The 230,214-nt window shown below is 73.3% G+C and carries 191 protein-coding genes, 1 tRNA gene, 2 rRNA genes and 5 pseudogenes (2 of these 199 running past the window's edge); 67 read left to right on the top strand and 132 right to left on the bottom strand.

The window, feature by feature from the left end; all coding sequences use genetic code 11:
* On the top strand, positions 1-255 hold the 3' end of the coding sequence (locus OG764_RS28185) for a 3-hydroxybutyryl-CoA dehydrogenase (RefSeq protein WP_328971228.1). It extends 618 nt beyond the left edge of the window; the window shows 255 of its 873 coding nt (coding positions 619-873); its start codon lies beyond the left edge, outside the window; the stop codon is at positions 253-255.
* A 24-nt stretch (positions 256-279) separates the two neighbouring features.
* Here the strand turns inward: OG764_RS28185 and OG764_RS28180 are convergent, their stop codons facing one another.
* From OG764_RS28180 to infC, 10 genes are all read right to left on the bottom strand, one after another.
* The gene (locus OG764_RS28180; protein ID WP_328971227.1) at positions 280-810 is read right to left on the bottom strand and encodes an NUDIX hydrolase; all 531 of its coding nucleotides are present in this window, start codon (positions 808-810) and stop codon (positions 280-282) included.
* A 52-nt stretch (positions 811-862) separates the two neighbouring features.
* Positions 863-2,209 carry a transcriptional regulator gene (locus OG764_RS28175; RefSeq protein WP_328971226.1) on the bottom strand — a complete coding sequence of 449 codons (1,347 nt, stop codon included), beginning with the start codon at positions 2,207-2,209 and terminating at the stop codon, positions 863-865.
* A 416-nt stretch (positions 2,210-2,625) separates the two neighbouring features.
* Positions 2,626-3,723: a PP2C family protein-serine/threonine phosphatase gene (locus OG764_RS28170; RefSeq protein ID WP_328971225.1), complete on the bottom strand. Its 1,098-nt coding sequence runs from the start codon at positions 3,721-3,723 to the stop codon at positions 2,626-2,628.
* Between the two features lie 228 nt (positions 3,724-3,951).
* Positions 3,952-6,480, bottom strand: coding sequence for a phenylalanine--tRNA ligase subunit beta (pheT, locus tag OG764_RS28165; protein WP_328971224.1), 2,529 nt, complete (start codon positions 6,478-6,480; stop codon positions 3,952-3,954).
* Complete coding sequence (gene pheS, locus OG764_RS28160; protein ID WP_328971223.1) at positions 6,480-7,607, bottom strand: phenylalanine--tRNA ligase subunit alpha; 1,128 nt, start codon at positions 7,605-7,607, stop codon at positions 6,480-6,482. Before pheS ends, pheT begins: the two co-directional genes overlap by 1 nt.
* A gap of 165 nt (positions 7,608-7,772) precedes the next feature.
* Positions 7,773-9,011 (bottom strand): sensor histidine kinase, encoded by a 1,239-nt coding sequence (locus OG764_RS28155; RefSeq protein WP_328971222.1) that lies wholly within the window; start codon positions 9,009-9,011, stop codon positions 7,773-7,775.
* 54 nt (positions 9,012-9,065) lie between these two features.
* Complete coding sequence (locus OG764_RS28150; protein WP_328971221.1) at positions 9,066-9,923, bottom strand: TrmH family RNA methyltransferase; 858 nt, start codon at positions 9,921-9,923, stop codon at positions 9,066-9,068.
* Positions 9,924-10,049: 126 nt separating this feature from the next.
* Positions 10,050-10,436, bottom strand: coding sequence for a 50S ribosomal protein L20 (gene rplT / locus OG764_RS28145; RefSeq protein ID WP_043227974.1), 387 nt, complete (start codon positions 10,434-10,436; stop codon positions 10,050-10,052).
* Positions 10,437-10,536: 100 nt separating this feature from the next.
* Positions 10,537-10,731 (bottom strand): 50S ribosomal protein L35, encoded by a 195-nt coding sequence (gene rpmI, locus OG764_RS28140; protein ID WP_328971220.1) that lies wholly within the window; start codon positions 10,729-10,731, stop codon positions 10,537-10,539.
* Between the two features lie 101 nt (positions 10,732-10,832).
* Complete coding sequence (gene infC, locus OG764_RS28135) at positions 10,833-11,588, bottom strand: translation initiation factor IF-3 (RefSeq protein WP_328973209.1); 756 nt, start codon at positions 11,586-11,588, stop codon at positions 10,833-10,835.
* Between the two features lie 326 nt (positions 11,589-11,914).
* Here infC and OG764_RS28130 point away from each other — a divergent pair, with 326 nt between their 5' ends.
* Positions 11,915-12,301, top strand: a complete 387-nt coding sequence (locus OG764_RS28130; protein WP_328971219.1) for a DUF1844 domain-containing protein — start codon at positions 11,915-11,917, stop codon at positions 12,299-12,301.
* Positions 12,302-12,406: 105 nt separating this feature from the next.
* On the opposite strand, the gene OG764_RS28125 is transcribed toward OG764_RS28130, so the two are convergent.
* From OG764_RS28125 to OG764_RS28115, 3 genes are all read right to left on the bottom strand, one after another.
* Positions 12,407-13,147, bottom strand: a complete 741-nt coding sequence (locus OG764_RS28125) for an SseB family protein (RefSeq protein WP_328971218.1) — start codon at positions 13,145-13,147, stop codon at positions 12,407-12,409.
* A gap of 101 nt (positions 13,148-13,248) precedes the next feature.
* Positions 13,249-14,415, bottom strand: a complete 1,167-nt coding sequence (mycP, locus tag OG764_RS28120; RefSeq protein WP_443056075.1) for a type VII secretion-associated serine protease mycosin — start codon at positions 14,413-14,415, stop codon at positions 13,249-13,251.
* A 161-nt stretch (positions 14,416-14,576) separates the two neighbouring features.
* Positions 14,577-15,389 carry a hypothetical protein gene (locus OG764_RS28115; RefSeq protein WP_328971217.1) on the bottom strand — a complete coding sequence of 271 codons (813 nt, stop codon included), beginning with the start codon at positions 15,387-15,389 and terminating at the stop codon, positions 14,577-14,579.
* Between the two features lie 126 nt (positions 15,390-15,515).
* Here OG764_RS28115 and OG764_RS28110 point away from each other — a divergent pair, with 126 nt between their 5' ends.
* Positions 15,516-16,718, top strand: a complete 1,203-nt coding sequence (locus OG764_RS28110; protein WP_328971216.1) for an amino acid deaminase/aldolase — start codon at positions 15,516-15,518, stop codon at positions 16,716-16,718.
* A 43-nt stretch (positions 16,719-16,761) separates the two neighbouring features.
* Here the strand turns inward: OG764_RS28110 and OG764_RS28105 are convergent, their stop codons facing one another.
* The 4 genes from OG764_RS28105 to OG764_RS28090 form a co-directional block, all read right to left on the bottom strand.
* Positions 16,762-18,057 (bottom strand): haloacid dehalogenase-like hydrolase, encoded by a 1,296-nt coding sequence (locus OG764_RS28105; protein ID WP_328971215.1) that lies wholly within the window; start codon positions 18,055-18,057, stop codon positions 16,762-16,764.
* A 267-nt stretch (positions 18,058-18,324) separates the two neighbouring features.
* Complete coding sequence (locus tag OG764_RS28100) at positions 18,325-19,116, bottom strand: 3-oxoacyl-ACP reductase (protein ID WP_328971214.1); 792 nt, start codon at positions 19,114-19,116, stop codon at positions 18,325-18,327.
* Positions 19,117-19,121: 5 nt separating this feature from the next.
* A complete protein-coding gene (locus OG764_RS28095) occupies positions 19,122-20,489 on the bottom strand; it encodes an aldehyde dehydrogenase family protein (RefSeq protein WP_328971213.1) in 1,368 nt (455 codons plus the stop codon).
* Positions 20,490-20,497: 8 nt separating this feature from the next.
* Positions 20,498-21,871 carry a glutamine synthetase family protein gene (locus OG764_RS28090; RefSeq protein ID WP_328971212.1) on the bottom strand — a complete coding sequence of 458 codons (1,374 nt, stop codon included), beginning with the start codon at positions 21,869-21,871 and terminating at the stop codon, positions 20,498-20,500.
* A 38-nt stretch (positions 21,872-21,909) separates the two neighbouring features.
* On the opposite strand from OG764_RS28090, the gene OG764_RS28085 reads away from it, so the two are divergent.
* From OG764_RS28085 to OG764_RS28075, 3 genes are all read left to right on the top strand, one after another.
* Positions 21,910-22,695, top strand: coding sequence for a FadR/GntR family transcriptional regulator (locus tag OG764_RS28085; protein ID WP_443056074.1), 786 nt, complete (start codon positions 21,910-21,912; stop codon positions 22,693-22,695).
* Between the two features lie 182 nt (positions 22,696-22,877).
* Positions 22,878-24,377 (top strand): ethanolamine permease, encoded by a 1,500-nt coding sequence (eat, locus tag OG764_RS28080; RefSeq protein ID WP_328971211.1) that lies wholly within the window; start codon positions 22,878-22,880, stop codon positions 24,375-24,377.
* Positions 24,378-24,591: 214 nt separating this feature from the next.
* Entirely contained in the window at positions 24,592-25,293 is a 702-nt protein-coding gene (locus tag OG764_RS28075) for a gamma-glutamyl-gamma-aminobutyrate hydrolase family protein (protein WP_328971210.1), read from the top strand.
* A gap of 437 nt (positions 25,294-25,730) precedes the next feature.
* Here the strand turns inward: OG764_RS28075 and OG764_RS28070 are convergent, their stop codons facing one another.
* Positions 25,731-26,648 (bottom strand): LysR family transcriptional regulator, encoded by a 918-nt coding sequence (locus tag OG764_RS28070; protein WP_328973206.1) that lies wholly within the window; start codon positions 26,646-26,648, stop codon positions 25,731-25,733.
* A 79-nt stretch (positions 26,649-26,727) separates the two neighbouring features.
* Between OG764_RS28070 and OG764_RS28065 the strand changes: the two genes are divergently transcribed.
* Entirely contained in the window at positions 26,728-27,870 is a 1,143-nt protein-coding gene (locus OG764_RS28065; protein WP_328971209.1) for a TDT family transporter, read from the top strand.
* Positions 27,871-28,609: 739 nt separating this feature from the next.
* Here the strand turns inward: OG764_RS28065 and OG764_RS28060 are convergent.
* Positions 28,610-29,323, bottom strand: coding sequence for a helical backbone metal receptor (locus OG764_RS28060; RefSeq protein ID WP_328971208.1), 714 nt, complete (start codon positions 29,321-29,323; stop codon positions 28,610-28,612).
* The gene (locus tag OG764_RS28055; protein WP_328971207.1) at positions 29,323-29,934 is read right to left on the bottom strand and encodes a helix-turn-helix domain-containing protein; all 612 of its coding nucleotides are present in this window, start codon (positions 29,932-29,934) and stop codon (positions 29,323-29,325) included. Before OG764_RS28055 ends, OG764_RS28060 begins: the two co-directional genes overlap by 1 nt.
* A gap of 176 nt (positions 29,935-30,110) precedes the next feature.
* Here OG764_RS28055 and OG764_RS28050 point away from each other — a divergent pair, with 176 nt between their 5' ends.
* The 3 genes from OG764_RS28050 (at position 30,111) to OG764_RS28040 (ending at position 33,496) form a co-directional block, all read left to right on the top strand.
* Entirely contained in the window at positions 30,111-31,016 is a 906-nt protein-coding gene (locus OG764_RS28050; RefSeq protein ID WP_328973205.1) for a 5'-3' exonuclease, read from the top strand.
* A 92-nt stretch (positions 31,017-31,108) separates the two neighbouring features.
* Complete coding sequence (locus OG764_RS28045; RefSeq protein ID WP_328971206.1) at positions 31,109-31,948, top strand: siderophore-interacting protein; 840 nt, start codon at positions 31,109-31,111, stop codon at positions 31,946-31,948.
* Between the two features lie 615 nt (positions 31,949-32,563).
* On the top strand, positions 32,564-33,496 hold the full coding sequence (locus OG764_RS28040) for a pseudouridine synthase (RefSeq protein WP_328971205.1): 933 nt from the start codon (positions 32,564-32,566) through the stop codon (positions 33,494-33,496).
* 123 nt (positions 33,497-33,619) lie between these two features.
* On the opposite strand, the gene OG764_RS28035 is transcribed toward OG764_RS28040, so the two are convergent.
* The 13 genes and pseudogenes from OG764_RS28035 to OG764_RS27975 all read right to left on the bottom strand — a co-directional run bounded on the left by OG764_RS28035 (position 33,620) and on the right by OG764_RS27975 (position 46,355).
* Entirely contained in the window at positions 33,620-34,258 is a 639-nt protein-coding gene (locus OG764_RS28035) for a TetR/AcrR family transcriptional regulator (RefSeq protein ID WP_328971204.1), read from the bottom strand.
* 108 nt (positions 34,259-34,366) lie between these two features.
* The gene (locus OG764_RS28030; protein WP_328971203.1) at positions 34,367-37,213 is read right to left on the bottom strand and encodes a DEAD/DEAH box helicase; all 2,847 of its coding nucleotides are present in this window, start codon (positions 37,211-37,213) and stop codon (positions 34,367-34,369) included.
* A gap of 45 nt (positions 37,214-37,258) precedes the next feature.
* A complete protein-coding gene (locus tag OG764_RS28025) occupies positions 37,259-38,152 on the bottom strand; it encodes a diacylglycerol kinase (protein ID WP_328971202.1) in 894 nt (297 codons plus the stop codon).
* Positions 38,153-38,169: 17 nt separating this feature from the next.
* Entirely contained in the window at positions 38,170-39,126 is a 957-nt protein-coding gene (gene tatC / locus OG764_RS28020) for a twin-arginine translocase subunit TatC (protein ID WP_328971201.1), read from the bottom strand.
* A gap of 52 nt (positions 39,127-39,178) precedes the next feature.
* Positions 39,179-39,463 carry a Sec-independent protein translocase subunit TatA gene (gene tatA / locus OG764_RS28015; protein WP_328971200.1) on the bottom strand — a complete coding sequence of 95 codons (285 nt, stop codon included), beginning with the start codon at positions 39,461-39,463 and terminating at the stop codon, positions 39,179-39,181.
* Positions 39,464-39,590: 127 nt separating this feature from the next.
* On the bottom strand, positions 39,591-39,806 hold the full coding sequence (locus tag OG764_RS28010; protein ID WP_328971199.1) for a hypothetical protein: 216 nt from the start codon (positions 39,804-39,806) through the stop codon (positions 39,591-39,593).
* A gap of 30 nt (positions 39,807-39,836) precedes the next feature.
* The gene (locus OG764_RS28005) at positions 39,837-40,100 is read right to left on the bottom strand and encodes a hypothetical protein (RefSeq protein ID WP_328971198.1); all 264 of its coding nucleotides are present in this window, start codon (positions 40,098-40,100) and stop codon (positions 39,837-39,839) included.
* A 13-nt stretch (positions 40,101-40,113) separates the two neighbouring features.
* Positions 40,114-41,118, bottom strand: a complete 1,005-nt coding sequence (locus OG764_RS28000; RefSeq protein ID WP_328971197.1) for a helix-turn-helix transcriptional regulator — start codon at positions 41,116-41,118, stop codon at positions 40,114-40,116.
* Positions 41,119-41,135: 17 nt separating this feature from the next.
* Positions 41,136-42,092 carry a helix-turn-helix transcriptional regulator gene (locus tag OG764_RS27995; protein ID WP_328971196.1) on the bottom strand — a complete coding sequence of 319 codons (957 nt, stop codon included), beginning with the start codon at positions 42,090-42,092 and terminating at the stop codon, positions 41,136-41,138.
* Between the two features lie 124 nt (positions 42,093-42,216).
* Positions 42,217-42,597 (bottom strand): FKBP-type peptidyl-prolyl cis-trans isomerase, encoded by a 381-nt coding sequence (locus OG764_RS27990; RefSeq protein WP_328971195.1) that lies wholly within the window; start codon positions 42,595-42,597, stop codon positions 42,217-42,219.
* Between the two features lie 41 nt (positions 42,598-42,638).
* On the bottom strand, positions 42,639-43,583 hold the full coding sequence (locus OG764_RS27985; RefSeq protein WP_328971194.1) for an FKBP-type peptidyl-prolyl cis-trans isomerase: 945 nt from the start codon (positions 43,581-43,583) through the stop codon (positions 42,639-42,641).
* A 125-nt stretch (positions 43,584-43,708) separates the two neighbouring features.
* A complete protein-coding gene (pafA, locus tag OG764_RS27980) occupies positions 43,709-45,070 on the bottom strand; it encodes a Pup--protein ligase (protein WP_328971193.1) in 1,362 nt (453 codons plus the stop codon).
* Positions 45,071-45,079: 9 nt separating this feature from the next.
* Positions 45,080-46,355 (bottom strand): annotated as a pseudogene (locus OG764_RS27975) (MFS transporter).
* A gap of 146 nt (positions 46,356-46,501) precedes the next feature.
* Between OG764_RS27975 and OG764_RS27970 the strand changes: the two are divergent.
* Entirely contained in the window at positions 46,502-47,503 is a 1,002-nt protein-coding gene (locus tag OG764_RS27970) for a LacI family DNA-binding transcriptional regulator (protein ID WP_328971192.1), read from the top strand.
* A 106-nt stretch (positions 47,504-47,609) separates the two neighbouring features.
* Here OG764_RS27970 and prcA read toward each other — a convergent pair whose 3' ends face one another.
* From prcA to arc, 6 genes and pseudogenes are all read right to left on the bottom strand, one after another.
* Positions 47,610-48,371: a proteasome subunit alpha gene (prcA, locus tag OG764_RS27965; RefSeq protein ID WP_328971191.1), complete on the bottom strand. Its 762-nt coding sequence runs from the start codon at positions 48,369-48,371 to the stop codon at positions 47,610-47,612.
* A gap of 36 nt (positions 48,372-48,407) precedes the next feature.
* Positions 48,408-49,247 carry a proteasome subunit beta gene (prcB, locus tag OG764_RS27960; protein WP_328971190.1) on the bottom strand — a complete coding sequence of 280 codons (840 nt, stop codon included), beginning with the start codon at positions 49,245-49,247 and terminating at the stop codon, positions 48,408-48,410.
* A pseudogene (locus OG764_RS27955) lies at positions 49,199-49,399 on the bottom strand (endonuclease domain-containing protein); the annotation flags it as partial. The pseudogene OG764_RS27955 and the gene prcB, both read right to left, overlap by 49 nt.
* Positions 49,400-49,490: 91 nt before the next feature.
* Entirely contained in the window at positions 49,491-49,703 is a 213-nt protein-coding gene (locus tag OG764_RS27950) for a ubiquitin-like protein Pup (protein ID WP_328971189.1), read from the bottom strand.
* A gap of 180 nt (positions 49,704-49,883) precedes the next feature.
* On the bottom strand, positions 49,884-51,395 hold the full coding sequence (dop, locus tag OG764_RS27945; protein ID WP_328971188.1) for a depupylase/deamidase Dop: 1,512 nt from the start codon (positions 51,393-51,395) through the stop codon (positions 49,884-49,886).
* A 236-nt stretch (positions 51,396-51,631) separates the two neighbouring features.
* A complete protein-coding gene (gene arc, locus OG764_RS27940) occupies positions 51,632-53,398 on the bottom strand; it encodes a proteasome ATPase (RefSeq protein ID WP_328971187.1) in 1,767 nt (588 codons plus the stop codon).
* A gap of 253 nt (positions 53,399-53,651) precedes the next feature.
* Between arc and OG764_RS27935 the strand changes: the two genes are divergently transcribed.
* On the top strand, positions 53,652-53,972 hold the full coding sequence (locus OG764_RS27935) for a ferredoxin (protein ID WP_328971186.1): 321 nt from the start codon (positions 53,652-53,654) through the stop codon (positions 53,970-53,972).
* A 4-nt stretch (positions 53,973-53,976) separates the two neighbouring features.
* Here the strand turns inward: OG764_RS27935 and OG764_RS27930 are convergent, their stop codons facing one another.
* The 3 genes from OG764_RS27930 to OG764_RS27920 all read right to left on the bottom strand — a co-directional run bounded on the left by OG764_RS27930 (position 53,977) and on the right by OG764_RS27920 (position 56,963).
* On the bottom strand, positions 53,977-54,567 hold the full coding sequence (locus tag OG764_RS27930) for a hypothetical protein (RefSeq protein WP_328971185.1): 591 nt from the start codon (positions 54,565-54,567) through the stop codon (positions 53,977-53,979).
* A gap of 251 nt (positions 54,568-54,818) precedes the next feature.
* The gene (locus OG764_RS27925; protein ID WP_328971184.1) at positions 54,819-55,727 is read right to left on the bottom strand and encodes a tRNA (adenine-N1)-methyltransferase; all 909 of its coding nucleotides are present in this window, start codon (positions 55,725-55,727) and stop codon (positions 54,819-54,821) included.
* 18 nt (positions 55,728-55,745) lie between these two features.
* Positions 55,746-56,963, bottom strand: a complete 1,218-nt coding sequence (locus tag OG764_RS27920; protein WP_443056072.1) for a site-2 protease family protein — start codon at positions 56,961-56,963, stop codon at positions 55,746-55,748.
* A gap of 166 nt (positions 56,964-57,129) precedes the next feature.
* On the opposite strand from OG764_RS27920, the gene OG764_RS27915 reads away from it, so the two are divergent.
* Positions 57,130-58,002: a RecB family exonuclease gene (locus OG764_RS27915; protein WP_328971182.1), complete on the top strand. Its 873-nt coding sequence runs from the start codon at positions 57,130-57,132 to the stop codon at positions 58,000-58,002.
* A 63-nt stretch (positions 58,003-58,065) separates the two neighbouring features.
* Positions 58,066-58,737, top strand: a complete 672-nt coding sequence (locus OG764_RS27910; RefSeq protein WP_328971181.1) for a response regulator transcription factor — start codon at positions 58,066-58,068, stop codon at positions 58,735-58,737.
* 110 nt (positions 58,738-58,847) lie between these two features.
* Here the strand turns inward: OG764_RS27910 and OG764_RS27905 are convergent, their stop codons facing one another.
* The 4 genes from OG764_RS27905 to metH all read right to left on the bottom strand — a co-directional run bounded on the left by OG764_RS27905 (position 58,848) and on the right by metH (position 66,886).
* Positions 58,848-60,428, bottom strand: a complete 1,581-nt coding sequence (locus OG764_RS27905) for an ABC transporter substrate-binding protein (protein ID WP_328971180.1) — start codon at positions 60,426-60,428, stop codon at positions 58,848-58,850.
* A gap of 81 nt (positions 60,429-60,509) precedes the next feature.
* Positions 60,510-62,114: an ABC transporter substrate-binding protein gene (locus OG764_RS27900; protein ID WP_328971179.1), complete on the bottom strand. Its 1,605-nt coding sequence runs from the start codon at positions 62,112-62,114 to the stop codon at positions 60,510-60,512.
* 446 nt (positions 62,115-62,560) lie between these two features.
* Positions 62,561-63,262 carry an HAD family hydrolase gene (locus tag OG764_RS27895; RefSeq protein ID WP_328971178.1) on the bottom strand — a complete coding sequence of 234 codons (702 nt, stop codon included), beginning with the start codon at positions 63,260-63,262 and terminating at the stop codon, positions 62,561-62,563.
* Between the two features lie 114 nt (positions 63,263-63,376).
* Complete coding sequence (metH, locus tag OG764_RS27890; RefSeq protein WP_328971177.1) at positions 63,377-66,886, bottom strand: methionine synthase; 3,510 nt, start codon at positions 66,884-66,886, stop codon at positions 63,377-63,379.
* Positions 66,887-67,181: 295 nt separating this feature from the next.
* Here metH and OG764_RS27885 point away from each other — a divergent pair, with 295 nt between their 5' ends.
* The 5 genes from OG764_RS27885 to OG764_RS27865 all read left to right on the top strand — a co-directional run bounded on the left by OG764_RS27885 (position 67,182) and on the right by OG764_RS27865 (position 73,576).
* Entirely contained in the window at positions 67,182-67,949 is a 768-nt protein-coding gene (locus tag OG764_RS27885) for an IclR family transcriptional regulator (RefSeq protein ID WP_328971176.1), read from the top strand.
* Between the two features lie 419 nt (positions 67,950-68,368).
* Positions 68,369-69,124, top strand: coding sequence for an MIP/aquaporin family protein (locus tag OG764_RS27880; protein WP_328971175.1), 756 nt, complete (start codon positions 68,369-68,371; stop codon positions 69,122-69,124).
* A 73-nt stretch (positions 69,125-69,197) separates the two neighbouring features.
* Positions 69,198-70,739 carry a glycerol kinase GlpK gene (gene glpK, locus OG764_RS27875; RefSeq protein WP_328971174.1) on the top strand — a complete coding sequence of 514 codons (1,542 nt, stop codon included), beginning with the start codon at positions 69,198-69,200 and terminating at the stop codon, positions 70,737-70,739.
* 49 nt (positions 70,740-70,788) lie between these two features.
* Positions 70,789-72,396, top strand: coding sequence for a glycerol-3-phosphate dehydrogenase/oxidase (locus OG764_RS27870; protein WP_328971173.1), 1,608 nt, complete (start codon positions 70,789-70,791; stop codon positions 72,394-72,396).
* A gap of 163 nt (positions 72,397-72,559) precedes the next feature.
* Positions 72,560-73,576, top strand: coding sequence for a PAC2 family protein (locus tag OG764_RS27865; RefSeq protein WP_328971172.1), 1,017 nt, complete (start codon positions 72,560-72,562; stop codon positions 73,574-73,576).
* Between the two features lie 374 nt (positions 73,577-73,950).
* Here OG764_RS27865 and mshC read toward each other — a convergent pair whose 3' ends face one another.
* From mshC to OG764_RS27845, 4 genes are all read right to left on the bottom strand, one after another.
* Complete coding sequence (mshC, locus tag OG764_RS27860; RefSeq protein WP_328971171.1) at positions 73,951-75,180, bottom strand: cysteine--1-D-myo-inosityl 2-amino-2-deoxy-alpha-D-glucopyranoside ligase; 1,230 nt, start codon at positions 75,178-75,180, stop codon at positions 73,951-73,953.
* A gap of 121 nt (positions 75,181-75,301) precedes the next feature.
* On the bottom strand, positions 75,302-76,159 hold the full coding sequence (locus OG764_RS27855) for an SCO1664 family protein (protein ID WP_328971170.1): 858 nt from the start codon (positions 76,157-76,159) through the stop codon (positions 75,302-75,304).
* On the bottom strand, positions 76,123-76,713 hold the full coding sequence (locus tag OG764_RS27850) for a DUF3090 domain-containing protein (RefSeq protein WP_328971169.1): 591 nt from the start codon (positions 76,711-76,713) through the stop codon (positions 76,123-76,125). The genes OG764_RS27855 and OG764_RS27850 overlap by 37 nt, the downstream gene beginning before the upstream one ends.
* Positions 76,714-76,804: 91 nt before the next feature.
* Positions 76,805-77,512 (bottom strand): histidine phosphatase family protein, encoded by a 708-nt coding sequence (locus tag OG764_RS27845; RefSeq protein ID WP_328971168.1) that lies wholly within the window; start codon positions 77,510-77,512, stop codon positions 76,805-76,807.
* Positions 77,513-77,567: 55 nt separating this feature from the next.
* Here OG764_RS27845 and OG764_RS27840 point away from each other — a divergent pair, with 55 nt between their 5' ends.
* Positions 77,568-78,560, top strand: a complete 993-nt coding sequence (locus tag OG764_RS27840) for a magnesium and cobalt transport protein CorA (RefSeq protein WP_328971167.1) — start codon at positions 77,568-77,570, stop codon at positions 78,558-78,560.
* Between the two features lie 68 nt (positions 78,561-78,628).
* Here the strand turns inward: OG764_RS27840 and OG764_RS27835 are convergent, their stop codons facing one another.
* Positions 78,629-79,417, bottom strand: a complete 789-nt coding sequence (locus OG764_RS27835) for a ferritin-like domain-containing protein (RefSeq protein ID WP_328971166.1) — start codon at positions 79,415-79,417, stop codon at positions 78,629-78,631.
* A 283-nt stretch (positions 79,418-79,700) separates the two neighbouring features.
* Positions 79,701-80,750 carry an LLM class F420-dependent oxidoreductase gene (locus OG764_RS27830; RefSeq protein WP_328971165.1) on the bottom strand — a complete coding sequence of 350 codons (1,050 nt, stop codon included), beginning with the start codon at positions 80,748-80,750 and terminating at the stop codon, positions 79,701-79,703.
* 90 nt (positions 80,751-80,840) lie between these two features.
* On the opposite strand from OG764_RS27830, the gene OG764_RS27825 reads away from it, so the two are divergent.
* On the top strand, positions 80,841-81,833 hold the full coding sequence (locus tag OG764_RS27825; protein WP_328971164.1) for an aldo/keto reductase: 993 nt from the start codon (positions 80,841-80,843) through the stop codon (positions 81,831-81,833).
* The gene (locus OG764_RS27820; protein ID WP_328971163.1) at positions 81,830-84,439 is read left to right on the top strand and encodes a helix-hairpin-helix domain-containing protein; all 2,610 of its coding nucleotides are present in this window, start codon (positions 81,830-81,832) and stop codon (positions 84,437-84,439) included. The genes OG764_RS27825 and OG764_RS27820 overlap by 4 nt, the downstream gene beginning before the upstream one ends.
* 140 nt (positions 84,440-84,579) lie before the next feature.
* Here OG764_RS27820 and OG764_RS27815 read toward each other — a convergent pair whose 3' ends face one another.
* On the bottom strand, positions 84,580-85,260 hold the full coding sequence (locus OG764_RS27815; RefSeq protein ID WP_328971162.1) for a hypothetical protein: 681 nt from the start codon (positions 85,258-85,260) through the stop codon (positions 84,580-84,582).
* A gap of 47 nt (positions 85,261-85,307) precedes the next feature.
* On the opposite strand from OG764_RS27815, the gene OG764_RS27810 reads away from it, so the two are divergent.
* Positions 85,308-85,496, top strand: coding sequence for a DUF5703 family protein (locus tag OG764_RS27810; protein ID WP_328971161.1), 189 nt, complete (start codon positions 85,308-85,310; stop codon positions 85,494-85,496).
* 73 nt (positions 85,497-85,569) lie between these two features.
* On the opposite strand, the gene OG764_RS27805 is transcribed toward OG764_RS27810, so the two are convergent.
* The 3 genes from OG764_RS27805 to OG764_RS27795 all read right to left on the bottom strand — a co-directional run bounded on the left by OG764_RS27805 (position 85,570) and on the right by OG764_RS27795 (position 88,255).
* The gene (locus OG764_RS27805; RefSeq protein ID WP_443056071.1) at positions 85,570-86,412 is read right to left on the bottom strand and encodes a chaplin family protein; all 843 of its coding nucleotides are present in this window, start codon (positions 86,410-86,412) and stop codon (positions 85,570-85,572) included.
* 153 nt (positions 86,413-86,565) lie between these two features.
* Positions 86,566-86,799, bottom strand: a complete 234-nt coding sequence (locus tag OG764_RS27800) for a chaplin (RefSeq protein ID WP_328971160.1) — start codon at positions 86,797-86,799, stop codon at positions 86,566-86,568.
* A 130-nt stretch (positions 86,800-86,929) separates the two neighbouring features.
* Positions 86,930-88,255, bottom strand: coding sequence for a M20/M25/M40 family metallo-hydrolase (locus tag OG764_RS27795; RefSeq protein WP_328971159.1), 1,326 nt, complete (start codon positions 88,253-88,255; stop codon positions 86,930-86,932).
* Between the two features lie 176 nt (positions 88,256-88,431).
* On the opposite strand from OG764_RS27795, the gene OG764_RS27790 reads away from it, so the two are divergent.
* Positions 88,432-88,519: transfer RNA gene (locus tag OG764_RS27790), tRNA-Leu, on the top strand.
* A gap of 885 nt (positions 88,520-89,404) precedes the next feature.
* On the opposite strand, the gene OG764_RS27785 is transcribed toward OG764_RS27790, so the two are convergent.
* The 4 genes from OG764_RS27785 to OG764_RS27770 all read right to left on the bottom strand — a co-directional run bounded on the left by OG764_RS27785 (position 89,405) and on the right by OG764_RS27770 (position 96,318).
* On the bottom strand, positions 89,405-90,868 hold the full coding sequence (locus OG764_RS27785) for an amino acid permease (protein WP_328971158.1): 1,464 nt from the start codon (positions 90,866-90,868) through the stop codon (positions 89,405-89,407).
* Positions 90,869-91,351: 483 nt separating this feature from the next.
* Positions 91,352-92,902 carry an APC family permease gene (locus OG764_RS27780; RefSeq protein WP_328971157.1) on the bottom strand — a complete coding sequence of 517 codons (1,551 nt, stop codon included), beginning with the start codon at positions 92,900-92,902 and terminating at the stop codon, positions 91,352-91,354.
* Positions 92,903-92,946: 44 nt separating this feature from the next.
* A complete protein-coding gene (locus OG764_RS27775) occupies positions 92,947-93,888 on the bottom strand; it encodes a hypothetical protein (protein WP_328971156.1) in 942 nt (313 codons plus the stop codon).
* A gap of 774 nt (positions 93,889-94,662) precedes the next feature.
* Positions 94,663-96,318 (bottom strand): FAD-binding dehydrogenase, encoded by a 1,656-nt coding sequence (locus OG764_RS27770; protein WP_328971155.1) that lies wholly within the window; start codon positions 96,316-96,318, stop codon positions 94,663-94,665.
* An 83-nt stretch (positions 96,319-96,401) separates the two neighbouring features.
* Between OG764_RS27770 and OG764_RS27765 the strand changes: the two genes are divergently transcribed.
* The 7 genes from OG764_RS27765 to OG764_RS27735 all read left to right on the top strand — a co-directional run bounded on the left by OG764_RS27765 (position 96,402) and on the right by OG764_RS27735 (position 102,058).
* Positions 96,402-96,992: an NUDIX hydrolase gene (locus OG764_RS27765; protein ID WP_328971154.1), complete on the top strand. Its 591-nt coding sequence runs from the start codon at positions 96,402-96,404 to the stop codon at positions 96,990-96,992.
* 21 nt (positions 96,993-97,013) lie between these two features.
* Positions 97,014-97,412: a YidH family protein gene (locus OG764_RS27760; RefSeq protein ID WP_328971153.1), complete on the top strand. Its 399-nt coding sequence runs from the start codon at positions 97,014-97,016 to the stop codon at positions 97,410-97,412.
* 89 nt (positions 97,413-97,501) lie between these two features.
* Positions 97,502-97,786, top strand: a complete 285-nt coding sequence (locus OG764_RS27755) for a DUF202 domain-containing protein (protein WP_328973203.1) — start codon at positions 97,502-97,504, stop codon at positions 97,784-97,786.
* A gap of 306 nt (positions 97,787-98,092) precedes the next feature.
* Positions 98,093-98,389, top strand: a complete 297-nt coding sequence (locus OG764_RS27750; RefSeq protein WP_328971152.1) for a hypothetical protein — start codon at positions 98,093-98,095, stop codon at positions 98,387-98,389.
* A 99-nt stretch (positions 98,390-98,488) separates the two neighbouring features.
* Positions 98,489-99,400, top strand: coding sequence for an MBL fold metallo-hydrolase (locus tag OG764_RS27745; RefSeq protein WP_328971151.1), 912 nt, complete (start codon positions 98,489-98,491; stop codon positions 99,398-99,400).
* A 390-nt stretch (positions 99,401-99,790) separates the two neighbouring features.
* Positions 99,791-100,825 (top strand): phosphotransferase family protein, encoded by a 1,035-nt coding sequence (locus OG764_RS27740; RefSeq protein WP_328971150.1) that lies wholly within the window; start codon positions 99,791-99,793, stop codon positions 100,823-100,825.
* A gap of 9 nt (positions 100,826-100,834) precedes the next feature.
* Complete coding sequence (locus tag OG764_RS27735) at positions 100,835-102,058, top strand: acyl-CoA dehydrogenase family protein (protein ID WP_328971149.1); 1,224 nt, start codon at positions 100,835-100,837, stop codon at positions 102,056-102,058.
* Between the two features lie 100 nt (positions 102,059-102,158).
* Here the strand turns inward: OG764_RS27735 and OG764_RS27730 are convergent, their stop codons facing one another.
* The 4 genes and pseudogenes from OG764_RS27730 to OG764_RS27715 all read right to left on the bottom strand — a co-directional run bounded on the left by OG764_RS27730 (position 102,159) and on the right by OG764_RS27715 (position 105,818).
* Positions 102,159-102,761 (bottom strand): TetR/AcrR family transcriptional regulator, encoded by a 603-nt coding sequence (locus tag OG764_RS27730; RefSeq protein ID WP_328973202.1) that lies wholly within the window; start codon positions 102,759-102,761, stop codon positions 102,159-102,161.
* A 46-nt stretch (positions 102,762-102,807) separates the two neighbouring features.
* A pseudogene (locus OG764_RS27725) lies at positions 102,808-103,989 on the bottom strand (AMP-binding protein); the annotation flags it as partial.
* A 372-nt stretch (positions 103,990-104,361) separates the two neighbouring features.
* Positions 104,362-104,850, bottom strand: a pseudogene (locus tag OG764_RS27720) (AMP-binding protein); the annotation flags it as partial.
* Positions 104,851-105,044: 194 nt separating this feature from the next.
* Positions 105,045-105,818, bottom strand: a complete 774-nt coding sequence (locus OG764_RS27715) for an SDR family oxidoreductase (protein ID WP_443056070.1) — start codon at positions 105,816-105,818, stop codon at positions 105,045-105,047.
* A 140-nt stretch (positions 105,819-105,958) separates the two neighbouring features.
* Between OG764_RS27715 and OG764_RS27710 the strand changes: the two genes are divergently transcribed.
* From OG764_RS27710 to OG764_RS27700, 3 genes are all read left to right on the top strand, one after another.
* Entirely contained in the window at positions 105,959-107,314 is a 1,356-nt protein-coding gene (locus OG764_RS27710; protein WP_328971147.1) for an exo-beta-N-acetylmuramidase NamZ family protein, read from the top strand.
* Between the two features lie 127 nt (positions 107,315-107,441).
* Positions 107,442-108,773: a serine-threonine protein kinase gene (locus OG764_RS27705; protein WP_328971146.1), complete on the top strand. Its 1,332-nt coding sequence runs from the start codon at positions 107,442-107,444 to the stop codon at positions 108,771-108,773.
* 89 nt (positions 108,774-108,862) lie between these two features.
* On the top strand, positions 108,863-109,414 hold the full coding sequence (locus OG764_RS27700; RefSeq protein WP_328971145.1) for a hypothetical protein: 552 nt from the start codon (positions 108,863-108,865) through the stop codon (positions 109,412-109,414).
* Positions 109,415-109,633: 219 nt separating this feature from the next.
* Here OG764_RS27700 and OG764_RS27695 read toward each other — a convergent pair whose 3' ends face one another.
* Together OG764_RS27695 and soxR are read right to left on the bottom strand one after the other, a co-directional pair.
* Positions 109,634-110,419 (bottom strand): hypothetical protein, encoded by a 786-nt coding sequence (locus OG764_RS27695; RefSeq protein WP_328971144.1) that lies wholly within the window; start codon positions 110,417-110,419, stop codon positions 109,634-109,636.
* 100 nt (positions 110,420-110,519) lie between these two features.
* Positions 110,520-110,963, bottom strand: coding sequence for a redox-sensitive transcriptional activator SoxR (soxR, locus tag OG764_RS27690; protein WP_328971143.1), 444 nt, complete (start codon positions 110,961-110,963; stop codon positions 110,520-110,522).
* Between the two features lie 113 nt (positions 110,964-111,076).
* On the opposite strand from soxR, the gene OG764_RS27685 reads away from it, so the two are divergent.
* Positions 111,077-111,538 (top strand): MaoC family dehydratase, encoded by a 462-nt coding sequence (locus tag OG764_RS27685; RefSeq protein ID WP_328971142.1) that lies wholly within the window; start codon positions 111,077-111,079, stop codon positions 111,536-111,538.
* 46 nt (positions 111,539-111,584) lie between these two features.
* On the opposite strand, the gene OG764_RS27680 is transcribed toward OG764_RS27685, so the two are convergent.
* From OG764_RS27680 to OG764_RS27670, 3 genes are all read right to left on the bottom strand, one after another.
* Positions 111,585-112,205 carry a TetR/AcrR family transcriptional regulator gene (locus OG764_RS27680; RefSeq protein WP_328971141.1) on the bottom strand — a complete coding sequence of 207 codons (621 nt, stop codon included), beginning with the start codon at positions 112,203-112,205 and terminating at the stop codon, positions 111,585-111,587.
* A gap of 60 nt (positions 112,206-112,265) precedes the next feature.
* The gene (locus OG764_RS27675) at positions 112,266-112,556 is read right to left on the bottom strand and encodes a YiaA/YiaB family inner membrane protein (protein ID WP_328971140.1); all 291 of its coding nucleotides are present in this window, start codon (positions 112,554-112,556) and stop codon (positions 112,266-112,268) included.
* A 70-nt stretch (positions 112,557-112,626) separates the two neighbouring features.
* Entirely contained in the window at positions 112,627-113,778 is a 1,152-nt protein-coding gene (locus OG764_RS27670) for an acyl-CoA dehydrogenase family protein (protein WP_328971139.1), read from the bottom strand.
* An 87-nt stretch (positions 113,779-113,865) separates the two neighbouring features.
* Here OG764_RS27670 and OG764_RS27665 point away from each other — a divergent pair, with 87 nt between their 5' ends.
* On the top strand, positions 113,866-114,564 hold the full coding sequence (locus OG764_RS27665; protein ID WP_328971138.1) for a TetR/AcrR family transcriptional regulator: 699 nt from the start codon (positions 113,866-113,868) through the stop codon (positions 114,562-114,564).
* A gap of 128 nt (positions 114,565-114,692) precedes the next feature.
* On the opposite strand, the gene OG764_RS27660 is transcribed toward OG764_RS27665, so the two are convergent.
* The 8 genes from OG764_RS27660 to OG764_RS27625 all read right to left on the bottom strand — a co-directional run bounded on the left by OG764_RS27660 (position 114,693) and on the right by OG764_RS27625 (position 126,888).
* Complete coding sequence (locus tag OG764_RS27660; RefSeq protein ID WP_328971137.1) at positions 114,693-115,772, bottom strand: Zn-dependent alcohol dehydrogenase; 1,080 nt, start codon at positions 115,770-115,772, stop codon at positions 114,693-114,695.
* A gap of 57 nt (positions 115,773-115,829) precedes the next feature.
* A complete protein-coding gene (locus OG764_RS27655) occupies positions 115,830-117,242 on the bottom strand; it encodes an aldehyde dehydrogenase family protein (RefSeq protein ID WP_328971136.1) in 1,413 nt (470 codons plus the stop codon).
* Positions 117,243-117,322: 80 nt separating this feature from the next.
* Entirely contained in the window at positions 117,323-118,897 is a 1,575-nt protein-coding gene (locus OG764_RS27650) for a CitMHS family transporter (protein WP_328971135.1), read from the bottom strand.
* 131 nt (positions 118,898-119,028) lie between these two features.
* Positions 119,029-121,323 carry a molybdopterin oxidoreductase family protein gene (locus tag OG764_RS27645; RefSeq protein ID WP_328971134.1) on the bottom strand — a complete coding sequence of 765 codons (2,295 nt, stop codon included), beginning with the start codon at positions 121,321-121,323 and terminating at the stop codon, positions 119,029-119,031.
* A gap of 85 nt (positions 121,324-121,408) precedes the next feature.
* Positions 121,409-122,017, bottom strand: a complete 609-nt coding sequence (locus OG764_RS27640; RefSeq protein ID WP_328971133.1) for a TetR/AcrR family transcriptional regulator — start codon at positions 122,015-122,017, stop codon at positions 121,409-121,411.
* Positions 122,018-122,036: 19 nt separating this feature from the next.
* Positions 122,037-123,314, bottom strand: a complete 1,278-nt coding sequence (locus OG764_RS27635) for a hypothetical protein (protein WP_328973201.1) — start codon at positions 123,312-123,314, stop codon at positions 122,037-122,039.
* A gap of 398 nt (positions 123,315-123,712) precedes the next feature.
* On the bottom strand, positions 123,713-124,576 hold the full coding sequence (locus tag OG764_RS27630; protein WP_443056250.1) for a hypothetical protein: 864 nt from the start codon (positions 124,574-124,576) through the stop codon (positions 123,713-123,715).
* Between the two features lie 170 nt (positions 124,577-124,746).
* On the bottom strand, positions 124,747-126,888 hold the full coding sequence (locus OG764_RS27625) for a right-handed parallel beta-helix repeat-containing protein (RefSeq protein ID WP_328971131.1): 2,142 nt from the start codon (positions 126,886-126,888) through the stop codon (positions 124,747-124,749).
* A gap of 207 nt (positions 126,889-127,095) precedes the next feature.
* Here OG764_RS27625 and hmgA point away from each other — a divergent pair, with 207 nt between their 5' ends.
* Positions 127,096-128,427, top strand: a complete 1,332-nt coding sequence (hmgA, locus tag OG764_RS27620; RefSeq protein ID WP_328971130.1) for a homogentisate 1,2-dioxygenase — start codon at positions 127,096-127,098, stop codon at positions 128,425-128,427.
* A gap of 49 nt (positions 128,428-128,476) precedes the next feature.
* Positions 128,477-129,226: a GntR family transcriptional regulator gene (locus tag OG764_RS27615; RefSeq protein WP_328971129.1), complete on the top strand. Its 750-nt coding sequence runs from the start codon at positions 128,477-128,479 to the stop codon at positions 129,224-129,226.
* Positions 129,227-129,296: 70 nt separating this feature from the next.
* On the opposite strand, the gene OG764_RS27610 is transcribed toward OG764_RS27615, so the two are convergent.
* The gene (locus OG764_RS27610) at positions 129,297-129,461 is read right to left on the bottom strand and encodes a hypothetical protein (protein ID WP_328971128.1); all 165 of its coding nucleotides are present in this window, start codon (positions 129,459-129,461) and stop codon (positions 129,297-129,299) included.
* 99 nt (positions 129,462-129,560) lie between these two features.
* Between OG764_RS27610 and OG764_RS27605 the strand changes: the two genes are divergently transcribed.
* A complete protein-coding gene (locus OG764_RS27605; protein WP_328971127.1) occupies positions 129,561-130,856 on the top strand; it encodes a type ISP restriction/modification enzyme in 1,296 nt (431 codons plus the stop codon).
* A gap of 117 nt (positions 130,857-130,973) precedes the next feature.
* Here OG764_RS27605 and OG764_RS27600 read toward each other — a convergent pair whose 3' ends face one another.
* Positions 130,974-131,699: a TetR/AcrR family transcriptional regulator gene (locus OG764_RS27600; protein ID WP_328971126.1), complete on the bottom strand. Its 726-nt coding sequence runs from the start codon at positions 131,697-131,699 to the stop codon at positions 130,974-130,976.
* Between the two features lie 63 nt (positions 131,700-131,762).
* Here OG764_RS27600 and OG764_RS27595 point away from each other — a divergent pair, with 63 nt between their 5' ends.
* From OG764_RS27595 to OG764_RS27585, 3 genes are all read left to right on the top strand, one after another.
* Positions 131,763-132,716: an ATP-binding cassette domain-containing protein gene (locus tag OG764_RS27595; protein ID WP_328971125.1), complete on the top strand. Its 954-nt coding sequence runs from the start codon at positions 131,763-131,765 to the stop codon at positions 132,714-132,716.
* The gene (locus OG764_RS27590; RefSeq protein WP_328971124.1) at positions 132,713-133,501 is read left to right on the top strand and encodes an ABC transporter permease; all 789 of its coding nucleotides are present in this window, start codon (positions 132,713-132,715) and stop codon (positions 133,499-133,501) included. Before OG764_RS27595 ends, OG764_RS27590 begins: the two co-directional genes overlap by 4 nt.
* A 307-nt stretch (positions 133,502-133,808) precedes the next feature.
* Positions 133,809-135,068: a CaiB/BaiF CoA transferase family protein gene (locus tag OG764_RS27585; RefSeq protein WP_328971123.1), complete on the top strand. Its 1,260-nt coding sequence runs from the start codon at positions 133,809-133,811 to the stop codon at positions 135,066-135,068.
* 32 nt (positions 135,069-135,100) lie between these two features.
* Here OG764_RS27585 and OG764_RS27580 read toward each other — a convergent pair whose 3' ends face one another.
* On the bottom strand, positions 135,101-135,367 hold the full coding sequence (locus OG764_RS27580; protein WP_328971122.1) for a hypothetical protein: 267 nt from the start codon (positions 135,365-135,367) through the stop codon (positions 135,101-135,103).
* Positions 135,368-135,700: 333 nt separating this feature from the next.
* Here OG764_RS27580 and OG764_RS27575 point away from each other — a divergent pair, with 333 nt between their 5' ends.
* Positions 135,701-137,458 carry a serine/threonine-protein kinase gene (locus OG764_RS27575; protein WP_328971121.1) on the top strand — a complete coding sequence of 586 codons (1,758 nt, stop codon included), beginning with the start codon at positions 135,701-135,703 and terminating at the stop codon, positions 137,456-137,458.
* Here OG764_RS27575 and OG764_RS27570 read toward each other — a convergent pair.
* Positions 137,442-138,251, bottom strand: coding sequence for an SGNH/GDSL hydrolase family protein (locus OG764_RS27570; protein WP_328971120.1), 810 nt, complete (start codon positions 138,249-138,251; stop codon positions 137,442-137,444). The genes OG764_RS27575 and OG764_RS27570 overlap by 17 nt on opposite strands.
* Positions 138,252-138,459: 208 nt before the next feature.
* On the opposite strand from OG764_RS27570, the gene OG764_RS27565 reads away from it, so the two are divergent.
* Positions 138,460-139,563 (top strand): DUF5925 domain-containing protein, encoded by a 1,104-nt coding sequence (locus tag OG764_RS27565; RefSeq protein ID WP_328971119.1) that lies wholly within the window; start codon positions 138,460-138,462, stop codon positions 139,561-139,563.
* Between the two features lie 428 nt (positions 139,564-139,991).
* Here the strand turns inward: OG764_RS27565 and OG764_RS27560 are convergent, their stop codons facing one another.
* Positions 139,992-140,366 carry a GntR family transcriptional regulator gene (locus tag OG764_RS27560; RefSeq protein WP_328973200.1) on the bottom strand — a complete coding sequence of 125 codons (375 nt, stop codon included), beginning with the start codon at positions 140,364-140,366 and terminating at the stop codon, positions 139,992-139,994.
* A gap of 85 nt (positions 140,367-140,451) precedes the next feature.
* Here OG764_RS27560 and OG764_RS27555 point away from each other — a divergent pair, with 85 nt between their 5' ends.
* A complete protein-coding gene (locus tag OG764_RS27555) occupies positions 140,452-141,387 on the top strand; it encodes a GNAT family N-acetyltransferase (RefSeq protein ID WP_328971118.1) in 936 nt (311 codons plus the stop codon).
* A complete protein-coding gene (locus tag OG764_RS27550; protein ID WP_328971117.1) occupies positions 141,384-141,908 on the top strand; it encodes a DUF402 domain-containing protein in 525 nt (174 codons plus the stop codon). Before OG764_RS27555 ends, OG764_RS27550 begins: the two co-directional genes overlap by 4 nt.
* Here OG764_RS27550 and OG764_RS27545 read toward each other — a convergent pair.
* Entirely contained in the window at positions 141,898-142,359 is a 462-nt protein-coding gene (locus OG764_RS27545) for a GNAT family N-acetyltransferase (protein WP_328971116.1), read from the bottom strand. The genes OG764_RS27550 and OG764_RS27545 overlap by 11 nt on opposite strands.
* 139 nt (positions 142,360-142,498) lie before the next feature.
* Here OG764_RS27545 and OG764_RS27540 point away from each other — a divergent pair, with 139 nt between their 5' ends.
* The gene (locus OG764_RS27540; protein WP_328971115.1) at positions 142,499-144,133 is read left to right on the top strand and encodes a glycosyltransferase; all 1,635 of its coding nucleotides are present in this window, start codon (positions 142,499-142,501) and stop codon (positions 144,131-144,133) included.
* 191 nt (positions 144,134-144,324) lie between these two features.
* Entirely contained in the window at positions 144,325-145,416 is a 1,092-nt protein-coding gene (locus tag OG764_RS27535; RefSeq protein ID WP_328971114.1) for a lytic polysaccharide monooxygenase auxiliary activity family 9 protein, read from the top strand.
* A gap of 65 nt (positions 145,417-145,481) precedes the next feature.
* On the opposite strand, the gene OG764_RS27530 is transcribed toward OG764_RS27535, so the two are convergent.
* From OG764_RS27530 to OG764_RS27520, 3 genes are all read right to left on the bottom strand, one after another.
* Positions 145,482-146,345: an esterase/lipase family protein gene (locus tag OG764_RS27530; RefSeq protein WP_328971113.1), complete on the bottom strand. Its 864-nt coding sequence runs from the start codon at positions 146,343-146,345 to the stop codon at positions 145,482-145,484.
* Positions 146,346-147,002: 657 nt separating this feature from the next.
* Entirely contained in the window at positions 147,003-148,040 is a 1,038-nt protein-coding gene (locus OG764_RS27525; RefSeq protein WP_328971112.1) for a DNA polymerase Y family protein, read from the bottom strand.
* 152 nt (positions 148,041-148,192) lie between these two features.
* A complete protein-coding gene (locus OG764_RS27520) occupies positions 148,193-151,705 on the bottom strand; it encodes a DNA polymerase III subunit alpha (protein WP_328971111.1) in 3,513 nt (1,170 codons plus the stop codon).
* A 155-nt stretch (positions 151,706-151,860) separates the two neighbouring features.
* Here OG764_RS27520 and OG764_RS27515 point away from each other — a divergent pair, with 155 nt between their 5' ends.
* Positions 151,861-152,946 carry a DUF3533 domain-containing protein gene (locus OG764_RS27515; RefSeq protein ID WP_328971110.1) on the top strand — a complete coding sequence of 362 codons (1,086 nt, stop codon included), beginning with the start codon at positions 151,861-151,863 and terminating at the stop codon, positions 152,944-152,946.
* Between the two features lie 232 nt (positions 152,947-153,178).
* Complete coding sequence (locus tag OG764_RS27510; protein WP_328971109.1) at positions 153,179-154,078, top strand: alpha/beta fold hydrolase; 900 nt, start codon at positions 153,179-153,181, stop codon at positions 154,076-154,078.
* Between the two features lie 87 nt (positions 154,079-154,165).
* Here the strand turns inward: OG764_RS27510 and fxsT are convergent, their stop codons facing one another.
* The 4 genes from fxsT to fxsA all read right to left on the bottom strand — a co-directional run bounded on the left by fxsT (position 154,166) and on the right by fxsA (position 162,086).
* Positions 154,166-158,107 (bottom strand): FxSxx-COOH system tetratricopeptide repeat protein, encoded by a 3,942-nt coding sequence (gene fxsT, locus OG764_RS27505; RefSeq protein WP_328971108.1) that lies wholly within the window; start codon positions 158,105-158,107, stop codon positions 154,166-154,168.
* Positions 158,091-159,500 (bottom strand): TIR-like protein FxsC, encoded by a 1,410-nt coding sequence (locus OG764_RS27500; RefSeq protein ID WP_328971107.1) that lies wholly within the window; start codon positions 159,498-159,500, stop codon positions 158,091-158,093. The genes fxsT and OG764_RS27500 overlap by 17 nt, the downstream gene beginning before the upstream one ends.
* 154 nt (positions 159,501-159,654) lie before the next feature.
* Positions 159,655-161,925: a radical SAM/SPASM protein FxsBH, inactivated beta-hydroxylase extension form gene (gene fxsBH / locus OG764_RS27495; protein ID WP_328971106.1), complete on the bottom strand. Its 2,271-nt coding sequence runs from the start codon at positions 161,923-161,925 to the stop codon at positions 159,655-159,657.
* 29 nt (positions 161,926-161,954) lie between these two features.
* Entirely contained in the window at positions 161,955-162,086 is a 132-nt protein-coding gene (gene fxsA, locus OG764_RS27490) for an FxSxx-COOH cyclophane-containing RiPP peptide (protein WP_443056249.1), read from the bottom strand.
* A gap of 222 nt (positions 162,087-162,308) precedes the next feature.
* Here fxsA and OG764_RS27485 point away from each other — a divergent pair, with 222 nt between their 5' ends.
* On the top strand, positions 162,309-163,202 hold the full coding sequence (locus OG764_RS27485; RefSeq protein WP_328971104.1) for a DUF4231 domain-containing protein: 894 nt from the start codon (positions 162,309-162,311) through the stop codon (positions 163,200-163,202).
* 20 nt (positions 163,203-163,222) lie between these two features.
* On the opposite strand, the gene OG764_RS27480 is transcribed toward OG764_RS27485, so the two are convergent.
* The 4 genes from OG764_RS27480 to OG764_RS27465 form a co-directional block, all read right to left on the bottom strand.
* Positions 163,223-163,702: a hypothetical protein gene (locus OG764_RS27480; protein ID WP_328971103.1), complete on the bottom strand. Its 480-nt coding sequence runs from the start codon at positions 163,700-163,702 to the stop codon at positions 163,223-163,225.
* A 160-nt stretch (positions 163,703-163,862) separates the two neighbouring features.
* Positions 163,863-164,750, bottom strand: a complete 888-nt coding sequence (locus tag OG764_RS27475) for a S1 family peptidase (RefSeq protein ID WP_328971102.1) — start codon at positions 164,748-164,750, stop codon at positions 163,863-163,865.
* Between the two features lie 66 nt (positions 164,751-164,816).
* Positions 164,817-165,665, bottom strand: a complete 849-nt coding sequence (locus OG764_RS27470; protein ID WP_328971101.1) for a DUF1684 domain-containing protein — start codon at positions 165,663-165,665, stop codon at positions 164,817-164,819.
* A 208-nt stretch (positions 165,666-165,873) separates the two neighbouring features.
* Positions 165,874-167,034, bottom strand: a complete 1,161-nt coding sequence (locus tag OG764_RS27465) for a DUF5685 family protein (protein ID WP_328971100.1) — start codon at positions 167,032-167,034, stop codon at positions 165,874-165,876.
* A 279-nt stretch (positions 167,035-167,313) separates the two neighbouring features.
* Here OG764_RS27465 and OG764_RS27460 point away from each other — a divergent pair, with 279 nt between their 5' ends.
* Positions 167,314-167,757: a cell division protein SepF gene (locus OG764_RS27460; RefSeq protein WP_328971099.1), complete on the top strand. Its 444-nt coding sequence runs from the start codon at positions 167,314-167,316 to the stop codon at positions 167,755-167,757.
* Positions 167,758-167,766: 9 nt separating this feature from the next.
* On the opposite strand, the gene OG764_RS27455 is transcribed toward OG764_RS27460, so the two are convergent.
* Together OG764_RS27455 and OG764_RS27450 are read right to left on the bottom strand one after the other, a co-directional pair.
* Positions 167,767-168,936 carry an acyl-CoA dehydrogenase family protein gene (locus OG764_RS27455; RefSeq protein WP_328973199.1) on the bottom strand — a complete coding sequence of 390 codons (1,170 nt, stop codon included), beginning with the start codon at positions 168,934-168,936 and terminating at the stop codon, positions 167,767-167,769.
* Between the two features lie 85 nt (positions 168,937-169,021).
* Positions 169,022-170,797, bottom strand: coding sequence for an MFS transporter (locus OG764_RS27450; RefSeq protein ID WP_328971098.1), 1,776 nt, complete (start codon positions 170,795-170,797; stop codon positions 169,022-169,024).
* A gap of 253 nt (positions 170,798-171,050) precedes the next feature.
* Between OG764_RS27450 and OG764_RS27445 the strand changes: the two genes are divergently transcribed.
* Both OG764_RS27445 and OG764_RS27440 read left to right on the top strand, forming a co-directional pair.
* Positions 171,051-172,211 carry a hypothetical protein gene (locus OG764_RS27445; protein WP_443056068.1) on the top strand — a complete coding sequence of 387 codons (1,161 nt, stop codon included), beginning with the start codon at positions 171,051-171,053 and terminating at the stop codon, positions 172,209-172,211.
* A 262-nt stretch (positions 172,212-172,473) separates the two neighbouring features.
* Complete coding sequence (locus OG764_RS27440; RefSeq protein WP_328971096.1) at positions 172,474-173,529, top strand: phosphatase PAP2 family protein; 1,056 nt, start codon at positions 172,474-172,476, stop codon at positions 173,527-173,529.
* A 417-nt stretch (positions 173,530-173,946) separates the two neighbouring features.
* On the opposite strand, the gene OG764_RS27435 is transcribed toward OG764_RS27440, so the two are convergent.
* From OG764_RS27435 to OG764_RS27425, 3 genes are all read right to left on the bottom strand, one after another.
* The gene (locus OG764_RS27435) at positions 173,947-174,930 is read right to left on the bottom strand and encodes a helix-turn-helix transcriptional regulator (RefSeq protein ID WP_328971095.1); all 984 of its coding nucleotides are present in this window, start codon (positions 174,928-174,930) and stop codon (positions 173,947-173,949) included.
* Positions 174,931-174,992: 62 nt separating this feature from the next.
* Positions 174,993-176,288 carry an ABC transporter substrate-binding protein gene (locus OG764_RS27430; protein ID WP_328971094.1) on the bottom strand — a complete coding sequence of 432 codons (1,296 nt, stop codon included), beginning with the start codon at positions 176,286-176,288 and terminating at the stop codon, positions 174,993-174,995.
* On the bottom strand, positions 176,266-176,787 hold the full coding sequence (locus tag OG764_RS27425) for a hypothetical protein (RefSeq protein WP_328973198.1): 522 nt from the start codon (positions 176,785-176,787) through the stop codon (positions 176,266-176,268). The genes OG764_RS27430 and OG764_RS27425 overlap by 23 nt, the downstream gene beginning before the upstream one ends.
* A gap of 143 nt (positions 176,788-176,930) precedes the next feature.
* Here OG764_RS27425 and OG764_RS27420 point away from each other — a divergent pair, with 143 nt between their 5' ends.
* From OG764_RS27420 to OG764_RS27410, 3 genes are read left to right on the top strand one after another with little or no spacing between them, the layout of a single operon-like run.
* The gene (locus tag OG764_RS27420) at positions 176,931-177,461 is read left to right on the top strand and encodes a hypothetical protein (protein WP_328971093.1); all 531 of its coding nucleotides are present in this window, start codon (positions 176,931-176,933) and stop codon (positions 177,459-177,461) included.
* A complete protein-coding gene (locus OG764_RS27415; RefSeq protein ID WP_328971092.1) occupies positions 177,449-180,289 on the top strand; it encodes an ABC transporter permease subunit in 2,841 nt (946 codons plus the stop codon). The genes OG764_RS27420 and OG764_RS27415 overlap by 13 nt, the downstream gene beginning before the upstream one ends.
* On the top strand, positions 180,279-180,968 hold the full coding sequence (locus OG764_RS27410; protein WP_328971091.1) for an ATP-binding cassette domain-containing protein: 690 nt from the start codon (positions 180,279-180,281) through the stop codon (positions 180,966-180,968). Before OG764_RS27415 ends, OG764_RS27410 begins: the two co-directional genes overlap by 11 nt.
* On the opposite strand, the gene OG764_RS27405 is transcribed toward OG764_RS27410, so the two are convergent.
* Positions 180,910-181,590, bottom strand: a complete 681-nt coding sequence (locus OG764_RS27405) for a LysM peptidoglycan-binding domain-containing protein (protein ID WP_328971090.1) — start codon at positions 181,588-181,590, stop codon at positions 180,910-180,912. The genes OG764_RS27410 and OG764_RS27405 overlap by 59 nt on opposite strands.
* A gap of 229 nt (positions 181,591-181,819) precedes the next feature.
* Between OG764_RS27405 and OG764_RS27400 the strand changes: the two genes are divergently transcribed.
* Together OG764_RS27400 and OG764_RS27395 are read left to right on the top strand one after the other, a co-directional pair.
* Positions 181,820-182,605, top strand: coding sequence for a hypothetical protein (locus OG764_RS27400; protein WP_328973197.1), 786 nt, complete (start codon positions 181,820-181,822; stop codon positions 182,603-182,605).
* Between the two features lie 134 nt (positions 182,606-182,739).
* Positions 182,740-183,306, top strand: a complete 567-nt coding sequence (locus tag OG764_RS27395; protein WP_328971089.1) for a hypothetical protein — start codon at positions 182,740-182,742, stop codon at positions 183,304-183,306.
* A 29-nt stretch (positions 183,307-183,335) separates the two neighbouring features.
* On the opposite strand, the gene der is transcribed toward OG764_RS27395, so the two are convergent.
* The 5 genes from der to OG764_RS27370 form a co-directional block, all read right to left on the bottom strand.
* On the bottom strand, positions 183,336-184,787 hold the full coding sequence (der, locus tag OG764_RS27390) for a ribosome biogenesis GTPase Der (RefSeq protein ID WP_328971088.1): 1,452 nt from the start codon (positions 184,785-184,787) through the stop codon (positions 183,336-183,338).
* Positions 184,788-184,867: 80 nt separating this feature from the next.
* Positions 184,868-185,455: a lysophospholipid acyltransferase family protein gene (locus tag OG764_RS27385; RefSeq protein ID WP_443056248.1), complete on the bottom strand. Its 588-nt coding sequence runs from the start codon at positions 185,453-185,455 to the stop codon at positions 184,868-184,870.
* 56 nt (positions 185,456-185,511) lie between these two features.
* Positions 185,512-186,219, bottom strand: coding sequence for a (d)CMP kinase (gene cmk, locus OG764_RS27380; protein ID WP_443056067.1), 708 nt, complete (start codon positions 186,217-186,219; stop codon positions 185,512-185,514).
* A 105-nt stretch (positions 186,220-186,324) separates the two neighbouring features.
* Positions 186,325-187,413 carry a prephenate dehydrogenase gene (locus OG764_RS27375; RefSeq protein ID WP_328971085.1) on the bottom strand — a complete coding sequence of 363 codons (1,089 nt, stop codon included), beginning with the start codon at positions 187,411-187,413 and terminating at the stop codon, positions 186,325-186,327.
* 313 nt (positions 187,414-187,726) lie between these two features.
* Positions 187,727-188,164 carry a YidB family protein gene (locus OG764_RS27370; protein ID WP_328971084.1) on the bottom strand — a complete coding sequence of 146 codons (438 nt, stop codon included), beginning with the start codon at positions 188,162-188,164 and terminating at the stop codon, positions 187,727-187,729.
* A gap of 156 nt (positions 188,165-188,320) precedes the next feature.
* On the opposite strand from OG764_RS27370, the gene OG764_RS27365 reads away from it, so the two are divergent.
* The 3 genes from OG764_RS27365 (at position 188,321) to OG764_RS27355 (ending at position 189,947) form a co-directional block, all read left to right on the top strand.
* Positions 188,321-188,665 carry a DUF952 domain-containing protein gene (locus OG764_RS27365; RefSeq protein ID WP_328971083.1) on the top strand — a complete coding sequence of 115 codons (345 nt, stop codon included), beginning with the start codon at positions 188,321-188,323 and terminating at the stop codon, positions 188,663-188,665.
* A gap of 78 nt (positions 188,666-188,743) precedes the next feature.
* On the top strand, positions 188,744-189,250 hold the full coding sequence (locus OG764_RS27360) for a Rieske (2Fe-2S) protein (protein ID WP_328971082.1): 507 nt from the start codon (positions 188,744-188,746) through the stop codon (positions 189,248-189,250).
* Positions 189,251-189,260: 10 nt separating this feature from the next.
* A complete protein-coding gene (locus OG764_RS27355; protein WP_328971081.1) occupies positions 189,261-189,947 on the top strand; it encodes a nucleotidyltransferase domain-containing protein in 687 nt (228 codons plus the stop codon).
* 32 nt (positions 189,948-189,979) lie between these two features.
* Here the strand turns inward: OG764_RS27355 and OG764_RS27350 are convergent, their stop codons facing one another.
* The 12 genes from OG764_RS27350 to OG764_RS27295 form a co-directional block, all read right to left on the bottom strand.
* Entirely contained in the window at positions 189,980-190,735 is a 756-nt protein-coding gene (locus OG764_RS27350) for a nucleotidyltransferase domain-containing protein (RefSeq protein WP_328971080.1), read from the bottom strand.
* Positions 190,736-190,738: 3 nt separating this feature from the next.
* The gene (locus OG764_RS27345; protein WP_328971079.1) at positions 190,739-191,770 is read right to left on the bottom strand and encodes an ADP-ribosylglycohydrolase family protein; all 1,032 of its coding nucleotides are present in this window, start codon (positions 191,768-191,770) and stop codon (positions 190,739-190,741) included.
* The gene (locus OG764_RS27340) at positions 191,770-192,549 is read right to left on the bottom strand and encodes an NUDIX hydrolase (RefSeq protein ID WP_328971078.1); all 780 of its coding nucleotides are present in this window, start codon (positions 192,547-192,549) and stop codon (positions 191,770-191,772) included. Before OG764_RS27340 ends, OG764_RS27345 begins: the two co-directional genes overlap by 1 nt.
* A gap of 153 nt (positions 192,550-192,702) precedes the next feature.
* Positions 192,703-194,109 (bottom strand): pseudouridine synthase, encoded by a 1,407-nt coding sequence (locus OG764_RS27335; RefSeq protein ID WP_328971077.1) that lies wholly within the window; start codon positions 194,107-194,109, stop codon positions 192,703-192,705.
* Positions 194,109-194,729, bottom strand: coding sequence for an SMC-Scp complex subunit ScpB (gene scpB / locus OG764_RS27330; RefSeq protein WP_328971076.1), 621 nt, complete (start codon positions 194,727-194,729; stop codon positions 194,109-194,111). The genes OG764_RS27335 and scpB overlap by 1 nt, the downstream gene beginning before the upstream one ends.
* Positions 194,726-195,958 carry a segregation/condensation protein A gene (locus OG764_RS27325; RefSeq protein WP_328971075.1) on the bottom strand — a complete coding sequence of 411 codons (1,233 nt, stop codon included), beginning with the start codon at positions 195,956-195,958 and terminating at the stop codon, positions 194,726-194,728. Before OG764_RS27325 ends, scpB begins: the two co-directional genes overlap by 4 nt.
* Before the next feature lie 72 nt (positions 195,959-196,030).
* Complete coding sequence (locus tag OG764_RS27320; RefSeq protein WP_328971074.1) at positions 196,031-196,576, bottom strand: hypothetical protein; 546 nt, start codon at positions 196,574-196,576, stop codon at positions 196,031-196,033.
* On the bottom strand, positions 196,561-197,724 hold the full coding sequence (locus tag OG764_RS27315) for a ParA family protein (protein WP_328971073.1): 1,164 nt from the start codon (positions 197,722-197,724) through the stop codon (positions 196,561-196,563). The genes OG764_RS27320 and OG764_RS27315 overlap by 16 nt, the downstream gene beginning before the upstream one ends.
* 337 nt (positions 197,725-198,061) lie before the next feature.
* Positions 198,062-199,177 (bottom strand): alanine dehydrogenase, encoded by a 1,116-nt coding sequence (gene ald / locus OG764_RS27310; protein ID WP_328973196.1) that lies wholly within the window; start codon positions 199,175-199,177, stop codon positions 198,062-198,064.
* Between the two features lie 150 nt (positions 199,178-199,327).
* Positions 199,328-201,343: a tetratricopeptide repeat protein gene (locus tag OG764_RS27305; RefSeq protein ID WP_328971072.1), complete on the bottom strand. Its 2,016-nt coding sequence runs from the start codon at positions 201,341-201,343 to the stop codon at positions 199,328-199,330.
* Positions 201,344-202,234: 891 nt separating this feature from the next.
* Complete coding sequence (locus OG764_RS27300) at positions 202,235-202,873, bottom strand: NUDIX domain-containing protein (protein ID WP_443056066.1); 639 nt, start codon at positions 202,871-202,873, stop codon at positions 202,235-202,237.
* Positions 202,874-202,950: 77 nt separating this feature from the next.
* A complete protein-coding gene (locus OG764_RS27295) occupies positions 202,951-204,621 on the bottom strand; it encodes a CTP synthase (RefSeq protein WP_328973194.1) in 1,671 nt (556 codons plus the stop codon).
* 559 nt (positions 204,622-205,180) lie between these two features.
* Between OG764_RS27295 and OG764_RS27290 the strand changes: the two genes are divergently transcribed.
* Both OG764_RS27290 and OG764_RS27285 read left to right on the top strand, forming a co-directional pair.
* Entirely contained in the window at positions 205,181-206,992 is a 1,812-nt protein-coding gene (locus OG764_RS27290; protein ID WP_328971071.1) for a glycoside hydrolase family 15 protein, read from the top strand.
* Between the two features lie 44 nt (positions 206,993-207,036).
* Positions 207,037-208,416, top strand: a complete 1,380-nt coding sequence (locus OG764_RS27285) for an FAD-binding oxidoreductase (RefSeq protein ID WP_328971070.1) — start codon at positions 207,037-207,039, stop codon at positions 208,414-208,416.
* A 56-nt stretch (positions 208,417-208,472) separates the two neighbouring features.
* On the opposite strand, the gene OG764_RS27280 is transcribed toward OG764_RS27285, so the two are convergent.
* Together OG764_RS27280 and OG764_RS27275 are read right to left on the bottom strand one after the other, a co-directional pair.
* A complete protein-coding gene (locus OG764_RS27280; protein WP_328971069.1) occupies positions 208,473-210,122 on the bottom strand; it encodes a flavin monoamine oxidase family protein in 1,650 nt (549 codons plus the stop codon).
* Positions 210,104-211,720, bottom strand: coding sequence for an APC family permease (locus OG764_RS27275; RefSeq protein WP_443056065.1), 1,617 nt, complete (start codon positions 211,718-211,720; stop codon positions 210,104-210,106). Before OG764_RS27275 ends, OG764_RS27280 begins: the two co-directional genes overlap by 19 nt.
* 199 nt (positions 211,721-211,919) lie before the next feature.
* Here OG764_RS27275 and OG764_RS27270 point away from each other — a divergent pair, with 199 nt between their 5' ends.
* Positions 211,920-213,551 (top strand): PucR family transcriptional regulator, encoded by a 1,632-nt coding sequence (locus OG764_RS27270; protein WP_328971068.1) that lies wholly within the window; start codon positions 211,920-211,922, stop codon positions 213,549-213,551.
* Positions 213,552-214,099: 548 nt separating this feature from the next.
* On the opposite strand, the gene OG764_RS27265 is transcribed toward OG764_RS27270, so the two are convergent.
* The 5 genes from OG764_RS27265 to OG764_RS27245 form a co-directional block, all read right to left on the bottom strand.
* Positions 214,100-215,194 (bottom strand): glycosyltransferase family 4 protein, encoded by a 1,095-nt coding sequence (locus tag OG764_RS27265; RefSeq protein WP_328971067.1) that lies wholly within the window; start codon positions 215,192-215,194, stop codon positions 214,100-214,102.
* Positions 215,195-215,519: 325 nt separating this feature from the next.
* Positions 215,520-217,259: a DNA repair protein RecN gene (recN, locus tag OG764_RS27260; protein WP_328973192.1), complete on the bottom strand. Its 1,740-nt coding sequence runs from the start codon at positions 217,257-217,259 to the stop codon at positions 215,520-215,522.
* 185 nt (positions 217,260-217,444) lie between these two features.
* Positions 217,445-218,365 (bottom strand): NAD kinase, encoded by a 921-nt coding sequence (locus tag OG764_RS27255; protein ID WP_328971066.1) that lies wholly within the window; start codon positions 218,363-218,365, stop codon positions 217,445-217,447.
* Positions 218,362-219,177, bottom strand: coding sequence for a TlyA family RNA methyltransferase (locus OG764_RS27250; protein ID WP_328971065.1), 816 nt, complete (start codon positions 219,175-219,177; stop codon positions 218,362-218,364). The genes OG764_RS27255 and OG764_RS27250 overlap by 4 nt, the downstream gene beginning before the upstream one ends.
* 7 nt (positions 219,178-219,184) lie before the next feature.
* The gene (locus tag OG764_RS27245) at positions 219,185-219,496 is read right to left on the bottom strand and encodes a hypothetical protein (protein WP_328971064.1); all 312 of its coding nucleotides are present in this window, start codon (positions 219,494-219,496) and stop codon (positions 219,185-219,187) included.
* A gap of 147 nt (positions 219,497-219,643) precedes the next feature.
* Between OG764_RS27245 and OG764_RS27240 the strand changes: the two genes are divergently transcribed.
* A complete protein-coding gene (locus OG764_RS27240; protein ID WP_328971063.1) occupies positions 219,644-219,991 on the top strand; it encodes a sterol-binding protein in 348 nt (115 codons plus the stop codon).
* Here the strand turns inward: OG764_RS27240 and OG764_RS27235 are convergent.
* From OG764_RS27235 to OG764_RS27220, 4 genes are all read right to left on the bottom strand, one after another.
* Positions 219,975-220,886: an ABC transporter ATP-binding protein gene (locus tag OG764_RS27235; RefSeq protein ID WP_443056064.1), complete on the bottom strand. Its 912-nt coding sequence runs from the start codon at positions 220,884-220,886 to the stop codon at positions 219,975-219,977. The two genes, OG764_RS27240 and OG764_RS27235, sit on opposite strands and share 17 nt — an antisense overlap.
* An 80-nt stretch (positions 220,887-220,966) precedes the next feature.
* Positions 220,967-222,028: a FecCD family ABC transporter permease gene (locus OG764_RS27230; RefSeq protein ID WP_328971061.1), complete on the bottom strand. Its 1,062-nt coding sequence runs from the start codon at positions 222,026-222,028 to the stop codon at positions 220,967-220,969.
* Entirely contained in the window at positions 222,025-223,077 is a 1,053-nt protein-coding gene (locus tag OG764_RS27225; RefSeq protein ID WP_328971060.1) for a FecCD family ABC transporter permease, read from the bottom strand. Before OG764_RS27225 ends, OG764_RS27230 begins: the two co-directional genes overlap by 4 nt.
* Before the next feature lie 100 nt (positions 223,078-223,177).
* A complete protein-coding gene (locus OG764_RS27220) occupies positions 223,178-224,227 on the bottom strand; it encodes an HAD hydrolase-like protein (protein ID WP_328971059.1) in 1,050 nt (349 codons plus the stop codon).
* Between the two features lie 124 nt (positions 224,228-224,351).
* Here OG764_RS27220 and OG764_RS27215 point away from each other — a divergent pair, with 124 nt between their 5' ends.
* On the top strand, positions 224,352-225,632 hold the full coding sequence (locus OG764_RS27215) for a DUF1015 domain-containing protein (protein ID WP_328971058.1): 1,281 nt from the start codon (positions 224,352-224,354) through the stop codon (positions 225,630-225,632).
* Positions 225,633-225,704: 72 nt separating this feature from the next.
* On the opposite strand, the gene OG764_RS27210 is transcribed toward OG764_RS27215, so the two are convergent.
* From OG764_RS27210 to OG764_RS27195, 4 genes and pseudogenes are all read right to left on the bottom strand, one after another.
* Entirely contained in the window at positions 225,705-226,589 is an 885-nt protein-coding gene (locus OG764_RS27210; protein WP_328973191.1) for a hypothetical protein, read from the bottom strand.
* 360 nt (positions 226,590-226,949) lie between these two features.
* A pseudogene (locus tag OG764_RS41770) lies at positions 226,950-227,840 on the bottom strand (tetratricopeptide repeat protein); the annotation flags it as partial.
* A 451-nt stretch (positions 227,841-228,291) separates the two neighbouring features.
* A 5S ribosomal RNA gene (gene rrf, locus OG764_RS27200) occupies positions 228,292-228,408 on the bottom strand.
* 106 nt (positions 228,409-228,514) lie between these two features.
* Positions 228,515-230,214, bottom strand: a 23S ribosomal RNA gene (locus OG764_RS27195) (it continues 1,423 nt past the right edge of the window).

Below are 230,214 nucleotides of genomic sequence, written 5' to 3'. Positions count from 1 at the left end.
GCGATCCGGATGTTCGAGTCCGGCATCGCGAGCCGCGAGGACATCGACAACGGCATGGAGATGGGCTGCGCCCACCCGATGGGCCCGCTGAAGCTCTCGGACCTGATCGGCCTGGACACGGTCGCCTCGGTCGCCGACTCGATGTACGCCGAGTTCAAGGAGCCGCTGTACGCCGCTCCCCCGCTGCTCCAGCGGATGGTCGACGCGGGCCGCCTCGGCCGCAAGACGGGCTCGGGGTTCTACCCGTACGGGTGATCCGGCCCGCGCCGTCCGCGCGGCTCAGCCGAGCCGCAGGTGGTGCAGCATGAGGAGACCGGCCGCCATGTTGGCGGCCGGTACCTCACCCCGCGCGATCATGTCGGGCACCAGCTTGAGCGGGACCCACTCCCGGCGCGAGGACTCGAAGTCGTCCTCGGGGTGCCCGGTGTAGGTGGCGCCGTCCGCCCAGTAGAGGTGGTGGCGGGCGTCGGTCAGGCCGTTGGAGGGTTCGACGGTCATCAGGTGGTGGAGCGGGCCGGGGCGCCAGCCCGACTCCTCCTCCATCTCGCGGGCCGCGGCGCGGGCGATGTCCTCGCCGTCCTCGACCACGCCGGCGGGCAGCTCCCAGCCCCAGCTGTCGGTGATGAAGCGGTGCCGCCACAGCAGCAGCACCTCGTTGGCCCCGTTGACCGCGGTCGCGACGGCGACCGGCCGCATCCGGATCACGAAGTGGTCCAGGTGCCGGCCGTCGGGCAGCTCGACATCGGCCAGGTTCACTCGGAACCAGCGATTCCCGTACACGTTCTGCTCACTCAGATTCGTCCACTGCACTGTTCTGCCACCTTCCAATCGAGTAGGTGGCAACATGGCAGCAGCTGTCACGTCACAGGGGAACGCGCAGCGCTCCGTCGATGAGCTCGGCGGTCTCCTCCGCCCCGGTACAACCGCTGGTCAGGAGCTGTTCCCGGACCGCCCGCAGCCGGTCCCGCAGCCGGTGCGACTCCATCCCCCGGGCCCGCTCCGCCATCTCGGCCGCCGCCGCCACCGCGCGTTCCGCTTCGCCCTGCCGCAGCTGGATCTCGCAGAGCATCGCCAGCCGGTGCACCCGGCCCCGGTCGTGCGCCGGCGTCCCCGCCGCCGCGGCCGCCTGCTCGTACGCGGCCGGAAGGTCCCCCAGACTCAGCAGCGCCTCCGCCACCTGGACGTTCACCAGCCCCGGCTGGACGTAGCCGGTCTCGGCCGGCTCGGCGCCGCGCCGGATCCGCTCCGCGGCCGCCTCGGCCCGCCCGATGCAGGCCAACGCGGCCGGGGTGTCCCCGAGTTGCGCGTACGCCTTCGCCTGCATCGCGTACAGGTCCGCGGCCAGCGCCGGGGTGGTGTGCCGGCCCGCGGACCGCAGCGCCGCCTCCGCGAAGGCCACCGCCTGCCGGAACTCCCGCAGGTGCAGCGACTGGTTGACGATCAGCGCGATGACGTACGCGCCGAGCCCCCGGTCCCCGCTGGCCTTCGCCAGGCGCAGCGCCTGGTGGAAGTAGCGCTGGGCGAGCCCGTGCGCGTCCGAGTCGTACGCGCAGATGCCGGCCACGGCCACCAGCGAGCCGGAGGCCCGGTGCAGTTGGCGGCCGAGGTCGTCGGAGTAGCTGCCGCGCAGCAGCGGGGCGGCCTCGCTGCCGAGGAACCGCACGATCCGGGCCCGGGTCGCCAGGCCGCCCGCCCGGCGGTACATCAGCTCGTAGTGCGCGCGGGCCGCCCGCAGGATCTCGATGTGCTCCGGGCCGACCCGGGTGGGCCCGGAGCGCGAGACGTCGGCGTCCTCGGGCGGGTTCTCCCACTCCCACACCGGTATGACGGCGGGCGTACCCGTCACGGCCGCCGCCGCGAGCTGCTGCGGGCGGCCCTGTACGTCGCACCGCCACAGGGCGGTGGCCCGGTCCACGAAGCCGCTCAGCGGGCAACCGTGCGCCTCCGCGGCGGGCAGGCCCGGCACGCCGAGGCCGATGTCGTCCAGGCTCAGCGTCCGCTTCAGCCGGCGGGCGAGCACCTCGCAGATCAGGTCGGGCACCTGGCCGCGGGGGCGCTGGCCCTTCAGCCAGCGGGCCACCGCGGTGTGCTCGTAGCGCAACGCGAGTCCGCGGGCCCGGCCCGCCTGGTTCACGTGCGCGGCCAGACCGGCGTGGGACATGCCCGCCTCCACGAGGAGGGCGTCGAGCAGGGCGTTGTGCTGCTGCATGGGCCGCTCCATGGGCTCGTCGGACTCAGCCTAGACCGCGGGGCGTTGGGAGGAGACGCGCTTGCCGCGGCCGCCTGGGACACGGTGTGCAGCGCCTTGTCGGTTGCGGTTCACACGGGGTGGGCGGTGCCCGGTTCACGGGGTGTGCTGTGCCCGGTTCACGGGGTGTGCTGTGCCCAATTCACACGGGGTGTGAACCCGGTGCGCGCATAAATGCGTTTCGCACCCTGCCGCGGGCGGGCCGGGGCCGGTTGACTGAAGCGCCTCGCCAAGAGGCAGCCCGGGCCGTCGGCTCCCCCTCGTACAGTGCGACGGCCCGGTACCGCGTCGCCCGCCCTGCTGTCTGCCCGACACTCCATGGCAGGGCGGGCGACGCACCTGCGGCAGCCGCGATCAGGCACCGTTCTCGGGACCTGTCAGGTCCCGTGCGGAGTCGCTGCCCGGCACACCGCCTGCCCGTGCGGTGGTGCGGGCACCAGGCGGCGGTCGTTGCGCACCACCAGCAGGGCGACATCGTCGGCGAGTCGCCCGCTGGTGTGGCGTAGCAGCGCGGCGTGGACGCCGGCCACCAGGCCGGCCGGCGAGAGCGCACCCGCGGCGCCGGCCGCCTCGGTGAGGGCGGCGCGCAGCGGGAAGTACCCGCCGGTGTGGTCGCGGGCGTCCTCGGCCCCGTCCGTGTGCAGGAACAGCGCCTCGTCGGGGAGCAGCCGGGACCGCAGCTGGGCCGGCAGGTCGGCGGGCAGCGGGAAGGCGCCGAGCGGCGGCAGCGGGTCCTCGCCCGACAGGACTTCGGCGTACCCGTCCCGGCCGGCCGGGCACTCCCCCGGCAGCCGGCGGAGCCGGTAGGGCCAGGGGTGCCCGCAGTTGAGCGCCTGCAGCCGCCCGTCGGGGGCGATCTCCAGCAGCAGGACCGTCACGAACTCCTCGGCGACCGGGCTCTCCGGCTCCCCTGCGCAGGCCGCCGGGTGTTCCGCCCGGACCCGCTCCCGCAGGTAGCGCTGGAGGGCCCGTTCCATCCGGCGCAGCACCGCGGCGAGCTGCTGTTCGTCGTGGGCGGCCTCCCGGAAGCTGCCGAGGACGGCGGCGGCCGCGCCGAGCGCGGGCAGCCCGTGCCCGCGTACGTCCCCGATGACCAGCCGGACCCCGTAGGGGGTGGCCACCGCCTCGTACAGGTCGCCGCCGACCGCCGCGCCGCGGCTCGCGGACAGCTGGGCGGCCGCCAGGGCCAGCCCCTCCATCCGGGGCGGCAGCGGCCGCAGCAGCACCTGCTGGGCGGCTCCGGCGATCTCCTGGGTGCGGCGCAGCTCGCCGAGCAGGCACTGCCGGATGTACAGCGCGGTGCCGGTGGCCAGCAGCAGGAACGCGGCGACGCTCACCAGCCGGGCGAGCAGCGCGTCCGGGGCGGGGGCGCACAGCTGCCAGGAGACCGCCGCGCCGCCCCAGGCCACCACGGCCATCCGGCGGAACTGGGACACATCACCGGGCGCGGTGCACCGCGTCCTCGTACGGGTCATGCCGGCGACCTCCCCGAAGGCTCTTCGTCTGGGCGGGCCGGTGACTCTGCGTTTCCCCCTCGGCCGGATCGATTGTGTCGATCGTCCGGTTCTGCTCAGGGGTTCGCCGGGACTTCTCACCCGAACGAGTGAGGGGCGCACCCGGTCTCCCGGGTACGCCCCTCAGTGATCCTCACGGACCGTGGCCGTGGCGCCGGCCGTGGCCGTGCCGGAGGCCGTGACCTGCGGTCAGGCGCCGCGCAGCACCGCTCCGGTGCGCTCGGCGGCCAGCGCGACCGCCGCGTCGCGGGCGGCCGTGGACTCCTCGGCCGTCAGCGTCCGGTCGGCGGCGCGGAAGCGCAGCGCGTACGCGAGCGACTTCTTGCCCTCGCCGACCTGCTCGCCGGTGAACACGTCGAACAGCCGCAGCGATTCGAGGAGTTCGCCGGCGCCCTTGCGCAGCGCGGCCTCGACCGCGGCGGCGGGCACCGACTGGTCGACGATCAGCGCGACGTCCTGGGTCGCCACCGGGAAGGTGGAGATCCTGGGCGCCTGCAGGGCCTCGCCGCCGGCCGCCGCGAGGCGGTCCAGGTCGATTTCCATGGCGCTGGTGCGGGCCGGCAGCCCGAGCTCCTTGACGACGCGCGGGTGCAGCTCACCGGCGTGACCGATGACCTGCTCGACGCCGTCGAGGGTGACGAGCAGTTCGGCGCAGCGGCCCGGGTGCCAGGGACCGTACTGGCCCTGCCGGACCACCAGTTCCGCGCCGGCCTCGGCGGCCAGCGAGCGGGCCGCCTCGACGCTGTCCGCCCAGTCGGCCGGGCGGCCCTTGCCCCACCAGCCGGCCTGCTCGCGCGCCCCGGCCAGCACGACCGCGGCGTGCCGCGGCTGCGCGGGCAGCGCGGCGTTGAGGGTGGCGACCTCTTCGGCGGTGGGCCGGCGGTCGACGGGCAGCCGTACGGCGACGCCCGCGGTCGCACCGGCCCGGAAGACCAGACCGGTCTCGAACAGCGCGAGGTCGTGGCTGCCGCGGCTGTCGTTGCGGCGCAGCGCGCCGAGCAGGCCCGGCAGCAGGGTGCTGCGCAGCGCCGGCTCCTCGTCGGAGATCGGGTTGACGAGGGTGACGACCTGGCGGGTGACGTCGTGCGCGGGCAGCTGGAGCTGGTCGAAGACCTGCTGTCCGAGGAACGGGTAGTTCAGCGCCTCGACGTAGCCGGCGCCGGCCAGTGCGCGGCCGACCCGGCGGTGCAGCTGCTGGCGGCCGGTGAGGCCGCGGCCCGACGGAGGCTGCGGGAGGGTCGACGGCAGGTTGGCGTAGCCCTCCAGCCGGATGACCTCTTCGGCCAGGTCGTTGGGCTCGCGCAGGTCGGGGCGCCACGAGGGCACGGTCACGACGAGCTCGTCCTGCCCGTAGACGTCGCAGCCGACCTCCTGGAGGCGGCGTACGACGGTCTCGCGGCCGTAGTCCACGCCGGCGACCTTGTCCGGGTGGTTCGCCGGCATGGCGATGGTGTGCGGCGCGGCGGGGGCCATCACCTCGGTGACGCCCGCCTCGGCGGTGCCGCCGGCCAGCAGCACGAGAAGGTCGACGGTCCGCTGGGCCGCCGCGGCGGCGGCCTGCGGGTCGACGCCGCGCTCGAAGCGGCGGGAGGCCTCCGAGGACAGCTTGTGGCGGCGGGCGGTGCGCGAGATCGACAGGGCGTCGAAGTGCGCGGCCTCGACCACGATGTCGGTGGTGCCCGTGACCTGGCCGGTCTCGGGGTCGGTCACCGGGTCCGCGATCTCGGTGTCGGCGCCGCCCATGACACCGGCGAGGCCGATCGGCCCGCTGTTGTCGGTGATCACCAGGTCCTCGGCGTCGAGGGTCCGCTTGACCCCGTCGAGGGTGGTGAACTTCTCGCCCTGCTCCGCGCGGCGGACCCCGATGGGGCCGTCGACCCGGGTGCGGTCGTAGGCGTGCAGCGGCTGGCCGAGCTCCAGCATCACGTAGTTGGTGATGTCGACGGCGAGCGAGATCGGGCGCATGCCGGCCTTCTGGAGGCGGCGCTTGAGCCAGATCGGGGACCGGGCGTCCGGGGACACGCCGGTCACGGTGCGGGCCGTGAAGCGGTCGCAGCCCTGCGGGTCGGAGACCTTGATCAGGTAGCCGTACGAGTTCGGGGCCGGGACGTCGAGCAGCGCCGGGTCGCGCAGCGGCAGGCCGTACGCGGTGGCGGCCTCGCGGGCCACACCGCGCATGGACAGGCAGTAGCCGCGGTCCGGGGTGACGGCGATGTCGAGGACCTCGTCGACGAGCTCCAGGAGTGCGATCGCGTCGGTGCCGACCTCGTGCTCCGGGGGGAGCACGATGATGCCGTGGGTGCCGTCGTCGCCCATGCCCAGCTCGTCGCCGGAGCAGATCATGCCGTGGGAGGTGCGGCCGTACGTCTTGCGCGAGGCGATCGCGAAGTCGCCGGGCAGCACGGCGCCGGGGAGCACCACGACGACCTTGTCGCCGACGGCGAAGTTCCGGGCGCCGCAGACGATCTCCTGCGGCTCGCCGGTGCCGTTGGCCTGGCCGACGTCGACGGTGCAGAAGCGGATCGGCTTGCGGAAGCCCTCGAGCTCCTCGATGGTCAGCACCTGGCCGACGACCAGGGGGCCCTTGAGGCCCGCGCCGAGCTGTTCGACGGTCTCGACCTCGAGACCGGCGTCGATGAGCTTGGCCTGTACGTCACGACCGGTCTCGCCCGCAGGCAGGTCGACGTATTCCCGCAGCCAAGAAAGCGGGACCCGCATCAGATCTCCATCCCGAACGGCCGGGTGAACCGGACGTCACCCTCGACCATGTCTCGCATGTCTTCGACGTTGTGGCGGAACATCAGCATCCGCTCGATGCCGAACCCGAAGGCGAACCCGCTGTACTTCTCGGGGTCCACGCCGCAGGCGGTCAGCACCTTGGGGTTGACCATTCCGCAGCCGCCGAGCTCGATCCAGCCCTCGCTGGAGCAGGTGCGGCACGGACGGTCGGGGTTGCCCACCGACTCGCCGCGGCACACGTAGCACTGCATGTCCATCTCGGCGGACGGCTCGGTGAACGGGAAGAAGTTCGGGCGCAGCCGCGTGGTCATGTCCGCGCCGAAGAGCGCCTGCACCATGTGGTCCAGGGTGCCCTTCAGGTCGGCCATGGTCAGGCCCTCGTCCACGGCGAGCAGCTCGACCTGGTGGAAGACCGGGGTGTGCGTCGCGTCGAGCTCGTCGGTACGGAAGACCCGGCCCGGGCAGACGACGTAGACGGGGGGCTCCCGGTCGAGGAGCGTGCGCGCCTGCACCGGGGAGGTGTGGGTGCGCAGCACGACGCCGGACTCGTCGCCCTCGGTGCCTTCCGGCCCGCGGACGAAGAAGGTGTCCTGCATCTGGCGCGCGGGGTGGTCGGGCGTGAAGTTGAGGGCGTCGAAGTTGAACCACTCCGCCTCGACCTCGGGCCCTTCCGCGACCTCGTACCCCATGGCCACGAAGATGTCCGCGATGCGGTCCATCAGCGTGGTCAGGGGGTGGCGGGCGCCCGCCGGCACGCGGTCGTAGGGCAGCGTGACGTCCACTGCCTCCTCGACCAGCACGCGCTCGTCGCGCTCGGCCTCGAGCTCGACGGTGCGCGCCCCGAAGGCCTTGTTCACGGCGCCGCGGGCCTGTCCGACCCGCTTGCCCGCCTCGGCCTTGGCCTGCGGGGGCAGCGCGCCGATCTCGCGGTTGGCGAGCGCGAGCGGCGAGCGGTCGCCCATGTGGGCGGTCTTCGCCTCGCGCAGCGCTTCGAGGTCGCCTGCGTCGGCGAAGGCGGCGAGCGCCTCGTCCCGCATGCGCTCGATCTCTTCCGGTTTCAGTGCCTCGACCTCGACAGGGTCGTACGACTTGTTCGGTGCCGACATCTCTTCCCGTACTTCCGATGGGCTGGCTGGAGGTCCCCGCCCGGCTGCGTACCTGACGGACTGCGTCAGGCTCGTCACAGGGACGCAAAGGTGCCAAAGGACGAGTCTACGGGCCGCGGGAGGTGAAGGGGCCCGTGGGCCGCCTGGCGAGACTCCCGGTGGTGGCTAGGAGAGGTAGGCCGGCGCGCTCACGGGCAGGGTAAATCGGAATTCGGCGCCGCCGCCGGGGCCTCGGCCGACCGTGATGCCGCCGCCGTGCGCCTCGACGATGCCCTTGACGATGTACAGGCCCAGGCCGGTGCCGCCGCGCTTGCTGCCCCGCCAGAAGCGGGTGAAGACGCGCCCCATCGATTCCTCGGGGATGCCGGGGCCTTCGTCGGTCACGGTGACGGCTGTTCCCTTCACGGCGGGCTCGGTGTGCTTGAGCTGGGCGGGTGCCACCTCGATGGTGACGGTTCCCTCGCCGTGCCGCACCGCATTTTCGAGGAGGTTGCCGAGCACCTGGTCGATCTTGTCGGGGTCGGCCCACAGGTCGGGCAGCGGGCGCCGGATCCGGACCAGGAAGCGTTCGGGGGCCTGCCCGTTCGCCGTGAGGGCCTGGATGTGCCGGCCGACCGCCGTGCCGATGTCCACGGGCTGGCGGCGCAGCTCCAGGCGGCCGGAGTCGATCCGGGAGATGTCCAGCAGCTCGGCGATCAGCCGGGTGACCCGGTTGGCGTCGGCGTCGACGGTCTCCAGCATCAGCCGCTTCTGGTCGTCTGTGAACCGCTCCCACTTGGCCAGCAGGGTCGCCGTGAAGCCCTTGACGGAGGTCAGCGGGGAGCGCAGTTCGTGGGCGACGGTCGCGATCAGCTCGGCGTGGCTGCGCTCGGTGCGGCGCCGGGCCTCGGTGCCGCGCAGGGTGATCACGAGGCGGCGCACCGGGCCGGTGGGGTGCTCGCGCACGTACCGGGCGGAGACGAGCACCTCGCGGCCGCCGGGGAGCAGCAGGTTGCGCTCCGGCTGGCCGCGGCGGGTGGCGAGGCCGCCGTACGGGTCGGTGAGCGCCCACCAGCGGCGGCCTTCGAGGTCCTCCAGCGGCAGGGCGTGCTCGATGCGGGTGCCGAGCGCGGTGCGCGGGTCGACGGCGGTGATGCGGGCGGCGGCGCGGTTGAAGCAGACGACCCGGCCGGCGTGGTCGGCGACAACCAGGCCGTCGGGCAGGTCGTCCGGGTCGAGCCCGAAGGGGTCCGCCGCGCCGAAGGGGTCGGCGGCGCCGGGCTGCGCTCCGGGGGCGGCGGCGGGGCCCGCGGCTGCGGGTGCGGCGCGGTCCGGGCCGGGGAGGGGCTGGCGGGGCACGGCGCCGGGCACCGTGCCGGGCGCAGCCTCGTGCACGTGCGGCGAGCTGTTCGTACCGACGGTCATGTCCCCGTACCCCACATCTCCGAGTGCGCAGTGGGCCCCCGGGCCGCCACATTACTAGCTGGGGGTGACGGAGCGGCACCCTCCGGGCGCCCGCTGTGCACGCGCCGAGGCGTACAGGCACACCGCGGCGGCGGTGGCGAGGTTGAGGCTCTCGGCCTTTCCGTGGATCGGCACCCGCACCACGGCGTCGGCCAGGGCCCGGGTCTCCTCGGGCAGGCCCCAGGCCTCGTTGCCGAAGACCCAGGCGGAGGGGCCGCCCATGGTACCGGCGTCGAGTTCCGCGTCGAGGTCGTCGGTGCCGGCGCCGTCGGCGGCGAGGATCCGTACGCCGGCGGCCCGCAGCCCCTCGACGGCCTGCTCGACGGGTACGCCCACGGCGACCGGGAGGTGGAAGAGGGAGCCCACCGAGGCCCGTACGGACTTGGGGTTGTACAGGTCGACGGAGGCGTCGGTGAGCACCACCGCGTCGGCGCCGGCGGCGTCGGCGCAGCGCAGCACGGTGCCGGCGTTCCCGGGGTCGCGGACGTGGGCGAGGACGGCGACCAGCTTGGGCCGGGCCTTGAGGATCTCCTCGAAGGGCGAGTCCAGGAAGTGGCAGACGCCGACCAGGCCCTGCGGGGTGACGGTCTGCGAGACCTCGGCGAGCACCTCGTCGGCGGCGTAGTGGACGCGGGCGCCGGCGGCCAGGGCCGCGTCGATGATGTCGGCGTAGCGTTCGGCGGCCTCGACGGTGGCGAACAGCTCGATCAGGGTCGCGCCCGCCTCGCCCCGGTGCTCGACGGCCTCGCGGACGGCCTGCGGCCCCTCGGCGATGAACCGGCGCTCCTTGGTGCGGAAGTTGCGCCGCGCGAGTCGGCGGGCGGCGGCCACCCGGGGGGATCGCGGGGAGATCAGCTCGGCGGGGGTTGCCATGGGGGTCGGCTCACTTCCGTACGTGCGAAGGGGTCGTTCAAACGCACCGGACCCGCAGGCGCGTGGCCTGCGGGTCCGGGCTGATGCCTACGAGGCGGTGTTCGGCCTCGTCGAAGGGGGCCTGAATCAGGCGGCGGCCTTCGGGGCGTTCACGTCGGCCGGAAGCGCCTTCTGGGCAACCTCGACGAGCGCGGCGAACGCGTTGCTGTCGTTGACGGCCAGCTCCGCGAGGATCTTGCGGTCCACCTCGATGTTGGCGGCCTTCAGACCCTGGATGAGGCGGTTGTACGTCATGCCGTTCTGGCGGGCAGCGGCGTTGATGCGCTGGATCCACAGCTGACGGAAGTCGCCCTTGCGCTTCTTGCGGTCGTTGTAGTTGTAGACCAGCGAGTGGGTGACCTGCTCCTTGGCCTTGCGGTACAGGCGCGAACGCTGACCGCGGTAGCCGGAGGCCGCCTCGAGGATCGCCCGGCGCTTCTTGTGGGCGTTTACTGCCCGCTTGACGCGTGCCACTTTTAACTCCTTGTAGCGGGGCCGTGGTTGTGTTCACACGGCCCGAATTCGATGGGGTCCCGGTGTTGACGTCCGCTCCCGGGTGCGGGAGCGGTGGACGTCACTTGCCGAGAAGCTTCTTGATCTTCGCGGCGTCGCCGGGGGCCATCTCCGCGGTGCCGGTGAGGCGGCGGGTCAGCTTGGACGACTTGTGCTCGAGCAGGTGGCGCTTGCCGGCGCGCTCACGGAGCACCTTGCCGGAGCCGGTGATCTTGAAGCGCTTCTTGGAACCGCTGTGCGTCTTGTTCTTCGGCATGGCGCCGTAGTCTCCTCGTCGGTGGCGCTCCCACCGGTCCTTGCGGACCGGCACCGGGAGCGTCAGTTGTGTCGGTTGATCCGGGGCAGGCTGCTCCGGAATCAGGCCTCGGCGGATTCCTCAGCTGCGGTTTCCTCAGCTGCGGGCGCTTCGGCCTCGAGGGCCTCGGCCTCGGGCGCCTCGTCGACGACGTCCTCGTCGGACGCCTCCGCGGGCAGGCCCTGGGCCTGGCGCTCGGCCTTGCGGGCGGCCTGCGCCTCGCGGGCTTCGGCCATCGCCTCGGTCTTCTTCTTGTGCGGACCGAGAACCATGATCATGTTTCGGCCGTCCTGCTTCGGGTTCGACTCGACGAAACCGAGGTCCTGGACGTCCTCCGCCAGACGCTGCAGCAGTCGGTAGCCGAGCTCCGGCCGGGACTGCTCGCGACCACGGAACATGATCGTGATCTTGACCTTGTCGCCCTGCTTGAGGAACCGGACGACGTGACCCTTCTTGGTGTCATAGTCGTGCGGGTCGATCTTCGGCCGGAGCTTCATTTCCTTGATGACCGTGTGCGCCTGGTTCTTGCGCGCCTCACGGGCCTTCATGGCCGACTCGTACTTGAACTTGCCGTAGTCCATGAGCTTGCAGACCGGAGGCCGTGCCGAAGCCGCGACCTCGACCAGGTCCAGGTCGTACTCCTGGGCAAGCTCCAGCGCCTTGGCAAGCGGAACAATGCCGACCTGCTCGCCGCTGGGACCGACAAGTCGCACCTCGGGAACGCGAATCCGGTCGTTGATGCGGGGCTCGGTGCTGATGGATCCTCCTCGGTTGCACCAACGGCTGTCTGGAGGACAGCCGCTTGACGTCTGTGTCATCAGACCAACCGCGCCGGAACATGAAAAATGCCCCGGTACGGACACAGGCAGGGCTCCATGAAAACCGGAACACCGCCGCATGTACCGCGCGGGGCGCAACTCGGGCAGCTTTCCATCGTCCGTACGGAACGATGGATACCGCCTGACCGGTGACCCGCCGCCCCGGAGGACGGTCAGGTGGGAGAACGGAGCCTCCACTTGTGGGCCGGGGACACACGTCTCCGGCCGGTCGTCACACAAGGTTAGCAGCACCGCGGCGCGGGCGCTAACCGGGTGGACCGGACCGGCTTCGTCCGCTGCCACCCGTCCGGCTTATCGTGTGAGGCATGACTGACGCGACGCCCCCCACCGCCCCCGAGGCCGGCCAGGCCACGGACGCCCCCGACTACGACGCCATGACCCGCGACATCGCGGACGTGCCCGCGGTCGAGGTGATCACCACGGTGGCCGTGCACCTGCTCAGCGCCGCCGCGGTCAACCTGGGTCTGGACAAGCCGGACTCCGAGCACAAGGACCTCGACGAGGCCCGCAAGCTGATCACGGCGCTGGCCGGCCTGGTCACCGCGAGCGCCACCGAGATCAGCTCCTTCCACGCGGCCCCGCTGCGCGACGGCCTGAAGTCCCTGCAGCTGGCCTTCCGCGAGGCGTCGATCGTCCCGGACGAGCCGGGCCAGGGCCCGGGCGAGAAGTTCACGGGCCCGGTCTTCTCCTGACCCCTCGCTCTTCCCCACCTCCTGATCCACACCTGACGAGGCCGCCGCCCGGACACGCTGTCCGGGCGGCGGCCTCGTCGTTTCGCGCGGTACGCCCGCCCGCGGTCAGCGGGTGAAGAGCGGTTCGCCTGGGGGTGCGGGGGCCGCGGCCGGCAGCAGGGCCAGGTTCAGGCCCCGTACGAGCCGGGCGCGCAGGGTCTCGTCGGCGGCCAGCGCCTGCGCGACCCGGCGGGCGGCCGCCGGGGCCTGCGTACCGTCCACGAGGACGATCGCGAGGATGCCGTCGGCGTCCGGGCCGCCCGGGGCGAGGTGGGCGCGCACGACGGCCGGCTCGGCGGCGACCGCGGCGCGGACCGCGGCCGTGACGGCCGGGTCGGCGAGCGGGTCCGCGGAGGTGCGGCCCTCGGCGAGCGCGCGCAGGGCCGCCCCGGTCAGCTGGTAGGCGACCGGGCCCGCCATGTCGAGGACGACGGTGTCCGCCTTCTCGTGGGCGGCGGCCTGCAGCGCCTGGTGCAGGGGCACGGCCACCGGCCGCGCCTGCGGGTCCCAGCGCGCGAGCGACTCGGTCGAGGTGAAGGCGGGCAGGGCCCGCCGGTCGCCGGCCCGCAGGGTGGGGACGGCCATGTCGCTGGTCTTCTCGCGGCGCAGCCCGGTCTCCGGGTCCTCCTCGACCTCGCCGAGCACGGCGACGACGGGGACGAGGAGCCGCGCGCCCGCGAGGGCGGCGAGGACTTCCGGCTCGGTCGATCTGTCCTCGGCCCACGCGGCGAGCGCCGCGCTCAGCCGGGGGTCGGCGGAGCCGTCGTCGTCGGGGAAACCGGAGTCGGGAATGTTCTTCAGGGCCACAATCACCCGACCCTATCCCCTCCCGCCCGGCCCCCCGCAGCCGCCGCTCACCGCCGGGCGGGCTCGGGGAAGCGGGGCACGCCCCCCTTCCCCGAGCCCGCCTACCCGGGGTCCGGGTGCCGCCTGCGGCGGCGGCCGAGGGCGAGGCCCGCGGCGAGCAGGACGACGCCGGCGCCGCCCGCCGCGAGCGCGGGCAGCCGGACGGCGTCGTGGGGCGGGCCGGGGCGCTTCGGGCCGGGGCCGAAGTAGCGCCGGGGGTAGCCGGCGGGCACCGGCACCGCGGGTTCGGGCCGCAGCCGGGCGGCGGCGGCGAGGGCGGCCGCCGGGTCCACCAGGCCATGGCCGCGGCTGTCGTCGCGGCCCCCCTCGGGGGCGTCGCGCGCGGTCTCGGAGAGCAGGTCCTTGATCTGCGCGGGCGACAGCGCGGGGTAGGCGGAGCGCAGCAGGGCGGCGGTGCCGGAGACGAACGCGGCGGCGGCGCTGGTGCCCCAGCCCTCGTAGTAGCTGCGGTCGGGGTCGGCGATGACGATGTCGACGCCGGGGGCGCTGACGGTCGCGTACCAGTGCCGGGTGGAGAAGGAGGCCTTGGTGTCGTTGCGGTCCACGGCGGTGACGGCGATCACGCCGGGGTAGGCGGCCGGGTAGGAGACCCGGTCGCCCTGGCGGCCGCCGTTGCCGGCCGAGGCGACGACCACGATGCCCTTGCCGAGGGCGTACTGGACGGCCTCGTCCTCGGCGGCCTCGTGGTGGGCGGACTCGCTGTCGTCGCCCAGCGAGAGGTTGATCACGTCGGCGCCGTGGTCGGCGGCCCACCGGATGCCCTCGGCGAGTGCGCCGCCCTTGCTCTGGCGGGCCTTGGCCCGGCCGGGGTCGCCCTCCTCCAGGATCACGCGTACGGGCAGGATCCGGGCGCCGGGTGCGATGCCGAGGACGCCCTGGCCGCGGCCGGGGCCGTGCCCGTGGCCGGCGATGATGCCGGCCATCGCGGTGCCGTGGCGGGCCCAGCTGCGCTCGCCCCGGTCGGCGCCGAAGCCGACCAGGTCGGTGCCGTCGAGCACCTGGCCGCGCAGGTCGGGGTGGGTGGCGTCGACTCCGGTGTCGAGTACGGCGACGGTGACGCCGTCGCCGTCGGTGGTCTGCCATGCCTCGTCGGCGTGCAGGGCGGCCAGCGCCCACTGCCGGTCGCGGATGCCGTCGGCGTGCGCGGGGGCGGCTGCGGTGGCGGTGGCGGCTGCGGTGGTGAGGCCGAGGACGAGTGCCAGGCTCACGGAACGGCCGGCCCGGCTCGTCGGGCGTCCGGGGCCGCTCGTCGGGTGTGCGGCCCCGCTCGTCGGGCGTGCGGGGCCACTCGTCGGTGCGGCCCCGGACGTCGGGCGTCCGGCCACGGACGTCGGGTGTGCGGCCCCGGACGTCGGGCGTGCGGCTCGGCTCATGGGGCGTCCGCCGGCTGCGGGGCGGGACTGGCGGCGGTGCGTCGCAGGGCGCGTTCCACCCGGTCGGCGACGGCCTGCGCCTCGTGGCCGAGGCCGGCCTGGGCGGTGGCGCTGGTGTCCGCGGCGGCGGTGGCCGAGGCGGCGGGGCGCGGGCGGTCCACGGTGCGGCCGTCGGCGAAGGCGGAGACGGCGTAGACGACGACGGGCGCGTCGGGCAGGACGGACACGGCCCAGCCGGCGCGCTGCCGGTCCGCGAGGCCGTACGCGGGTGGCGGCGGGGCGGTCGGCTCGAAGCGGGTCCGCAGGCCGGTCATGGCGTCCGGGCCGGCGGGGGTGAAGACCATGCCGACGCTGACGACCGAGCTGCGGGTGGCGTCGGTATAGGTGGCGCGCAGCAGCCGGGTGCAGCCGACGGGGGTGAGGGCGCCGGTCCATGCGGCGCCGAGTGCGGGGGCGCAGGGGGCGTCGGGGGCGACGGAGCTGCGGGTCCAGCGGCGGTCGGAGCTGCCGGGTCCGGCGCCGTCGCCGACGAGGACGGGCGGGAAGAGGGTGTCGACGGGCTGTTCGTGCCAGAGGGCCGCGGCGCGGTTCCAGGCGGCCTGCCCGGCGGGCACTTCCTGCGCCTTGCGCACGGCCCAGGTCCCGGCGACCGCCCCGACGACCAGCCCGCTCCCGAGGATCCAGCACACGGCCGCCCCGGCGCGGGCGCGTCCGCCGCGCGGGCGCGGTGCCGGGTCCGGCGGTGGGGCCGGGCGGGGTGGCGGGTCGGGGTGGGGGCGCGGGTCGGGTGGGTGGTGACTGGCTGTCATGCGGATCCGCCCCCGTCCCGATACCGCGCGTACGCCGGGTACTTTACGGGGCCGCGCCGGGCCGCGTGCCCGGTGCGGGCCGGGGAACCTCTACCCACGGGTAGTGGTATCTGGCACGCTGCGCGCATGACTACCCCCGCCGCCGACCGGGCCCGTTACGACCGGGCCACCGCCCACCTCGACGCGCCGCTCGCGATCGTGGACCTGGAGGCGTTCGACGCCAACGCCGACGACCTGCTACGGCGGGCGGGCGGCAAGCCGGTCCGGGTCGCCAGCAAGTCGGTGCGGTGCCGGGCGCTGTTGGAGCGCGTACTGGCCCGGGACGGCTTCGCCGGCCTGATGTCGTACACGCTCGCCGAGTCGCTGTGGCTGGCCCGCTCCGGTTTCGACGACGTACTGCTCGCGTATCCGTCCGCGGACCGGTCGGCGTTCGCGGAGCTGGCGGGCGATCCGAAGCTCGCGGCGGCCGTGACCGTGATGGTCGACGACGTGGCGCAGCTGGAGCTGATCGACGCGGCCCGGGCGGGCGGCGCCGAGGAGGTCCGGGTGTGCCTCGAACTGGACACCGCGCTGCACCTGTTCGGCGGCCGGGTGCGGGTGGGTGCCCGGCGCTCGCCGCTGCGCGAGCCCGCGCAGCTGGCGGAGCTGGCCCGGGCGGTGGAGCGGCGGCCCGGCTTCCGGGTGGTCGGCCTGATGGGGTACGAGGGGCACGTCGCGGGGGTCGGGGACGCGGTGGCGGGCCGGCCGCTGCGGTCCCGGGCGGTCCGGCTGATGCAGGCGGCCGCGCGCCGGGAGCTGGCGGCGCGGCGGGCCGAGACGGTGCGTGCGGTGCTGGCGGTCGTGGGCGAGCTGGAGTTCGTCAACGGGGGCGGCACCGGCAGTGTGCAGCACACGGCGGCCGAGGACGCGGTGACGGAGATCGCGGCCGGGTCGGGGCTGTACGTGCCGCGGCTGTTCGACAACTACACGTCGTTCCGGGGGCGTCCGGCGGCCCTGTTCGCGCAGCCGGTGGTGCGGCGGCCCGGGGTGGGCGTGGTGACCGTGCTGGGCGGCGGCTATCCGGCGTCGGGGGCGGCGGGCCCGGACCGGCTGCCGCAGCCGTACCTGCCGCAGGGTCTGCGCTACGACCCGCAGGAGGGGGCGGGCGAGGTGCAGACCCCGCTGCTGGGATCCCCGGCGGACGATCTGCTGATCGGTGACCGGGTCTGGTTCCGGCACGCGAAGGCGGGCGAGATGTGCGAGCGCTTCGAGGAGCTGCACCTCGTCGAGGGCGACCGGGTGACGGCCACCGTCCCGACCTACCGGGGCGAGGGGCGCACCTTCCTCTGAGCCGGCCCGGCGTGTGGTCCGCCCTGCGGTCCCGAGCAGCCGGTTAGAACACCGTGTCGAGCTGGTCCGGGATGACGCTGCCGTCCCGGCGGAGCACCGCGCCCGGAGTGCCGTCGGCCCCGGTGTAGCCGGTGGTGGCGCACGGGTACGGGGTCGTCTTCCGCTGCTTGGGTTCGATGAACATGGGGTTCACGATCCAGCGGCCGTCGCCGTTGTCGTACGCCCGGCACATCAGCTCGTTCTTGTTGCGGTTGACGACCAGCCGCAGGGCGGTCGCGTCGCGCAGGAACGACACGTCGGTGTCGGAGTCGCCGGCCGCGAAGACCTGGCGGCGGGCGGCGGGCGCGACCCTCTCGGCGGCGGCGCCCCGCACCCCGAAGATCTCCTTGTTGATCCAGCAGCGCTTGCCGTCGATGTACGTGATCATCGAGTCCTGGCCGTCGCGGACGGTTCCGCAGCCCTTGAGGTGCGGCGTGAACTTCCCGGCGTACGTGGCGACGTTGCGGATGCCGATGACGTGGCGGGCGTCGATGCCGACGCCCTCGGCCCACACCTCGACCACGGGCTGCGGCGAGGCCGAGCTGATCCACACGTCGAACCCGGCGCGCCGGAGGGTGCGGACGAGGTCGCGCTGCTGGTCGTAGTAGCGGACCCAGCCGGTGGCGGTGGCGCTGCCGACCCGCTGCTTGGTGCCGATGGGCGCGGCGAGGTTCTCGGTGCGCGCGGCAGCGGCGAAGGAACGTATCTGCTTCGCGGTCCAGCCGTGCATGAGCTGGGCGAGCCAGGCGTAACCGGGCTCGGTAGTGCGGCGGTTCCAGCCGGCGAAGGCGGGGGCGCCGGCGGTGGTGGCGCCGGTGCCGTAGACGGCGAAGACCTGGTCGGCGCAGGCGGTGCCGGCCGCGGAGCCGGTCGGCAGCGGCGCGCCGGGCGCGGCGAGGGCGCCGCAGGCCCCGGCGAGCGCGCGGGCGGCCGGGGCGGTCAGGTAACGGCTGGTGGTGGACCAGTCACGGCCGGCCGGCTGGCGGATCTTGCCGTTGCGCAGCATCCAGAACATGGTGGCGTCGCCGACGTCGTTCTTGACGACGGTGTTGTCCCAGTCGAAGACGGCGACCGGCTTGGCGCGGCCGGGGCGGTGCGGGTTGCACGTGCCGTACGTGTCGACGAGGCGCTGGAGGCGGGCCTGGTTTCCGCCGTACCAGCCGGCGCCGACCTGCGGGGAGGTGCAGTCGGCGGCGGGCCGGGCGGCCTGGGCGGGGGCGGCCGCGGCGAGGCCGCCCGCGGCGATGGCGAGGGCGGCGGCGACGGCGGGCAGCCCGCGCCGGGTGCTGAACGTGGTCACTCGGGTGGCGCTCCTGTCTGAGGAAGATCGTCACGGAGGCTGGACACGACAGCCGGGCGTCGCGCGACGCCCGGCTGTCGTGGTGGGGGGATCGAGGTGAACCCTCGGGGTCCGGATGGACCCTAGGGGTCCGGGTGAACCCGTGAGGTCCGTGTGAACCCGTGAGGTCCGGATGGACCCGTGAGGTCCGGATGGACCCGTGAGGTCCGGATGGACCCTTGGGCCCCGGCCCCTGGGGATGAGGGCCGGGACCGCGGGTTCCGGGGCCTACAGCGGGGTCACGTAGGCGCCGGAGATGCCGCCGTCGACCAGGAAGTCGGTGGCGTTGATGAAGGAGGAGTCGTCGCTGGCGAGGAAGGCGACGGCGGCCGCGATCTCGGTGGGCTCGGCGAACCGGCCCAGCGGGATGTGCACGAGGCGGCGGGCGGCGCGCTCCGGGTCCTTGGCGAAGAGCTCCTGGAGGAGCGGGGTGTTGACGGGCCCCGGGCACAGGGCGTTGACGCGGATGCCCTCGCGGGCGAACTGCACGCCGAGCTCGCGGGACATCGCGAGCACGCCGCCCTTGGAGGCGGTGTACGAGATCTGCGAGGTGGCGGCGCCCATGATCGCCACGAACGAGGCGGTGTTGATGATCGAGCCGCGGCCCTGGCGCTGCATGTAGGGCAGGGCGGCCTTGCAGCAGAGGTAGACGGAGGTGAGGTTGACGTCCTGGACGCGCCTCCAGGCGTCCAGGCCCGTGGTGAGGATCGAGTCGTCGTCGGGGGGCGAGATGCCCGCGTTGTTGAAGGCGATGTCGACGGAGCCGTAGGTGTCGTAGGCGACCTTGAAGAGGTTCTCGACCTGCTCCTGGTCGGTGACGTCGACCTTGACGAAGGTGCCGCCGACCTCCTCGGCGGCCGCCTTGCCGGCCGTCTCGTCGATGTCGCCGCAGACGACGTGGGCGCCTTCGGAGGCCAGCCGGCGCGCGGTGGCCAGGCCGATGCCGCTGCCGGCGCCGGTGATCACGGCGGTGCGGCCGACGAGGCGGCGGCAGACGATTTCTTCGGTGCGCTCGGTCATGTGGTTCAGGCCTCCGTGCTGATGAAGACGTTCTTGGTTTCCGTGAAGGCGGCGAGGGCGTCGGGGCCGAGCTCGCGGCCGAGTCCCGACTGCTGGTAGCCGCCGAAGGGGGTCCAGTAGCGGACGCTGCTGTGGGAGTTGACGGACAGGTTGCCGGCCCGTACGGCGCGCGAGACGCGCAGGGCGCGGCCCACGTCGCGGGTCCAGAGGGAGCCGGAGAGCCCGTACTCGGTGGCGTTGGCGAGGCGGACGGCGTCCTCCTCGTCCTCGAAGGGCAGGACGACGGCGACCGGCCCGAAGACCTCTTCGGCGGCGACGGGCGCGGTGGCGCAGACACCGGTCACCAGCGTCGGCGGGTACCAGAATCCGGGGCCGTCGGGGGCGCTGCCGCGGACCGCGGTGAGGTCGTCGGTGACGTAGGAGCGGACGCGTTCCAGCTGGGCGCGGGAGATCAGCGGGCCCATCTCGGTCCGCTCGTCGGCGGGGTCGCCGACGACGACCTTCTCGATCGCGGGGGCGAGGCGGGCGAGGAAGTCGTCGTACACGGACCGCTGGACGAGGATCCGGGTGCGGGCGCAGCAGTCCTGGCCGCTGTTGTCGAGGAAGGCCATCGGGGCGGCCGCGGCGGCCGCCTCGAGGTCGGCGTCGGCGAAGACGATGTTGGGACTCTTGCCGCCGAGTTCGAGGGTGACGCGCTTCACCCGGTCGGCGCACTTGGCCATGATCTGCTTGCCGACGCGGGTGGAGCCGGTGAAGACGATCTTCGCGACGCCGGGGTGTTCGACCAGCGCGTCGCCGGCGACCGGGCCGGCGCCGGGCAGCACCTGGAAGAGGTGCTCGGGCAGGCCGGCGGCCAGGGCGAGTTCGGCCAGCCGCAGCGCGGTGAGCGGGGTGGTCTCGGCCGGCTTGAGGATGACGGCGTTGCCCGCGGCGAGGGCCGGGGCGGTGCCCCAGGCGGCGATCGGCATGGGGAAGTTCCAGGGCGCGATCACGCCGATGACGCCGAGGGGTTCGAGGAAGGTGACGTCGAGGCCGCCGGCGACGGGGATCTGGCGGCCGGAGAGGCGCTCCACTCCCCCGGCGGCGAATTCGAGCAGGTCGCGGACGTTGCCGGCCTCCCATCGGGCGTTGCCGATGGTGTGGCCGGCCTCGCGGACCTCCAGCTGCGCGAGTTCCTCGACGTGCTCGTCGACGACCGCGGCGAAGCGGCGCAGCAGCCGGGCCCGGTCGGCGGGGGCCGCGGCGGCCCAGCCGCGCTGGGCGGCGGTGGCGCGGGCGACGGCGGCGTCGACGTCGGCGGCCGTGGCGGCCGGGACGGTGGCCACGACCTCTTCGGTCGCGGGGTTCAGTACCTGGTGTTCGAGCGGGTGCAAGTGGTGCCTCACATGCGTTCGAAGGAGCGGCGCAGTTCCCAGTCGGTCACCGCGGAGTCGTAGGCGTCGAGCTCGACGCGGGCCATGTTGCGGTAGTGGGCCACCACTTCGGGGCCGAACGCGGCCTTGGCGATGGCGCTGTTCTCCCACAGTTCGGCGGCCTCGCGCAGGCTGCCGGGTACGTGCTCGTAGTCGGCGGTGTAGGCGTTGCCGGTACAGGCGGGGGGCAGTTCCAGCCGGTTCTCGATGCCGTACAGACCGGCGGCGACCAGTCCGGCGACGGCCAGGTACGGGTTGACGTCGCCGCCGGGGAGCCGGTTCTCGAAGCGCATCGAGCGGCCGTGGCCGACCACGCGCAGGGCGCAGGTCCGGTTGTCCGCGCCCCAGGCGACGGCGGTGGGCGCGAACGATCCCGGCCGGAAACGCTTGTACGAGTTGATGTTCGGGGCGTAGAGAAGGGAGAAGTCCCGCAGGGCGGCGAGCTGTCCGGCGAGGAAGTGCTGCATGACCGGTGACATGTCGTGCGGCAGGCCGCTGCCGTCGCCCGCCATGACGTTGCGGCCGTCGGCGTCGGCGAGCGAGAGGTGGATGTGGCAGGAGTTGCCCTCGCGCTCGTCGTACTTGGCCATGAAGGTGAGCGACATGCCCTCCTGGGAGGCGATCTCCTTGGCCCCGGTCTTGTAGACGGAGTGCTGGTCGCAGGTGACGAGTGCCTCGTCGTAGCGGAACACGATCTCGTGCTGGCCGAGGTTGCACTCACCCTTGGCCGACTCCACCGTCAGGCCGGCGGCCGCCATCTCGTTGCGGACCCGGCGCAGCAGCGGCTCTACCCGGCCGGTGCCGAGCACCGAGTAGTCGTTGTTGTACTGGTTGGCCGGGGTCAGGCCGCGGTAATTGGCGTCCCAGGCCTGTTCGTAGGTGTCCTTGAAGACGATGAACTCCAGCTCCGTGCCGACCTGGGCGCTCCAGCCGTGCTCGGCGAGGCGGTCCAGCTGGCGGCGCAGGATCTGGCGGGGCGCGGCGACGACGGGGGTGCCGTCGTGCCAGGCGAGGTCCGCCATGATCATCGCGGTGCCGGCGTTCCAGGGGACGCGGCGGAGCGTGGACAGGTCGGGGTGCATGGCGAAGTCGCCGTAGCCCCGGTCCCAGGAGGACATCTCGTATCCGTCGACGGTGTTCATCTCCGCGTCGACGGCGAGCAGGTAATTGCAGCCCTCGGTGCCGTGGGCGAGGACGTCGTCGAGGAAGAACGGTGCGGCGAACCGCTTGCCCTGGAGCCGCCCCTGCATGTCGGGGAAGGCCAGGACGACTGTGTCGATCTCGCCGGCGGCCACGAGGGAGCGGAGCTCCTCGATGCCGAGCGGCGGCGTGCGGTCTACCACGGGATTCTCTCCTTCGGTGCGCCGAGAAGCCATAAGGTATGGGGAACAACCATTGCTTGGGAAGAGGGGAATTCGACGTGGTGAACGAAAAGGCGGCCGACGGGGGCACGGACCGGCTGAACCCGGTGCTGCGACAGGTGCGCGCGGGCAACGGTTTCGAGGAGGCGCTGGAGCAGATCCTGCAGGTGGTCCGGCTCGGCCTGGTCCCCGGCGGCGAACGGCTGCCGCCGGAGCGCGAGCTGGCCGAACGGATGGGCATCAGCCGGGTCACCCTGCGCGAAGTCCTGAAAGTGCTCCAGGACCAGGGTCTACTGGAGAGCCGCCGCGGCCGGTACGGCGGCACCTTCGTGCTGCCGCGCCCCGACACCCCGGCCGGCGGCGCCGAGGCCGAGCTGCGCCGCCGGGTGGCCGGGGTGGACATCGAGGACGTCCTGCGCTTCCGGGAGGTGCTGGAGGTGGGCGCGGCCGGCCTGTGCGCCGCGCAGGGGCTGGCCGGGGAGGACGCCGCGCGGCTGCGCGAGGCGCTGCGGGCCACGCACGACGCGCCGCTGTCCGACTACCGCCGGCTCGACACGCTCTTCCACCTGACCCTCGCCGAACTGGCCGGATCCCCCACCCTCACCGCGCAGTACGCGGCCGTCCGGGCGACCGTCAACGAGCTGCTGGACTGCATCCCGCTCCTGGTGCGCAACCTCGAACACTCCCAGCAGCAGCACGAGGTCCTGGTCGAGGCGGTGCTGGAACGCGACGCGGAGGCGGCCCGCGAGGTGATGCGCGAGCACTGCTGCGGCACGGCGGCCCTGCTGCGCGGCTTCCTGGCGTGAGCCGCGCGGGGCGGCCCCCGAGGCAGCGGGCGAACCCGCGGGCGCGGCGGGCGTGAGGATTCCGTAACCGCCGTTTAACGCGCGGGTCTTGCGCATGGCCGGATCCTGCCGCAAAGGTATGCGCCTAAACCTTTGCCGGGGTACGGTCCACCCCGGGCAAGCCCCCCGAGGCAGGAGCGCACATGGCCGAGTACGCAGACAACCCCGCACCCGTGCCCGTATCCGCACCGCCCGCACCCGCAGCACCGCCGGGAGCCGACACCGCCGCCGGAGCCGATGCGGCCTATCTGGAGCGCCGCACCCTGCGCCGCGGCAGCGCGGGCTGGCTGCTGCTCACCGGCCTCGGCGTCGCGTACGTCGTCTCCGGCGACTTCTCCGGCTGGAACCTGGGCCTGGCCAAGGGCGGCTTCGGCGGCCTCGCCATCGCCACCGCCCTGATGGGCGCCATGTACGCCTGTCTGGTGTTCTCCCTCGCCGAGCTGTCGGCGATCCTGCCCACGGCCGGCGGCGGCTACGGCTTCGCCCGGCGCGCGTTGGGCACCTGGGGCGGCTTCCTGACCGGCACCGCGATCCTCATCGAGTACATCCTGGCCCCCGCCGCGATCGTCATCTTCATCGGCGACTACGTGGAGTCCCTCGGCCTGTTCGGCCTGACCAGCAGCTGGCCGGTCTACCTGGTCTGCTTCGCGCTGTTCATCGGCATCCACCTGTGGGGCGTCGGCGAGGCCCTGCGCTTCAGCCTCGTCGTCACCGCCATAGCGGTGGCCGCGCTGCTGATCTTCGCCGTGGGCGCCTTCACCGAGTTCAGCGCGGCCGGCCTCGACGACATCCCCGTCGACACGGCCGCCACCGGCGCGAGTTCCTGGCTGCCCTTCGGCGTCCTCGGCATCTGGGCCGCCTTCCCCTTCGGCATGTGGTTCTTCCTCGGGGTCGAGGGCGTCCCGCTGGCCGCGGAGGAGGCCCAGGACCCGGTGCGCTCCATGCCGAAGGCGCTGTCGATCTCCATGGGCATCCTGGTGCTCCTCGCGGTCGTCACCTTCCTCGCGGCGACCGGCGCCCAGGGCGCGAACGCCGTCAAGGACGCCGGCAACCCGCTCGTCGTGGCCCTCGAAGGGGACGGCGACCCGACCGCGCTCAGCCGCTTCGTCAACTACGCGGGCCTGGCCGGGCTCGTGGCCTCCTTCTTCTCGCTCATCTACGCCGGTTCCCGCCAGCTGTTCGCCCTCTCCCGGGCCGGCTACCTGCCCCGCTTCCTGTCCCTGACCAGCCGCCGCAAGGCCCCGTACCTGGGCCTGCTGATCCCCGGCGCGCTCGGCTTCGCGCTCGCCGCGGGCACCGGCAACGGCGCCCGCATGCTGAACATCGCGGTGTTCGGCGCGACGATCTCGTACGCCCTGATGGCGCTCTCGCACATCGTGCTGCGGCGGCGCGAACCGGACCTGGCCCGGCCGTACCGCACCCCCGGCGGCATCGCGACCTCCTCGGCGGCCTTCGTGCTGGCGCTGTCGGCGCTCGTCGCCACCTTCCTGGTGGACAAGGACGCGGCATTCATCGCAGTCGCCGTGTACGCCGTCGCCCTGGCCTACTTCGCGTTCTACAGTCGGCACCGCCTGGTGGCTTCGGCCCCCGAGGAGGAATTCGCCGCCCTGGCCGCAGCCGAAGCCGAACTCACCCGCGACTGAGCCGGCGCCCCGGGGCGGGGCAAGCCCCCGGCCTCACCCCGCCCGCCCATCCCCCCGCCCGTCACCCACGTCCGCCCGCCCCGTCCCCCCGTCACGCACGTCCGCCACTCACGTCCGCCACTCACGTCCGCCACTCACGTCCGTCCCGTCCCCCCGTCACGCACGCCCGCCCGCCCCGCCCGCCCGTCATCACGTCCAGTCGGAGGTCCTCGCTGTGCCCAAGCCGCTCATCGGCATCACCACGTACCTGGAAGCGTCCACCCGCTACGGGCCCTGGGACCTCCCCGCGGCCCTCGCGCCCTCCGGGTACCACGAGCTCGTCCAGGCGTCCGGCGGCACCGCGGTGCTGCTCCCGCCCGACGAACCCGAGGTGGCGCCCGAGGTGCTGGACCGGCTGGACGGCCTGGTCGTCGCGGGCGGCCCGGACGTGGATCCGTCCCGCTACGGAGCGGCCCGCGACCCGCGCACCGGACCCGAGGCGCCCGAGCGCGACGCGTGGGAGCTGGCCCTGGTACGCGCCGCCCTGGCGGGCGGCACCGTGCCCGTCCTGGGCGTCTGCCGTGGCATGCAGGTGCTGAACGTCGCCCTCGGCGGCACCCTCGTCCAGCACATCGACGACCACGCGGCAGGGCCGGGCGTGATGGGCATGCACCCGGTCCGGCCGGTGGCGGGCACCCGCTACGGGGGCCTCGCCCCCGAGGACACCGAGGTCCCCACCTATCACCACCAGGCGGTGGACCGCCTCGGCGCCGGGCTCGTCGTCTCGGCGTGGGCCGTCGACGGCACGGTCGAGGCCGTGGAGCTGCCCGGCGAGCAGTGGGTACTGGGGGTTCAGTGGCACCCGGAGCGGGGCGCGGACACCCGCGTCATGCGCTCCCTGATCAACGCCTGCCGCCTCCCCACCCCCGTCGGCTGACCCACGCCCGTCAGCCCCGCCGGCTGCCCGCGGGGCAACCTCCTGCCCCGGCGGCAACCTCCCGCTTCGGCGGCAACTTCCAGCCCCGCCGGCGCTTGAGGAGCGGGTCCGGGCGGAGCCCGGCAACCCCGTCGCACCCCCCAGCCCCTCCGGCGCTTGAGGAGCGGGCCCGGGCGGAGCCCGGTGCCCGGCGCCAGCCGGGTTGTCTTGGGGCTCCGCCCCAAACCCCGCGCCTCAAACGCCGGCGAGGCTGAATTTCCCGCACGCAGCACCGACAAGCCCGGGGGTTGCGCCCCGGCAAGGCTGGATCGGCCCGCTCAGGCCGAGGTCCGCCTCAAACGCCGGCAAGGCCGGCGGGGGGGCGCCCAGCGCGTCGGCGAGGCTGGAGGTTGCCGGCCAGGCGGGGCGCGCCGTGAGGGCGGTGGTGGGGTGCGGGGTCAGGCGGGACTGCGGGTGAGGGAGAGGAGGTCGCGGGCAGGGCCCGCGGGCCGGACCGCGGCCGGCCAGACGGCCCGCAGCGCCCGATCCAGCGACGCCCCGGCCACCGGCACCGCCACCAACTGCCGAGCCGCCAGCTCGGCGACAAGCGCCAGCTCACTGAGCACGCACGGCCCCACCCCCCTCAGCGCCGCCGCCTTCACCGCGGTCGTCGACGCCAGTTCCATCAGCGGCGCGGCCAGCCCCCCGTGCGCCGCCAGCGCCGCGTCGAGCACCTGCCGGGTGCCCGAACCCCGCTCGCGCAGGATCAGCGGGGTCGCGGCCAGCTCCGCGGGCGGCAGTTCGCCGCGCCGCCGCGCCCACGGGTGCCCGGGAGCCACCGCCACGACCAACCGGTCGCGGGCGATCACCGCCGAGTCCAGCCCGTCGGGCACCGCCGGCCCCTCCACGAACCCGAGGTCGGCCTCGTGCGCGAGGACCCGTTCGGCGACGGCCGCCGAGTTCTCCGCGTACAGCGACACCGCGGTTCCCGGCCGCTCGGCGCGCAGCGCCACCAGCCAGCCCGGGAGCAGGTACTCGGCGATCGTCATGCTCGCCGCGACCCGCAGCCGCGAGTCCCGCCGCCCCCGCAGCGCCTGGGCCGCCGCGTCGAACGCCTCCGCCGCGTCCACGACCGCCCGCGCCCAGTCCGTGACCAGCGCGCCCTCCGCCGTCAGGGTGGAGCCCCGCGGCGACCGGTCGACGAGCGCCACCCCGAGCCGTACCTCCATCGTGCGGATCCGGCTGCTCGCCGCCGGCTGGGTGATGCCCAGCTGCCGGGCCGCCGCCCCGAGGCTGCCCAGGCGGGCCACGGCCAGCAGCAGCTCCAGGGCGCCGAGGTCGGGCACCCGGTGGGCGAGGGGAAGGTCCGGCACCATACTGCTCATAAGTCCAGTTTATGGGGCCATAGGAAGATCACCTCTACTCGGCGGCCGCCGCCGGGCAGAGGCTGGGTGCATGGCCCCCCTCGCACAGCTCGAACCCCGCACCCGGTCCCCCCGGACCACCCGTACCGCCCCCGCCCCCGATCCCGTACGCCGCTTCCCGGCGCTGCGCCACCTCGGCCCCAACTGGTACGCCTCCGTCATGGGCACGGCGATCATCGCCAACGCGGGTGCCACCCTCCCGTTCCAGTTCACCGGTCTGCGAGTGGCCTGCCAGATCGTCTGGGCGCTGTCCGCCCTCGCCCTCGCCGTCCTGCTGACGGCCCGCGCCGGCCACTGGCTGCACCACCGCGACCAGGCCCGCGCCCACCTCCTGGACCCCGCCGTCGCCCCCTTCTACGGCTGCCTGGCCATGGCGCTGCTCGCCGTCGGCGGCGGCACCCTCATCGTCGGCAAGGACCTCATCGGCACCACCGCCGCGGTCGCCGTGGACACCGTGCTGTTCACCGCGGGCACCGCGATCGGGCTGGCCGCCGCCGTGACCGTCCCCTTCCTGATGGTCACCCGGCACCAGCTGGAGGCCTCCTCGGCGACCCCCGTGTGGCTGCTGCCCGTGGTCGCGCCCATGGTCTCGGCCGCGCTCGGCCCGCTGCTCATACCCCACCTGGCCGCCGGCCAGGCCCGCGAGGCGATGCTGCTCGCCTGCTACGCGATGTTCGGGATCAGCCTGCTGGCGACCCTGCTGATGCTGCCCCTGATCTTCGGGCGGCTGGTCGTCAGCGGCCCCCTGCCCCTGCCCCTGACCCCCACCCTGTTCCTGGTGCTGGGCCCCATGGGCCAGTCGGTGACCGCCGTCAACCAGCTCGCCGACCAGGCCCCCACCGCCATCTCCGGCCCCTACGCGGACGGCCTGAGCGCCTTCGCCGTCGTCTACGGGGTGCCCGTCATCGGCTTCGCCCTGCTGTGGCTGGCCCTGGCCGTGGCCATGGTGGTCCGCGCCGCCCGCTCGGGCATGGGCTTCGCGATGACCTGGTGGGCGTTCACGTTCCCCATCGGGACCTGTGTGACCGGAGCGGAGGGGCTGGCGCGGCACACGGGTCTGATCGCCTTCGAGTGGCTGGCCGTGGGTCTCTTCGCGGTCCTGGTCGCCGCCTGGCTCGCCGCCGCCGCCCACACCCTCCGCGGCCTCACCACCGGCCGCCTCCTCGCCGGCTGACCTCGGGCGCGTCCGGCCCCGCCGGTGCCCTCGCGGCAACTCCCAGCCTCGCCGGTGCCCTGGCGGGCAATCCCCAGCCTCGCCGACCCCCAGGCTGCAATCCCCAGCCTCGCCCACCCCCAGGCTGCAACCCCCAGCCTCGCCCACCCCCAGGCTGCAACCCCCAGCCTCGCCCACCCCCAGGCTGCAACCCCCAGCCTCGCCCACCCCCAGGCTGCAACCCCCAGCCTCGCCCACCCCGGGGGTGCAATCCCCAGCCTCGCCGGCGTTTGAGGCGCGGGGTTTGGGGCGGAGCCCCAAGACTGCAACCCGGCTCCGCCGGGTACCGGGCTCCGCCCGGACCGCGCCTCAAACGCCGGCGAGGCTGTTTTCGCCCCGGGCACCGGCGAGGCTGGAGGTCGCACCGCAAGGCGTCGGCGCGGCCGAAGAGCCGGCAGGGGCTCGGGCGCGGCGAGGGGCCGGCAGGGACGCGGGCGCGGCCGGCTAGTTCGAGCCGGTCGGGGCCGGCTCCAGGTTCCACGCTTCGTGGGGAACCCCCTCAAGCGGCGTGGCCGAAGGCACCGGCACCGGCCCGGCACCGGAGCAGCCCGCCGTCAGCAACACGGCACCGAGAACCACGGCAAGAAGTCGTCCAGAACGCATGCCCGCAGGCTACGCGCCCCACCCACCCCGGCACCCCGGCGGGCCCGCCCGGCCCGGCCCGCCCGGCCCGGCCCACCCGGCCCCCGGCCCGCCCCGCTCAGCGGGCCGTCCGCAGCGCGCCGGTCAGGACCGCGGCCGCGTCCGCCAGCGAAGGCCCGTACCAGGTCAGGTGGCGCCCGCTGACCAGCGCGGCCGGTACCCCGGGGAAGGCCTCGGGCCCGTCGTCCGCCGAGAAGGCGTACGGCTCGTCCGGCAGGACCACCAGATCGCACCCCTCGGCCGCGGCCCGCGCGGACGCCACCCGCGGGTACCGCTCGGCGTGCCCCGCGTACACGTTCCGTACCCCCAGCCGCGCCAGCAGGTCCCCCGCGAACGTGTCCCGGCCCAGCACCATCCACGGCCGCCGCCACACCGGCACGACCGCCGACCACTCCCCCGCCGGGCGGACGGCCGCCCACGCCGCTTCCGCCTCGTCCAGCCAGCGCGGACGGGCCAGCCCGCAGCCGGCGACCAGTACCCGTTCCAGTTCCCGGAAGGCCTGCGGCAGGTCGCGCACCTCGGTGACGAGCACGTCCAGCCCGGCGGCCCGCAGCGCGTCGAGGTCGGGCGCCCGGTTCTCCTCCTCGTTGGCGATCACGAGGTCGGGGCGCAGCGCGGTGACGGCGGCGACGTCGGGGTTCTTGGTGCCGCCGATCCGCGCGACCGCCAGGCCCTCGGGGTGGCTGCACCAGTCGGTGGCGCCGACGAGCAGCCCGGGGGCGGTCACCGCGACCGCCTCCGTGAGCGAGGGCACCAGGGAGACGACCCGCATCAGCGGCCGGGGGGCTCGGGCGTCGCGTCGATGTGGTCGCCGACGGCGACGACCAGGATCCGGGTGTCCTCCGTGGCGGCCCGCCAGCGGTGCCGCACCCCGCCGGAGAGGAACAGCGAGTCGCCGCTCTCCAGCCGGTAGGCCCGTCCCTCGGCCTCGACCTGGCAGGCGCCGGCGACCACGTACATCAGTTCGTCGTTGCGGTGCCGGTACTCGCGGCCGGCGTCCTGCTCCCCGGTGAACTCCATGGCGTGCAACTGGTGGTGGCCGCGGACCAGCGGCCGCACCCCGGCGGCGGGCGAGAGCCCCGGTACGTCGTCGGCGCGCACGAGGTCGACGGTACGGGTGGTGTCGGACGCGGCCAGCAGCTCGACGGCGGTGGTCTCCAGCGCGTCCGCGACCCGTTCGAGGGACCGCATGCTGGGCCGGGCCCGCTCGTTCTCTATCTGGCTGAGGAAGGGGACCGACAGGCCGCTGCGCGCCGACACGGCGGCAAGGGTGAGCTGGAGCGCGCGGCGCCGCTTGCGCACGGCGACGCCGACGCGCAGGGGCTCCCTCGCGTCCTTCTCCCGGTCTTTTTCCTTGTCGTCCCGGTCGGCCGTGTCGTCCATGGCGGGGCTGCCCTCCCCTGGTCCAGGCACATCGGTGTGCTGTAAGCACCTTACGCAGCTTCGGTCCCAGGTTTCTCGCCCACGGCGCAGCCGCGCTACGCCCCCGGTGAACGCCGGTGCCACTCCGGTCACTGTCGGTGGTGTGAGGCATCATCGTCACCGTGACGCGACGCCTGATGCTCCTCGACACCGCCTCCCTCTACTACCGCGCGTACTTCGGCGTCCCGGACTCGGTCCGGGCCCCCGACGGCACCCCGGTCAACGCCGTGCGCGGGCTGCTGGACTTCATCGGGCGGCTGGTGCAGGACCACCGCCCGGACGACCTGGTCGCCTGCATGGACGCGGACTGGCGGCCGCACTGGCGGGTCGAGCTGATCCCGACGTACAAGGCCCACCGGGTGGCCGTGGAGACGGAGACCGGGCCGGACGTGGAGGAGACCCCCGACACGCTCCTGCCGCAGATCCCCGTCATCGAGGCCATGCTGGACGCCTTCGGGATCGCCCGGGTCGGCGTCCCGGCGTACGAGGCGGACGACGTGATCGGCACCATCACGGCCGGGGCGAGCGGCCCGGTGGACATCGTGACGGGCGACCGCGACCTCTACCAGCTGGTCGACGACGCCCGCGGGGTCCGCGTCCTGTACCCCCTCAAGGGCGTCGGCACCCTCCAGCTGACCGACGAGGCGGTGCTCCGCGAGAAGTACGGCGTGGACGGCCCGGGGTACGTGGACCTCGCGCTGCTGCGCGGCGACCCGAGCGACGGGCTGCCGGGCGTGCCCGGCATCGGCGAGAAGACCGCCGCCAAGCTGCTCGACGCGTACGGCGACCTGGCGGGGATCATGGCGGCCGTCGACGATCCGGCGTCGAAGCTGACGCCCTCGCAGCGCAAGAAGCTGGACGGGGCACGGCCGTACGTGGCGGTGGCCCCGACCGTGGTGAGGGTCGCGTCCGACATCGCGCTGCCGCCGTACGACCCCACGCTGCCGCGCGAGCCCGCCGACCCGGCCGCCCTCGACGACCTGGCGCGGCGCTGGGGGCTGGGTGGAGCCGTGGGCAGGCTGGTCTCCACTCTTCGGCACTGAGATGTTAACTTAGGTAAGCCTAAGTCGTTCGGCACCGTCCGGCACCCGCCGTCCCGGTGCGCGGCGGCACTTCAGGGGATCAGGGGAGAACCGTGGCAGAAGGACCCGCCCGCAAGGTCGGCACCGCCGATGTCATCCGCACCGAACAGCTGACGCCGCACATGGTGCGGCTCGTCCTGGGCGGTGACGGACTGGCCGGATTCGGCGCGGGCGAGTTCACCGACCACTACATCAAGATCCTCTTCGCGGCCGAGGGCGCCGTCTACCCGGAGCCCTGGGACCTGGAGCAGATCCGCGCCGCGTTCCCCCGAGAGGAATGGCCGCGCAACCGCGCCTACACGGTGCGCGCCTGGGACCCGGCGCACCGGGAACTGACCGTCGACATCGTCGTCCACGGCGACGAGGGCCTCGGCGGCCCCTGGGCGGCGCGCGTCCAGCCCGGCGAGCGCGTGTACTTCCTCGGCCCCGGCGGCGCGTACGCCCCGGACCCGGCCGCCGACTGGCACCTGCTCGCGGGCGACGAGAGCGCGCTGCCGGCGATCGCCGCCGCCCTGGAGCGCATCCCCGCCGGCGCGACCGTGCACGCCTTCCTGGAGGTCTCCGGGCCCGAGGAGGAACAGAAGATCATCACCGCGGACGGGGTCTCCCCGGTCTGGCTGCACCGCGGCGAGCGGCCGGTCGGCGACCTGCTGCGGGAGGCCGTGACCGCCCTCGACTTCCCCGCCGGCACCCCCCAGGTGTTCGTGCACGGCGAGGCCGGCTTCGTCCGCGAACTCCGCCGCCACCTGCGCGTCGAGCGCACCGTGCCCCGCGAGCGGCTGTCCGTCTCCGGATACTGGCGGCTCGGCCAGACCGATGAGGGCTGGCGCGCGATAAAGCGCGACTGGAACGCCCAGGTAGAAGCCGAACAGGAACCCACCCCGCACCCGTAGCCCCCGGGGCCGCGGCACGCACTCAGCCCCGCCGGCTGCCCGCGGCACGCATTCAGCCCGGCCGGCCGACCAGCGGCGCATTCGTCAGCCTCGCCGGCCGACCAGCGGCACGCATTCAGCCTCGCCGGCCGGCCTGCGGCGCACTCTTCAGCCTCGCCGGCCGACCAGCGGCACGCATTCAGCCTCGCCGGCCGGCCTGCGGCGCACTCGTCAGCCTCGCCGGCGTTTGAGGCGCGGGTCCGGGCAGAGCCCGGTGCCCGGCGGAGCCGGGTTGCAGTCTTGGGGCTCCGCCCCAAACCCCGCGCCTCAAACGCCGGCGAGGCTGGAAATGACCCAGGTGCGTCGCGCCAGGAAGCCGGCCGAGCTGGAGGTTGCCCCCAGGGCGTCGCGCCATGAGGCAGGCCACGCTGGAGGTTGCCCCCAGGGGCGTCGCGCCAGGAGGCCGGCCACGTGCTGGAGGTTGCCCCCAGGGCGTCGCGCCGGGAAGGCCGGCCAAGCTGCGGGTTCGCGGCAGGGCGCCGGCGCGGCCGGATACCGCCAGGCAGCGCCGACCAGGCCGGGGACTGCACCCCAGGGCGTCGGGATCCCCCGCGCCCCGGCGCGTAGGGTGGGGCGGTGAGACGCCGCGCGACCCCACCCCCGTCCCCCCTCCCGCAGCGGGACGGAATCGACCCCGTCCGCCTGCGGCTACCCGCGGACGGCACCTGGGTCACCCTCGGCGGCTACCTCCTCGACCGCTACGCCGACGGCCCCGGCGCCGAAGCGGTCGCCGCGCTCCTCGCCGCCGGCCGGGTGTACGGCGAGGACGGCCGGCCCCGCCGCGCCGAGGACCCGTACGCGCCCGGCGGCTACCTGTGGTTCCACCGCGAGCTGCCCCCCGAGGCACCCGTGCCGTTCGAGGTGTCCGTCGTGTACCGGGACGCGCACCTGGTCGTGGCCGACAAGCCGCACTTCCTCGCCACCACCCCCCGCGGCAGCCACGTCACCCAGACCGTCCTCGCCCGGCTCCGCCGCGACCTCGCCCTGCCCGCCCTCAGCCCCGCCCACCGGCTGGACCGGCTCACCGCCGGGCTGGTCATGTTCACCGTGCGGCCCGAGGACCGCGGCGCCTACCAGGGGCTCTTCCAGAAGAAGGAGATCCTCAAGGAGTACGAGGCCGTGGCCCGCCACGACTCCGCGCTCGCCGCGACCCTGCCGCGCACCGTCCGCAGCCGCATCGAGAAGGTCCGCGGGGTCATCGCCGCCACCGAGGTCCCCGGTCCCGCCAACGCCGAGAGCCTCGTCGAACTCCTCGGACACCGCGGCCCGCTGGCCCGCTACCGGCTCACCCCGCGCACCGGCCGCACCCACCAGCTGCGCGTGCACATGCACGCACTCGGCATCCCGATCCTGGGCGACCCGGTCTACCCCGAGGTCACCGACCCGGCCCCCGACGACTACCGCGACCCGCTGCAACTGCTCGCCCGGCGCCTGGAGTTCACCGACCCGGTGACCGGCCGCGCGCACCGCTTCGAAAGCGCCCGCACCCTCGCGGCCTGGCCCCCGTAACGGGCGCTCCGGGCACCGCCCCACCCGGCCGCTCCGCCACGCCGCGGCGCGCGCTCGCCGCCCGGCCGCCCCGCCCCCAGGCACCGCAACCGGCACACCCGAGCGCGGCGGGTCGGCCCGGTCTCACCCCCGCCGCTCCCCCGCGATCCGCAGCGCCGCGTCCGCCGTCGCCTCCGCGAACGGCACCGGATCACGCCGAGGGTCCGCACCGTGGATCAGGATCACGCCCTCGATCAGCCCGAACACCAGGTCGTTGCGCAGCTCCAGCTCACCCGGCCCGAGCGCCGCCCCGGCCCCGGTCTGCGCCAGCAGCCGCCGGTACGTGCCCTTCAGCTCGCCCCGCATCCGGCGGAAGCCGGCGAACCCGTCCGCCCGCACCTCCGGCAGCAGGTACAGCGCACCGGGATTGTGCGGCCCGCGGCACAGCAGCAGCACGTCCGACCGGCACAGCTCCCACAGCCGCTCCGCCGCCGCCCGGCCCTCCTCGGCCAGCAGCCGGCGCCCCAGCTCCAGCGAGGGCGCCACCGTCGACTCCAGGAGTTCGGCGAGGAGTTCCCGCTTGCCGCCGAAGTAGTGGTACATCGTGGCCTGCCGCAGGCCGGCCCGCTCCGCCACCGCCCGGGTGCTGGTCGCCGCGTACCCGCGGACCGTGAACAGTTCGGCCGCCGCCCCGAGGAGTTCCTCCCGGGGCGACAGCCCGCTCTCCGGCCTCAGCCGGTCCGCCCTCGGGCGACCGACCCGGCGACGACCCGTGGTGCTCATGATCCGATCGTCGCACAGCACCACCGGGCATGATCATGCCCGCAGCGCACATCAGACGGGCCGCCCGCTCGGAGGAAGGTCCGAAAGACGGCCACTCCACCGCGCCGGCTACCCCACCGAGCTGTACGCCACCACACCGCGCAGCAGCGCGTCCACGGCCTTGCGGGCGTTGCGCGCCACCGTGCTGCTGCCGCCGCCCGCGGTGGACGACGGTGCGGCCGCCGCGACCTGCCCGAGCACGTCGATGACCTGCTTGCACCAGCGGACGAAGTCGCCGGCCGGCATCTCCGCCTCGCGCAGCACCTCGTCCAGGCCCTTGTCCGAAGCCCACTGGTAGGCCGCCCACGCGAAGCCGAGATCGGGCTCGCGCTGGCCGACACCGCCCTCGGCCTGGTTGATCCGGTGCTCCTCCTCCAGGGCGTCCAGCCGCCCCCAGATCCGCACCATCTCGCCCAGCGCGGCCTTCGCCGCGCCGCCCGGCACCTTCGGCGCCACCGCGTCGTCCGACTGCCGCGCCTCGAACACCAGGGCCGACACGCAGGCCGCGAGCTCGGCCGGGCTCAGGCCCTCCCAGACCCCGGCCCGCAGGCACTCCGACGCCAGCAGGTCCAGCTCGCCGTACAGCCGGGCGAGCCGCCTGCCGTGCTCGGTGACCTCGTCCTCGCGCAGGTAGTCCAGCTCGGTCAGCAGCCCGTGGATCCGGTCGAAGGTCCGCGCGATGGTGTTCGTACGCCCCTCGATCCGGCGCTCCAGCTGCTTGGTGTCCCGCTGCAGCCGGTGGTAGCGCTCCGCCCAGCGCGCGTGGTCCTCGCGCTCGTCGCAGCCGTGGCACGGGTGCGCCCGCAGTTCCGCGCGCAGCCGCGCGATCTGCCGGTCGTCGGCCGCGGCCGCCCGGCCCGGCCGGTGCCGCTCCGGCTGGATGTGACCCGCCTTGGTGCGCAGCGCCGACGCCAGGTCCCGCCGCGACTGCGGCGAGCGCGCGTTGAACGTCTTGGGGATCCGCATCCGCTCGACGGGCTCCACCGGCACCGGGAAGTCGATCGACGCCAGCCGCTTGACCTGCCGTTCCGCGGTCAGCACCAGCGGCCGCGGGCCCTCCTGGTACTCGTACCCGCGGTGCCCGTTGACCCGGCCCGCCGGCACGCCCGGGTCCAGCACCAGTGCCAGACCCGCGAACTTGCCCGTCGGCACGTGGATGATGTCGCCCGGCTTCAGCCGCTCCAGCGAGGCCGCGGCCTGCACCCGGCGCTGCGAGGCGCCCTGCTTGGCCAGCTCGGTCTCGCGGTCCTTCAGGTCGCGGCGCAGCTGCGCGTACTCCTCGAAGTCGCCGAGGTGGCAGGTCATGCCCTCGCGGTAGCCGTCCAGGCCCTCTTCGTTGCGCTGGACCTGCCGCGAGATGCCGACCACCGACCGGTCCGCCTGGAACTGCGCGAACGAGGTCTCCAGCAGCTCCCGCGAGCGGTGCCGGCCGAACTGCTGCACCAGGTTCACGGCCATGTTGTACGACGGCCGGAAGCTGGAGCGCAGCGGATACGTGCGCGTGCCCGCCAGGCCCGCCAGCGCGCCCGGGTCCATGCCGCGCTGCCACAGCACGACCGCGTGGCCCTCGACGTCGATGCCGCGCCGCCCGGCCCGGCCGGTCAGCTGCGTGTACTCGCCGGGGGTGATGTCCGCGTGCTGCTCGCCGTTCCACTTGACGAGCTTCTCCAGGATCACCGTGCGCGCGGGCATGTTGATGCCCAGCGCCAGCGTCTCGGTGGCGAACACCGCCTTCACCAGGCCGCGGACGAACAGCTCCTCGACGACCTCCTTGAAGGTCGGCAGCATGCCCGCGTGGTGCGCGGCGATGCCCCGCTCCAGGCCCTCCAGCCACTCGAAGTACCCGAGCACGTGCAGGTCTTCGGCCGGGATCGACGCGGTGCGCTCCTCGACGATCTCGCGCACCTTCAGGCGCGCCTCGTCGTCGTTGAGCCGCAGCCCCGCGTGCAGGCACTGCTGCACGGCGGCCTCGCAGCCGGCCCGGCTGAAGATGAAGGTGATGGCGGGCAGCAGGCCCTCGTTCTCCAGGCGGTCGATGACCTCGGGCCGGCCCGGCGTCCAGATCCGGCTGCGCGAGCGCCGCTCCCGCTCCCGGTCGGCCTCGCGGACCATCTTCCCGCGCCGCCGGTCCCTCGGGTTGTACGTCTTGCTGTTCTCCATGCGCGCCATGCGCAGCAGGTCGGGATTGACCTCGCGGCGGGCGGAGCCGCGGCCGCCGTGGTCGCTCTCCTCCTCGAAGAGGTCGTAGATCCGCCGGCCGGCCATCACGTGCTGCCACAGCGGAACGGGCCGCTCCTCGGAGACGATCACCTCGGTGTCGCCGCGCACGGTGTCCAGCCAGTCGCCGAACTCCTCGGCGTTCGAGACGGTCGCCGAGAGCGAGACCAGCGTCACCGACTCGGGGAGGTGGATGATCACTTCCTCCCAGACGGCGCCGCGGAACCGGTCGGAGAGGTAGTGCACCTCGTCCATCACGACGTACCCCAGGCCCCGCAGCGACTGCGAGCCCGCATACAGCATGTTCCGCAGCACCTCGGTGGTCATGACCACGACGGGAGCCTCGGAGTTGACGCTGTTGTCGCCCGTGAGCAGGCCGACCTTCTCGGCGCCGTAGCGCTTGACCAGGTCTGCGTACTTCTGGTTCGAGAGCGCCTTGATGGGGGTGGTGTAGAAGCACTTGCGGCCCTGGGTGAGGGCCAGGTGCACGGCGAACTCGCCGACGATCGTCTTGCCGGATCCGGTCGGCGCGGCGACGAGCACGCCCTTGCCGGCCTCGAGCGCCTTGCAGGCCTCGATCTGGAACGGGTCCAGGCCGAATTCGTACATCTCGCGGAAGGGGGCCAGCGCGGTGGCCGCCTCGGCGGCTCGGATCCGGGCGGCGGCGTACCGCTCGGCGGGGGAGAGGTCCTCTGTCATCTTGCCTCCGAGCCTACCCGCCCCCTCTGACAGCGGGCGCGATCTTTATTGACCGGTCAGGACCCGTACCGCACCCGGCACGCACTCCGCCGTGACCGGCAGCGGCCCGAGCGGTTCCCCGTCGGCGTACGCGGTGATCCCGGCCGCCTCCAGGGTCACCTTGGCGGCCCGGTGGACGGTCACCTTCGGGTGACTGAGATGGGTACCCCGGTACACCCGCGGGAACACCCGCAGCAGCGTGGTCCGGCTGCACGCGCCGACCACCGTCACGTCGAAGAGCCCGTCGTCGGTCCGCGCCCCGGCGCAGATCCGCATCCCGCCGCCGTACGAGGACCCGTTGCCGACCGCCACCAGCGTCGCCTCGGTCTCGATCACCGGGCCGTCGTCCAGGGTGATCCGGTACGGGAACGGGCGGAACGCGGCCAGTTCGGCCAGGATCGCCAGGTCGTACTTGAACCGGCCGGCCGGCAGCCGCATCCGGTTCCCGCGGTCGTTGACCCGCGAGTCGAATCCGGAGCAGAGCACCGTGCCGTACCAGCGTCCCGCCACCCGGCCGAGGTCCACCTCGCGGATCGCGGACCCCTTGAGGGCCGCGGCGGCCAGCCGGCCCGCGGCCGCCGGGTCCGCCACCGGCAGGCCCAGCTCGCGGGCGAAGTCGTTGCCGGTGCCGACGGCCACCACGCCCAGCGGCACCAGGGTCCCGGCCACCGCCTGGAGGGCGAGCGAGACCATCCCGTCACCGCCGACCGCGATCACCGCCCCGGTGCCCTCGCGCACGGCCCGCCGCAGCCGGGCCAGGGCGTCGGCGGCGTCGGTGCCCACGACCGAGCGCACGGAGAAGCCGGCGGAACGCAGCGCGGCCGCGGCCGGCTGCGCGGCGTGCGCGCCCCGGCCGCGGCCCGCGGTGGGATTGACGAAAAGGGTGATCTCGGCGGTCACCGCCCGGACATTACCCGTCAGGTGGCGTCGTCGTAACCGTTGATCCGGTGCCGGCCGCCGTCCGCCTGCTCGGGCAGGGCCGCGGGGGCGGTCACCGGCTCGACGTCCCCGAGGTCCTCGGGGGTGAGGTCCAGCTGCGAGGCCTCGTCGTCGTCCAGGTCGGCGTCCGGGTTGCGGCGCCGGCGCCTGCGGTCGTTGAGCCAGCAGATCAGCAGCGCGACGAAGTACAGCGCCACGATCGGCAGGGCCAGCGACAGCATGGTGAGCGGGTCGCCGGTCGGGGTCGCGAACGCCGCGAAGACCGTGATGCCGAGGATGAAGCCCCGCCACCAGCCGGCCAGCCGCTTCGCGGTGAGCACCCCGGTGGCGTTGAGCAGGATCAGCAGCAGCGGCAGCTCGAAGGCGAAGCCGAAGACCACGACCATGCGGGTCACCAGGTCGAGGTAGTCGTCGACCGGCAGCAGGTTGCGGGCGTGCTCGGGGGTGAATTCGAGCAGGATCTCCGCGGTCTGCGGGAGGATCTTGTACGCGAGGACCGCGCCCGCGAGGAACAGCGGAGCGCCGACCCCCACGAAGCTCATCGCGTACTTGCGCTCGTGGCCGTGCAGACCGGGCGCGACGAACGCCCACAGCTGGTACAGCCACACCGGCGCGGACAGCACCAGGCCGGCCGCCAGCGCCACCTTCAGGACGATGGAGAACGGCCCGATGAGGCCGTTGACCGTCATGTCGGCGCAGGGCCGGCCGTTGACCTGCCTGACCACGCCCTCGGTGCAGCCCACCGAGTCCAGCATCGGCTGCAGCAGGAACGCGATGATGTCCTTGTAGAAGAACGCGGCGACAGCCGTGATCAGCAGAATCGCCAGAACCGACTTCAGCAGACGGTTCCGCAGCTCACGCAGGTGCTCGGCAAGGGGCATCCGCCCTTCGGCGTCCTTGTCCTGCTTCTCCTGCTTGCGGGCAGACTTGAGCAACCCACGTCCCTCGTCTCGTGCAGTGGTCAACAGCGGGGTGGAGCGTGCCGGGTCAGCCCTGCGTGGTGCGACCGGGCTCGCTCACCGGGCGGGCGCTGGTGACGTCGCCGGGCGCGGCCTGGATGGTGCGGGGAGCGGCCTGCGGCGCGGGCTGGTCGGCGGGCGCGGGCACGTCGACCGGCTCGTCGTCCTTCTTCATGGCCTTGGCCTCGCTCTTGAGGATGCGGGCCGACTTGCCGAGCGAACGGGCCATCTCCGGAAGCTTCTTGGCACCGAACAGAAGCAGGACGACAGCGATGATCAGAACGATCTCGAGGGGCTTCAGATTGCCGATCATGTGTGGCTTCCTTCTCACCGGGGCAGCTGGAGGTGGTGGCTGCGACCGCGCGGGGCACGCCCCTCGGATCGCGTAACCCAAGGATCGTAACCCGCACCGGTTAACGCCCGGCAATCCCCGGGCAACCTCACGCTTGCGGACCGGCCTGCCCAAGTGCCTCTCCCGAACGGGCCAGACCGGTCGCGGCGGCCTCCAGATCTCCCGCCGCCTGCCCGATCCGCAGGCTGGCGTCCGCGACCTGCCGGGACAGCCGGCGCACCTCGGTGAACACGCGCACCGCCGGCACGGCGAGCACGACCAGCCCGAGGAAACCCAGCGCAATTGCGATCATCGGCCACAGCATGGGCACGAGCTTAAGCGCTCCCGGGCCCGCTCAGACGCTCCGCAGGGTGCGGACGCCACCGCCCGTCAGCAGCTCCACGATCCGCTCCCCGGCGGGCTTGCGCACCGACACCCCGCACTCGGGGCAGGTGAACGAATAGAACGTGGAACGCCTGCTGCCGCCGATCGCCAGCCGCAGCGCCCCCGCCGCCAGCTCGAACCGGGCCCGGCAGTCGGGGCAGGCCGCCTTGAAGAGGACCTCCCCCACCACCGCGAGCCCGGACTTCCCCTGCTTCCCCGACTCTCCCCGCGCCATGCGTGCCGCCCCCTCAGCCGTGAACACCGTGCCCGTCCCGTACATCCCCCGCACCGGGCAGGTCGTACGCCTCCAGGGCCTCGCGGGCCGCCCGGGCCGCGCTGTCCGCCAGTGCCTGCGGCGCCACGATCCGGCCGTCCCGGCCCAGCCGCAGCGCCAGCCGGCGCAGCGACGCCGGATCCGGCGTCCGCAGCGTGATGCGCAGCCCGCCGTCCGCGAGCTCGCGCGCGCTGTCGTGCGGGTAGTACTCGGCGACCCAGCGGCCGCCCGGACCCACCTCGACCACGACCTCCGGGTCCTCGGCGGCCGGCTGCACCAGCCCCTCGGACAGGTCCCGCGGCTCGATCGCCGGCGGGTCGGCCCGCTCGTCGAGCAGCCGGATCTCGGCCACCCGGTCGAGCCGGAAGGTGCGCCGCGCCTCCGAGAGGTGGCACCACCCCTCCAGGTACGTGTGACCGACGGCGAACAGCCGGATCGGGTCGACGGTCCGCTCGGTCAGCTCGTCACGGGCCGGCGAGTAGTACCGCAGCCACAGCCGGCGCCGCTCCGAGATCGCCCGGTCGACGTCCGCGAAGACCCCGCCCTCCGACTCGAAGGTCACCGACAGCCGCGCGCTGGCCCCGGCCGCCTCACCGGCCGCCGCCTCCAGCTTCGCGGTGGCCCGCAGCAGCGCGTCCCGGTCGCTCTCGCGCAGCCCGGGCAGCGTCGACACCGCCCGCGCCGCCACCAGCAGCGCGGTGGCCTCGTCGGCGGCGAGCCGCAGCGGCTCCGCCGTGGACTCCCCCGACGCGTCCGGGTTGCGCCACCAGATGCGCTCCCCGTCGGTGTCGATGTCGAGCAGGTCCCCGCCCCGGAAACTCGTCCCGCACATCGGCAGCACGTCGAGGTCCGAGATCAGCTCGTCCTCCGTGATCCCGAACGCGCGCGCGACGTCGGCGATGTGCGCCCCGGGGCGCTCGCGCAGATACGTCACGAGCGACAGCATCCGGCGGGTCTGGTCAATGGCATTCGCAGCCATGCTGGTACGCGTCCCCCTCAGCCCTTGGCCACGGCTCGCAGCCGGTCCACCACATCGGCCCGCAGATCAGCGGGCTCCAGCACCACCACATCGGGCCCGAACTCGACCAGCCAGGCGTCGAGTCCGTGCCCGTACGGGATCTCCAGCTCGTCCCACCCGTCGCCCAGCTCCCGCACCGCAGCGGCCTTCGCCCGCAGCGGATATCCGGAGCCAGCGCGCAGCCGGATCAGCGCCGAGCGGTCCGCGGTCTCCCCGGCCCAGCTCTCGACGCTCTCCCGTACGGTCACCACGTCCGGCACCTCGGCCGTGTACGCCCCGGCCCGCGACTTCACCTTGCCGGTGATCCGCGACAGCCGGAACACCCGCTCCGCGCCCCGGCCCCGGTCGAAGCCGGCCAGGTACCACTGGCCGCGCCAGCACTCCAGCGCCCACGGCTCGACCTGCCGCTGCTCGGGCCGCGCCGCATTGGACTTGCGGTAGTCGAAGGTCACCGGCCGCCGGTCCCGGCAGGCCAGCATCAGCGGCTCGAACGCCGCCTCGTGCACCGGGATCCGCGGCTCGATGGCACTGTGCTGGCCCTCGTACGGATCACCGGCCTCGGGCATGCCGGCGGCCCGCAGCTTCTGCAGTGCGCCGCTCGCCGCGCCCGCCAGCCGGGCCTGCTGCCACACCTTCGCCGCCAGCCCCAGCGCGGCGGCCTCCTCGGCGTCCAGCGACACCGGCGGAAGCCGGTTGCGGTCACGGCGCGCCAGGTAGCCCGGCTCGCCCTCCAGGTTCTCCACCGTCTCGATGACCAGGCCGAGTTCCCGCAGGTCGTCCTTGTCCCGCTCGAACATGCGGTTGAAGGAGTCGTCGTTCGCGGCTTCCATGTACGCCTCGATGGATCCGCGCAGCTCGCGCTTGCTGAGCGGCCGCCGCGTCCCCAGCAGACACAGCGCCAGGTTCATCAGCCGCTCGGCCTTGGCAATCGCCATCGACGCCCTTCCCCGCATACGTATTCAGTCGTGACCGTTGACCGTACCGCTCCGGCGCGTCCCGGCAAAAGTGAGGGGCCCCCGCCGGACGGCGGGGGCCCCTCACTGATCACGACTGTGCGGATCAGACGCCCATCAGGTCACAGACGAAGATCAGCGTCTCGCCCGGGGCGATCACGCCGGCGCCCGCGCCGCGGTCGCCGTACGCGAGGTGCGCGGGGATCGTCAGCTTGCGACGGCCGCCGACGCGCATGCCCTGGACACCCTGGTCCCAGCCCTTGATGACCTGGCCGGCACCGAGCGTGAACGGCAGCGGGGCGCCGCGGTTCCACGACGCGTCGAACTCCTCGCCGGTGGAGAAGGCCACGCCGACGTAGTGGACCTTGACGTTGTCGCCGGCCTTGGCCTCGGCGCCCTCGCCCACCCAGATGTCCTCGATCAGAAGGTCCGACGGCGCGTCGCCCTCGGGGAAGTCGATCTCGGGCTTCTCGAGCTGGTTGCTCACGGAACTGCTCCTCAAACTAAAACCGGTCAACCAGGACAGTCTTACATCACGGCGAGGATGTCGAGCGCGAAGACGAGCGTCGACTTAGCCGGGATGGCTCCCTGCGCCTTGTCGCCGAAACCCTGGTCCGGCGGGAGGACCAGCAGGACGCGGCTGCCGGCCTTCTTGCCCGCGATGCCGTCCTTGAGGCCCTTCACGGTCAGCTGGTCCAGCGGCCAGTTCACCGTGTTGCCCTGCTCGTAGGTGCTCTCGAAGGCCTTGTCGCCCTTCCAGATCTTGCCCACGTACTTCACCACGACGGTGTCGGTGGCCTTGACGACCGGACCGGTGCCCTCGATGACGTAGTTCGACACGAGCTTCGTGGGCGCGTCGACCGCGGGGACCTTCACCGAGGGAGCCTTGCCGTCGGTGTTCGTCCCGACGACCGGCAGGTTCTTGTCGTCCTGCGGCACGGTCTTGCCCGTGGCGGACAGCGGAATCGTCTTGGCCTTCACGATGTCCACGACGAAGACCAGCGTCGCGTTCGGCTTGATCTTTTCGCCGGAACCCTGGGCTCCGTAGCCGAGCTCCGGCGGGATCACCAGCTCGACACGGCTGCCGACCTTCTGGCCCTCAAGGCCCTGGTCCCAGCCCTTGATGACGCCGCCGGCGCCGATCGTCAGCTGGAAGGGCTGCTTCCGGTCGAAGCTGTTGTCGAACGGCTCCGTGCCGTCCCACGTCTGGCCCAGGTAGTTGACGTCGGCCGCGTCGCCCTTCTTCAGCGCGGGGCCCTTGCCCTCGCTGATGACCACGGTCTTCAGCTTCTTGGGCGGTTCACCCTCCCCCTTCGCCAGGGTGGGCTTCTCTCCGAACTTGGCCCCCGCGGTGATCGCGGGCACCCCGTCCTTCATCGACGTGGAGCTGGAGTCGGAGCCCTTGTCGTCGCCGCAGGCCGCTGTCGACAGCAGCAGCAGGGGGACGACCAGCAGGCCGGCAAGTCGGCGCACGTATTCCTCAGATCTCAGACGGCACAACGGTCGCCGCCACTCTAAGGCGTACCAAGGGCCCCGTACGAGAACGGTACGGAGCCCTGTGGTGCGTCACACGCCGGGTCGTGCGCCGGTCGCCGCGGTCACATGCCGGCGATCAGCTTCTCCACCCGGTCGTCCACCGAACGGAACGGGTCCTTGCACAGCACGGTGCGCTGCGCCTGGTCGTTCAGCTTCAGGTGCACCCAGTCCACCGTGAAGTCCCGGCGCTGCTCCTGCGCCCGCCGGATGAAGTCGCCGCGCAGCCGCGCCCGAGTGGTCTGCGGGGGCACCGACTTGCCCTCGAAGATCTTCAGGTCGTTGCAGATGCGCGCCGCCTGCCCCTTGCGCTCCAGGAGGTAGTACAGGCCGCGACGACGGTGGATGTCGTGGTAGGCGAGGTCTATCTGCGCCACCCGCGGGTTGGACATGGTCATGTTGTGCTTCGCCCGGTACCGCTCGATCAGCTGGTACTTCATGACCCAGTCGATCTCGGTGCCGATCCGGTCCAGGTCCTCCTGCTCGATCGCGTCGAGCGTGCGGCCCCACAGCTCCAGGACCTGCGCCACCACACCGGTGCGGATCCCGCGCCGGTCGACGAAGTCCACGGCCTTGTCGTAGTACTCCCGCTGGATCTCCAGCGCCGACGCCTCCCGGCCGCTCGCCAGGCGCACCTTGCGCTGGCCGGTGATGTCGTGGCTGACCTCGCGGATCGCCCGGATCGGGTTCTCCAGGGTCAGGTCGCGCATCACGGTGCCCGCCTCGATCATGCGCAGCACCAGGTCGGTCGCGCCGACCTTGAGGAGCATCGTCGTCTCGGACATGTTCGAGTCGCCCACGATGACGTGGAGGCGGCGGTAGCGCTCCGCGTCGGCGTGCGGCTCGTCGCGCGTGTTGATGATGGGCCGGGACCGGGTCGTCGCGGAACTGACGCCCTCCCAGATGTGCTCGGCCCGCTGGCTGACGCAGTACACCGCACCGCGCGGGGTCTGCAGCACCTTGCCCGCGCCACAGATCAGCTGACGCGTGACCAGGAACGGAATGAGGATGTCCGCAAGGCGCGAGAATTCCCCGTGGCGTGCCACCAGATAGTTCTCGTGGCAGCCGTACGAGTTACCCGCCGAATCCGTGTTGTTCTTGAAGAGATAGACGTCTCCCGCGATTCCCTCCTCGTGCAGACGGCGTTCGGCGTCGACCAGCAGGCCTTCCAGAATGCGCTCGCCCGCTTTGTCGTGCGTGACCAGTTCGGTCAGGTCGTCACATTCGGGAGTGGCATATTCCGGATGTGAACCCACGTCAAGATACAGACGGGCGCCGTTCCGCAGGAAGACATTGCTGCTGCGGCCCCATGACACGACTCGGCGGAAGAGGTAGCGCGCCACTTCGTCAGGAGACAGTCGGCGCTGTCCCCTGAACGTGCACGTGACGCCGTACTCGTTCTCCAGCCCGAAAATGCGGCGGTCCATGACTGAACATTACGCCTTCTGCTGTGTTCTGAAACCGGGTTCGAGAGCGCCGTTTCGATCAGTTTTCCAAGAGCACGCCCGGCGAACCCGCCGCCGACCGGGTCCGACCCGGCGCCGCGAGCACCCGCTGAGTACCCATCAGCACCACCAGCGCCGCCGCACCCGCACCCACCGCCACACCGAAACCGAGCGCCGCGCCACCGCGTTCCACCGCCGGACCGGCCAGCGCCGTCCCGATCGCCGCGCCCACCCCGAAGAAAGTCACCAGCCACGAGAACGCCTCCGTCACCGTGCCGCTCGGCGCGTGCCGGTCCACCACGATGAACGCGCACGCGATCGCCGGCGCCAGGAACACCCCCGCCAGCGCCGCCAGCCCGGTCATCGCCACCGGCCCCGGCGTCAGCAGCAGCGGCAGGTAGCACACCGCCAGCAGCGCCACCAGGACCCGCAGCCGCCGCTCCGCCGCACCCGTCCACTCCCGCGCCCCGTACGTGACCCCGCCGATCAGCGCGCCCAGCCCCAGCGCCGCCATCAGCCAGCCGTACACCGCGTCCCCGCCGTGCCCGTCCGCGTACGCCACACCCGCCACGGTGATCGACCCCAGCGCCGCCCCCACGAAGAAGAACGCCCCCAGCAGCGCCAGCAGCCCCTTCGAGCGCAGCGCGCCCAGCCAGTGCGCCTCACGCGGCTCCGAACGCCAGGTCCGCGACGGCTCCGACACGACCACCGACAGCGCGCCCAGCACGCCCACGACGTTCAGCACCACCAGCGCCGCCGCCGGCGACCACAGCGACACGCACAACGTCACCAGCAGCGGGCCCACGGTGAACATGACCTCCTGGGCCACCGCGTCCATCGCGTACGCCGCGTGCACCCGCTCCTCCTTGCCGCCGAGCACGCTCGGCCACAGCGCCCGCAGCCCGCCCTCCAGCGGCGGCGTGAACAGCCCCGCCACCACCACCGCCGCGTACGCCACCGCCACCGAACCGGTGCCGGCCACCGCCAGCCACACCATGCCCAGCGCCGACACGACCGCCGCCGGCAACTGCACCCGCGGCTGCCCGTACAGGTCCACCGCCCGGCCCAGCAGCGGCTGCCCCACCGCGTTCGCCACCCCGTACACCGCCGCCAGCGCGCCCGCCAGGCTGTAGCTGCCGCCCTCCGCACGCGTGAACAGCACGATCGCGATCGGCGCCGTCCCGTTCGGCAGCCGGCCTATGAGCGTGCCCACCAGCAGCCGCGCCGCATGCCGGGTCCTCAGCAGTTCCGCGTAACCCGCGGCCATGTCCGCCCCTCTCCGCCCCGACCCAGCCGGGAGTAATACGTATAACTAACTCCGTCATACGTACCATGGCACCAAGCCGCCGGTCCACCCCGCGCACACCGCACACCACGGCCGCCCCACCCCCGACCCGCACTCCAGGAGCACCTGTGACGAGGCCCACCAGCCGCGACGTGGCCCAGGCCGCCGGCGTCTCCCAGGCCACCGTCTCCCTCGTCCTCGGCGACAAATGGCGGGGCCGGATCTCCGAACGCACCGCCGGCCTCGTCCGCGAAGCCGCCCGGACCCTCGGCTACCGCCCCAACCTCGCCGCCCGCAACCTCCGCCTGGGCCGCACCCGCACCGCACTCCTCGTCGTCCCCGCCCTCACCAACGAGTTCTTCGCCCGCGTCTACACCGGCGCGGCCCGCGTGGCCGCCGAACACGACTTCGGCGTCGTCCTCTACCTCTCCCCCGACGGCACCGGTCCCGCCCGCGACCCCTTCCCCTCCGCCCGCGCCGCCCTCGACGGCGTCATCGCCTCCTCCATGGCAGCCGGCGCCCTCGAAGCCATCCACGGCGCCGAGCTCCCCCTGGTCATGCTCGACAGCAACCCCACCGCCGGGGACGCCGCCGCCTTCGTGAACGTCGCCCTCGCCGACGGCATGCACCAGATCGCCGGCCACCTCCTGGACCTCGGCCACCGCGACTGCCTGCACCTGGCCTCCGCCGTCGACTCCTGGACCTTCGGCGTCCGCGCCCAGGCCCTCACCGAGGCACTGCGCGACGCCGGCGCCCGCCTGCGCACGGTCCGCTCGGCCCTCACCGTCGACGCCGCCCGCGAAGCCATGGAAGCCGCCCTCGCCGACCCCGCCACCCGCCCCACCGCGGTCGTCTGCGACGACGACATCCTCGCCGCCGGCGCCTGCAAGGCCGCCCGCCGACTGGGCCTGAGCGTCCCCGGGGACCTCTCCGTCACCGGCTTCGACGACCTCGCCCTCGCCGGCGCCGTCGAACCCGAACTCACCACCGTCGCCCTCCCCGCCGAACGCGTCGGCGAGGAAGGCATGCAGGCCCTCCTCGCCGTCCTCGACGGACACCCCTGGCACTCCCCCGACCTCCCGGTCACCCTGAAGGTCCGCGGCTCCACCGCACCCCCGCCGGCCCCCTGACCCCGCGCGGCGCCCCCCTTGAGGCCGACCCCGGACACAGCGGTGCCCCGGCCCGCACACCCGGACCGGGGCACCACTCCACTCGAGGGACGAAGAACGGGGAGTACTACTCCGCGTCCTCCGGAGCCTCGTCGTTCGACACCGCGTCGGCCTGCGCCTCCGCCGCCACCACCGGCTCCAGCAGCCGCTCCAGCTGCCGGCCCCGGATCCGCTTGAACTTCCGCTGCTGCGCACGGGTCCGGTCCAGCACCGCGACCTCCAGCCGGTCCGCGGGAATCTCCCGGTCCGCACCGTTGGCCTGGTTGGACAGGGCCTGCACCGCCAGCTTCAGCGCCTCGGACAGCGTCATGCCGTCCTGGTGGCGCTGGTCCAGGAACGTGCTGATCTGCTCGGCGTTGCCGCCGACCGCGACCGAGCCGTGCTCGTCCACGATCGAACCGTCGTGCGGCAGCCGGTAGATCTGGTCGCCCGCGGCCGTCGCGCCGACCTCCGCGACCACCAGCTCCACCTCGTACGGCTTCTCCGCCGCCGACGAGAAGATGGTGCCCAGCGTCTGGGCGTACACGTTGGCCAGCCCACGGGCCGTCACATCGTCGCGGTCGTAGGTGTATCCGCGCAGATCCGCGTAGCGCACACCGCCGATCCGCAGGTTCTCGTACTCGTTGTACTTGCCGGCCGCGGCGAAGCCGATGCGGTCGTAGATCTCGCTGAACTTGTGCAGCGCACGGGACGGGTTCTCGCCGACGAACACAATGCCGTCGGCGTACTGCAGCACCACCAGGCTGCGGCCGCGGGCGATGCCCTTCCGGGCGTATTCCGCCCGGTCGGCCATGGCCTGCTGCGGGGACACGTAGAACGGAGTCGACACCGGCTGTCCGTCCCTTTCTTCTCGGGTGACAGGGGCTTAGAGGAGGGCCGCGCGCGGCCCGTCGGGCTGCTCCAGGCGGCGCTCGGTGATCGAGCGGGCCAGCTCCGAGGATTCGGCCTCGGACAGCCTCCGGTAGCCCTCGTCGGTGATGACGGTGACGATCGGGAAGATCCGGCGGGCCATGTCCGGGCCACCCGTGGCCGAGTCGTCGTCGGCCGCGTCGTACAGCGCCTGGACGACCAGGGTGGTGGCCTGCTGCTCCGTCAGATCGGGGCGGTACAGCTTCTTCATGGAGCCGCGGGCGAAGATCGAACCCGATCCGGTCGCCGCGAAGCCGTGCTCCTCGGACCGGCCGCCCGTCACGTCGTACGAGAAGATCCGGCCCTTCTCCTTGCCCTCGTCCCAGCCGGCGAACAGCGGGACGACGGCCAGGCCCTGCATGGCCATGCCGAGATTGCCGCGGATCATGGTGGACAGGCGGTTCGCCTTGCCCTCCAGCGAAAGGGTCGCCCCCTCCACCTTCTCGAAGTGCTCCAGCTCCAGCTGGAACAGCTTCACCATCTCCACGGCGAGGCCGGCGGTGCCCGCGATGCCCACCGCGGAGTACTCGTCGGCCGGGAACACCTTCTCGATGTCCCGCTGCGCGATCATGTTCCCCATGGTCGCCCGCCGGTCACCGGCGAGCACCACCCCGCCGGGGAACGTCGCGGCCACGATGGTGGTGCCGTGCGGCGCCTCGACGATCCCCTCCGGCAGCTTCCGGTTCCCCGGCAGCATCTCCGGCGAGTGGTCCGCCAGGAAGTCCATGAACGACGAGGACCCCGGCGTCAGGAAGGGAGCCGGCAGACGCCCGGTGCTACGAGTGTTGGCTTCCACGCGTTTCCCTCCAAGTATTGGATGGCCCGACGCATCCGGTCGGGGTTCTCCTTCAACAGGCCAAGGCCCGTGTTGCAGTTGAAGCAAAGTACGCCACGGACCCTACCCGTCTTGTGACAGTGATCCACATGCACGGCCGGGACGCGAAGGCAGGGATACTAGAGGGTCACCCGCACACCGCGCGCAACGCTTCAACCCCACCTTCCCAGGCATCCACCCCGCCGTTAACCTTCGATTCGAAGGCTACTGGCCGCCCTTTTGTACGAAACTCCGAACGAAGTCCTCGGCATTTTCCTCGAGCACATCATCGATTTCGTCGAGCACGGAGTCGACGTCGTCCGAGAGCTTTTCCTGTCGTTCCTTGAGGTCGGACTGCGCTTCCGCGGCCTGCTCCTCGACCTCTTCGGTCGAGTGCGTGGCCTTCTGCTGTCCGCCGCCGGTGTCCTTGGTCGCCATGTCTACCTCACCCCGCTCGGTTCGCACGCTCGTGGAGAGATTCCGGGGACGGAATCTCAAGATCAGACCCTGCTCAGACCCTACATTCAGAGCCCCGATTTCGGGCCGGTGATTCAGGAACGCCCGGGTTCCGTGTGCCTCATGTCCATGATTCCCAGGCGCGGGTGCTTTCAGCCGCGGTCACCCGCCCGAAAGCACCCGGACCAGGTCCTCCGCCGTGCGGCAGCGGTCCAGGAGCTCCTTGACGTGGTTCCTGGTGCCGCGCAGGGGCTCCAGGGTGGGGACCCGCTGGAGCGAGTCCCGCCCCGGCAGGTCGAAGATCACGGAGTCCCAGGAGGCCGCGGCCACGTCGTCCGCGTACTGCTCCAGGCAGCGGCCGCGGAAGTAGGCCCGGGTGTCCTCCGGGGGCTTGCTCTCGGCCCGCTCCACGGCCGGCTCGTCCAGCAGCCGCTTCATCTTGCCGCGGGCCACCAGACGGTTGTACAGGCCCTTCTCGGGGCGCACGTCCGCGTACTGGAGGTCGACCAGGTGCAGCCGGGCGGCGTCCCACTCCAGCCCGTCCCGCCTCCGGTAGCCCTCCAGCAGTTCGCGCTTGGCGATCCAGTCCAGCTCGCCGGACAGGCTCATCGGGTCGCTCTCCAGCCGCCCGAGCACGTCCTCCCAGCGGCCGAGCACGTCCTTGGTCTGGTCGTCCGCGTCGGAGCCGAAGCGCTCCTCGACGTACTTCCGCGCCAGCTCGAAGTACTCCATCTGAAGCTGTACGGCGGTCAGGGTGCGTCCGCTGCGCAGCGTGATGAGCTGGCGCAGGTCCGGGTCGTGGGAGACCTGGTGCAGGGTGCGCACCGGCTGGTCGATGGCGAGGTCGACGGTGATGAAGCCGTCCTCGATCATCGAGAGCACCAGGGCGGTGGTGCCGAGCTTCAGGTAGGTGGAGATCTCGGAGAGGTTGGCGTCGCCGATGATCACGTGCAGCCGGCGGTACTTCTCGGCGTCGGAGTGGGGCTCGTCGCGGGTGTTGATGATGGGCCGCTTGAGGGTGGTCTCCAGGCCGACCTCGACCTCGAAGTAGTCGGCGCGCTGGCTGATCTGGAAGCCGTGCTCGCGGCCGTCCTGGCCGATGCCGACGCGCCCCGCGCCGGTGACGACCTGGCGGCTGACGAAGAAGGGCGTCAAGTGGCGCACGATGTCCGAGAAGGGGGTCTCCCGCTTCATCAGGTAGTTCTCGTGCGTGCCGTACGAGGCGCCCTTGTTGTCGGTGTTGTTCTTGTACAGGTGGATCGGCTGGGCGCCGGGCAGCTGGGCGGCCCGTTCCGCGGCCTCGGCCATGATCCGTTCGCCGGCCTTGTCCCAGAGGACTGCGTCGCGCGGGTTGGTGATCTCCGGCGAGCTGTACTCGGGGTGCGCGTGGTCGACGTAGAGCCGCGCCCCGTTGGTGAGGATGACGTTGGCCAGGCCGATGTCCTCGTCGGTCAGCTGGCTGCTGTCGGCCACCTCGCGGGCGAGGTCGAAGCCGCGGGCGTCCCGCAGCGGGTTCTCCTCCTCGAAGTCCCAGCGGGCGCGCCGCGCCCGGTGCATCGCCGCCGCGTAGGCGTTGACGATCTGGGACGAGGTGAGCATGGCATTGGCGTTCGGGTGCCCGGGGACGGAGATCCCGTACTCCGTCTCGATCCCCATTACTCGCCGTACGGTCATGCGGCCCTCCTTGCCCGGCGGCGTTCCCCTCCGGGAACGGCGCTCAAGTACCGCTGGTGCTCCGGTGCGTGTGCGGTGCCGGTCCCCGCACTGCGCGGCCGGCGGTACGGAAGAGCCTAGAGCGGCTCCGCGCTGGTGGGGAGATCATTTCGGTCATTGCCGGTGTGCCGGTGCCCGGCTGAAAAACAGTCGGCTGCGGGTGCCCCGTGCAGGGCACCCGCAGCCGCCCTGGTCCGTCAGAGGTACTGACCGGTGTTGGCCACCGTGTCGATGGAGCGTCCGGTGTCCGCGCCCTGCTTTCCGGTGACGAGAGTGCGGATGAAGACGATCCGCTCTCCCTTCTTTCCGGAGATCCTGGCCCAGTCGTCGGGGTTGGTGGTGTTGGGCAGGTCCTCGTTCTCCTTGAACTCGTCCACGCAAGCCTGGAGGAGATGGGAGACCCGGAGGCCCTTCTGGTTCTGGTCGAGGAAGGCCTTGATGGCCATCTTCTTGGCCCGGTCCACGATGTTCTGGATCATGGCGCCGGAGTTGAAGTCCTTGAAGTAGAGGACTTCCTTGTCGCCGTTGGCGTACGTGACCTCGAGGAAGCGGTTCTCCTCGGATTCCGCGTACATCTGCTCCACAACGGTCTGGATCATGCTGTGGACGGCGACGGGGGCGGATCCCTGGTGCTCGGCGAGGTCGTCGGCGTGCAGCGGGAGTGTCGCCTTGAGGTACTTGGCGAAGATGTCCTTGGCCGCCTCGGCGTCCGGGCGCTCGATCTTGATCTTCACGTCGAGCCGGCCGGGGCGCAGGATGGCCGGGTCGATCATGTCCTCGCGGTTGGAGGCGCCGATGACGATGACGTTCTCGAGGCCTTCCACGCCGTCGATCTCGGCGAGCAGCTGCGGGACGATGGTGTTCTCCACGTCCGAGCTGACGCCGGATCCGCGGGTGCGGAAGAGGGATTCCATCTCGTCGAAGAAGACGATGACGGGGGTGCCCTCGCTGGCCTTCTCGCGGGCACGCTGGAAGACGAGGCGGATGTGCCGCTCGGTCTCGCCGACGTACTTGTTGAGGAGTTCGGGGCCCTTGATGTTCAGGAAGTAGGACTTACCGGCGGCCTTGCCGGTCACCTCGGCGACCTTCTTGGCAAGGGAGTTGGCGACGGCCTTGGCGATGAGCGTCTTGCCGCAGCCGGGCGGGCCGTAGAGCAGGATGCCCTTGGGCGGCCGCAGTTCGTGCTCCTTGAAGAGGTCGGGGTAGAGGTAGGGCAGCTCGACCGCGTCGCGGATCAGCTCGATCTGGTCGCCCAGGCCGCCGATCTTGTCGTAGTCGATGTCCGGGACCTCTTCGAGGACGAGTTCCTCGACCTCGCTCTTCGGGACCACCTCGTACACGTAGCCGGAGCGGGGCTCCAGCAGGAGGGCGTCGCCGGGGCGGATGGTGATGTCCAGCAGCGGCTCGGCGAGCCTCACCACGCGCTCCTCGTCGGTGTGCCCGACCACCAGGGCGCGCTCGCCGTCCTCGAGGATCTCCTTGAGGGTGACGATGTCCCCGGCGCGCTCGAATTCCATGGCCTCGACCACGTTGAGCGCTTCGTTGAGCATGACTTCCTGGCCGCGCCTGAGGTCTTCGGGCTCGACGCTGGGGCTGACGTTCACGCGGAGCTTTCGGCCGCCGGTGAAGATGTCGACGGTGCCGTCCTCATTCGACTGAAGGAAGACACCGAATCCGGCCGGCGGCTGTGCGAGCCGGTCGACTTCCTCCTTGAGCGCCACGATCTGGTCTCGGGCCTCACGGAGCGTATTGGCGAGCCGCTCATTCTGAGCGGAGACGCCCGCCAGATTGGTCTGAAGCTCGACGATCCGCTCTTCGAGAATCCTCGTGTGACGCGGCGAGTCGGCGAGCTTGCGGCGCAGGACGGCGATTTCCTGCTCAAGATAGGCAACCTGGCCAGCGGGGTCTTCAGACCCCCGCGCGGGCCGGATGCCGCGGTTCATGTCGTCGTCGTGGGCTGCCACGGTCCTCACCTCCTCCATGGGGAGCTGGACGCTTCCTGACCCTACCTGGGCTGGTGGTGATTGAAACCCCTAGATCACAAAGACGGTAGAGGTGTGTCCGATCTTCACCCTTGCGTACTCCCTCACGTCAGGGAAATACCCACCGATCAACATCGGAAAGCAGCCGAAGGTAAGGTCGAACTGTTCAACACCCGTCAGGGGTGGCGCGACTTGCGCCGGGTTGGATCAGAGCGGGCAGGGAACGGCAGGAGATATGACCGTGCAGCAGGAGGCTCCGGGCGTGGACGCAGGCGTGGGCCGGGAGGCGCTGGAGGTCTGGATCGATCAGGATCTCTGCACTGGGGACGGCATCTGCGTGCAGTATGCGCCGGAGGTCTTCGAGCTGGACATCGATGGTCTGGCGTACGTGAAGAGCGCGGAGGACGAGCTGTTGCAGGCGGTGGGGGCGACCACTCCGGTTCCGCTGCCGCTGCTCCAGGACGTCGTGGATTCGGCCAAGGAATGTCCGGGCGACTGCATTCACGTGCGTCGGGTTTCGGACGGGGTCGAGGTCTTCGGACCCGACGCGGAGTGACGGATCACACACTCTTCGCTGCGGTGGTGTACCGCAGGAACTTGCCACCGTCCCAGTGCCACTTGGTGGTGCTGCGGGTGTCGGGGCAGCAGCGGGGGACGTCGGCCGCGGAGTAGCCGAGCAGGGTGGCGGTGACGGTGCCCTCGCGGACGGAGAGCGCGGTGGCGTTGAGGCGGTCGGCGGGGTCGAGCAGGGTGGCGACCACCCGTGGCCGGCCGGCGGGCGAGCCGGTGAGTACGTAGATCCCGCTGGGCGGGGTGCCGGAGCCGGCGGCGCAGCGGACCGCGGCGACGGTCTCGGGGCGGCCGTCTCCGTCGAGGTCGCCGGCGGCGCTGGCGGTGACGGCCTGCTCGAGTCCGCGGCAGTCGAGCGGGTAGGCGACGGCGGCCGGGTCCGGGACGGGTACGTCGGGGGCCTGGAGGTTCTTGGTGCCGTCGGGGGCGGCCGGGCCGGCGTCCGGTTCCAGGAGTCCGGCGCCGGTGACGACGGCGGCCACGGCGAGCGCGGTGGTGAGCCAGTGCACGGGCCGGGTGCGGGTGTGGCCCGCGGGGTCCGGGGCGGGGGCTGCGGGGGCCGGGACGGCGGGGGTGTGCACGCGGAGTGGCTCCTGTGGGCGCGGCCGACGGGTGTTCGCGGGGAGAGCCAGCATCGTGCCACACCTCACAGGGCGGTGGAACGGCCGGGTCCGTGCGGGCCCGCGGAGCGCCGGCGCGTCCGGAGGTGCGCCGGGCGGGCGGCACGGGCCTGGGGGCCGCCGCGGGGTGTACGGGCAACGAAACGGCGCCGTGGCGCAGTTCCCGCGGTGTGCGGGGAACTGCGCCACGGCGCCTGGTCGTTGGGTGCGGGTCAGCCGCGGCCGGAGCCACCCGACTGGCTGCCGGGACCCTCGTAGTCGTCGCCGTAGGCGCCCTTCGCGGGGCGGCGGCGGCGCAGCGGGGCCTCGACGCCGTCCGCGAGGCGGCGGGCGGTGACGAGGAAGCCGGTGTGGCCGATCATCCGGTGGTCCGGGCGGACGGCGAGGCCTTCGACGTGCCAGTTGCGGATCATCGATTCCCACGGCTGCGGTTCGGCGAAGTTGCCGATCTCGCGGATGGACTCGACGGTCTTCGACAGCTGGGTGGTGGTGGCCACGTAGCAGCAGAGGATGCCGCCGGGGACGAGCGCCTTGGAGACGGCCTCCAGGCATTCCCACGGGGCCAGCATGTCGAGGATCACGCGGTCGACGTCCGTGTCGGACAGGTTGTCCTGGAGGTCGCCCACGGTCAGCTGCCACGCGGGGTGCGGGCCGCCGAAGTAGCGCTCGACGTTGGCCGTGGCGATCTCGGCGAAGTCCGCGCGGCGCTCGTAGCTGTGGAGCATGCCCTGGTCGCCGATGGCGCGCAGCAGGAAGCTGCTCAGGGAGCCGGAGCCCACACCTGCCTCCACGACGCGGGCGCCGGGGAAGATGTCGGCGAAGGCCAGGATCTGGCCTGCGTCCTTGGGGTAGACCACGGCGGCGCCGCGGGGCATGGACAGGACGTAGTCGGGGAGCAGGGGGCGCAGCGCGAGGTACGCGACGTTGCCTGTGGTACGGACAACACTGCCCTCGGGAGCGCCGATCAGCTCGTCGTGCGGGAAGGAACCCTTGTGGGTGTGGAAATTCTTCCCGGCTTCGAGCGTGAACGTGTAGTGGCGGCCCTTGGGGTCGGTGAGCTGAACCTGGTCCCCGACCTTGAAGGGCCCGCGTCGGCGGGCGGCACCGGTCGGTTCGGACATGTGACCAGTGTATGGGTGTCAGGAGTGCGGCCGTGCCATGGCCTGGACGAAGGCCTTCTCGACGTCGTGTGTGGACAGGACGCCGTAGATCTCGCCGGTGGGTTCGATCACGAGGTATTCGGTGGCGGGGGCGGCGCGGAGGGTTTCGAGGAGTTCTTCGCCGGCGAGTTCCGCGGAAACCTTCATGCCGTCGGTGAGGTCGTGGGAGACGGTGCTGACGTCGACCCAGGGGCGGCGGTGTTCGGGTACGGAGGCGACGGCGGCTTCTCTGACGAGGGCGGTGGGGTCGCCGTGTGCGTCGACGACGACGAGGGCGCGGGCGCCGGCCTGGTTGGCGCGGCGCAGGGCCTCGGAGAGGGGGGTGGCGGCTTCGACGGGGATGGCGCGGCGGGTGAGGGTGCGGGCGCGGAGCCGGGGCAGGTGTTCGCGCAGGCGGGCCATGCGCAGGCTGTTGCCGGCGCCGGTCCAGATGATGGCGGCGAGGATCGCGGCGAGGAGTGCGTCGGTGACGGTGTCCATGCCGCCGAGTTCGTCGGCGTTGTTGCCGAGGATCTCGCTGTGGGTGATCCAGGGCAGGCCGACGAGGACGGCGAGGGCGAGGGCCCGGCCGGTCCAGGCGGCGGCGATGGTGCCGGTCATGGGCTTGCCGGTGATGCCCCAGACGACGGCGCGGAGCATGCGGCCGCCGTCGAGGGGCAGGCCGGGCAGCAGGTTGAAGGCGGCCACGATGAGGTTGGAGATCATCAGGCCGGCGAGGAGGACGCCGGGGATGCTGCTGGGGCGGGTGGCCTGCATGCCGGCGTAGAAGAGGCCGGCGAGGACGAGGGAGAGCAGCGGGCCGACGAAGGCGAGGACGAATTCGCGGCCGGGGGTCTCGGATTCCTTCTCGATCTCGGAGACGCCGCCGAAGAACTGGAGCCGGATGCGTCGCACGGGGAGTTTGTAGCGCAGTGCGGCGACGGTGTGGGCGAGCTCGTGGACGAGTACGGAGGCGTAGAAGGCGACGGCGAAGAAGAGCGCCACGAGGTAGCGGGCGGCGCCGAGGTCGGGGAGGACGGTTTCGAGGCGGTCGCCGAAGATCCAGGTGATGAGGGCGGCGACGAGGAACCAGCTGGGCGAGACGTAGACGGGCACGCCGAAGGGGCGGCCCATGAGGAGTCCGCCGCCGGGTTCGGGCTGCCGTCGTCCGTTCGGCTTGGTGTCCGAGGGGCCTTCCGGGGTGTCGGTGTCGGCCACTGCTGTCCTTCGGTCGGCTGGTCGGTTCGGGGACGGTCGCTGCCCGGGGCCGGCGGGGTGGGTGTGTGCGCGGTTGCGCGGGGTGATGCCTCGATCATGCAGTGCGAGGGTCCTTGCCGTCGATGGTATGCGCGGCTTGTCGGTGGTGGGTCGTAGGGTCTTCGTCATGACGACGATCCCCGGTTCCGGTGGCGGCGATGCCGTGGCGCCCTCTTCGCTGTCCCCGTCGCGGGCGAACGACTTCATGCAGTGCCCGTTGCTGTACCGGTTCCGGGTGATCGACAAGCTGCCGGAGAAGCCGAGTGCGGCGGCGACGCGGGGGACGCTGGTGCACGCGGTGTTGGAGCGGCTCTTCGACCATCCGGCTCCGGAGCGGACGGCGCCGCGGGCGAAGGCGCTGATTCCGGGGCAGTGGGACCGGCTGCTGGCGGCGAAGCCGGAGCTCGGTGAGCTGTTCGCGGAGGACGGTGACGGGGCCGGGCTGGCGCGCTGGCTGACGGAGGCCGAGGGCCTGGTGGAGCGCTGGTTCACGCTGGAGGACCCGACCCGGCTGGAGCCGGTGGAGCGGGAGTTCTTCGTGGAGACGGAGCTGGAGTCGGGGCTGCGGCTGCGCGGGATCATCGACCGGGTGGACGTGGCGCCGACGGGCGAGGTGCGGATCGTCGACTACAAGACGGGGAAGGCGCCGCGTCCGGAGTACGCGGAGGGCGCGCTGTTCCAGATGAAGTTCTACGCGCTGGTGGTGCGGCGGCTGAAGGGCGTGCTGCCGCGGCGGCTGCAGCTGGTGTACCTGGGCAGTGGTGACGTGTTGACGTACGACCCGGTGGAGGCGGATCTGGAGCGGGTGGAGCGCAAGCTCCTCGCGTTGTGGGAGGCGATCCGTGAGGCGACGGAGACCGGGGAGTGGCGGCCGCGGCCGACGAAGCTGTGCGGCTGGTGCGACCACCGGTCGGTGTGTCCGGAATTCGGCGGTACTCCCCCGGTGTATCCGTTGGAGGTCGTGCGGCGTGGCGAGGGCGGGCTCCCGACCGAGTCGTGATCGTCGGCTCAGGGCAGAATGGGGCCGAACTGGCGTGATCCGCCCGACGATGTGAGGTTTTCCGTGGCTATCCGTGTCCTCCTGGTCGACGACCAGCCGCTGCTGCGCACCGGTTTCCGGATGATCCTGGAGGCGGAGCAGGATCTTGCGGTGGTGGGTGAGGCCGGGGACGGCTTGCAGGCGCTGGACCAGGTGCGGGCGCTGCAGCCGGACGTGGTGCTGATGGACATCCGGATGCCGCGGATGGACGGGGTGGAGGCCACCCGGCAGATCACCGGTCCGGAGCGGAACGGTCCGGCGAAGGTGCTGGTGCTGACGACGTTCGATCTTGACGAGTACGTCGTGGAGGCGCTGCGGGCGGGGGCCAGCGGGTTCCTGCTGAAGGACGCGCCGGCGGTCGAGCTGGTGCAGGCCATCCGGGTGGTGGCGGGTGGCGAGGCGATGCTCGCGCCGAGCATCACGCGGCGGCTGCTCGACAAGTACGCGGGGCATCTGCCGTCGGGCGAGGAGCAGGTTCCGGACACGCTCGGGACGCTGACGGAGCGCGAGGTCGAGGTGTTGAAGCTGGTGGCGCGCGGGCTGTCGAACGCGGAGATCGCGGCGGACCTGTTCGTGAGCGAGACCACGGTGAAGACGCACGTGGGGCATGTGCTGACGAAGCTGGGGCTGCGGGACCGGGTGCAGGCGGCGGTGTACGCGTACGAGAGCGGCCTGGTGCGGCCCGGCGCGCAGTAGGGGGCGTGCGGGGTGGTCCCCGGCGGTCCCGGGTGGCTCCCGTCACGCGGGGGCCGCGGTGTCGGGGTGCCCGGTGGCCCCGGCGCCGGTGGGCGCCGGGGCGGGGGGCGTCAGCCCTTGCTGATCTCCCAGAAGCGGAAGACGGTCGAGGCGTCGAGGGACCACTGGAGTCCGGTGACGTTCTCGCGGGCGACGGCGTACTGCTTGCTCTGCCACAGGGGCAGGACGGGGATCTCGTCGGCGACGATGTTCTGCAGCCGGGTGTAGTCGGCGGTCGCGAGCGAGCGGTCCGAGGCGGCCGCGGTCTTCGGGAGGATCTTCCCGGTGATGTCGGCGTTCTCGTACCGGTTGTTCAGGACGTTGCCCTTGCCGAAGAACGGCTGGGTGAAGCTGTCCGGGTCCGGGTAGTCGGGGATCCAGCCCTTGACGTACACCCCGTACTTGCCGGCGGCGACGCCCTTCTCGTACTGCTCGTAGGGGACGGACTCGACCTCGGCCTGGAAGAGGCCGCTGGCGTTGAGCTGCTTGGCGATGGCCTCCAGCTCGCGGTCGGTGGCGGATCCGAAGCGGGAGGGCGTGGACCACAGGGTCAGCTTGACCTTGTCGGTGAGCCCGGCCTTGCGCAGGGCCTGCTTGGCCTTGTCGGGCTGGGGGGCGCCGCCGTAGCGGTCGAAGAAGGCCGTGGTGTGGGCGCCGACTCCGGCCGGGATCATCGAGTAGAGCGGGGTGGCGGTGCCGTTGTAGATGTCGCGGACGAGCGCCTCGCGGTCGACGAGGTAGGCGATGGCCTTGCGGACGGCGCTCTGGCCGGCGACCGGGTCCTCGGTGTTGAAGACGAGGTACTGGACCTCGGCTCCGTTGCCCTGGACGACGTCGATCTTGTCCGTGCCGGCGCCGCTGCCGAGGTCGGCGATGTCCTGGGCGGCGAGGCCGCGGAAGGCGAAGTCGATGTCGCCCTTTTCCAGGGCGCTCTTGAGGGCGGCCTGGTCGTTGGGGAAGAACTTCATGGTGAGGCCGGAGTTCTTCGCCTTGGCGTCGCCCTTGTAGGTCTCGTTCACGCCGAATTCGGCGCTGCTGTCGCTGAACGAGTCGAGGGTGTAGACGCCGGATCCGACGGCCTTGCCGTCGGTGCGGAGCTTGTCGGCGGGGTACTCGCGGTGGTCGACGATCGAGCCGGCGCCCGCCGCGATCTTGCTGGGGAAGGTCGCGTCGGAAGTCTTGAGACGGAAGACGATCTTCGTGTCGTCGGGGGTCTCGATGCTCTCGATGGAGGAGAGCAGGACCGCGGGGCCGTTCTCGTCGTTGATCTTCAGCGTGCGCTCGAAGGAGAACTTGACGTCCTTCGAGGTGAGGCCGTTGCCGTTGCTGAACTTCAGCCCGGACTTGAGCGTGCAGCGGTAGACCTTGCTCGCGCTGTCCTCGAACGCGCACTCCTGGGCGGCGTCGGGCTCCGGGGAGGTGCTCCCCTTCGGGAAGCTGAGCAGGGTCTGGAACACGTTGTTGAACAGGAGCCAGGAGCCGGCGTCGTAACCCGATGCCGGGTCCGTCGCCTGCACCTTGTCGGACATCCCCATGACCACCGAGCCGCCGGAGCCGGTGGATGCCGCTTGCTCGGAACCGCAACCGCTGAGCAGGGCTGCCGCGGTGACCGCGCCGAGCGGGGCCGCCAACCACTGGTTACGTCTGTTCACGGAACGTGCCTCACTGTCTTGACTGTTTGTCCGCCGGCCCGCGACTCCCGCTGCCGGTTTGCTGCCGGTTGCTGCCCGGAATCAGCCGCTGACTCCGCGGCCGAGCTCCCACAGCTGAAGGTCGGAGATGGAGTTGACCGACCACTCCACACCGGTGATGCCGTCGCGTGCGGCGACGTACTGCTTGGCCTGCCACAGCGGCAGGACCGGCACGTCCTCGGCGACGATGTCCTGGATCCGCCCGAAGCTCTGGCCGGCGAGGGTGCGGTCGCCCGCGCGCCGGGATTCGGGGATCAGCTTGTTCCGTACCGTGCTGTTGGCGTACGGCGTGTTGAGGAAGTTGCCCTGCTCCAGGAACGGTGCGAGGAAGTTGTCCGCGTCGGGGAAGTCGGGGAACCAGCCGAGGCCGTAGACCGCGTACTCGCCCTTCTTCTGGGCGGGGCGGAACTGCGCCCACTCGGTGCCCTTGACCGTCACGTCGAACAGCTTGGTGGCGTTGAGCTGGGCCTTGAGGGCCTCGAACTCGGCGGCGGTGCCGTCGCCGTAGTGGTCCGTCGTGTAGTTCAGGGTGAGCTTGACGGGGGTGGCGACGTCGGCTCCGCGCAGCAGGCGGGCCGCGGCGGCGGTGTCGGCCTCGCCGTACTTGTTGAAGAACGAGTTGACGTGGCCGCCGACGCTGGTGGGCACCAGGGAGTAGAGCGGCTCGGCGGACGTGCCGTACGCCTTGGCGATGAGGCCGTTGCGGTCGACGGCGGCCGCGAGGGCCTGCCGGACGGCCTTCTCCTTGACGGAGGGCGCCTCGGTGTTGAAGCCGAGGTAGCGGATCTCGAGGCCCGGCATCGGGACGAGCTTGACGCCCTTGGGGGGCGTGGTCGACAGCTTCTCGACCTGGTCGGGCGAGAGGCTGCGGGACATCATGTGGATGTCGCCGTCCTCCAGGGCCTCGCCCATGGCGGCGGAGTCGGCGAAGGAACGCAGCTCGACCTTGTCGTTCTTGACCTTGAGGTCGCCCTGGTAGCTGTCGTTCTTCGTGAAGACGGCACGGACCAGCCGGTTGTCCTGGACCTCGGGCTTCATCGTGTACGGGCCGGAGCCGTCCACGGCGAACCCGGCGCGCAGCTTCTTGGCGTCGTACGTCTTGCTGTTCACGATGCCCGCGGCGGGGGTGGACAGCTTGTACGGGAAGGTGGCGTCGGGGGCCTTGAGGTGGAAGACGACGGTGTCGTCGCCCTTGGTCTCGACGGTGTCGAGGGTGGAGAGGAGGCCGACCGGGCCGTTGTCGTCGTTGATCGCGAGGACGCGGTCGACGGAGAACTTGACGTCCTCGGCGGTCAGCGGGTCCCCGTTGGAGAACTTCAGGCCGGGGCGGAGCGTGCAGCGGTAGCTCTCGGCGCCCTGGTCGGTGAAGCGGCAGTCGGAAGCGGCCTCGGGGACGGGTTCGCCGCCGCCGCGGGGGATGTGCATCAGCGTCTGGACGGTCTGGCGGAGCACGTTCCAGGCTCCGGCGTCGTACGCGTAGGCGGGGTCGAAGGGGGCGGGTGCGTAGTCCGCGGCCTCGAACCGGTCGGTGGTGCCGACGACGATCGCTCCGCCGCCCGCTCCCCCGCCGGTGGCGCTGCCGCAGGCGGCGAGCGCGGGGGTGAGCAGTGCGGCGGCAGCCGTCAGCGCCAGGGTCTTGCGGTTCATGCTCGGAGTTCTCCCTCAACCGGCACTTCTTCACAGCGGTTTCAGGGCAGTGCGCGGCGGCCGCCCGTTCGGGGCGGAACGATCGGGCCGGGTCAGTTGACGATCGGTTCCGGGCGGGCTGCGTACAGGGGTGTGTACGCCGGTCCACGGATGCGGCGCAGTGCCAGCGTTGACATTAGTGGGCCCGGGTGCGATGGCTGGAACTGGCCGGACTTGGGGCGTAATCGCACGGTGATGGGTGCGCACTGCCTGCGCACGGTCCTGCGGGGGCGCTTTCGGTCAGGAGATGATCAATCCGGACACATGGGAAGGCCCGCGGGCGCGCAAAGGGGACGCGAGGGGTGTTCCCGGGTGACAAAGGTCACCCTGGGTCACAAACCTACGGTGATGGAAATCCGGCCCCCGCTCCCGCGGCGGGCCGGCCGGCTCGTACGGGCCGTAACGGATCAGTTCATTCCGGTGATCAGGGACCGCAGGAACGACAGGTCGACGTCCTCCAGCGAGGCGACCACGGTGCGCCCGGGCGCGGGGGCGATGGAGCCGACGGAGGGTACGGCGACGACCCGGCAGCCGGCGGCCTCGGCGGAGGCGACGCCGGTGGCGGTGTCCTCGATGACGGCGCAGCGCGAGGGGTGCGCGCCCAGGTCGCGGGCGGCCCGCAGGTACGGGTCGGGGTGCGGCTTGGTGCGGGGCACCTCGTCGCCGGCGACGCTCAGGGCGAAGCGGTCGGGGCCGAGCGACTGCAGGATGCGGTCGATGACGCGCCGGTGGGAGGCGGAGACGAGTGCCGTGGGCACGTTGTGCCGGGCGAGTTCGGCCAGCAGGCGTTCGGCTCCGGGCATCAGGGGCACGTGGTCGGCGATGCGGGCCTCGAAGCGCTCGTTCAGCAGGACGGAGAGCTCGGCGAGGGTGATGTCGGCGCCGGTGGCCTCGATCAGGTAGCGGCCGCTGCGGCTCATGGGGCCGCCGACGACGACGTGCTTCCAGGAGGCGTCGAGGCGGTGGCCGAGTTCGCCGAACACGGCGACTTCGGCGTCCCACCAGAAGCCCTCGGTGTCGACGAGCGTGCCGTCCATGTCGAGCAGCACGGCCTGGAGGGCCGAGCCGTCGGCCGTCCGGAGGACGGATGCGGGAACCGTGCTGGTCATGCGGCACACCTCTGGCAGGGGACGAGAAGGCCGGCCGCCTTTCTCCCGCGGAGGCATGCCCCGGGAGTCAGGCGACCGGCCTGTGTAGGACCGTCCAGTGTACGTCGCTGTGGGTCAGCGCGCGTTGAAATACTTCGCTTCGGGGTGGTGGATGACGATGGCGTCGGTGGACTGCTCGGGGTGGAGCTGGAATTCCTCGGAGAGGTGGACGCCGATCCGCTCGGGCTGGAGCAGGTCGGCGATCTTCGCGCGGTCCTCCAGGTCGGGGCACGCGCCGTAACCGAGGGAGAAGCGGGCGCCCCGGTACTTGAGGTCGAACATGTCCTCGACGGCGGCGGGGTCCTCGCCGCCGAAGCCGAGTTCGGCGCGGACCCGGGCGTGCCAGTACTCGGCGAGGGCCTCGGCGAGCTGGACGGACAGGCCGTGCAGTTCGAGGTACTCGCGGTAGGAGTCGGACGCGAACAGCTTGGCGGTGGCCTCGCCGATCCTGGAGCCGACGGTGACCACCTGGAGGCCGACCACGTCGGTCTCGCCGGACTCTTCCGGGCGGAAGAAGTCGGCGAGGCACAGGCGGCGGCCGCGGCGCTGGCGGGGGAAGGTGAAGCGGGTGCGCTCGGAGCCGTCCTCGTGGAGCAGGATCAGGTCGTCGCCCTTGGAGACGCAGGGGAAGTAGCCGTAGACCACGGCGGCTTCGAGGAGGTTGTCGGTGTGCAGCCGGTCGAGGAGGCCGCGCAGCCGCGGACGGCCCTCGCTCTCGACGAGCTCCTCGTACGTGGGGCCGCCCGCGCGGGCCTGCTTGAGGCCCCACTGGCCCTTGAAGAGGGCGCCCTCGTCCAGCCAGGAGGCGTACTCCTTGAGGCCGATGCCCTTGATGACGCGGGTGCCCCAGAACGGCGGGGTGGGCACCGGGTTGTCGGTGGAGACGTCGGAACGGCCGCCCGGCTCGGGCTCGTCGACCTGGAGGACGGGCACGTCCCGCTTGGCGACGCGGCGCTGCTTGAGCTCGGGGAGGGCGGCGCCGGGGACGCCGCGCTTGACGGCGATGAGGGCGTCCATGAGGCGCAGGCCCTCGAAGGCGTCGCGGGCGTAGCGGACTTCGCCCTCGTAGATCTCGTGGAGGTCCTGCTCGACGTAGGCCCGGGTGAGGGCGGCGCCGCCGAGGATGACGGGGTAATCGGCCGCCATCTTGCGCTGGTTGAGCTCCTGCAGGTTCTCCTTCATGATCACGGTCGACTTGACGAGGAGGCCGGACATGCCGATGACGTCGGCCCGGTGCTCTTCGGCTGCTTCGAGGATCGCGGAGACGGGCTGCTTGATGCCGAGGTTGACGACGTTGTAGCCGTTGTTGGAGAGGATGATGTCGACGAGGTTCTTGCCGATGTCGTGGACGTCGCCGCGGACGGTGGCCAGCACGATGGTGCCCTTGCCCTCGGCGTCGGACTTCTCCATGTGCGGTTCGAGGTGGGCCACGGCGGTCTTCATGACCTCGGCGGACTGCAGGACGAAGGGGAGCTGCATCTGGCCGGAGCCGAAGAGCTCGCCGACGACCTTCATGCCCTCCAGGAGGGTGTCGTTGACGATGTCGAGGGCGGGGCGGGTCTGGAGCGCCTCGTCGAGGTCGGCTTCGAGGCCGTTCTTCTCGCCGTCGACGATGCGGCGCTGGAGGCGCTCGTCCAGGGGCAGGGCGAGGAGTTCCTCGGCCTTGCCGGCCTTGAGGGACTTGGTGTTGACGCCCTCGAAGAGCGCCATCAGCTTCTGCAGCGGGTCGTAGCCCTCGGCACGGCGGTCGTAGATGAGGTCGAGGGCGGTGCCGACCTCCTCGTCGTTGAAGCGGGCGATCGGGAGGATCTTGCTCGCGTGGACGATCGCGGAGTCGAGGCCGGCCTTGACGCATTCGTCGAGGAAGACGGAGTTGAGCAGGATGCGGGCGGCCGGGTTGAGGCCGAAGGAGATGTTGGACAGGCCGAGGGTGGTCTGGACGTCCGGGTGGCGCCGCTTGAGTTCGCGGATGGCCTCGATGGTGGCGATGCCGTCGCCGCGGGACTCCTCCTGGCCGGTGCAGATGGTGAAGGTGAGGGTGTCGATGAGGATGTCGGACTCGTGGATGCCCCAGTTGCCCGTGAGGTCGGCGATGAGCCGCTGGGCGATGGCGACCTTGTGCTCGACGGTGCGGGCCTGGCCGTCCTCGTCGATGGTGAGGGCGATCAGCGCGGCGCCGTGCTCCTGGGCCAGGCGGGTGACCTGGGCGAAGCGGGACTGGGGGCCGTCGCCGTCCTCGTAGTTGACGGAGTTGATGACGGCGCGGCCGCCGAGCTTCTCCAGGCCGGCGCGCAGCACGTCGACCTCGGTGGAGTCGAGGACGATGGGCAGGGTGGAGGCGGTGGCGAAGCGGCCGGCGAGCTCTTCCATGTCGGCGACGCCGTCGCGGCCCACGTAGTCGACGCAGAGGTCGAGCATGTGGGCGCCCTCGCGGATCTGGTCGCGGGCCATCTCGACGCAGTCGTCCCAGCGGGCTTCGAGCATGGCCTCGCGGAACTTCTTGGATCCGTTGGCGTTGGTGCGCTCGCCGATCGCCATGTACGCGGTGTCCTGGCGGAACGGGACGGTCTGGTAGAGCGAGGAGGCGCCGGGCTCGGGGCGGGGCTCGGGGCGGCCGGGGGTCAGGTCGCGGACCCGCTCGACGACCTGGCGCAGGTGCTCGGGGGTGGTGCCGCAGCAGCCGCCGACGAGGGAGAGGCCGTACTCGCGGACGAAGTTCTCCTGGGCGTCGGCGAGCTCGGGGGCGGACAGCGGGTAGTGGGCGCCGTCCTTGGTGAGCACGGGCAGGCCGGCGTTGGGCATGCAGGAGAGCGGGATGCGGGAGTTGCGCGCGAGGTAGCGCAGGTGCTCGCTCATCTCGGCGGGCCCGGTGGCGCAGTTCAAGCCGATCATGTCGATGCCGAGGGGCTCCAGCGAGGTCAGCGCGGCGCCGATCTCGGAGCCGAGGAGCATGGTGCCGGTGGTCTCGACGGTGACGGAACAGATCAGCGGGACGCTGACGCCGAGGGCCGTCATGGCGCGTCGGGCGCCGATGATGGAGGACTTCGTCTGGAGGAGGTCCTGGGTGGTCTCGACGAGGAGGGCGTCGGCGCCGCCTGCGATGAGGCCTTCGGCGTTGACCTGGTAGGCGTTGCGGATCGCCTGGTACGTGATGTGGCCGAGGGTGGGCAGCTTGGTGCCGGGGCCCATGGAGCCGAGGACCCAGCGCTGCTGTCCGGTGGCGGCGGTGTACTCGTCGGCGACTTCGCGGGCGATGCGGGCGCCGGCCTCGGAGAGTTCGTGGTTGCGCTCGGGGATGTCGTACTCGGCGAGGGCGGAGAGGTTTGCGCCGAACGTGTTGGTTTCGACGCAGTCGACGCCGACGGCGAAGTAGGCCTCGTGCACGGAGCGGACGATGTCGGGGCGCGTGACGTTGAGGACCTCGTTGCAGCCTTCGAGGTCCTGGAAGTCCTCAAGAGTGGGGTCCTGGGCCTGGAGCATGGTTCCCATGGCTCCGTCGGCCACCACCACGCGCGTGGCGAGCGCCTGGCGAAGGGCGTCGGCCCGGGTCTGGGTGTCTGCGGACGGGTTCGGCAACGAGGCCATGGAATGCTCCCTAGTGCGACGGCTGTCGGCTTTGCACCCTGTGTGTCCAGGGTGCACGCCGTCAGCGTAACCGCGCAGGTGCCGGGCAGGTGAAGGCGTCCCAGCCTCCGGACGACCACCTTGGCAACTAAGGGATGCATCCTGTTGCGGGGGTGGCTGGCCGGACTCGGTCTTGACAGACTTTCCCTCACCATGCACAAGGTCGGCATCGACCGATAGTGTTCGTCATTGTCGAACCACGTCTGGTCCGCTGTCCCACCCGGGGACCGGACCGGGAAGCACAGGAGGCTGCGCGATGGCACGGAACATCCAGTCGCTCGAACGGGCTGCTGCGATGCTGCGCCTGCTCGCGGGAGGTGAACGTCGGCTGGGACTGTCCGACGTGGCCTCCTCGCTCGGCCTCGCCAAGGGCACCGCGCACGGCATCCTGCGCACCCTCCAGGCCGAGGGCTTCGTCGAGCAGGATCCGGCCTCGGGCCGCTACCAGCTGGGCGCCGAGCTGCTGCGTCTGGGCAACAGCTATCTGGACGTGCACGAGCTGCGCGCCCGCGCGCTGGTGTGGACGGACGACCTGGCCCGCGCGAGCGGCGAGAGCGTGTACGTGGGCGTGCTGCACAAGCAGGGCGTGCTGATCATGCACCACGTCTTCCGGCCGGACGACAGCCGCCAGGTGCTGGAGGTGGGGGCCATGCAGCCGCTGCACTCCACGGCGCTGGGCAAGGTGCTGTCGGCCTACGACCCGGTGGCGCACAGCGAGGCCGTGGAGGGCGAGCGCAAGGGCTTCACTCCGGCCACGGTGACCGACCTGGCCGGCTTCGAGGCCGTCCTGGACATGACCCGGGCGCGCGGCTGGGCCTCGGACGTCGAGGAGACCTGGGAGGGGCTGGCCTCGGTGGCCGCGCCCATCCACGACCGGCGGCGGATGCCGGTGGGCGCGGTGGCGGTGGCCGGCGCGGTGGAGCGGGTGTGCGGCGCCGCGGGCGAGGTGCGCTCGGAGCTGGTGGCGGCGGTACGGGACTGCGCGCGGGCCGTCTCGCGCGACCTGGGCGCCGGCCGCTTCTGACCTTCCGGCCGGACCGGGTCGCCGGTCGCATCCGGCACGGTCGCCGGGTTGCCTCCGCCAGTGCCCCGGACGCCGCGGCGGGCCGCCGGCGGCCCGCCGCGGCCGATTTTGATCGCCTCACGGACCTCACGAGCGTGGCAGCTGCGCGCCACGCCCCTCCAACGTGCCCGTTTTCGTCTCCGTTGGGGGATTCTACCGAGTGGTAACGATCCGACATTCGGCGGCTTCGAACTCTTGACGCCGTCTTCACCCAGGCGGAAAACTGCCGTTCACCGGTCGGCATTGTCGAACACCTAACGGCAATACGCGTTAAGGTATGGCAGAGCCAAGGGCCGGAATCGCACTCACCGAGTGCGCGGACCACCGGACGGGACCCGGCGGACCGCTCACCCCCTGGACGTAGGACAAAGGAGTCGCGGGTGTCCAGCTCCGACATCTTCATCGGCGAGACCATCGGTACCGCCCTGCTCACACTGCTCGGCGGTGGCGTCTGCGCCGCGCTGACTCTCAAGAGCTCCAAGGCCCGCGGCGCGGGATGGCTGGCCATCACCTTCGGGTGGGGCTTCGCGGTGCTCATCGCCGCCTACGTGTCCGCACCGCTCTCCGGCGCGCACCTGAACCCGGCGGTCACCGTCGGCATCGCCGTCAAGGACGGCGAGTGGGGCGACGTGCCCGTCTACCTCGCGGGCCAGCTCCTCGGCGCCATGCTCGGCGCCGTGCTGATGTGGATCACGTACTACGGCCAGTTCCGCGCGCACCTCACCGACCCGGAGCTGAAGCCCGACCTCACCCAGCCCGCGGGCCCGGTGCTCGGCATCTTCTCCACGGGCCCCGAGATCCGCCACGCGGTGCAGAACCTCGCCACCGAGATCATCGGCACGGTCGTCCTGGTCCTCGCGATCCTGACCCAGGGCCTGCAGGACGGCGGCAAGGGCCTCGGCGTCATCGGCGTCCTGATCACGTCCTTCGTGGTGGTCGGCATCGGCCTCTCGCTCGGCGGCCCGACCGGCTACGCGATCAACCCGGTGCGCGACCTCGGTCCGCGCATCGTCCACGCCGTCCTGCCGCTTCCCAACAAGGGCGGCTCGGACTGGGGATACTCCTGGATCCCGGTGGTGGGCCCGCTCGTCGGTGCCGCGATCGCCGGCGGCCTGTACAACATCGCGTTCGCCTGATTCGCAAGAACAGCAGCAGCTGCACGAACCACCTGACTCGCTTCCCTCTTACGAACCGCCAGGAGCAGACAACATGACCACGAGCACCGGAACCCACGGCGCCGGCCCCTTCATCGCCGCGATCGACCAGGGCACCACCTCCTCCCGCTGCATCGTCTTCGACCGCGACGGACGCATCGTCTCCGTGGACCAGAAGGAGCACGAGCAGATCTTCCCGAAGCCGGGCTGGGTCGAGCACGACGCCACCGAGATCTGGACCAACGTCCAGGAAGTCGTCGCCGGCGCCATCGAGAAGGCCGGGATCACCTCCGCCGACGTCAAGGCGGTCGGCATCACCAACCAGCGCGAGACCACCGTGCTGTGGGACCGCCACACCGGGCAGCCGGTGCACAACGCCCTCGTGTGGCAGGACACCCGCACGGACGGCCTGTGCAAGGAGCTCGGCCGCAACGTCGGCCAGGACCGCTTCCGCCGCGAGACCGGCCTGCCGCTGGCCTCGTACTTCGCCGGCCCCAAGGTCCGCTGGCTGCTCGACAACGTCGAGGGCCTGCGGGCGCGCGCCGAGGCCGGGGACATCCTCTTCGGCACCATGGACTCCTGGGTCATCTGGAACCTGACCGGCGGCGCCGAGGGCGGCGTGCACGTCACGGACGTCACCAACGCCTCGCGCACCATGCTCATGAACCTGCACACCCTGGCGTGGGACGAGCGGATCGCCGAGTCCATGGAGGTGCCGCTGAACGTCCTCCCCGAGATCCGCTCCTCCGCCGAGGTCTACGGCCACGTGAAGGCGGGCGTCCTGGCCGGCGTCCCCGTCGCCTCCGCGCTCGGCGACCAGCAGGCCGCCCTGTTCGGCCAGACCTGCTTCGCCGAGGGCGAGGCCAAGTCCACGTACGGCACGGGCACGTTCATGCTCATGAACACCGGCGACAAGATCATCAACTCCTACAGCGGCCTGCTGACCACGGTCGGCTACCAGATCGGCCAGGACAAGCCGGTCTACGCCCTGGAGGGCTCGATCGCCGTCACCGGCTCGCTCGTCCAGTGGATGCGCGACCAGATGGGCATGATCAAGACCGCGGCCGAGATCGAGACGCTGGCCTCCTCGGTCGAGGACAACGGCGGCGCCTACTTCGTGCCGGCCTTCTCCGGCCTGTTCGCGCCGTACTGGCGCTCCGACGCCCGCGGCGTGATCGCCGGCCTCACCCGCTACGTCACCAAGGCGCACATCGCCCGTGCCGTGCTGGAGGCCACCGCCTGGCAGACCCGCGAGATCACCGACGCCATGACCAAGGACTCCGGCGTCGAGCTGGCGGCGCTCAAGGTCGACGGTGGTATGACGTCCAACAACCTGCTGATGCAGACGCTCTCGGACTTCCTGGACGCTCCGGTGGTGCGCCCGATGGTCGCCGAGACCACCTGTCTCGGCGCCGCCTACGCCGCCGGCCTGGCCGTCGGCTTCTGGCCCGACACGGACGCGCTGCGCGCGAACTGGCGCCGGGCCGCCGAGTGGACCCCGCGGATGCCCGCCGACCAGCGGGACCGCGAGTACAAGAACTGGCTCAAGGCCGTCGAGCGGACCATGGGCTGGATCGACGAGGACGACCACAGCTGACACCGGCTGACGTCCTTGCCGATCACCGACAGCTGACGAGGAGCTAACAATGAGCAGCCTGCAGAGCGTGCCCGCACTGGGCACGCACCCGACCGCCGGTTCGACCGCGAGCCGCGCCGAGACCAGAGAGCAGCTGGCCAAGGCCACGTACGACCTGCTGGTCATCGGCGGTGGAATCCTGGGCACCTCGGTTGCCTGGCACGCCGCGCAGTCGGGTCTGCGGGTCGCCATGGTGGACGCCGGCGACTTCGCCGGCGCCACCTCCTCGGCCTCCTCCAAGCTGGTCCACGGCGGTCTGCGCTACCTGCAGACCGGCGCGGTCAAGCTGGTCGCCGAGAACCACCACGAGCGCCGGGTGCTGGCCAAGGACGTGGCCCCGCACCTGGTCAACCCGCTCACGTTCTACCTGCCGGTGTACAAGGGCGGCCCGGTCGGCGCCGCCAAGCTGGGCGCGGGCGTGTTCGCGTACTCGGCGCTGTCGGCCTTCGGCGACGGCATCGGGAAGGTCATATCCCCGGCCCGCGCCGCCGCCGACAACCCCGGCCTCAAGACGGACAACCTCAAGGCCGTCGCCGTCTACTACGACCACCAGATGAACGACTCCCGGGTGGCCGTCATGACGGTCCGCGCGGCCGTCGAGTCCGGTGCCGTCGTCCTCAACCACGCCGAGGTCACCGGCCTGCGCATGACGCAGGGCCGGGTCTCCGGCGCCGAGCTCAAGGACCGCCTGGAGGGCACCGAGTTCGGGATCGACGCCCGCGTCGTGCTCAATGCCACCGGCCCGTGGGTGGACCACCTGCGGCGCATGGAAGACAAGCACTCCATGCCGTCGATCCGCCTCTCCAAGGGCGCGCACATCGTCATGAAGCGCAAGTCGCCGTGGAAGGCCGCCATGGCCACCCCGATCGACAAGTACCGCATCACCTTCGCGCTGCCGTGGGAGGACCAGCTGCTGCTGGGCACCACCGACGAGAAGTACGAGGGCGACCCGGCGGACGTGCACGCCACCGAGTCCGACATCCAGCAGATCCTCGACGAGGCGGCGTTCTCCGTGAACGACGCGGACCTCGACCGCTCGCTGATGACGTACGCCTTCGCCGGCCTGCGGGTGCTGCCCGGCGGCCCCGGCGGCGTCGAGAAGGCCAAGCGCGAGACCGTGGTCTCCGAGGGCCGCGGCGGCATGCTGTCGGTCGCGGGCGGCAAGTGGACCACGTACCGGCACATCGGCCGCGTGGTCATGGACAAGCTGGCCAAGCTGCCCGGCAGCCCCCTCACCGAGGACATGGAGTCGGTGAAGTCGCTGGTGCGCCGGATCCCGCTGCCCGGTGTCGCCAACCCGAACGCGGTCGCGCACCGGCTGCTGGTGGACCGCGAGCCCGGTACGCGCATGGACCCGCTCACCGCGCGCCACCTGGCCACCCACTACGGTTCGCTGGCCTTCGACATCGCCCGCCTCGTGAACGAGGACCCGGCGCTGGGCGAGCGCATCCACGAGGACGGCCCGGAGATCTGGGCGCAGGTCGCCTACGCCCGCGACCACGAGTGGGCCGAGACGGTCGACGACGTGCTGCGCCGCCGTACGACGCTGACGATCCGCGGTCTGGACACCGACGGCGTGCGCTCGCGCGTCGAGGAGATGCTGGGCCGCAGGGCCTGACTCCGGGCGCCGCGCGGCGCTTTCGCGAGCCTTTGCAGGGGCGGTCCGTACCGGGGCCGCCCCTTTGCCCAGCCCACTGCCGTTTTCCGCACGCTGTGGCGGGGATGGATCCAAGCCGTAGGCTGACCCCGGAAACGCAAGGGAACTTCGGAAGGAGACCTGGGTGATCGAGCTTGAGGGCGTGCCCGAGCTGATCGACCCGGTCATGGTGGCCGCGTTCGAGGGCTGGAACGACGCGGGTGACGCGGCCTCCGGTGCGGTGGCGCACCTGGACCGGGAGTGGAAGGGCGAGGTCTTCGCGGCGCTGGACGCCGAGGACTACTACGACTTCCAGGTCAACCGCCCCACGGTGTGGCTGGACGGCGGAGTACGGAAGATCACCTGGCCGACGACGCGGTTGTCGGTGGTGCGCATCGGCGGGGCCAAGCCCCGTGACCTGGTGCTGGTCCGCGGGATCGAACCGTCCATGCGGTGGCGGTCGTTCTGCAACGAGATCCTCGGATTCGCCCATGAGCTGGGCGTCGAGATGGTCGTGATCCTGGGCGCCCTGCTGGGCGACACCCCGCACACCCGGCCGGTGCCGGTCAGCGGGGTGACCTCGGACCCGGATCTGGCGCGGGCGCTGGACCTGGAGGAGACCCGGTACGAGGGCCCGACGGGCATCGTCGGGATCCTCCAGGAGGCCTGTACGCATGCCGGGGTGCCGGCGGTGTCGCTGTGGGCGGCGGTGCCGCACTACGTGTCGCAGCCGCCGAACCCGAAGGCGACGCTGGCGCTGCTGAACCGGCTGGAGGACCTGATCGACCTGCGGATCCCGCTGGGCGAACTCCCCGAGGACGCACGGGCCTGGCAGCTGGGCGTGGACCAACTGGCCGCCGAGGACAGCGAGGTGGCGGAGTACGTCCAGACGCTGGAGGAGGCCCGGGACACCGCGGACCTGCCCGAGGCGTCCGGCGAGGCCATCGCGAGGGAGTTCGAGCGGTACCTGCGGCGCCGGGACGGCGGTCCGGGCCTGGCCACGGACGGCGGCGACGCGACGTACCTGCGCGACACCTCCGGCGGGCGGGGCCGCCCGCCGCGCCGGAAGTCGGGCGAGCCGCCCGAGCCGGGGCCGGCCGCGCCCCCGGAGGCGCCGGAGGCCTCGGAAGACCCCGGCGACGACGAGACCCCGGAGCCGTAGCCCCGGCCTCGCCCGTGCCCTGGGGGCGCGCCCCCAGGCTTGCCGGCGCTGCCGGCGGGCGACATCCAGCCTCGCCGGCGTTGCCTGCGCGAAATCCAGCTTCGCCGGCGTTGCCGGCGGGAGATCCAGCCTCGCCGGCGTTTGAGGAGCGGGTCCGGGCGGAGCCCGGTGCCCGGCGCCAGCCGGGTTGTCTTGGGGCTCCGCCCCAAACCCCGCGCCTCAAACGCCGACGAGGCTGGAGGTTGCCGGCCCGCGGGTGCGCCGCCCGGGCGCCGGAGGCTGAGGGTGCCGGCGAAGCAGGGAGGTCGCCCCCAGGGCGACGACGAACGCGGTGGGCCGGGTACCCGTACGGGTACCCGGCCCACCGCGTTCGCTTAGAGCGCGACGCCCAGGAGCGCGTCGACCGTGCGGGAGACCAGACCGGGCGCCGACTCGTCGGTGCCGCCCTCGGACTCCTGGAGCGCGGCCCAGCGGTCGACCGCGGCGAGCGCGGCGGGGGCGTCCAGGTCGCGGGAGAGCGCCTCGCGGACCTCTTCGACCAGCGCGTCGGCGGACGGCCCGTCGGGCCGCGAGACGGCCGCGCGCCAGTGCCCGAGGCGGGCGACGGCGTCGGCGAGGACCTGGTCGGTCCACTCCCAGTCGGACCGGTAGTGGTGCGACAGGAGGGCGAGGCGGATCGCGACCGGGTCCACCCCGGCGCGGCGCAGCGCGGAGACGAAGACCAGGTTGCCCTTGGACTTGGACATCTTCTCGCCGTGCAGGGCGACCATGCCGGCGTGGACGTACGCCTTGGCCATGGGGAACTCGCCGGTGAGCACCTGGGCGTGGGAGGCGCCCATCTCGTGGTGCGGGAAGGCGAGGTCGGAGCCGCCGCCCTGGATGTCGAAGCCCATGCCGAGGTGGTCCAGGGCGATGGCGACGCACTCGATGTGCCAGCCGGGCCGGCCGCGGCCGAGGGAGCCGCCGTCCCAGCTGGGCTCGCCGTCGCGGGCGGCCATCCACAGCATCGGGTCGAGGGGGTTCTTCTTGCCGGGGCGGTCCGGGTCGCCGCCGCGCTCGGCGGACAGCAGCCTCATCGCCTCGGCGTCGAGGTTCGAGACCCCGCCGAAGTGCGCGTCGGACTCCACCGAGAAGTAGGTGTCGCCGTCGAGTTCGTAGGCGGCGCCCGCGTCGCGCAGCCGCTCCACGAGCGGGACGATGCCGGGTATGGCCTCGACGGCGCCGATGTAGTGCTGCGGGGGGAGCATCCGCAGGGCGGTCATGTCCTCGCGGAACAGGGCGGTCTCGCGCTCGGCGAGGTCGGTCCAGTCGTGGCCGTCGCGCAGGGCCCGCTCCAACAGCGGGTCGTCCACGTCGGTCACGTTCTGGACGTAGTGAACCTGACGCTTGGTGTCGAGCCACACGCGCTGCACGAGGTCGAACGCGTTGTAGGTCGCCGCGTGACCCATGTGGGTCGCGTCGTAGGGGGTGATCCCGCAGACGTAGATACGGGCGACGGGACCCGGGGAGAGGGTGATCGTCCCCTGGGTCGCGGTGTCGTGGATCTGGAGGTCGCGGCCCTTGCCGGGCAGGGCGGGAACCTCAGAAGCTGGCCAGGCATGCATGCCTTGAGCCTAACCGGACGGATGTTCCGGAAACGAACCGGATCGGCACTCTTGGCTTGTTCCCCGCTCTTGCGGGTCGGCCGGCCCTGTGCGTGACCGGCCGTGGCGGCCCCGTTGCACGTCAGACGGGCGGCCAGGGGATCGAGGGCCACTGCCCGGAGGGCTCGGGGTGCCGCCCGGTGCGCAGCAGCTGCGCCACTCGGCCCCGTACGGCGGCCAGCTCGGCGGGGGTGATCAGTTCGGCCAGCCGGGTGGCGAGCGGGGTGCCGTCCGCGAGGTCGGCGGTGAGGCCGGTGAGCATGGCGACGGCCTCGTCGGTGAGGGGCTCGCCGGCCCAGCCCCAGAGCAGGGTGCGGAGCTTGTCCTCGGTGTGGAAGGTGACGCCGTGGTCGATGCCGTAGAGGCGGCCGCCGGGGGCGGGCAGCAGGTGGCCGCCCTTGCGGTCGCCGTTGTTGATCACGGCGTCGAGGACGGCGAGGCGGCGCAGCCGCTGGTCGTCGGCGTGCACGAGGAGCGCGGTGCGGCCTTCGGCGACTTCGGCGAAGGCGACGGGCCGCCAGCCCTCGCCGGCTTCCTCGCCGTCGACGAGGGCGAGCAGGCGGGCGTCGGGGGCGTCCGGGTCGGGTTCGATCCACTGCTGGACCATGCCTTCGCCGTACGGGCCGTCGCGGAGCACGGTCGGCGGGATGAGGTCCCAGCCGCTGGCCCGCGAGAGGAGGTAGGCGGCGACTTCGCGGCGGGCGAGGTTGCCGTCGGGGAAGTCCCACAGCGGCCGCTCCCCCGCGACCGGTTTGTACACGCATTCGGTGGCGGCGCCGTCACGGGTGACGGTGCAGCGCAGGACGGCGTTGGAGGCCTCTCGGATCTGCCCGCGCACGGTCAGTTCGCCGTGGGCGAGCAGTTCCTCGGTGTCCCCTGCCTGTGGTGTCACGACGTCTCCGGTCACGCGCCGCGGCGGTATCCGTTCTGGCGCGGGCATACGTGGCCCTCCGGGTCGAGCGGCAGGCTGCACAGCGGGCACGGCGGCCGCCCGGCGTTGACGACGTCCAGGGCCCGCTTGGCGAAGGCGCGGGCCTGGGCGCCGGTGAGACGGACCCGCAGCATGGGCGGGCCGTTCTCCTCGTCCTGGAGGAGCCGCTCCTCGGCTTCGGCGAGGTCTTCCTCGGAGTCCGCGTCGAGTTCGACGAGGGCCTGGGCCTCGACGATCATGCGCTGTTCGTCGCCGTCCCAGGCGAGTGCCATGGTGCCGACCCGGAACTCCTCGTCGACGGGTGCGTCGAGGGGGGCGGTGTCGCTGGCCTCGGGGGGTGCGACGGCGGGCACCGGGGCGTTGCCTCCGGTGCGCCGTACGACCTCGTCGAGGAGTTCGTCCATGCGTTCGGCGAGGGCGGCCACCTGGGTCTTCTCCAGGGAGACGCTGGTGACGCGGGGGCCCGAGGAGGCCTGCAGGAAGAACGTACGGCGTCCAGGCAGGCCGACCGTACCGGCCACGAAGCGGTCCGGCGGGTCGTAGAGGAACACCTGACGGGGCACGTCCAGTCTCCAAGGGGGATCGGCTGCGAGGGCAGGTCGGCGCGGGCGTGGCAGGGCCGGTTCGGCACATCCACCCTACTGCGCCGTTCGATCACGCCGCGCCCGCGGCACCCCCGACGACCGCGTTCCCGCCATTCTCGCCGGTTTCGGCGCTTTTGGCGGCTTCGCGGGGGGCCAGGCCGTCGAGGCCGCCGGTGTCGCCGAGGCGCAGCAGGAAGGGCCGCAGGGGGGTGTAGCGGATGACGGTGACCGAGCAGGGTTCCACGGAGATCCGCTGGAAGAGGTCGAGGTGCATGCCGAGGGCGTCGGCGACCAGGGACTTGATGATGTCGCCGTGCGAGCACATCACGTAGAGGGCGTCGGCGCCGTGCTCGGCCTCGATGCGGGTGTTCCAGTCGCGGACGGCCTCCACGGCGCGGTGCTGCATGGCGCGCATGGACTCGCCGCCGGGGAAGGCGGCCGCGGAGGGGTGCTGCTGGACGACCTTCATCAGGGGTTCGTCGGAGAGTTCGGAGAGCTTGCGGTTGGACCAGTCGCCGTAGTCGCATTCGCCGATGCGGTCCTCGGTGTGCAGGGGCAGTCCGGGCCGGGCCGCGAGCAGCGGGGCGAGGGTCTCGTGGCAGCGCTGGAGCGGGCTGCTGACGGCGGCGGCCAGCGGCAGCGCGGCGAGCCGGGCGGGGAGCGCGGCGGCCTGCCCGGCGCCGGTCTCGTCGAGTGCGACGCCGGGGGTCCGTCCGGCGAGCAGTCCGGCGGTGTTGGCGGTGGAACGTCCGTGCCGTACGAGGATCAGCGTGGCCATGGGGGTCAGCGTAGGCGCTGCGGCCTGGGTGCGGGCCGGGCGGTGGCAGGGAAGAATGCCCCGGGTGATTGTGGACTGCGCGATTTACCGCAACGGCGCCCGGGTGGACGGGCCGGCCGACTTCTCGGACGCCCTCGACGAGGCGCGGGCCATGGGTGACGCCTTCCTGTGGATAGGGGTGCACGAGCCGACCGAGAAGGAGTTCGACCTGGTCCGCAGCGAGTTCGGGCTGCACCCGCTGGCGGTGGAGGACGCGCTGACCGCGCACCAGCGGCCGAAGCTGGAGGTGTACGACGATTCGCTGTTCGTGGTCCTCAAGCCGGTGCGGTACGACGAGGAGAGCGACACGGTGTCGGCGGGCGAGCTGATGCTGTTCATCGGGGACGCGTTCGTGGTCACCGTCCGGCACGGGCCGGGGGCGCCGCTGGCCGCGGTGCGGCGGCGGCTGGAGGAGGACCCGGCGGTGCTGCGGCACGGGCCGACGGCGGTGCTGTACGCGGTGAGCGACGCCGTGGTGGACCACTACATCGAGGTGGCGGGCGAGCTCCAGGGCGACCTGGAGGAGCTGGAGACGGACGTGTTCGCGCCGAACGCGGCGGACACGAAGAACACCGCGGCCCGCATCTACGCCTTCAAGCGGCAGGTGCTGGAGTTCCGGCGGGCGACCAACCCGCTGACGCTGCCGATGGCGCGGCTGGCGGGCACGGGGGTGCCGTTCGTGCACGAGCACGCGCGGCCGTTCTTCCGGGACGTGGCCGACCACCTGGCCAAGGCGAACGAGTACGTGGAGGGCCTGGACCGGCTGCTGTCGGACGCGCTGGCCGCGCACCTGGCGCAGATGGGGGTCCGGCAGAACGACGACATGCGCAAGATCTCGGCGTGGGCGGCGATGGCGGCGGTGCCGACGATGGTCGCGGGGATCTACGGCATGAACTTCGAGCACATGCCGGAGCGCCGGCAGGTGTGGGGCTACCCGGTGGTGCTGCTGGTGATGGCGGGCGCGGTCGTGGGCCTGTACCGGCTGTTCAAGCGGCGCGGCTGGCTGTGAGACCGCGCCCCCGGGCGCCGTACGGGTACGGGTTCCGGGGGCGGGTGGCGGCGGGGCGCGCGGCCCGGTCAGGCGAAGCCGGCGGCGGGTACGGCCGGTCCGCCCAGTGCGTTGCGGCGCTCGGGCATGGTCAGGCGGACGGCCCGGTGCCAGCCGGCGAACCGCTCCCAGCGGTAGGCGCCGTGGATCCCGGCGCGCAGCACCGCGGACTTCGCGGCGGGCCAGTCGAGGAGGCGGCCCATGTGGGCCATGACGGCGAGGCTGACGTCGCGGTAGACGACGATCTCGGCGAGGGCGCTCTCGCGCAGCACCCGTTGGATGGTCCGGCCGTGGCCCTCGGCGGCGAGGCGCAGGAGTTCCTCGTGGCAGTACGCGAGGTGGTTGTCCTCGTCGTTGCTGATCAGGCGGATGGCCTTGCCGACCTCGGGGTGGTCCCCGAAGTGCCTCACGAGCATGTCCATCTGGTCGGCGGCCCGCTGCTCGGTGACGCGGCTGTGCGCGAGGTAGACGACGATGTCCTCCTCGCTGAGCGGCCGGTCGCCGCGCAGGGTGGCGTGCGCCAGGCCGATGCCGCGCTGCTCCAGGAGCATCGTGTAGTCGGTCTCCGGGGGCACCGGCACCGGCGGCAGGCCGCGCTTCTTGAGCAGCGCGTGGAAGATCCGGCCGTGCTTGTCCTCGTCGGCGCCGTGCCGGGTGATCTTCGGGGCCATGTCCGCCATGCCCGGCGGGACGAGGGCGGCGATCCGGGCGTTCTCCCAGCCGCCCTGCGATTCGCCGCTGGCGGCGATGGAGCAGAACAGCTGGAACGAGTCGTCGTTGTCGACGATCTCCTGGAACAGACTTCGGGCCGAGAGCATGACTGCCACCTCCTACGGACCCCCTCGGACCGAGTCAAAGGCCGATCGCGGTGGCGGGCAACCGCGCGGTGGCGGCACTGCTCCGAACGACGGACACGAAGGGGCGGCCGGCCGGGCGTAACCCGGCGGGCCCGCGCGGCGTTGTTGGCAGTGACGGCCGTGGCGGGGAGGACCCCCCGAGCCCCCACCACGGCCGCTGAGACGGATCCGGCCGCCGGACGCGAAGTCCGGCGGCCGGGGTGTGTCCGGGGCGCGTGTGGGGGGTGTGGCGGGGGCCGGCGGCTCAGGCGAGTCCGGCGAGCTCCATGGCCTCGACGCCGGCGCGCAGCGCGGCCAGCCGCTCCTCGCGGGTGAAGCCCGCCGGGGCCAGGGTCAGGGTGGTGACGCCGGCTTCCGCGTAGGCCTTCATGCCGTCCGCGATCCGCTCGACCGGGCCGAGCAGCGCGGTCGAGTCGATCAGGCTGTGCGGCACCGCGGCCGCCGCGCCCGTCTTGTCGCCGGCCAGGTACTTGTCCTGGATCTCGGCGGCTTCCTTCTCGTAGCCCATGCGCTGCGCGAGCTGGTTGTAGAAGTTCTGCTTGCGGCTGCCCATGCCGCCGACGTACAGGGCGGTGTACGGGCGGAACATGTCGGCGAGGGCGGCCACGTCGTCGCCGAGGGCCAGCGGCACGGTCGGGCAGACGTCGAAGCCGTCCATGGTCTTGCCGGCCTTCTCGCGGCCCGCCCGGATGTGGGTGAGCGCGGTGGCCTCCAGGTGCTCCGCGGCCGGGAAGATGAGGAGCGCGCCGTCGGCGATCTCGCCGGTCTGCTCCAGGTTCTTGGGGCCGATGGCCGCGATGTAGAGCGGGATGTGCTCGCGCTCGGGGTGCACGGTGAGCTTGAGGGGCTTGCCGGGGCCGCCGGGCAGCGGCAGGGTCCAGTGCTCGCCCTCGTAGCTGAGCCGCTCGCGGGTCATGGCCTTGCGGACGATCTCGACGTACTCGCGGGTGCGGGCCAGCGGCTTGTCGAACTTCACGCCGTACCAGCCCTCGGAGACCTGCGGGCCGGAGACGCCGAGGCCGAGGCGGAAGCGGCCGCCGGTGAGCGAGTCGAGGGTGGCCGCGGTCATCGCGGTCATGGCGGGCTGGCGGGCCGGGATCTGGAGGATCGCGGAGCCGACGTCGATGCGCTCGGTCTGGGCGGCGACCCAGGCGAGGACCGTCGGGGCGTCCGAACCGTAGGCCTCCGCGGCCCAGCAGACGTCGTATCCCAGCCGGTCCGCCTCCTGGGCGACGGCGAGATTGTCGGCGTCCATGCCCGCGCCCCAGTAGCCGAGATTGATGCCGAGCCGCATGTCGTCCCCTTACCGATGAGTAACGTTGGTCTGCGCGGACTCTAGCGCGCCCGGGCCCCGTTCGGCAGTGCCCCAGTAGTCTCACCGGTCATGGAACAGAGGCATCTCGGCCGAACGGGCCTGCGTGTTTCCAGGGTCGGGCTCGGCACCCTCACCTGGGGCCAGAGCCCCGGCGGCGCGGCCGAGTCCGACGCGGCGGAGCAGCTGAAGATCTTCTGGGAGGCGGGCGGCACGCTCGTCGACACGGCCGACGTGTACGCGGGCGGCGACGCGGAGTACCTGCTGGGGCAGTTGGTGGGCGGCCTGGTGCCGCGCCGCGACCTGGTGATCGCCACGAAGTCGGGCACCGTACGCGACGCCGACCGGCGCTGCGACGGCTCGCGCGGCCACCTGCTGGCCGCGCTCGACGCGTCGCTGGCGCGGCTGGGCACCGACTACGTGGACCTGTGGCAGGTGCACGCCTTCGACCCGTACACGCCGCTGGAGGAGACGCTGCAGGCCGTGGACCTGGCGGTGAGCAGCGGCCGGGCCCGGTACGCGGGCGTGGCGGACTTCAGCGGCTGGCAGCTGGCGAAGGCGGCGACCTGGCAGCTCGCGGCGCCGGGCGTACGGACCCGGCTGGCGTCGACCCAGATGGAGTACTCGCTTCTCCAGCGGGGCGTGGAACGCGAGGTGCTGCCGGCGGCGCTGGACCTGGGCGTCGGCCTGCTGCCGGCCTCGCCGCTGGGCCGCGGGGTGCTGACGGGCAAGTACCGCGACGGCGTCCCGCCCGGCTCGCGGGGCGCGTCGGAGGTGCTGTCCGGTTTCGTGGCGCCGTACCTCGACGACACCGCGCGGCGGATCGTGGACGCGGTGGTGACGGCGGCGCACGGGCTCGCGGTCACCCCGCTGCAGGTGGCGCTGGCGTGGATCCGCGACCGCCCCGGAGTGGCCGCGCCGCTGGTCGGCGCGCGGACGGCGGCCCAGCTCGCGGAGGCACTGTCGGCGGAGGCCCTTAGTCTTCCGGAGGAGATCTGCCAGGCGCTGGACGATGTGTCGGCGCCCGTGCACCGCTACCCCGACCAGGACTGGAGCACGTTGTGAGTACGGAACGCGCCGAACGCGCCGAAGGCGCGAAGAGCGGGCCCGACGCGGAACCGGCCCCCCCGGGCACCCCCGCCGAAGCCCCCGCCGAAGGCGCGGAAAACGGCCCGGCAGAACCAGCGACGGAGCCGACCCCGCCGACGACAGATCCAGCCCCGCCGGCGTTCGAGGCGCAGGACCGGGCGGAACCCGGCACCGACGCGGCAGCGGAAGGCACGCCCGCCCCGCAGACGCCCGACGCCGACCCGACGGAGGAACCGGAGACCAATCCAGCCCCGCCGGCGCTTGAGGCGCAGGACCGGGCGGAACCCGGCACCGACGCGGCAGCGGATGGCACGCCCGCCCCGCAGACGCCCGACGCCGACCCGACGGAGGAACCGGAGACCGATCCAGCCCCGCCGGCGCTTGAGGCGCAGGACCGGGCGGAGCCCGGTGCCGACGCGGCAGCGGAAGGCGCGGAGCCCCCGGCCGGGCCGACGGACGCGAACGGCGCCGATACGGCGACGGCCCTGAGCGAGGCGGCCGCCGAACTCGCGGCCCAACGCATCGAGCGCGAGCGAATCGCCCGCCGGAAGGCCGAGCGCGCCGCCCCGGTCGAAGCCGGGGCGAAGCTGAGCGGCACGGCGGCCGAGCTGCTGGCCGCCGTACGGGCCGTGGAGGGCGGCCGGCAGCCCGACACCCGGTCCTTCGACGGCCGTCAGGCCCCGGCCCCGCGCCGGCCGGCCGCCCCCACCACGCCCCCGCCGAGCCCGGCACCCGCCCCCACCCCGGCACCCGCACCCGCACCCGCACCCGCACCCGCACCCGCCGACGACCTCGTAGCGGCCGTACGCTCCGTGCTCACGGCCGGCGGCGCCCCCGCGGCACTGGCCGGCCCGGCCGCGGCGACCCTCGGCGAGGGCGCGGCCGACGTGCTGCGCCAGGACCCGTGGCGGCTCCTGGAACTGCCCGGCGTACGGCCCTCGCAGGCCGACGGGTTCGCACGCGCGCTGCTGGGCGATCAGTGCGGTCCCGGGGACGAGCGCCGGTCCGTCGCCCTGGTCGGCTGGCTGCTGGCACAGGCCGCGCTGAAGGGGCACACCGCACTGGAGGTTCCGGTGCTGACCGGCGCGCTCGGCCGGTACGGCGTACCGGACGCCGACGAGGCGCTGGAGGCCGCCATCTCGGACGGCGCGGTACTGGTGTTCCCGGAATCCGACGAGGACGGGGATGAGTACGCGGACACCGCGGCCCCCCAGGGCACGGACGAAGCCGGATCCGGAACCGGCGCCACCGGCGACGGCGGCCCCCCGGAGCCCGTCCGGGTGCTCGTCGGCCTGGAGGGGCACGCGCTCGCCGAGGAGAGCCTCGCGGACGGCCTGGCCCGGCTGCTCAGCACCTTCGGCAAGAACGGCGGCGCGGACCACGACCGGCCGGAACTCTGGGAGCAGGCCGCCGAGGCCGCCCCCGGCCCCTCGGCGGCCGAGCTGATCCGGACGGCGGCCGGTCACGGCCTGGTGGCCCACACCGGCGCCGAGGCGGCCCGCGCGGAGCCGCTGGCCCTGGTGGCGGCCGCACACCGGATGGGGCTGCGCGCGTACGCGGCCGTGCACACCGGCGACGGCCGGGCGCGGGCGGCCACCGGGCTGCCGGAGGGCGCCGCCGTGACCGTGGCGGGTCTCCTGGACGGCTCGGAGGGGCCCGGCCGGGACGCCGACGGCGCGTTCGCCCTGGACCTGCTGGCGGTGCTGGATGCCCCGCAGCTGGACGTGGACACGGCGGCGGCGCTGGTGGAGTCGGTGCCGGACGGGGCCCGGCTGGTGCTCAGCGGCGACCCGGCGGTGCTGGGCGCGGCGGGCCCGGGGCGGGTGTTCGGCGATGTGCTGGCCTCCCGGGCCTGCCCCCAATTGGCGTCCCGCACCCCGGACCCGGGTCCGCTGGGCGAACTGGTCTCGGGGATCGGCATCGGCGAGCTGACCCAGGTCGAGGCGCCCGGCAAGGAGGTCGTGATCGTCCCGGTGCGCGACGCCGGGGAGGCGGTGCACCGCACGGTGCAACTGGTCGCGGACTCGGTGCCGCGCGCGTTCGGCATCGAGCCGGGGCACACCCAGGTGATCACGCCCGGACACGGCGGCTCGGCGGGCACCCGCGCGCTCAACGCGGCCCTCAAGGAGCGGCTGAACCCCGGCCCCGGCCGGTTCGGCGGCTTCGACCCCGGGGACCGGATCGTGTACGTGCCCGCGCCGGGGCGGGCCCGCCCGGGCCGGGTGGTGACGGCCGATGCGGCCGGCCTGCACCTGGAGTGCGCGGGTGAGCCGGTCGTCGTCCCGCGGGAACAGGTGGAGACGGCGGTCCGGCACGGCTGGGCCGTGACCGCGCACCAGGCCGTCGGCGCGCGCTGGCCGGCCGTGGTGGTCGTGCTCCCCGGGGACGCCGCGGACGCGCTGGCGCGGGACTGGGTGTACACGGCGTTCGGCCGCGCCGAGCGGCACCTGTCGGTGGTGCACGGGGTGGACCAGGCGCTGCCGCGGGCCGTGGCGGAGGTCCCGGCGCGGCCGCGGACCACGCGGCTGACGGACCTGCTGCGGTCCCTGGCGGCCGCGGCGGCCGCGGACGACCGGCTCTGATCCCATGACCCGGGCGCGGACGTGACGACGCCCGGGCGGCCCTCCGGAAGGAGGACCGCCCGGGCGAGCGGCGGGCGTGCCGGTGGACGGGACGGTCGTGCGGCGCGGTACGGGCTCCCGGCCCGGCCGCGGGCCGGCGGCTAGGCGCGGCCCGAGTCGAGGACCTCCAGATCCTCGTCGCCTTCCTCCTCCTCGACGTCGTAGTCGAAGCTCTGGCTGAGCCGGCCCGTGAACACGGAGCTGGCCTCGAAGCGGTGCAGTACGTGATCGAAGTCGGGGTGGTCGAAGGGTGCGCCGAGCCATTCGCCGGGCTCGGCGGGCTCTTCCGAGGTCACGATCCAGAGGGTGGAGTCGCCTTCCGCGAGCCCGAACTCCTGGTGGCGGCTGGCGATTTCGTCGGCTTCGTATTCGCTGAAGAGGACGCCGAGCGCGTCGGCGGTCCCCGGGTTGTTCATGGCGTGGCCGTGGTCGGGGTCGGCGGCGGCGACCATTTCGGCGTGGGCGACGAACCGCTGCGGGTCCGCGACGACGTAGTCGCGGCGGATCATCACGCTGAAGACGCCGGGCTCCTCCGGGCCGCTGTACCGGCCCGGTTCTCCGGAGGCCGGGATCTCGAAGGGGGTGACCTCGTCGTAGCGGTCGTAGAGGAGCTCATCGTATTCCTCGGCAGCCGCGGCCAGTTCGTTGAACGCGGCGTAGACAGCCGGGTCATCGTCCCCGGTCCGGCGCTCGACCGCCGCCAGGTGGCGGTCCAGCGCGGTTTTGATCGCCTCGGCGGCGGCGCGTACCTCGGCAGCGGTGGGCTGAGCGACATCAGACATAGTGCAGACGCTATCCGTACCTGGTCGCTGCGCGCACAATAGATGCGATGCCGGAATACGAATTTGTCGACGTGTACGTGCCCCGCGGTGTGACGCGCAAGGAGGCGACCCGTCTGCTGACCGACCATGCGGAGTACGGGAATTGGGAGCTGGACCGGCTGACGCTGCGCCGGGACGGCAGCCGCCGGGTGCGGCTGCGCCGCCGGATCATCCGCCAGCTGCGTCCCACATGGTGAGCGGCCGGGCCCCGCGCGGGATGCGCGGGGCCCGGCCGTCCGGAACCTGCCGGCGGTGTCCTGCGGCCGGCTGTCAGGCGGCGGCGCGGGCGCGCCGGTAGAGCACGGCGCCGGCGAGCAGCATGCCGCCGCCGATGGGCAGGACGACGCCGAGGGCGCCGTCGGCGCCGGTGTGCGCGAGGGCGCCGCCCCGCGTCACCGTCTCGCCGCGGGAGCCCGCGTCCGAGCCGTGCGCCCCCTCGCCCGTGCCCGTGCCCGAGGTGCCGGGCTTGCCGGGCTGTCCGGGCGTACCCGGGTGACCGGGCCTGCCGGGTTCAGCGTGCTGTCCGGGCTTCCCCGGCGTTCCCGGGTGGCCGGGCTTGCCGGGCTCACCGGGGTGTCCCGGCTTTCCGGGCGTACCGGGGTGGCCGGGCTTGCCGGGTGTTCCCGGGTGTCCCGGCTTGCCCGGCGTGCCCGGGTGGCCGGGCTTGCCGTGGGCGGTGTTCGCGCAGTCGTTGCCGAGGGCCGGGTTGAGGAGCCCGACCACCGAGACGGTGTTCCCGCAGGCGTTCACCGGCACCTCGACGGGCGCCTGGACGGTGTTGCCGGATCCCACGCCCGGCGAATCGTGTGCGCCCCCCTGGGCCTGCGCGCCCGGCCGGCCGTGGCGGCCGTCCCCGGTGTTCGCGCAGTGGTTCCCGAAGGCCGGATTGAGGATCCCGATCACGGAGACGGTGTTCCCGCAGGCGTTGACCGGTGCGTGGACCGGCGCCTGGACGGTGTTGCCGGACAGTACGCCCGGCGAGTCCGACGTGCCCCCGGCGGCGCCGGCGTCGGCCTGGGCGTATCCCCCGCCGAGAGCGAGGACACCTCCCGCGGCCGCCACGGTGATCAGCGTCTTCCGGGTGACCCTGGTGATCCTGGTGACCTGTCGCATGTGCTTACCCCCTGCTGCATCTTTTGCTTCGTGCGTGCACCGGCGCACGGGCTCCCCCGCTCGTACGCCGAAACCCCGGAGCCCCGGAGCGCGGATCGCGCACTCCGGGGCCGGGGACCCATACCCTCGGAAGGGTGTGAATCGGCGTCAGAATCAGGCGTTGACGCAGGTGTTGCCGAAGGCCGGGTTCAGCAGGCCGATCACGTTGACCGTGTTGCCGCACACGTTGATGGGAACGTGGACGGGGACCTGGACGACGTTGCCCGAGAGCACGCCGGGGGAGCCGATGGCAGCACCCTGGGCGCCGGCGTCGGCGGAAGCCAGCCCCGCACCCGCGAGAACCAGGCCACCAGTGGCGGCCGCGACGGCGGCAACCTTCTTGATCATCATTCCTCCTAGTAGGCAATGCGGTCCCAGCCGCGGACCGCATCACCAGTAACGAGGAGGTGCCACCAGGGCTACGAGCGTATGAGCGCATTCACTCTTCTCAGTGGATTGCGCACACCTGCACGAGGTTTCAGCAGTTGTCGATGAATCGGTCCAGAACGCGTACGCCGAACTTCAGGCCGTCGACCGGCACCCGCTCGTCGACGCCGTGGAACATGCCCGCGAAGTCCAGCTCCGGCGGCAGCTGCAGCGGCGCGAAGCCGAAGCAGCGGATGCCGAGGTCGTCGAAGGACTTCGCGTCCGTACCGCCCGAGAGCATGTACGGCACCGCGCGCGCGATCGGGTCCTCGGCGACCAGGGCCGTCTGCATGGCGTCGACCAGCCGGCCGTCGAAGCCGGTCTCCAGGGCCTTGTCGGCGTGCACGTCCTCGCGCTTGACCCGGGGGCCGAGCAGCCGGTCCAGGTCGGCGAGGAACTCCTGCTCGTAGCCGGGCAGGAAGCGGCCGTCCACGTGCGCCACGGCCTCGCCGGGGATCACGTTGACCTTGTAGCCGGCGCCGAGCATCGTCGGCGCGGCCGAGTTGCGCAGCGTGGCGCCGACCATCTTGGCGATGCCGCCGAGCTTGGCGAGGGTCTCGTCCATGTTCTCGGGGTCGAGCTCGGTGCCGAGCGCGTCCGAGAGCTCGTCCAGGAACGACCGGACGGTCTTGGTCACCCGCACCGGCCAGGTGTGCCGGCCGAGGCGGCCCACCGCCTCGCACAGCTCGGTGATCGCGTTGTCGTTGTTCGTCATCGACCCGTGGCCGGCGGTGCCCTCCACCGTGAGCCGCATCCAGTGCATGCCCTTCTGGGCGGTCTCCACCAGGTAGAGGCGCAGGTTCTCGTTGACGGTGAACGAGAAGCCGCCGACCTCACCGATGGCCTCCGTGACGCCGTCGAACAGGCCGGCGTGCTTGTCGACCAGGTGCCGGGCGCCGTACAGGCCGCCCGCCTCCTCGTCGGCGAGGAAGGCCAGGACGATGTCGCGCGGGGGCTTGCGACCGCTGCGCATCCGCTCCCGTACGACCGCGAGGGTCATCGCGTCCATGTCCTTCATGTCCACCGCGCCGCGGCCCCAGACGCAGCCGTCGGCCACCTCGCCGGAGAACGGGTGGTGCGTCCAGTCGGCCGCGTTGGCCGGCACCACGTCGGTGTGGCCGTGGATGAGCAGCGCCGGCCGCGAGGGGTCCTCGCCCTCGATGCGGGCCACCGTGGAGGCGCGGCCCTTGTGGGACTCGATGATCTGCGGCTCCAGGCCGACCTCGGCGAGCTTCTCCGCGACGTACTCCGCCGCCTTGCGCTCCCCCGGCCCGGAGTGGTCGCCGTAGTTGCTGGTGTCGATCCGGATGAGGTCACTGCAGAGCCCGACGACCTCGTCCTCGCCGGACCCGGTCCTGCCCGTGTTCGAATCGCTCACGCTGATTCCTCCCGCTTCGTCAGCCGTTCTTCACAGTCCTCCCCCATCCTCGCCTCCCGACGCGCTCCGCCCAAGGCCCGTCCGCGCCGGTCAGGGGGTGTGATCGAGGCAGTCCGAAACCCTGGTAATGTTCTCTTCGTCGGAGCGGCCCGGAAGGGACGCGAGACAGACACCTTGTCCGGGTGGCGGAATGGCAGACGCGCTAGCTTGAGGTGCTAGTGCCCTTTATCGGGCGTGGGGGTTCAAGTCCCCCCTCGGACACCACTGAAGAACCCCAGCTCCGGCTGGGGTTCTTCGCGTTTCCCCGGTGCCTGTCGGAGCCGTCGACGATACCGGCCGGATGATCCAGCGGGGGGACGGGCCGGCCCTCGCCGCGGCCCGGACCGGGGCGGCGCGGGCACTCGGCGGCGGGGGCGCCGTCTCGGGCATCGTGCACGGGGACGTCACCGTCGCAGCGGAGCCGCAGGTGCGCAGCGGCTACCTGCGGCAGGTCGAACGGATCGCCCCGCCGGAGCTGCGCGGGCGCGAGCCGGAACTGGCGGGGCGTGCCTGGAGCGGCTGCACGCCCGGTCCGACCGGTACCGCGCGGAGGGCTGGCACCGCACGGGGCATCTCGAACCACGACGAGCGGTCGCAGGCGCTCGCGGCGGTCGTGTCGGCCCTGGTGTCCCTGGGCGACACCGTCCGGGCCGGTGAGCTGGTCGCGGAGGTCCCGGGCCCGCGCGAGCGGGCGCAGGCACTGCGGCAACTGGCCGCGGACGCGCCGGAGGCGGCGGCTCGGCGGCTCCTCGCGGAGTCCCTGCAAGCGGGCGGCTACGCGGAGGCCGTCGGCGACCTGGACTCGCTGGATCCCTCGGTGCCGGCCGCCCTGGCCGACGCGCAGCTCGGAGGGTGTGAGGGGCCGGCCGGTACGGGTGGCGGTCCGGACGGCGCGGGTGCGGTCCGGACGGCGCGGGTGCGGTCCGGACGGCGCGGGTGCGGGCATGGCGTGAATGCGCGCGTACGGCGTGAGGGCCCGCGGGGAGGGTCGTACGGCCGGGGGCGCGGGCCGCCGGAGGGGGCCGTGCCGCTCACGGGCGTGGGAAGGCCCCGCGCCCGACCGTCTTCGGTTCCGGTGGTCGGGGCGGGGCTTCGCGTGGTGCGGGGCCGTCAGCGGGGGGTGTCGGCGGCCAGTTCGGCGACGCGGCGGCGGACCAGGAACCAGCCGCCGACGAGGGCGGCGGCGATCAGCGGGAGGAACTTCACCGTGGTGCGGCCCACACCGCCGTCGCACCACATCAGGACGAGGACGGTGACGAGGAAGAGCAGGGTGACGATCTGCGTGTACGGGGCCCAGGGCAGCCGGTAGGCGGGGCGGGTGACGCGGCCGTCCTGCGCGCGGCGCCAGAAGTGCAGCGAGCAGAGCATGACCATGGCCCAGGTGCCGAGGATGCCGATGGAGGCGAGGTTGAGGACGATTTCGAAGGCCTCGCCGGGCATCCAGTAGTTCAGACCGACGCCGGCGACGCCGAAGGCCGCGGTGAACAGGACGCCGCCGTAGGGGACCTTGCCCTTGTTCATGCGGGCGGTGAACTTGGGCGCGGAGCCTGCCATGGCCATCGAGCGCAGGATCCGGCCGGTGGAGTAGAGGCCGGAGTTGAGGCTGGAGAGCGCGGCGGTGAGGACCACCAGGTTCATGATGCCGGCGGTGCCGGGGATGCCGAGCTTGTCGAAGACGGTGACGAACGGGCTCTGGTCGGCCGAGTACGCGGTGTACGGGAGCAGCAGCGCGAGCAGGACCACGGAGCCGACGTAGAAGACGCCGACCCGCCACATGATCGAGTTGATGGCCTTCGGCATGATCTTCTCGGGGTTCTCGGTCTCGCCGGCGGCGACGCCGCACAGCTCGACGGAGGCGTACGCGAAGACCACGCCCTGGATGACCAGGAGCATGGGCAGGACCCCGGACGGGAAGAGGCCGCCGTTGTCGGTGACGGAGCCGATGCCGGGCACGTGGCCGTCGATCGGGTGGCTGGTCGCGACGAGGTAGATGCCGACGAGCATGAAGGCGACCAGGGCCGCGACCTTGACGATCGAGAACCAGAACTCCATCTCGCCGAAGTACCGGACCGAGATGAGGTTGGCCGCGAGGACCACCGAGAGGGCGATCAGGGCGAGGATCCACTGCGGGACGTCGCTGAACGCGGCCCAGAAGTGGGCGTAGGTGGCGGCCGCGGTGATGTCGGCGACGGTGGTCGTGGACCAGTTGAGGAAGTACAGCCAGCCCGCCGTGTACGCGCCCTTCTCGCCCATGAACTCGCGGGCGTAGCTGACGAACGCGCCGGAGGAGGGGCGGTACAGGACGAGTTCGCCGAGGGCCCGGACGACGAAGAAGGCGAAGAGGCCGCAGACCGCGTAGGCGATGGCGAGCGAGGGGCCGGCGCCGGCGAGGCGGCCGCCCGCGCCCAGGAAGAGGCCGGTGCCTATCGCTCCGCCGATCGCGATCATGTTGATGTGGCGGGACTTCAGGTCCTTGCTGTAGCCCTCGTCACCGGCATCGACGTGCGGGGACGCGGCTGCGGCCCGGTCGGTGGCGGACGCCGGGCCGGCCTCGGCCAGGGTGCGGTCGCTCATGTATCGGTTCGCCTTCGTGGAATGGGACAGGCAGGTCCGGGCGGCGGCACGGAGGCGGCCTCCGGCGCGCGGCCCGGGGCCCGCGGGGTGCGACGGTGCGCGGGTCCCGGGGCTTGGGTGTATCGGCCAAGGAGACCATGAGGGGGCGGATCGGCCAAAACCGGGAGGTCTTGATCGGTCGGGTTCGGCGGGGGCGCGGCCCGCGACGCCGCGCGGACGACAACGGCCCCGACACCTCGCGAGAGGTGTCGGGGCCGTTCGAGCCTCGCCGGCGTTTGAGGCGCGGGTCCGGGCGGAGCCCGGTGCCCGGCGCCAGCCGGGTTGTTCGTTGGGGCTCCGCCCCAAACCCCGCGCCTCAAACGCCGGCGGGGCTGGAATTGCCGCACGCAGCGCCGACAAGGCTGGGTGTTGCGCCCCCAGGGCGTCGGCGTGGGGCGGGGTTGTCCTTGGGGGCGTTGGGCCTCGGCGGGGCGCGGCCGGGGGCTAGTGGGGGGCTGGGGGCGTGTGTTCGGCGGCCTGGTCCAGGCGGAAGGCTTCGTTGCCGAGGCCGATGCGCGCATGCGCCTCCGGCTTCGTACGGCGCATCACGGCACCGTGCACCAGGCCGACGGCGACGGCGACGGCGATGACGCCCGGCAGCACCCAGTTCAGGGTGGAGCCGGGGCCCGAGCCGACCAGGACGTCGAAGTCCTTGACCGTGTAGACGGCGATGCCGAGCAGGGCGAGGCCGGCCAGGCCCGCGGCGACGAGCCGCCAGATCTGGGCGCCGGCCGCGCCGCGCCGGACGAAGAAGGCGATGACGGCGAAGGAGGCGGTGGCCATCAGCAGGATCACGCCGAGCGCGCCGACGTTGCCCATCCAGGTGAAGAGCTGCAGGACCGGGGCGGTGGGGTCGCCGACCGGCTTGTCGTCGGAGACGGCGAATGCCCCGACGACCAGGACGGAGATCACGGTCTGGAGGAGCGAGCCGGTGGCGGGGGCGCCGCTGGTGGGGCTGGTGCGGCCGAACGCGGCGGGCAGCAGGCCCTCGCGGCCCATGGCGAAGGCGTAGCGGGCGACGACGTTGTGGAAGCTGAGCATCGCGGCGAACATCCCGGTGACGAAGAGCACGTGCAGGATGTCGGTGAACGCGGTGCCGAGGCGGGCCTCGGTGAGCCCGAAGAGGAGGCCGGGGCCGGCCTTGGCGGAGCTCTCGACGATGGCGCCGGGGCCGGTGGCGACCGTCAGGGCCCAGGAGCTGAGCGCGAAGAAGAGGGCGGCGAAGCCGACGGCGAGGAACATCACCCGGGAGACGACGATGTGCGGCTTGCTGGTCTCCTCGGCGTAGACCGGGGACTGCTCGAAGCCGACGAAGGCGGCGATGCAGAAGCACAGGGCGGTGCCGAGGCCGGCGCCGCCGAGGGTCTCGGGGTTGAACGCGTGGAGCGAGAGGCCCTCCTTGCCGGGGTCGGCGAGGGCCGCGACGTCGAAGATCACGACGAGTACGCACTCGATGAGCAGCAGGACGCCGAGCACGCGCGCGTTGAGGTCGATCTTGAGCCAGCCCAGCGCGCCGGTGACGGCGACCGCCGCCAGGGCGGGTATCCACCAGGCGACCTCGGCGTCGAGGTAGGTGGCGCAGAGGCCGGAGACCTCGAACCCGAGGATCCCGTACACGCCGACCTGCATGGCGCTGTAGGCGACGAGGGCGACGAAGGAGGCGCCGGCGCCGGCGGTGGGGCCCAGTCCGCGGGCGATGTACGCGTAGAAGGCGCCGGCGTTGTGGACGTGCCGGCTCATCTCCGCGTAGCCGACGCTGAAGAGCACCAGGACGACGCCGAGGATGACGAACAGCAGGGGCTGTCCGACGATGCCCATCACGCCGAAGGTGGTCGGCATCACGCCGGCGACGACCATCAGCGGGGCGCTCGCGGCGAGCACGGAGAGCAGGAGGCCGGCCGTGCCGAGGCGGCCGGCGCGCAGGGCGCGGTCCTGTCCCTTGTAGGTGCGGATCTCCGTCGCACCGGTGAGCGTGCTGGATCTGCCCGACGTCATGGCGGGTGGTGTCCTTTCGGGTGCGCCGGCGGCGGGCCGGCGGGTCAGGCGGAGCCGAGCGCGGCGGTGCGCGCGGCGAGGAAGGCCTTGTGCGGGTCGCGGTCGGGGTACGACCAGGGGGCGCGGGTGGCGTGCCGTCCGATGCGGTGGAAGAGGGCGGCCGCCTCGGCGGGCCGGCCCTCGCAGAGTTTGGCGTGGGCCAGGAAGTTCAGGTCGATGCGGTTGCGCGGGTGGTCCTCGCGCTCCCATTCGAGCCACCAGTCGAAGGCGGACCGCAGGACCTGGCGGGCCCGGCGGCCGGACCAGTGCGCGGCGGGGTCGGGGGCGGCGCCCGCGGCGGCCAGTACGCGGTACCGCTCGGCGTGCGCGATGACGGGGAGGACGGCGAGCGGGGAGTCGGCCGGGGACTCCTCGGCGGCCCAGGCGGCGAAGTCGTAGACCTCGTGGAGCGGGTCGTGGCCGCCGGCGGGGGCGCTCTCGGCGAGACGGGCCACCATCACGTGGTGGGCGTGGTGGTGCTCCTGGTGCCGGGCACGGACCTGGTCGAAGTTGCGGCTGAACTCCTCGCTCGTGCCGAAGGCGCCGGCGAGGAGGAGCAGGCCGAGCCAGGGGGTGGGGTCGGCGGGGACCCGGGCGGCCGCGGCCGCGCAGGCCTGTTCGGCGGCTTCGGCGGAGCCCTTGCCGCGCAGGGCGGTGAACACGCCGGCGCAGGCGAGCAGGGTGGCGGCGTCGGCGCTCTCGGGTTCGGCGAGGAGCCATTCGCGGGCCCATGCGGTGGCGGCCGGGGTCTGGGCGAGGACCACGACGCGGTGTCCGCGGCGGTCCCAGTCGTCACCGGTGGCGGCCAGCAGGGACCGTACGGGCGCCCACCGGCCCTGGGTGAACTGGCCACGTACGTCGACGAGTTCGGTGTCGCACAGGGCCGGGTCGAAGAGCTGGGCGTCCTTCTTGCGGGGGCGGCCGAGAGGCGGCGGAGGGGGAGACATCCGCGGGACTTCCCTCCAGGGCGCTGCGCGTGGGTCCGGCCGACGCCGGACGGCGTCTGAATGATCACGCACAGCAAAGCGGTAGGGGTTGCTCCGAGTCAAGGTCTGAGCCATATGCTGGCGCGTTTTCAACTGCTGGCAAATCAGGATCAGTTGGCACAGGCCGGTGCACGGGTCACTGCGGGGGGGCGGGTCCGGGCGGAGCCCGGCAACCCCGCCGCACCTTTCAGCCCCTCCGGCGCTTGAGGAGCGGGTCCGGGCAGGGCCCGGCTGACCCCGCCGCACTCTCCAGCCCCTCCGGCGCTTGAGGAGCGGGTCCAGACAGGGCCCGGCTGACCCCGCCCGCACCCTCCAGCCCCTCCGGCGCTTGAGGAGCAGGTCCGGGCAGGGCCCGGCTGACCCCGCCCGCACCCTCCAGCCCCTCCGGCGCTTGAGGAGCAGGTCCGGGCAGGGCCCGGCTGACCCCGCCCGCACCCTCCAGCCCCTCCGGCGCTTGAGGAGCGGGTCCGGGCGGAGCCCGGTGCCCGGCGCCAGCCGGGTTGTTCGTTGGGGCTCCGCCCCAAACCCCGCGCCTCAAACGCCGGCGAGGCTGGGAATTGCCCGCTCGCAGCGCCGGCGAGCCCGGAGGTTGCCCCGCAGCGCCGGCGAGCCCGGAGGTTGCGCCCCGCATCGCCGGCGGGGCTGGACATGCCCGCCGCGTTTCGCGCCCGCAGGGCCGGCGGGGCTGGAATTGTGCGGCGTGGTGCGGGGAGGGCGTGGCGCGCAGGGCACCGTTCAGGCCGTGGCGCGGGCGGCGGCGCGGCCGGCGGTGCGGCCGGAGAAGAGGCAGCCGCCGAGGAAGGTGCCCTCCAGGGACCGGTAGCCGTGCACCCCGCCGCCCCCGAAGCCGGCCGCTTCGCCGGCCGCGTAGACGCCGGGCAGCGGCTCGCCGCCCTCTGCCAGGACCCGCGAGTCGAGGTCGGTCTCCAGTCCGCCGAGCGACTTGCGGGTCAGGATCGACAGCCGTACGGCGATCAGCGGGCCGGCCTTCGGGTCGAGGATCCGGTGCGGCGCGGCCGTGCGGATGAGCCGGTCGCCGAGGTACCTGCGGGCCCCGTGGATGGCGGTGACCTGGAGGTCCTTGGTGAAGGGGTGGGCGATCTCGCGGTCCCGGGCGGTGATCTCGTGGCGCAGCGCCGCCTCGTCGATCAGGTCGTCCTTGGTGATCGCGTTCATCCCGCGGACCAGGGCGCCGAGGTCCCGCTCGACCACGAAGTCGATGCCGTTGTCCATGAACGCCTTGACCGGGCCGGGGACTTCGGCGCGGGCCCGGTTGATGACGTCGCGGATCGAGCGGCCGGTCAGGTCGGGGTTCTGCTCGGAGCCGGAGAGCCCGAACTCCTTGCCGATGATGCGCTGGTTGAGCACGAACCAGGTGTGGTCGTGGCCCGTCTTCATGATGTGTTCGAGGGTGCCGAGCGTGTCGAAGCCGGGGAAGAGCGGCACGGGCAGCCGCCGCCCGGTCGCGTCCAGCCACAGCGACGAGGGGCCGGGCAGGATCCGGATGCCGTGCCGGGCCCAGATCGGGTCCCAGTTCTCGATGCCCTCGGTGTAGTGCCACATCCGGTCGCGGTTGATGTGCCGGGCCCCGGCCTCCTCCGCGATGCCCAGCATCAGCCCGTCCACGTGGGCGGGCACGCCGCTCAGGAGGCGGGCGGGCGGGGTGCCGAGCCGGGTGGGCCACTGCTTGCGGACGAGGTCGTGGTTGCCGCCGATGCCGCCGGAGGTGACGATCACGGCTTGGGCGCGCAGTTCGAAGCTGCCGACGACCTCGCGGCTGCTCGCGGCACCGCGTACGGCGGTCGAGGGCGCCAAGATCTCGCCGGTGACGGTGTCCACGGCGCCCGCGCTGCGGCCGAGCCCGGTGACCCGGTGCCGGAACGCCATCGTGACCAGGCCGCGGGCCGCTCCGATGCGGACCCGGCGGGCGAAGGGTTCGACCAGGCCGGGGCCGGTGCCCCAGGTGATGTGGAAGCGGGGCACGGAGTTGCCGTGCCCGTTGGCGTCGTAGCCGCCGCGTTCGGCCCAGCCGACCACCGGGAAGAAGCGCACCCCCTGGGCGTGCAGCCAGCTGCGCTTCTCGCCCGCGGCGAAGTCGACGTACGCCTCGGCCCAGCGGCGCGGCCAGGCGTCGTCCTCGCGGTCGAAGCCGGCGGTGCCGAGCCAGTCCTGGAGGGCGAGGTCGCGGCTGTCCCTGATCCGCATGCGGCGCTGCTCGGGCGAGTCGACGAAGAAGAGCCCGCCGAAGGACCAGTGGGCCTGGCCGCCGAGCGACTGTTCGGGCTCCTGGTCGAGCAGGATCACCTTCCGGCCCGCGTCCACGAGCTCCGCGGTGGCCGCGAGGCCCGCCAGTCCGGCCCCGATCACGATCACGTCTGCGTCGTACGCCATGCGTTTGCCGTCCTCTGTCGGTGGTGGGACAGATCCTGGCTACGCGGCGGTAACCCGTCAACACCGGTGGTTGGATGATCCGCATGAGTACCGCAGATCCCTCTGACGAGGTGCTGGACGTGGTGGACCGGCAGGACCGGGTGACGGGGCAGGCCCGGCGCGGCGAGGTGTATGCCCGCGGCCTCCTGCACCGGTGCGTGTTCGTGCAGGTCAAGGACCCCGAGGGGCGGGTTTTCGTACACCGCCGGACGGCGTCGAAGCTGGTCTTCCCGTCCCGCTACGACATGTTCGTCGGCGGGGTGCTGGGCGCCGGCGAGAGCTACGCGCAGGCCGCGCTGCGCGAGGCCGAGGAGGAGCTGGGGGTGTCCGGACTGCCGCAGCCGGTGCCGCTGTTCAAGTTCCTGTACGAGGGCGAGGGCGGCGCCTGGTGGTCGTACGTGCACGAGGTGCGCTGCGCGCTGCCGGTGTCCCCGCAGGCCTCGGAGGTGGACTGGTACGCGTATCTGGACGAGGCGGAGCTGGCCCGGCGGGCCGGCGGCACGGCCCGCGGGCGGGAACCGGGGCCGGAGCAGGGGCCGGAGCAGGAGTGGGAGTGGGTGCCGGACGGGCTGGACGCGTACCGGCGGCTGGAGGCCTTCCGTGCCGGGTGCGCCGGGGGGACGGCCGAGCGGTAGGTGCCCGGATAGATTGCCCGGATGATCGACTTCGTGAAGGACGTACGGCTCTGGTTCGCGCCGCGGCGGCTGCGTGACGAGGGCGGTACCCCCGACTACCGGTTCTCCCTCGCCAACGAGCGCACGTTCCTGGCCTGGATCAGGACCGCGCTGGCGCTGGTGGGCGGCGGCTTCGCGGTCGACCAGTTCCTGCCGGACCTGCGGTGGGGGGTCCGGGTCGGGATGGCGCTGGCGCTGCTGCTGGTGGGCGCGCTGTGCGCGTTGCGGGCCGTCAACCACTGGGTGCGGTGCGAGCGGGCCATGCGGCGCGGCGAGGACCTGCCGGTGTCGCACTTCCCGGTGGTGCTGAGCCTCGGGGTGGGCCTGGTCGCGCTGGCGATGGTGGTGGTCGTGCTGTTCGGCTGGACGGAGCCCGCGTGAGCGCGGCGGCCGCGGCGCCCGCGGGCGGCGGGGGCGGCGACGGACGGGGCGGTGACGACGGCGGGGACGGCGGTGCCCGCGATCCGGGGCTGCAGCCGGAGCGCACCCGGCTGGCGTGGCGGCGTACGACGCTGACCGCCACGGCGGTCGCCGTGCTCGCGCTCAAGCAGGGCCTGCGCGCGGGCGGCGCGCCGGTGGCGACGGCCGGCACCGCCCTGATCGCGCTGCTGTGGCTGGGGTTCCTGTGGGTGGCGCACCGGCGGATCAAGGAGCTGGCGGCGGACCGGCCGCCCGGGCTGGCCCCGCGGTCGGCGCTGGCCGGGACGCTGTGCACGGTGGCGCTGGCCGGGTTCGCGGCGGCGCTGATCCTCTGAGCCCATGCTCACGCCCGCGCCCGCGCCCGCGCTCACGTCCCCGGCGCCGGGCGGTTCGGCGGAACGGGGTCTGCCGGGACTCCGGATCCACTGACCCCGTCTGCCCGTCTGCCCGTCTGCCCGTCTGCCCGTCTGCCCGTCTGCCCGTCTGCCCGTCTGCCCGTCTGCCCACCAGCATGCCGGTGTGCCGGTGTGCCGGTGTGCCGGTGTGCCGGTGTGCCGGTGTGCCGGTGTGATGGTCGTGCTTGCCGGGGACGCGCGGACACAACAGGCGATACCGGGGCAATCAGGTCTAGCCTCGCCCGTATGACGACTCTGCACCACGAGCACCCCACCCACGAACACGCGCACGGCCCGGGCTGCGGGCACACCGAGGTGGCGCACGGCGACCACGTCGACTACGCGCACGACGGCCATCTGCACCGGGAGCATTCCGGCCACTGGGACGAATGCGAGACGGACGAGCACGTCTCCCACGACGGGCACGAGCACGCGCACGGCCGGGACTGCGGACACGACGCCGTGCCGCACGGCGACCACGTCGACTACCTGCACGACGGCCACCGGCACGCGCAGCACGACGGCCACTGGGACGACCACTGACGCGAGCGGGCGTCCGCGGGCCCGTGAGGGGCCCTCTCCCCGGGCCGGGCGGCGGCTGGCAGGATGCACGGGCCAGTCGCCGCGACCCGGGGAGAACGCATGGCCGCCGAAGAGCCGTACACCGTCCAGTTGGCACCCGAAGTGCACGCCTACATACAGCCGGACGGGGGCTGGTGCCTCAACAACGCGGGCTTCGTGAGCGACGGCGGGCGGACCCTGCTCGTCGACACCGCGGCGACCGAACCGCGGGCCCGGCGGCTGCGCGACGCGGTGGCGGAGGCCGGTGTGCCGCTGCCCGATCTGATCGTGAACACCCACCACCACGGCGACCACACGTACGGGAACTGCGTGTTCACGCCCGGGGCCACCGTGATCGGGCACGAGAACTGCCGCTCCGAGCAGCTGGACGCGGGCCACCAGCTCCATCTGATCTGGCCGCAGACCCCGTTCGGGGACATCCGCATCACCGCCCCCACCGTGACGTACTCGGACCGGCTGACCGTGCACCTCGGGGACACGGAGGTACGGGTCCTGCACCCGGGCCCCGCGCACACGGTCGGCGACTCGGTGGTGTGGCTGCCGCGCCAGGGCGTGGTGTTCACCGGCGACCTGGTCTTCGCCGGGGGCACGCCGTTCATCCCGATGGGCTCGCTGGCCGGGTCGCTGGCGGCGCTGGACTTCCTGCGCGGGCTCGGCGCGCAGACCGTCGTACCGGGGCACGGGCCGCTGACCGACCCGTCCGCGTACGACGCCACCGAGCGGTACCTGCGGTACGTGCTCACGCTCGCGGAGGCCGGGCGGGCCAAGGGGCTGACCCCGCTGGAGGCCGCGCAGCAGGCGGACCTGGGCGAGTTCGCCGGGTGGCGGGAGAGCGAGCGGCTGGTCGCGAACCTGCACCGGGCGTACGCGGAACTGGACGGGGCGCCGGGCGGCAGCCGGCTGGACGCGATCGCGGTGTTCACCGACATGGCGGTGATGAACGGGGGCGTGCCGGTGAGCTGCCACGCCTGACGGGCGGCCGGGGGGCGGCGGGTCGGCCGGGGCGGCCGGGGCGGCCGGGCCGGAGTGGTCCGGGCCGCCGGGCCACCGGGAGTGGCCGGAGTCACCGGCCGCCGGGAACGGCCGGGGTGACCGGAGTCGCCGGAACCCGGGGTGACCGGAGTCGCCGGAGCCCGGGGTGACCGGAGTGGCCGGAGCCCCGCGTGGCCCGCGTCGCCGAAACCCCGCGTGGCCCGCGTCGCCAGCCCCGTGCGGCCCGCGTCGCCGAAGCCCCGGGTGGCCGGATCCGCTGCTCGGGGCGGCGGAATCCGGCCCGCCCCCTGGACGGCATACCGACTGGTCGGCATGATGGCCCGAGATCGTCACCACGGGACCCGTCCACTCCGCACGGAGGTACGCACCATGACGCCAGCGACCCCGGCCGCCGCCCCCAGGGGCCTGGACCCGGACCGGTTGCGCGCCCATCTGGAGCGCGTCCGGCCCGGCCTGACCGGCGGGCCGCTGACCGCCCGGCTGATCGAGGGCGGCCGCTCCAACCTCACGTACGAGGTGACCGACGGCTCCGCCCGCTGGGTGGTGCGGCGCCCACCGCTGGGGCACGTGCTGGCCACCGCGCACGACATGGGCCGCGAGCACCGCGTGATCGCGGCCCTGCACGGGACGGCCGTGCCCGTGCCGGCGCCGCTGCTGCTGTGCGAGGACGACTCCGTGCTCGGGGCGCCGTTCTACGTCATGGAGTTCGTCGAGGGCGTCCCGTACCGGACCGCGGGGCAGCTGGCGGCGCTCGGCCCGGAGCGCACCCGGCAGGCCGTGCTGGGCCTGGTGGACACGCTGGTGGAGCTGCACGCGGTGGACCCGGCCGCGGTCGGGCTGGCGGACTTCGGGCGGCCCGAGGGCTTCCTGGACCGGCAGCTGCGCCGCTGGGGCAAGCAGCTCGCGGCCTCGCGCGGGCGCGAACTGGCCGGCATCGACGAGTTGCACGGCGCGCTGGGCCGCGCGCTGCCGCACTCCCCCGCGCCGGCCGTCGTCCACGGCGACTTCCGACTGGACAACGTGCTGATCGGCGCCGACGACTCGATCCGGGCGGTGCTGGACTGGGAGATGTCCACGCTCGGCGACCCGCTGACGGACCTCGGGCTGCTGGCGATGTACAGCTCCGACCTGGGGCTGACGGATTCCCCGGTGAGCACGACGAGCGGCGCCCCGGGGCATCCGGCGCCGGCCGAGCTGATCGAGCGGTACGCCGCCCGGTCCGGCCGGGACACCGGGGAGATCTCCTGGTACACGGCGTTCGCCTGGTTCAAACTCGCCGTGATCCTGGAGGGCATCCACTACCGCTTCACGCTGGGCCAGACCGTCGGCGCCGGCTTCGACCGGATCGGCGAACTGGTCCCGGTCTTCATCGCACACGGCCTGACCACCCTCCAGGAAGGCTGAGAGACCGCCATGGACTTCGCATTCGACGCACGCACCGAGGAGCTGCGGGAGCGGCTGCTCGCCTTCATGGACGCGTACGTGTACCCGGCCGAGGCGGTCGCCGAGGAGCAGCGGGCCAAGCTCGCCTCGCCGTGGGACACCCCGCCGGTCGTCGCGGAACTGAAGGCTCAGGCCCGGCGGCAGGGGCTGTGGAACCTCTTCCTGCCCGACGCCGAGCACGGCGCGGGACTGACCAACCTGCAGTACGCGCCGCTCGCCGAGATCACCGGCCGCAGCCCGCAGCTCGCGCCGACGGCCCTCAACTGCGCGGCCCCGGACACCGGGAACATGGAACTGCTGGCCCAGTTCGGCAGCCCGGCGCAGCGCGCGCAGTGGCTGGCGCCGCTGCTGGCCGGGGAGATCCGCTCGGCCTTCGCGATGACCGAGCCCGAGGTGGCCTCCTCGGACGCCACGAACATCGAGACCCGGATCGAACGGACCCCTGACGGGGGCTCGTACGTGGTCACCGGACGCAAGTGGTACATCTCCGGGGCGATGAACCCGGACTGCCGGATCTTCATCGTGATGGGCCAGACCGACCCCGACGGCGCCGACCCGCGCCGCCGCCAGTCGATGATCCTCGTGCCGCGGGACACCCCCGGCGTCGAGGTACGGCGGGCGATGACCGTCTACGGGTACGAGGACCACTACCACGGCGGGCACGCCGAGGTCCGCTTCGACGGGGTACGGGTACCCGCCGACAGCCTGATCGGCGAGGAGGGCGGCGGATTCGCCATCGCCCAGGCCCGGCTCGGCCCGGGCCGGATCCACCACTGCATGCGGCTGATCGGCATGGCGGAGCGCGCGATCGAGCTGATGTGCCGGCGGGCGGTGGCCCGCACCGCCTTCGGCAAGCCGCTCGCCGCGCAGGGCGTCGTGCAGAACTGGATCGCGGACGCGCGGGTGACGGTGGAGCAGCTGCGCCTGCTGGTGCTGAAGACGGCCTGGCTGATGGACACGGTCGGCAACCGCGGGGCGCACACCGAGATCCAGGCCATCAAGATCGCCACCCCGCGGGCGGTGGCGGACATCCTCGACCGGGCGGTCCAGCTGCACGGCGCGGGCGGGGTGAGCCAGGACTTCCCGCTGGCGGAACTGTGGGCGGCGGCGCGCACCCTGAGACTGGCCGACGGGCCCGACGAGGTCCACCAGCGGTCGCTGGCCCGGCAGGAACTCAAGAGGTACGGGGTGTAGGGGGCTCGGGTCGAGGTCCGCGTACGCGCCCCTGAGCCGTGTCAGGGGCGCGAGGGTGGGGCGCGGCTTCAGGGGCGCGGCTTCAGGGGGGCAGGCGGCTTCAGGGGCGCAGGGCTCGCAGCAGGAGGTCCGCCATGTGGTCGGCGACCTGCTGCGCGCTCAGTTCGCCGTCCGCCCGGTACCAGGTGGACAGGTGGTGCACGGAACCGAAGTGGTAGTCCACCACCAGGTCGGCGGGGGTGTCGGTGGAGAAGACCCCGCCGCGCTGCCCCTCCTCGACCAGGGCCCGGAACCGCTCGTGGTAGCGCCGTCGTTCCGCCCTGACCTGCTTGCTCTTCTCGGGGCTGAGCTGGTGCATCGACCGGAAGAAGATCATCGCGTCGTCGAGGTTCTCGATGGTGGTGACGACGACGTCGGCGGCCGCTGCACGCAGCCGCTCCTCGACCGGGCCGCCGGAGCCGGCGATCGCGTCGAGCCGCTCCTGCTGGAGGCGCAGCATGCGCGCGTACACCTCGTGCAGCAGGTCGTCCTTCGAGCCGAAGTAGTGGTAGAGCGCGCCCTTGGTGACGCCGGCGGCCTCGACGATCTCCTGGACGGAGGTCCGGTCGTAGCCGCGTTCGGCGAACAGCCGGGTGGCGACTGCCATCAGCCGCTGCGGCACGGGCGTCTCGTCCTCGCCGCCGCCGCCCGTTCCCGTGGTCATGGCCATGTCCGCCGCCTCTCCTGGCTTGCCGGTCGTACGCGGGAACTCAGCCACGTGCGCGCAGCTCCCGCCGCAGGATCTTCCCACTCGTGGTCGTGGGCAGCACCGGGAGGATCTCCACTTCGCGCGGGTACTTGTACGCGGCCAGCCTGGCGGCGCAGTACGCCGCCAGTTCGTCGGGGTCGGCCGTCGCACCGGGCCGCAGGCTCACGTACGCCTTGACGGTCTCGCCGCGGTACGCGTGCGGGACGCCGACGACGGCGGCCTCGCGGACGGCGGGGTGCGTGTAGAGCACGTCCTCGACCTCGCGCGGCCACACCTTGAAGCCGGAGGCGATGATCATGTCCTTCTTGCGGTCGACGACGTACAGCCAGCCGTCGGGGTCCATGAACCCGATGTCGCCGGTGCGCAGTTCGCCGCCGGGGAAGGCGGCCGCGGTGGCGTCGGGCAGCCGCCAGTAGCCGGGCACCACCTGGGGGCCGCGTACGACGATCTCGCCGGGCTCGCCGAAGGGCACCTCGGCGCCCTGCTCGTCGACGATGCGCACGACCGTGTCGGGGCCGGGCGCGCCGACCGAGAGGGTGCCGGTGGCCGGGTCCACGGGAGCCTCGCGGTGCGGGGGCACGGAGGCGCAGGGCGCGGTGCACTCGGTGAGCCCGTAGCCGTTGCGCAGGTGGACGCCGTAGTCGGCGCGCAGCCGGGCGACGAGCGCGGGCGGCAGCGGGGCGCCGCCGGAGGACAGGATCCGGAACGAGGAGAAGTGGTCGCGCGTGCTGTCGGGGTGCGCGGCCAGGGCCGTGAAGGCGGTGGCCGGGCCGATGGCGTACGCCGGCCGGTGCTCGCGGAAAGCGTCGAGGACCACGCCGGCCTCGAAGCGGTGGGCGAGCGCGAGGGTGCCGGCGTTGACGAAGCAGGCGGCGAGCTCGCAGACCATGCCGGTGATGTGGAACAGCGGCGCGAGGGCGAAGTAGCAGGACCCCTCGGGCAGCCCGTGCGCGGCCCGCTGCCGTTCGGCGTTGTACGTGAGCGCCCCGTGCGGGTTCATGGCGCCCTTGGGGGTGCCGCTGGTGCCGGAGGTATAGCTGAGCAGCGCGATGTCGCCCGGGCCGGGCTCGGCCACGTCCGGCGCGGGGTGGCCGCGGCGGGCCACCTCCACCAGGTCGTCCGCGTCGCCCGGCACGGCCAGCCGGGGCCCTCCGGGCAGGGTCCGCAGATCGTCACGGCCTTGCATCGTGTGCACGTCGACGGTGAGCACGGCGAGCCCGCCCGGCACGCCTGCACTGCGCGCAGCCACCGGCCTGCTGCGCTCACCGCCCGACCCCGCCGGGGTAAGGCCTCCACTCCCCGACCCCGCCGGGGCAGGGGGCCCGTTCCAGCCTCGCCGGCGTTTGAGGCGCGGGTCCGGGCGGAGCCCGGTGCCCGGCGGAGCCGGGTTGTCCTTGGGGCTCCGCCCCAAACCCCGCGCCTCAAACGCCGGCGAGGCTGGAAATTGCACCTCGCTAGCCGCCAAGGCTGGGGACTGCACCCCGCCAGCCGGCAAGGCTGGAGGTTGCGCCCCGCCAGCCGGTGAGGCTGGGGGTGTGTCGCGGTCGGCCGGTGAGGGGGCTGCGGTCGAGGCGACCGTGGCGCGGAGGTAGGTTTCCCAGGCTCGGTCGGAGCAGATCAGCGCAGCCGGCTCCGCGTCCCGCAACACGTGCGCCACCTCCCCACCCCGGTACATCGGATTGACCGGCACCACGATCGCCCCCGCCTTCCAGGCGGCGAGCACCGCGAGCACGAAGTGCGGGGTGTTCTGGAGCATGACGGCGACCCGGTCCCCGGCCCGCACCCCGCGCGCGGCAAGGTGCCCGGCGATGGAGTCGGACAGCGCGTCGGCCTCCCGGTAACTGACCCGCCCGTCGAAGTAGGCGAGCGCGACCCGCTCGGGGGCCCGCCCGACGGCGTCCCGGAAGGCACGCAGCACGCTCGGCCCGGGGCTCACCGGCGCCAGCTGCGCCGCACTGAGCAGCCCGAGCCACGGCTTGGCCGCGTACCGCGACCCGACCGGCACCCCGGGCCGGACCCCGGACCCCGGCCCCGCCCCGGGCACCGACCCTGACCCCGGCCCCGGCCCCGGCCCTGACGCCGACCCTGACCCCGGCCCCGGTCCCGACGCCGACCCTGGCCCTGGCCCCGGCCTCGGTCCCGACGCCGACCTCGCCCCCGACCCTGGCCTCGGTCCCGACCCCGACCGAGGCCCCGACCCCGCCGCTGACCCCGGTCCCGCCGTCGCCCCCAGGTGTGTCATCCGTCCTCCCACTTCTGTTGCAGGTGGTTCATACTGCCGAGCCACCGATCGGGGTTCGTTGCCCGGGTCGCGTAGTAGTCGGCCACCTCGGGGTGCGGGAGGATCAGGAAGGTGCCCTTCGCCATGCCGTCGAACAGCGCGTCGGCCACCGCCTCGGGCGTGATCGCCGTGGGGGCGAGGACGAGTTCGCCCGCGCTGCCCGCCGCGGTGAGCATGTCGGTGCGCACGCCCTGCGGGCAGATGGCGTGCACGTCGACGCCCCGGTGCCGGTAGGTCAGCGAGAGCCACTCCGCGAAGGCGAGCGCGCCGTGCTTGGTGACGCTGTACGGGGCCGCCCCGATCATGGTGAGCAGCCCGGCGGCGGAGACCGTGGAGACGAAGCGGCCGCTGCCGCGCTCCAGCCAGTGCGGCAGCAGGGCACGGGCGGCGCGCACGTGCGCCATCACGTTGGTGTCCCAGGCCGCCTCCCACACCTCTTCGGCGGCGAAGGCGTCGCCCGGCGAGCCCAGCCCGGCGTTGGCGCAGTACACGTCGACGGCCCCGCCGAGCGCTTCGCGGGCCCGGTCGGCGACGTCCGAGGCGTCGCCGGGCAGCGCGCGGGCCCCGCCGCCGAGTTCGGCGGCCACGGCTGCGGCCTTCTCCGGGTCGAGGTCGTTCACGACGACCCGCGCGCCCTCCGCGGCGAACCGGCGGGCCAGCGCGGCCCCGATGCCGCCGCCCGCGCCGGTCACGACCACGCCCTGTCCCTCGAAAGCGCCCACGGGAACCACCTCTCTGCCGGATACCCGGCCGACCGCCGGACCAGCGGCAGACTAACCAGTCGGTATGTACGGCCGGAAGGGGTGGAACCGGCCGGAACCCGGCCGCGCGGACCCGGCCCGCTCCCCCGCCCCGCCCTACGGTGGGCGCCATGACGACGCTGTCACGACGCGCATTGCTGGCACTGACGGGAGCGGCCGGGGTCGCGGGCGCGGCGCACGCGGCGCACGCGGCGCCGGGAGCAGCCGCTGCCGCCTCCTCCCCGGCCGCTTCCCGCGTCTCCTCCCCCGCCGCCGCTTCTCCCGCCACCACTGCGCGCACCGCCGCTCCTCCCGTCGCCGCCGCCGGCCACGACCGGGGCCCCGTGCGCACGGGGTTCGCACGCCTCGCGGAGTCCGGATACGCCGCACTGTCCGGCCGCCGCGTCGGCGTCGTCACCAACCCGACGGGGATCACGGCGGACGGCCACCACATCGTGGACGTCATGCACGCGGACGACCGGGTGGATCTGGTCGCGGTGTTCGGCCCCGAGCACGGCTTCCGGGGCACCGCGCAGGCCGGCTCCTCCGAGGGACCGTCCCGGGATCCGGCGACCGGGCTGCCGGTGTACGACGTCTACGGGCTGCGCGGCCGCCCGCTCACGGACGTGTTCACGGCCGCCGGGGTCGACACCGTCGTCTTCGACATCCAGGACGTCGGCGCCCGCTTCTACACGTACATCTGGACCCTGTACGACTGCATGGAGGCGGCCGCGTCGGCCGGTCTCGCCGTGGTGGTGCTGGACCGCCCCAACCCGGTGGGCGGCCGGCAGGCGTGCGGCCCGGTGCTGGAGCCGGCGTACGCGACCTTCGTGGGGCGGGCGCCCATCGCGCTCTGCCACGGGATGACGGCGGGCGAGTTGGCCGGGCTGTTCCGCGCCGAATTCCTGTCCGGCGGGCCGGAGTTGGACGTCGTACGGATGGAGGGGTGGCGGCGGGACGCGTTCTTCGACGGTACCGGGCTGCCGTGGGTGCCGCCCAGCCCCAACATGCCCACGCCCGACACCGCCCTCGTGTACCCGGGGACCTGCCTGTTCGAGGCCACCAACCTGTCCGAGGGCCGTGGCACCACCCGCCCCTTCGAACTGCTGGGCGCGGAAGGGGTGGACCGGCGGTGGGCGGCGGCCGCGGACGCGCTCGGGCTGCCGGGCGTCTGGGTGCGGGAGGCCCATTTCACGCCGGTGTTCTCGAAGTTCAAGGACCGGACCGTGGGCGGGGTGCGGCTGCTGGTCCACGACCGCGAGGCGTACGACCCGGTGCTGACGGGCATCGGCCTGCTCGTGACCGCGCGCCGGACCTGGCCCGGTTTCGCCTGGCGGGCGGACCGCTGGATCGACCGGCTGACCGGCTCGGACCGGGTCCGGACGCTGATCGACTCGGGCGCGGAACCGGCGGAGGTGGCCGCCGACTGGCAGCCGGGGCTGGCCCGGTTCCGCGCGGTGCGCGCACGCCACCTGCTCTACCCGTAGGACACGCCGCCTGATCCGCCCGCACGAGGTGCGCGGGTGTTCTCCTGTCACGTCTCTGGCCGGGCGGCGGCGGCAGCGGGATGCTGGAGCTCCGGTGCACTGCCTCGGCTTCGCGGAGGGGGACGTCATGTCGGGTGTGGGTGTGGGGCCGTTCACGGAGCTGACCTTCGACGCCGACGGGGATCCGGATCCCGGGCAGCGGGCGGCGCTGCTCCGGCTGGACGCCACCGACCTGGTCGTCTTCTCGCACGGCTGGAACAGCGACCGGTCGGTCGCCACCCGGCTCTACGACCGGTTCTTCGCACCGTTCCCGGAGCTGGCCGCCCCAGGAGTCCGGCTCGGGTACGCGGGGGTGCTGTGGCCGGCCATGAGGTTCTCGGACGAGCCGATCCCGGACTTCGATCCCCCGAAGGCGGCGGGCGGACGGGAGTCCGGCCCCGCCCTGGACGCGGCGACCCGGGCGGCCCTCGGGGAGTTCTGGCCGGGCCGCGGGCCGGAGCTCGACCGGATCGCCGAACTCCTGCGCCTCCAGCCCGAGTCGGAGGCCGCGTTCGCCGAATTCGGGTCGCTGGTACGGTCGCTGGCCGGACTCCCGGACGGCCTGGTGACGGCGACGACGGCAGCCACAGCGTCGGCTACGACGGCGGTCGCCGGTTCCGCGGGCGGCGGCGGGCAGGTGCCCGCGATCTTCGGCGCCGACACGCTGGGCGTGTGCGCGGACTTCACGCAGGCACTCGTCGAGTCGGGGGCCGCGCCGCCGTCCCCGGGCGGGGCCGCGGCTTCGCTGAGCGGCGGCCTGCGCACCCTGTGGAACGGCGGCAAGGAACTGCTGCGGCAGGCCACTTACTACACGATGAAGAAGCGGGCCGGCCACATCGGCGAGCACGGGCTCGGACCCGTACTGGGTCAGCTCGCCCGGACCCGGCCCGCGCTGCGCGTCCACCTCGTGGGGCACAGCTTCGGCGCCCGACTGGTGTCCTGCTCACTGCGCGGACTGCCGCCGGAGGTCCGTACCGTGAAGTCCCTGACGCTCCTTCAGGGCGCCTTTTCCCATTACGCGTTCGCCGCCTCGCTGCCGCACGAGCGGCGCCGGGGCGGGCATCTGGGCGGGCTGCACGGCCGGGTGGACGGGCCGGTGGTGTCGTGCCATTCGCGGCACGACTCGGCGCTGGGGGTGTTCTATCCGCTGGCCTCGCGGCTGGCCCGGGACTCGGCCGGGTTCTCCGCGTCCGACGCCCGCTGGGGCGCGATGGGCCACGACGGCATCCACGCGGTGCCCGGCGCGGTACGGCTGACCCTGGACGCGGCGCTGCGCGACGGGCTGCCGCGTACGGGCTGCGTCAGCGTGGACGCGGCGGCGGTGGTACGGCGGGGAGGGGCGCCCTCGGGGGCGCACAGCGACATCTGCCACGCCGAACTCGCCCGGGTGGTGGTCGAAGCGGGGCGCTTCGGGCGCTGAGATCCCGCCAATGCCTCCGGGGCGCCCCTCCGTGCCCGCATGCCCCCCGACCGCGCCGGGCATGTTCGTGCGAGGGAGGTGGCGGTGCGATGGCAGGATTCCGGAGTCTGGCCGGCCAGGTACGCGACGTCCGCAACGACCGGGCCCTGCGGCGCCATTCCCTGCGCCGCTGCCTGGAGCGCTTCGCCCCGTACGGGCACCGGGCGACCTGGTGGCACCTGTGCGACCGGCACGGCATCGGCCCCGAGGACCGGGCGGCCGACCCGCTGCGGCTGGTGGCGGCCCTGGAGGAGCTGGAGGAGGCCCGCGGGGTCTGGCTGGCGTACGAGAGGGAGTTCGCGGAGCGGCGGCGCCGGGAGAAGCACCACGGGCTCAGGCGCCCGGACTGGGCGTGGCACGGGGAGCCCGCGGTGGTGCGCTGCGCCGATCCCGACGTACGGCCCGAGGGCACGCTCCCCGATGTGCTGCGGCGGCTGGTACGGGCCCTGGAGGCGGAGGATCCCGGCACGGTCTGCCCGGTGTGCGGGGAGGCCGAACTGCTGTGGCCGCACCCGCGGCCGGCGACGGAACCCTGGCACGGACCGGTGTGCCGCGGCTGCGGCATCGTGGTCCCGCGACCGGCCGTGACGGGCGGGACGTGACACGTCCGGCGACGCACCCGGGGCCGGCTCGGGTCCGGCGGGCGCGGCACGGGGGTGTGGGTGACGTGACGGCCGACGTGACGGCCCGGGCGGCGGGTCGGGTGAAGAGGCCCAGGTGAAGGCCCGGGTGGCTCTGAACGGGATGCGTTCGGCGGCGGGCGGGCCGGCGGTGCCGCAGTCTCCGCGTCCGTCGGTGCCGTCGGCGGCGGCCTCGAACGCTCAGCTGGTGGCGGGGGCCCTGTCCCAGATCTCGTCGGTCCAGCGGTCCTCGTAGGGCAGGTCCAGCAGGCCGGTCTTGAAGCGGAGCATCGGGTCGGCGCCGCAGGCCCGCAGCCGCGCGGGAGCGTTCTCCCGGACCCAGGCCCGGAGTTCGTTGACGGGCTCCTCGCGGGTGGAGTCCGTCCAGGAGCCGAACACGGTGGGCTCGTCTCCGATCAGGTCGTCGATGTACGTGCTCAGGTAGGCGTCCAGGTGCGCGTCGGCCGGTCCGCCCAGGGGCTGCTCGGCCCACCGGGCGAGGTACGGGGTGACGGTGGAGTGCACGGTCACGCAGCACTCGAACACGTCGCCGGCGTCCTGGACCGGCTGTTCGGCGGCCAGGGTGTCGGTCCACCAGGCGTCCAGGAAGCCGGCCAGTGCGGCGGCCTGGTCGGCCGGCCAGTCGCGCCAGCCGCTGGCGCCGAGCCCGGCCAGGAAGTGCCCCCAGGCGTGCAGCCACCCCTCGGCCAGCCCTTCGGCGACCTGGGGCAACAGCCGGCGCATGACCGCCGGATGGTCGTCGTAGTGGCTGGGGACCTCGTGCAGGAAGTACGAGACGGCGTCGCGGGTCAGCGGCACGTCCGGGACCCGCAGCAGCGCGACGTCCGACTCCGCGTGGCAGTACCCGCAGCCGGTCTCGCCGCGGCTCACGTGCCCCGCGAACACGTCCCCGATCCGGCGGACGGCGGCGACGAGCGCTGGGGACGGCGCATACGGGGTGGGCTTCGCGGGGTCAGGTGTCGTCATGGGTCGTCCAATGGCTCGGTACGGCAACCCCCGGCCTGCCGGGTCGGCGCGCGAGCGGGTCGCGCGGCGGACGGGGTCGTGCGGCGGACGGGTGGCGTCGCTACAGGCGGGAGCCGGTGAGGTTGCGGCCGAAGGTGTCGTCGGGGTTGGACAGGACGCAGTTCTCCAGCGAAAGGCAGCCGCAGCCGATGCAGTCGGTGAGGTGGTCGCGGAGCCGACCCAGCTGCTGAATGCGGTGGTCGAGTTCGGACCGCCACGCCTCGGACAGCCGCGCCCAGTCCTCACGGTTGGGTGTCCGCCCCTCAGGCAGCTTGGCGAGGGCCTCGCCGATGGTGACCAGGGGGATGCCGACCCGCTGGGCGGCACGGATGAAGGCGACGCGGCGCAGCGTGTCACGCGTGTAGCGGCGCTGGTTGCCGGCGGTGCGGCGGCTGCTGATCAGGCCCTTGGACTCGTAGAAGTGCAGGGCGGAAACCGCGGCGCCGCTACGGGCGGCGACCTGGCCGACGGTCAGTTCGTGGATCTTCTCTGGGATCTGCGGCACTCCCCGAGGGTAGACGGCCGCGCCGACACCGTCCGAACGGAGGTCCGTTGACAGACGCAGGGCACCCCACCATGCTGAGCAAGCGCTTATTCCACACTCTGGGAGGCAAGGGCATGGCCGAGCCGAGGATCTTCACGTCCGCCGACGAACTCCGCGCCGGGATCGGCGAGCCGCTCGGCCCCAGTGACTGGCTGGAGGTCGACCAGAAGCGCATCGACCTCTTCGCGGACGCGACCGGCGACCACCAGTGGATCCACGTCGACCCGGAGCGCGCGGCCACCGGGCCGTTCGGCTCGACGATCGCGCACGGCTACCTGACCCTGTCCCTGCTGCCCAGCCTGGTGCCGCGGACGATGCGGGTCGAGGGCATGCGGATGGGCCTCAACTACGGCACGAACAAGGTGCGTTTCCCGGCTCCTGTGCCGGTCGGCTCGCGGCTGCGGGCGACCGTGGTGATCACCGAGGTGGCGGACGCGGGCGGCGGGGTCCAGGTGACCGCGACCGTCACGGTCGAGCGCGAGGGCGGCGACAAGCCGGTGTGCGTCGCGGAGTCGGTCTCCCGCTACTACTTCTGAGTCCCGGTACGACTTCCGGGCCCCGAGGCCGCTTCCGGGCCCGCCGCTACTGCCGGGCTCCGACCATGCGCAGGACGAGGTCGGCGTAGAGCGCGCCGACCTCGTCGGGGGTGCGGTGTCCGGCCGTGCTGAACCAGCGGGCCACGTCGATGCAGAGGGACAGCACGGCGAGGGTGGTGCCGGGCAGGTCGGGGACGTCGAACTCGCCCGCGCGCACCCCGTCGGCGAGGATCCGCCGGACCGCCGCGTCGCTCTGGCGGCGCAGTGCCACGATTTCGGAGCGGTGCTCCGGACCGAGAGCATCGAGCTCGTACTGGACCACCCGTGCGGTGGTGTGGTGCCCTGCGTGCCACCGTACGAAGGACCGGACGGCGGCGTCGAGCCGCTCGGCGGCGGTGCCGGGGCCGTCCGCGGCCGTCTCCAGGAGCTCCAGGGCCTTGTCGTGCCCGATCCGGCTGATCCGGTGGAGCAGCTCTTCCTTGGTCTTGTAGTGGATGTAGAGCGCGGCCGGGCTCATCCCGGCCCGCCCGGCGATGTCCCGCGTGGTGGTGGCGTGGTAACCGCGCTCGGCGAAGGCCTCCACCGCCGCGACGAGCAGGCGCCGCGCGGCGTCCGGAGTGACCTCCGACCACGCCTGGTAGCCGTCGGTCTCCGCCGCGCTGTCCATTGCTCGCTCACCCTCGTCGCCGTGTGGAGGTGAACACCTTACCGGAGGGTGAGCAAGCGCTTAGATTTTCGGCTGGTAGGGGTCGTAGTCCGTCATGATCTTCTCCATCCGGGCCTGGTCCACCCGGCTGACGATCTGGCCGGCCTCCTGCCTGTCCCGGATCACCTTGGCGAGCGTGAAGGCGGAGGTCGTGAGGTAGAGGACGGCGATGCCGAGGAAGGACCGCACCCAGGCGTCCGCGTCGAGGTTGTAGATCCCCATGGCGACGGCGCCGAGCGCGATCCCGAAGGAGGCGACGGCCTGGCCGTAGTACGCCCCCGTGTTCTGCTGCCTGACCGGTGTCTCGTTCATGGGTCCAGCATCCGGCGGCCGTGGCGGCCGGCCCATCCGCGCGGATACTCAGGCGGGCCTGGGGCGGTACTCAGAAGGCCGAAATCCCGGTGAGGGCACGGCCGATGACGAGTTTCTGGATCTGGCTGGTGCCCTCGTACAGGGTCATCACGCGGGCGTCGCGCAGCAGCTTCCCGGCCGGGTACTCGTCGATGTAGCCGTAACCGCCGTGCACCTGGAGGGCGTTGCTCGCGGCGCGGACGGCCGCTTCGGAGGCGAAGAGCTTGGCGGTGGACGACTCGGTGGCGAACGGCCGCCCCCGGTCGATCAGATCGGCGACCCGCCAGGTGAGCATCCGGGCCGCGTCCACGTCCACGGCGATGTCGGCGATCAGCTCCTGGACCAGCTGGTGGTGGGCGATGCTCCGGCCGAACTGCTCGCGCTGTCCGGCGTACGCGAGGGCCGCGTCCAAGGCCGCCTGGGCGATGCCGACGCAGCCGGCGGCCACCGACATCCGCCCCTTGGCGAGGGCGGACATCGCGATGGAGAACCCCTTGCCCGCGGGCCCGAGCAGCGCCGAGGCGGGCACCCGTACGTCGTCCAGCACCAGCTCGGCGGTGGCCTGGCCGCGCAGGCCGAGCTTGCCGTGGATCTCGCGGCGGGTCAGGCCCGGACTGTCGGCGGGGACGAGGAACGCCGAGATCCCGCGGTGGCCGGGCTCCTCACCGGTGCGTGCGAAGAGCAGCACCAGGTCGGCCCAGGTGCCGTTGGTGATGAACATCTTGCCGCCGGTGATCCGGTACGCGTCCCCGTCGCGGACCGCCCGGGTGGTGAGGCTGCCCGCGTCGGAACCGGTGCCCGGTTCGGTCAGGCCGAAGCAGCCGAGGGCCTCGCCGGAGCAGAGCCGGGGCAGCCAGGTCCGCTTCTGCCGCTCGTCACCCCATGCTGCGATGGTCTTGGCCACCAGGCCGAGGGAGACGGAGACGATCCCGCGCACGGCCGAATCGCCGCGGCCCAGCTCCTCGGTGACCAGCACGTACGAGAGGTGGTCGCCGCCGCTGCCGCCGTACTCCTCAGGAACCGTCAGGCCGAGGAAGCCGAGGCCGCCGAGCTTCTTCACGACGGCCCGGTCCACGCCCTCGGCGCGGTCCCAGGCGGCGGCGTGCGGGGCGATCTCTCGTTCCACGAAGTCCCGGGCGAGCGCGCGGACCGCGGCCTGCTCCTCGCTGAGCTCCAGATTCATGGCCACCTCGCGGGTCGGTGCGCCGCGGTGCGGAGGAAGTTAATTAGCGGCGCTAGTTTATGGCGGGCAGGCCCTACTATGTGGCGCATGGCCCGACCGCGCAAGCCCCTCCTGAGCAGAGACCGCATCGTCGAGGCGGCGGGCGCCCTCGTGGACGCGGAGGGGCTGGAGGCGGTCTCGACCCGGCGGCTGGCCGCCGCGCTCGGCGTCAGCGGGCCCTCGCTCTACAACCACTTCCGCACCAAGGACGAGATCCTGGAGGCGGTCGCCGACGCGGTGAGCGCGCGGGTGGACCTGTCGATGTTCGAGCCGGACGACGGCCGCGACTGGCGGACGGCGCTGCACGACTGGGCGCACTCCTACCGCGGCGCGCTGGCCGACCACCCGCACATCGTGCCCGTACTCGCGCGGGGGCCGGGGCGACGGCCGGCCGGACTGCGGCTGGCGGACGCGGTGTTCGGGGCGATGACGGCGGCGGGCTGGCCGCCCGCGCAGGCCACCCGGATCGGCGCGCTGATGCGGTACTTCATCCTGGGCTCGGCGGTGGGTTCGTTCGCCCGGGGTTTCGTGGACGACGAAACGGCGTACGACCCGGCGGACTATCCGCACCTGGGCCAGGCCCACCTGCTGGCCGAGCGGCAGCGGGCGGTGGACGAGGGCGCGTTCGAAACGGGCCTCGCGGCCTTGTTGGACGGGCTCGCGCTGCAGTTCGCGGCACTGCCGCGGGGCGCGGCGGAGACGCCGGACGGCCGCGAGGGCCACGAGGGCCGCCGCGAGGGCCCGTAGAGCCTCCGGGTATCCGGGTTTCTGGGTTTCTGGCTTTCCAGGGGTTCGGAGTTTCGGGAGTTCTGGGGTTTCCGGCTTTTCGGCGGGTGGCGCCCTCGGGTCGGGGGGGGGTGCCACCCGCCGGCGGGTCAGAACACGACGAGGGAGCGGCCGCCCTTGCCCGCGAGCATGGCCTCGAAGGCGGCCGGAATCCCGTCGAGGGCGATCCGGTCCGTCACCAGGGCCCCCAGGTCGAGGCGGCCGGCCCGGACGTGGTCGGCGAGGACCGGCAGGTCGCGGGCCGGGTCGCAGTTGCCGTAGACGCAGCCCGAGAGGGTCCGGGCGAAGTGGAAGATCTCCAGGGCGTGGAACGTGACCTGCTGCTCCTTGCCGCCGATGCCGACGACCGTGGTGCGGCCGCCGCGCCGGGTCGCGTCCCAGGCCGCCCGGATGGTCTCGGCGCGGCCCACGCACTCGACGGCGACGTCGGCGCCCTGCCCGCCGGTGAGCGCGCGGACTTCCTTGGCGGTGGTCGCGGAGGCCACCACGAACTCGGTGGCCCCGGCGGCGCGGGCCAGCTCCTCCTTCGCCGGGGACACGTCGACGGCGACGATCGGGCCGGCGCCGGCGATCCGGGCTGCCTGGAGCGCGGCCAGGCCCACGCCGCCGGCGCCGAAGACGGCCACCGACTCGCCGGCGCGCACCCGCGCCGAGTGGTGCACCGCGCCGTAGCCGGTGAGGACGGCGCAGCCGAGCAGCGCGGCTTCTTCGAGCGGGACCCCGGCGGGTGCGGGCAGCACGCAGTTCGCGGCGACGACCGTCTCCTCGGCGAACGCGGCGACGTTCAGCCCCGGGTGCAGCGCGGCGCCGTCGGTGGTGTGCGCGTACACGGCGCCGACGCCGGTCAGGGCCTCGGCGCACAGCCAGACCTCCCCGATCCGGCAGTGGTGGCACCGGCCGCAGGACGGCGCCCAGTTGAGGACGACGCCGTCGCCGGGGGCGACGTGCGTGACCCCGGGACCGACGGCGAGGACGGTGCCGGAGCCCTCGTGGCCGAGGACGGCGGGGACCGGTACCCGCATGGTGCCGTTGGTGAGCGAGAGGTCGGAGTGGCAGACCCCGGCGGCGGCGAGGCGGACCCGGACCTGGCCGGGGCCGGGCTCGGGCAGGACGATCTCCGCTATCTCCAGCGGGGCTCCGACGGCGGGCAGTATGGCGGCGCGGACCATGTTCGTCGTCTCCGTGTTTACGTGGCTCGGACGTGAGTGGCTCGGACGGTGAGCGGCTCAGAACTGCAGGGACTTGGTCTGGAGGTACTCGGCGAGGCCGTGCGGGCCCAGCTCGCGGCCCACGCCCGACTGCTTGTAGCCGCCGAAGGGCGCGAGCGGGTTGAAGCGGCCGCCGTTGATGTCCACCTGGCCGGTGTCCATGCGGCGCGCGAAGGCGACGGCCTGCTCCCGGTCCGCCGCCCAGACCGCGCCGCCGAGGCCGTACACCGTGCCGTTGGCGATGCGCAGGGCGTCGTCCTCGTCCTCGTACGGCAGGATCGACAGGACCGGGCCGAAGATCTCCTCCTGCGCGATGGCCATCTCGGGGGTGACGTCGGCGAACACGGTCGGGGCGATGTAGTAGCCCCGGGCGTGCGGGGCTTCGGTGCCGCCTGCGACGAGGCGCGCGCCTTCCTCGACGCCCTGCGCGATGTAGCCGCGCACCCGGTCGCGCTGCTTCGCGTTGACGACCGGGCCCAGGCGGGTGGCCTCGTCGCACGGGTCGCCGACGGGGTAGCGGGCGACCGCGGCGGCGGCGAGGGTGACGGCCTCCTCGTACTGGTCGCGGTGGACGAGCATGCGGGTGAGCGCGTTGCAGCTCTGCCCGGAGTTGTTCATGACGTGGCCGACACCGGTGCCGACCGCCTTGGCCAGGTCGGCACCGGGCAGGATGACATTGGCCGATTTGCCGCCCAGTTCGAGGGCGACGCGCTTGACCGCGGCTCCTGCGGTGGCGCCGACCTGGCGGCCGACCGCGGTGGAACCGGTGAAGGAGACGAGGTCGACGTCGGGGTGGGCGGCGAGCGCCTGGCCGGCTACCGGGCCGGTCCCGGTCACCAGGTTGAAGACGCCTGCCGGCACGCCGGCCTCGTGGACGGCCTCGGCGAAGAGCTGTGCGGTCAGCGGGGTGTCCTCGGCGGGCTTGAGGACGACCGTGCAGCCTGCGGCGAGTGCGGGTGCCACCTTGGCAACGATCTGGTGCAGCGGGTAGTTCCAGGGGGTGATGGCACCGACCACGCCGACCGGTTCGAGGAGCACGGTGGAGTCCCCGATCTCCTCCTCGAAGGCGTACGAGGCCGCCAGCTCGGCCATCGAGGAGGCCACCGCGACGGGGGCGCCGACGTGCACCGTCCCGGAGAAGCCGAGCGGCGCGCCCAGCTCCGCCGTGATGGTCTGCGTGAACTCGTCCTTACGGGCGACCAGGACATCGCGGAGCGCCCCGATCAGGTCGGCGCGGTCGGCGGCCGGGGTGGCGGCCCAGCCCGGGAAGGCGGCGCGGGCCGCCCGTACGGCCGCGTCCACGTCCTCGGCCGTGCCGGCCGGGACCGCTGCGATGACCTGCTCGTCGGCCGGGTTGACGACCTCGATCCGGTCGCGGCCGGCGGCGGGCCGCCAGTCTCCGCCGATGTACATCCCGTCGTGGGCCTTCATCGCATGCCTCCCGAGCACGAGCGCGTGGAACCTCGCGGACACCCTACAAACTAGCGCCGATAGTTTTGCGGGCGCCAGTGCTAGATGATGCCGAAAAGCATCCCCGCCCCCAGCACCACCAGCGAGGTGAGTGCCGCCCACTTCACGGTGAAGCGGGTGTGGTCGCCGAACTCGACCTTGGCCATCCCGACGAGTACGTACACGGCCGGGACCAGCGGGCTCGACATGTGCAGGGCCTGCCCGACCAGGGAGGCGCGGGCGATCTCCAGGGACGAGACCCCGTGCGCGGCGCCCGCCTCGGCGAGGACCGGCAACACGCCGAAGTAGAAGCCGTCGTTGGACATGAAGTACGTCAGCGGGAGGCTGAGCAGGCCGGTGACCAGCGCCATGTGCGGGCCCATGCCCTCGGGGATGGCGCCGACCAGCCAGTCGGCCATGTCCTTGACCATGCCGGTGCCGGTGAGCACGCCCGTGAACACGGCGGCCGCGAAGACCATGCCGGCGACGTTGAGCACGTTCTCGGAGTGCGCGGCGATGCGGGCCTTCTGCTCGTTCATCTTCGGGAAGTTGACGGTGAGCGCGAGCGCGGCGCCCAGCAGGAACAGCACCGGGATGGGCAGCAGCTCCATGATCATCGCGGTGAGGAGGACGAGGGTGAGACCGGCGTTGAACCAGTACAGCCGCGGGCGCAGGGTGACGCGGTGCGGGTCGAGGCCCTGGAAGCCGTCGTCGTCGGCGGCCGGCCCGGCGTCGTCGGAGCCCCCGGCGTCGCCGGAGGACGCGACGTCGTCGGAGGGCGCGACGTCGTCGGAGGGCGCGACGTCGTCGGAGGGCGCGACGTCGTCGGAGGCCGCGGCGTCGTCGGAGGTCGCGGCGGAGCCGGGGTCCGAGCCGGCGCCGGAGGACTTGGTGGCGCCGGAGGTCTGGGTGGTGCCGGAAGTCCCGGTGGTGCCGGGTCCGCCCGCCGCGACGAGGACCTGCTCGTCGGCGGTGGTGGCCGCGGGGTCCGCCGCGATGGCGCGGTCCTCCAGGATCACGAGCGTGCCCACGCGCTTGCGCTCGCGCAGGCCCAGCACGTAGGCGAGGCCGAAGACGAAGAGCAGGCCGACGGCGAGGGCCGGGATCATCGGGACGAAGATGTCGGCGGCGTCGAGCTTGAGCGCGGTCGCGGCGCGGGCGGTCGGGCCGCCCCAGGGCAGGGTGTTCATGACGCCGTTGGCGGTGGCGGCGACGCCCGTCATGACCACGAGGCTGAGCCCGAGCCGCTTGTAGAGCGGGTACATCGCGGAGACCGTGATCATGAAGGTGGTGGAGCCGTCGCCGTCGAGGGAGACGATCGCGGCGAGCACCGCCGTACCGACCACGACCCGCACCGGGTCGGCCTTGCAGAACCGCAGGATGCCCCGGACGATCGGATCGAAGAGTCCGACGTCGATCATCAGGCCGAAGTAGACGATGGCGAACATCAGCATCGCGGCGGTCGGCGCGAGTTTGCCGACGCCCTCGATGACGTAGTCGCCGAGCTGCGCACCCTGTCCCGCGAAGACGCAGAAGAGGGCCGGGATCAGTACGAGTGCCGCGATCGGCGACATCTTCTTCATCATGATCAGGACCAGGAAGGTCGCGATCATGGCAAAGCCGAGAATGGTCAGCATGGAAGGAACCTCACGTTCGCCCTTGGATCCGCCCCTCAGGGCTCCAGGCCCGGCGGTCCGGACGAACGTAGGTCCCGGCCAGATGCGTTAACAAGACGTGAACTCGCGAGCAATACGAGCAAAAGCCCAGCTCAGGGCAGGGGCGTCAGCTCGACCGGGAAACCGTTGAGCACGGCGGTGCCCGAGAGCGGGTCGAGGCGGCTGCCGTCGAGCAGCTGGTTCACGTTGACCCCGGGGTCGGCCGCGGCCACCGCGAGCCGGGCTCCGTCCCGGTCGTGGCCCCAGCCGTGCGGGAGGCTGACCACGCCGGTGCGGACGGTGTCGGTGACCTCGACCGGCGCCTCCACACTGCCGCCGTCCCCGCTGATCCGGGCCCGCCCGCCGTCGGTGAGTCCGATACGGGCCGCGTCCTCGGGGTGGACCTGGAGGGTGCAGCGGTTGGAGCCGCCGGTGAGGGCGGGGACGTTGTGCAGCCAGCTGTTGTTGGAGCGCAGGTGGCGACGGCCGACGAGGACGACGCCGGCGGGGCGTTCGGCCAGGGCGCGCTCCAGCCGGGGCAGTTCGGCGGCGATCGGTTCGGGGAGCAGCTCGATCCGCCCGCTGCGGGTGCGGAGCAGGGCGGGCAGGCGCGGGCGCAGCGCGCCGAGGTCGATTCCGTGCGGGTGGGCGAGGAGCCGTTCCAGACCGAGCCCTTCCGGCCCGCGCTGTCCCTGCCGGTCGTCCGGTCCCGTCGACCCGCTCTGCCCGGCTTCTTCGAGCAGACCGAACTGGTCGCCGTACGGCCCGAGGCGCAGCATCAGGTCGAGGCGGCGCTCGGGGCCGCTGGTGCCGGCGAGCCGGGCGGCGAGGGCCTCGGGGTCCTGCCCGTGCAGGGGGGAGCGCGGGTCGGCGGTGGCCTTGGCGAGGGCGGCTCCGATGGCCAGCCGGTCGACGGCGTCCGGGTCGGTGCCGTGCCGGCCGCTCGCGGCGAGGATCAGGCGGGCGTGGATCTCGCATTCGTCGAGCAGCCCGTCGCGCAGCGGGACGGCGGGGCGGGTGTAGCGGACCTGGTTGCGGACGGCGAAGGCGTTGAAGGCGAAGTCGTGGTGGGCGCTCTGGGAGGGCGGCGGCGGGGGCAGTACGACGTGGGCGTGGCGGGAGGTCTCGTTGAGGTAGGGGTCGACGCTGACCATGAAGTCGAGGCCCGCCAGGGCAGCGTCGAGCCGCCGTCCGTCGGGGGCGGACAGCACGGGGTTGGCGGCGATCGCGATCAGCGCCCTGATCTGCCCCTCCCCCGGGGTTTCGATCTCCTCGGCGAGTGCGGCGGCGGGGAGTTCGCTCTTGGCTTCGGGGTGGCCGCTGACCCGGCTGCGCCAGCGGCCCAGCGCGAAGCCCTTGCCGGGTCCGGCGGGGCGGGGCCGGGCAGCGGTGGCGGCCAGCGGGAACATCGCGCCGCCGGGCCGGTCGAGATTGCCGGTGAGGATGTTGAGTACGTCGACGAGCCAGTTGGCGAGGGTGCCGAACTCGACGGTGCAGCTGCCGATGCGCCCGTACACGGCGGCGGTGGGCGCGGCGGCGAGCTGACGCGCGAGGGTGCGGATCTCCTCGGCGGTCAGGTCACAGGCCGGTGCGACGGCCTGTGGAGTGAACGCGCCCAGGGCCTCGGAGAGTTCCCGGATTCCCGTGACGTGTTCTTCGAGGGCGCCGAGGGCGGTGAGCTTCTCGTCGAGCAGCACGTGGGCGAGGCCGGCCAGCAGCAGCGCGTCGGTGCCGGGGCGGACCGCGAGGTGGCGGTCGGCGAGTTTGGCCGTACGGGTCCGTCGGGGGTCGACGACGACCAGGGTGCCGCCGCGGGCGCGCAGGGCCTTGAGGCGGCCGGGGAAGTCGGGGGCGGTGCACAGGCTGCCGTTGGATTCGACCGGGTTGGCGCCGAGGAGGAGCAGGAAGTCGGTGCGGTCGAGGTCGGGGACGGGGATGGCCTGGGCGTCGCCGAAGAGCAGCCCGCTGGAGACGTGCTTGGGCATCTGGTCGAGGGTGCTGGCCGTGAACACGTTCCGGGTGCGCAGCGCCTGGAGCAGCTGGCCCGGGTAGAGGGACCCGGCCATGGTGTGGACGTTCGGGTTGCCGAGCATCACGCCGACGGAGTCCGGTCCGTACCGTCCGGTCAGCGGGGGCAGGGCGGCGGCGATGGCGGCGAAGGCCTCGTCCCAGCCGGCGGGCCGGAGCCGGCCGTCGCGGCGGACCAGCGGGGTGGTGAGGCGGTCGGGGTCGGCGTCGAGGGCGCCGAACGCCGCGCCCTTGGGGCAGATGAAGCCGTGGCTGAACACGTCGTCGCGGTCGCCCCGGGCGCCGGTGACGGCGTCGCCCCTGATGGTGAGGGTGAGTCCGCAGGTGGCTTCGCAGAGCGGGCAGATGCGCAGGGCGGTGCGGGTGGTGGCATCGGACACGGGTCCTCCACTGAGCGGCGGGCGGTGCGCGCGAGCGGCCCGAGCATACCGACCGGTAGGGACGGTGGGGAGGCCCGCGGCCGGTTCAGTCGAGCGACCGCGCCAGGTAGGCGTGCATCATCGCGCGGGTCTCGGCGATGAGTTCGGGGTCGCCCGCGGGCACGTACCGGAACGCGAGCTTGAGGAGTGCGTCGGTGGCCTCGACGGCGACCAGCACGGCCCGGTGCAGCGCCTCGCCGGGGGTACGGCCGAGGTGCCCGGCGAGCAGCTCGGTGAGCCGGGCGGCGACGAGGTGGTTGGCGTCGGCGGCCGCGCTTTCGGGCGGGACGGGCACCCCGAAGTCGACGAGGCCGAAGCCGGGGACGGTGCGCTTCATGGCGAGGTACTCGTCGAGTACGGCGTCGACGGCCGGCCGCCAGTCGGTGGCGGGCAGGGCGGCCAGGCGGGTGGCGATGGCGTCCGCGTACTGCTCCAGGTTCCGGTGCGCGAGCGCGTCGGCCATGGCCCTCTTGTTGCCGAAGAAGCGGTAGACGGAGCCGATGGGGACGCCGGCGCGGACCGCGACGGCCCGGGTGCTCAGCTGTTCGTAGCCGGTCTCGTCGAGGAGCTCTGCGCAGGCGTCGAGGATCCGGGTCAGCCGTTCGGCGCTGCGCTGCTGGACCGGGGTGCGGCGGAGGGGGTTGGCGGGAGGCACGGGTCCATCATGCCGCTCCTCAGTTCAGGAGGAGGCTGAGCCCCCCGACGGTGTACGTGATCATCAGCGCGAGCATCGGCAGTTGTCCGGCGACCGCGCGGGCGGGCGGGAAGAGTCGTACGGAGCGGTCGTGGGCGGCGACGACGCCGAGGACGTGACCGGTGACGACGGCGATGACCTGGAGGGCGGCGAGGCCCTCGGGGCCCAGTGGTGGAGCGGGCGGGAGGGCGTTGTCAGTGCCGAGTGCCATCATGACGGTGCGTGGCCCTTCGGTCACGAAGAGCGAGAAATAGTGTGCGGTCAGATAGCCGAGTGCGATCGGCAGGAGGGAGTGGGCGAAGGCGGTGAGGGGGCGGGGTACGGGGCCGGACACCAGGCGGGTGGCGGCGGCGCAGAGGCAGTAGAGGAGGGCGACGAGGCCGACGGAGCCGAGGAGCCCGAGGGTGGCCGCGGGGGTGCGGCCGAGGGGGGAGGTCTGCACGGCGTTGATCCAGGCGGGGTGGTCGGAGAAGCCGTCGTAGGCGGTGGAGCCGAGGAGTACGCAGACAGCGGCGACGAGTCCGGGCCGTTCGGGGGTCGCATCGAGGCCGTGGAGGGGGTTGCGCACGACGAGGCGGCCGTCGGCGCGGCGGCCCAGCGGGGACAGGCGGGACAGCAGGGTGGAGTACGCCTCGAAGGCGTCGCCGTGGTCGAACCAGTGCTCGCCGAAGCGGGCGGCGAGCGCGAGCTGGAGCGCGGCGTAGGCGGTCAGTGCGAGCAGGAGGGGGGTGGTCGAGGCGGGATCGGGTGACACGAGTTCGAGCCAGGTGAAGCCGAGCAGGCCGGCGGCGGCCGGCCACAGGCCGAGGCGGGGCGGCAGCGGGCGGTCGGGGGTGCGGGCGGCGCCTCGACGGGCGCGGCGGATCAGCCGGTGCAGGGTGCGGAGCGGGTTGAGGAGGCGCCAGACGGGGCCGAGGAGGAGGGAGGCGGGCACGAGACCGACCCACAGGAGGACGTAGACGGCGCCGGGTCCGGGGTTGCGGTCCGGATCGTCGGGGCCGAGGAGGAGGCAGAGCAGGACGGCCAGGGCGGCGGCCAGGCCGAGCAGGCGCAACGCGTGGCGGGTGGCGGGCGCGTCGGCGAGGCGCTGGACGGCGGCGGGCAGCGGGCGGCCCGCGCGGTCGCCGCGGAACCGGGAGGTGGACCAGAGCAGCCCGAGGGCGAGGAACGAGACGAAGAGGGCGGCGAACGCTCCGGCGAACGCGTAGAAGGGAGAGATGGGCAGGTCGTGCTGCGAGCCGATGCCGTGGGCGAGCAGGGCTCGCCAGGAACCGGGGGCCGGGCCGGGGGCCCCGGCGGCCGGGCCGACGAGGTCGGCCAAGCCGGGGCCTGAGCCGGAGCCCGGGCCCGGGAGGGCTTGTGCGGTCAAGCCCGGCCCGTTGCCGAGGGGGGCGGGCAGCGCCGCCGGTCCTGCGAGGTCCGAGGCGGGCAGGGCGTGCCGCCCGGCCGGGCCCGATCCGGCGGCTGCCGATCCGAACAGGCCTGGTCCGGCCTGGGCTTGTCCGGCCAGAGCCTGCCCGACCGAGCCGGCTCCGGTAGAGGCTCCGGTAGAGGCTTGTTCGGTGAGGACTGGGGTCGTGAGGGCTGGGGTGGTGAGGGGCAGGGCGAGGGAGGAGGTGAGGGGTGCGGAGAGGGAGGTGAGGGGCACGGGGGTGGTCACCGGACCAGGAGTTGGGTCAGGACCAGGCCCGATTCGTGGGTCTCGACCTCGAAGAGGCCGGTGCGGTCGACGGTGAGGACGAGGGTGGCCGGTTCGCCGGCGGGGAGGGCCAGTTCCTTGTCGTAGCCGTGGACGTGGAGGGTGTCCGCCTGGTCGCTGGTGACCAGGAGGGCGACGCGCTGGCCGCGGGTGAGCGAGATGCGGCCGGGGGCCGGGGTCACCCGGCCGTCGTGGACGGTCACGGTGACGGTCCGGTCGGCCCGGGCCGGGGCGGCCGTTGGCGGGGCGGTGGGCGGGGCGGTGCCGTGCGCGTGGCCGCCGGTGGTTCCGGTGCCCGGGCCGGGGGCGAGGCGGACGGTCGATTCGACGGGGCGGTCGGCCACGGCCCAGGCGGTGTGGTCGTCGGCGTACAGGCGGACGGTCAGGGTGTGCGTGCCCGGGGGCACCTGCGCGGCCGGCAGGTGGTACCAGGGCCCGTACAGCCGGGCCAGTTTGCGGCCGTCGAGGAAGAGGTGGGCGTGGCCGGCGCCGCGCAGTGCGGCGCCGCCGGTGCTGTCCGGGGTGAAGTGGAAGTTCCGGACGGTCAGCTGGAGGTTCCAGCCGTCCTCGCTGTCGGGACGCGCTTCGAGGCCCACCTGCGGCGCGCCCGCCGCCGGGACCTCGCGGAGGCGGTGGCCCGTGCCGTCGTCGGTGGTGAGCAGGGTGCCCGCGGTGCCGGTGGCCTGCTCGTGGCTGGTGCCGGGCTTGTGGTGGGTGGTGGCCCGGCCGCCGCAGCCGGCCGCGGCCACCACTACGAGCAGGGCAGCGGCAAGCGCGGTGGCCCCCCGCCACCGCGCCGGCGCCGGACCTCGGCGCGCCACCGGACGGCCGACCCCGCACGCCCCGCCGACTCCGCACGCCCCACCGGCCAGTCCTCCCGGGGAGCCCGCGGATGCGGCCGGTCCGGCCGGAGCCGCCTGGCCCGGGCCCGGGACGCGCTCGCCGGCCGTGCCGGTGCGGCTGACCGGGCGGTGCGGGTCGGTCGGGGTGCTCACGCGGCACCGCCTTCGGGGCGGGGGTGGGTGGTGGGGCCGGTGGACGTGGGGGCGGGTTCGGCGGTGGGGGTGGGGGGTTCGGTGGGGGCGGGAGACTCGGTGGGGGCGGGGGCGGGAGGGTCGGTGGGGGTGGGGCGGGCGGAGGCGGTTACGGCCCAGAGGACCCAGATCAGGGCGAGGAGGCCGCGGAACCAGGCCGGGCTCAGCGGGATCCACGGGATCATCAGGACGGCCTTGTCGAAGGCGTCGAGCAGGGTGAGGGCGCCGAGGGCGACCGTCGTGCGGCCCAGCCACGGGCGTTCGCGGTGCAGGGCGATGCCGGCGCCGGTCCACCACACGCCCATCAGCAGCAGGGCGAGGGCCGGGACGGGGGTGTGCACCAGCGCGGTGGTGGATCCGGCGACGTCGAGGGCGAGGCCGGCGGCGCCGAGGGCCGTGCACACGGTGCCGAGCCGGTCGCGGCGCAGCCGGCGCCACCACAGCACCCCGCCGACGAGGGCGAGCACCGCCGCCACGGCCAGCGCGATCTGGGTCTCGACGCGCTCCAGGCCGCGTGCTCCGTACCAGTCGCAGCCGGCCGGGAGGCGGCGCGCCTGGACGTTGTAGTCGGCGCAGACGAGGAGCTGGACCAGCTTGACGGGCTCGCCGGCGAGGCGGGCCGAGGCGCCCGAGACGTCGCCGCGCTGCCCGCCGCACTGGGGCAGGGTGCCCGGGGTGGAGCCGTCGGGGCCGTCCTGCCAGCAGTTGCCCCGGCCCTGGCCGTCCCACCAGACGTCCATGCCGTTGGGCCGGGACGTGCCGGACCGGTCCTTGCCGAGGATGTTGCCCGCGTACCGGTTGTGGTGGGAGGTGTCGGCCTGCTTGGACCAGGCTTCCTCGCCGCGGATGAAGGCGGGTACGGCGCTGAGGAAGAAGGCGGCGCGGTCGTGCCCGTACACCCAGTTCTTCTCGTAGATGTTCCAGTTGCCGCCCGCGGTGATGATGCCGGTGCCCGGCGGCATGGATATCTGGGGGCAGACGACGCCCTGTTCGTAGCCGCGCTCGGCGGGCGGCTTGGCGCAGGTGCCGTCGGCGACGTGGCGGTAGTAGTCCTGGTTGTTGTCGTGGATGAGGTTGCGCTCGAACTTCGCGTGGTTCTGCGGGAGTCCGGGGTGTCCGGGGAAGGCGCTGTCCATGGAGGCGCCGCCCATGTTGTGGTCGAACTCGCTGTCGTGGACCCAGACGGAGTCACCGGCTGTGCCCGAGTAGCCGACCATGTTGTGGTGGCTGCGGCAGTTCGTGATCTCGATGGAGTGGCGCGGCACGTCGTAGCCGCGGCCGTCGTTGATGTCGGAGGCGCTGCCCGGGTAGATGCCGGAGTCGCCGTTGCCGTACGACTCGCAGTTCTTGTACAGGCCGTGGTCGCTGGCGAAGGTCAGGAAGCCGTACTCGTCGTTCCAGCGGGTGAGGACGTCGTCGATGACGAACCCGTCGCCGGCCAGGACGTACAGCGAGTTGAAGGTGGTGCGCTGGGCGGTGAAGTTGCGGAAGTAGATGCCGTTGGACTTGTCGGCGCGGATCCCGTTGAGCTTCTGGTACTTGGCGTCGACGACCACGTCGAGGCGGGAGGCGCCGGTGCCCTCGATCTGCAGGTTCGTCTTGCCGAGGATCGCGACGAGGTTCTGGTTGTGGCGGCACCGGAGCTGCTGCTCGTACGACAGGATCTGGTAGCCGAGCGAGGAGTCGGAGGCCTTGAGGCGGGCGCAGTCCCCGGTGGGCTTGGGGAGTGAGGGCTCCTCCTCGTAGAGGCCGGGCAGGATCGCGATGTTCATGCCGGGCCGGTCCACGGCGTCCACGGCCTGCTGGATGTGCCGGTAGCCGCTCTTCAGGCACCGCTCGAAGAGGGCGAGGTTGCGCCGGCGCAGGGCGTCGGGGAAGCCCGCGATGCGGCGGGTGAAGACGGCCCGGTCGGTCTTGCAGACCAGCAGGTCGGGCTCGCCGGTGCGGTAGGCGGGGACGCTGCCCGAGCCGTCCGGGAAGGTGACGGGCCGCTCCTCGTGGGCCTGCGCCGCGGGCGCGGCTGCCACCAGGGCGACGAGGGCGAGGAGGGCGGCGATCAGCGCCGCCGGCACGGCAGGGAACCTGCGGATCCACGACATGCGCGTGAGAGTAGAGCAATGTTCATCTTTTGGGAGCCCCCTCGGCACGACGAATCCCCTGGGCGCCGACCGCCCGCACACCACCCGCCCGCACACCACCTGCCCGCCCCCGCTCGCCCGCCGCCTGGATCAAGGCACCGTTGACGGACGGGCCGCGGAATCCTACTGTCGACCATAGGATTCCTTCGGCAGAGCGGGAGCGGGCACATGAGCGGCGGCAACGAGCAGGCCAGGAAGACGGCGGAGGGACTGGAGTACCTCACCGGCTTCGGCAATGAGCACAGCTCGGAGGCCGTGCCGGGAGCCCTCCCGATCGGGCGGAACTCCCCGCAGCAGGCTCCGCTGGGCCTCTACGCCGAGCAGCTCAGCGGCAGCGCCTTCACCGAGCCGCGCACCCACAACCGCCGCTCGTGGCTCTACCGGATCCGGCCCTCGGCCGCGCACCCGCCCTTCGTGCGCACCGACAACGGCGGCCTCCGCACCGCGCCGTTCACCGAGACCGTGCCCGACCCCAACCGGCTGCGCTGGAACCCGCTGCCCGACCCGGCCCCGGGCACCGACTTCCTGGCCGGCCTGTGGACCCTCGGCGGCAACGGCGACGCGACCCAGCGCACCGGCATGGCCGTCCACCTGTACGCCGCCGACACCTCGATGACCGACCGGGTGTTCAGCGACTCGGACGGCGAGCTGCTCATCGTCCCGGAGCGCGGCGGCCTGTTGCTGCACACCGAATTCGGCAAGCTGCGCGCCGAGCCCGGCCACATCGCGCTGATCCCGCGCGGCGTCCGGTTCCGCGTCGAGCTGCTCGACGCGACCGCCCGCGGCTACGTGTGCGAGAACTACGGTCAGCCCTTCGAGCTGCCCGGCCTCGGCCCGATCGGGGCCAACGGCCTCGCCGCCGCCCGCGACTTCCAGGCACCGGTCGCCTCGTACGAGGACGTCGAGGGCCCGGTGGAAGTGGTCAACAAGTTCTGCGGGAACCTCTGGTCCGCGACGTACACCCACTCCCCCCTCGACGTCGTCGCCTGGCACGGCACGCACGTCCCGTACGTCTACGACCTGCACCGTTTCAACGTCATCGGGACGATCAGCTACGACCACCCGGACCCGTCGATCTTCACCGTGCTGACGTCGCCGTCGGACACCCCGGGGCTGGCGAGCGTCGACTTCGTGGTGTTCGCGCCGCGCTGGCTGGTCGGCGAGGACACGTTCCGGCCGCCGTACTTCCACCGCAACGTGATGAGCGAGTACATGGGCCTGATCGAGGGGGCCTACGACGCCAAGGCGGAGGGCTTCGTGCCGGGCGGCGGCTCGCTGCACAACATGATGTCGGCGCACGGACCGGACCGGGAGACCTTCGACAAGGCCAGCGCCGCCGACCTCAAGCCGCAGAAGATCGACGACGGCCTCGCCTTCATGTTCGAGACCCGCTGGCCGATCACCGCGACCCCCCAGGCCGCGTCCGCCACGCACCTCCAGCGCGGGTACGACCAGGTCTGGCAGGGCCTCCAGCGTCACTTCCGGGCGGCGGGGGCCTGAGCGGGCTTAGCATTCCTGCACGTCGCCCCGCCCGTACGGAGAACCCCGCGTGACCGCTTTCGCCCCCGACTCGCTGGTCCTGAACCGGAAACTGCCCCTCTGGTACCAGGTCTCGCAGTCACTGCGCGCCTCGATACTCGGGCGCACCCCGGACGCCTCGCTGCGGCTGCCCACCGAGGAGCAGCTCGCCGAGCACTACGGGGTGAGCGTGCTCACCATGCGCCAGGCCCTCAAGGAGCTGGAGGCGGAGGGGCTGATCAGCCGGCACCGCCGGCGCGGCACCTTCATCGAGCCGGGGGCGCAGCGCGGGGCTCCGGTACGGCTGCTGGGCTCGGTCGACGCGATCGTGGCCCAGCAGTCGGGCGAGCTGACGACGGTCCTCGGCCATGGCCGGGGGCCGGTGCCCGGGGAGCTCGCCGAGTACTTCCCGGGCGCCGCCGAGGTCGTCACGTACCGGCGGCTGCGGCGGGACGGGGAGACCGGGGAGCCGACGAACTGGGCGGAGAACGCGGTACTGCCCGAGCTGGCCGCCGCCGTCGACGTCGCCGACCTGGAGCGGTGGCCGATGACGAAGGTGCTGCGGGACGTGGTCGGGGTGCGGATCAGCCGGATCACGGACACCGTCGAGGCGCGGCTCGCCGACCCGGCGACGGCGGACCTGCTGGAGGTGCCGCTGCTGAGCCCGATCCTGCACTACACGGGCGTCACGTATGACGAGGACGGCCGGGTGGTGGACGTCGCGCGGATCCGCTACCGCGGCGACCGCTTCTCGTTCACCGTGACCATGGACGCGCACTGACGCCCGCGCGCATCACCTCCCCGCACCGCGTCACCGGTGGCTCAACCAGTGACTGCGTCGCTGCTTCGCGTCACTTCTTGTCGTCGTCGGAGGCGCGCTCGCCCTCCGCCTGGGAGGGGGTGGTCCGCGTGGTCTGCGGGTGCTGCCGCTGCCTCCGCTCGGTGTCGTCCATGTCCTCGTCGAGGCGTTCGCCCTCGGCCTGGGACGGGGTCGTGTATTCGTCGTACTGGCTCATGCCGCCTCCTCGGTCGCCGCATGTGCCCCTCTTCGGAGCCTAGCGCGCCGGCCGCGAACCGGCCCGGGTACGGTGTGCCGCCGTACGGCAGCCCCTACCATGCGTGCGGTGAGCGATGACGCGCCTCTGCTGGACGACCTGCTGCCGTGGTCGGTGGCCCCGCTGCGGCTGGGCCGCACCTGGGTACTCGCCCCGGACGCCCGTACGCTGCGGGACCGCTGGACCGCGCTGACCGCCGCCGAGGGGCGGCAGCGCGAGGAGCTGTTCGTGCCGACCCGGGCCCGGAGCCCGCGCAGCGGGGCGGCCGCGCTGCCCGGCCAGCGCGGCGCGACCGGACGGTTCGCGCAGGCGCCCGGCGCGTTCCCGGAGCCCGTACGGGTGCTGGCCGAGCCGTTCGACGCGCAGTGGCTGCTGCCCGACCACCGACTGATCGACGCCGCCCGCCCGGAGCTGTGGAGGGTGTGGGACGAGCAGCAGGTGTTCCTCGTCGAGAGCGGCGCGGCGGGCGTCCCGCTGGTCGCCACTTCGCTGCTGCCGGCCGGGCGGACGGGCCGGATCAGGCCGCTGCACCGGCGGCCGGGCGGCGCGGAGCCCAATCTCGCGCCGGGCCTGCTCGACCTGCTGGGCGAGCGGTACCGGTGCTGGGTGACGCCGGAGGACGTGCTGTCGTGGGCGCTGGCGGCGGCCCGCCCGGGGCCGCGGGGCCTGGAGGTGCCGCTGCCGGCCGACGCGGCGGGCTGGCGGGCCGGCCTGGAGCGCGGTCACCGGCTGTTGCGGGTCCAGCTGGCGGGCGCCCGGGGCGGCGAGCCGCCGAAGCTGCCGGGCGGGCGTCGGCCGTACGTACGGGCCGCGGTGCCGGAGCGGCCCGGGGAGCTGTCGTACGACGCGGAGGCGGCGGAGCTGCGGCTCGGCACCGGGGTGGTCTCGCCGGTGCCGGCGCAGGTGTGGGAGTTCGAGGCGGGCGGCGGCCGGGTGCTGGAGCGGTGGTTCGCGGCCCGGACCGCGCACCGCGACGGGGCCGGGCTGGCGGCGCTGGGACCCACCCGGTGGCCGCAGGAGTGGACCTCCGAGCTGCTCGGCCTGATCACGACCTTGGCCCTGCTGACGGATCCCGCCGCGGCCGGTGCCACCGGCGCCACAGCCGACGTCGACGCCGATGCCGATGCCTCCGATGCCTCAGATGCCGACGGCGCGGACGGCGCGGACGGCGCGGACGGCGACGCGGACGGCGTCGGCCACACCCGTCTCGCCCACCTCACCCACCCCTCCGACCACATCGGCGTGGCCGAGCTGCGGGCGGCCGGCGTGCTGCCCGTCCCGGCCGCCGCACGCCGGCCCGCGTCGGTGCTGGACCATCAGGAGGAAGGCCCGGGCGGCCAGTTCGCCCTGCTCTGACGGCCGCGGGCAGTCGGCCCGGGGGCGATCGGCGCACGGTCGGGCGGTCTGCGGGCCGTCAGGACGCGGCGGTCAAGGCGCGGCCGGTCAGGGCGCGGTCGGTCAGGGCGCGGTCGGTCAGGGCGCGGTGGGCAGGAACGAGCCGAACAGCCTCCGCAGCATGCGCTCGAAGACCTCGTCCATGTCCTGCGGCGCCAGTCCCTCGCCGAGCGCCTCCGCCAGCCGCGGATAGCGGCCCGTGGCCACCTGCCCCATCAGGTAGGCGCCGCGCACCGCCCGGTCCTGGTCCTCGGTCCACGGCAGCGAGCGGCTGCGCTCGGCGGTGGCCAGTTCGCCCGACACGAAGGTCGTCACCAGGCCGTTGACGGACGCGATCAGTTCCATCTTCTGCCCGGCGGCGATCTCCAGTCCGTCCATGCAGGCGAGCGAGTACTCCAGGTAGCGCAGCGCGTGCGGGCTGAATCCGTACACCGGTGAGATCAAGCGGGGCAGCCACGGGTGCCGGTGCATCAGCGCCCTGGTCTGCCGGGCCAGGTGCAGGAGGCGGGCCTGCCAGTCGCCCGCGGGCCGCGCCGGGTAGTCGTACTCGGCGCTGACGGCGTCGACCATCAGCTCGTACAGGTCCTCCTTGCGCGGCACGTAGTTGTAGAGCGACATGGTGCCCGCGCCGATGCCGGCCGCCACCCGCCGCATCGAGACCGCGTCGATCCCCTCGACGTCGGCGATCCGTACCGCCTCCGCCGCGATCGACTCGCGGCTGTGCGCGGGCCGCGGCCCGCGGCCGGCCCGCTCGGGGCGGGCCCAGATCACCTCGGGTACAGCGGGGCGGCCGCTGGGAGTCATTGATCATCACCTCGCCACCATCCTAGTTACGTACACCGTACGTAGTGGGCTAGGGTGGCCGGCATGACAACTACGTACGCCGTACTTAGTGAGGGTGTGGAGAAGAGTTACGGCGCCGTGCGCGCGCTGCGCGGGCTCGATCTCGCCGTGCCGCAGGGATCCGTCTGCGGGCTGCTCGGGCCGAACGGAGCCGGCAAGACCACCGCCGTGCGGGTCCTGACCACCCTGACGCGACCGGATGCCGGCCGAGCCCTGGTCGCCGGCCACGACGTGGCCCGCGAGGCCGCGGCCGTGCGCCGCAGCATCGGCGTGACCGGCCAGTACGCCTCGGTCGACGGGGATCTGACCGGCCGGGAGAACCTCCGGCTGTTCGCCCGGCTGACCGGGCTGCGCGGGGCCGCGGCCCGGGCCCGCGCCGACGAACTCCTGGAGCGCTTCGGCCTGTCCGAAGCCGCCGGCCGGCCCGCCCGCACCTGGTCCGGCGGCATGCGGCGGCGGCTCGACCTCGCCGCCGGACTGCTCACCCGGCCGCGGGTGCTGTTCCTCGACGAGCCGACCACCGGCCTCGACCCGCTCAGCCGCAACCAGGTCTGGGAGGCGGTCCGGGCCCTCGCCGACGAGGGGACCACCGTCCTGCTGACCACCCAGTACCTGGAGGAGGCGGACCGGCTGGCCGACACGGTCGTACTCGTCGACCGGGGCCGGGCGGCCGAGACCGGCCCGCCCGCCGCGCTCAAGGCGCGGATCGGCTCCTACGCCGAGGTGACGGTCGCCGAGGGCACCGAACCCGCCGCGGCCGCGGCCGTGCTCGACCGGCTGACCGGAGCCCGGCCGGTGCTCGATCCGGCGCGCCGCACGGTCGGAGCAGTCGCCACCGACCCCGCGCTGACCCTGCCCCGCATCGTCCGGGAACTCGACCGCGCCGGGGTCCCGGTGTGGGACGCCACCTTGCGCCCGCCCACCCTCGACGAGGTCTTCCTGCGCCTGACCGCCCCGACCGGGGAGCGAGCCGCATGAGCACGGTGCTGTACGACGGTACGGCCGTCCTGGGCCGGCAGCTCCAGCGGGCGCGGCACGCCCCCGCCCTGCTGATCATGACCCAGACCATGCCGATCACGATGCTGCTGTTCTTCGGGTACGTCTTCGGGAGCGCACTCGCGGTGCCGGGCGCGGAGTACCGCTCCTTCCTGGTGCCGGGGCTGCTGGCCGCGACCGCCGCCAACGGGCTGATGACCGGGATGTTCGCCGCCGCGCAGGACGCGCACCGCGGGGTCATGGACCGGTTCCGCACGCTGCCCATGAGCCGGGCCGCCGTGCCGCTGGGCCAGACCGCCGCGGACCTGGTGACCACCGCCGCGGGGATGGTGCTGCTGATGCTGGTGGGGCTCGCGGTGGGCTGGCGGGTCGAGGGCGGCGTGCCCGGCGCCTTGGGCGCGTTCGGGCTGCTGCTGCTCTTCAGGTTCGCCACCGCCTGGGTGGGCGCCTACCTCGGCATGCTCGCGCCGAGCGAGGAGGCGGCCGGGCAACTGGGCAGCGCCACCTTCGTCCTCCCGCTGCTGTCGAGCGCGTACATCCCCACCGGCGGTCTGCCCGCCTGGCTGCGCGCGGTCGCGGAGTGGAACCCGATCAGCGCGGTGGCGACGGCCGTGCGCCACCTGTGCGGGAACGCGGGCGGCGAGGCTGCCGCGGGGGCGTCCTGGCCGGTGGCACACCCGGTCGCGGGTGCGCTCTGCTGGTCGCTTGCACTGCTGGCGGTGTTCGTACCGCTGGCCGCGCGCCGGTTCGCGCGCGGCCGGGACTGACGCGCCGGGGACCGGGCGCCGCGGCCCGGTCCCACACCGGGCCCACCGCGGGCGCCGCGGCCGGCCGGTCAGGGCACCGGCGTGAGGGGGAAGAGGACGGTCCTCGGGAAGTCGGCGGTGGTGGCGGTGCCGAGGGCACGGCGTGCGGGGGGGTGCGGCCGCGCTGTGGGCGGCACTGCGGGGCGCGGGCGGCCCTTCCGGCGGGCACGGGATGACAGGCGAGGGACACCATAGAGGGGCGTACCGCCTCAAAGGCGGGATATCGGGGGGTGACAGAGCGGGGTGCCAGCCGATAGGCCTGCATGTCATGTCAGCTCCCTTCGCCAAGCCCGCGCCGCCCTCCGCGCCGGCTCCCTCGGCGCACCACGCCGGGCACCCACAGCCGCTCCCCCTCGACGGGATCACCGTCGTCGCCGTCGAGCAGGCCGTCTCGGCGCCGTTCGCCACCCGCCAGCTCGCCGACCTCGGCGCCCGCGTCGTCAAGATCGAGCGCCCGGACGGCGGCGACTTCGCCCGCGGCTACGACACGGCGGCGGCCGGGCTCGCCTCGCACTTCGTGTGGGCGAACCGCGGCAAGGAGTCGGTGGCCGTCGACCTGAAGGACCCGCGCGGCCGCGAGCTGGTCGGGCGGCTGGTCGCGGACGCCGACGTGTTCGTGCAGAACCTCGCCCAGGGCGCGGCGGCCCGGCTGGGGCTCGACGCGGCCACGCTGTGCGCCCGGCATCCACGGCTGGTCGCCGTCGACATCTCGGGGTACGGCCCGCAGGGCCCGTACGCGCACAAGCGGGCCTACGACATGCTCGTGCAGTGCGAGGCGGGCCTGGTCTCGGTGACCGGGACGCCGGAGCAGCCGGTCAAGGCGGGCATCCCGGCGGCCGACATCGCGGCGGGGATGTACGCGTTCTCCGGCGTCCTTGCGGCGCTGCTGCGGCGCGGCTCCACCGGCCGCGGCGGCCCGGTGGAGGTGTCGATGCTCGACGCGCTGGCCGAGTGGATGGGCCATCCGCTGCACCACACCATGCACGGCGGCGTGCAGCCCGCCCGTACCGGTCTCGCGCATGCGGTGATCGCGCCGTACGACGCCTATCCGACGGCGGACGGGAGCCTGGTGCTGCTGTCGGTGCAGAACGACCGGGAGTGGCGGCGGCTGGCCGAACAGGTTTTGGAGCGGCCGGAGTTGGCCGAGGATCCGGGGTACGCGACGAATGCGGCGCGGACCGCGAACCGGGAGCGGACCGACGCCGTGGTGGCGGCCGCCCTGGCGGGTCTGGACGCGGGGACGGCGATCGGGCGGCTCGAGGCGGCCGGGATCGCCTGCGCGCGCCTCAATTCGGTGGCGGGGCTGGCCGGGCACCCGCAGCTGGCCGCGCGGGACCGGTGGCGGGAGGTGGACACGGCGGCCGGGCCGCTGCGCGCGCTGCTGCCGCCGATCGTGCTGCCGGGCGGGCCGGAGCCGCTGATGGGTGCGGTGCCGGCCCTCGGCGAACACACCGGTGCCGTCCTGCGCGCCCTGGGGATGACGGACGCGCAGCTCGACGGGCTACGCCGGGACGGTGTGATCGCCTGAGGCCAGGTGACGGGGTGCCGGGTGGGGCGGGGTCAGCGGCGGCTGCCGAAGAGCGAACGGCGCAGCCGGCGCAGCGGGGCGAACAGCGACACGCGCGCGCTCCGGCTCCGGTGGACGTGCGTGTGGTCACGCGCCGTCAGTTCGCGCATCAGCAGGGTCGCTTCGGCCGCGTCCCGGTGCGGGACGGCGGGTCCGCCCAGCACGGCGAGGTGGCGGTCGAGCCGCGAACTGGTCGCACTGCTGCCGCAGGTGATGGCAGGCACGCGGGGCGGCCTGCTGCGCATCGCTATCTGTTCCATGTCTCTCCCCACCCGTACGAAGGCACCCGGCCCGGGCAGGTTAACCCTATCGCCCTCTCGGCGCAGTCGGGTATCCCGGGAGGGTGATTTGACCGTCACAGCACCACATTTGACGCTCACTCACCGAAGTCGACCGTTACTCTCCGCACCCACACTTCGCCGGACGCCCGCGAGACCCCCACCGGACCCCGGATCCGACCCCGATCCGACCCCGATCCGGGCCGCCCCGCGGAGAGTTGAACGAACGTTACGAACCGACGGGCTGGCAAAGGACGATCGCTGGTCTAACTTGGAGTGATCGCCCGATTGCGTTGCGCGCCGACAGGGGGCTCCGTGACCGAAGTACCGAGCGGTGAGCGGGTGGTGGCGGGCCGGTACCGGCTGCTGGGCCCCTTGGGGCAGGGCGGCATGGGCACGGTGTGGCGCGCCCGGGACGAGGTCCTGGGCCGCGAGGTCGCCGTGAAGGAGGTGCGGGCCCCGGCCGGGCTCGACGCCCCCGAGATCCGCCGGCTGTACGCCCGGCTGGAGCGGGAGGCGTGGGCGGCGGCCCGGATCTCGCACCGCGGGGTGGTGACCGTCTACGACGTGGCGACCGAGGACGGCCGCCCGTGGATCGTGATGGAACTCATCCGCGGGCTGTCCCTCGCGGAGGCGCTGGCCGCGGAGGGCCCGGTGCCCCCGCAGCGGGCGGCGCACATCGGCGCGCAGGTACTGACGGCGCTGCGGGCCGCGCACGCCTCGGGGGTGCTGCACCGGGACGTGAAGCCGGCCAACGTGCTGCTGGCCAACGACGGCCGGGTGGTGCTCAGCGACTTCGGGATCGCCCGGCTGGAGGGCAGCGCGGCTCTGACGATGACCGGCGAGGTCGTCGGCTCCCCCGAATTCCTGGCGCCGGAGCGGGCCTTGGGGCGCGATCCCGGGCCGGAGTCCGACCTCTGGTCGCTGGGCGTGCTGCTGTACGCGGCCGTGGAGGGCGTCTCCCCGTTCCGCCGGGACAGCGCGCTGAACACGCTGCGCGCGGCCGTCGAGGAGGAGCCGCCGCCGACCCGGCTGGCGGGCCCGCTGGCGCCCGTCATCGAGGGGCTGTTGCGCAAGGACCCGGCCGGGCGGCTGCCCGCGGCGGAAGCCGCCCGCATGCTGCGGATCGTGGGCGCGGGCGGTGCGGTACGGGCCGTGGACGGGCCGTCGGCCGGCGCCTCCGGGCCGGCGCCCGGTGCCGTCACCGAGCCGGCCGGGCCCGGGCCGTACCCGCCGGGCGCCCGCACCGGGGTCCCGTACGCCCGGACCGTGTCCGGGGCCGCCGTGGCGCAGCCGGGTCCGGCTGATCCGGCGCGTCCCACCCGGGCCGGGCTGGTGCTGACGGTGGGGACGCTCGCGCTGCTGCTCGCGCTCGCGGCGCTGGTGTGGCTGCTGGTGAAGGACCGCGGCACGGCGGACGACCGGGGCGACGCGGGCGGCCGGACGGGTACCGCGGCGGGCCCGGCGCCGGCGACGACCGGTGCGGACGGCACGGGGCCGGGAGCGGGAGGCACGGCCGGGACGGCGGCCTCGACGGTCTCGGCCTCGCCCCCGGGCGGCGCGCACGAGCAGAGCGTCCGGATCCGGCTGCTCACCGACCGGGCGTACTACACGGGCGGTTGCCCGCCCGTGCCGGAGCGGGCGCCGCGCTTCCGGGGGCTGGTCGAGGTGGGCAGGCTGCCGGCCCGCGTCGAGTACCGCTGGGCGGCCCGGGACGGCGGGGTGCCCGCCACGGCCTGGGAGGCGCTCGTGCTGGGCGCGGGTACGGAGCGGACCCGCACGGTCGGGTACACGGTGACGGCGTACCGGGCCGGCGGGGTGCTGAGGGACGCGGTGCGGCTGGAGGTGCGGCTGCCGGCCGCCGCCGACTCGCCGTGGGCGGAGTTCACGGTGACGTGCGAGGAGGCTCCGCCGACCGACGGGGCCTCCCCTTCCGGCACGCCTTCTCCTTCCGCCTCTTCTTCGCCTCCCGGCCACGGGACGGGCGCGGCGCCCGCCACGGGTTCGGCCGCGGGCACCGCCGGGGCTCGGGCCGTGGGGCTCGAGCCGTGGGGGCTCAGGCCGCCGAGGTGAAGACGGGCAGGTAGCCGCCGGACTGTCCGGAGGCGGTGGGGTGGTACGACTCGCCGATGTTGAGCCAGTTGACGCTGTGCAGCCACGCGCTGCCGGAGCAGATCTCGTGGCCGGTGAAGGCGCCCGCCACCGGGGCGAAGGCGAATCCGTGGTCGCGGGCGCGCTTGTCGGTCGCCGCGTTCAGGTAGTCGGAGGCCCCGTTGATGGCGGAGCGTTCGGTCTCGGACAGGCCGGTGGTGCAGCTGCCGCCCAGCTTGTAGAAGCGGGGGTAGCCGATGACGACCACGCGGGCGTTGGGGGCCTTGGCGTGGATGGCGTTGTAGACGGTGTCGAGCTGTCCGGGCAGGGTGCTGTCCACGTACGCCTTCGCCTGGGCGATGCGGCTGAGGCAGGTGGACTCGGACTGGAGCACGCAGGTGGTCATGACGTCGGCGAAGCCGGCGTCGTTGCCTCCGATGGTGATGCTGACGAGGTCGGTGTCCGCGTTGAGCGGGGCGAGCTGACTCCCCGTGACATCACCCGTACGAGCGCCCGAACAAGCCGTGAAGGCGAACGTGTCGGGTGAATGCGCGTTCTTCCAGAGGACCGGGTAGGCCTTGGTGCTGCGCTTGCAGTTGCCGCTGGCGCTGTCGTAGCTGCCGGCGCCGACTCCGGAGGAGTACGAGTCGCCGAGCGCCACATAGCCGAAGGACGCGGCCGGTCCGGCCGCTTGCGCCGGGCCGGCGCCGAGCAGGGCGGCGGATGCCGCGAGGAGCAACGAGGTTGAGAACGCCGCGAACCGTGACAGTTTCATGGACCCTCCCCTAACACGTTTTCTGCCACTCCCGTCGTAGCGCCGACCCGGACCTTCTGGAAGTGTCCATGCCAAGAATCTCCGGGGAGGAGATGGGGGGAATACCCGGGAAAACCTTCACCACCCGCTGGTTTCGCTCGATGAGTTGTGCGGCCGAACCGGCGAAACACGGGTGCGTGCGGACAGTTCGTGCCGGATCATGGGCGCCATGTCAGCCATCCCTGAGGACCCCCGGCACGCGCTGCCGATCCGGCTCAGCGTCGACGACAGCGACTCGCCCTCGGATGTCGTCGACGCCCTCTTCCTCGGCCGCTTCGCGACGGGCGAGCAGCCGTACTCGCACAGCGTGACCATCGAGCGGGTCAAGTCCGGGGCGACACTGCTGCCTCCGGGGGCCCGGGTGCTGCGCTCCACCAAGGACACCGACCGCAGCGCCACGCTCGCCGAGGGCGAGGGGTGGACCGTCCTCGTCTCCCGCTGGAACCGCGGCGCCGACGTCACCGTCACCGCCGTGACCGAGGAACTCGCCGCCGCCACCCTCACCCTGGCCACCGACGGCGCCCAGGACGAACCCGAACCCCAGCCCGAGAACGTCACCATGGGCTTCTGGTACGTCTCGCCCCGCCGCGGCCCGCATCGCACCACCCGGCAGATCGGCGCCGGCACCTGGGCGGAGGTACGGCCCAACTACACGGCGCCGGTGGCCGAGGCCATGGACCGGCTGATGAAGATCACCCCCGACGACATCGCGGGCCGGCTGCTGCTCCTGCACGGGCCGCCCGGCACCGGGAAGACCTCCGCGCTGCGCACGCTCGCGCGGTCCTGGCGGGACTGGTGCCAGGTGGACTGCGTCCTGGACCCGGAGCGGCTCTTCAACGACGTCGGGTACCTGATGGACATCGCGATCGGCGAGGACGAGGGCACGTCCCGGGGCCGCTGGCGGCTGCTGCTGCTGGAGGACTGCGACGAACTGATCCGCGGCGAGGCGCGGCACACGGCCGGGCAGGCGCTGTCACGGCTGCTGAACCTGACCGACGGGCTGCTCGGGCAGGGCCGCAACGTCCTCGTCGGCGTCACCACCAACGAGGACCTGGAGCGGCTGCATCCCGCGGTGGTGCGGCCGGGGCGGTGCCTGGCGCGGATCGAGGTCGGGCCGCTGACGCGGCGGGAGTCGGTGGACTGGCTGGGTACGGAGGAGGGGGTCGCGCGGGAGGGGGCGACGCTGGCCGAGCTCTTCGCCCTGCGGCGCGGCACCACCCCCGCCTCCGTCCCCTCCCAACCCCCCTCCCCCAACGCGGGCCTCTACCTCTGACCACCCGCGGTTCCGACCCCGCGCCCCTTCACCCCCACCGGCTGCCCGGGGCGCAATGTCAGCCTCGCCGGCAACGTCCAGCCCCTCCGGCGCACCCCCAGCCCCTCCGGCGTTTGAGGAGCGGGTCCGGGCAGAGCCCGGTGCCCGGCGGAGCCGGGTTGTCCTTGGGGCTCCGCCCCAAACCCCGCGCCTCAAACGCCGGCGAGGCTGGAAATTGCCGCACGCAGCGCCGACAAGGCTGGGGGTTGCGCCCCAAGGCACCGGCGAGGCAGGAGGTTGGCCCCGGGGGCGGCGAGGCAGGAGGTTGGCCCCCGGGGGGAGGCGAGCAGGAGGTTGGCCCCCGGGGGGAGGAGGCAAGGCTGGAATTGCCGCACGCAGCGCAGACAAGGGCTGGGGGTTGCACCCCAAGGCGCCGACCCGGCCGGGGGTCAGGGGGTGTAGTGGGCGCGTAGGGCGTCTTGGGCGAGGGAGAGGGCTTGGGCTTGGGGGAGGCCCAGGCGGTGGACCCGCTCCGCGTACGCCTGCGCCGCCCCGGCCGCCTCGCGGACCGCCGCGTCACCCGCCGCCGCGACGAACGTCCCGTTGCGCCCACGGGTCTCGATCACCCCGTCCGCCTCCAGCGCCTTGTACGCCTTCGCCACCGTATTGGCGGCGAGGCCCAGTTCCTCCGCCAGCCCCCGTACGGTCGGCAGTCTGAAGCCGACCGGCAGCCGGCCCGTACGCGCCCGGTCGGCGATCTGCGCGCGCACCTGCTCGTACGGTGCGGTGGATCCGGCCGGGTCGACGGAGATCTTCAGGCTCACGCTCTTCGAGGTCACGCCCCGATTCTCGCGCACCGCGCGAAATTCGGAGGCGCCCGCCCCGGCGCCGGACGTAGCGTCGGCTCACATGACCGTCATCGTCCGTGACCTGCGGCCCGGCGACCCCGCAGACGCCGGGGCCGTCGTACGGGTGCGCCGCGCCGCCCTCCCCTTCATGATCGCCACCCCGCCGGGTGTCGCGTTCGAGCTCGCCTCCGCCCACCCCGGGCAGCACCACCGGCTGCTGATCGCCGAGCGGGACGGCGAGGTGCTCGGCACCGCGCAGGTCGGCATCGCGCACGAGAGCGACCAGCCGGGCCAGTCGTACGTCAACGCGTACGTGCATCCCGCGCACCGCGGCCGGGGCGCGGGTTCGCTGCTGCTGCGGACCGCCGAGGAGCACCTCGCGGGCCGGGGCGCCACCACCGTGTACGCGTGGGTGCTCGACGAGCCGGCGTACCGCGAGTTCGCCGGCCGGCAGGGCTACGCGCCCAGCCGCTCCGCCCACTTCCTGCGCCTCGACCTCGCCGCGGGCCGGCTGCCCGAGCCGGGGCCGGTGCCCGCCGGGGTGGAGCTGCGGCCCGCGTCGGCCTTCGCGGCGGACCCGCGCCCGCTGTTCCGGCTGGACGCGGAGACCACCCTCGACGAGCCGGGCGACGTCGGGACCCTCCTCGACGACTACGACCACTGGCTCCGGCACGTCTGGCAGAACCCGGACCTGGACCGCGAGCTGACGACGGTCGCCCTGGTCGACGGCGAGCCGGCCGCGTTCAGCGCGCTGGTGACCGATGGCGCCGGCCGCTGCTCCTCGGCGATGACGGGCACCGGGCGGGCGTTCCGCGGCCGCGGGCTGGCCAAGCTCGCCAAGCACACCGCCCTGCGGCGGGCCCGCGCGGCGGGCTGCACCGAGGCGTTCACCGGCAACGACACGGGCAACGAGCCGATGCTCGCGGTCAACAAGTGGTTCGGCTACGAGATCTGCGCCACCGAGGTGCGGTACACCAAGACCCTGGGGGAAGTGTGACGAACGAGACGGGCAAGACGGGCAAGACGAACGAGGTGACCGTGGTGCTGAGCAAGGCCGGCCGGGTCAAGATCAAGTACCCGGCCGGGCTGCTCTCCGACGACGGCAGCCGGGTCAGCGTGCGCGCGCCCTGGGCCGCCGAGGGGGTCCGCGACTTCGGCTTCGTACGCTTCGAGCCGGGTGACGTGTTCACCGAGCACTTCTGGCGCGACCGCTGGTACGCGGTCAAGGAGGTGCGCACCGGCGCGGGCGTGCTCAAGGGCTGGTACTGCGACGTGACCCGGCCCGCGGTCGTCGAGGGCGGCGAGGTCCGCATCGAGGACCTCGACCTCGACCTGTGGGTGTCCGCGGACGGCGGCGAGGTGCTGCGGCTTGACGAGGACGAGTTCGCGCAGAGCGGTCTGGCGCAGCGCGATCCGCACGCGGCGGCGCAGGCCGTGGCGGCCCTGGACGAGCTGGAGGCGCTGGCCCGGCAGGGCGGGTTCGGGGCCCTGTGGCCGGCCGCCGCCGCTACGGAGTGAGCCGCTTGCGGTAGTGGATCCGGTCGTACGGGCCGTCCACCCGGCGCTCGGTGACCTCGTACCCGAAGCGCGGGTAGATCCGCTGGTTCTCCCACATCAGGGCGTTGGTGTAGAGCCGTATCTCGGGCAGTCCGAGTGCGCGTGCGCGGGTCTCGGCGAAGGCGAGCAGGTGCCGGCCGAGGCCCGTGCCGTGTGCGGCGGGGTGGACGGCGACGCTGTCGAGGAAGAGGTGGTCCGCGGCGGGGACCAGGACCACCAGCCCGGCCACCGGGTCGCCGGTGACGAAGACGTGCCCGGCGGCGATCCCGGCGGCGTGGTCGGCGTCCATCGGGGCCGGCCGGATGCCGATGCGCTCGACGTAGTGGACGTAGGCGGCGTCGGTCACGTCGCGGACGGCGGGCAGGTCGGCCGCGGTGGCGGGGCGGGGCGCGAGGTGTGTCCCGGGCCGCATCCCCGGGTTTCTTTGGGGGTGTTCCTGCGGTTGTGTCCGGTTGTGCGCCGGGGGCTGGTCGGTCATGTCGTATGAGCTTAGGTCCATACTTTCCCCCAATGGCCCGTCCTCACTGCGCAGAAATGGGATCTTCCGGCACATGAGCTCCTTCCTTCCCCACGCCCCTCTGCCGAGCGGACCGGTCGGGCCCATACCGGACATTTCTGTGGTCGTCGCGGTGTACAACGCGATGCCGTACCTGACGCAGTGCCTCGACTCGATCGCCGCGCAGACGCTGGGCGCCGAGCGGATCGAGGTGATCGCCGTCAACGACGGCTCCACCGACGGCAGCGGCGCCGAGCTGGACCGCTTCGCCGCCCTGCACCCGCACGTCCGCGTGCTGCACCAGCCGAACTCCGGCGGTCCCAGCGCGCCCCGCAACCGCGCGCTCGACCTGGCGCGCGGCCGGTACGTGTACGTCGTCGACTCCGACGACTACCTGGGCGAGGAGGCCCTGGAGCGGCTGCTGGCCATGGCCGAGGCCCAGGGCAGCGACATCGTGCTCGCGAAGGTGGTCGGGCTGGGCCGGTCGGTCGCGGAGAAGGCGCACAAGCACCTGGAGCAGGCGGACCTGTACACGTCCGAGGTGTACCGCTCGCTGCACAGCGCCAAGCTGTTCCGCCGGGAGCTGCTGGAGCGGGACGGAGGCATCCGCTACCCCGAGGACCTGTGGTTCGGCGAGGACCAGATCTTCGTGACCGCCGCCTACCTGGAGGCCGAGCGCATCTCCGTGGTCGGCGACTACGACTGCTACTACCTGCGGCGGCGCGACGACGGGCAGAACATCACCGCGCGCCACCGGACCGCGAACGAGAGCATCCAGCACATCGAGCGGGTCATGCGGATGGTCTCGGACCGGGTCACCGACCCGGTGGGCCGCCGCCGGATGCTCGGCCGGCACTTCCGCAACCTGGTCGGCAAGGCCCTGATGCCGGCGGCCCGGGCGTACCGGAACGACCCGGCGTACACGGCGGAGGTCTACGGGCGCGGCCGGGCGCTCTGCGAGGCGTACTGGACCCCGGACATGGCCGGCGAGCTGTCGGCGCTGGACCTGCTGCGGCTGTACTGCTTCACGCAGGGCAAGTTCGACGCGTTCGCGGAGCTGTCGGCGTACGACCCGGCGGAGAACCCGGCGGAGCTGTTCGTCGACGGCGGCCGGGCGTACCGCCGGTTCCCGCTGTTCCGCGACCCGGTGGCCGGGCTGCCCGACAAGCTGTACGACGTCACCGCCAAGCTGAAGGCCCGCCACCGCCTCCAGACGATGACCTGGAAGGACACCCGGGTACGGCTGACCGGGTACGCGTACGTGGACGCGCTGGGCACCGGGCGGATGGCCAGTCGGCTGCTGCTGCGCGAGCGGGCGACCGGCCGCGAGCTCCGGGTCCCGGCGGTCGCGTGCCCGTCGCCCGACCTGGCGGCGGACGGCGCCAAGCGCGGGGTGGACCTGGAGATGGCGGGTTTCCGCGCCGACGCGGACCTGGCGACGATCGACGGGGGCGCGCCGATCGCGCCCGGCGTGTGGGACTGCTTCCTCGACGTGCAGGCGGACGGGCTGACCAAGACGGTGCGGCTGGGGCGGGTGCAGGGCCCCGAGCTGGACCGGACGGCCCGGCAGTCCCGGGTGGTGGGTCGCGACGACGCCGTGGGCACGGAAGTGACGGTCGCCCCGTTCTTCACCGGCTACAACAACCTGAGCTTCGAGGTCGTCCGCCGCTTCGTCCTGCCCACGGCCTGAGCGCCCGCCGCGGGGCGGGCCCGGGCGCGTGGGACGGCCCCGCGACGGGCCGAGTCTGAGGTGCTGCTTACCGCGGCCTTAAGCGGATCCTAAGGATCGTCGTCGGCGGCCGGCGGGCCCGGATTTCGGGGGGTGCGGCGGCTAGCTTGCGTGTCGCAGGCACGATGTGCGCCACCCGAAGGAGAAGCTCCATGACCGCTCGCCGCACGGCCGCCGCCGTCACCGCCCTCGGCTTCGCGCCGCTCGCGCTGGCCGGCCTCGCCGCCGCGCCCGCCGCCGCCCACGGCTCGATGACGGATCCGGTCAGCCGGGTGGCCGCCTGTTACGCGGAGGGCCCGGAGGCGCCGAGGTCCGCGGCCTGCAAGGCGGCGGTGGCGGCGAGCGGGCCGCAGGCGTTCTACGACTGGAACGCGGTCAGCATCGCCAACGCGGCCGGCCGCCACAAGGCGCTGATCCCGGACGGGAAGCTGTGCTCGGCCGGGAACTCCAAGTACCGCGGGCTGGACCTGGCGCGCCGGGACTGGCCCGCGAGCCGGATGTCGGCGGGCAGGCACACCTTCCGCTACAAGGGCACGGCCCCGCACCGGGGTTCGTTCGCGCTGTACGTGACGAAGGACGGGTACGACCCGTCGAAGCCGCTGAAGTGGTCGGACCTGGAGGCGAAGCCGTTCGCGCGGGTGACCGACCCGCGGATGCGGGGCGGTGACTACGTGTTCACCGGGACGGTGCCGCGGAAGTCCGGCCGCCACCTCGTCTACAGCGTCTGGCAGCGCTCGGACAGCCCGGAGGCTTTCTACACCTGCTCCGACGTGGTCTTCGCGGGCGGCGGCGGGGGCGGTACGGGTGGCGGTGGGGGCGGGAAGCAGTCGCCCGCGCCCACCCCGGCGGCTCCCACGGCCTCCGCGCCCACCGACGACCGGATCGAGAAGGACGCCGGGAAGACGGGCGGCGGGCACGGCACGCACGGCGGGAGCACCGGGGGTACGGGGACCACGGGGACCACCGGGGGCACGTCGGGAGGTACGACCGGAGGCGCCACCGGCGGGACGGCCGGGGACACGAGCGGCGGGACCACCGGTGGCGGGGCCGGGGACGCGGCGGGCGGCAACGAGCCGGCGGCCGACGGCAGCGCGTCGCCGCTGGACCGCGGCTTGGCCGAGACCGGCGGCGGCTCCGCCACCCCGCTGATCGCCGTCTCCGGTGCCGGAGCGCTGGCCGTCGGGGCGGCGGTGCTGTTCGCGTCGGTGCGGCGCCGGGCCGGCGGCGGGCGCCACGGCCGCTGACGGACCGGCCCGGTCCGAGTCGGACCGGGCCAGCCCGAGTCGGACCGAGTCGGACCGCTTGCGCGTCAATCGGTGTCGAAGACCGACGCGCACGTGGTCCGTTCGGCGTGCGCCGGGTCGAGCGCGTTCTCGGCCTCGTGGAAGGCGATCCGGTCGGTCAGGCCGATCGCGACGTGCTCGGAGAGGTCGAGCGGGCACAGGTCCTGGAGCACGACGTTGCGCACCGCGGGCCCGTCCAGGAACCCGCTGCGGTAGGGGGTGACCACCTCGTCGTACCGGGTGGCGATGACGGTGTACGTCACCCCGGGGACGGTGTCGCCGCCCGCGTTGAGCCGGGTCAGGAAGTCGGAGCCGGCGATCTGGTCGGCGAGTCCGGGGGTGGCCGCGCTGATCAGGTCCTCGGCGCCGGGGAAGAACGGCAGCAGCGCGGTCAGCCCCGACAGGGTCGTGCCGTGGTTGTCGGGAGCGAGTCCGACCAGGGCGTTGACCTTGTCGGCGCCGCCCAGGAACTTCAGGTACCAGCGCGGCATCATGCCGCCCTGCGAGTGTCCGACGAGGTCGGCCTCGGGCGCGCCGGTGGCCGCGAGGACCTTGTCGACGAACACGTCGAGCTGCCGGGCGGACTTCTCGACCGGGCCGAGCCCGTTGAAGAAGGGCACGCCGGGCAGCTGCCCGTAGTCGAGCGAGTAGACGCAGTAGCCGCGGTGCACGAGGTACGGCGCGAAGGCCAGCCAGTTGTCGACGGAGTTGCCGAACGTGCCGTGGACCAGGACCACGGGGCGCGGGTGGGCCGCGGACGGCTTGCAGGACCAGTTGTTCCAGCCGCTGCCGGGGGCGGATGCGGCTTCTGCGGCCGCGGTGGGGGTGAGGACGGCGCCCGCCAGCATCAGGGCGGTGAGCGGTCCGAGCAGTCGTCTCCAGGGCAGCATCGAGTGATCTCCTTGCGGGGGGAATGGGGACGTGCGTGGGGATTCGCCCGTGATCCGGATCACATGGTGAGCTGCACTCGCCAAATTACGGGCGGGTAGCAGAAGGGGGAAGTTACGCGTCAGTAAAAACTGTCGCGTCGTCACCGACCGACGAGAAGCCGCGCGTCACGCCACCGCCACTCCGTACGCCGCCCCGGCACGCCCCTCCCCTGCCGGGCCCCAGCCGCGCCAGTGCCCTGGGCGCAACCCCCAGCCTCGCCGACGCCCTGCGGCCTCCAGCCCGGCCGGCGCCCAACCTCCAGCCTCGCCGACGCCCGTGGGGCAACCCCCAGCCCGAGGGCCAACTTCCAGCCTCGCCGGCGCCCCGAGGGGCAACTTCCAGCCTCGCCGGCGCCCCGAGGGGCAACTTCCAGCCTCGCCGGCGTTTGAGGCGCGGGTCCGGGCGGAGCCCGGTGCCCGGCGGAGCCGGGTTGTTCTTGGGGCTCCGCCCCAAACCCCGCGCCTCAAACGCCGGCGAGGCTGGGGGGTTGCGCCCCACGGCGTCGGCGGAGCCGGATACGCCCGAGGCCGCGCCTCAAACGCCGGCGAGGCCGGAGGGTGCCGCCGGGGCGGGATGTTGCGCACGCGGGTGTCGGCGAAGCCGAAGGGGCGCCACCGTCAGCCGGCGAGGCTGGGTTTCGCGCACGCGGCGTCGGCGGAGACGGAGGGGGCTCGGGGCGGTGTCGCCAGGGTGGCGGGGAGGATCGCGGTGGGGCCGAACTTCGTTCGGACTCGGTCGGCGACCGCCTCGATCCGGCGGGACTTCTCGTCCTGCGGGTCGAAGCTCAGCTGGTGCGCGGCCCGTTCCCCCGGCCGGAGGCCTTCCGCCCGCAGGGACAGCGCCCGCACCCGCGCCCGCTGCAAGCCGAGCGCCCCGTACAGCCCGTAGGCCGCGGCGGTGAGCTCGGCGGAGTGCGCGGTGGGTTCGGCGAGCGTGCGGGTACGGGTGACCACGGTGCGGTCGGCGCAGCGCACGGTGAGGGACAGGGCACGGCAGACCTGCCCGCTGCCGCGCAGCCGGACGCCGAGCTCCTCGGTGAGGGAGAGCAGGGCGCTCCGGTGCCGCACCGGGTCGATCTCGTCACGGCCGAAGGGCCGTTCGGCGGCGAGGGAGCGTACGGGGGCGCCCGGGACCACCGGCGTACGGTCGATCCCGTGGGCCCGCTCGTGCAGTTCGCGGCCGGCCCGGGCGCCGAGGATCCGCTGGAGGGCGGGGAGCGGGGCGGCGGCGATCCGGCCAACCGAGTCGAGCCCGTAGCCGCTCAGGGTGCGGGCGGTCCGGGTGCCGACCCCGTCCAGGGCGGCGGCGGGCTTGCAGGCGAGGAACTCCCGTACGGCGGCGGGGTCGGCGGGCACGACGAGGGTCTGCCCGGGGCGGGCCTGCCGGGCCGCCATCCTGGCCAGCATGGGGTTGGCGGCGGCGCCGATCGCGCAGTCCGCCCCGTACAGGGCGAGCGCCCGGACCCTCAGGACCGCGGCGAGTTGTGCGGTGTCGCGGCCGAAGTAGCGCAGCGCGCCGTATACATCGGCGAGCGCGGAGTCAGGGGGCAGTTCCTGGACCGCCGGGGTGAGGCCGGTGAGCAGGGCGACGAGTCCGGTGTACGCGGCGGGGTCGGGCGGGGTTCCGTCGGGGCGCCGGAAGGTGGCGCAGAGCACGGTGGGCCCGCCTCCCTGCGGGTCCGTCCCCCGCTCCGCCCCTTCCCGAAGCGGGGGCACACGCCGGCGGGGCCGGCGTGCGGCACGATCCGGCCCGGCCGGCGCGTGAGGGCCGGGGTCGTGGGCGGAGCCCCGAAGAGCGGGCCCGCCGGTCATCCCGCGCTCCCCGGGCTGGAGTGCCACAGCTTGCGGCCGGTGGCCGGGCCGGAGCCGGGCGGCTGGAGGTCGGCCCACGGGTTCATCTCGTACCCGGTGGGCAGGTGGATGCGCCGGCCTCCGTCGGCAGGACCGGCGGGGGCGGACCCGCCGGCCGAGGCGGACCCGCCGGCCGGGACGGACCCGTCCGCAGGTGCAGATCCGCCGGCAGGACCGGCGGCAGGCGCCGCGAGGCGGGCGGCGACCGCGTCCAGGCCTCCGGTGCGGCGCAGTTCGGCCAGTTCGGCCAGGTTCCAGGCGGCGGATCCGACCACGCTGAGGCTCCGGGGGCCCCGGCGCTGCACCACTCCGCGCACCAGCAGCAGCCAGGAGTGGAAGACGGTGTGCGCGCAGGCTTCGTGGCTGTCGTCGAAGAAGGCGAGGTCGACCAGGCCGGTGCCGTCGTCGAGGGTGGTGAAGATGACCCGTCGGCCGGAGCGGACCGGCGGGGTCTGGGTGGCCGCCTTGGCGCCCGCGACCAGGACGGTGCGGCCGTGCTCGGTCCCGCCCAGCCGGCGGGCCGGGACCGCGCCGAGTTCGGCCAGGAAGGCGTGGTGGTCCTCCATCAGGTGCCGGGAGGTGTCCATGCCGAGGACGCCGAGCTCGGCGCTGAGCTTCTCGGCCTCGTTGAGGTCGGGCAGGCCGACGGGGCCGGTCCGGTGGCCGCCGCCGAGGGGCAGCTGCCGGCCGTGCGCGGTGTGGCCGCGCCGGTCCCGGTGGAGTTCGGACAGGTGCAGCAGGAGGTCCCGGCGGTTGCCGCCGAAGGCGTCCAGCGCGCCGACCTGGGCGAGGCGTTCGGCGACCGGGCGGCCCGGGTGGGCGCGGTCCCAGAAGTCGCGCAAGGAGGTGTAGGGCCGGCCGGCCTCGATGCGGGCGGCTTCGGCCTCGCTGATGCCGTGGACGTCGGCGAGGGCGAGCCGCAGCCCCCACACCCGAGGATTCTCGGACACCAGTTCGATCCGATGGGTGGTCGCGGACCGGTTCACGTCCAGCGGAAGCACCGGCACCCCGCGCCGCCGCGCGTCCGCGAGCAGCAGCCGTTTGGGGTACATGCCGGGGTCGTGGGTGAGCAGTCCGGCGTAGAAGGCCGCCGGGTGGTGCGCCTTGAGCCAGGCCGACTGGTAGGTCGGCACGGCGAAGGCCACCGCGTGCGCCTTGCAGAACCCGTACGAGCCGAAGGCCTCGACGATCTCCCAGGTACGGGCGACCACTTCGGCCGGGTAGCCGCGCCGGGCCGCGTGCCGCGCGAACCAGGGCTTGATCCGGCCCTGCGACTCGGGGTCGGACAGCCCGCGGCGCACCCGGTCGGCCTCGTCCCGGCCGCAGCCGGTCATGATGTTCACGATCTCGATGATCTGCTCGTGGAAGACGACCACCCCGTACGTCTCGCGCAGCGGCTCCGCCAGGTCCGGATGCGGGTAGCGGACCGGGGCGCGGCCGTGCCGGGCCTCGATGAACGGCCGCACCATGTCGGCCGCGACCGGCCCGGGCCGGAACAGCGAGATGTCCACGACGAGGTCGTGGAAGTCCGCGGGCTGGAGCCGCCCCACCAGGTCGCGCTGGCCCGGGGATTCGATCTGGAAGCAGCCGAGGGTCTGCGCCGAGCGGATCAGCTCGTAGGTCGCCCGGTCGCCGGGCGGCACCTGCGCCGGGTCGTCGAGGTCGAGCCGCTCCCCCGTGGCCCGCCCGATCTCGGCGACGGCGTGCGCCATCGCGGACTGCATCCGTACGCCGAGCACGTCGAGTTTGAGCAGCCCGAGGTCCTCGACGTCCTCCTTGTCGAACTGGGACATCGGCAGGCCCTCGCCGCTGGTGGGCACGACGGGGGTGCGGGCGAGCAGCGAGGCGTCGGAGAGCAGCACCCCGCACGGGTGCATGGCGACGCCGCGCGGCAGCGCGTCCAGCGCCTCGACGAGCTCCCACAGCCGGCCGTGCTCCTCCGCGCGTACGGCACGCAGTTCGGGCAGTTCGGCCAGGGCCGCGCGGGCGTCGCGGGCCCGGATGTGCGGGAAGGCCTTGGCGAGCCGGTCGATCTCGGCGGGGTCCATGGACAGGGCGGCGCCCACGTCCCGGATCGCGTGCCGCACCCGGTAGGTCTCGGGCATGGCCACGGTGGCGACGCGCTCGGCGCCGAACCGACCGATGACCGCCCGGTAGACCTCCAGCCTGCGGGCGGACTCGACGTCGATGTCGATGTCGGGCAGCACCGGCCGCCGCTTGGACAGGAAGCGCTCCATCAGGAGGCCGTGCTCGACCGGGTCGGCGTGCGCGATCCCGAGCAGGTGGTTGACGAGGGAGCCGGCGCCGGAGCCGCGCGCGGCCACCCGGATGCCCATCTCCCGTACGTCCTGGACCACTTGGGCGACCGTGAGGAAGTAGGAGGCGTACCCGTAGTACGCGATGATGTCCAGCTCGTGGTGCATCCGGTCCCAGTACGCGCGCTTGCCCGCGTAGCCGCGCAGCACCATGCCCGCGGCGCACCGGGAGGCCAGGACCCGCTGGGCGCTGCGGCGGCCGGCGCCCACCAGCCGGGGTTCGGGGAAGTGCACCGAGCCGATGCCGAGGTCGTCCTCGGGGTCGACGCGGCAGGATTCGGCGTCCTGCCGGGTCTGCGCCAGCAGCCGCCGGGCGTCCGCCCCGCGCTGTCCGGCGGCCTCGGCGACGCGTTCCGCGGCCACCGTCATGGCCGCGGCGTCCTTGAGCCAGCGCTCCCCGCCGTCCAGGGGGCGCCGGGGGTCGAGGGGCACGAGCCGGCGGGCCGCGTCGAGCACGTCGGCGACCGGCCCCTGGCCGCGGTCCGCGTACCGCACGGCGTTGGTGAGGACGGCCGGTACGCCCTGCTGCGCGGCGAAGCCGACGGTACGGGCGGCCAGCCGCAGGGAGCCGGGGCCGGTGCCGGTACGCCCGTGGTGGACGGCCTCCAGCCGCAGCGCCTCCCCGTACGCCTCCCGCCAGGGGGCGAGCAGCCGGGCGGCCCGGTCGGGGCGGCCGGCGGCCAGGGCGCGGCCGACCTCGGAGTCCGGCCCGAGGAGGACGAGGACGCCCTCGCCGTGGTTGTGGCCCCACGGGAGCTGCGGCCGGCCGGTGGCGTCCGCGTGGGCGGCGCTGACCAGCCGGCACAGCGTGGCCCAGCCGGTGGCGCCGTCGCGGGCGAGGAAGACGGCGCGGGGCGCGGACTCGTCGACGAAGGCCCCGCCCTTGACGGGGGTGCGGCGGCGTTCGGTGGCGCGGGGCAGGTCCGGCGCGCCGGGGACGGGGTCGACCGCGAGGCCGGTGCCGAACAGGGGCCGGATGCCGGCCTTCGCGCAGGCCTTCGCGAACCGGACGGTGCCGGCGAGGGTGTCCCGGTCGGTGAGGGCGAGGGCGTCCATCTGCCGTTCGGCGGCGCGTTCCGCCAGCCGTTCCGGGTGGGAGCCCCCGTACCGCACGGAGAATCCGGAAACGGTGTGCAGATGCGTAAAACCAGGCACCCGCGCCTCCTGCTCTCCCTTGGTGAACCCCCACCTCCGTTTCCACCATAGACCACTTTCGAACATGAGTACGACACAAATGTTCGAGGCTCGGTGGATCATCCGTTCGGCCCTCCCCTGCTGCGCCACGGACGCCGCGCGTCGAGCGTGAGGGCATGACACGGACAGACGCAGGCCCCTCCCGGGGATCCCCCGGTTTCCTCTCCGAGATCAAGGACGCCGTCACCGTCCGGGCGGCGCTGCTGGTCATCGGGGTGCTGGCGCTCCAGGTCGCCTTCATCACCTCCTACATCGGCGCCTTCCACCACCCCGCGCCGCACGAGATCCCGATCGCCGTGGTCACTCCCGCCCGGCAGGCCACCGCCCAGGCCGTCCAGCAGCTCTCCGCGCTGCCCGGCGACCCGCTCGACCCGCGCGCGGCCCCCGACGAGGCCACCGCGACCGCGCAGATCCGCAACCGGGACGTGGACGGGGCGCTGATCATCGACCCCGCCGGGACGACCGACCGGCTGCTGGTGGCCGGCGGCGCGGGCGCCTCGCTGTCCCAGGCGCTCGAAGAGGTCGTCAAGGCCGCCGAGGCGACCCGGCAGCGCACGGTGACGGTCACCGACGTGGCCCCGGCCGACCGCGGCGACGCCCGCGGGCTGTCCTCCTTCTACCTGGTGGTCGGCTGGTGCGTGGGCGGCTACCTGTGCGCCGCGATCCTCGCGATCAGCGCCGGGGCCCGGCCCGCCAACCCGGCGCGCGCCGTCATCCGGCTGGGCGCGCTGCTGGTGTACGCGCTCGTGGCCGGCCTGCTCGGCGCGGTGATCGCCGGCCCGGTGCTGGGCGCGCTGCCCGGCAGCATCTGGGCCCTGTGGGGGCTGGGCGCGCTGGTCGTCTTCGCGGTCGGCGCGATCACCCTGGCCTTCCAGGGGCTGGCGGGCGTGGTCGGCATCGGGCTGGCGATCCTGCTCGTCGTGGTGCTCGGCAACCCGAGCGCCGGGGGCGCCTACCCGTATCCGCTGCTGCCGCCGTTCTGGCGGGAGATCGGCCCGGCCCTGCCGCCGGGCGCGGGCACGTACGCGGCCCGTTCGATCGCCTACTTCAGGGGCAATGACGCGGGCCCCTCGATGCTGATCCTGGCCGGCTGGGCGGCGCTGGGCGCGGCGGTCACGCTGGCCTGCGCGGTGTTCCGCCGGGGGCGCCCGGGCACGACGGTCGGCAGCGGTCTCCCCGAGGACGCGCCGGCGGACGCGTGAAGGAGCGGCCGACCGCCTCTCGTCGACGCCTTCCTCGGCGAAGGAGGCGGGGATGCCGCACTGGGCACGCCGTTCCGCCACGGCGCGGGCGCACGATTCGACGCCCTCGGCGGGGGCGGCGGGCGGCGGGCCCGGCATCCGGGTTTCTCCCCGAGTGCGCCCTACCGCGCTCCTCCTCCGTCGGAGACAATCGCCACGACGGGCTTGTCGGCTGACTCCAAGGAGGCGAGGCGTGCGCAATCGGGTGCGCGCCGCGGACGGGCGGCATCTGATGGTGGAGCGACTCGGCGACCCGAACGGCAAGCCGGTGTTCCTGCTCCACGGCACCCCCGGCAGCAGGCTGGGACCGGCCCCCCGCGGCATGGTCCTCTACCAGCGCCGTATGCAGCTCATCGCGTACGACCGGCCCGGATACGGCGGATCGGACCGCCTGCCGGGCCGTAGCGTCGCCGACGTGGCCCAGGACGTGGCCGCGATCGCCGACTCCCTGGAACTGGAGACCTTCGCGGTGGTGGGCCGCTCGGGCGGCGCCCCGCACGCGCTGGCCTGCGCCGCCCTGCTCCCGGACCGGGTCACCCGGTGCGCCACCCTGGTCGGCCTGGCCCCCCGGGACGCCGACGGCCTGGACTGGTACGACGGCATGACCACCTTCAACGTGCGCGAGCACAGCACGGCGGCCGCCGCCGACCCGGAGGAGATCGCCGCCTCGCTGATCCCGCGCTCGGACTCCATCCGCCAGGACCCCGGCCGGCTCCTCGACGAACTGCGCCGCGAGCTCACCGAGAACGACCGGATCATCGTCTCCGATGCCGGCCTGCGCCTGATGCTGGAGCGCAACTACCGCGAAGGGCTGCGGCAGTCGGCCTACGGCTGGATCGACGACGTCACCGCCTTCGCCCGCCCCTGGGGCTTCGACCTGGCCGACATCACCTGCCCGGTCCTGCTGTGGCACGGCGAGAAGGACGTGTTCTCACCCGTGGGCCACTCCCGCTGGCTGGCCCGGCAGATCCCCGGCGCCACGGCCAACTTCGAACCGGCCGCCGCCCACTTCGCCGCCTTCCGGGCCCTGCCGGACATCCTCACCTGGCTGCTGCGCGACCTGGCACCGCCCCCGCAGCAGCAGTCGGCCTGACGCGGCGGGGACCGCCCCGGCCGGCGGGCGGACCTCCCGGTCCGCCCGCCGCACCCCGTGGCCCCCGCACCCCGTGGCCCGCTCCCCTCACACCGCCAGCGGCTCCAGGTCCCGGTGCACCCGCCGCTCCTCGCGCGCGTACCGGGTCAGGCCGTGGTCCTCGCCGAGCAGCCGCTGGAGCTCCGCGATCGTCTCGTGGCGCAGCCGGGCCGCCTCCTCCTTGCGCCCGATCCGGTCCAGGCTCACCGCCATGTTCGAGGAGCAGGCCAGCGTCTCCGGGTGGTGGACCCCGAGCACCTCGCGCAGCCGTGCGGCCGCCGCCCGCTCGATCTGCAGCGCGCCCGCCGGATCGCCCAGGTCGGCGTGGGCGTTGGCCAGGTTGAGGGTGGCGAAGATGGTGTGCGGGTGGTCGTCGCCGAGCACCTCGCGCATCACCCGGATCGCGCCCTGGAGCATCGGCTCCGCCGTCTGCGGCGCGCCGACGCCCCAGTGGAAGACCGCCAGGTTGTTGATCGCGGCCAGGGTGTACGGGTGCCGCTCCCCCGGCACCTTCATGTACTCGTCCACGACCTCCTGGGCGATGTCCCGCGCCGCGAGCGGGTCCCCGGTGGCGAACAGGTCCGCGGCCAGGTTCAGGTCGCAGGCCAGCAGGTCCGGGTTGACCGAGGTGTACTTGGCCCGGTAGCGGTTGCGGGTGGCCGTGGTCAGCCGCAGCGCGTCCTCCAGCTGCCCGGCCCGGCGCAGCGAGACCGCGAGGTTCTTCGCGGCGGACAGGGTGCCGGGGAAGGTCCGGCCCAGGGTCCGCTTGTACGCGTCGTACGCCCGGCTCAGCAGCTGCACCGAGTCCTCGTACCGGCCGACCTCCCGCAGGTCGCGGGCGAGGTTCTGGGCCGAGGAGAGGGTGTACGGGTGCTCCGGGCCGAGCACCTCGGTGCGCCGGTCGAAGACCTCCTGGTCGATCTCGCGGGCCCGGGCGTACTGGCCGACCATGCGCAGGTTCAGCGCGAGGTTGTTGGCCGCCGCCAGGGTGCGGGGGTGCGCCTCGTGGAAGATCTGGCTGAAGCCCTCGTGCGCCTCGGTGGCCAGTTCCATGGCCTTGCCGTACTGGCCGAGCGCGCCGAGGTTCATGGCCAGGCCGCTGGTGGTCATGTACGTGTGCGGGTGGGAGGCGCCGAGCGCGTTCCGCTGGCGCTCCAGGGTGACCTCGTCCAGCTCCTTCGCCTCCACGTAACGGCCCTGCGAGCGCAGGATGTTGGAGAGGTGGAAGCGCAGGTAGAGGTACTGGAGGTCGCTGTCGCCGAGGGTCTCCTTCCACGCTTCGCGCAGCTCGCTGCCGAGCTGGTAGGCCGCCTTGAAGTCGCCGCGCTTCCACAGGTAGCGGACCCGGTCGATGAGCAGTCGGCGGGTCTCGGGCTCCCGGCAGAGCCGGGCCTCCGACGGGGGCAGGTGCGGCCAGATGGTGTTGAACCGCGGCCAGGTCTCCGGGTTGTCTATCGGCTCGTCGTCGTCGGGCCGGGCCCCGGCCAGCACCCGGTGCACGGCGTGCCGGGCCTCGCGCTGCTCCTCCTCGCTGAGCTGGGCACGGATGACGGCCTGCACCAGGCGGTGCACCTGGATGCTGTTGCTGACCTGGTCGACCTTGGCGAGCGCGAACCGGCCGATCTCGCGGATGACCCGGCCCAGCACCAGCTTCTCCTGGAGCGAGGGGTCGTACGGCTTGAGGGCGTCGATCATCTCCTTGCTGTAGAGGAGGTTCGCGGAGATCGGCTCGGGCGCGAAGAAGGCGCACAGCTGGAGCAGCCGGACGGCGGCGGGCGAGCGGCTCTGGAGCCGTTCGATGGAGACGTTCCAGGTGGCCGCGACCGGCTCCGGGTAGCCGGCCGGCTGGTTGAGGCCGAGCACCCGGGCGGCCTGCTGGGCGAGCTGTTCCAGGTACGAGCCGACGGGGGTGGCGGTCTCGGCGATCCAGGCGCCGGCCTGCTCGACGGCCAGCGGCAGGTCGCCGACGGCGGTGGCGACCTGGTCGGCGTCCTCCGGGGTGAGCCCGGGGGCGCGCCGCTGGAGGTGCTCGATGGACTCCTCGCGCAGGAAGACGTCGACGGGCAGGGCGTCGCCGTACTGGGACCAGCTCTGGTTGCGGGAGGTCACCAGCACGTGGCCGGGCCCGCCCGGCGGGAAGAACCGCTTGAGGGTCTCGGGGTCGTCGGCGTTGTCGAAGACGAGCAGCCAGCGGGAGGTGGGCACCCCGCGCCGCAGCAGGTCGATGGCCTCCTGGGAGGCGGCCGCCATGTCCTCGCCGGTCTGCGCGCCGAGCCGGACGGCGAGTTCGGCGAGCCCCGCGACCACGTCGTCGGTCTGCTCGGAGGAGATCCACCAGACCAGGTCGTAGTCGGCCATGAACCGGTGCACGTACTCCAGGGCCACCTGGGTCTTGCCGACGCCGCCGAGCCCGAAGAGGGTCTGCGGCTGCGGCAGCACCACGGAGATCCCGCCGCCGAGCTGGTCGCGCATCCGCTCCAGCACGATGGAGCGGCCGGTGAAGCCGGTGTTGCGGGGCGGCGCGTTCCAGATCTTGGGGACGGTGCCGGGGAACCGCGGCCCGGGCGAGGCCGCCTCGGGCAGCTGGACGGGCCGCTCCAGCGCGCGCAGCAGGGCGGCGGTGGCGTGGTGCTCGTCGAGCCGGAACAGGTCGATCGGGTTGCGGTCGATGTACGGGGTGCTCAGCCGTACGTCGCCCACGCGCAGCGCGACCAGGTTGCGCCGGCCCCCGGTGGGGTCCTCGGCGGCGGCCCGCTCCCACACGTCCACCGCCCGGGCGGACTTGAGGTAGGCGCTGGAGAGCAGCACCACCGTGCGGGCCGGGCTGTCGGTGGAGATGCCGGCGCCGAGGGTGTCGCCGGGGCGGGGCTCGGCGGAGACGTCCTTGGGCACGACCCGGAAGCCGGCCCGGGTGAGGACGGACTCGATCCAGTCGGCCCACATGCGGTTCTCGGCGACGTACGAGAGGAAGAGGTCGGCGGGCAGGGCGGGGCGGCGGCGGGTGAAGGCGTCGCGGATCCGCAGCCTGATCTCCTCGCGGATGGCGGGCATCGAGGTGACCTCGCCCTCGGAGACCACGGCGGTGAGCCGTTCGAAGGCGGAGAGCAGGGAGTTGGTGAGCCCGGCCTCGTCCCCGAAGGTGGCGAGGGTCTCCTCGTAGGCGTAGTAGGGCCGGTACGGGATCTCCACGGCGCCCCAGTAGGCGGTGGCCTCGTCGCCCGCGAGGCCGCTGGGGAAGCGGTCGAACTTGATGCGGGCCAGCGCCCGTCCGGCGTCGGCCTTCTCCTTCTCGCCCTCGTCGATGCGCATCGGGACCGGGTAGATCTTGATGTCGCGGTCGCCGTAGCGCTCGTAGACCTGGCGGGCGACGGCGGCGGCGCCGTCGATGGACTGGTCGGAGAGGGTGAAGCAGTCCACGAGCACGTCGGGCAGGTGGAAGGTGCAGATGTCGGCGATGTCGCTGAGGCCGGTGCGGCTGTCGATGAGGACGTAGTCGTAGTTCGCCTTCATGTCCGCGCGCAGCGCGTCGAAGAAGAGGCCGCCGCCGAGCCGGTCGTAGAAGTTGTCCCAGTCGAAGGTGGAGACGGTGGCGGAGTACTCGCGGTTCTGGCGGCCGGCGGAGACGAAGTCGAGGGTGCCGCCGGAGGGGAACTCCCAGCCGAGGTTCTCCGGGGCGAGCGAGACCGCGTGCTGCTGGATCCGCGCGTAGTCGCGGTGCCAGTCGTCGGCCCGCTGCACCGGGCTGGTGGCCGCCCACGCGTACTCGGTGATCAGGTCGATGACGCCGGTGGTCGCGCCGAGCGTGGAGGGGTCGAGGAAGGGGTGGAAGAACCGGTGCAGGCCGGGGGCTTCCAGGTCCCAGTCGACGGCGAGGACGCGCTTGCCGTTGGCGGCGAGGACCCACGCGGTGTTGGCGAGGGCCATGGTGCGGCCGGTGCCGCCTTTGTACGAATAGAAGGTGACGATGCGTCCGTCACGACTCGCGGTCATCCGTGTCCTCCGCATCGGGGCCGAATTCGTCGTACTCGGGCAGCGCGTGCTCGTGGTGCGGTTTGTCGAAGCGGGAGCCGGCCGGGAAGGGGGCCGGGGGCGGCAGCGGCGGGCCGCCTGACATGCCCATGGGGCCGACCAGCCGGGGGCGTTCGCCGTGGCTGCCGCCGGCCGGCGGGTAGACCTGGGCGTGTCTGAGGAACTGCTGGGCCGCGGCCTCGACCACCTGCGGGAGTATCTGGCCGAGGGTCTCCATGTTGTTGACGCCGTTGGCGGCGGCCCGGCACGCGGCCCGGCCCTGGCTCATCTTGACCGGCATCGTCTCTTCCAGCCGGTGGGTCAACTCGCTCTCCTTCACGCGGCTCTGGTGGTCCAGCCGGTTCCACGGCACGACCACGCTCACCCAGGGCCGGGGGTCCTGGTCGAATGCGGCGAGGCGCTGCCTGCGCAGGTCGTCGGCCACCGCCCAGCGGTCGACGAGCAGGATCTCCGGGCGGGTCGGGGGCTGCTTGCTGTCGAAGTGGCCGGCCTCGTCGTCGAAGGAGGCCAGGATCGTCCGGTAGTTCAGGGAGCGCACCAGGTCCTCCGCGACGGCGGCGACGGGCCGTCGGGAGTCCGGGTGGTACGGGTTCCAGTCGAGGGCGGAGTCCCCGTAGTAGTCGGCGCTGCGCCCGTCGGGGAGTTCGTGGCGGGTGCCGGCGGCGACGGTGATCTGCAGGGTGCGGGAGGCGAGTCCGGTGCCGCGGCGGCCGGCGCCGCCGCCGAAGGCGCTGGGGACCATCCGGTAGTCGACGGGCCGGCCGGCCTGGAGGCGGACCGATTCGGCGACGCGCACGATGCGCTTGGCGAGTTCGTAGACGGCCCGCTCGTACTGCTCGGCGTAGGAGCGGAGTTTGATGAGTCCGTACAGCCCGTCGGTGACGTAGCGGTCCCCGAAGGTGTTGTGGTTGAACTGCAGGCGTTCGGCCGGTCCGGGCAGCTGCGCCGGGGGCACCGGCACCCACAGGGCGGGCACGATCGCCTCGGTGGGCTGATTGCTCAGTGCGCCGTGGTGGATGGCGCGCTGCGCAAAGGCATACCACTCCTTTCCGCACATCTCGCTGGCGAAATAGCGCGGCGAGAACAGCGGAACGAAGACCAGGCACGAGGCGAGTGCCGATCCCAGGCGCTCCGACCAGCCTTCGCCGGAGCGTATCTCCCGGTCCATGAATCCCGCAGGGGCGCCGGCCGGGAGATCCGTCAGGGCCATCACGTGGCCGCAGAGATCCCTGAAGAGCCGTTCGACCCACATGTCGGGGTCGGGCCCACCGGCTCCGTACCTCGGCGTGTGCGCATAACTGAGAAAGAAGTACGGCTGCACTGATGAAGGCACACGACCCCCGTCCCGTGACAACTACTCACATCGGATGGAGCGAGGAAACATCATTCCGGATGCTTCCGCGCCACATCCCCCCAACCTTCAGTCAATCAACGCCTATTTTCAGTCACACCGGCAAGACCGTGGCGTGCGGTTCCGGGAAATTCCCGGGAATACCGGAGTGCCCCCTTCAAACCCCCGCGGCCTTGAGTTCCCAGTGCAGGTCTGCGACCAGCGCTTTGCCGGTGGTGGTGAGTTCGGCGGCGGCCGCGAGCCGGTCGAGCACCCGCAGGATGTCCTCGGCCTCCGCGCCGCCGTCGTCCATCGGGCCGCCCGGCCCGGCCCGCCGGCAGGCCTCGACCGCGACCCGCTCGTGGACGTCGGCCAGCAGCCGGGAGACCGGTACCGGATGACCGCGCCAGGGGGACGCGTGCAGCCACTCGCCGTCGAGCGCGTACAGGTCGGTGACCTCCGTCAGGGCCCGCAGTCGGGCCCGGCGCCGCCCGGTGAGCAGCGCCAGCGCGGTCTGCGGCACCCCGCCCGACCAGGGCACGCCCAGGGCGCCGGGGCCGTGCCGGCCGGCCTCGCCGCGGCCGGTGGTGCGCGGTCCGCCGGCGAGCGGGGTCAGGGTGGTGAGGCCGGTGGCGGCCTGCCGGGCCAGGTCGGGCACGGTGCGGTGCAGCAGGGTCCAGGCGGCGGCCAGCCGGTCCTGCCATTCGGCGGCCTCGCCGGCGCCGAGCCGCAGCCGCGGCGGCCGGGCGAAGCAGTTGCGGTGCGGGTCGAGGTCGTCCAGGACGGCGCCGGGCGCCTCGGGTCCGGCGCCGGGCCACACCCGTACGGGCTGCCAGCGCCGGTCCCCCTCGGATGGCCGGAAACGGTGCTCGGCCCGGCCCTCGCGGACCGCGAACCCGTCGTCGGCGGCGCGCAGCTCGGCCGACCCGTCGGTGCCGGGGCCGGCGGTGCGCAGCAGCCCGAGCGTCGGCAGGTACACCTGCCCGTCCCGGTAGGGCACCGGCACCCGGGCCGCCAGCCGGCCGCGCAGCACGGCCGCTGCGGCGAGCGCGGCCAGCCGCCGCCCCGCCGCGGGTCCGGCGGGCCGGCCCTGGCGTACGGCGTCGAGGGCGGCCAGCAGCCAGGTGCGCGTGTACGGGTGGTCCAGTACGGGGTCCAGGGCCCCGGCCGCGTGTCCGGCGGACTCGATCTCGGTGAGCAGTTCCCAGGACCGCTGCCAGGCGGGGCCGCCGGCGCCGGCCAGGTCCTCGTGCAGGCGGGCCAGGAGCATCCGGGTCAGCTGCTGCTGGGCGGCGTCCAGCTCCTCGGGTGCGGCGAGTTCGGCGGCGGTGCCGGTGCGGGCGGTGCGGCCGGCCACGCCGTCGACCAGCTCGCGCAGGTCGGCGCAGTAGACGGAGGGGTTGTCGAAGCCGGTCAGGGCCCGGTAGCGGTGGGTGTAGAGGCCACCGCCGCACGAGCGTACGACGGGGCAGGCGCGGCACTGCGCACTGACCCCGGCGAGGCCCAGCTGGCGGGCCCGTACCCCGGGGTGGGCGGCGACCTCGTCGAAGGCGTGCCGGAAGACGTCGAATCCGGTGGCGGCGGCGCCGTCGAAGGCGCTCTTGAGCGAGTCGACCTGTTCGAGGGTGCCGTCGGTCTCGACCACGATCAGGTCGGTGGGGGCCAGACCCAGGGATTCGGTGAGGCTGGGGCCGCCGCGCAGGGTGCTGAAGAGGGATTCGAAGATCCGGACGGGCACCGGGCGGCCGAGCCGCTCCCAGTGGTCGAAGACCCGCAGCAGCCAGCGGGCGTAGGCGTCGGGGGTGCCGTCGGGCCGGGGCGGCGGGGTCTCCCAGGTGGCGTGCGGGAGCAGGAAGTCGATGCGGGGCGGTTCGAGTGCGGTGAGGGCGTCGAGCACGGTCACCGGGTCGTTCTCGATGTCGACGGTGCAGAGCAGGCCCTGGAAGAGGTGGCGGTACTGCTCGCGGCGGAGCAGGTCGAGGGCCTTGAGGACCAGGGGGTGGCTGGTGCGGCCGTCCGCGAAGCGCCGGTGCCGGTCGTTCGCCGCACGGTCCCCGTCGAGGGAGACGCCGACCTTGACGCCGAATTCGGCGAACAGGTCCAGGTAGCGGCTGCCGAGCTGGAGGGCGTTGGTGTGGATCCGCAGGTCGAGGGCGGCGGTGCCGGCCAGGGCCCGGGTGAACTCCTCGCAGACGAAGCGGAGTCGGGCGGTCCCGGCAAGGAGCGGCTCCCCCCCGTGAAGAATCACGGTGACGGAGGGGAGCGCATGATCTCTCGCGTGTTCCGCGAGCCGGGCCGCGGTCTGCGCGACGACCTCTTCCGAGATCGTTTTCGGACGGGCCCGCCAGCTTTGGTCCGCGTGTTCGTAGACATAGCAATGATCACAAGCAAGATCGCATCTGCTGTGAACTTTCAGGACGATCTCGCGAAATGCGATCAGGCCGGTCATTCCACCAGTCTAGAGCGCGGACTTCGCTCTCAGAGCGCCGAGTTGAAGATCGCTTCCTCGACCGTGCGGCGCGTTTCGGACGGAAGCACCCGACTGAGGACGGCCGTGGCGGAACTGCTGCGGACGTCGATCTTGGCCAGGGGAACGCGACGGTTCTTCACTGCACTGGTCGAAGAGGTTGCAGAGGTCTTCACGGCCGTCCTTAGGGAATGGGCATGGAAATGACAACAGCGACGCGCTAGTGTCGGTGTGGACTTTACTCTTCAGGCCACTATTGGCAACCGAGACATGAGGCCAGGTCAAGCGTTCTATCGAAAGAGTGAGCACCAGAACAGCAGACTGGGGGGTTGGCTGTGGTGGACTTTTCCGGATCGCTGAACAGCATGACGTTTCGGCACGAAGATCTTCCGTCGCTTTTCCATCACGCCGACACCGCCGCGATCTCCCGCCAGCGGGAATCCACGCAGGCCACGCGCGCGCAGCTGTTCCTCCTCGTGCTCGCCGCGGCCCTGTCCGCACTGCCGGCCGTCCCCCTCGGTCCACTCCGGTTGTTCGGCACACTCAGCACTCTGGCGTATGCCGCGGTGCTCGGGATCGGCGTCCGCGCCACCCGGCGCCGGGCCCGCCCGCAGTGGCAACTCAACCGTTCCGCAGCCGAGTTCATCAAGTCGCTGGCATGGCGCTACGCCGTGCACGGCGCCCCCTTCGGCTCGGAGAGCGAGGATCCGGAAGGGTTGTACCGTACCCGGCTGGAGTCGGGGCTGAACGAGCTGAAGAAGATGGGCTGGACCGATCCGCGCGAGGCCGAGGGCTTCTCCCGCGGCGCCGAAATCACCGGCGCCATGCGGCAGTTGCGGGCCCGCGCCTACAGCGTCCGGCGCGAGACGTACGTACGGGACCGGCTCATCGAGCAGCGCAACTGGTACCGGCGGCGCGCCGAGGTGTCCCGGCGGGCGACCGCCCTGTGGTCCTGGACCATCGTGCTGCTCACCACCCTCGCCCTGCTCTTCGCCCTGCTCCGGGCCCTGGGTTCGGGTCCGGGCGCCGGCGTCGCCGGACTGCTGAGCGCGGCCGCCGCCGCGGGCATCGCGTGGAACGAGATGCGCCGCCACCACCCGCTGATCGAGGCGCACACCCTCGTCGAGCAGGACCTGGCGGCCATGATGGTGGTGATGCAGACGACCATCACCGAGAGCCAGTGGCCCTCCGCCGTCTACGAGACCGAGCGCTACGTCTCCCCCCAGCACACCGACTGGCTCGCCCGCCACAGCAGTTGACGCAGACCGGGATACGACGGTCAGTCGCGCAGCACCCCGTCCCGCCAGATGACCGTGACCGGTTTCCCGAGGGTGCGCGCGTACGCGACGATCTCCCCGGTGCCGCCGTGCCCGCGGGCGGGCTGCCCGTCCCAGACGGCCACCAGCCGGTCGCAGCTGTCCGCTATGAAGGTGCCGGCCGCGTAGTAGGCCTCGTCGGTCGCGTGACGGAAGCCCATCCGGACCTCCTGAGTGGCGCGGCCCAGGAGCATCCGGTAGCGGGCCAGGGATTCCGGGTCCGCGAAGTCCTGCTCGTAGTCCTCGCTGGGGATGACCACGGTGAGGTCGGCGCCGCATTCCAGGGCGATGTCGGCGAACAGCTGGTCGGCGCCGTCGGCGAGGCTCGACAGGGCCTCCAGCGGGCCCTCGTGGCCGCGCAGCAGGGTCCGCAGCCGCTCCCCGACGTGGGCGAGGAGCTCGGCCGGAATCGTCCGGTGCCCGGTCACCCCGATGCGTTTCATCCCGGCAGTCCCCCCGTCAGCCGCCCCCGCGCACGCACGCCCCCGGACATCCTCCCAGAAGGCGGGAGAACGTCCAGGGGCGCATGAGGGTGCGAGGGGCCGGAGGGCCGAACGCGCCGAGTGCGCCGGGGCGGGGCCCCGGGTCAGGGAGTGCCGTGGCTCAGTACACGCTCACCCCGTACGCGGCGAGCGCCTCGGTGACCGGCTGGAAGAAGGTGGTGCCGCCGAACGAGCAGTCACCGCTGCCGCCCGAGGTCAGGCCGACGGCCTGGCTGCCGGAGTAGAGGGACCCGCCGCTGTCGCCCGGTTCGGCGCAGACGTTGGTGCGGATCATCCCGTACACGACGTCGCCGCCGCCGTAGTTGACGGTGGCGTTGAGGCCCGTGACCCGGCCGCTGTGGGTGCCGGTGGTCGAGCCGCGCCGGGTCACCGACATGTTCACGGTCGCGTTCACGGCGCCGGTGATGTCCTGGCTGCCGACCGCGCCCGGGTGGGCCAGGGACGCGTTGTCGTAGCGGACCAGCCCGTAGTCGTTGCCGGGGAAGCTGGATCCGACGGTCGGCCCGATCGCGGTGGTGCGGGCCGAGCTGGTGTACCAGGTGCCGGCGCCGTCGGTGCAGTGACCGGCCGTCAGGAGGTAGTACGTGCTGCCGCTGCGGACGTTGAATCCGAGCGAGCAGCGCCAGCTGGAAGCGTAGATCGCGTCGCCTCCGGCCAGCAGCCGGGACAGCTTGCCGGGGATGCGCTCGATCCGCAGGGCGCCGGCGTCCGCGCCGGCCTCCCGCCGGATTCTGGCGAGTTCGGCCTTGGTCACGGTGGAGTCGGCGGCGACCACGAGGGTGCCGGTGGCGGGGTCGGTGTGCCAGGCGGTACCGCCGACGTCGGCCCGCAGGACCGAGGCTCCGACGGCGGCGAGCCGGTCGGCGGAGTAGCCGCCCCGGTCCGCGTCCGAGCCGGCGGCGCCGGCGGGGGTGGTCAGTGCGGCAACGGCGGCGACGGCGGCGCCGAGCGCCGCGAGCCGGGTGGGGGTGATGCGCTTGAGCCTCACTTGTCGTCCTCCCTGGGGGGATCGGGGGCCCGTGGTGGGGGTGCGCTGCTCGGGAGTGTTGCGGCGTCAGTTTTGCTCCGCAAGGGCGCCTTTCAGCCGTCGCTCGCCCGCGTCGACGGGGAACGGCAGGGTGTTCCCGGGCGGCGGGAACGGGCAGATGAAGTGGTCCGCGAAGGCGCAGGGCGGCAGCAGCGCCCGGTTGAAGTCGACGGTGACGGAGCCGGCGGCGTCGGGCGCGGCGGGCTTGAGGAAGCGGAAGCGATAGCTGGTGGAACCGCCGGTGGCGTCGCCGAACACCGCCCACAGCCCGCCGGTGTCCGCGTCCACGGCGACCTGGAGGGTGTGCTCGGTGCCCGCGTGGCGGAAGGTGAGCTCGCCGCCGAGGCCGAGCCCGCGCGAGCGGCCGTCCGCGTTCATCACCTCCACGGTCCGCTGCGCGTCGAACGGCCGGAACGTGCCGGTGAGGACCCAGTCCTTGCGGTGCGGGGTGGCCTCGATGCCCTGGAAGGCCGCGCGGGCCGGCGCCCGCGGGTCGAAGACCCGCACCCCCCACTGCCCTTCGCGGCGCAGCACCACCAGGTGGCGCTCGCCGTGCGCGAGGCGGGCGGCGGCGGCCGGGTGCCGGCCGGCGCCGAGCACGACCCCGACGTCCGCGCCTTCCGCGCCGTCAGCGTTGTCGAGGGGGCGGCCGTCCAGGGTGATGCCGTCGGCCGCGGCGGCGGTCACGGCCACGCCGCCGCCGGTCTCGGTCCACCGGCCCGGAACGGCCGGAAGGCGACCCTCCGGATAGTCGGCGAGCCAGTGGGTCGCGGTCAGCGAGAGCGGTCCGTAGGGGGCGGACACGGTGTCCACCCGCTGTTCGTGCCAGTGCTGCCAGGCGGTGTACGCGTCGCCGCCGTGGATGTCGTCGATCATGCCGGTCACATTTCCACACCGGCCGGTACAGGCATCCCGGAGTACGCCGTACGGGCTCGCGCCCGCTCCCGTACGGCAGCTGACCGGGCCTCAGGAGCGCCCGGACACCGGCTCGGCGTGTCGTTCGGCGCGGCGTGTCGTCCGGCGCCGTGCCGCGGCAGCCGGACCACGCGCACGTCCACGGCGGCCCGGGCGACCCGACCGGAGCTCAGCAGTTGCAGTCGCAGCAGCACCCGTCGCAGCAGCAGCCGTCGCAGTTGCAGTTGCAGTCGCCGCATCCGTCGCACCACGCGTCGCGCTTCTTGCGCGACCACGGGCCCTCGTGGTCCGTGCAGCACAGCCGGCACGTGCAGAACAGCCCGACCGCGACCGCGCAGCCTTCCAGCAGTCCGCGCCGCGGCTTCTGCGGCGGCGGCATCACCGGCGGCGGGCCGAAGCCCGGCCCCGAAGCGACCGTCGGACCCGCCTGGCCCCGCGGCCCGTCGGACCCCGCGGCGGCCGTGTGGGCGCACCCGGCCGTGCCGAAGGCGCGGTCCACCGAGGTGCGCAGTTCGTGGACGAGCAGCCGGTGGGCCAGTCCCGCGTCCGCGAACTCGGCGTCCTTGAGGGCGAGCCGGATGCCGTGCAGGGCGTCGTCGCACAGCCGCCGGGCCTCGGTGAGCGGGGTGCCGGTGGCGGTGAGGGGGTTCCAGGCGCCGGCCCGGGCGTCCGCCTCCCGGTCCTCGACGGCGTCGAGGAGGTGGGCGAGCCGCCCGAAGAGCCGGCCGGCCTCGGCGAGCGCGGCGGCGTTGCCGGGCCTGCCGGCGAGTTGCGCGGTATGCGCGAAGGCGGCCGCGGTCGCGGTCTCGGTGGGCTCGGTGACGGCGAGCACCGGGGTGCCGATCCCGGCCAGCACCTCGATGCCCGCCTGCCGGTCCACGGCGTCGACGAGGACCGCGGTGTCGAAGCCGAGGGAGGCGCCGGTGCGGGCCCCGGCCCGGTCCCAGGAGCGGGCGACCCGGCGGGCGGCCACCGCGAGGGGGGCGCGCGCCAACAGCCCGTCCCGGTCGGCGACGTGGTCCCGTACCTTCGCCGAGGCCAGCACCAGGGAGACGGCGGCCGCGAGCCGGGCGCCCTCGCCGCGGGCGACCGGGGCGCTGCGCATGCCGCGCAGCGGGCAGGGTCCGGCGGTGCGCCGGGTCCGCAGGTCCGGACCGGCCTGAGCCTCCGTCAGGACGGATACCAGCAGCCCGTCGTAGTTGGTGACGAGCCGGGCGAACTGGCCGTGGTCACCGCGAAGTGCCAGGCAGAGACCGCAGAGATGGGCCGTCCACTCGGCTTTGAAGCGTTCCCCGAGCCGGTGCGTGCAGGGCCTGACGATGCCGAACATTGCGCTCCCCCGTGTGTCGTGCGCGCGCGTGCGGGGCATCGTACCGAGGCTCCTCGTTCACCCGTACGCCCGCCTCATCACCCGCATGGAGCGATGCGTCGTATTTTCACTCAGTCAGCAGCCGTAGGCGTGCGGCACCTTGACGGTGCAGCGGATGTTCTGCACCAGAACCGTCACGAATCCTGTGCGCGGCGGCTATCCACTTGGCGCGCTGTCAGCATCATGGACGACCATAGGGAGTGCAGAACCAAGAACAGACCGCGGTGAAAGGAGGCGTCCATGGGTTCGGTGCGCAAGGCCAGTGCCTGGCTGGGTCTCGTCGAGGACAGCGACGACGAGCGGTACTACGACGACGAGTACGCGGAGGCTGCCCACGGCCCGCAGCAGCCCGAGGCGTGGGTGACCGACCCGCGGGTGCGGGTGGCGTCGGACTCCGCCGTCGTGCAGGGCCGCCGGATCGCCACGGTCACCCCGGACGGCTTCCGCGACGCCCGCGGGATCGGCGAGCTGTTCCGCGACGGCGTCCCGGTCATCGTCAACCTCTCCTCCATGGACCCGACCGACGCCAAGCGCGTGGTCGACTTCGCGGCCGGCCTCACCTTCGGTCTGCGCGGCTCGATCGAGCGGGTGGCGACCAGGGTCTTCCTGCTGACCCCGGCCGACACCCAGATCGTCAGCGAGAGCGGGCACCGCGGCCAGGACGGCTTCTTCAACCAGAGCTGAGCGGGGTGCTCACCGGAAGGCGTCGAGCCCGGTGAGTGCCTTGCCCAGCACCAGCTGGTGCATCTCGACGGTGCCCTCGTAGGTGAGGACCGATTCGAGGTTGGTCGCGTGCCGCATCACCGGGTACTCCAGGGAGATGCCGTTCGCGCCGAGGATGGTGCGCGCGGTGCGGCAGATCTCGATGGCCTCGCGCACGTTGTTGAGCTTGCCGAAGCTGACCTGCTCCGGCCGCAACCGTCCCGCGTCCATGCGCAGGCCCAGGTGGTGGGCCAGCAGGACGCCCTTGTGCAGTTCGAGCGCCATGTCCGCGAGCTTGGCCTGGGTCAGCTGGAAACCGCCGATCGGCCGGCCGAACTGCTCGCGCGTCTTCGCGTAGTCGAGCGCCGACTCGAAACTGGCGCGCGCCGCGCCCATCGAGCCCCACACGATCCCGTACCGGGCGTGGCTCAGGCAGCCGAGGGGGCCCTTGAGCCCGGTGACACCGGGGAGCACCGCGTCGGCGGGCAGCCGGACCTCGTCCATGACCAGCTCGCTGGTGACCGAGGCGCGCAGCGACCACTTGTGCTTGATCTCGGGCGCCGAGAAGCCGGGCGTGTCCGTGGGCACGGCGAAGCCGCGGATGCCCTCGTCGGTCTGGGCCCAGACCACGGCCACGGCGGCCACCGAGCCGTTGGTGATCCACATCTTGCGGCCCGTCAGCACCCAGTCGGTGCCGTCCTTCTTCGCGTACGTGCGCATGGCGGCGGGGTCCGAGCCGACGTCGGGCTCGGTGAGGCCGAAGCAGCCGATCAGCTCGCCGGCGGCCATGCCGGGCAGCCAGCGCTGCTTCTGCTCCTCGGATCCGTACCGGTGGATGGCGTACATGGCCAGCGAGCCCTGTACGGAGACCAGCGAGCGGATGCCGGAGTCGGCGGCCTCCAGCTCCAGGCAGGCCAGGCCGTACTGGACGGCGCTCGCGCCGGCGCAGCCGTAGCCCTCCAGGGACATGCCGAGGGCGCCGAGGGCGCCGAGCTCGCGGGCCAGTTCGCGGATCGGCAGCTCGCCGGTCTCGTACCAGCCGGCGATGTGCGGGAGCACGCGGTCGGCGGCCCAGCCGCGCACGGTGTCGCGGACCGCGAGGTCCTCGGGGCTGAGCAGGTCGTCGAGGCCGAGCGGATCGGCGGGTACGAAAGCCGGCATGGACGATGAAGACACGGCGGGGCCTCCCGGCGGCACACGAAAACTAGCAGTGTAAGTTTCCAGGTTTCGGTGCCGACGTTACGGCTCAGTGTGCCGCGCGTCCAGAGCGGGCCGGCTCGGCCGGACCGCGGCGTGCCGGGGCCGGCACCTTGACCCGCCGACCGGGCTGACCGGACGGGCCGGCCGACCCGGCTGCGGCGCCGCCACCGGCCGCCGGGCCCGCGCCGACGCCGGCCGGGGACTGCGCGGGCAGTGCGACCGCACCGCACTGCCCGGCCGTGCCCTCCGGCCCGTCCTGCGCCTGGGCGCAGTCCATGGTGCGGGGCAGCCGCAGGGCGGCGGCCGCACCGAGCAGCAGCAGTGCGGCGCTGACCAGCAGGGTCACGTGCAGACCCTGCACGAAGGCGTGACGGGCCGCGCTGTGGAGCGATTCACCCGCGGCGCCGCCGAGCCCGGCGGCGATCTCGTACGCCTCGCCGAGCGAGTGCGCGGCGCCGGCGCTGTCGGCGGCCGAGACCCCGGGAACGTCCCGCAGACCGGGCGCGTAGGCGGCGTTCATGACACTGCCGAGCAGCGCGATGCCCATGCCCGCGCCGAGCTGGTACGAGGTCTCGCCGATGGCCGCGGCGCCGCCCGCCTGCTGGGCGGGGGCCTCGCTGAGCATGGACTCGTAGGCGCCGAAGAGGGTGGTCTGGAGGCCGAAGCCGAGCAGCACGAAGCCGACGGTGAGCAGCAGCGGCCGGTCGTGCTGGCCCATCAGGGTCAGCAGCAGGACGGCGAGCGCGGTGAGGGCGAAGCCGAGGGAGACCATCAGCCGGGGGCCGACCCGGTGCAGCGTCCACGAGCCGAGGACGCCGGCGGCCATGGCCGCGAAGGTGAGCGGCAGCAGCCGCAGGCCGGTCTGGAGAGGGCTCAGGCCGAGCACCAGCTGGAGGTACTGGACGGCGATGAGCTCCAGGCCGACCAGGGCCAGCATGGCGAGGACGATGCAGCCGACGGAGGTGGAGAAGGTGACGCGGGCGAACATCCCGATGTCGACGAGCGGGTGCGCGCGCCGCTTCTGCCGGCGCACGAAGAGCACCAGCAGCAGGGCGCCGAGCAGCAGCGGGACTAGGGCCTGCGCACCGAGGAGGCTCTGGTCGGCGCCTGCCCGCTTGACTCCGAGGACCACGCCGAGGATGCCGGCGGCCGCCGTGAGCGCGCCCAGCACGTCCCAGGGTCCGTCGGTGGAGCCGCGCGATTCGGACAGCAGCCAGCGGGCGGCCGGCAGCAGGAGCGCCATCAGCGGGATGTTGATGAGGAAGACGGAGCCCCACCAGAAGTTCTCGACGAGGAAGCCGCCGAGGACCGGTCCGGTGGCCGCGCCGACCGCGGCGACCGCGGTCCAGACGCCGATGGCGACCGCGCGTTCGCGGCGGTCGGGAAAGACCTGCCGGATGATCGACAGGGTGGCGGGCATGATCATCGCCCCGCCGATGCCGAGCAGCACCCGGGCGGCGATCAGCACCTGCGCGTCGGTCGCGAAGGCGGCGATGGCGGAGGCCGCGCCGAACAGGCCGTAGCCGAGGAGCAGGATCCGGCGGCGGCCGACCCGGTCGCCGAGGGTGCCGAAGAGGATCAGCAGCGAGGCGCAGACCAGGGGGTAGGCGTCGACGATCCACAGCAGCTCGATGGAGCCGGGGCGCAGGTCGGCGGTGACCGCCGGGACGGCGACGTGGAGGATCGTGGCGTCGAGGGCGACGAGGAGGAGGCTGACGCACAGGACGATCAGGACGACCCAGCGGTTGGCTCCGCCGGCGGCGTCGTTCAGCCGCTGCCAGGGGGTGCTCCGACGGGTTCCGGCCGTGTTCGTCCCTGACATGTACGTACCTCCCAAGTGATCCCTCGCACTCGGCGGACCAGCGTTGACGTTGTGCCGCCCGGGGAAGTCGGCGGCGTCCTGCGGGGTCCGGCACCGGCACGCGAGGAACCGTCAGCGTACGCGAGTTCGCCTGTGGTTCACGTGGTCAAGCTCTCACGCTTGTGACAGCCGGGGTGTGGCGTACGCCACTGCCCTCCCGGCGCGTACACGCCTGGTCACGGCCCGTGTTCCCGCTGTGCGGCCACCGATAATCATGCCCGTGACCGATCTCGCCCGACCCGCATCGCCGCACCCGCCGCCGGCCTCCGCCCCGCCCTCCCTGCGCCGGGCGGCCCCCGCCCTGCTGGGCTTCGCCGCCGTCCGCGCGCTCGGCCTCGCCGTGCTGGCCGGGTGGAGCGCGGCCGCCGGCAGCAGTGCGCACACCCTCCTCTCGGCCCGCTGGGACTCGCTCTGGTACGCCCGGGTGGCGGGCGGCGGCTACGGGTACGAGGTGGCGCTCCCCAACGGGGACGTGCACTCGAACCTGGCCTTCTTCCCGCTGCTGCCCTGGCTGGAGCGGGCGGTGTCGGCGGTGACCGGGCTGTCGTACGGGTCCGCGGGGCTGGTCGTCGCGTGGACCGCCTCGCTGGCGGCGGCCTGGGGCGTCTTCGCGGTGGCCGACCTCCTGTGGGGGCGGCGGGCCGGTGTGATGGCGGCGGTGGTCTGGGCGGCACTGCCGGTCGGCATCGTGCAGTCGATGGCGTACAGCGAGTCGCTGTTCACGGCGCTGGCGGCCTGGTCGCTGTACTGCGCGCTGACCGGGCGCTGGGTGGCGGCGGGCCTGCTGGCCTCGGCGGCCGGGCTGACCCGGCCGGTGGGCGCGGCCGTGGTGGCCGCGGTCTGGGTGGCGGCCCTGCTCGCCCGGCGGCGCGGGGAGCGGTCGCGGCGGCAGTTCGCCGGCATGCTGCTGGCGCCGCTCGGGGCGGCCGGGTACGTGCTGTGGGTGGGGGCGCGCACCGGGGACGGGGTGCTGGGCTACCTGGACGTGCAGGCCGGCTGGGGCAACGGCTTCGACGGCGGCTGGGCGTTCGCCCGGTTCATCGGCGGCAAGCTGGCGTCGCCGGCCTTCGCGGCCGGGCTGGGGCTGATCGCCGGGGTGCTTCTGGTGCTGTGGGTGTACCGGCTGTGCCTGCGGCAGCGGCAGCCGGCGGCGCTGCTGGTGTACGCCGGGGTCGTGGTGGCGCTGGCGCTGTGCGCGTCGGGCTACTTCGGGTCGAAGCCGCGGCTGCTGCTGCCGGCGTTCCCGCTGGTGTTCCCGGCGGCGGTGGCGCTGGCGCGGTGGCGGACCGGGCGGGCGGCTGGCGTGCTGGCGGCCGTCGCGGCGGCGTCGGCGGCGTACGGGGCGTTCTGGCTGAACGGCTCGGGGCCCCCGTAGGCCGGCACGGCCGTCGCGGCGGGCCGACCGCCTTGCATAACGGAGCGATGAATTCCGAATATGACCGGTAAAGACATTTCCGGGATCCATTAAAGTCCGTGTAAGTCTTCTCGGGAATTCTCGAACCTTGGTTCACGATGGACCGGAGATCTCTCGGATTATCGGGAATAAGCCCCCCGTGAGACCTACTCCACATCACATGGTCATCACAAACCCAGCGATTCGTCCGGGTCGTGCACGCCCGCGCGGTAACGTCGATTGAGTGCGTACCGACCAAATCTTCACCCGTCTGGAGCGGGTCTTCGCCCGCCTGGACCGTGAACCCGAACGACCGGCTCATCTGCAAGTACCGCGGATGAGCCGGCACCGCGTGGTGCTCTTCGGCGCCACGCTCGCGTTCTATCTCGCGATCATCGTCGCCGTGCTGACCACCTCGTGGCTGGTGCGGCTGGACTGGCAGATCATGTTCTGGCGGCCGTACGAGCAGTGGCCCGAACTGCACGCCTTCCTCGACTACCTCGTCGTGCTCGGCCAGCGCGGACCCACCGCGGTGATGGTCGCCGCCTGGCTCGGCTGGCGCTCCTGGCGCCAGCACACCCTGCGCCCGCTGATCACCCTCGGCGTCGCACTGCTCCTCCTCAACGCCACCGTCGGCGCGGTCAAGCTCGGTCTGGGACGGCTCGGTCCGCACTACGCCACCCAGATCGGCTCGGCCGAACTCTTCGCGGGCGGCGATATATTTCCTTCCGGCCACACCGCCAACGCCGTCGTGACCTGGGGCATCCTCGCCTACCTGGCCTCGACCGTCCGCACCCGGCGCAACCTGTCGGTGCTCTCGGCGGTCGTCGCGCTCAGCGTCGGCGCCACCACGGTCTACCTCGGCACCCACTGGGTCAGCGACGTGCTGCTGGGCTGGGCCGCCGGGCTGCTGATCCTGCTCGCGCTGCCCTGGTTCGAGCCGGCGATCGCCCGCGCCGAAGCCCTCGTCTTCGACGTACGCGACCTGCTGCGCAGCCGCACGGCCCGCGGCTCCGGCGCGCCGGTCCCGGCCGGGGCGTTCGCGGCCCGCGCGAAGGTCCTCGCCCAGCGGGTCGCCGTGCCCGCCGAGGACGAGGCCGCCGGTCTGCAGCCCGCGGCCGCCACGGCCGGCCACGCGCCGGCCGGCCGCCCCGGCCCGCACCTCACCCCGCACCTCGCCGCCCGGCCGCACCTCATCCGCTCCGAGCGGACCCCGGTGACCCCGGCCGGCAGCCGCCGCCCGGTGCACGCCGAGCGCGCCGCCCGCAATCCCGCGGCCCGCCCCGTCACCGGCGGCTGAGCCGGCACCTCCGCGGGGACGGTACGCACACCTCCCCCGCCCCACCGCCGCGGTCCGGATCATCCCGGCCGCGGCGGCCGTGCGTCCGGCGGCCGGGTCCGGAGGTTCGGTGGAGCCTGGCGTTCGACGGGGCCGGGGGCCGCGCCGACCCGGCCGAACCGCCACGGCGGGGAACCCACTCGGACTTTGGTCCATCCCGGGTCACGCTTGTGTCACAGATCATCAACAGGCGTTTGCCCGTGGCGATTCACTCGTCCCGGCTGTTTCCCGGGGTGCGGCAATTCCCGCTCCGGGAGCCCCGGCCCGGTTTCCGCCGGCTGCCGGATATCCCGCGGCACGCCGTCCTTTACCGGCGCGGCCATTCCCCCGGCCGTCGGGCCTGGGGAACTGACGGGCCATGAAAGTGCCACCATTCCTTCACAGGATCCCCGGGTCGGGTGTCCGCTGCACCGCCCGCCCGAGCAGATCCCGCACGGCGGCGATCCGTTCCGTCAGTTCGGCCGGCTCCAGCACCTCGAACTCGTAGCCGGCCAGCATGATGTGGATGACCAGCACATCGAGGCTGACCGCGCCGGTGCGCAGCAGACAGGAATGCGCGTCCACGGGCTCGATGACCCCGTCCGAGGGGCCGATGGTCTGCGCGGCCGTCTCGGCCGGCACGAGCAGCCGCACCACGGCCCGGGCGGCGTACGCGCGGTGCGAGACACCCCGGGAGACGTACGCGGCGAGGTCCTCGGCGGGCGGCCGGCGCGGGGCGAAGCGGGGGCCGTGCGGGGGTCGCGGCTCGATCCGGTCGGCCCGGAACGTCCGCCAGTCCGCCCGGTCCAGGTCCCAGGCGACCAGGTACCAGCGGTGCTCGGTGCACACCAGCCGGTGCGGCTCCGCGCTCCGCCGGGTCGCGGCGCCCTCGTGGTCTCGGTAGTCGAAGCGCAGCCGCTCGCCGTCCCGGCACACGGCCGCGAGCTCGGTCAGCACGGAGGGGTCCACGGTGGAGCGCTGCCGGCCGCGCAGCATGGGCACGGTGAACTCGTTGAGGGCCGACACCCGGCGGCGCAGCCTGCCGGGCAGCACCTGCTCCAGCTTGGCCAGGGCCCGCACGGAGGCTTCGCCGATGCCCTCGACGCCGTTGCCCGCGGCCGTGCGCAGGCCGACCGCGACGGCGACGGCCTCGTCGTCGTCGAGGAGCAGCGGGGGCAGTTCGGCGCCCGCTCCGAGCTGGTAGCCGCCGCCGGTGCCGGGGCTGGCGTTGACCGGGTAGCCGAGTTCGCGCAGCCGGTCCACGTCCCGGCGGACCGTGCGCGGGGTGACGCCGAGGCGGTCCGCGAGGTCGGCACCGGTCCATTCGCGGTGGGCCTGCAACAGGGAGAGCAGGCGCAGCAGTCGTGCGGAGGTCTCGAGCATGACCCGAGTCTGCCAGCGGTGCCCGGCGGGCCGCCGGGGCGGAGGGGCGGCGGCGGGCGGGCTCAGGGTCGGTGCGGCAGCAGTGGTACGTCGAGGCAGTTGGCGGTCATCTCGCCGCCCTGGCCGGTCCAGCCGTGCGCGTCCTGCCAGCGGGCCACGGACAGGCAGGCCCGGTGCGTCCGCGGGGGCCGGGCGGCGGGCCGGAAGGAGACCGGGAGCAGCAGCCCGGCCGCGGTGTAGGGCTCGGCGCGGTTCAGGAAGCGTTCGACACACGGACGAGTGAGGTCGCCGCGGCAGGACCGGGCGGCGTCGGTGAACCACATGGCGGCGGCCCAGCCCTCCAGCTGCCACTGGGACAGCGGCCGGCCGTGCAGGCGCGGCAGCATGGCGGCGCGGAAGGCGGCGACCGCCGGGTGGGAGGCGTCTGCGTGGTTGCGGCTGGAGCCGGTCACCCAGAGCGCGTTGCGGCAGTGCGGGGCGTCGGCGTACTCCTCGCGGACGGCGTCGTGCCAGTTCTGGACGTTGGTGACCTTGGCGGTGACGCGGACCCCGGCCCGGTCCATGGCCGCGCACAGGCGGGCGTTGCCGTGGCTGTCGAGGGCGTCGAAGACCACGTCGGTGCCGCGGGCCTTGAGGTCGGCGGCGACCGCGCCGAAGTTGGGCAGGGCGAAGTCGACCTGTTCCTGCGCCACCCGGTAGCCCTCGGCCGCCAGCCCACGGGTGAGCAGGCGGGCGTAGGAGGCGGAGGCGGCCTGGTTGTAGGAGACGACGGCCGCGGTGCGGGCGCCCCGGTGCAGGCGGAACCACCGGTAGACCTCGGTGCCCGCGTACAGGGTGCCGTCCCGGCCGGGGGCGCGGCCGTCGCGCGGGGCGTCGCTGCCGTAGATCCCGTACAGGTGCGGGTAGGTGTCGTAGGCCGTGCCGATGGGCTGGCCGCCGATGTCGGGGACGCCGGCGCGGCTGACGAGCGGGGCGCCCGCGTAGTCGAGGGCGGTGGTGGCGACGAGGGCGAACACCTTCTTCTCGTCGACGAGTTCGTGGACGCACGCGTTGTTGCCGACGCCGCTGCCGCCGTCGTCGCACGTGTGCACCTCGACGGGCCTGCCGTCGAGGCCGCCGCGGGCGTTCAGCGCGGCGAAGTAGGCCGCCGCGCCCTCGCCGGGGCCGGCGAAGGCGTCGCCGCCGACCGGACTGGTGGTGCTGGCGATGATCCCGATCCGTACGGGCGCGGTGCCCGGCGCGGTGGCGGTGGCGGGCCGGGCGGTGAAGTCGCTCTCGGGCAGCCGGCTGCCGCACGCGGCGCCCAGTGTCAGGAGCCCCGCGAGCAGCAGGCGTTCAGCAACCCGCCGGGACCGCATTGCCGCTGAGCCGGACCAGCGCGCAGAGCGTCTTCAACGAGACCTTCCAGACCTGGTCCTGGAAGACGGCGGTGCCCTTGGCCGCGGGCAGTGCGGGGGCGCCGCCGACGAGCAGGTCGTAGGTCACCCGGGCGTCGGTGGGCGAGGTGAAGGTGACGTCGGTGACCCGCGCCGAGGACGTGGCCGCGTTGGGGTCGGTGGCGAAGCCCTCGAGGAGCGGCCGCACCGTGTCGCCGTCCTCCAGCACCCTCGTCTTCTCGGCGGTGCTCGCCTTCGGGTCGAAGAACGTCGTCCAGTTCTTCTCGATCTCCGCCTTGGCCGCCGCCGGGTCGGCGGGCCCCGGCGCGCTGGCCGGTGCGGCCGGCGAGACGGACGCGGCGGGCGGCGACGTGGCGCCGCCGTCCCCCGAGTCGTCCGAGCAGCCCGCCGCTACGGGTGCGATCACGAGGACCGCGGCCGCCACCCAGGCGGCGGTACGCGGATGTCTGCCCAGGACCATCTGGCTCACCACCGGTGTCCGGACGAGCCGTCCGGCTCGATGCTTCCAGGGTCAGGCCCGTCCGGGCATCGTGCAATCGCGATCGGCCGCCGTCCCCGGCCGTACGCGCACCGCGTCACCCGCCTCCGCCCCGGGGAGCCCCGATGCAGCCCACCCCGCGCACCGCCCTGTGGGTGGCCGTGACCGCGCTGGCCTGCGGCGCGGCCCTGTGCGTCACGGGCTGGTACGGGGTGTCGGGCGAGCGGTTCGCGGAACGTCAGATCCCCTACCTGGCCTCGTGCACGGTGCCGGGTGCCGCGCTGCTGGTGGCGGGTGCGGTGCTGCTGGCGACGCTGTGGCGGCCGACCGCCGGGTCCCCGGCCGGGGACGGCGGGCGGCCCGCAGAACCCGTACGGGCCGGACAGCCGGCGGGGGCGCCCGGAGACCGCGGGGAGCCCGGGGCGGCCGGGCCTGCCGGAGAGCACGGAGCCGCCGGCGGTCCCGGGGATCCCGGAGCCGCCGGAGAGCCGCGGGCGGCGGGCCGCTCCTCCGGCCCGCCGTTGCGGGTCCCCGGCGGCACCCTCGCGCACCGGCCGGACTGCCCGCTGGTGGACGGCCGGCCGGACGCGCTGCCCGCCGCCGGCGGACCACCCCTCACGCCCTGCCCGGTATGTGAGCCGCCATGGCCGGCCTGACCCACGGCCTGGCCCACGCCCTGGCCCAAGGGCTCACCCACGGCCTGCCCCACGGGCTCACCCTCGGGGGACAGCCGTCCGGGCTCGCCGCCCTCACCGGGCTGACGTACGAACTCACCCTCGCCGGGCTGGCGATCGGCTGCGCGGCCGCGCTCAGCGGCATCGGACTGATCGTCACCTACCGGGCGACGGGTGTCCTGAACCTGGCGCACGGCGCCGTCGCGATGGTCTGCGCGTACGTGTTCCGCCAGCTCGCCGTCGACTGGCGGCTGCCGGTGTGGGCGGCCGCCGCCGTCACCCTGGCGGCGGTCGCGCCCGGCCTCGGACTGGTCCTGGAGCGGGTCGTGTTCCGGCCGCTCGCGGTGCGTGAGGCGGGCCCGGACCGGACCCTGGTCGCCACCATCGGGGTGTTCGTGCTGCTGGTCGGCGGGGCCGTCCTGGTGTGGGGGCAGGGCGCCCGGGCGGACGCCCCGCAGCTGTGGCACACCGAGCCGTGGCCGCAGGCCGCGGCGGTCCTGCTGCTCTGCGCGGCGGTGTGGTGGGCGGACCGGAGGACGCGCTTCGGCCGGCAGTTGCGGGCGGTGGTCGCCAACCGGCCGCTGGCCGCACTCGACGGCATCGACGCGGACCGGATCGCGGCGGCCGGCTGGGCCTTCGGCTGTTTCACGGCCGGCCTGACCGGCATCCTGCTCGCCCCGTACGTACGCCTGGACCCGTACGGCCTGCCGCTCCTGGTCCTGGAGGTCCTCGCGGTGGCCGTACTGGCCCGGCTGCGCAGCATCCCGGTGGCGGTCCTCACCGCGCTGGCCCTGGGCGTGGCCCAGGCCCAGCTGACCCGTCTCCACCCGGAAGGCCCGACAGCCCCGTTGCTCCAGTCCCTCACCGCGAACCTCTTCGTACTGGCCCTCCTCGCCGGCACCCTCCTGGGCGCACTCCCGACACCGGCCCGACCGCCGGGAGCGGCGGCCTGGCCGTGGCAGCCCGACCCGGCGGTACGGCCGTCGCCCGGGCCGCCGGGCGGGACGGACGCCACGGCGGGAGGGACCGAACAGGACCGCGGCGCGGACGAGACACGGGGGACGAGCGGGCCGCGCCGCTCGCGCACGGCATGGGGAGCATCGGGGGCACGGGAGACGTGGGAGGCATGGGGAACGAGCGGGACGGGCGGGGTGGTGTGGGCGGCGGCCGCGGTCCTGCTCCTGCTCCCGTTCGGTTTCGGCGGGACCGATCTGCAGACCGCCGTACAGGTGCCCGCCCTCGCCGTGGTGCTGCTCTCCCTGGTCGTCGTCTCGGGGCGCGGCGGCCAGATCTCGCTGGGGCAGGCCGCGTACGCCGGCCTCGGCGCCCTGTTCACCGCGCACCTCGCGGCGGCCGGACTGCCGGGGCTGGCCGCCCTCGGGTGCGCGGTCCTGCTGGTCGCCCCGCTGGGCCTGCTCACCGGGTGGCCGGCGATCCGCCGGCACGGGCTCGCCCTGGCCCTGGTGACGCTGGCCTTCGGGGTCGCCGTCAGCCGGTTCGTCTTCGCGCAGCCGTACGCGACCGCGGGTCTGGCACCGGCCCGCCCGGCGGGCTTCGCGGACGACCGGGCGTACTACGCGCTCGAACTCGTCCTCCTCGCCGCCGTCCTGGCCGCGGTGGCCGCGCTCCGCCGGGGCCGCACCGGACGCGCCCTCGCCGCGCTGCGCGACCACGAGCCGGGGGCCGAGGCCGCCGGGGTGCCGGTGCCCCGGCTGAAACTGCTGGCCTTCACGGCGGGCGCCGCGCTGGCCGCACTCGGCGGCGGCATGCTCGGCATGGGGGTACGGGCCTTCGACCCGGAGGCGTTCGACCCGGTCCGCGGGCTCCTCTGGTTCGCCGCCCTCGTGGTGGTCGGCCACGACAGCCTGATCGGCGCGCTGATCGCGGCCGCGCTGCTCGTCGGTCTGGACGCCGGCACCCAAGGCGGCGTGGGCGCGGCCGTCATCGGCACCCTGGCCTGCCTGATCGGCCGCCTCCCCGCCCCGGCCACGCCGGCATTCGAACCCGGCCCCCAGCCACATCCAGCCCCGTCGGCGTTTGAGGCACCGCACCCGGCCCCGCCGACGCGTGCAGCCGGCGCTCGGCCGATTCCAGCCCCGCCGGCGATTGAGGCGCGGGGTCCGGGGCGGAGCCCCTCGCGACCCGGCTCGGCCCCGGTACCCGCCGGACTGCACGTCGAGGGACTGACCGCCCACTACCCCGACGGCTACCGCGCCCTGCACCACGTCACCCTCCACGCCCCCACCGGCCAGGTGACCGGCCTCGTCGGGCCCAACGGCGCCGGTAAGTCGACCCTGTTCCACACCCTCAGCGGCACCCTGCGGCCCACCGCCGGCCGCATCACCCTCGACGGCCACGACCTCACCCGGCTCGCCCCCTACGCCCGCGCCCGGCTCGGCCTGGCCCGCGGCTTCCAGCAGCTCGCCGTGTTCCCCTCGCTCGGCGTCGAGGACAACGTCCGGGTCGGCGCCGAGCACGGGCACCGCCGCGACCCCGCCGCCGTGGAGCGCGCCCTGCGCCTCTTCGGCCTCGACGGCCCGGTGCGGTACGCGGCCGTCGCGGGCCTGCCCACCGGCACCCTGCGCCGGGTGGAGCTGGCCCGCGCGCTGGCGGGCGGCCCCCGCGTCCTGCTGCTCGACGAGCCCGCGGCCGGCCTCGACGCCGCCGAGACGGCCGCGCTCGCCCGGATCCTGCGGGCCCTGGCCGCCGACGGCCTGGCCGTGCTGATCGTCGAGCACGACCTCGACCTGGTCGGCGAACTGGCCGCGACCGTGCACGTGATGGCGCGGGGTGAGCTCGATGGCCCTTGAGATGGCCCTGCACGGCGTCCGCGTGCGGTACGGGCCGCTGGAGGCCCTGCACGGCGTGGACCTGCCGGTTCCGGCGGCCGCCGTGACCCTCCTCGTCGGCCGCAACGGCTCCGGCCGCACCACCGTCCTGCGGGCCCTCGCCGGCACGGTCCGGCCGGCCGCCGGCACGGTGTCCTGGCAGGGCCGCGACGTCACCCGGCTGCGGGCGCACGAGCGGGCCCGGCTCGGCCTGTGCCTCGTACCGGACCGGCAGGCGGTGTACGGCACCCTGACCGTCGCCGGCCAGCTTGCGCTCGCCGCGCCGGACGGGGACATCGGGCCGGCCCTGGCGGGCTATCCGGAGCTGCGCCCGCTGCTGGCCCGGACGGCGGGCACCCTGTCCGGCGGTGAGCAGCGGATGGTCGCGGTGTCCCGCGCCCTGCTGCACCGCGACGCCCGCGTGGTCCTCGCCGACGAACCCGCGCTGGGCATGGCCTCCGGAGCCGCTGAGCGCACGTACGCGCTGCTCGGCGCGCTCGCTGCGGCCGGCGCCGCGGTGGTGCTCGCCGAACAGCGGGTCCCGGCGGCGCTGGCCGCGCCCGGCGTACTGGTCCACGTGCTGCGCCGGGGCGCCGTCGTCTTCAGCGGGGAGGCCGTGGAGTCGGCGGCGGCACCGCTGCGGCCGCCTTGGCGGGGATGACCAGCATCATCCCGGCCTCGATGTGGTCCGGGACGGGCCCGATCAGCTCGGCGTTCAGCGCGTACAGCTCCTGCCAGCCGCCCGCGATCCGGTACTTGCCGGCGATCGAGGTGAGGGTGTCGCCGGGCCGCACCACGTGTGCCCGCCCGGCCAGCCCGTAGCGGCGCGCGCAGGCCGGCCAGGCCTCCCATCCCTGGTCGCCGAGCACGTCCTCGGCGACCCGGATCTGCTGCTCCCGGGTGGCGAGGTCGGCGCGCGGCGCGAACCGGGGGCCGTCGTGCCGCTCCCAGGTCGGCTGACCGAACTGGAGCCCTCCGTAGAAGCCGTTGCCGGTGTTGACGTGCCAGCGGCCGCTGGACTCGCAGTCGGCCACGCAGTCCCAGGGCCACTCGCCGTCCGGGCCGCAGTCGCCGGGCCCGGTGCCGATGGTCCCCGCGGAGCCGACGTGCGCGACTCCGGAGGGGCCGGGGGCCGGCGGGGGCGGCGCCGTACGCACCACGCTCCGGACGTCCGCGGCCGCTGCCGCGTCGGCGGCGGGTACGAGCAGCCACGCGGCGGCGGGTACGAGCACCAGCGCGGCGGCGGCGAGCACGGCGGCGGGCCGGTTCCGGGGGTGAGCCATCGGGTCACGTTACGGACGCCTCCGGCCCGTGCCCGGGGCGCCGCGCGGGCCGGCCGGACCGCCCACCCGGTCGGCGGACCGGCCGCGGCCCGCCCGGCCGAACCGGCCCCGTCGGCAACTGCCCACAAAAGGGGCGTGACCCCGGCCGCGCCTCCCCCGTTGAGCCCCCGAGAGCCGGGAACGGCCCGGCCCACGCACGCCTAGTCCGAGGAGTCACCCCGTGTCGCGCATGCTCGACGTCAGCCCTGACGTACGCGCCGAGATCGGCGACGAAGAAGCCGAGCTGCTGCTCTCCGGCGAGACCGCGCCGGGCAGCTACGACTGCACCTCCTGCCGCACCCCGGGCGACTCCGAACGGGAACCGACCAGCACGGTCCTGTTCGTCGGCGACGAGACCGCGGTGCTCGCCTTCGCCCACGCCACCTGCATCCCCTCCCAGGTCGTGGCGGTCTCCGAGGACCAGTTGCAGGGCGCCGTCGCCAGCATCACCGGCGAGGCCCCGGGCGCGGCCGGTCCGGCGGGCCCGCAGTCGACGCCCGGTGGCCAGGCCGTCCTCGGCATCACCAGCGGCCTGCTGCTGATCAACGGGGAGCTGCACCCGGCGCTCGTCGTCGAGCCGACCGCGCCGATCGCGCGGCCGGGCACCACCGGCCCCGGCGACGACTTCCTGCCGCTGCTGATCGAGCAGGGCTTCATCCCGGTGTCCGACATGAACGGGCCGCCGTCGGTGCTCTCCGGCTGGTCCGTGCTGCTGGCGGCGGGTCAGCTGCACGCGATCCTGCAGCCCGGCGGCACCGGCGGCAAGCAGGTGGCCTGGTGGCAGGCCCACCAGGCGCTGCCGGTCACCGACGGCTGGCGGGCGGCCGTCAACCGCACCCAGCGGGTGCTGGTGTACGCGGCCCCGGTCGGCTCCATCGGCCAGCAGCCGCGCGAGGACCTGCTGCGCGACGCCCTCGACAAGGCGGCGGGCTCCGGTCTGCTGGTCGCCGCGGCGATGCCGCTCGCCGGCACCTGAGCCGGCCGGGCGGCCTGCCGCTCGCCGTGACCGGTGTGCGCCGGGGGTACGCGGATCCGTCCGGGTACCCCCGGCGATCTGCGTTTTCGCCCCGGCGCCCGCATCCGTCGGGCGCACGGTTCGTTGGCAGGTACGTGCACGCATACGACGCTCCGCGCCCGCAGCCGTACCCGAGCTCCTTCCAGAGCCCGATCCCGCCGATGCGCCCGCCGCGCGACCGGGAGACGCACACCAGCTCGCTGACCCCGATCTTCGACGCGCTGTACTCGGAGTACCTGCGGTCGTTCCGGGCCCTGCCCGGCGACCGCTCGGGCGAGGAGGACCACGGCTTCGTGGCGTTCGGCGCGAGCGGCGGCAGCGGAGGGTCCGGCGGCGGCTTCGGCGCGGCGTACCCGGTCCCGTACGGGAGCGGCGAAACGGGCGCGTACGGCGGCGGCTACGGCGGGCCGGGCACGGGCACGAGCGGCGGGGGCTGGCAGGGCGGCGGCTGGCAGCCCACCGGCCGCTGGAGCCCGCCGCCCGTGCCCGATCCCTGGCAGCCCCGCCAGGACGGCAGGCCGGCGTACGCGGGCCATCCGGAGCAGCTCGGCCCGGTGCCGACCGGGTACGCGGCCGCGGGCACACACGGCGACGGGCGGCCGCACCAGACCGGGACCCATGTCCCGGCGGCACTGCCGCCCGCGCCCCGGCGGAGTTTCTGACCCCGGACCGGTACTTCTTCCCGCCGCCGCTACTTCTTCTTGCTGCGCTTCTCGCGGACCCGCACCGAGATGTGGATCGGGGTGCCCTCGAATCCGAACTCCTCGCGCAGGCGGCGCTCGATGAAGCGGCGGTAGCCGGCCTCCAGGAAGCCGGAGGCGAACAGCACGAACCGCGGCGGCTTGGTGCCGGCCTGGGTGCCGAACAGGATGCGCGGCTGCTTGCCGCCGCGGATCGGGTGCGGGTGGGCGGCGACGATCTCGCCGAGGAAGGCGTTCAGGCGGCCGGTCGGGACGCGCGTCTCCCAGCCCTCCAGCGCCGCCTCGATCGCCGGGACCAGCTTCTCCATGTGGCGGCCGGTGAGCGCCGAGACGTTGACGCGGGGCGCCCAGGCGACCTGCTGCATCTCCGTCTCGATCTCGCGCTCGAGGTAGTAGCGGCGCTCCTCGTCGAGCTCGTCCCACTTGTTGTAGGCGACGACGATGGCGCGCCCGGCCTCGACGGCCATGGTCACGATGCGCTGGTCCTGGACGCTGATCTTCTCGGTGGTGTCGATCAGGATGACCGCGACCTCCGCCTTCTCGACGGCGGCGGCCGTGCGCAGCGAGGCGTAGTAGTCGGAGCCGGTCTGGAGGTGGACCTTCTTGCGGATGCCCGCGGTGTCGATGAACTTCCAGACGACTCCGCCGAGCTGGATCAGCTCGTCGACCGGGTCGCGGGTGGTGCCGGCCAGCTCGTTGACGACGACGCGGTCCTCCTTCGCGACCTTGTTGAGCAGCGAGGACTTGCCGACGTTCGGGCGGCCGATGAGGGCGATGCGGCGGGGGCCGCCGAGCGCGGCGCCGCCGAACGACTGCTCGGGGGCCTCGGGCAGCGCCTCCAGGACGGCGTCGAGCATGTCGCCGGTGCCGCGGCCGTGCAGCGAGGACACCGGGTACGGCATGCCCAGGCCCAGCGACCACAGGGCGGTCGCGTCGGCTTCGCCGCTCTGGCCGTCGACCTTGTTGGCGCACAGCACGACGGGCTTGCCGGCCCGGCGCAGCAGCTTGACGACGGCCTCGTCGGTGTCGGTGGCGCCGACCTTGGCGTCGACGACGAAGACGCAGGCGTCGGCGGCCTCGATGGCGTACTCGGCCTGGGCGGCGACGGAGGCGTCGAGGCCGAGGACGTCCTGCTCCCAGCCGCCGGTGTCGACGACCTTGAAGCGGCGGCCGGCCCATTCGGCCTCGTAGGTGACCCGGTCGCGGGTGACGCCCGGCTTGTCCTCGACGACCGCTTCGCGGCGGCCGATGATGCGGTTGACCAGGGTCGACTTGCCGACATTCGGGCGGCCGACGACGGCGAGGACCGGCAGCGGGCCGTGCCCGGCCTCCTCGATCGCGCCTTCGACATCTTCGATGTCGAAGCCCTCTTCCGCCGCGAGCTCCATGAACTCCGCGTACTCGGCGTCGCCAAGCGCTCCGTGGTCGTGCTGGTCGTTCATGAAGTCCGTTCCTCGTCGTTCGTGGTGATCGGTGGCCACCGTTCCCGGAGGGGACGGGTCCACTACTCGTTCAGTCTCGCCTAGCGCCCGGTCAGGCGCTTGGCGTGGTCCAGGTGGGCGGTCAGCCGCTGCTGGATGCGCACGGTGGCCTCGTCGAGGGCCGTGCGGGTGCGCCGGCCGGAGCCGTCGCCGGCCTCGAAGGCATCGCCGAAGACGATGTCCACGCGGCCCTTGAGGGGCGGCAGCGCCTTGATCAGACGGCCGCGCCGCTCGGTGCTGCCGAGCACCGCGACCGGCACGATGGGGGCACCGGAGCGTACGGCAAAGTACGCGAGCCCGGCGCGCAGCGCGGCGAAGTCGCCCTCGCCGCGGGTGCCCTCCGGGAAGATCCCCAGCACGCCGCCGTCGTCCAGGACGCCCAGCGCCCGGGTGACGGCGCCGCGGTCGGTGCCCGTACGGTCCACCTTGACCTGCCCGATGCCCCGCAGGAACGGGTCGAGCGGGCCGACGAACGCTTCCTTCTTGATCAGGAAGTGCACGGGCCGCGGCGCGGTACCCATGAGCATGGGGCCGTCTATGTTGTGGGAGTGGTTGACGGCGAGGATGACCGGTCCGGTGGCCGGTACCTTCCAGGCTCCGAGCACCCGGGGGCGCCAGAGTCCGTACATCAGGCCGATCCCGATGCGCCGTCCGACCGCCGCCCCCGTGAGGGAGGGCGTTTCGCTCACTTGGCGGCCCGCTTCTCCTCAACCAGGGTGACCACGCATTCGATGACCTGGTCGAGGGTCAGCTCGGTGGTGTCCACCTCCACGGCGTCGTCGGCCTTGGCCAGCGGGGAGGTCTTGCGGCCGGAGTCGGCCGCGTCCCGCTTGATCAGGGCTTCCTTGGTGGCGGCGAGGTCCGTCGCCTCCTTGCCCTTCAGCTCGCCGCTGCGGCGGGCCGCACGGGCCTCCGCGGAGGCGGTGAGGAAGATCTTGATGTCGGCGTCGGGCAGCACGGTGGTGCCGATGTCCCGGCCCTCGACGACGATGCCGCCGGCCGCCTCGGCGGCGATGGTGCGCTGCAGCTCGGTGATGAGCGTGCGCACCTCGGGCACCGCGCTGACGGCGCTCACCCGGGAGGTGACCTCCTGGGTGCGGATCGGGCCGGAGGCGTCCTGTCCGTCCACGGTGATGGTCGGCGCGTTCGGGTCGGTGCCGGAGACGATGGCCGGCTTGCCGGCCGCGGTGGCGACGGCGTGCGGGTCCTCGACGTCCACTCCGTTGGCGAGCATCCACCAGGTGATCGCCCGGTACTGGGCGCCGGTGTCCAGGTAGCGCAGCCCCAGCTTGGCGGCGACGGCCTTGGACGTGCTCGACTTGCCCGTGCCGGAGGGGCCGTCGATGGCGACGATCACGGCGGTTTCCACGGTGGTGGGCCCTTCTGGTTGCACGGCGTTTACGGGCGCGCGAAAACGCCCCTGTTCTAGGTTACCGAGTCCGCGCCCCCTCCCATGACCTCCGGCCGCGCGGGAGGGCCGCCGGGGGCGGTCCCGGGCCTACTGGGGGCGCAGGGCCCAGCCGCGTTCGCGCAGCTCGGCGCTGAGGGCCGGGACGGCCGCCGGCTCGACCATCAGCTGGACGTGGCCGGCCTGCTGGCCGGTCGCGTGTTCGATGCGCACGTCCTCGATGTTCACGCCGGCGCGGCCGGCGTCGGCGAAGATCCGGGCGAGCTCGCCCGGCCGGTCGCTGATCAGCACGGCGACGGTCTCGTACGCGGCGGGGGCGGCGCCGTGCTTGCCCGGCACGCGGACGCGGCCGGCGTTGCCGCGGCGCAGGACGTCCTCGATGCCCTCGGCGCCGCCCTTGCGGCGGGCGTCGTCGCCGGACTGCATGGCGCGCAGCGCCTGGACGGTCTCGTCGAGGTCGGCGGCGATGCCGGAGAGCACGTCGGCGACCGGGCCGGGGTTGGCCGAGAGGATCTCCACCCACATCCGCGGGTCGGAGGCGGCGATCCGGGTGACGTCCCGGATGCCCTGGCCGCACAGCCGTACGGCGGTCTCGTCGGCGTCGCCGAGCCGGGCCGCGACCATCGAGGAGACCAGCTGCGGGGTGTGGGAGACGAGGGCGACGGCGCGGTCGTGGGCGTCGGCGTCCATGACGACGGGCACCGCCCGGCAGTACGCGACCAGTTCCAGGGCCAGGTTGAGGACCTCGGTGTCGGTGTCCCGGGTCGGGGTGAGGACCCAGGGGCGGCCCTCGAACAGGTCGGCGCTCGCGGCGAGCGGGCCGGAGCGCTCCTTGCCGGACATCGGGTGCGTGCCGATGTACCCGGAGAGGTCCACGCCGAGGGCCTCCAGCTCGCGCTTGGGGCCGCCCTTGACGCTCGCGACGTCGATGTAGGCGCGGGCCGCGCCGCGCCCGATGACCTCGGCGAGGGTGGTGGCGACGTGCGCGGGGGGCACGGCGACGATGGCGAGGTCCACGGGGCCTTCGGGGGCCTCGTCGGTGCCGGCGCCGAGCGCGGCGGCGGTGCGGGCCTGGGCCGGGTCGTGGTCGGTGAGGTGGACGGTGATGCCCCGGCCGGCCAGGGCGAGCGCCGCGGAGGTGCCGATCAGTCCGGTTCCGATGACGACGGCGGTTCTCACGGGATGCTCCTTGGTCGGCTGCGCCGCCGGCGGACGGCGGGCGGGTGCCGGATCAGCCTAGCCAGCCGCCGGGCGTGCGGGGACCCGGCGCCCGCCATGTAGGACGGCGCCGGGTCTCCGTACGGCCGGAAGGGGGTCCCGGGCGGCGGCCGGGCGGACCGCAGTGGCCTGTCGGCGGGCGGCGGCCGGGCGGACCGCAGTGGCCTGTCGGCGGGCGGCGGCCGGGCGGACCGCGGTGGCCTGTTGGCGGGCGGCGGCCGGGCGGACCGCGGTGGCTGTCGGACGGCGGCGGCCGGTCAGGGGCCCGGCCGGGTCAGAGGCCCTGCTGCCTGATGATGTCCTCCAGGCTCGTCGACCCCTGGGGCAGGTCCCCGCCCGGGGTCAGCTTGTCGACGGCCTGCGGCAGCGACTGGGCGATCTGGTCGGCGGCCTGTTCGGGGCTGACGCCCGACTGCTCGGCGACCTGCTGGAGGGTGTCCGCGGGCAGCGCCTCCTTGATCTGGTCGGCGCTGACCGGCTGGTTCGCGCCGGTGCCGACCCAGGACTGGGCCTGGTCGGCGAGGCCGGCCTTGGTCAGCATGTCCATCAGCCCGCCGAGCGGGTTGCTGCCGCCGGCCTGGCCGCCGCCCGCACCGCCGCCCGTCAGGGCGCCGAGCAGCGAGCCGAGGATGTTGCCGGCCCCGCCGCCACCGCTCTGACCGCCGCCGCCGAGGAGGCCGCCGAGAAGGGAGCCGAGGTCATTTCCCGCCATGGTGGTGCCTTTCCAGGGGAGGGCCGGGCATCGCCGTCGGAGGGCTTCGCAGAGCAGGGGGCCGCCCGGCTTCGAGACACGGACAATCTCCCCCGGGCCCGTCCCTGCCGCCACTTGGCGGATCCGATCGGGGCGTTCTGGGGTAGAACCGTCGGCATGATCTTCCACATCGTCTCCCTGGCCGACTGGTCCGCCGCGCCGGACCTGCCCTTCGCCCCGCCCTCCCTGGAGTCCGAGGGCTTCGTGCACTGCTCGGCCGACCGGCCGACCGTGCTGGAAGTCGTGGACCGCCACTACCGGGACGCCCCCGGACCACTGCTCGCCGTGGAGCTCGACGAGCGGGCCCTGACCGCCGAAGTCCGCCGTGAGGGCGACACCGGCGGCCGCTACCCGCACGTGTACGGGCCGCTCGACCGGGCGGCCGTGACCCGCGTCTGGCAGGTCGTCCGGGGAGCCGACGGGACCGCCGAGAGTCTCGCGCCCTGGACCGCGACCGCCTGAACCGCCCGGGGCGGGTGCTTCTCAAGCGGCCCGCGGCACGCCAGGATGCTCCCGCTACGTACGACTGAGGAGGACCACATGAGCGAGACCCTTCCGCTGCCCTCGGCAGGCCGTCCGAGTCCCCGGCGCACGGTGCTGGCGGCGGGCGCCGCCGCGCTCGCGGGCGGCGCGCTCGTCGGCTGCGGCGAGGACAAGGGCACGGACACCGGCTCCGGGACGGTCACGGAGCCGGGTGCGGCCACCGGATCCGTGCCGGCCGCCGCCCCCTCCTCGAACGGAACCGCCCCTCCCAAGGGCGCCGGCGCGCTGGTGAAGACCGCCGACGTGCCCGTCGGCGGGGGCACCGTGATCAAGGACCAGAAGGTCGTCGTCACCCAGCCCACGGCGGGCGAGTTCAAGGCCTTCTCGGCGGTGTGCACGCACCAGGGCTGCCTCGTGAACAAGGTGGCGGACGGCACCATCGACTGCCCCTGCCACGGCAGCAAGTTCGCGGTCGCCGACGCCAAGGTGGTCAACGGGCCCGCCACCCGCCCGCTCCCCGAGAAGAAGATCACCGTCGCGGACGGGGAGGTCCGGCTCGCGTAGCCTTCGCCGCATGCAGGTGACTTCCGAGGCGCTGGTGCGCGACCACACCGTCTACGCGTGCGTGATGGGCTCGCGCGCGTTCGGTCTGGCGACCGAGACGAGCGACACCGACCGGCGCGGTGTCTATCTCGCCCCGACGCCGCTGTACTGGCGCTTCGAGAAGCCGCCGGCCCATGTCGAGGGCCCCCTGGAGGAGCAGTTCTCGTGGGAGCTGGAACGCTTCTGCGAGCTGGCCCTTCGGGCCAACCCCAACATCCTGGAATGCCTGCACTCCCCGCTGGTGACGCAGGTGACCCCGGTGGGCGAGGAACTCCTCTCCCTCCGGGGCGCGTTCCTCTCCCGGCACGCCCACACCACCTTCGCCCGGTACGCGGCGGGCCAGCGCCGCAAGCTGGAAGCGGACGTGCGCACCCACGGCGCGCCGCGCTGGAAGCACGCGATGCACCTGCTGCGGCTGCTGACCAGCTGCCGCGACCTGCTGCGGACCGGGGAGCTGACGATCGACGTCGGCGCCGACCGGGAGCGCTTCCTCGCGGTCAAGCGCGGCGAGACCGGCTGGGCCGAGGTCGACGCGTGGATGGCCCGGCTCGTCGAGGAGGCCGAGGGGGCCACCGCCGGCAGCCCGCTGCCCGCCGAGCCGGACCGGGCCCGCGTCGAGGACTTCCTCGTCCGCACCCGCCGCGCCTCCGCCGCCTGACCGCTGCCCGGCCCGGCCCGCGCCACCGCCGGTCAGGCCGCCGGGCGGACCCGTACGACGAACGCGTCGAGGGCGTCGAAGGCACTCGGCTCGGCGGGCAGCCGGGTCGCGGCCTGCGCCGCGTCCAGCACGGCGTGCAGCGCCTCGTAGTCGGCCGCCAGCCGGTCCGCGCCGGGACCGTCGTACGGGCCGTGCTCCGCGTCGACCTTCGCCTCGATCAGCTCCGCGAGGTGTCCGGGCGCCTCGGGCACCAGCCCCAGCAGGGTCGGCAGGTGCGCCTGGACCTCGCCCGCGCGCATCAGGTGGATGCCGGTGAGCAGCGCCCGGAAGGCGTAGAGCAGCGGCTTGAGCTCGCCGGTCTTCCCGAACAGCCGCCACTGGGTGGCGGCGAACCCCCGGTAGTGGTGGGCGTGGTGGCCCGTCAGGACGTCCGGTGCCAGCGCCGCCAGTTCCGCGTGCCCGTCCGTGGTGTGCACGATCAGCGGGGACAGCAGCTGTTCGAGTACGTAGCCGTTGCGGCGCAGCATGAGCCGGGCGAACTTCCGCAGGTCGTGCGTGACCAGGTCCATCTCGACCCCGTCCCGGACCCACATCCGGGTGCGGGACTCCTCCGGCTCGCGCAGGCCGAGCAGGGCGGGCGCGGGCAGGAGGTGCACCCCGCGGAGGTCCACGTCCGAGTCGCGGGACGGGAATCCGTAGAGGTGGGCGCCGGACACGGTGGCGAAGAGCAGCGGGTCGGGTTCCGCGGCGACGACGGGGGCGAGGTCGAGACTGAGGGCGTCGAGCATGGGTCAAGCGTCCCAGAGGGCGCCGAAGGCGATCAGCTCGGTGCGGTATTCGATCCGTTCCGACCATTCGCGCGGCCAGGCGGACGCACCGAGGTGGGCGCCCGCGAAGGCGCCGGCGAGGCAGGCGATCGAGTCGGAGTCGCCCGCCGTGCACGCGGCCCGGCGCAGGGCCAGGAGGGGCTGCTCGGGGAAGAGCAGGAAGCAGTGCAGGGCGGTGGCGAGGGCTTCCTCGGCGATCCATCCGTCCCCCGTGGCCAGGCAGGGGTCCAGTTCGGGCGACGGGGTGCGCAGGGCCTTCGCCAGCCGGTCGAGGGCGTCCAGGCAGTCGTCCCAGCCGCGCGCGATGTACGCCCCGGCGGACGGGTCCTGCGCGTGCCGCCACAGGTCGCCCAGCCAGCGCTCGTGGTAGGTGCCGCGCTGCTCTATGGCGTACGAGCGCAGCTGCCCGACCAGGCCGGTGGGCTCGGTGCCGCCGGCCAGCAGGAAGACGGCCCGGGCGGTGAGGTCGGAGGCGGCCAGCGCGGTGGGGTGGCCGTGCGTGAGGGCGGCCTGGAGCTGCGCGGCGCCGGCCCGCTCCTCTCCGGTCAGGCCGGGTACGAGGCCCAGCGGGGCCACCCGCATGTTGGCCCCGCAGCCCTTCGAGCCGGTCTGGCTGGCCTCCTGCCAGGGGCGGGCGGAGTCCAGGAGCATGCAGGCGGTCATGCAGGTGCGGCCGGGGGCCCGGTTGTTCTCGGGCGAGTGGTACCAGTCGACGAACTCCTCGCGCACCGGACGGGCCATCCGCAGCGGGCCGAGCCGGCCGCGGTCCATGGCGGTGCGCAGGCCGCGGGCGAGCGCGAGGGTCATCTGGGTGTCGTCGGTGACGATCGCGGGCCGGGGCAGTTCCATCTCGCGCCAGGGGCCGCACTTGGCGAGGATCGCCGGCACGTCGCTGAACTCGGTGGGGAAGCCGAGGGCGTCCCCGAGGGCCAGCCCGACGAGCGAGCCGGTCGCCGCGCGCTTGTTCCTGCGGTCGGTGCGGTCGGTGGGGTCCATCACACGGGTCCTTCCGGGCGGGGGCGGAGCAGGGGCGGGTGGAGGGCGGTCGCCGGACCGGCCCGGTAGAGGGCGGCGGGCTTGCCGCGGCCGCCGGTGAGGCGGGCGGCGCCGGGCACCGGTTCGACGAAGCCGGGGGTGGCGAGCACCTTGCGGCGGAAGTTGGGCGGGTCGAGCGCCGTGCCCCAGACCGTCTCGTACACCTGGCGGAGCTCGCCGAGGGTGAACTCGGGCGGGCAGAAGGCGGTGGCGAGGCAGCTGTATTCGAGCTTGGCGCCGATCCGGTCGCGGGCGTCGGCGAGGATCCGGTCGTGGTCGAAGGCCAGGATCCGACCGTGGCCGACGGCGGGCGGGCCAGGCGGACCGGGCCGGTCGGGCGGGCCGGGTTCCGCCGCGGGCAGCCATTGGGCGTGCGCGGCGTCGCCGCCGCCGTGCGGCTCCGGCAGGTCGGGCACGAGGGCGGTGAAGGCCACCGAGACCACGCGCATCCGCGGGTCCCGGTCCGGTTCGCTGTAGGTCCGCAGCTGCTCCAGGTGCAGGGCCTCGACGACCGGCGCGGGCAGCCCGGTCTCCTCGGCGAGCTCGCGCCGGGCCGCGGTCTCGGCGGACTCGCGCGGCAGCACGAAGCCTCCGGGCAGCGCCCACTCCCCGGCGTGCGGCGCCTGGCCGCGGCGGATCATCAGGGCGTGCAGGACGCCTTCGCGGACGGTGAAGACGGCGAGGTCGACGGTGACGGCGAACGGCGTGAAGGCGTGCGGGTCGTAGGCGTCCGGCGGCACGGCCGTCCACCCCCCTCCTTTTAATAGTCACTCTGACCATAAACCCGAAGGGCGGGGCGGGGCAAGCAAAATGCCCGCGGCGCGCAGAGCGCCGCGGGCATCGCCTGGTACGGGTGCGGCGGTGCAGCGGGGGCTGCGGTGCCGCGGGGGTGCTTACAGACCGACCTGCTTCATCAGCATGCCGACCTCGGTGTTGGTCAGGCGGCGCAGCCAGCCGGACTTCTGGTCGCCGAGCTCGATCGGACCGAAGGCGGTGCGCACGAGCTTCTCGACGGGGAAGCCGGCCTCGGCCAGCATCCGGCGCACGATGTGCTTGCGGCCCTCGTGGAGGGTCACCTCGACCAGGTAGTTCTTGCCGACCTGGTCGACGACGCGGAAGTGGTCGGCCTTCGCGTAGCCGTCCTCCAGCTCGATGCCGGACATGAGGCGCTTGCCCACCTCGCGCGGCAGCGGGCCGGTGATCGCCGCGAGGTACGTCTTGGTGACGCCGTACTTCGGGTGGGTGAGGCGGTGGGCCAGCTCGCCGTGGTTGGTGAGCAGGATGATGCCCTCGGTCTCGGTGTCGAGCCGGCCGATGTGGAAGAGGCGGGTCTCCCGGTTGGTGACGTAGTCGCCCAGGCACTGGCGGCCGTCCGGGTCCTCCATGGTGGAGACGACGCCGGCCGGCTTGTTCAGCGCGAAGAACAGGTACGACTGGGTGGCGACGGTCAGGCCGTCGACCTTGATCTCGTCCTTGGGCAGGACGCGCTTGCCCTGCTCCAGCACGATCTCGCCGTTGACCTCGACGCGGGCCTGCTCGATGAGCTCCTCGCACGCGCGGCGCGAGCCCATGCCGGCGCGGGCGAGGACCTTCTGCAGGCGCTCGCCTTCCTGCTCGGCGCCCGGGAAGGTCTTCGGGAGGTTCATCGCGGGCTTGTCGGCGTACCGGTCGCGCACGCGCTCCTCGATGCGCGCGTCCAGCTCGCGGGGACGCGACTGACCGCTGCGGCTGCCGGGGCCGCGGCGCGGGCCGCCCGCCCCGCCGATGCCGGGGGTCTTGGAGGTCTTGGGACCGCCCTTGGCGCCACCGCGCGCGGCGGCTCCACGGGCGCCGCCGCCGGCCCGACCGCCGTCACCCGCGCCGCGGGCACCGCCGCCGCCCGCCTTGGCGCCGGCGCGGCCGTTGCGCTCGCCCTCGGGGCCGACGTCGTAGCGGCGCTCCTCGGGGCGGGGGTTGCGGATGCGGGGCGCCGGCTCGCGGTCGCGGTCGGAGCCGCCACCCTGGTAGCCGCCGCCCTGGTAGCCGCCACCGCCGCCGGAGCGGTAGCCGCCGCCGCCGCTGCTGCCGCCGCGGGAGCCGCCGGAGCTGCCTCCGGAGCCGCTGCCGCCGCGGTAGCCGCCACCGCCGGAGCTGCCGCCCGAGCCGCCGCCGCGGTAGCCGCCGCCACCGCTGCCGGAGCCGCCACCGCGGTAGCCACCGCCGCCGCTGCCGCCGGAGCTGCCGCCGCGGGAGTTCCCACGACCGCCACCGCCGCCGCTGTTCCTGTTGCCGCCGCCGTTGCCGTTACCGCTGCTTCGCATCAAAGTTCCGTCGTCTTGTCGTCTTCATCGGTATCCGGTGAGTCCGGATCGAACGACGGAACACCCTCTTGCGTCTCGGCTTCGATCGCGTCCGCCTCGGGGAGGAAGGGCGCGAGCTCCGGGAGCTCGTCCAGGCCTCGCAGGCCCATCCGCTCCAGAAAGTAGTTCGTCGTCCTGTACAGGATCGCACCTGTTTCGGGTTCCGTCCCCGCCTCGGCCACCAGACCGCGCTGCAGCAGGGTCCGCATGACCCCGTCGCAGTTCACTCCGCGGACCGCGGAGACCCGCGAACGGCTGACCGGCTGCCGGTACGCGACGACCGCCAGGGTCTCCAGCGCGGCCTGGGTCAGCCGGGCCTGCTGGCCGTCCAGTACGAAGGCCTCGACGGCGGCTGCGTACCGCGGCCGGGTGTAGAACCGCCAGCCGCCCGCGACCAGCCGCAGCTCGAAGCCGCGGCCCTGGACCGCGTACCCGTCGGCCAGCTCGCGCAGCGCGTCCGCGACCTCGCGCGGGGTGCGCTCCAGCACCTTGGCCAGGTGCTCCTCGGTCGCGGGTTCGTCCACGACCATGAGGACCGCCTCCAGCGCGGGCCCCAGCTCCAGCTCCGCCACCTCGCTCATGCGCCCTCCTCCGGCACGACCTGCACGTCGAATTCGTCCGTCACCAGCGGCCCGTCCCCGGCCCCGTCGCCGCCGGTCCAGCGGACCGTGAGGGTGCCGAGCGCCTCCTCCTGGTCGAGCAGGACCGCCCGCTCCCGGTAGAGCTCCAGCAGGGCCAGGAAGCGGGCCACCACGGTCAGGGTGTCGGGGGCGTCCTCCACCAGTTCCCGGAAGCCGACCCCGCCGGCCGCCTCGCGGAGCATCCGTACGACGATCCCGGCCTGCTCCTGCACGCTGACCAGCGGGGCGTGGATGTGGTCGACGTACACCTGCGGCTTGGCCCGGGGCTGCATGGCCTGCACGGCCAGCCGGGCGAAGCCCTCGGCGCCGATGGTGATGACCACCTCGGGCAGGAGGGCCGCGTGGTGCTCCTCCAGGCCGACGGTCCGGGGGTGGCGCCGGCCCTCGGCGGCCAGCCGGTCCTCGAAGATCTCGGCGATGCGTTTGTAGGCCCGGTACTGCAGGAGCCGCGCGAACAGCAGGTCGCGGGCCTCCAGCAGGGCGAGGTCCGCCTCGTCCTCGACCTCGGCGGTGGGCAGCAGCCGGGCCGCCTTGAGGTCGAGCAGGGTCGCGGCGACCACGAGGAACTCGGTGGTCTGGTCGAGGTCCCAGTCCGCGCCCATGGCCCGGATGTGCGCCATGAACTCGTCGGTGACCCGGTGCAGGGCGACCTCGGTGACGTCGAGCCGGTGCCGCGAGATCAGCTGGAGCAGCAGGTCGAACGGCCCCTCGAAGTTCGCGAGCCGCACGGTGAACCGCCCGTCCGGCACCACACCGGCCCCCGCGTCACCGGCCTCGGGCCCGGTTGCGGGCTCGGGCTGGGGCTCAGTTGCGGGCTCGGGGTCGGGCTCAGGCCCGGTTGCGGGCTCGGGCTGGGGCCCGGTTTCCGGCTCAGGCCCGGTTGCGGGCTCGGGATCGGGCCCCCGCCGGTCCGCCAGGGGCTCCCGTACGGCCGTCACGGGCCTCGCGGCCGCCACGGCGGACTCCGGGGCCTCCAGGACTCGCACGGCCGCCACGGGCCCCCCTGCGGGCTCCTCGGCGGCACGGGACTCCTCGGCCGCCTCGGGCACACCGGCCGCCTCGGGCTCCTCCGCCACCCCCGGCACCGGGAACGACGATGCCCCCGGCCCGCGGCCCAGGGCCCGTCGCGGGGTGCGGGCGGGCCGGGTGGGCTCATCGGTCGGGGGCATGGCGATCCAAGGTGCGGCGTGCGAGGGGGCGGGGCGGCGGGCGCCCCGAGACCGCTTGGTCAGGCGGGCAGGCTACCGGCCGCGCAGTCGGCGGACCAGGATGCTCGCGTCGCCGCGCGACTCCAGGTCGGCGAGGACCACCGCGACCGCCTCGCGGACGATCCGCCCGCGGTCGACGGCGAGCCCGTGTTCCCCGCGCAGGACCAGGCGCGCGTGCTCCAGGTCCATCAGTTCCTCGGCGGAGACGTAGACCGTGATCTTCTCGTCGTGCCGCTCACGGCCGCTGGGGCGGCGGTTGGCCCCGCGCCCCTTGCCGCGCCGCGCGCCGCCGGCCGACGCCGGCGAACCCGGCGCGGCCGTTGTGCCGCCGCCGACAGAACCTTCCTGCGGGCGCCTCTGCCCGGCCACCATCGGGGCCGCGGAGGCTTCCGCGGGCTCCTCCTGGCCCCGGACCCGGCCCGTGGCGGCGACGCCGTCCCCGGACCCCGCCACCGCGTGCTCCGCCGCCGTGCCGGGGTCCTCGGGACCCGGGCGCCGCGGCGAGGAGGACTGCAGTGCCGTTCCTCCGGTGGTGCGGAACAGTTCGTCGGCTCCGGGCAGACTCACTCGGCGTGACACCGGGCGAGCACCTCCCTGGCGAGCTGGCGATACGCGGCGGCGCCGACGGAGTTGGAGGCGTACGTCGTGATCGGCTCGCCGGCGACGGTGGTCTCCGGGAAGCGCACGGTCCGCCCGATGACCGTGTGGTAGACGTGGTCGTCGAAGGCCTCGACGACGCGCGCCAGCACCTCGCGGCTGTGCACCGTACGGGAGTCGTACATCGTGGCGAGGATGCCGTCGAGCTCCAGCTCCGGGTTGAGGCGCTCCTGGACCTTCTCGATGGTCTCGGTCAGCAGGGCCACACCGCGCAGCGCGAAGAACTCGCATTCCAGCGGCACGATGACCTTGTGAGCCGCCGTCAGGGCGTTCACGGTCAGCAGGCCGAGGGAAGGCTGACAGTCGATCACGATGTAGTCGTAGTCGGCCATCAGCGGCTTCAGCGCCCGCTGGAGGGTCGACTCGCGCGCGACCTCGCTCACCAACTGCACTTCGGCGGCGGAGAGGTCGATGTTGCTGGGCAGCAGGTCCATGTTGGGGACCGCCGTCTTCAGCAGCACCTCGTCGGCCGACATGCCCCGCTCCATGAGCAGGTTGTAGACCGTCAGGTCGAGTTCCATCGGGTTGACCCCGAGGCCGACCGAGAGCGCGCCCTGCGGGTCGAAGTCGACGAGCAGCACCCGTCGTCCGTACTCCGCGAGCGCGGCACCCAGGTTGATGGTCGACGTGGTCTTGCCCACGCCGCCCTTCTGGTTGCACATCGCGATGATCTTCGCCGGGCCGTGGTCGGTCAGCGGACCCGGGATCGGGAAGTACGGCAGCGGCCGTCCGGTCGGGCCGATCCGCTCGCGGCGCTGGCGGGCAGCGTCGGGTGCGAGGGTGGCCGCGTACTCGGGGTCGGGCTCGTATTCGGCGTCGGGGTCGTAGAAGTGCCCCTCGGGCACATCGTTTTCGTAGTCGGCGAAACCGGTGGGCTCTCGGCCGCTCAGGTCGCCGGCCCTGGAGTTCACGTCTAGGCCGTCCATGCTCTTTCGGGGCGTCGTCATGTGCTGGTGGTTTGCGAAGGTGCGGACTGCGACGGAGCCGACAGCCTCAAGCCCGGCCGGGCCCTGGCCCCGCGCAGGCGTACCTGCTTGACCACCCCCAGGAGTAAATGTCGACTCATTCACAAGTCGTCTTACCTCCTCGGACGTGACCAGGACACTTATCGATAGGTCAGCGTGGCACCATGCCGACGGTTGGCGACTCTATGGCGTGTCACCGGTCCGCAGCAACACAATCGGCCGGACGCGGCACGATGTGTCGGCAACCGAACAACACTCTGTCAAGGGCGTGCGGGCTGCCGCTGCGAAGTTTCACGGGTGTGCGAAACGGTTAAAGGGTTACGTTCGAGGCGAGTTGAAGCCGCCTTCGGCGGGGCCCGCGAACGCGTACGGCCGGACCTTGCGGGCAAGGTCCGGCCGTACGCGTGAGATTGACGTCAATCGTTGACGCAGCGCTGCTGGCTCAGCCGAGGAGGGTGTTCAGCTCCAGGGTCGGCAGGCCGTGGGCCTCGGCGACCGGGCCGTAAACGACCTGGCCGTCATGGGTGTTGAGACCCAGGGCGAGCGCCTGGTCGCGGCGCAGCGCCTCGACCCAGCCGTTGTTCGCGAGCGACACGATGTAGGGCAGCGTGGCGTTCGTGAGGGCGTAGGTGGAGGTGTTCGGAACCGCGCCCGGCATGTTGGCGACGCAGTAGAAGACCGAGTTGTGGACCTGGAAGGTCGGCTCGGCGTGGGTGGTCGGACGGGAGTCCTCGAAGCAGCCGCCCTGGTCGATCGCAATGTCGACAAGGACACTTCCGGGCTTCATCCGGGAGACGAGCTCGTTGGTGACCAGCTTCGGGGCCTTCGCACCCGGGATCAGCACAGCGCCGATCACGAGGTCGGCCTCGAGCACGGCCTTCTCCAGCTCGAAGGCGTTGGAGACGATCGTCTGGATCTTCGTGCCGAAGACCTTGTCGGCCTCGCGGAGCTTGTTGATGTCGCGGTCGAGCAGGGTCACGTGGAAGCCCATGCCGATGGCGATCTGCGCGGCGTTCCAGCCGGAGACGCCGCCGCCGATGACGACGGCCTTCGCGGCCTGGGTACCGGGGACGCCGCCGGGCAGGATGCCGCGGCCGCCGGCCGAGCGCATCAGGTGGTAGGCGCCGACCTGCGGGGCGAGGCGGCCCGCGACCTCGGACATCGGGGCGAGCAGCGGGAGCGCGCGGTTGGCGAGCTCGACCGTCTCGTACGCGATGGCGGTGGTGCCGGACTCCAGCAGCGCGTCCGTGCACTCGCGGGAGGCGGCGAGGTGCAGGTACGTGAAGAGGGTCTGGTCCTTGCGGAGACGGTGGTACTCCTCCGCGATCGGCTCCTTGACCTTCAGGAGGAGGTCGGCGGTGGCCCAGACCTCGTCGGCGGTGCCGAGGATCTCCGCGCCTGCGGCGACGTACTCCGCGTCCGTGATCGAGGAGCCGACGCCGGCGCTCTGCTCGACGAAGACCTGGTGGCCGTTGCGGACGAGCTCGTGCACGCCGGCGGGGGTGATGGCCACCCGGAACTCGTTGTTCTTGACCTCGCGGGGGATACCGACCTTCACGTCGATCACGGTCCTTGGCTCAGGGGATTTAACGGGGCAATGCCATACATACCCATTGCACCAGTGCGCAGCAGGATGCACCACGGGATGACGTGGTGGAGCCAGTCTAATGAAGGATTTCGAGCTGTCTAGCCTTACAAACCAAATATCTCAGCCGGAACCACTACGGATTTCGCAGGCCGCAGGGTCTTCCAGAAGACGATCAGCAGTGCTGCGGTGCAGCCGGGCGGCCGCCGGGTCCCCCAGCCGGTCGAGGGTGTCGGCCAGCCGCACCTGGAGTGCGGCCTGGAGCCGCAGGTCGCCCGCCGCCCGCGCCAGCTCGACGGCGGCCCGGCAGGTGTGCAGCGATTCCTCGGGCCGGCCCGCGTACTCCTGGACCCGGGCCATCTCGCTCAACGCCCGTGCCCGGCCCGCCACATCGGCGAGCTTCCGGTAGCCCGCCGCGGCCGCGCGCCAGCTGCGCAGCGCCTCGCCGTAGCGTCCCGCGTACGTGTGCACGCTGCCGAGCCGCCCGTACAGGCGCACCTCGTCCGCACGCTCGCCGCGGGCCAGGCACTGTGACAGGGCGCGCCCGTACCAGTCGGCGGCCCGGTGCCAGTCCCCCAGCTCCTGGTGCACGCCGCCTACGGATTCCATCGCGCGGCCGGTCGCGTAGTGATCGCCGGCGGCCCGTCCGGCGTCCAGCGCGGCCCGGTAGCGCTCCAGGGCCTCGGCGGTGCGGCCGGTCTCGGCGTCGAGGTCGCCGATGTTCAGCAGGGCGGCGGCCCGCTCGCGGTGCAGCCCGTGCCGCTCCGCGACGTCCAGCACCAGCCCGTGCAGTCCGTACAGCTCGGGGGCGGCCGCCTCGGTGCCGCGGTGCGCCGCCAGCGCCCGCACCAGCGCGGCGACCAGCCGCCTGGCCAGGGTGTCCAGCTCGCCGTCGGCGACGGCGAGGGAGGCCGCGGCGGTGAGGGCGGGCAGCCGGGTGTCCAGCCAGGTCGCGGCGGCCGCCCGGTCGGCGAAGCGGAGGGCCCGCGGCAGCACCTCGGCGCCCTCCCGGGTGAGGTCGAGCCCGTCGTGCTCCTCGGCCCCCGCCTCCGCCGCGCTCCGGCAGGACTGCAGGAGCCGTACGGTCCGCTCCAGCATCCTGGCCCGTGCCAGCTGCACCTCGGCGGGGCGCTCGCCGGCCTCCAGGAGTTCCTTGAAGAGCGGGGCGAGGCAGCCGGGCAGCAGGTACTGGCCCGCGGCGGCGGGCCGCAGCAGGCCCAGCCGGACGAAGTCGTCGAGGGTGGACTGGGCGGCGGCCACGGAGCAGCCGACGAGGGCGGAGGCGCTGTGGGAGTCGACGACGCCCGCGGGGGCCAGCGGCAGCAGCCGCAGGGTCCGCTGGGCGGGCTGCGGGAGCGACTCGTAGACGAAGCGGAACGCGCGGGTGACCGGGCCGCCGTCCGTGGATCCTTCGTTGAGGCCGTAGAGCTGCTTGACCACGTCGGCCAGGGAGGCCTTCGGGTGGGTGGCGAGCCAGCCGCCGATCAGGGCGAGCGCGGCGGGCTGGCCGCCGCACTCCTCGGCGAGCGCCTCGGCGGCCCGCGGGTCCACGGTGGTCCGCACCTCCCCGACCCGCCGGACCAGCATCGCTAGGGCGGCGCGGGTGTCCAGGCCGCCCAGGGTGCACGGGCGGACGTCGGGGATGCCGGTGAGCGGGCCCTCGCCGGTGACCACGACCAGGCAGCCCGGGTCGTCGGCGAGCAGCGGGTCCACCTGCTGGGCGTCGGCGGCGGCGTCGAGGAGCAGCAGCACCCGGCGGCCGGCCAGCGCGGTGCGCAGGGCGGCGGTCAGGTCCTCCTCGCCCGCGCCGGGCGGGGTGGGGCGGCCGAGGGCCTCCAGGAGGTCGCGGGCGGTGCGGGCGGTGGGGACGCGTTCGCCGCCGGGGGCGGTGAGGCGGGCGGTGAGCACCCCGTCCGGGTAGTCGTCGGCGACCTCTCGGACGAACTCCTCGGCGAGTGCGGTGCGTCCGGAGCCGGGGCGTCCGGCGACGAGCAGCACCCGGGCCCGTGGCGCCTTGCGGCCGGTGAGGGTGTCGAGGCCGGTGCGCTCGATGTCCTCGCGCAGGCCCCGCAGTTCCCGCTGCCGCCCGAAGAACCCGGCCGGGCTGTTGCTTCCGCCGTGCAGCGCGTCTTCCGTCACGGACCGCTCCTTCTCCCTGCCGGATGACTCCCGGGAGGTTGAGCGTAGTTCACGCAGAGCGACGACCTGCGGGGAGCGCGGCGGGCAAATCGCCCGATCGGATCAGCAGATCGTCACAGCGGTCCAACAAGCGAAACCATCCCCTCCGACAACCCCCAGCCCCTCCGGGCAACCCCCAGCCCTCCCGGCACCCCCCAGCCGTTCCGGCACCCCCCCAGCCCTTCCGGGCAACCCCCAGCCCTCCCGGCACCCCCCAGCCGTTCCGGCACCCCCCCAGCCCTTCCGGGCAACCCCCAGCCCTCCCGGCACCCCCCAGCCGTTCCGGCAACCCCCATCCCCTCCGGGCAACCCCCAGCCCTCCCGGCAACCCCCAGCCCTTCCGGCAACCCCCATCCCCTCCGGGCAACCCCCAGCCCTCCCGGCAACCCCCAGCCCCTCCGGCGTTTGAGGAGCGGGTCCGGGCAGAGCCCGGTGCCGGCGGAGCCGGGTTGTTCTTGGGGCTCCGCCCCAAACCCCGCGCCTCAAACGCCGGCGAGGCTGGGAGTCGCCCCCAAGGCGCCGGCCAGGCTGGGGACTGCGCCCCCCGGGGCGCCGGCGAGACCGGGAATTGCACCGCAGGGTGCCGGCGAGGCTGGGGGGCGGCGCCAGGGCGCCAGCGAAGCGGGGGCGGCCCCAGGCACCAGCGAAGCGGGGGTGGCGCCAGGACACCGGCGCGGCGGAGGGTGGCCCAGGGCGCCGGCCGCGGCGGGGGCGGGGGCGGCACCAGCGAAGCGGGGGCGACGCTAGTGGACCAGCGGGGGCTGGATTCCGGCGCGGGGCAGGGCTGGGCCCGGTCAGCCCCGTACGGCCGCGCCGGCCAAGGCCCCCTCGGCCGGACGCAGCGCGTCCCGGTCAGGCTCCGTACGGCCGCGCCGGCCAGGGCGCCTCGGCCGGGCGCAGCGCCTCGACGCCGTCCCCGGCGAGCACCGCGGACAGCGCCAGCACCCCGGTGACCAGGCCGACGTTCTGCAGTTCGCCGGCGAGCACCCCGCGGACCAGGTCTGCGAGCGGGACCCGGGCGAACTCCATGTCGGCCTCCTCCTCGGAGACCTCGAAGCGCTCCCCGTCTGCCTCGGCGAGGTCACGGGCGAGGAAGATCCGGATCGCCTCGTCCGAGCCGCCGGGGGTGGCGAAGAGGTCGGTGAGCACCCGCCAGTCCGACGCCTTGACGTGCGCCTCCTCGTACAGCTCGCGCTGGGCGGCGTGCAGGGGGTTCTCGCCGGGGACGTCGAGGAGTCCGGCCGGGAGCTCCCACAGCTTGTGCCGGACGGGGTGGCGGTACTGGCGCAGCACCAGCACCCGGCCCTCGGCGTCGAGGGCGAGCACGCACACCGAGCCGGGGTGCACCTGGTAGTCGCGGCGCACCACAGCATGGTCGGGCATCCTGACCTGGTCCGACCGCACGGACGTCTTCGCGCCCTCGAACGGGGTGCGCGAGGCGACGACCTCCCACGACTCCGGTGTGTCCACGATGTCGTTGCCCATGGCCATGGCCGATACCTTCCCGAGAAACGCGACAGCCGGGGCACGATCCGTGCCCCGGCTGTCTACGTTATGCGGTCAGGCGCTCACTTCGCGGACTGCTGGCGCTCCACGGCGGCCTTCACCAGGCCCGCGAACAGCGGGTGCGGGCGGGTCGGGCGGGAGCGGAGCTCCGGGTGGGCCTGGGTGGCCACCAGGTACGGGTGCACCTCGCGCGGGTACTCGACGTACTCGACGAGCTTGTTGTCCGGGGAGGTGCCGGAGAACTGCAGGCCGGCCTTCTTCTCCAGCTCGCCGCGGTAGGCGTTGTTCACCTCGTAGCGGTGGCGGTGGCGCTCCTCGACGTACTCCTTGCCGTCGTACACCTCGCGCACGATGGAGCCCTCGGCGAGCTTGGCGGGGTACATGCCCAGGCGCATCGTTCCGCCGAGGTCGCCGGCGCCCTCGACGAAGGCGAGCTGCTCCTCCATCGTGGAGATGACCGGGTGGGCGGTGGAGGCGTCGAACTCGGTGGAGTTCGCGTCCGCGATGCCGGCCAGGTTGCGGGCGGCCTCGATGACCACGCACTGCAGGCCCAGGCACAGGCCGAGCAGCGGGATCTTGTTCTCGCGGGCGTAGGTGATCGCGCCGACCTTGCCGTTGACACCGCGGTCGCCGAAGCCGCCGGGGACGCAGATCGCGTCCACGTCGCCGAGCACCGCCGCGGCGCCGGCCGCGGTCTTGCAGTCGTCGGAGGTGACCCACTTGATCTGGACGCGGGCCCTGTTGGCGAAACCGCCGGCGCGCAGCGCCTCGGTCACCGACAGGTAGGCGTCCGGCAGGTCGATGTACTTGCCGACGAGCGCGACCTTGACCTCGTGGTCGGGGTTGTGGACCCGGTCCAGCAGGTCCTCCCAGACGGTCCAGTCCACGTCGCGGAACGGCAGGTCGAGCTTGCGCACGACGTACGCGTCCAGGCCCTCGGTGTGCAGGACCTTCGGGATGTCGTAGATGGACTTGGCGTCGATGGCGGCCACGACGGCCGCCTCGTCCACGTCGCACATCAGCGAGATCTTGCGCTTGATGGAGGTGGGGACGTCGCGGTCGGCGCGCAGCACGATGGCGTCGGGCTGGATGCCGATGTTGCGCAGGGCCGCGACCGAGTGCTGGGTCGGCTTGGTCTTCAGCTCGCCGGAGGGGCCGATGTACGGCAGCAGCGAGATGTGCACGACGAAGACGTTGTCGCGGCCGACCTCGTGGCGGACCTGGCGGACGGTCTCCAGGAACGGCAGCGACTCGATGTCGCCGACGGTGCCGCCGACCTCGGTGATGACGACGTCGACGTCGTCGGTCGCCATCCGCCGGATGCGGTGCTTGATCTCGTTGGTGATGTGCGGGATGACCTGCACGGTGTCACCGAGGTACTCGCCGCGCCGCTCCTTGGCGATGACCTGCGAGTAGACCTGGCCGGTGGTGACGTTGGCCGAGCCGTCGAGGTCGACGTCGAGGAAGCGCTCGTAGTGGCCGATGTCCAGGTCGGTTTCGGCGCCGTCGTTGGTGACGAACACCTCGCCGTGCTGGAACGGGTTCATCGTGCCGGGGTCGACGTTGAGGTAGGGGTCGAGCTTCTGCATCGTGACCCGCAGACCCCGCGCCTTGAGCAGCGCACCCAGGCTGGAGGCGGTCAGGCCCTTGCCGAGGGAGGACGCGACACCTCCGGTGACGAAGATGTGCTTGGTCGTCGTGGCTGTGCTGTTTCGAAAAGCAGCGGGCGGCATCGCCAAGAGGGGGCTCCCGTGGTCGCGAGGTGAAGGTGCGTCCGACTTCCACCCGGTCCGGCCGATCTCTCGGCCAGGTGTTTCGGGGGTGCCGAAGCTGCGGTTTCGGGGCCCCTGATTCGCACAGGCAGACCACCGGTCCACGGGGTACCAGCCTATCAGCGACCGGGCCGGTCGGCTTCCGGCCACGCGGTGTGAACAGGCCATCAGCTCCCCGTCACGCCGCCCTCGCACGGCCGCCACGCCGCCCTCGCACCGTCGCCACGCCGCCGTCCCGCCGTCGCCACGCCGCCCGCCGGGCGCGTCATGTTGGCGGACACGGGCCTCCCGCAACTCCCGTCACCCCTGACTCACCCGTTCGGAGTACTCACATTGCCGGAAGGCTGAAGGCGATCACTAGGGTGCAGTCGTATCCTGCTCGGATATCCGTGCCGAGGAGGCCGGCGAAGGCACCACCCCCGCCCGCTCCGGCAAGCTTGAACTCGTCAACGACCCCTGACCGCGAAGAGATCGCCCCGGCCCTCGGCGCCAGGGCGGACGTGGCCGTTCGACTGGAGAGATGCACGTGCCCGGGCGCATCGAGGATTACGCACTGATCGGCGACATGCAGACCGCAGCCCTGGTCTGCCGGGACGGAACGGCGGACTGGCTGTGCCTGCCGCGCTTCGACTCCCACGCAGTCTTCGCCGGGCTGCTCGGCACCGAGGACCACGGGTTCTGGCGGATCGGCCCGGCGCATCCCGCCGGCTCCGAGCCACCGCGCGCCGACCGCCGCCGCTACCGCGGGGACTCGCTGGTCCTGGAGTCCGAGTGGGACACGCCGCGCGGCACCGTCCGCGTCATCGACTTCATGCCGCCCCGTGAGGACCACGCGCCGCAGCTGATGCGGATCGTGGAGGGCGTCAGCGGCCGGGTGCCGGTGCGCTCGGCCCTGCGGATGCGGTTCAGCTACGGCCGGGTCGTGCCCTGGGTGCACCGCGTGGACGGCCGTACGGTCGCCGTGGCCGGCCCCGACTCGATCTGGCTGGACACCGACGCCCAGACGTACGGCAAGGACCTCACCACGTACGCCGACTTCACCGTGGCGCCCGGCGACCGGATCGCGTTCACCATCAGCTGGCAGCCCTCCCACAAGGAGCCTCCCGCGCTGCCGGACGCCGAGGCGGCCCTGGAGGCCACCTGCGACTTCTGGCAGAACTGGGTCGAGCACTGCACGTACCACGGCCCCTACCGGGAAGCCGTGGTCCGCTCCCTGATCACCCTCAAGGCGCTCACGTACGCGCCGACCGGCGGCATCGTGGCCGCGCCGACCACCTCGCTGCCCGAGGAGATCGGCGGCGTCCGCAACTGGGACTACCGCTACACGTGGCTGCGCGACGCGGCGATCACCCTCTCCTCGCTGCTGCGCACCGGCTACCGCGAGGAGGCCCGTGCCTGGCGCGAGTGGCTGCTGCGCGCGGTGGCCGGCGACCCCGAGAACCTGCAGATCATGTACGGGATCGCCGGCGAGCGCGAGCTCGGCGAGACCGAGCTGGACTGGCTGCCGGGGTACGAGAACTCCCAGCCGGTCCGGGTCGGCAACGGCGCCGCCCACCAGCTCCAGCTGGACGTGTACGGCGAGGTCACCGAGGCCCTGCACCTGGCCCACATGACGGGCCTGGCCCGCAACGACTACGCCTCGCTGCTCCAGCTCAAACTGATCCGCTACCTGGAGACCCACTGGAACGAGCCCGACGAGGGCATCTGGGAGGTCCGCGGGCCGCGCCGGCACTTCGTGCACTCCAAGGTGATGGCCTGGGTGGCGGTGGACCGCACGATCAAGCTCATCGAGTCCGGGGACGCGGACGGCCCGCTGGAGCAGTGGCGCGACCTGCGCGACGAGATCCACCGCGACGTGTGCGAGAAGGGCTACGACAAGGAGCGGAACACCTTCACCCAGTCCTACGGGTCGAAGGAGCTGGACGCCTCGCTGCTGCTGATTCCGCAGATGGGCTTCCTGCCGCCGGACGACAAGCGGGTCATCGGCACCATCGAGGCGATCCAGCGCGAGCTGTCCACCCCCGACGGGTTCATCCTGCGCTACCCGACGGCCGGCGAGGAGGCGGGCGTGGACGGCCTGGAGGGCGACGAGGGCGCGTTCCTGGCGTGCTCGTTCTGGATGGCCGACGACCTGGCGATGATCGGCCGGGTCGACGAGGCGCGCCGGCTGTTCGAGAAGCTGCTGGCGCTGCGCAACGACCTCGGGCTGCTCGCCGAGGAGTGGGACCCGCGGCTCCAGCGCCAGGTCGGGAATTTCCCGCAGGCCTTCAGCCACGTTCCGCTCATCGACACGGCTCTGCGGCTCACGGCGAGCGGGGCGTACGGGGGCTGATTAGCCTGGAGGGGTCCGCACCGCCCTTCCCGGAAGGGGGCACCATGACCCTCTCCAAGGCGGGCACGGCCCTGGCCGAGCTCCGCGAGGATCTGACCGGTGAGGTCCTCGCACCGGGCGATCCCGGCTACGACGAGGCCCGGACGATCTACAACGCCATGATCGACCGGCGGCCGGCCGTGATCGCCCGGTGCGCCGACCGGGCGGACGTGGTCACGGCCGTGCGCTTCGCCCGGGAGCTGGACCTGCCGGTCGCCGTGCGCGGCGGCGGCCACAGCGTGGCCGGGATGTCGCTCAACGACGGCGGGCTCGTCGTGGACCTGCGCCGGATCGACGAGGTGACGGTCCATCCGGCGTCGAAGGCCGTCCGCGTCGGCGGCGGCGCCGTCATGAGCCACCTGGACCGGGCCTGCGCGCCGCACGCCCTGGCGACCACCGGCGGCCGGGTCTCCACGACCGGCGTGGGCGGTTTCGTGCTGGGCGGCGGCACCGGCTGGCTGGACCGCGCGTTCGGGCTGGCCGTCGACAACCTGCTCGGCGTCGAGCTGGTGACGGCCGACGGCCGGATCGTGACGGCGAGCGCCGAGGAGAACCCGGAACTGTTCTGGGGGCTGCACGGCGGCGGCGGCAACTTCGGCGTCGCCACCTCGCTGACCCTGCGCCTGCACGACCTGCCGGCCATGTCGATGGCGCTGCTGATGTACCTGCCGGAGCGCGGGCCCGAGGTGCTGCGGACCTACCGGGACCTCATCGAGGCCGCGCCGTCCGAGGCGAGCGGCGCCGTCCTCTACCTGACCGCGCCGCCGGAGGAGTTCGTCCCGCCGCAGCTGGTGGGGCAGATGCTGTGCGCCGCGCTGCTGACCTACGCCGGGCCCGAGGAGGAGATGCGCACGCTCGCCGCGCCGCTGCTGGCGATCCCGCACGAGGTGGAGGTGGCCACGGCCATCCCGTACGCGGAGCTCCAGTGCATGCTCGACGACCCGCCGGGGTTCCGGAACTACTGGTCGGCGGAGTACCTCACCGGTGCTCCGGACGACTTCGTGGACGTGTTCTGCGCGCGCGCCGCCTCGATGCCGGTGCCCAGCGGCACCGTCCACGCCGTCTGGCCGCAGGGCGGCGCCATCGCGGCGGCCCCCGGCGACTACCCGGTGCCGTACCGGGACGCGCCCTGGGCGGTGCACCCGTTCGGCATGTGGGAGGACCCGGCCGACGACGAGCGGGGCCGGCAGTGGGTCAAGGACGTGTGCGCCGACGTCCAGCCCTGGGCCACCGGCGCGGTCTACCTCAACTTCACCGGCGACGAGGGCCCGGACCGGGTGGTCGCGGGCCTCGGCGCGCAGAACATGGAGCGGCTGGCCGCGCTGAAGCGGACGTACGACCCGGACAACGTCTTCCGCTTCAACCACAACATCCGCCCCGCCTGAGGGGTGCGCCCCCGCCGGACGGGCGGGGGCGCACGGGGCTCACGCGGCCGGTGCGCTCACGACACCGCGGCGATCACCTCCCGCGCCGCCCGCTCGCCCTCGGTGGCGCCGCCTTCCATGAAGCCCTGGAAGTCGTAGCTGCAGTGCTCGCCGCCGATGTGCACGTTGCCCTGGGCGGTGCCCTCGTACTTGGCGTAGCGGTGCAGGTAGCCCGTCGGCCAGTACGAGTACGCCCCGAGCGCGTACGGGTTGCGGTGCCAGGCGGACAGCTGGGCCCGGCCCGTCCAGGCCGCGCCGGTGCCGGGGAAGAAGGCGTCGATGCCGGCGAGCATGCGGGTGGCGAGGCCGCGTACGTACGGGTCGGACTCGGTGGCGAAGGGCGAGGCCGGGGTGAGGTTCCGGGCCGGGGTGCCGCCGCCGTACTGGAGGAGGATGCCGCCGGTGCCGGGCTGCACCTTGGTGGTGTCCCAGGTCTGCTGGACCTCGCTGTCGGTGAAGCAGTCGCCCGCGGAGACGCCGGGCCAGGGCCCGGTGCCGCGCCAGGGGCGGCTGGTGAACTGCATGTTGAGCTTGGTGCAGTGGCCCATGCGGGCGTCCCGGAGCAGGTTGCGCATCAGCGGGTCGAAGCCGGCCTGCGAGGTGTCGATCCGCTGGAGGACGGGCAGCGGGACGCACAGCACGGTGTGGTCGGCCACGACGGTGCGGGTGGCGCCCGCGTCGTGGAAGGTGAGCGTCTGGGTGCCGTCGGCGTTGGCGCGTACGGCGACCAGCTCGCGGCCCCTCACGAGCGAACCGGCGGGCAGGGCGTTGGCGATCGCGTTCGGCAGCAGGTCGTTGCCGCCGGTGATGTGGTAGCGCTCGTTGGACAGGCCCCAGACGTTGAAGTTGCCGGGGTTGGGCTGATAACCCATCAGCAGGACCAGGGCCAGGGCCGACTGCTCGGTGGTGTCGGCCCCGTACTCGACGGCGTAGGCGACGTCGAGGAAGCGGCCCAGGGGTGCGGTGTGTCCGCCGGGGACCCGGGTCTCGATCCACTCGTACAGCGTCATGTTGTCGAGTGCGGTGCCGGCCGGGGTGGTCGCGTTCCAGGCCACCTCGCCGGATTCCTGGAGGTCCCGGCGCAGGCGTTGGTAGACCGCGTTGAAGTCCTCGTCGGCCTGCTCGCGCGGGTAGTAGGCGCCGCCGAACCAGAGGACCTCCTCGGCGCCGTTGGGCCCGCCGCCGAGGAAGTCCTCGGTGACCAGGTCGAAGCGGCGGCACAGTTCGAGCATCTTCTTGTGGCTGGTGTCGATCAGCTCGCCGCCGATCTCGGAGGTCTGCCCGTACGCCCAGTGGCCGCGCTGGGTCCACATGCGGCCGCCGACCCGGCCGGGGTCGGCCTCGTAGACGGTGGCGGCGAGGCCGGCGTCCTTGAGGGTCAGGGCGGCGGTCAGGCCGGCGATGCCCGCGCCGACGATCGCGATGCGCGGGTTTCCGACGGGCTTGTGCCCGTCGGGGGCGGGGGCGGGGGCGGTGACCCGGGCGTGTGCGGGTGCGGTGGCGGCGCCGGCCGCGAGGGCCGTGCCCAGGCCGAGGGCCGCGGCGCGTTCCAGCAGGGCGCGCCGGGACAGGCCGCGGAGTTCGGCGACGGGGAGTCGGAGTCTGCGGGCGGCCGCATGGTCGGCGGCGAGGCGGCGCAGGGCGTGCATCAGGGGCGTACGGGCCATGACTGCTCCTGGATGTTCGCGGCGGAGGGGGCGGGGTCGGTGCCGGCAGCCTGGTCGTCGTCCTCGTCGGAGCGCTCGGTGGCGTCCTCCAGGACGATGCGGCCGATGATCTCGTAGCGCTCGGGGGCCCGGTACTTGAGATGGAGGCCGAGGCCGAGGCCGCCGAGGAAGACGGCCCCGATGATCCAGGGGATCAGCTTGAAGAAGAGCGAGCCGGCGGCCGCTCCGGCGGCGGTCTCCATGTTGAGGACCAGCAGCACGACCACCGCGGTCATGCCGATGCCTCCGAGCAGCGGGGCGACGAGGGTCTTGAACCAGTGCCGGTCCTCGGGGTGGTTCTTGCGGAAGTAGCCGATCACCGCGAAGGAGCACAGGGTCTGGACGATGAGGATGGCCATCGTGCCGAGGATCGCCAGCAGCGTGTACAGGTGCAGGTAGGGGTCCTGGCCGGTCAGCCAGAACAGGGCGACCAGGCCGACGGCGATGACGGTCTGCACGACCGAGGCGACGTGCGGGGAGCCGTGCCGGGGGTGCGTGCGGCCGAGCGCCGGGTGCAGGAAGCCCTCGCGGCCGATGGCGTAGAGGTAGCGCGCGGCGCACTGGTGGAAGGCCATGCCGCAGGCGAAGGAGCCGGTGAGCAGCAGCCACTGGAAGGCGTCGACGGCCCAGGCGCCGATGAAGGTGCGGGTGGGTTCGAAGAACAGGTCGAGGGGGGCGGCGGAGGCGGACAGGGCCACGGACTCGTCGAGGCCGTTGCCCGCGATGGTCATCCAGGAGACGAAGATGTAGAAGAGCCCGACGCCGACCACGGAGATGATCGTCGCCTTGGGGATGACCCGCTTGGGGTCGCGGGACTCCTCGCCGTACATGGCGGTGGACTCGAAGCCGACCCAGGACCAGAAGGCGAAGAACAGGCCGAGGCCCGCGGAGGTGCCGGTGAAGGCGTTCTTCGGGTTGACGGGCTCCACGGGGATCCCGTCGGGGCCGCCGCCGGCGACGAGCACGGCGATGGCGACGGCGAAGAGGACCGCGATCTCGGCGACGAGCATCACGCCGAGCGCCTTCGCGGTGAGGTTGATGTCGAAGTGCGCGAGGACGGCGGTGACGGCGAGCATCGCGGCGGCGTAGACGATCCAGGGCAGGTCCACGCCGAGCTGGTCGTGGACGGTGGTCTTGGCGAAGTACGCGAAGACTCCGACGATCGAGGCCTCGAAGACGATGTACGCGAGGACGGCGAGCATGCCGGAGGCCATGCCCGCGATCCGGCCGAGGCCGTGCGAGATGTAGCCGTAGAAGGCGCCGGCGGCCGTGATGCGCTTGGCCATGGCCACGTAGCCGACGGCGAAGACGGTGAGGACGAGGGTGGCGAAGAGGTAGCCGGCGGGTGCACCGGTGCCGTTGCCGAAGCCGACCGCGATGGGGAGGTTGCCGGTCATCGCGGTGATCGGGGCGGCGGTGGCGACCGCCATGAACACGACGCCGGTCAGGCCGACGGAGTTGGCCTTGAGGCGCTGGACACCGCCGGATCCGGGTCCGGCGGAAGGGGCAGAACTGGTGGAACTGGTGGTGCTCGTGGAACCCGTGGGACCCTGCGGCATTCCCGTCCTCATTCCGTTCGTACACGTGCCCGATGTGAGGGCGTCACTCTGTCGCCGAGTGACGCACACCACAATCGGCATGCGGTCCGATAATCACCTTGTGGAGCCGACGAGTTGTCGGGCCGACAGGGGGGATTGCCGGCGTCCGTGACCCGCCGGTGATGTTCTTGACACAAGGCGGCCGGTAGCGTCCCGCCATATGGACAATCAGGGCGGCGGCATCACGGTTCAGCGGGCACTGGAGCTGCCGGGACTGCGCAGCGGGCTCCCGGAGGTCGTGGCGGGCGCGGACCGCCTGGGGCGGAACGTGCGCTGGGTGCACGCGGGCGAGGTCCCGAACATCGCGTCCCTGCTCAAGGGCGGCGAACTGCTGCTGACCACCGGCCTGGGCCTGGGCACCCGGCCGGCCGAGCAGCGGGCGTTCGTCCGCCGGCTCGCCGACCGCGGGATCGCGGCCCTGGTCGTCGAGCTCGGCCCGCGCTTCACCCGGCTGCCGGCCACGATCGTCGAGACCGCCCGGGCGGCCGGCCTCCCGCTGGTCCAGCTGCACCGCGAGGTGCCGTTCGTGGCGGTCACCGAGGAGATCCACACCGAGATCGTCAACGGGCACTACGCGCTGCTCCAGCGGGCCGAGGAGGTCCACCGGCGCTGCACCGAGGCCCTCCTGGGCGGCGGCGGGATCCCGCAAGTCCTGCGCATCCTCGCCGACTTCACGGCCAACCCGGTGTTCCTGGAGACCCCGGACGGGCAGCTGCTGTACGCGGCCGCGGGCGGCGGCGACGAGGTCGGCGCCGACCCGCTGCAGATCTGGGAGGGGCTGCGCGGCCAGCGCGAGGCCCGCGCCGAGGGCCCGCCGGCCAACGCGGTCCTCGTCGACGTCCCGGGCGGCGGCCACGGCACCGGCTCGGTGCGGGCCCGCCTGGTGCTGCTGGGGGTCTCCGCGCCGCTGCTGCCCGTCCACCGGATCGCGGCCGAACGCGCGGCGAGCGTGCTCGCCGTCGTCCTGATGCAGGCGCGGCAGGAGGAGGAGCTCGCGGCGCGCGGCCGCGGCGACTTCCTGACCGATCTCGCCGAGGGCCGGATCGCGGCGGACGACGCCCCGGCGCAGGCCCGCGTGCTCGGCTTCCGGCCCGGCGAGGGCCCGCTGCTCCCGGTGGTCATGCGGCTCTCCTCGGACCTCGGACCGTCCGGCAACTGGGCGGTGCTGGTCCGCGCCGTGCTGGAGGAGCTGGCCTCGGTGGGCGTGCCGGTGCTGCTCGGCGTACGGCCGGTCGAGGGCCGGGTCCCGCTGCTGCTGGCGCTGCGCTCGGAGAGCGAGCGGGCGGCCGTAGCGGACCGGGTCGCGGGGGCCCTGCGGGCCGGCGTGGAGCGGGCCGGCCTGGACCGAGCGGGCGCCGGCCAGCCGGTGGTCGTCGTGGGTGTGGCCGGCGGCTGGGCGGCCGCCTCGGCCGGGCTGCGGCATGCGGCCGAGACCGCGACCGCCGCCCAGGGACTGCCCGCTCGCCCCTGGTACGACGCGCGCCGCCTCGACATCGACCTGCTGCTGTGGCGGCTGCGCGAACACCCGGACCTCGCCGCGTACGTGGAGCGCGCGATCGGCCCGCTGCGCACCCACGACCTGACGTCCCGTCCGGCGCTGCTGCCCACCCTGGAGACGTACCTGGCCCACGCGGGCCGCAAGGCGGAGACCGCCCGCGAACTGCACCTGAACCGGCAGACGCTGTACAACCGGCTGGCCCGGATCTCGGAGCTGCTGGGCACCGACCTGGACGACCCGGAGACGGTCCTCTCCCTCAGCCTCGCCCTGCGCGCCCGCCGCCACACGAGCTGACGGCGGTGGGCCGCCGCGGCGACCCCGGCACCAGGCCGCCGGTCGGCGTCGTGCCAGACCCTCACCACCCGGCCACCCCCACCGGCCATGCAACGCCGGGGGCCCCTCAGCCCCGCCTGGGGTCCCCCGGACGGAGTCTGGGGGAGTTTGAGGCGACACCCCCAGCCCCGCCGGCGCTTGAGGCGACACCCCCAGCCCCGCCGGCGCTTGAGGCGACACCCCCAGCCCCGCCGGCGTTTGAGGCGACACCCCCAGCCCCGCCGGCGTTTGAGGCGACACGCCCAGCCCCGCCGGCGTTTGAGGCGACACGCCCAGCCCCGCCGGCGTTTGAGGCGACACGCCCAGCCCCGCCGGCGTTTGAGGCGACACGCCCAGCCCCGCCGGCGTTTGAGGCGACACGCCCAGCCCCGCCGGCGTTTGAGGCGACACGCCCAGCCCCGCCGGCGTTTGAGGCGACACGCCCAGCCCCGCCGGCGTTTGAGGCGCGGGTCCGGGCGGAGCCCGGTGCCCGGCGGAGCCGGGTTGCTCCCCGCCGGACCCGAGACCGCTCAGCGCGCCCGTTCCGCCAGTTCGTCGTAGACGGACAGCACCTGCGCCACCGTGTCGTCCTCACTCGGCCACGTTGCCGCCTGCACCGGCCCCGCAACCGCAAGCTCCGCACACCGCTCCGGCGAGCCCAACAACCCCGCCACCGCGCCCCCGAGCGCCCCCGCGTCCCCGTACGGCACCAGCAGCGCCGCGTCGCCCACCAGTTCCGGTACGCCGCCCACCGCCGTCGCCACCAGCGGCACGCCCAGCCGCAGCGCCTCCTGCGCCAGCAGCGAGCGGGCCTCCCAGCGGCTGGGCAGCACCGCCACGTCCGCCGCCGCCAGCAGCTCCGCCACGTCCTCGCGCCGCCCAAGCAGCCGTACCGGAAGCCGTTCGGCCTCGATCCGCCGGGCCAGCGCCGCCCGTTGCGGCCCCTCCCCCGCGATCACCAGCAGCGGTACGGGATCCAGCGCCCGCCACGCCCGCGCCGCGTCCAGCAGCACCGAGTAGCCGCGCCGCGGCACCAGGCTGCCCACCGCGATCACCAGCGGCCGGTCCACCGCCCCGAGGTCGGCCCGCGCCTTGGAGTCCCGGCCGCGCGCCACCGGACGGTGCGCGGCCGGCACGGTCACGGGGGCGAGCCGGGCGTCGCGCGCGCCGCGCAGCCGCGCCCGGTCCACCTGGTCGGAGGAGGTGCCCAGCACCACCGCGGCCGCCCGCGCCACCCGCCGCTCCAGCATCCGGGTGAGCTGCCCCAGCGGGCCTTCGGCGGCGGGGCCGGCGTGCCAGGTCACCACGAGGGGAGCCGGCCGGCCGCGCAGCGCCAGTGCCGCCCGCATCCCGGCGTGCAGGCCGTGCGCGTGGACGATGTCCGCCCCGGCGCACGCGGCGCGCAGGGCGCTCACGGCGGCCGGGGTGAACTGTGCGCCCGCGCCGGTGAAGTCGTACTCCCCCTCGGCCTCGGCGGGCGCGCACACGGTCACCCGTACGCCCCGGGCGGCCAGCCCGGTCGCGAGCGAGCGCACGTGCGCGCTGGAGCCCGCGCTGCCGCCGCCGAGCACCTGGACGGTGCGCAACGGAGTGCGCCCGTAAGGCAGTACCGGTGTGCTGCTCACGTGCCGGAGCTCCTGGGGGAGGAAGGAAGAAGAGACGGGCTCAGGATGCCAGCCCGTACGCGCGTTCCGCGGCCGTCCGGGTGCGGATCCCGTACGGGATCGCGCCACCCCCCTCCAGGGATCACCCACATGGGCGACACACGGCCCCGGCGCGCCGCGTCACGCATCCGCGGTGACCCGCCGGCGCGTCACGCGGCCGGGCGTCATGCCTCCACGAGGCACACGCCCACGAGGCACACGCCCACGAAACCCACGCCCACGGAGCACAGGCCCCCGAGGCACACGCCCACGGAGGACGCATCCGCGAGCCACGCGTCCGCGCGGTTCACACGTCCGCCCGCGCCGCGGCGAGCAGTTCCTCGGCGTGCGCCCGGGCCGTCTGCGAGTCCTCCTGGCCGGCCAGCATCCGGGACAGCTCCCGCACCCGGTCCTCGCCCTCCAGGACGGTGACCCCGCTGCGGGTCACGGACCCGTCGTTGGTCTTCTCGACGAGCAGCTGCCGGTCGGCGAAGGCGGCCACCTGCGGCAGGTGCGTGACGACGACGACCTGCGCGGACTTGGCCAGTTTGGCCAGCCGCCGGCCGACCTCGACCGCCGCCTTGCCTCCGACGCCCGCGTCCACCTCGTCGAAGAGGTACGTCGGCACCGGGTCGGAACCCGCGAACACCACCTCGACGGCCAGCATGACCCGGGACAGCTCACCGCCGGAGGCGCCCTTGGCGATCGGACGCGGCTGCGCGCCGGGATGCGGGGCCAGCAGCAGCTCCACCTCGTCCGCACCGGTGGGCCCGCAGGCGACCGGGCGGCCGCCGACCTCGACCCCGTCGGCCGGGTCCTCGACGGCCGTCTGGCGGATGTCGATGGTGACCCGGGCGTGCGGCATCGCCAGCGAGGCGAGTTCGGCGGTGACGGCCGCGGCGAACTGCTCGGCGGCCGCGGTCCGCGCGTCCGTCAGCGCCTGCGCGAGACCGGAGAGTTCGGCCCGCAGGCCGTCCCGCTCGGCGGTCAGCTCGGCGATCCGGTCGTCGTCGCCGTCGAGTTCGGTCAGCCGGCCGGCGCCCTCCTCGGCCCAGGCCAGCACCCCTGCGATGCCCCGGCCGTCGGCGCCGTACTTGCGGGTGAGCTGGGTCAGCGCGGCCCGCCTCTCCTCCACCGCTGCCAGCCGCAGCGGGTCCGCGTCCAGGTCGTCGGCGTATCCGGCCAGCTCCCCGGCGACGTCGGCGAGCAGGATGCCGAGCTCGCCGATCCGCTCGGCCAGCGCCCCGAGCGCCGGGTCGTGGGACCGTACGCTCTCCAGCGCCCGGTGCGCCCCGGCGACCAGCGTGTTCGCGTCGACGCCCTCCGGGTCCTCGGGGTTGCCCGCGAGCGCGGCGTGCGCGAGCGCGGCGGCCGAGGCCAGGGACTCGGCGTGGCCGAGCCGCTCGGCCTCCGCGGCCAGCTCGGTGTCCTCGCCGGCCCGCGGCTCGACCGCGGCGATCTCGTCGAGCCCGAAGCGCAGCAGGTCGGCTTCCTGGGCCCGCTCGCGGGCCCGGGTGGTGAGGGTGTCGAGTTCGGTGGCGGCGGCCCGCAGCCGGCGGTACGCGGCCGCGTACTTCTCCAGCGGCACGGCGACGGCGTCCCCGGCGTACCGGTCGAGCGCCTGCCGCTGCCGGGCGGGCCGCAGCAGCCCCTGCTGGTCGGTCTGGCCGTGCACGGCCACCAGGTCGTCGGCGAGCTCGCCGAGCAGGCCGACGGGCACCGAGCGGCCGCCGAGGAAGGCGCGCGAGCGGCCCTCGGCGGAGACGGTGCGGCTGATCAGCAGCGCGCCGCCCTCGTCCAGCTCGGCACCGGCCTCCTCGGCCCGCAGCGCGGCGGGCGCGTCCGGGCGCATGACGAGGCGGCCCTCGACCACGGCGGCCTTGGCCCCGATCCGGACCAGGGCGGGGTCCGCGCGGCCGCCGAGCAGCAGGCCGAGGCTGGTGACGACCATCGTCTTGCCCGCGCCGGTCTCACCGGTCACCGCGGTGAAACCGGGCGACAGCTCGACCACCGCGTCGTCGATGACCCCGAGCGACCGTATCCGCATCTCCTCAAGCACGTCCCAGACCTTACCGAGATTTGCCGGGTGCCATGCGCCCCCGCCGCATCACCCGTCACCGAACGGGCGGAACCACCCGCCCGCGGTGACCGGGCCCGCTCCCGGTCGCCGGAAGGGGCCCGGCACGATCCGCCCACGGTGGGACGGCCCGTGGGACGGTCCTTAGGGACGTACTAGTGGGGCGCGCCGCGCCAGCCGGAGACCGGCAGCGCGAACTTCGCGACCAGGCGGTCCGTGAAGGACGCGTGGTGCAGCCGGGCCAGCCGGACCGGGACGGCGCCCCGGCGGACCTCCACCCTGGCCCCCGCGGGCAGCTCCAGGGTGCGGCGCCCGTCGCACCACAGCACCCCGTGCGGGGTGCCCGTCTGGACCTCGACGGCCAGGACCGACGTGGGCGAGGTCACCAGCGGCTTCGCGAACAGCGCGTGCGCGCTGATCGGGACCATCAGCAGCGCCTCGACCTCCGGCCAGACCACCGGGCCGCCTGCCGAGAACGCGTACGCCGTGGAGCCGGTCGGCGTGGCGCAGACGATGCCGTCGCAGCCGAAGCCGGTCACCGGCCGCCCGTCGATCTCCAGGACCACCTCGAGCATCCGCTCGGGGGACACCTTCTGCACCGCGGCCTCGTTCAGCGCCCAGTCGGTGTGGACCACGTCGCCGTTCGTGCGCACCACCACGTCGAGGGTCATCCGCTCCTCGACCTCGTACGCCTTGGTGACCACCCGGTCGACGACCCTGTCGAGGTCGTCGCGCTCGGCCTCGGCGAGGAAGCCGACCCGGCCGAGGTTCACCCCGAGCATCGGGACTCCCGAGCTCCGGGCGAATTCGGCGCCGCGCAGCAGCGTGCCGTCGCCGCCGAGCACGATGAGCAGCTCACAGCCGTCGAGCACGCCCGGCTTCGCCTCGGACACCAGCTCGACGGAGTCGGGCAGCGGCAGGTCCGCCGCCTCGTGCTCCAGGACCCGTACCCCCAGGCCGCTGCGCAGCAGCCCCTTGACGACGAGCTCCGCACTGCGGATCGCGGCCGGCCGGCCGGTGTGCGCGAGCAGGAATACAGTCCGCGTCGTTGCGGAATCTGCTGTTTCAGTTGTCACCGCGGCCCCTCCGCCACTGCACGGTCAACTTCCGCCGGGTCGAGTTCCGGTGCCCCCGCCCGCATCCACAGAAAGTACTCGACGTTCCCCGAGGGCCCCGGCAGCGGGCTGGCGGTCACTCCGAGCACGCCCAGCCCCAGCCCCCACGCCTGCCGCGCCACGTCCCGTACGGCCTCCGCGCGCAGTTCGGGGCTGCGGACCACGCCGCCGCTGCCGAGCCGCTCCTTGCCCACCTCGAACTGCGGCTTGACCATCAGGACCAGGTCGGCGCCGGGCGCCGTGCAGCGCACCAGGGCCGGCAGCACCAGGCCGATGGAGATGAAGGACAGGTCGCCGACGACGAGGTCGACCGGCACCCCGTCGATCTGTTCCACCGTCAGCTCGCGCACGTTGGTGCGGTCCTTCACGGTGACCCGCTCGTCGCTCTGCAGCGACCAGGCCAGCTGCCCGTAGCCGACGTCCACCGCGACCACGTGCGAGACGCCGGCGCGCAGCAGCACGTCGGTGAAGCCGCCGGTCGAGGCGCCCGCGTCGAGTGCGCGCCGGCCCGCCACCCGGAGGCCCTGCGGGGTGAAGGCGGCCAGGGCCCCGGCGAGCTTGTGGCCGCCGCGCGAGACGTAGTCGGGGTCGTTGTCGTCGGCGAGGACGACGAGCGCGGCGCTCGTCTCGACCTGGGTGGCGGGCTTGGTCGCGGTCGCGCCGCCGACGGTGACCCGCTTCGCGGCGATCAGCTGCGCCGCGTGCTCCCGCGAACGGGCCATCTTGCGGCGCACCAGTTCGGCGTCCAGTCGGCGGCGTGCCACTCCTGCCACGTTCGGTTCAGCTCCTGTTTTCGTACGGATCGGATGCGGGGTCCGCGTCGAGCGCGGTCAGCGCGTCGCGCAGTCCCCTGTGCACATCCTCGTACACCGCGACGTGGCCGTCCGCCGGGAGGTGGTCCGCGTCGGCCAGCCGTTCCAGCAGGGCGTCGGTCTCGGGCCGTCCGGTGGGGGTGCGCGGCACCCCGATCGGGGCGGACGCCGCGGGCCCGGCCGCGGGCTCGTCGAGGGGCCCGTCCGCCGCCGTCCCGACGGCTCCGCCGCCGTGGCCGGGCGCGTCGGGGCCGGTCACGGCGGGCATCAAGTCGGTCATGCCCAGACGCTACCCCGAAGCGCCCCCGGCCCGCGGCACGGCGTCGGGCCGCCGGCCACCCCGCCCTGCCGTACGTACGCACCCGCCCTACGCGGTCCACGGCCCTCCGGACGGCCGGCGGCGCCCTGCGGTACGGTCGGCACCACCATGGCCACGATCGAACAGTGCCGCGACGCACTCGACAAGCTCGCCGGCAGCATGACCCGAGCCGACGGCGAGGTCCGGGGCGCGCTCGCCCTCGACCGCTCGCTGAGCTGCCACATCACGGACCTGGACACCACGTTCCGGGGGCGCCTGCTGGGCGGCCGGATCCAGGTGGACGCCACCGATCCCGGACCGCCCCGCGACAAGGCGGCGATCCGGCTCGCGATGACCGGCGACGACCTGGTCGCCCTGGTCGGCGGCGAGCTGAACTTCGCGAAGGCGTGGGCCTCCGGCCGGGTCCGGCTGGAGGCCGGCTTCCGCGACCTGATCCGCCTCAGGACGCTGCTGTAGCCGCCGGTTCCTTCCCGGCCGCCGGGCCCTCCTCGGCCGCCGGGCCCTTCCCGGCCGGCTGACCGGCCGCTGCCGCCCGCCCCTTCGCAGCCGCCGCCCCGTTCTTCGGCCGGGCCTGGCGGGCCGCCGGGACCACCAGCGGGGTGCCGGTCTCCGGGTCGTCGATGATCTGGCAGCGCAGCCCGAAGACCTCCTCGACCAGCTCCGCCGTGACGATGTCCGCCGGCGCCCCCTCGGCCACGACCTCGCCGCCGCGCATCGCGATCAGGTGGGTGGCGTAGCGGGCCGCGTGGTTGAGGTCGTGCAGCACCGCCACCAGCGTCCGGCCCTGCTCCTCGTGCAGTTCCGCGCACAGGTCGAGCACGTCGATCTGGTGCTGGATGTCGAGGTACGTGGTCGGCTCGTCGAGCAGCAGCAGCGGGGTCTGCTGGGCGAGGGCCATCGCGATCCACACGCGCTGCCGCTGGCCGCCGGACAGCTCGTCCACGGCCCGGTCGGCGAGTTCGGCGACCCCGGTGGAGGCCATGGACTCCTGCACGATCCGCTCGTCCTCGGGCGACCACTGGCGCAGCAGCCCCTGGTGCGGGTACCGGCCGCGGGCCACGAGGTCGGCGACGGTGATGCCGTCGGGCGCGATCGAGGACTGCGGCAGCAGGCCCAGGGTCTTGGCGACCTTCTTGGCGGGCAGCGAGCCGATGGCCTGCCCGTCGAGGAGGACCCGCCCGGCGGACGGCTTCAGCATCCGCGAGAGGGCGCGCAGCAGCGTGGACTTGCCGCAGGCGTTGGGGCCCACGATGACGGTGAAGGAGTGGTCGGGGATCTCCACCGACAGGTTCTCGGCGATGACCCGCTGGTCGTAGCCGAGGGTGACGTTCTCCGCGCTGAGCCGCTGCACTTCCGTACTCCTTGAATCCTTTGAACCCTGCGGCTGCCCGCCTGAACCCCGCGACTGTCCGCCGGCCGTGTCCCGCGCCATCAGATCCGCCCCGCCTTGCGCTCGGTGACCAGCAGCCAGAGCAGGTACATGCCGCCGACCAGGCCGGTGACCACGCCCACGGGCAGCTGGTCGGCGCCGAAGGCCCGCTGCGCGGCCCAGTCCGACACGAGCAGCAGGACCGCCCCCATCAGGGCGGCGGACAGCGGGTTGGGCCCCGCCGAGCGGGTCAGCCGCCGGGCGAGCTGGGGCGCGGCCAGCGCCACGAAGGCGATCGGGCCGGCCGCGGCGCTCGCCGCGGTGGTCAGCAGGACGGCGGCGAGCATCAGCAGCATCCGGGTCCGCTCGACCTTGATGCCGAGCGCGTACGCCGCGTCGTCGCCCATCTCCATCATCCGCAGTGCCCGGCTCTGGCCGAGGACCAGCGGGAAGAGCACCGCGCAGACCGCCAGCAGCGGCCACACCTGCGCCCAGTCCCGGCCGGCCAGCGAGCCGGTCAGCCACACCGTGGCGCGGGCGGCGTCCACGTACTGCGCCTTGGTCAGCAGGAACTGGATGACGGCCAGCAGCATCGCCGAGCAGCCGATGCCGACGAGCACCATCCGGTATCCGTGGACGCCCTGCTTCCACGACAGCAGGTACACGGCGACGCCGGCGATCAGGCCGCCGACCAGGGCGCCGCCGGCGACCATGGTGGCCCCGGCGTGGAAGAGCACGATCGCGCAGAGCGCGCCCACGGCGGAGCCGTAGCTGAAGCCGAGGATGTCGGGCGAGGCGAGCGGGTTGCGGGCCACGGACTGGAAGACCGAGCCGGACATCCCGAGGGCCGCGCCGACGAGCAGCCCGACCAGGGCCCGCGGCAGCCGCAGGTCGTTGACGATGAACTCGTCCGCCGGGTAGCCGTTGCCCATCATGGTCTTCACCACGTCCAGCGGCGCGATCCGGTAGTCGCCGGTACCGATGAGGACGACGGCGGCCAGCAGGGCGGCGGCGAGCAGCAGCACCCCGGCGGCCAGCGCCCGGGGCTGCACGCGCAGCGATATGCCGCCGGGGGCGCGCAGAGTCCGCGACCGGGGGGTTCCGGCCCGCAGTTTCACGGTCACAGCTGAGCCATCCTCTTGCGGCGTACGAGGTAGATGAAGACGGGCCCGCCGATGAGCGCGGTGACGATGCCCACCTGTAGCTCGGAGGGCCGGGCGACGACCCGGCCGAGCACGTCCGCGCCGAGCAGCAGCACCGGCGAGAGGACCGCCGAGTACGCGAGCACCCAGCGCATGTCGGGCCCGGTGAACAGCCGTGCGAAGTGGGGGATCATCAGCCCGATGAAGACGATCGGTCCGCAGGCGGCGGTCGCGGCGCCGCAGAGCAGGGTGATGGCGACCATCGCCCCGATCCGGGTCCGGGTCAGGTGCGCGCCGAGCGCCCTGGCCGTGTCGTCGCCCATCGCCATCGCGTTGAGCGGCCGGCCCAGGCACAGCGCGAGGACCGCGCCGACGACGATGAAGGGGGCCACCTGCCGGACGGTCTCCATGTTCGCGGAGGCCAGCGATCCGACCGTCCAGAAGCGGAGCTTGTCCAGTGCCTTGCTGTCGAGGAGCTGGACGGCGTTGATGTAGCCGACGAGCGCCGCGCTGGCGGCCGTTCCGGCGAGGGCGAGGCGCACCGGGGTCGCGCTGCGGCTGCCGCCGAGTACGTACACGACGACGGAGACGGTCCCGGCGCCGGCGAAGGCGTACCAGACGAACTCGGTCAGCGTGGAGGCCCCGAGGAAGCTGATCGCGGAGACGACCGCGGCCGCGGCGCCGGCGTTGACCCCGAGGATGCCCGGCTCGGCGAGCGGATTGCGGGTCAGCGCCTGCATCACCGCGCCGGAGAGGCCGAGCGCGACGCCGACGAGCAGACCGAGCAGGGTCCGCGGCACCCGGACATCGTGCACGACCACGTCGCCGACGGTGCCGGTGTAGTGGAACAGGCCGTGCCAGACCTGGTCCAGGGACATGGCGCGGGCGCCGACCGCGACGCTCGCGGTGGCGATCACCGCCAGCACGCAGAGCGCGGCCAACAGGCCCGCGGCCCGCGCCGCATGGCGGGAGCGGGGCGCGGCAGCCGGGACGGCGCTCTGTTCGGATTCGGGGGGACTCTCGACCAACACGGAGGTTAGGCTAACCTATCCTGCCTGTGCGTCGAGAGTCCGGATGATCACCGGGCGGCCGGCACGGTCCCCGCAAGGACGTGACGGTCCCGCAAGCACGTCACAGCCCCAGCCGGGCCAGCGCCTTCCCCGCGTCCAGCGTGCAGGACCCCTCCCCCGCGTACGTCCAGGCAGCCGCGCACAGCGCCCGCAGCCCGTCCATCGCGTCCCCGCCGTCCCCGCCGTCCCCGCTCGGGCCGGCCAGTTCCAGGACCCCGTCCCGCGCCTGCGCCGTCCAGTCCCCGCACCGGAAGCCGGCGCCGGCCGCCGTCACCTCGGGCTGCCCGGTGAGCATGCCCCGCAGGTCGGAGTCCACGTACGTCGGCCGGTGCGGGGGCTCGGCCGTCAGCAGCAGCGCCGCGTCCGTGACACCGGTCAGGACGAGCAGCGAGTCGACGTCCCCGTTGAAGGCGCCCTCGATGTCCGTGTCCAGCCGGTCGCCGACGACCAGCGGCCGCTCGGCCCCGGTCCGCAGGATCGTCTCCCGGTGCATGGGCGGCAACGGCTTCCCCGCGACCTGCGGTTCGGCGCCCGTCGCGATCCGCACCACCTGCACGGCGGCCCCGTTGCCGGGGGCGATGCCCCGCGCGCCGGGGATCGTCAGGTCGGTGTTCGACGCGAACCACGGCACCCCGCGCGCGACCGCGTACGAGGCCTCCGCGAAGCGGCCCCACGGCAGGTCCGGCCCGCCGTAGCCCTGCACCACCGCGGCCGGGTCGTCGTCCGCCGACTCCACCGGCACCAGGCCCCGCTCGCGCAGCGCGACCCGCAGCCCTTCGCCGCCGATCACCAGCACCCTTGCCCCTGCCGGTACCTGATCGGCGATCAGCCGGGCCACCGCCTGCGCCGAGGTGATCACGTCGTCGGCCGCGGTGGGGATGCCCAGCTCGGTCAGGTGCTCGGCGACCGCGCCGGGGGTCCGCAGCGCGTTGTTCGTGACGTACGCGAGGCGCATGCCGTCCGCCCGCGCCGTGCCGAGCGCCGGCACCGCGTGCGCGATCGCCTGCCCGCCCGCGTAGACCACCCCGTCGAGGTCGAGGAGAGCCGTGTCGTACGCCTGGTGGAGGCTGCGTCCACTGCCCGCGGGCCTGGTCCTGCTCTGCCGGCTCATCCCTGTCCGCTCCTCATACGTCATGCGTCCTCGTACGACCGCACCTGACTCAAACCCACTACGCCTGATCGGGTACTTCTCCCCCGATCATCCCGCATCCCGAGACGCGACTTACCATGCATCAATGACCACACCTCGGCCTGCAGAGCAGGGACTGCGCCTGATCCCCTTCCACGGACTGCGCTACGTCCCCGAGCGGGTCGGCAGCCTCGCGGCCGTCACTTCGCCGCCGTACGACGTCGTCGTGCGTCCGGACGGCCTCGACCACCTCGAATCGGCCGACCCGCACAACATCGTCCGGCTGATCCTCCCGCAGGCCGACACCCCCGAGGCCCGCAACGAGCAGGCCGCGCGGACCCTGCGCGACTGGCTCGCCGAGGGCGTCCTCAGCACCGACCGGGAGCCCGCCCTGTACGTGTACGAGCAGCGCAAGGGCGACCTGCTGCAACGCGGCGTGATCGGCGCGCTCGAACTCTCCCCGGCCGACGCCGGCATCGTGCTCCCCCACGAGGACGTGATGCCGCACGTGGTCACCGACCGGGCCGGCCTGATGCGCGCGACCTCGGCCAATCTGGAACCGCTGCTCCTGACCTACCGCGGCGACGGCGGCACGGCTGCGGGCACGGGTGCCGCCGCGGTGATCGAGCGGACCGCGGGACACGAGCCGCTGCTGTCGACGACCACGGAGGACGGCGTCAGCCACCGCCTGTGGTCCGTCACCGTGCCGGCCGACCTCGCGGAGATCACGGCCGACCTGGCCCGCCGCCAGGCCCTGATCGCCGACGGCCACCACCGCTGGGCCACGTACCTGCGCCTGCAGTCCGAGCAGGGCGTCCCGGGCGAGTGGGACTACGGCCTGGTGCTGCTCGTGGACACCGTCCGCTATCCGCTGCAGGTCCGTGCCATCCACCGGATGCTGCGGCAGCTGCCCGTCGCGGACGCGCTGGCCGCGCTGGCGGACTCGTTCCGGATCCGTACGGTGGAGGGCCCGCTGGATCGTGCGATGGCCGAGCTGGGGGCGGCCGCCGACCGGGGCAATGCCTTCCTGCTGACCGGCGACGGCAGCTTCCACTTGGTCACCGACCCGGATCCGGAGCTGATCGAGCGCACGGTACGGCGCGACCGGCCGCAGGCATGGCGGCGCCTGGACGCGACCGTCCTGCACGCCACCCTCCTCGACCACCTGTGGCACATCCCGGACGCCCCCGAGCAGATCACGTACATCCACGACACCGAGGCCACGGTGGAGATGGCGGAGCGGCACGGCGGCACGGCGGTCCTGATGCACCCGGTCCGCGAGGACGTCGTACGGGATCTGGCCCGGCAGGGCGTGACGATGCCCCGCAAGTCCACGTCGTTCGGCCCGAAGCCGGCCACCGGCCTGGTCCTGCGCAGCCTGGGCTGACGGTTCCGGAAACGACGAAGGGCGGTACCCCGTTCGGGGTACCGCCCTTCCTCATGTGTGCGTCAGAGACCGTCAGGCCTTGTCGCCGGCCGGGTTCTCGACGTCGGCGTCGGCTTCGGAGCGCTCGATCGGCTCGTACTCGTCGTCGTCCTCGTCGTAGTACTCGGTCACGTCGCGCGCGGACTCGGCGGCCGCCACCTCGGCGGCGTCCTGCTCGTCCTCGTCCTCGTCCTCGTCGTCCTCATCGTCCTCGTCGACGACGTCTGCATCGGCGGGACGCCGGTCGAGGTCCGCGTCGTCCGCCTCGTCGTCGTCCTCGTCCGCGTCCATCGCGTCGACGAACTCGACCCCGTCGAGCGCGGCGAGCCGGTCGGCGGCGTCAGTGGCGCCGTCCTTGTCGGCTTCGACGGTCTTGGCGAACCACTCGCGCGCCTCGTCCTCCCGCTCGGCGGCGAGGAGGGCGTCGGCGTACGCGTACCGCAGGCGCGCGGTCCACGGCTGCACGGCGCTGGAGGCCAGCTCGGGGCTCTGCAGGGTCACGATGGCGGCGTCGAGCTGCCCCATGTCCCGGCGGGCACCGGCGGCGACGAGCCGCATCTCGACCTGTCCGGCCTTGTCGAGCTTCTGCACCTCGGGCTCGCCGGCCATGGCCAGCGCGCGCTCGGGGCGGCCGAGGCCGCGCTCGCAGTCGGCCATGACGGGCCACAGCTCGACGGAACCGGTCATCCGCTTGGAGGCACGGAACTCGGCGAGCGCCTCGCTGTACTTCTGCGTGGCGTACGCGGCGAAGCCGGCGGCCTCGCGGACGGCTGCGACACGGGAGGCCAGCCGCAGCGCGATGCGCGCGTAGGCGTACGCCTCCTCGGGCTCGTCGTCGATGAGCCGGGCGACCATCACGAGGTTCTTGGAGACCTCTTCGGCCAGACCCTTCGGCAGGCTCAGCAGCTCCTGGCGCACATCGGCGTCGATCTCGTGGCCGGTGACGTCCTCGTCGATCGGGAGCCGCTTGACGGGCTCACGGTCGCTGCGGTCACGGAAGTCCCGGTCACCGCGGTCGTCACGGCCGCGGAACCCGCCGCGGTCGCCACCACGATCGCCACCGCGGTCATCGCGACCACGGAAGCCACCACGGTCGTCACGCCCGCGGAAGCCGCCACGGTCGCCACCGCGGTCGTCACGGCGCGGGTAGCTCGGACGGTCGCCGCCACGGTCGTCGCGGCCGCGGAAGCCGCCACCACGCTCGTCATCACGACGCGGGAAGCTGGGACGGTCGCCACCACGGTCGTCACGACGCGGGTAGCTGGGGCGGTCCCCACCGCGGTCGTCGCGGCCGCGGAAGCCGCCACCACGCTCATCGTCACGGCGCGGGTAGCTCGGACGGTCGCCGCGGTCGTCGCGACGGAACGGGGGACGGTCGCCACCGCGGTCGTCACGACGCGGGTAGCTCGGGCGGTCCCCGCCACGGTCGTCGCGGCCGCGGAAGCCGCCACCACGCTCATCGTCACGACGGGGGTAACTGGGACGGTCGCCACCACGGTCGTCGCGACCGCGGAAGCCGCCACCACGCTCGTCATCACGGCGCGGGTAGCTCGGACGGTCACCGCGGTCGTCGCGACGGAACGGAGGACGGTCGCCACCGCGGTCGTCGCGGCCGCGGAAGCCGCCACCACGCTCATCGTCACGGCGCGGGAAGCTGGGACGGTCGTCGCGACGGAACGGGGGACGGTCACCACCACGGTCATCACGACGCGGGTAGCTCGGACGGTCCCCGCCACGGTCGTCGCGACCACGGAAACCGCCACCACGCTCGTCATCACGACGGGGGTAGCTCGGACGGTCGCCACGGTCGTCACGACGGAACGGGGGACGGTCACCACCACGGTCATCACGACGCGGGTAGCTCGGACGGTCCCCGCCGCCGGTCGGACGACCACCGCGGTCGTCACGACGGAAGCCGCCACCACGCTCGTCATCACGACGCGGGTAGCTCGGACGGTCGCCACCGCGGTCGTCGCGGCCACGGAAACCGCCACCACGCTCGTCATCACGGCGCGGGAAGCTGGGACGGTCGCCGCGGTCGTCGCGACGGAACGGGGGACGGTCGCCACCACGGTCATCGCGGCCGCGGAAGCCGCCACCGGTGCTGCCGCCGGTCGGACGACCACCGCGGTCGTCACGACGGAAGCCGCCACCACGCTCGTCATCACGACGGGGGTAGCTCGGACGGTCGCCGCGGTCGTCACGACGGAACGGGGGACGGTCGCCACCACGGTCATCACGACGCGGGTAGCCGCCGCCGGTGCTGCCGCCGGCGGGGCGGCCACCACGGTCGTCGCGGTCGTCACGGCGGAAGGGGGGACGGTCGCCGCCGCTGGGTCGGCCACCGCGGTCGTCGCGGCGGAAGCCGCCGCGGTCGCCACCGCGGTCGTCGCGGCCCCCGCGGTAGCCGCCCCTGTCGCCACCGTCGTTGCGCCGAGGCTCGCGCTCCGGACGATCGTCGGGAGAGTTGGACATGGGTGTGACTCCTGTCTTCGGGGTACCGCTAGTCATTCTTGCGCAACCAGCCCATGGCCGCGCTTCGGCGTATTTCAAGGTAAAAACAAAAAGGACCCTTGGTCCTCAGCGTGAACGCTGGGGACCAAGGGTCCTTTGAAAGATTGTTCGGCGGCGTCCTACTCTCCCACAGGGTCCCCCCTGCAGTACCATCGGCGCTGAAAGGCTTAGCTTCCGGGTTCGGAATGTAACCGGGCGTTTCCCTAACGCTATGACCACCGAAACCCTATCGGTTTCGAGCGAACAAGCACACTTTGTAGTTATGTTCTAGCTCTAGAAACCAGCAACCGTTCGTTGCTTCAGAACTAACACAGTGGACGCGAGCAACTGAGGACAAGCCCTCGGCCTATTAGTACCAGTCAGCTCCACCCGTTACCGGGCTTCCACATCTGGCCTATCAACCCAGTCGTCTACTGGGAGCCTTACCCTCTCAAGGAGGTGGGAATACTCATCTTGAAGCAGGCTTCCCGCTTAGATGCTTTCAGCGGTTATCCCTCCCGAACGTAGCCAACCAGCCATGCCCTTGGCAGGACAACTGGCACACCAGAGGTTCGTCCGTCCCGGTCCTCTCGTACTAGGGACAGCCCTTCTCAATATTCCTACGCGCGCAGCGGATAGGGACCGAACTGTCTCACGACGTTCTAAACCCAGCTCGCGTACCGCTTTAATGGGCGAACAGCCCAACCCTTGGGACCGACTCCAGCCCCAGGATGCGACGAGCCGACATCGAGGTGCCAAACCATCCCGTCGATATGGACTCTTGGGGAAGATCAGCCTGTTATCCCCGGGGTACCTTTTATCCGTTGAGCGACGGCGCTTCCACAAGCCACCGCCGGATCACTAGTCCCGACTTTCGTCCCTGCTCGACCCGTCGGTCTCACAGTCAAGCTCCCTTGTGCACTTACACTCAACACCTGATTGCCAACCAGGCTGAGGGAACCTTTGGGCGCCTCCGTTACTCTTTGGGAGGCAACCGCCCCAGTTAAACTACCCATCAGACACTGTCCCTGATCCGGATCACGGACCGAGGTTAGACATCCAGCACGACCAGAGTGGTATTTCAACGGCGACTCCACAACCACTGGCGTGGCTGCTTCAAAGTCTCCCACCTATCCTACACAAGCCGAACCGAACACCAATATCAAACTGTAGTAAAGGTCCCGGGGTCTTTCCGTCCTGCTGCGCGAAACGAGCATCTTTACTCGTAGTGCAATTTCACCGGGCCTATGGTTGAGACAGTCGAGAAGTCGTTACGCCATTCGTGCAGGTCGGAACTTACCCGACAAGGAATTTCGCTACCTTAGGATGGTTATAGTTACCACCGCCGTTTACTGGCGCTTAAGTTCTCAGCTTCGCAACCCCGAAAGGTCACTAACCGGTCCCCTTAACGTTCCAGCACCGGGCAGGCGTCAGTCCGTATACATCGCCTTACGGCTTCGCACGGACCTGTGTTTTTAGTAAACAGTCGCTTCTCGCTGGTCTCTGCGGCCACCCCCAGCTCACGGAGTAAATCCGATCACCAGTGATGGCCCCCCTTCTCCCGAAGTTACGGGGGCATTTTGCCGAGTTCCTTAACCATAGTTCACCCGAACGCCTCGGTATTCTCTACCTGACCACCTGAGTCGGTTTAGGGTACGGGCCGCCATGAAACTCGCTAGAGGCTTTTCTCGACAGCATAGGATCATCCACTTCACCACAATCGGCTCGGCATCAGGTCTCAGCCTTAATGAGGGACGGATTTGCCTACCCCTCGGCCTACACCCTTACCCCGGGACAACCACCGCCCGGGCTGGACTACCTTCCTGCGTCACCCCATCGCTTACCTACTACAAGTCTGGTTCGTCGGCTCCACCACTTTCCTTTCCCCGAAGGGTCCGGAACGGCTTCACGGACTTAGCATCGCCTGATTCGATATTGGGCGTTTCAAAGCGGGTACCGGAATATCAACCGGTTGTCCATCGACTACGCCTGTCGGCCTCGCCTTAGGTCCCGACTTACCCTGGGCAGATCAGCTTGACCCAGGAACCCT

The organism is Streptomyces sp. NBC_00239 (genome assembly GCF_036194065.1).
Classification (GTDB): Bacteria; Actinomycetota; Actinomycetes; order Streptomycetales; family Streptomycetaceae; genus Streptomyces.
This window is presented reverse-complemented; position numbering and strand designations above follow the sequence as displayed.

Bases quoted from the DNA above. Each gene is read 5' to 3' on its own strand.
- OG764_RS27220 (WP_328971059.1), bottom strand. From the start codon at position 224,227: ATGAGCCGGCAGAGCAGGACCAGGCCCGCGGGCAGTGGACGCAGCCTC.
- OG764_RS27455 (WP_328973199.1), bottom strand. From the start codon at position 168,936: ATGCCGGCTTTCGTACCCGCCGATCCGCTCGGCCTCGACGACCTGCTC.
- glpK (WP_328971174.1), top strand. From the start codon at position 69,198: ATGACCACGAGCACCGGAACCCACGGCGCCGGCCCCTTCATCGCCGCG.
- OG764_RS27760 (WP_328971153.1), top strand. From the start codon at position 97,014: ATGATCGACTTCGTGAAGGACGTACGGCTCTGGTTCGCGCCGCGGCGG.
- OG764_RS27425 (WP_328973198.1), bottom strand. From the start codon at position 176,787: ATGGTCCTGGGCAGACATCCGCGTACCGCCGCCTGGGTGGCGGCCGCG.
- OG764_RS27545 (WP_328971116.1), bottom strand. From the start codon at position 142,359: ATGCGGCCCGGGACACACCTCGCGCCCCGCCCCGCCACCGCGGCCGAC.
- OG764_RS27355 (WP_328971081.1), top strand. From the start codon at position 189,261: ATGCAGGTGACTTCCGAGGCGCTGGTGCGCGACCACACCGTCTACGCG.
- OG764_RS27460 (WP_328971099.1), top strand. From the start codon at position 167,314: ATGGGTTCGGTGCGCAAGGCCAGTGCCTGGCTGGGTCTCGTCGAGGAC.
- OG764_RS27270 (WP_328971068.1), top strand. From the start codon at position 211,920: ATGGACAATCAGGGCGGCGGCATCACGGTTCAGCGGGCACTGGAGCTG.
- metH (WP_328971177.1), bottom strand. From the start codon at position 66,886: ATGGCCTCGTTGCCGAACCCGTCCGCAGACACCCAGACCCGGGCCGAC.
- OG764_RS27240 (WP_328971063.1), top strand. From the start codon at position 219,644: ATGGCCACGATCGAACAGTGCCGCGACGCACTCGACAAGCTCGCCGGC.
- OG764_RS28110 (WP_328971216.1), top strand. From the start codon at position 15,516: ATGACTACCCCCGCCGCCGACCGGGCCCGTTACGACCGGGCCACCGCC.
- OG764_RS28085 (WP_443056074.1), top strand. From the start codon at position 21,910: ATGGGGAACAACCATTGCTTGGGAAGAGGGGAATTCGACGTGGTGAAC.
- OG764_RS28175 (WP_328971226.1), bottom strand. From the start codon at position 2,209: ATGCAGCAGCACAACGCCCTGCTCGACGCCCTCCTCGTGGAGGCGGGC.
- OG764_RS27435 (WP_328971095.1), bottom strand. From the start codon at position 174,930: ATGCTCGAGACCTCCGCACGACTGCTGCGCCTGCTCTCCCTGTTGCAG.
- OG764_RS28050 (WP_328973205.1), top strand. From the start codon at position 30,111: ATGCTCCTCGACACCGCCTCCCTCTACTACCGCGCGTACTTCGGCGTC.
- OG764_RS27730 (WP_328973202.1), bottom strand. From the start codon at position 102,761: ATGACCACGGGAACGGGCGGCGGCGGCGAGGACGAGACGCCCGTGCCG.
- OG764_RS27765 (WP_328971154.1), top strand. From the start codon at position 96,402: ATGAGTACCGCAGATCCCTCTGACGAGGTGCTGGACGTGGTGGACCGG.
- OG764_RS27540 (WP_328971115.1), top strand. From the start codon at position 142,499: ATGAGCTCCTTCCTTCCCCACGCCCCTCTGCCGAGCGGACCGGTCGGG.
- OG764_RS27565 (WP_328971119.1), top strand. From the start codon at position 138,460: ATGTCAGCCATCCCTGAGGACCCCCGGCACGCGCTGCCGATCCGGCTC.
- OG764_RS27665 (WP_328971138.1), top strand. From the start codon at position 113,866: ATGGCCCGACCGCGCAAGCCCCTCCTGAGCAGAGACCGCATCGTCGAG.
- OG764_RS27470 (WP_328971101.1), bottom strand. From the start codon at position 165,665: ATGATCGACGACATCCACGGCGGCGACGCGTACACCGCCTGGCAGCAC.
- OG764_RS27370 (WP_328971084.1), bottom strand. From the start codon at position 188,164: ATGGCGGGAAATGACCTCGGCTCCCTTCTCGGCGGCCTCCTCGGCGGC.
- OG764_RS27290 (WP_328971071.1), top strand. From the start codon at position 205,181: ATGCACGTGCCCGGGCGCATCGAGGATTACGCACTGATCGGCGACATG.
- OG764_RS27735 (WP_328971149.1), top strand. From the start codon at position 100,835: ATGGACTTCGCATTCGACGCACGCACCGAGGAGCTGCGGGAGCGGCTG.
- OG764_RS27580 (WP_328971122.1), bottom strand. From the start codon at position 135,367: ATGGAACAGATAGCGATGCGCAGCAGGCCGCCCCGCGTGCCTGCCATC.
- OG764_RS27895 (WP_328971178.1), bottom strand. From the start codon at position 63,262: ATGACCAGCACGGTTCCCGCATCCGTCCTCCGGACGGCCGACGGCTCG.
- OG764_RS27835 (WP_328971166.1), bottom strand. From the start codon at position 79,417: ATGCTCTCGGCCCGAAGTCTGTTCCAGGAGATCGTCGACAACGACGAC.
- OG764_RS27740 (WP_328971150.1), top strand. From the start codon at position 99,791: ATGACGCCAGCGACCCCGGCCGCCGCCCCCAGGGGCCTGGACCCGGAC.
- OG764_RS27655 (WP_328971136.1), bottom strand. From the start codon at position 117,242: ATGAAGGCCCACGACGGGATGTACATCGGCGGAGACTGGCGGCCCGCC.
- pheS (WP_328971223.1), bottom strand. From the start codon at position 7,607: ATGTCGGCACCGAACAAGTCGTACGACCCTGTCGAGGTCGAGGCACTG.
- OG764_RS27915 (WP_328971182.1), top strand. From the start codon at position 57,130: ATGACGACGATCCCCGGTTCCGGTGGCGGCGATGCCGTGGCGCCCTCT.
- OG764_RS27680 (WP_328971141.1), bottom strand. From the start codon at position 112,205: ATGGACAGCGCGGCGGAGACCGACGGCTACCAGGCGTGGTCGGAGGTC.
- OG764_RS27670 (WP_328971139.1), bottom strand. From the start codon at position 113,778: ATGAATCTGGAGCTCAGCGAGGAGCAGGCCGCGGTCCGCGCGCTCGCC.
- OG764_RS27345 (WP_328971079.1), bottom strand. From the start codon at position 191,770: ATGGACCCCACCGACCGCACCGACCGCAGGAACAAGCGCGCGGCGACC.
- OG764_RS27480 (WP_328971103.1), bottom strand. From the start codon at position 163,702: ATGAAACGCATCGGGGTGACCGGGCACCGGACGATTCCGGCCGAGCTC.
- OG764_RS28005 (WP_328971198.1), bottom strand. From the start codon at position 40,100: ATGGCGCGGGGAGAGTCGGGGAAGCAGGGGAAGTCCGGGCTCGCGGTG.
- OG764_RS28030 (WP_328971203.1), bottom strand. From the start codon at position 37,213: ATGACAGAGGACCTCTCCCCCGCCGAGCGGTACGCCGCCGCCCGGATC.
- OG764_RS28065 (WP_328971209.1), top strand. From the start codon at position 26,728: ATGGCCCCCCTCGCACAGCTCGAACCCCGCACCCGGTCCCCCCGGACC.
- OG764_RS27555 (WP_328971118.1), top strand. From the start codon at position 140,452: ATGACCGTCATCGTCCGTGACCTGCGGCCCGGCGACCCCGCAGACGCC.
- OG764_RS27365 (WP_328971083.1), top strand. From the start codon at position 188,321: ATGATCTTCCACATCGTCTCCCTGGCCGACTGGTCCGCCGCGCCGGAC.
- OG764_RS27625 (WP_328971131.1), bottom strand. From the start codon at position 126,888: ATGTCGTGGATCCGCAGGTTCCCTGCCGTGCCGGCGGCGCTGATCGCC.
- mshC (WP_328971171.1), bottom strand. From the start codon at position 75,180: ATGCATGCCTGGCCAGCTTCTGAGGTTCCCGCCCTGCCCGGCAAGGGC.
- OG764_RS27805 (WP_443056071.1), bottom strand. From the start codon at position 86,412: ATGCGACAGGTCACCAGGATCACCAGGGTCACCCGGAAGACGCTGATC.
- OG764_RS27815 (WP_328971162.1), bottom strand. From the start codon at position 85,260: ATGTCTGATGTCGCTCAGCCCACCGCTGCCGAGGTACGCGCCGCCGCC.
- OG764_RS28155 (WP_328971222.1), bottom strand. From the start codon at position 9,011: ATGACCGTCGGTACGAACAGCTCGCCGCACGTGCACGAGGCTGCGCCC.
- OG764_RS27770 (WP_328971155.1), bottom strand. From the start codon at position 96,318: ATGGCGTACGACGCAGACGTGATCGTGATCGGGGCCGGACTGGCGGGC.
- OG764_RS28170 (WP_328971225.1), bottom strand. From the start codon at position 3,723: ATGACCCGTACGAGGACGCGGTGCACCGCGCCCGGTGATGTGTCCCAG.
- der (WP_328971088.1), bottom strand. From the start codon at position 184,787: ATGAACGACCAGCACGACCACGGAGCGCTTGGCGACGCCGAGTACGCG.
- dop (WP_328971188.1), bottom strand. From the start codon at position 51,395: ATGACCGTACGGCGAGTAATGGGGATCGAGACGGAGTACGGGATCTCC.
- OG764_RS27530 (WP_328971113.1), bottom strand. From the start codon at position 146,345: ATGCTGCCCTGGAGACGACTGCTCGGACCGCTCACCGCCCTGATGCTG.
- OG764_RS27900 (WP_328971179.1), bottom strand. From the start codon at position 62,114: ATGAACCGCAAGACCCTGGCGCTGACGGCTGCCGCCGCACTGCTCACC.
- rpmI (WP_328971220.1), bottom strand. From the start codon at position 10,731: ATGCCGAAGAACAAGACGCACAGCGGTTCCAAGAAGCGCTTCAAGATC.
- infC (WP_328973209.1), bottom strand. From the start codon at position 11,588: ATGACACAGACGTCAAGCGGCTGTCCTCCAGACAGCCGTTGGTGCAAC.
- OG764_RS27695 (WP_328971144.1), bottom strand. From the start codon at position 110,419: ATGACGACACCTGACCCCGCGAAGCCCACCCCGTATGCGCCGTCCCCA.
- OG764_RS27465 (WP_328971100.1), bottom strand. From the start codon at position 167,034: ATGTTCGGCATCGTCAGGCCCTGCACGCACCGGCTCGGGGAACGCTTC.
- eat (WP_328971211.1), top strand. From the start codon at position 22,878: ATGGCCGAGTACGCAGACAACCCCGCACCCGTGCCCGTATCCGCACCG.
- OG764_RS27295 (WP_328973194.1), bottom strand. From the start codon at position 204,621: ATGCCGCCCGCTGCTTTTCGAAACAGCACAGCCACGACGACCAAGCAC.
- OG764_RS27675 (WP_328971140.1), bottom strand. From the start codon at position 112,556: ATGAACGAGACACCGGTCAGGCAGCAGAACACGGGGGCGTACTACGGC.
- fxsT (WP_328971108.1), bottom strand. From the start codon at position 158,107: ATGACCGCGAGTCGTGACGGACGCATCGTCACCTTCTATTCGTACAAA.
- OG764_RS27660 (WP_328971137.1), bottom strand. From the start codon at position 115,772: ATGGTCCGCGCCGCCATACTGCCCGCCGTCGGAGCCCCGCTGGAGATA.
- tatA (WP_328971200.1), bottom strand. From the start codon at position 39,463: ATGATCGGCAATCTGAAGCCCCTCGAGATCGTTCTGATCATCGCTGTC.
- OG764_RS27925 (WP_328971184.1), bottom strand. From the start codon at position 55,727: ATGTCCGAACCGACCGGTGCCGCCCGCCGACGCGGGCCCTTCAAGGTC.
- OG764_RS27775 (WP_328971156.1), bottom strand. From the start codon at position 93,888: ATGTCTCCCCCTCCGCCGCCTCTCGGCCGCCCCCGCAAGAAGGACGCC.
- OG764_RS27325 (WP_328971075.1), bottom strand. From the start codon at position 195,958: ATGCCCCCGACCGATGAGCCCACCCGGCCCGCCCGCACCCCGCGACGG.
- OG764_RS27570 (WP_328971120.1), bottom strand. From the start codon at position 138,251: ATGAAACTGTCACGGTTCGCGGCGTTCTCAACCTCGTTGCTCCTCGCG.
- OG764_RS28100 (WP_328971214.1), bottom strand. From the start codon at position 19,116: ATGACCGAGCGCACCGAAGAAATCGTCTGCCGCCGCCTCGTCGGCCGC.
- OG764_RS27420 (WP_328971093.1), top strand. From the start codon at position 176,931: ATGCAGCCCACCCCGCGCACCGCCCTGTGGGTGGCCGTGACCGCGCTG.
- OG764_RS27605 (WP_328971127.1), top strand. From the start codon at position 129,561: ATGCGTGCGGTGAGCGATGACGCGCCTCTGCTGGACGACCTGCTGCCG.
- OG764_RS27405 (WP_328971090.1), bottom strand. From the start codon at position 181,590: ATGGCTCACCCCCGGAACCGGCCCGCCGCCGTGCTCGCCGCCGCCGCG.
- OG764_RS27750 (WP_328971152.1), top strand. From the start codon at position 98,093: ATGACGACTCTGCACCACGAGCACCCCACCCACGAACACGCGCACGGC.
- OG764_RS27430 (WP_328971094.1), bottom strand. From the start codon at position 176,288: ATGCGGTCCCGGCGGGTTGCTGAACGCCTGCTGCTCGCGGGGCTCCTG.
- OG764_RS27830 (WP_328971165.1), bottom strand. From the start codon at position 80,750: ATGCGGCTCGGCATCAATCTCGGCTACTGGGGCGCGGGCATGGACGCC.
- OG764_RS27855 (WP_328971170.1), bottom strand. From the start codon at position 76,159: ATGCCCGCGCCAGAACGGATACCGCCGCGGCGCGTGACCGGAGACGTC.
- OG764_RS28070 (WP_328973206.1), bottom strand. From the start codon at position 26,648: ATGGTGCCGGACCTTCCCCTCGCCCACCGGGTGCCCGACCTCGGCGCC.
- OG764_RS27825 (WP_328971164.1), top strand. From the start codon at position 80,841: ATGGAACAGAGGCATCTCGGCCGAACGGGCCTGCGTGTTTCCAGGGTC.
- OG764_RS27595 (WP_328971125.1), top strand. From the start codon at position 131,763: ATGACAACTACGTACGCCGTACTTAGTGAGGGTGTGGAGAAGAGTTAC.
- OG764_RS27870 (WP_328971173.1), top strand. From the start codon at position 70,789: ATGAGCAGCCTGCAGAGCGTGCCCGCACTGGGCACGCACCCGACCGCC.
- OG764_RS27590 (WP_328971124.1), top strand. From the start codon at position 132,713: ATGAGCACGGTGCTGTACGACGGTACGGCCGTCCTGGGCCGGCAGCTC.
- OG764_RS27935 (WP_328971186.1), top strand. From the start codon at position 53,652: ATGACCGTGCAGCAGGAGGCTCCGGGCGTGGACGCAGGCGTGGGCCGG.
- OG764_RS27335 (WP_328971077.1), bottom strand. From the start codon at position 194,109: ATGCGAAGCAGCGGTAACGGCAACGGCGGCGGCAACAGGAACAGCGGC.
- OG764_RS27950 (WP_328971189.1), bottom strand. From the start codon at position 49,703: ATGGCGACCAAGGACACCGGCGGCGGACAGCAGAAGGCCACGCACTCG.
- OG764_RS27840 (WP_328971167.1), top strand. From the start codon at position 77,568: ATGCCCCGGGTGATTGTGGACTGCGCGATTTACCGCAACGGCGCCCGG.
- OG764_RS28115 (WP_328971217.1), bottom strand. From the start codon at position 15,389: ATGACAGCCAGTCACCACCCACCCGACCCGCGCCCCCACCCCGACCCG.
- pafA (WP_328971193.1), bottom strand. From the start codon at position 45,070: ATGGACCGCCGCATTTTCGGGCTGGAGAACGAGTACGGCGTCACGTGC.
- OG764_RS27600 (WP_328971126.1), bottom strand. From the start codon at position 131,699: ATGACTCCCAGCGGCCGCCCCGCTGTACCCGAGGTGATCTGGGCCCGC.
- OG764_RS27485 (WP_328971104.1), top strand. From the start codon at position 162,309: ATGACGTTTCGGCACGAAGATCTTCCGTCGCTTTTCCATCACGCCGAC.
- OG764_RS27610 (WP_328971128.1), bottom strand. From the start codon at position 129,461: ATGAGCCAGTACGACGAATACACGACCCCGTCCCAGGCCGAGGGCGAA.
- OG764_RS27745 (WP_328971151.1), top strand. From the start codon at position 98,489: ATGGCCGCCGAAGAGCCGTACACCGTCCAGTTGGCACCCGAAGTGCAC.
- OG764_RS28055 (WP_328971207.1), bottom strand. From the start codon at position 29,934: ATGGACGACACGGCCGACCGGGACGACAAGGAAAAAGACCGGGAGAAG.
- OG764_RS27705 (WP_328971146.1), top strand. From the start codon at position 107,442: ATGTCGGGTGTGGGTGTGGGGCCGTTCACGGAGCTGACCTTCGACGCC.
- fxsBH (WP_328971106.1), bottom strand. From the start codon at position 161,925: ATGACCGGCCTGATCGCATTTCGCGAGATCGTCCTGAAAGTTCACAGC.
- OG764_RS27885 (WP_328971176.1), top strand. From the start codon at position 67,182: ATGGCACGGAACATCCAGTCGCTCGAACGGGCTGCTGCGATGCTGCGC.
- OG764_RS27415 (WP_328971092.1), top strand. From the start codon at position 177,449: ATGGCCGGCCTGACCCACGGCCTGGCCCACGCCCTGGCCCAAGGGCTC.
- OG764_RS27450 (WP_328971098.1), bottom strand. From the start codon at position 170,797: ATGTCAGGGACGAACACGGCCGGAACCCGTCGGAGCACCCCCTGGCAG.
- hmgA (WP_328971130.1), top strand. From the start codon at position 127,096: ATGAGCGGCGGCAACGAGCAGGCCAGGAAGACGGCGGAGGGACTGGAG.
- OG764_RS27385 (WP_443056248.1), bottom strand. From the start codon at position 185,455: ATGTACGGACTCTGGCGCCCCCGGGTGCTCGGAGCCTGGAAGGTACCG.
- OG764_RS28060 (WP_328971208.1), bottom strand. From the start codon at position 29,323: ATGCGGGTCGTCTCCCTGGTGCCCTCGCTCACGGAGGCGGTCGCGGTG.
- OG764_RS27400 (WP_328973197.1), top strand. From the start codon at position 181,820: ATGCTCGACGTCAGCCCTGACGTACGCGCCGAGATCGGCGACGAAGAA.
- scpB (WP_328971076.1), bottom strand. From the start codon at position 194,729: ATGAGCGAGGTGGCGGAGCTGGAGCTGGGGCCCGCGCTGGAGGCGGTC.
- pheT (WP_328971224.1), bottom strand. From the start codon at position 6,480: ATGCGGGTCCCGCTTTCTTGGCTGCGGGAATACGTCGACCTGCCTGCG.
- OG764_RS28035 (WP_328971204.1), bottom strand. From the start codon at position 34,258: ATGAGCACCACGGGTCGTCGCCGGGTCGGTCGCCCGAGGGCGGACCGG.
- OG764_RS27810 (WP_328971161.1), top strand. From the start codon at position 85,308: ATGCCGGAATACGAATTTGTCGACGTGTACGTGCCCCGCGGTGTGACG.
- OG764_RS27515 (WP_328971110.1), top strand. From the start codon at position 151,861: ATGACACGGACAGACGCAGGCCCCTCCCGGGGATCCCCCGGTTTCCTC.
- OG764_RS27535 (WP_328971114.1), top strand. From the start codon at position 144,325: ATGACCGCTCGCCGCACGGCCGCCGCCGTCACCGCCCTCGGCTTCGCG.
- OG764_RS27280 (WP_328971069.1), bottom strand. From the start codon at position 210,122: ATGGCCCGTACGCCCCTGATGCACGCCCTGCGCCGCCTCGCCGCCGAC.
- OG764_RS27300 (WP_443056066.1), bottom strand. From the start codon at position 202,873: ATGGCCATGGGCAACGACATCGTGGACACACCGGAGTCGTGGGAGGTC.
- OG764_RS27845 (WP_328971168.1), bottom strand. From the start codon at position 77,512: ATGGCCACGCTGATCCTCGTACGGCACGGACGTTCCACCGCCAACACC.
- OG764_RS27650 (WP_328971135.1), bottom strand. From the start codon at position 118,897: ATGCTGACCATTCTCGGCTTTGCCATGATCGCGACCTTCCTGGTCCTG.
- OG764_RS27780 (WP_328971157.1), bottom strand. From the start codon at position 92,902: ATGACGTCGGGCAGATCCAGCACGCTCACCGGTGCGACGGAGATCCGC.
- OG764_RS27995 (WP_328971196.1), bottom strand. From the start codon at position 42,092: ATGGCGATTGCCAAGGCCGAGCGGCTGATGAACCTGGCGCTGTGTCTG.
- OG764_RS27800 (WP_328971160.1), bottom strand. From the start codon at position 86,799: ATGATCAAGAAGGTTGCCGCCGTCGCGGCCGCCACTGGTGGCCTGGTT.
- OG764_RS27285 (WP_328971070.1), top strand. From the start codon at position 207,037: ATGACCCTCTCCAAGGCGGGCACGGCCCTGGCCGAGCTCCGCGAGGAT.
- OG764_RS28000 (WP_328971197.1), bottom strand. From the start codon at position 41,118: ATGGCTGCGAATGCCATTGACCAGACCCGCCGGATGCTGTCGCTCGTG.
- OG764_RS27710 (WP_328971147.1), top strand. From the start codon at position 105,959: ATGACGACGCTGTCACGACGCGCATTGCTGGCACTGACGGGAGCGGCC.
- OG764_RS27585 (WP_328971123.1), top strand. From the start codon at position 133,809: ATGTCAGCTCCCTTCGCCAAGCCCGCGCCGCCCTCCGCGCCGGCTCCC.
- OG764_RS27275 (WP_443056065.1), bottom strand. From the start codon at position 211,720: ATGCCGCAGGGTCCCACGGGTTCCACGAGCACCACCAGTTCCACCAGT.
- OG764_RS27685 (WP_328971142.1), top strand. From the start codon at position 111,077: ATGGCCGAGCCGAGGATCTTCACGTCCGCCGACGAACTCCGCGCCGGG.
- recN (WP_328973192.1), bottom strand. From the start codon at position 217,259: ATGCGGATACGGTCGCTCGGGGTCATCGACGACGCGGTGGTCGAGCTG.
- OG764_RS27360 (WP_328971082.1), top strand. From the start codon at position 188,744: ATGAGCGAGACCCTTCCGCTGCCCTCGGCAGGCCGTCCGAGTCCCCGG.
- OG764_RS27785 (WP_328971158.1), bottom strand. From the start codon at position 90,868: ATGAGCGACCGCACCCTGGCCGAGGCCGGCCCGGCGTCCGCCACCGAC.
- OG764_RS28130 (WP_328971219.1), top strand. From the start codon at position 11,915: ATGACTGACGCGACGCCCCCCACCGCCCCCGAGGCCGGCCAGGCCACG.
- OG764_RS27215 (WP_328971058.1), top strand. From the start codon at position 224,352: ATGACCACACCTCGGCCTGCAGAGCAGGGACTGCGCCTGATCCCCTTC.
- OG764_RS27350 (WP_328971080.1), bottom strand. From the start codon at position 190,735: ATGCTCGACGCCCTCAGTCTCGACCTCGCCCCCGTCGTCGCCGCGGAA.
- OG764_RS28010 (WP_328971199.1), bottom strand. From the start codon at position 39,806: ATGCTGTGGCCGATGATCGCAATTGCGCTGGGTTTCCTCGGGCTGGTC.
- OG764_RS27445 (WP_443056068.1), top strand. From the start codon at position 171,051: ATGCCCGTGACCGATCTCGCCCGACCCGCATCGCCGCACCCGCCGCCG.
- OG764_RS27410 (WP_328971091.1), top strand. From the start codon at position 180,279: ATGGCCCTTGAGATGGCCCTGCACGGCGTCCGCGTGCGGTACGGGCCG.
- OG764_RS27245 (WP_328971064.1), bottom strand. From the start codon at position 219,496: ATGACCGACTTGATGCCCGCCGTGACCGGCCCCGACGCGCCCGGCCAC.
- OG764_RS28150 (WP_328971221.1), bottom strand. From the start codon at position 9,923: ATGGCAACCCCCGCCGAGCTGATCTCCCCGCGATCCCCCCGGGTGGCC.
- OG764_RS27700 (WP_328971145.1), top strand. From the start codon at position 108,863: ATGGCAGGATTCCGGAGTCTGGCCGGCCAGGTACGCGACGTCCGCAAC.